Annotated in this window: 213 protein-coding genes and 3 tRNA genes (2 of these 216 running past the window's edge); 95 read left to right on the top strand and 121 right to left on the bottom strand. The window is 72.3% G+C overall.

The genetic code is table 11. The features are described 5' to 3' along the window. A protein-coding gene (locus ACIQFY_RS06320; protein WP_400338845.1) for a dipeptidase crosses the window boundary here: on the bottom strand, positions 1-121 show its 5' portion. It extends 914 nt beyond the left edge of the window; only the first 121 of its 1,035 coding nucleotides appear in the window; the start codon lies at positions 119-121; its stop codon lies beyond the left edge, outside the window. Positions 122-166: 45 nt separating this feature from the next. On the opposite strand from ACIQFY_RS06320, the gene ACIQFY_RS06315 reads away from it, so the two are divergent. Beyond that, positions 167-739, top strand: a complete 573-nt coding sequence (locus ACIQFY_RS06315; protein WP_326495380.1) for a GNAT family protein — start codon at positions 167-169, stop codon at positions 737-739. After that, positions 736-1,230 (top strand): SRPBCC family protein, encoded by a 495-nt coding sequence (locus ACIQFY_RS06310; RefSeq protein ID WP_326495379.1) that lies wholly within the window; start codon positions 736-738, stop codon positions 1,228-1,230. The genes ACIQFY_RS06315 and ACIQFY_RS06310 overlap by 4 nt, the downstream gene beginning before the upstream one ends. Here the strand turns inward: ACIQFY_RS06310 and ACIQFY_RS06305 are convergent. From ACIQFY_RS06305 to ACIQFY_RS06280, 6 genes are all read right to left on the bottom strand, one after another. Continuing rightward, positions 1,197-2,027: an SIS domain-containing protein gene (locus ACIQFY_RS06305; RefSeq protein WP_326495378.1), complete on the bottom strand. Its 831-nt coding sequence runs from the start codon at positions 2,025-2,027 to the stop codon at positions 1,197-1,199. The genes ACIQFY_RS06310 and ACIQFY_RS06305 overlap by 34 nt on opposite strands. Further along, positions 2,024-3,325 carry an allantoate amidohydrolase gene (locus ACIQFY_RS06300; RefSeq protein ID WP_400338841.1) on the bottom strand — a complete coding sequence of 434 codons (1,302 nt, stop codon included), beginning with the start codon at positions 3,323-3,325 and terminating at the stop codon, positions 2,024-2,026. The genes ACIQFY_RS06305 and ACIQFY_RS06300 overlap by 4 nt, the downstream gene beginning before the upstream one ends. Continuing rightward, positions 3,322-4,563, bottom strand: a complete 1,242-nt coding sequence (locus tag ACIQFY_RS06295; RefSeq protein ID WP_251154563.1) for an alanine--glyoxylate aminotransferase family protein — start codon at positions 4,561-4,563, stop codon at positions 3,322-3,324. Before ACIQFY_RS06295 ends, ACIQFY_RS06300 begins: the two co-directional genes overlap by 4 nt. Further along, entirely contained in the window at positions 4,560-5,966 is a 1,407-nt protein-coding gene (allB, locus tag ACIQFY_RS06290) for an allantoinase AllB (protein WP_400338838.1), read from the bottom strand. The genes ACIQFY_RS06295 and allB overlap by 4 nt, the downstream gene beginning before the upstream one ends. Further along, on the bottom strand, positions 5,963-6,739 hold the full coding sequence (locus ACIQFY_RS06285; RefSeq protein ID WP_326495374.1) for an aspartate/glutamate racemase family protein: 777 nt from the start codon (positions 6,737-6,739) through the stop codon (positions 5,963-5,965). Before ACIQFY_RS06285 ends, allB begins: the two co-directional genes overlap by 4 nt. A gap of 120 nt (positions 6,740-6,859) precedes the next feature. Further along, the gene (locus ACIQFY_RS06280) at positions 6,860-8,422 is read right to left on the bottom strand and encodes an NCS1 family nucleobase:cation symporter-1 (RefSeq protein ID WP_400338834.1); all 1,563 of its coding nucleotides are present in this window, start codon (positions 8,420-8,422) and stop codon (positions 6,860-6,862) included. Positions 8,423-8,637: 215 nt separating this feature from the next. Between ACIQFY_RS06280 and ACIQFY_RS06275 the strand changes: the two genes are divergently transcribed. Further along, the gene (locus ACIQFY_RS06275) at positions 8,638-9,192 is read left to right on the top strand and encodes a VOC family protein (RefSeq protein ID WP_209684983.1); all 555 of its coding nucleotides are present in this window, start codon (positions 8,638-8,640) and stop codon (positions 9,190-9,192) included. Positions 9,193-9,289: 97 nt separating this feature from the next. Here the strand turns inward: ACIQFY_RS06275 and ACIQFY_RS06270 are convergent, their stop codons facing one another. The 3 genes from ACIQFY_RS06270 to ACIQFY_RS06260 are packed head-to-tail and all read right to left on the bottom strand — an operon-like array spanning position 9,290 to position 11,019. After that, positions 9,290-9,865: a uridine kinase gene (locus ACIQFY_RS06270; RefSeq protein ID WP_400338832.1), complete on the bottom strand. Its 576-nt coding sequence runs from the start codon at positions 9,863-9,865 to the stop codon at positions 9,290-9,292. Positions 9,866-9,919: 54 nt separating this feature from the next. Then, entirely contained in the window at positions 9,920-10,465 is a 546-nt protein-coding gene (locus ACIQFY_RS06265) for a cysteine hydrolase family protein (RefSeq protein WP_400338829.1), read from the bottom strand. Between the two features lie 38 nt (positions 10,466-10,503). Continuing rightward, positions 10,504-11,019 carry a SecDF P1 head subdomain-containing protein gene (locus ACIQFY_RS06260; RefSeq protein ID WP_400338828.1) on the bottom strand — a complete coding sequence of 172 codons (516 nt, stop codon included), beginning with the start codon at positions 11,017-11,019 and terminating at the stop codon, positions 10,504-10,506. A 115-nt stretch (positions 11,020-11,134) separates the two neighbouring features. On the opposite strand from ACIQFY_RS06260, the gene ACIQFY_RS06255 reads away from it, so the two are divergent. The 3 genes from ACIQFY_RS06255 to ACIQFY_RS06245 all read left to right on the top strand — a co-directional run bounded on the left by ACIQFY_RS06255 (position 11,135) and on the right by ACIQFY_RS06245 (position 12,423). Then, complete coding sequence (locus ACIQFY_RS06255) at positions 11,135-11,341, top strand: hypothetical protein (RefSeq protein ID WP_400338826.1); 207 nt, start codon at positions 11,135-11,137, stop codon at positions 11,339-11,341. A gap of 10 nt (positions 11,342-11,351) precedes the next feature. Continuing rightward, the gene (locus ACIQFY_RS06250; RefSeq protein WP_311206071.1) at positions 11,352-11,927 is read left to right on the top strand and encodes a VanZ family protein; all 576 of its coding nucleotides are present in this window, start codon (positions 11,352-11,354) and stop codon (positions 11,925-11,927) included. Positions 11,928-12,141: 214 nt separating this feature from the next. Beyond that, complete coding sequence (locus tag ACIQFY_RS06245; RefSeq protein ID WP_400338824.1) at positions 12,142-12,423, top strand: hypothetical protein; 282 nt, start codon at positions 12,142-12,144, stop codon at positions 12,421-12,423. 23 nt (positions 12,424-12,446) lie between these two features. Here ACIQFY_RS06245 and ACIQFY_RS06240 read toward each other — a convergent pair whose 3' ends face one another. The 3 genes from ACIQFY_RS06240 to ACIQFY_RS06230 form a co-directional block, all read right to left on the bottom strand. Beyond that, positions 12,447-12,980 (bottom strand): GNAT family N-acetyltransferase, encoded by a 534-nt coding sequence (locus ACIQFY_RS06240; protein WP_400338823.1) that lies wholly within the window; start codon positions 12,978-12,980, stop codon positions 12,447-12,449. Between the two features lie 20 nt (positions 12,981-13,000). Continuing rightward, entirely contained in the window at positions 13,001-13,597 is a 597-nt protein-coding gene (locus tag ACIQFY_RS06235; RefSeq protein ID WP_400338821.1) for a VOC family protein, read from the bottom strand. A gap of 134 nt (positions 13,598-13,731) precedes the next feature. Beyond that, on the bottom strand, positions 13,732-13,878 hold the full coding sequence (locus ACIQFY_RS06230; RefSeq protein ID WP_400338820.1) for a hypothetical protein: 147 nt from the start codon (positions 13,876-13,878) through the stop codon (positions 13,732-13,734). Positions 13,879-14,018: 140 nt separating this feature from the next. Between ACIQFY_RS06230 and ACIQFY_RS06225 the strand changes: the two genes are divergently transcribed. Next, a complete protein-coding gene (locus tag ACIQFY_RS06225) occupies positions 14,019-14,474 on the top strand; it encodes a VOC family protein (protein ID WP_400338818.1) in 456 nt (151 codons plus the stop codon). Positions 14,475-14,573: 99 nt separating this feature from the next. Here ACIQFY_RS06225 and ACIQFY_RS06220 read toward each other — a convergent pair whose 3' ends face one another. The 3 genes from ACIQFY_RS06220 to ACIQFY_RS06210 form a co-directional block, all read right to left on the bottom strand. Then, entirely contained in the window at positions 14,574-15,296 is a 723-nt protein-coding gene (locus tag ACIQFY_RS06220) for a VIT1/CCC1 transporter family protein (protein ID WP_209684975.1), read from the bottom strand. A gap of 87 nt (positions 15,297-15,383) precedes the next feature. Beyond that, positions 15,384-15,878 carry a GNAT family N-acetyltransferase gene (locus ACIQFY_RS06215; protein WP_066655463.1) on the bottom strand — a complete coding sequence of 165 codons (495 nt, stop codon included), beginning with the start codon at positions 15,876-15,878 and terminating at the stop codon, positions 15,384-15,386. Between the two features lie 61 nt (positions 15,879-15,939). Further along, positions 15,940-17,340: an LLM class flavin-dependent oxidoreductase gene (locus tag ACIQFY_RS06210; protein WP_400338813.1), complete on the bottom strand. Its 1,401-nt coding sequence runs from the start codon at positions 17,338-17,340 to the stop codon at positions 15,940-15,942. Between the two features lie 113 nt (positions 17,341-17,453). Here ACIQFY_RS06210 and ACIQFY_RS06205 point away from each other — a divergent pair, with 113 nt between their 5' ends. After that, positions 17,454-17,942 (top strand): SRPBCC family protein, encoded by a 489-nt coding sequence (locus ACIQFY_RS06205; RefSeq protein ID WP_209684973.1) that lies wholly within the window; start codon positions 17,454-17,456, stop codon positions 17,940-17,942. A gap of 10 nt (positions 17,943-17,952) precedes the next feature. On the opposite strand, the gene sufU is transcribed toward ACIQFY_RS06205, so the two are convergent. The 6 genes from sufU to ACIQFY_RS06175 form a co-directional block, all read right to left on the bottom strand. Further along, entirely contained in the window at positions 17,953-18,399 is a 447-nt protein-coding gene (gene sufU, locus ACIQFY_RS06200; protein WP_066655467.1) for a Fe-S cluster assembly sulfur transfer protein SufU, read from the bottom strand. Next, the gene (locus ACIQFY_RS06195; protein ID WP_400339233.1) at positions 18,396-19,691 is read right to left on the bottom strand and encodes an aminotransferase class V-fold PLP-dependent enzyme; all 1,296 of its coding nucleotides are present in this window, start codon (positions 19,689-19,691) and stop codon (positions 18,396-18,398) included. The genes sufU and ACIQFY_RS06195 overlap by 4 nt, the downstream gene beginning before the upstream one ends. A 98-nt stretch (positions 19,692-19,789) precedes the next feature. Next, positions 19,790-20,002, bottom strand: coding sequence for an antitoxin (locus ACIQFY_RS06190; protein ID WP_066655469.1), 213 nt, complete (start codon positions 20,000-20,002; stop codon positions 19,790-19,792). A 173-nt stretch (positions 20,003-20,175) separates the two neighbouring features. Continuing rightward, positions 20,176-21,471: a chloride channel protein gene (locus ACIQFY_RS06185; protein WP_400338810.1), complete on the bottom strand. Its 1,296-nt coding sequence runs from the start codon at positions 21,469-21,471 to the stop codon at positions 20,176-20,178. A 121-nt stretch (positions 21,472-21,592) separates the two neighbouring features. Continuing rightward, on the bottom strand, positions 21,593-23,713 hold the full coding sequence (locus tag ACIQFY_RS06180; protein ID WP_400338809.1) for an alpha-galactosidase: 2,121 nt from the start codon (positions 23,711-23,713) through the stop codon (positions 21,593-21,595). 136 nt (positions 23,714-23,849) lie between these two features. Next, positions 23,850-24,833 (bottom strand): magnesium and cobalt transport protein CorA, encoded by a 984-nt coding sequence (locus tag ACIQFY_RS06175; RefSeq protein WP_326495362.1) that lies wholly within the window; start codon positions 24,831-24,833, stop codon positions 23,850-23,852. 99 nt (positions 24,834-24,932) lie between these two features. Here ACIQFY_RS06175 and ACIQFY_RS06170 point away from each other — a divergent pair, with 99 nt between their 5' ends. Continuing rightward, entirely contained in the window at positions 24,933-25,787 is an 855-nt protein-coding gene (locus ACIQFY_RS06170; RefSeq protein WP_400338806.1) for a tryptophan-rich sensory protein, read from the top strand. Between the two features lie 35 nt (positions 25,788-25,822). Here the strand turns inward: ACIQFY_RS06170 and ald are convergent, their stop codons facing one another. From ald to ACIQFY_RS06155, 3 genes are all read right to left on the bottom strand, one after another. Continuing rightward, positions 25,823-26,923 carry an alanine dehydrogenase gene (gene ald / locus ACIQFY_RS06165; RefSeq protein ID WP_400338803.1) on the bottom strand — a complete coding sequence of 367 codons (1,101 nt, stop codon included), beginning with the start codon at positions 26,921-26,923 and terminating at the stop codon, positions 25,823-25,825. Positions 26,924-27,064: 141 nt separating this feature from the next. Then, positions 27,065-28,069 carry a helix-turn-helix domain-containing protein gene (locus ACIQFY_RS06160; RefSeq protein WP_400338800.1) on the bottom strand — a complete coding sequence of 335 codons (1,005 nt, stop codon included), beginning with the start codon at positions 28,067-28,069 and terminating at the stop codon, positions 27,065-27,067. A 61-nt stretch (positions 28,070-28,130) separates the two neighbouring features. Beyond that, positions 28,131-29,072 carry a sugar-binding transcriptional regulator gene (locus tag ACIQFY_RS06155; RefSeq protein WP_251154656.1) on the bottom strand — a complete coding sequence of 314 codons (942 nt, stop codon included), beginning with the start codon at positions 29,070-29,072 and terminating at the stop codon, positions 28,131-28,133. 229 nt (positions 29,073-29,301) lie between these two features. Between ACIQFY_RS06155 and ACIQFY_RS06150 the strand changes: the two genes are divergently transcribed. Then, the gene (locus tag ACIQFY_RS06150) at positions 29,302-31,044 is read left to right on the top strand and encodes an FAD-dependent oxidoreductase (protein ID WP_400338798.1); all 1,743 of its coding nucleotides are present in this window, start codon (positions 29,302-29,304) and stop codon (positions 31,042-31,044) included. A gap of 273 nt (positions 31,045-31,317) precedes the next feature. Here the strand turns inward: ACIQFY_RS06150 and ACIQFY_RS06145 are convergent, their stop codons facing one another. Together ACIQFY_RS06145 and ykgO are read right to left on the bottom strand one after the other, a co-directional pair. Further along, positions 31,318-31,974, bottom strand: coding sequence for a histidine phosphatase family protein (locus tag ACIQFY_RS06145; RefSeq protein WP_400338795.1), 657 nt, complete (start codon positions 31,972-31,974; stop codon positions 31,318-31,320). Positions 31,975-32,001: 27 nt separating this feature from the next. Next, positions 32,002-32,124 carry a type B 50S ribosomal protein L36 gene (gene ykgO / locus ACIQFY_RS06140; protein ID WP_058743312.1) on the bottom strand — a complete coding sequence of 41 codons (123 nt, stop codon included), beginning with the start codon at positions 32,122-32,124 and terminating at the stop codon, positions 32,002-32,004. 59 nt (positions 32,125-32,183) lie between these two features. Here ykgO and ACIQFY_RS06135 point away from each other — a divergent pair, with 59 nt between their 5' ends. Further along, a complete protein-coding gene (locus ACIQFY_RS06135) occupies positions 32,184-33,221 on the top strand; it encodes a GTP-binding protein (RefSeq protein ID WP_326495357.1) in 1,038 nt (345 codons plus the stop codon). Positions 33,222-33,430: 209 nt separating this feature from the next. On the opposite strand, the gene ACIQFY_RS06130 is transcribed toward ACIQFY_RS06135, so the two are convergent. From ACIQFY_RS06130 to ACIQFY_RS06120, 3 genes are all read right to left on the bottom strand, one after another. Continuing rightward, on the bottom strand, positions 33,431-34,933 hold the full coding sequence (locus tag ACIQFY_RS06130; RefSeq protein ID WP_326495356.1) for an MFS transporter: 1,503 nt from the start codon (positions 34,931-34,933) through the stop codon (positions 33,431-33,433). Positions 34,934-35,243: 310 nt separating this feature from the next. Further along, on the bottom strand, positions 35,244-36,209 hold the full coding sequence (locus ACIQFY_RS06125) for a sugar-binding transcriptional regulator (RefSeq protein ID WP_400338791.1): 966 nt from the start codon (positions 36,207-36,209) through the stop codon (positions 35,244-35,246). A gap of 52 nt (positions 36,210-36,261) precedes the next feature. After that, a complete protein-coding gene (locus tag ACIQFY_RS06120; RefSeq protein WP_209684964.1) occupies positions 36,262-37,080 on the bottom strand; it encodes a GolD/DthD family dehydrogenase in 819 nt (272 codons plus the stop codon). 142 nt (positions 37,081-37,222) lie between these two features. On the opposite strand from ACIQFY_RS06120, the gene ACIQFY_RS06115 reads away from it, so the two are divergent. The 4 genes from ACIQFY_RS06115 (at position 37,223) to ACIQFY_RS06100 (ending at position 42,153) form a co-directional block, all read left to right on the top strand. Beyond that, complete coding sequence (locus tag ACIQFY_RS06115) at positions 37,223-38,398, top strand: zinc-binding dehydrogenase (RefSeq protein ID WP_326495353.1); 1,176 nt, start codon at positions 37,223-37,225, stop codon at positions 38,396-38,398. 19 nt (positions 38,399-38,417) lie between these two features. After that, positions 38,418-39,743 (top strand): MFS transporter, encoded by a 1,326-nt coding sequence (locus ACIQFY_RS06110; RefSeq protein WP_400338787.1) that lies wholly within the window; start codon positions 38,418-38,420, stop codon positions 39,741-39,743. 155 nt (positions 39,744-39,898) lie between these two features. Continuing rightward, on the top strand, positions 39,899-41,638 hold the full coding sequence (locus ACIQFY_RS06105; RefSeq protein WP_400338786.1) for a dihydroxyacetone kinase family protein: 1,740 nt from the start codon (positions 39,899-39,901) through the stop codon (positions 41,636-41,638). Further along, the gene (locus tag ACIQFY_RS06100; protein ID WP_400338783.1) at positions 41,635-42,153 is read left to right on the top strand and encodes a ribose-5-phosphate isomerase; all 519 of its coding nucleotides are present in this window, start codon (positions 41,635-41,637) and stop codon (positions 42,151-42,153) included. Before ACIQFY_RS06105 ends, ACIQFY_RS06100 begins: the two co-directional genes overlap by 4 nt. Here the strand turns inward: ACIQFY_RS06100 and ACIQFY_RS06095 are convergent. Then, a complete protein-coding gene (locus tag ACIQFY_RS06095) occupies positions 42,075-43,706 on the bottom strand; it encodes an FGGY-family carbohydrate kinase (RefSeq protein ID WP_400338781.1) in 1,632 nt (543 codons plus the stop codon). The two genes, ACIQFY_RS06100 and ACIQFY_RS06095, sit on opposite strands and share 79 nt — an antisense overlap. Before the next feature lie 150 nt (positions 43,707-43,856). On the opposite strand from ACIQFY_RS06095, the gene ACIQFY_RS06090 reads away from it, so the two are divergent. Genes ACIQFY_RS06090 through ACIQFY_RS06080 form a run of 3 tightly spaced genes read left to right on the top strand, consistent with a single transcriptional unit; the run spans position 43,857 to position 46,742 of the window. Further along, positions 43,857-44,927: a sigma-E factor regulatory protein RseB domain-containing protein gene (locus ACIQFY_RS06090; protein WP_326495348.1), complete on the top strand. Its 1,071-nt coding sequence runs from the start codon at positions 43,857-43,859 to the stop codon at positions 44,925-44,927. Next, the gene (locus tag ACIQFY_RS06085; RefSeq protein WP_400338777.1) at positions 44,924-45,913 is read left to right on the top strand and encodes an ABC transporter ATP-binding protein; all 990 of its coding nucleotides are present in this window, start codon (positions 44,924-44,926) and stop codon (positions 45,911-45,913) included. The genes ACIQFY_RS06090 and ACIQFY_RS06085 overlap by 4 nt, the downstream gene beginning before the upstream one ends. Beyond that, on the top strand, positions 45,900-46,742 hold the full coding sequence (locus tag ACIQFY_RS06080; protein ID WP_400338775.1) for an ABC transporter permease: 843 nt from the start codon (positions 45,900-45,902) through the stop codon (positions 46,740-46,742). Before ACIQFY_RS06085 ends, ACIQFY_RS06080 begins: the two co-directional genes overlap by 14 nt. A 76-nt stretch (positions 46,743-46,818) precedes the next feature. Here ACIQFY_RS06080 and ACIQFY_RS06075 read toward each other — a convergent pair whose 3' ends face one another. After that, entirely contained in the window at positions 46,819-47,880 is a 1,062-nt protein-coding gene (locus ACIQFY_RS06075) for an NADP-dependent oxidoreductase (protein ID WP_326495345.1), read from the bottom strand. An 81-nt stretch (positions 47,881-47,961) separates the two neighbouring features. Further along, entirely contained in the window at positions 47,962-48,882 is a 921-nt protein-coding gene (locus tag ACIQFY_RS06070) for a metallophosphoesterase (protein WP_326495344.1), read from the bottom strand. Positions 48,883-48,978: 96 nt separating this feature from the next. Here ACIQFY_RS06070 and ACIQFY_RS06065 point away from each other — a divergent pair, with 96 nt between their 5' ends. Beyond that, positions 48,979-49,989 carry a GntG family PLP-dependent aldolase gene (locus ACIQFY_RS06065; protein ID WP_326495343.1) on the top strand — a complete coding sequence of 337 codons (1,011 nt, stop codon included), beginning with the start codon at positions 48,979-48,981 and terminating at the stop codon, positions 49,987-49,989. Between the two features lie 42 nt (positions 49,990-50,031). Here the strand turns inward: ACIQFY_RS06065 and ACIQFY_RS06060 are convergent, their stop codons facing one another. From ACIQFY_RS06060 to ACIQFY_RS06045, 4 genes are all read right to left on the bottom strand, one after another. After that, the gene (locus ACIQFY_RS06060; protein ID WP_326495342.1) at positions 50,032-50,466 is read right to left on the bottom strand and encodes a hypothetical protein; all 435 of its coding nucleotides are present in this window, start codon (positions 50,464-50,466) and stop codon (positions 50,032-50,034) included. Between the two features lie 72 nt (positions 50,467-50,538). Further along, the gene (locus tag ACIQFY_RS06055; RefSeq protein WP_066655542.1) at positions 50,539-50,814 is read right to left on the bottom strand and encodes a type II toxin-antitoxin system RelE/ParE family toxin; all 276 of its coding nucleotides are present in this window, start codon (positions 50,812-50,814) and stop codon (positions 50,539-50,541) included. Beyond that, positions 50,807-51,070, bottom strand: coding sequence for a type II toxin-antitoxin system prevent-host-death family antitoxin (locus tag ACIQFY_RS06050; protein WP_066655545.1), 264 nt, complete (start codon positions 51,068-51,070; stop codon positions 50,807-50,809). The genes ACIQFY_RS06055 and ACIQFY_RS06050 overlap by 8 nt, the downstream gene beginning before the upstream one ends. Positions 51,071-51,130: 60 nt before the next feature. Further along, complete coding sequence (locus tag ACIQFY_RS06045) at positions 51,131-52,330, bottom strand: ROK family protein (protein ID WP_400338771.1); 1,200 nt, start codon at positions 52,328-52,330, stop codon at positions 51,131-51,133. Between the two features lie 134 nt (positions 52,331-52,464). Between ACIQFY_RS06045 and ACIQFY_RS06040 the strand changes: the two genes are divergently transcribed. From ACIQFY_RS06040 to ACIQFY_RS06015, 6 genes are all read left to right on the top strand, one after another. Then, positions 52,465-53,763 (top strand): extracellular solute-binding protein, encoded by a 1,299-nt coding sequence (locus tag ACIQFY_RS06040; RefSeq protein ID WP_311206052.1) that lies wholly within the window; start codon positions 52,465-52,467, stop codon positions 53,761-53,763. Between the two features lie 10 nt (positions 53,764-53,773). Beyond that, positions 53,774-54,724, top strand: coding sequence for a sugar ABC transporter permease (locus ACIQFY_RS06035; protein WP_326495340.1), 951 nt, complete (start codon positions 53,774-53,776; stop codon positions 54,722-54,724). Then, positions 54,724-55,629, top strand: coding sequence for a carbohydrate ABC transporter permease (locus ACIQFY_RS06030; protein ID WP_066655554.1), 906 nt, complete (start codon positions 54,724-54,726; stop codon positions 55,627-55,629). The genes ACIQFY_RS06035 and ACIQFY_RS06030 overlap by 1 nt, the downstream gene beginning before the upstream one ends. Positions 55,630-55,715: 86 nt before the next feature. Further along, on the top strand, positions 55,716-57,377 hold the full coding sequence (locus tag ACIQFY_RS06025; protein WP_400338767.1) for a glycoside hydrolase family 13 protein: 1,662 nt from the start codon (positions 55,716-55,718) through the stop codon (positions 57,375-57,377). Positions 57,378-57,562: 185 nt separating this feature from the next. Further along, positions 57,563-58,531 (top strand): ABC transporter ATP-binding protein, encoded by a 969-nt coding sequence (locus tag ACIQFY_RS06020; protein ID WP_400338765.1) that lies wholly within the window; start codon positions 57,563-57,565, stop codon positions 58,529-58,531. Next, complete coding sequence (locus ACIQFY_RS06015; protein ID WP_400338764.1) at positions 58,528-59,754, top strand: ABC transporter permease; 1,227 nt, start codon at positions 58,528-58,530, stop codon at positions 59,752-59,754. The genes ACIQFY_RS06020 and ACIQFY_RS06015 overlap by 4 nt, the downstream gene beginning before the upstream one ends. A gap of 64 nt (positions 59,755-59,818) precedes the next feature. On the opposite strand, the gene ACIQFY_RS06010 is transcribed toward ACIQFY_RS06015, so the two are convergent. Next, complete coding sequence (locus tag ACIQFY_RS06010) at positions 59,819-60,451, bottom strand: TetR/AcrR family transcriptional regulator (RefSeq protein WP_209684953.1); 633 nt, start codon at positions 60,449-60,451, stop codon at positions 59,819-59,821. Between the two features lie 74 nt (positions 60,452-60,525). Then, on the bottom strand, positions 60,526-61,191 hold the full coding sequence (pnuC, locus tag ACIQFY_RS06005; protein ID WP_326495336.1) for a nicotinamide riboside transporter PnuC: 666 nt from the start codon (positions 61,189-61,191) through the stop codon (positions 60,526-60,528). Between the two features lie 99 nt (positions 61,192-61,290). On the opposite strand from pnuC, the gene ACIQFY_RS06000 reads away from it, so the two are divergent. Beyond that, on the top strand, positions 61,291-61,833 hold the full coding sequence (locus ACIQFY_RS06000) for a hypothetical protein (RefSeq protein WP_400338761.1): 543 nt from the start codon (positions 61,291-61,293) through the stop codon (positions 61,831-61,833). A 25-nt stretch (positions 61,834-61,858) separates the two neighbouring features. On the opposite strand, the gene ACIQFY_RS05995 is transcribed toward ACIQFY_RS06000, so the two are convergent. Further along, a complete protein-coding gene (locus ACIQFY_RS05995; RefSeq protein WP_066655576.1) occupies positions 61,859-62,617 on the bottom strand; it encodes a TetR/AcrR family transcriptional regulator in 759 nt (252 codons plus the stop codon). 85 nt (positions 62,618-62,702) lie between these two features. On the opposite strand from ACIQFY_RS05995, the gene ACIQFY_RS05990 reads away from it, so the two are divergent. Further along, the gene (locus tag ACIQFY_RS05990; RefSeq protein ID WP_326495333.1) at positions 62,703-63,566 is read left to right on the top strand and encodes an NAD(P)H-binding protein; all 864 of its coding nucleotides are present in this window, start codon (positions 62,703-62,705) and stop codon (positions 63,564-63,566) included. Between the two features lie 57 nt (positions 63,567-63,623). Here the strand turns inward: ACIQFY_RS05990 and ACIQFY_RS05985 are convergent, their stop codons facing one another. Then, positions 63,624-64,364, bottom strand: coding sequence for a hypothetical protein (locus tag ACIQFY_RS05985; protein ID WP_326495332.1), 741 nt, complete (start codon positions 64,362-64,364; stop codon positions 63,624-63,626). A gap of 68 nt (positions 64,365-64,432) precedes the next feature. Here ACIQFY_RS05985 and ACIQFY_RS05980 point away from each other — a divergent pair, with 68 nt between their 5' ends. Further along, positions 64,433-64,987 (top strand): hypothetical protein, encoded by a 555-nt coding sequence (locus ACIQFY_RS05980; protein WP_326495331.1) that lies wholly within the window; start codon positions 64,433-64,435, stop codon positions 64,985-64,987. A gap of 12 nt (positions 64,988-64,999) precedes the next feature. Here the strand turns inward: ACIQFY_RS05980 and ACIQFY_RS05975 are convergent, their stop codons facing one another. Further along, entirely contained in the window at positions 65,000-65,884 is an 885-nt protein-coding gene (locus ACIQFY_RS05975) for an aminoglycoside phosphotransferase family protein (RefSeq protein WP_326495330.1), read from the bottom strand. Positions 65,885-66,075: 191 nt separating this feature from the next. Between ACIQFY_RS05975 and ACIQFY_RS05970 the strand changes: the two genes are divergently transcribed. The 4 genes from ACIQFY_RS05970 (at position 66,076) to ACIQFY_RS05955 (ending at position 71,559) form a co-directional block, all read left to right on the top strand. After that, complete coding sequence (locus tag ACIQFY_RS05970; RefSeq protein WP_326495329.1) at positions 66,076-67,845, top strand: hypothetical protein; 1,770 nt, start codon at positions 66,076-66,078, stop codon at positions 67,843-67,845. A gap of 218 nt (positions 67,846-68,063) precedes the next feature. Further along, positions 68,064-69,569, top strand: coding sequence for a cryptochrome/photolyase family protein (locus ACIQFY_RS05965; protein WP_400338756.1), 1,506 nt, complete (start codon positions 68,064-68,066; stop codon positions 69,567-69,569). A 209-nt stretch (positions 69,570-69,778) separates the two neighbouring features. Continuing rightward, a complete protein-coding gene (locus ACIQFY_RS05960; protein WP_400338753.1) occupies positions 69,779-71,095 on the top strand; it encodes a GNAT family N-acetyltransferase in 1,317 nt (438 codons plus the stop codon). Next, positions 71,095-71,559: a DUF2087 domain-containing protein gene (locus tag ACIQFY_RS05955; RefSeq protein ID WP_326495326.1), complete on the top strand. Its 465-nt coding sequence runs from the start codon at positions 71,095-71,097 to the stop codon at positions 71,557-71,559. Before ACIQFY_RS05960 ends, ACIQFY_RS05955 begins: the two co-directional genes overlap by 1 nt. A 122-nt stretch (positions 71,560-71,681) precedes the next feature. Here ACIQFY_RS05955 and ACIQFY_RS05950 read toward each other — a convergent pair whose 3' ends face one another. From ACIQFY_RS05950 to ACIQFY_RS05930, 5 genes are all read right to left on the bottom strand, one after another. Continuing rightward, on the bottom strand, positions 71,682-72,680 hold the full coding sequence (locus tag ACIQFY_RS05950) for an ABC transporter permease (protein ID WP_066655611.1): 999 nt from the start codon (positions 72,678-72,680) through the stop codon (positions 71,682-71,684). After that, positions 72,677-73,615, bottom strand: a complete 939-nt coding sequence (locus tag ACIQFY_RS05945) for an ABC transporter permease (protein ID WP_326495324.1) — start codon at positions 73,613-73,615, stop codon at positions 72,677-72,679. Before ACIQFY_RS05945 ends, ACIQFY_RS05950 begins: the two co-directional genes overlap by 4 nt. Further along, entirely contained in the window at positions 73,612-75,276 is a 1,665-nt protein-coding gene (locus ACIQFY_RS05940) for an ABC transporter ATP-binding protein (protein WP_326495323.1), read from the bottom strand. The genes ACIQFY_RS05945 and ACIQFY_RS05940 overlap by 4 nt, the downstream gene beginning before the upstream one ends. Continuing rightward, positions 75,273-76,940 carry an ABC transporter substrate-binding protein gene (locus ACIQFY_RS05935; RefSeq protein WP_400338749.1) on the bottom strand — a complete coding sequence of 556 codons (1,668 nt, stop codon included), beginning with the start codon at positions 76,938-76,940 and terminating at the stop codon, positions 75,273-75,275. The genes ACIQFY_RS05940 and ACIQFY_RS05935 overlap by 4 nt, the downstream gene beginning before the upstream one ends. A 346-nt stretch (positions 76,941-77,286) precedes the next feature. After that, on the bottom strand, positions 77,287-78,567 hold the full coding sequence (locus ACIQFY_RS05930; protein WP_326495322.1) for an MFS transporter: 1,281 nt from the start codon (positions 78,565-78,567) through the stop codon (positions 77,287-77,289). A gap of 56 nt (positions 78,568-78,623) precedes the next feature. On the opposite strand from ACIQFY_RS05930, the gene ACIQFY_RS05925 reads away from it, so the two are divergent. Further along, positions 78,624-79,580 carry a DUF5937 family protein gene (locus ACIQFY_RS05925; RefSeq protein WP_326495321.1) on the top strand — a complete coding sequence of 319 codons (957 nt, stop codon included), beginning with the start codon at positions 78,624-78,626 and terminating at the stop codon, positions 79,578-79,580. 18 nt (positions 79,581-79,598) lie between these two features. Here the strand turns inward: ACIQFY_RS05925 and ACIQFY_RS05920 are convergent, their stop codons facing one another. The 6 genes from ACIQFY_RS05920 to ACIQFY_RS05895 form a co-directional block, all read right to left on the bottom strand. Beyond that, complete coding sequence (locus ACIQFY_RS05920; RefSeq protein ID WP_326495320.1) at positions 79,599-80,549, bottom strand: cation-transporting ATPase; 951 nt, start codon at positions 80,547-80,549, stop codon at positions 79,599-79,601. 210 nt (positions 80,550-80,759) lie between these two features. Continuing rightward, entirely contained in the window at positions 80,760-82,019 is a 1,260-nt protein-coding gene (locus ACIQFY_RS05915; RefSeq protein WP_400338746.1) for an FAD-binding protein, read from the bottom strand. Between the two features lie 10 nt (positions 82,020-82,029). Then, positions 82,030-83,556, bottom strand: coding sequence for an L-arabinose isomerase (gene araA, locus ACIQFY_RS05910; RefSeq protein WP_251161021.1), 1,527 nt, complete (start codon positions 83,554-83,556; stop codon positions 82,030-82,032). Continuing rightward, positions 83,553-84,263 (bottom strand): L-ribulose-5-phosphate 4-epimerase, encoded by a 711-nt coding sequence (locus ACIQFY_RS05905; RefSeq protein ID WP_400338744.1) that lies wholly within the window; start codon positions 84,261-84,263, stop codon positions 83,553-83,555. Before ACIQFY_RS05905 ends, araA begins: the two co-directional genes overlap by 4 nt. Then, positions 84,260-86,038, bottom strand: a complete 1,779-nt coding sequence (locus tag ACIQFY_RS05900) for a xylulokinase (protein ID WP_400338742.1) — start codon at positions 86,036-86,038, stop codon at positions 84,260-84,262. Before ACIQFY_RS05900 ends, ACIQFY_RS05905 begins: the two co-directional genes overlap by 4 nt. A 281-nt stretch (positions 86,039-86,319) precedes the next feature. Then, positions 86,320-87,324, bottom strand: coding sequence for a LacI family DNA-binding transcriptional regulator (locus ACIQFY_RS05895; RefSeq protein WP_066655648.1), 1,005 nt, complete (start codon positions 87,322-87,324; stop codon positions 86,320-86,322). 149 nt (positions 87,325-87,473) lie between these two features. On the opposite strand from ACIQFY_RS05895, the gene ACIQFY_RS05890 reads away from it, so the two are divergent. After that, positions 87,474-89,543, top strand: a complete 2,070-nt coding sequence (locus ACIQFY_RS05890; protein WP_400338740.1) for a glycoside hydrolase family 127 protein — start codon at positions 87,474-87,476, stop codon at positions 89,541-89,543. Positions 89,544-89,660: 117 nt separating this feature from the next. Here ACIQFY_RS05890 and ACIQFY_RS05885 read toward each other — a convergent pair whose 3' ends face one another. Further along, positions 89,661-90,710 carry a substrate-binding domain-containing protein gene (locus tag ACIQFY_RS05885; protein ID WP_326495313.1) on the bottom strand — a complete coding sequence of 350 codons (1,050 nt, stop codon included), beginning with the start codon at positions 90,708-90,710 and terminating at the stop codon, positions 89,661-89,663. A gap of 181 nt (positions 90,711-90,891) precedes the next feature. Between ACIQFY_RS05885 and chvE the strand changes: the two genes are divergently transcribed. From chvE to mmsB, 3 genes are all read left to right on the top strand, one after another. After that, positions 90,892-92,025 carry a multiple monosaccharide ABC transporter substrate-binding protein gene (gene chvE, locus ACIQFY_RS05880; RefSeq protein WP_066655659.1) on the top strand — a complete coding sequence of 378 codons (1,134 nt, stop codon included), beginning with the start codon at positions 90,892-90,894 and terminating at the stop codon, positions 92,023-92,025. 102 nt (positions 92,026-92,127) lie between these two features. Then, positions 92,128-93,678 carry a multiple monosaccharide ABC transporter ATP-binding protein gene (gene mmsA / locus ACIQFY_RS05875; RefSeq protein ID WP_066655660.1) on the top strand — a complete coding sequence of 517 codons (1,551 nt, stop codon included), beginning with the start codon at positions 92,128-92,130 and terminating at the stop codon, positions 93,676-93,678. Then, complete coding sequence (gene mmsB, locus ACIQFY_RS05870; RefSeq protein WP_066655663.1) at positions 93,665-94,846, top strand: multiple monosaccharide ABC transporter permease; 1,182 nt, start codon at positions 93,665-93,667, stop codon at positions 94,844-94,846. Before mmsA ends, mmsB begins: the two co-directional genes overlap by 14 nt. A gap of 103 nt (positions 94,847-94,949) precedes the next feature. Here the strand turns inward: mmsB and ACIQFY_RS05865 are convergent, their stop codons facing one another. Beyond that, complete coding sequence (locus tag ACIQFY_RS05865; RefSeq protein WP_400339230.1) at positions 94,950-96,230, bottom strand: alpha-amylase family glycosyl hydrolase; 1,281 nt, start codon at positions 96,228-96,230, stop codon at positions 94,950-94,952. A 124-nt stretch (positions 96,231-96,354) separates the two neighbouring features. On the opposite strand from ACIQFY_RS05865, the gene ACIQFY_RS05860 reads away from it, so the two are divergent. The 3 genes from ACIQFY_RS05860 to ACIQFY_RS05850 all read left to right on the top strand — a co-directional run bounded on the left by ACIQFY_RS05860 (position 96,355) and on the right by ACIQFY_RS05850 (position 98,190). Beyond that, the gene (locus ACIQFY_RS05860) at positions 96,355-96,753 is read left to right on the top strand and encodes a DUF3253 domain-containing protein (protein ID WP_400338737.1); all 399 of its coding nucleotides are present in this window, start codon (positions 96,355-96,357) and stop codon (positions 96,751-96,753) included. A 35-nt stretch (positions 96,754-96,788) separates the two neighbouring features. Then, positions 96,789-97,883 (top strand): SDR family oxidoreductase, encoded by a 1,095-nt coding sequence (locus ACIQFY_RS05855; RefSeq protein ID WP_400338735.1) that lies wholly within the window; start codon positions 96,789-96,791, stop codon positions 97,881-97,883. A gap of 130 nt (positions 97,884-98,013) precedes the next feature. Further along, positions 98,014-98,190 carry a CsbD family protein gene (locus ACIQFY_RS05850; protein ID WP_144411351.1) on the top strand — a complete coding sequence of 59 codons (177 nt, stop codon included), beginning with the start codon at positions 98,014-98,016 and terminating at the stop codon, positions 98,188-98,190. A gap of 65 nt (positions 98,191-98,255) precedes the next feature. On the opposite strand, the gene ACIQFY_RS05845 is transcribed toward ACIQFY_RS05850, so the two are convergent. Beyond that, complete coding sequence (locus tag ACIQFY_RS05845; protein ID WP_326495311.1) at positions 98,256-99,329, bottom strand: spore photoproduct lyase family protein; 1,074 nt, start codon at positions 99,327-99,329, stop codon at positions 98,256-98,258. A gap of 45 nt (positions 99,330-99,374) precedes the next feature. On the opposite strand from ACIQFY_RS05845, the gene ACIQFY_RS05840 reads away from it, so the two are divergent. Further along, entirely contained in the window at positions 99,375-99,677 is a 303-nt protein-coding gene (locus tag ACIQFY_RS05840; protein WP_400338733.1) for a biopolymer transporter Tol, read from the top strand. Positions 99,678-99,686: 9 nt separating this feature from the next. On the opposite strand, the gene ACIQFY_RS05835 is transcribed toward ACIQFY_RS05840, so the two are convergent. The 4 genes from ACIQFY_RS05835 to ACIQFY_RS05820 form a co-directional block, all read right to left on the bottom strand. Beyond that, positions 99,687-101,513 (bottom strand): beta-galactosidase family protein, encoded by a 1,827-nt coding sequence (locus ACIQFY_RS05835; protein WP_400338731.1) that lies wholly within the window; start codon positions 101,511-101,513, stop codon positions 99,687-99,689. Positions 101,514-101,588: 75 nt separating this feature from the next. Next, entirely contained in the window at positions 101,589-102,920 is a 1,332-nt protein-coding gene (locus ACIQFY_RS05830) for an ABC transporter substrate-binding protein (protein WP_400338729.1), read from the bottom strand. Between the two features lie 102 nt (positions 102,921-103,022). Next, a complete protein-coding gene (locus ACIQFY_RS05825; protein ID WP_066655680.1) occupies positions 103,023-104,006 on the bottom strand; it encodes a carbohydrate ABC transporter permease in 984 nt (327 codons plus the stop codon). Further along, positions 104,003-104,938 (bottom strand): carbohydrate ABC transporter permease, encoded by a 936-nt coding sequence (locus ACIQFY_RS05820; protein ID WP_066655681.1) that lies wholly within the window; start codon positions 104,936-104,938, stop codon positions 104,003-104,005. The genes ACIQFY_RS05825 and ACIQFY_RS05820 overlap by 4 nt, the downstream gene beginning before the upstream one ends. Positions 104,939-105,126: 188 nt before the next feature. On the opposite strand from ACIQFY_RS05820, the gene ACIQFY_RS05815 reads away from it, so the two are divergent. The 3 genes from ACIQFY_RS05815 to ACIQFY_RS05805 all read left to right on the top strand — a co-directional run bounded on the left by ACIQFY_RS05815 (position 105,127) and on the right by ACIQFY_RS05805 (position 108,576). Continuing rightward, positions 105,127-106,155: a LacI family DNA-binding transcriptional regulator gene (locus tag ACIQFY_RS05815; protein WP_326495307.1), complete on the top strand. Its 1,029-nt coding sequence runs from the start codon at positions 105,127-105,129 to the stop codon at positions 106,153-106,155. Positions 106,156-106,218: 63 nt separating this feature from the next. Further along, positions 106,219-107,076 (top strand): 3-hydroxyacyl-CoA dehydrogenase, encoded by an 858-nt coding sequence (locus ACIQFY_RS05810; protein ID WP_066655686.1) that lies wholly within the window; start codon positions 106,219-106,221, stop codon positions 107,074-107,076. Positions 107,077-107,100: 24 nt separating this feature from the next. Further along, on the top strand, positions 107,101-108,576 hold the full coding sequence (locus ACIQFY_RS05805; protein WP_400338726.1) for a GNAT family N-acetyltransferase: 1,476 nt from the start codon (positions 107,101-107,103) through the stop codon (positions 108,574-108,576). 301 nt (positions 108,577-108,877) lie between these two features. Here ACIQFY_RS05805 and ACIQFY_RS05800 read toward each other — a convergent pair whose 3' ends face one another. After that, the gene (locus ACIQFY_RS05800) at positions 108,878-110,380 is read right to left on the bottom strand and encodes an alpha-N-arabinofuranosidase (RefSeq protein ID WP_209685681.1); all 1,503 of its coding nucleotides are present in this window, start codon (positions 110,378-110,380) and stop codon (positions 108,878-108,880) included. Between the two features lie 231 nt (positions 110,381-110,611). Here ACIQFY_RS05800 and ACIQFY_RS05795 point away from each other — a divergent pair, with 231 nt between their 5' ends. From ACIQFY_RS05795 to ACIQFY_RS05785, 3 genes are all read left to right on the top strand, one after another. Then, positions 110,612-111,979 (top strand): extracellular solute-binding protein, encoded by a 1,368-nt coding sequence (locus tag ACIQFY_RS05795; RefSeq protein ID WP_326495305.1) that lies wholly within the window; start codon positions 110,612-110,614, stop codon positions 111,977-111,979. Between the two features lie 123 nt (positions 111,980-112,102). Next, on the top strand, positions 112,103-112,999 hold the full coding sequence (locus tag ACIQFY_RS05790; RefSeq protein WP_066655692.1) for a carbohydrate ABC transporter permease: 897 nt from the start codon (positions 112,103-112,105) through the stop codon (positions 112,997-112,999). Between the two features lies 1 nt (position 113,000). Further along, positions 113,001-113,918, top strand: coding sequence for a carbohydrate ABC transporter permease (locus ACIQFY_RS05785; RefSeq protein WP_066655694.1), 918 nt, complete (start codon positions 113,001-113,003; stop codon positions 113,916-113,918). Between the two features lie 244 nt (positions 113,919-114,162). On the opposite strand, the gene ACIQFY_RS05780 is transcribed toward ACIQFY_RS05785, so the two are convergent. Both ACIQFY_RS05780 and ACIQFY_RS05775 read right to left on the bottom strand, forming a co-directional pair. Then, entirely contained in the window at positions 114,163-114,540 is a 378-nt protein-coding gene (locus tag ACIQFY_RS05780) for a VOC family protein (RefSeq protein ID WP_400338723.1), read from the bottom strand. A gap of 23 nt (positions 114,541-114,563) precedes the next feature. Next, the gene (locus ACIQFY_RS05775) at positions 114,564-115,391 is read right to left on the bottom strand and encodes a siderophore-interacting protein (RefSeq protein ID WP_066655700.1); all 828 of its coding nucleotides are present in this window, start codon (positions 115,389-115,391) and stop codon (positions 114,564-114,566) included. A gap of 29 nt (positions 115,392-115,420) precedes the next feature. On the opposite strand from ACIQFY_RS05775, the gene ACIQFY_RS05770 reads away from it, so the two are divergent. From ACIQFY_RS05770 to ACIQFY_RS05755, 4 genes are all read left to right on the top strand, one after another. Then, positions 115,421-116,500, top strand: coding sequence for an iron ABC transporter permease (locus ACIQFY_RS05770; RefSeq protein ID WP_326495304.1), 1,080 nt, complete (start codon positions 115,421-115,423; stop codon positions 116,498-116,500). Continuing rightward, positions 116,497-117,618, top strand: coding sequence for an iron ABC transporter permease (locus tag ACIQFY_RS05765; protein WP_326495303.1), 1,122 nt, complete (start codon positions 116,497-116,499; stop codon positions 117,616-117,618). Before ACIQFY_RS05770 ends, ACIQFY_RS05765 begins: the two co-directional genes overlap by 4 nt. Next, positions 117,615-118,520 (top strand): ABC transporter ATP-binding protein, encoded by a 906-nt coding sequence (locus ACIQFY_RS05760; RefSeq protein ID WP_326495302.1) that lies wholly within the window; start codon positions 117,615-117,617, stop codon positions 118,518-118,520. Before ACIQFY_RS05765 ends, ACIQFY_RS05760 begins: the two co-directional genes overlap by 4 nt. A 73-nt stretch (positions 118,521-118,593) precedes the next feature. Continuing rightward, positions 118,594-119,619 (top strand): ABC transporter substrate-binding protein, encoded by a 1,026-nt coding sequence (locus tag ACIQFY_RS05755; protein WP_400338720.1) that lies wholly within the window; start codon positions 118,594-118,596, stop codon positions 119,617-119,619. A gap of 81 nt (positions 119,620-119,700) precedes the next feature. Here ACIQFY_RS05755 and ACIQFY_RS05750 read toward each other — a convergent pair whose 3' ends face one another. Next, on the bottom strand, positions 119,701-121,761 hold the full coding sequence (locus ACIQFY_RS05750) for a transglycosylase domain-containing protein (protein WP_400338718.1): 2,061 nt from the start codon (positions 121,759-121,761) through the stop codon (positions 119,701-119,703). A 219-nt stretch (positions 121,762-121,980) separates the two neighbouring features. Between ACIQFY_RS05750 and ACIQFY_RS05745 the strand changes: the two genes are divergently transcribed. Further along, on the top strand, positions 121,981-122,973 hold the full coding sequence (locus ACIQFY_RS05745) for an alpha/beta hydrolase (protein WP_326495299.1): 993 nt from the start codon (positions 121,981-121,983) through the stop codon (positions 122,971-122,973). A gap of 21 nt (positions 122,974-122,994) precedes the next feature. Here the strand turns inward: ACIQFY_RS05745 and bla are convergent, their stop codons facing one another. Together bla and ACIQFY_RS05735 are read right to left on the bottom strand one after the other, a co-directional pair. Then, positions 122,995-123,954: a class A beta-lactamase gene (gene bla / locus ACIQFY_RS05740; RefSeq protein WP_400339227.1), complete on the bottom strand. Its 960-nt coding sequence runs from the start codon at positions 123,952-123,954 to the stop codon at positions 122,995-122,997. A 171-nt stretch (positions 123,955-124,125) separates the two neighbouring features. Beyond that, positions 124,126-125,607, bottom strand: a complete 1,482-nt coding sequence (locus ACIQFY_RS05735; protein ID WP_400338716.1) for a mannitol dehydrogenase family protein — start codon at positions 125,605-125,607, stop codon at positions 124,126-124,128. 182 nt (positions 125,608-125,789) lie between these two features. Here ACIQFY_RS05735 and ACIQFY_RS05730 point away from each other — a divergent pair, with 182 nt between their 5' ends. The 7 genes from ACIQFY_RS05730 to ACIQFY_RS05700 all read left to right on the top strand — a co-directional run bounded on the left by ACIQFY_RS05730 (position 125,790) and on the right by ACIQFY_RS05700 (position 132,439). Continuing rightward, positions 125,790-126,425 (top strand): TetR/AcrR family transcriptional regulator, encoded by a 636-nt coding sequence (locus ACIQFY_RS05730; RefSeq protein WP_158407762.1) that lies wholly within the window; start codon positions 125,790-125,792, stop codon positions 126,423-126,425. Positions 126,426-126,497: 72 nt separating this feature from the next. Beyond that, entirely contained in the window at positions 126,498-129,206 is a 2,709-nt protein-coding gene (locus tag ACIQFY_RS05725; RefSeq protein WP_400338713.1) for an MMPL family transporter, read from the top strand. A 152-nt stretch (positions 129,207-129,358) separates the two neighbouring features. Further along, entirely contained in the window at positions 129,359-129,805 is a 447-nt protein-coding gene (locus tag ACIQFY_RS05720; RefSeq protein ID WP_400338711.1) for a MarR family winged helix-turn-helix transcriptional regulator, read from the top strand. A gap of 49 nt (positions 129,806-129,854) precedes the next feature. Next, the gene (locus tag ACIQFY_RS05715) at positions 129,855-130,067 is read left to right on the top strand and encodes a hypothetical protein (RefSeq protein ID WP_251161039.1); all 213 of its coding nucleotides are present in this window, start codon (positions 129,855-129,857) and stop codon (positions 130,065-130,067) included. A 53-nt stretch (positions 130,068-130,120) separates the two neighbouring features. Continuing rightward, complete coding sequence (locus tag ACIQFY_RS05710; protein WP_209685658.1) at positions 130,121-131,215, top strand: alkene reductase; 1,095 nt, start codon at positions 130,121-130,123, stop codon at positions 131,213-131,215. Positions 131,216-131,336: 121 nt separating this feature from the next. Beyond that, entirely contained in the window at positions 131,337-131,852 is a 516-nt protein-coding gene (locus ACIQFY_RS05705) for a hypothetical protein (protein WP_400338708.1), read from the top strand. A gap of 23 nt (positions 131,853-131,875) precedes the next feature. Beyond that, positions 131,876-132,439, top strand: coding sequence for a hypothetical protein (locus ACIQFY_RS05700; RefSeq protein ID WP_400338707.1), 564 nt, complete (start codon positions 131,876-131,878; stop codon positions 132,437-132,439). On the opposite strand, the gene ACIQFY_RS05695 is transcribed toward ACIQFY_RS05700, so the two are convergent. Then, positions 132,397-133,104 (bottom strand): NTP transferase domain-containing protein, encoded by a 708-nt coding sequence (locus ACIQFY_RS05695; protein WP_400338705.1) that lies wholly within the window; start codon positions 133,102-133,104, stop codon positions 132,397-132,399. The genes ACIQFY_RS05700 and ACIQFY_RS05695 overlap by 43 nt on opposite strands. Before the next feature lie 14 nt (positions 133,105-133,118). After that, positions 133,119-134,060, bottom strand: a complete 942-nt coding sequence (gene pucL, locus ACIQFY_RS05690; protein WP_400338703.1) for a factor-independent urate hydroxylase — start codon at positions 134,058-134,060, stop codon at positions 133,119-133,121. Positions 134,061-134,343: 283 nt separating this feature from the next. On the opposite strand from pucL, the gene ACIQFY_RS05685 reads away from it, so the two are divergent. From ACIQFY_RS05685 to ACIQFY_RS05675, 3 genes are read left to right on the top strand one after another with little or no spacing between them, the layout of a single operon-like run. Then, on the top strand, positions 134,344-135,177 hold the full coding sequence (locus ACIQFY_RS05685; protein ID WP_326495290.1) for an FAD binding domain-containing protein: 834 nt from the start codon (positions 134,344-134,346) through the stop codon (positions 135,175-135,177). Next, positions 135,174-137,969, top strand: a complete 2,796-nt coding sequence (locus ACIQFY_RS05680; protein ID WP_400338701.1) for a molybdopterin-dependent oxidoreductase — start codon at positions 135,174-135,176, stop codon at positions 137,967-137,969. Before ACIQFY_RS05685 ends, ACIQFY_RS05680 begins: the two co-directional genes overlap by 4 nt. Then, positions 137,969-138,952 carry an XdhC family protein gene (locus ACIQFY_RS05675; RefSeq protein ID WP_400338699.1) on the top strand — a complete coding sequence of 328 codons (984 nt, stop codon included), beginning with the start codon at positions 137,969-137,971 and terminating at the stop codon, positions 138,950-138,952. Before ACIQFY_RS05680 ends, ACIQFY_RS05675 begins: the two co-directional genes overlap by 1 nt. Positions 138,953-139,081: 129 nt before the next feature. Here ACIQFY_RS05675 and ACIQFY_RS05670 read toward each other — a convergent pair whose 3' ends face one another. Beyond that, on the bottom strand, positions 139,082-140,380 hold the full coding sequence (locus ACIQFY_RS05670; protein ID WP_326495288.1) for an amidohydrolase family protein: 1,299 nt from the start codon (positions 140,378-140,380) through the stop codon (positions 139,082-139,084). A 147-nt stretch (positions 140,381-140,527) separates the two neighbouring features. Here ACIQFY_RS05670 and ACIQFY_RS05665 point away from each other — a divergent pair, with 147 nt between their 5' ends. Then, positions 140,528-141,925, top strand: coding sequence for an amidohydrolase family protein (locus tag ACIQFY_RS05665; RefSeq protein ID WP_400338697.1), 1,398 nt, complete (start codon positions 140,528-140,530; stop codon positions 141,923-141,925). Between the two features lie 98 nt (positions 141,926-142,023). Here the strand turns inward: ACIQFY_RS05665 and ACIQFY_RS05660 are convergent, their stop codons facing one another. Further along, a complete protein-coding gene (locus tag ACIQFY_RS05660) occupies positions 142,024-142,977 on the bottom strand; it encodes a PDR/VanB family oxidoreductase (RefSeq protein WP_326495286.1) in 954 nt (317 codons plus the stop codon). Beyond that, positions 142,974-143,609: a helix-turn-helix domain-containing protein gene (locus ACIQFY_RS05655; RefSeq protein WP_326495285.1), complete on the bottom strand. Its 636-nt coding sequence runs from the start codon at positions 143,607-143,609 to the stop codon at positions 142,974-142,976. Before ACIQFY_RS05655 ends, ACIQFY_RS05660 begins: the two co-directional genes overlap by 4 nt. A 212-nt stretch (positions 143,610-143,821) precedes the next feature. Between ACIQFY_RS05655 and ACIQFY_RS05650 the strand changes: the two genes are divergently transcribed. From ACIQFY_RS05650 to ACIQFY_RS05620, 7 genes are all read left to right on the top strand, one after another. Next, positions 143,822-145,114 (top strand): amidohydrolase family protein, encoded by a 1,293-nt coding sequence (locus ACIQFY_RS05650; RefSeq protein ID WP_326495284.1) that lies wholly within the window; start codon positions 143,822-143,824, stop codon positions 145,112-145,114. 26 nt (positions 145,115-145,140) lie between these two features. Next, positions 145,141-145,932, top strand: coding sequence for an ABC transporter ATP-binding protein (locus tag ACIQFY_RS05645; protein WP_326495283.1), 792 nt, complete (start codon positions 145,141-145,143; stop codon positions 145,930-145,932). Further along, complete coding sequence (locus ACIQFY_RS05640) at positions 145,932-146,801, top strand: ABC transporter permease (protein ID WP_251154509.1); 870 nt, start codon at positions 145,932-145,934, stop codon at positions 146,799-146,801. Before ACIQFY_RS05645 ends, ACIQFY_RS05640 begins: the two co-directional genes overlap by 1 nt. Positions 146,802-146,920: 119 nt before the next feature. Continuing rightward, entirely contained in the window at positions 146,921-148,117 is a 1,197-nt protein-coding gene (locus tag ACIQFY_RS05635) for an ABC transporter substrate-binding protein (protein WP_311206015.1), read from the top strand. A 118-nt stretch (positions 148,118-148,235) separates the two neighbouring features. Beyond that, positions 148,236-149,633 (top strand): FAD-binding oxidoreductase, encoded by a 1,398-nt coding sequence (locus ACIQFY_RS05630; protein ID WP_311206014.1) that lies wholly within the window; start codon positions 148,236-148,238, stop codon positions 149,631-149,633. Next, positions 149,630-150,469, top strand: a complete 840-nt coding sequence (locus ACIQFY_RS05625) for a creatininase family protein (protein ID WP_400338692.1) — start codon at positions 149,630-149,632, stop codon at positions 150,467-150,469. The genes ACIQFY_RS05630 and ACIQFY_RS05625 overlap by 4 nt, the downstream gene beginning before the upstream one ends. After that, the gene (locus tag ACIQFY_RS05620) at positions 150,466-151,089 is read left to right on the top strand and encodes a pyridoxamine 5'-phosphate oxidase family protein (protein ID WP_311206013.1); all 624 of its coding nucleotides are present in this window, start codon (positions 150,466-150,468) and stop codon (positions 151,087-151,089) included. Before ACIQFY_RS05625 ends, ACIQFY_RS05620 begins: the two co-directional genes overlap by 4 nt. Positions 151,090-151,233: 144 nt before the next feature. Here the strand turns inward: ACIQFY_RS05620 and ACIQFY_RS05615 are convergent, their stop codons facing one another. From ACIQFY_RS05615 to ACIQFY_RS05570, 10 genes are all read right to left on the bottom strand, one after another. Further along, positions 151,234-151,614 (bottom strand): hypothetical protein, encoded by a 381-nt coding sequence (locus ACIQFY_RS05615; protein ID WP_400338690.1) that lies wholly within the window; start codon positions 151,612-151,614, stop codon positions 151,234-151,236. A 201-nt stretch (positions 151,615-151,815) separates the two neighbouring features. Beyond that, on the bottom strand, positions 151,816-153,342 hold the full coding sequence (locus ACIQFY_RS05610) for a PucR family transcriptional regulator (protein ID WP_400338689.1): 1,527 nt from the start codon (positions 153,340-153,342) through the stop codon (positions 151,816-151,818). Continuing rightward, positions 153,339-154,421: a DUF917 domain-containing protein gene (locus ACIQFY_RS05605; RefSeq protein WP_400338687.1), complete on the bottom strand. Its 1,083-nt coding sequence runs from the start codon at positions 154,419-154,421 to the stop codon at positions 153,339-153,341. The genes ACIQFY_RS05610 and ACIQFY_RS05605 overlap by 4 nt, the downstream gene beginning before the upstream one ends. 28 nt (positions 154,422-154,449) lie before the next feature. Continuing rightward, complete coding sequence (locus ACIQFY_RS05600; protein WP_400338686.1) at positions 154,450-155,565, bottom strand: DUF917 domain-containing protein; 1,116 nt, start codon at positions 155,563-155,565, stop codon at positions 154,450-154,452. Further along, complete coding sequence (locus ACIQFY_RS05595) at positions 155,562-156,716, bottom strand: DUF917 domain-containing protein (RefSeq protein WP_400338684.1); 1,155 nt, start codon at positions 156,714-156,716, stop codon at positions 155,562-155,564. Before ACIQFY_RS05595 ends, ACIQFY_RS05600 begins: the two co-directional genes overlap by 4 nt. Further along, positions 156,713-158,269 (bottom strand): hydantoinase/oxoprolinase N-terminal domain-containing protein, encoded by a 1,557-nt coding sequence (locus ACIQFY_RS05590; RefSeq protein WP_400338682.1) that lies wholly within the window; start codon positions 158,267-158,269, stop codon positions 156,713-156,715. The genes ACIQFY_RS05595 and ACIQFY_RS05590 overlap by 4 nt, the downstream gene beginning before the upstream one ends. Positions 158,270-158,500: 231 nt before the next feature. Continuing rightward, positions 158,501-159,892: a purine-cytosine permease family protein gene (locus ACIQFY_RS05585; RefSeq protein ID WP_400338680.1), complete on the bottom strand. Its 1,392-nt coding sequence runs from the start codon at positions 159,890-159,892 to the stop codon at positions 158,501-158,503. Positions 159,893-160,162: 270 nt separating this feature from the next. Further along, positions 160,163-160,235, bottom strand: a tRNA-Arg gene (locus ACIQFY_RS05580). Positions 160,236-160,347: 112 nt separating this feature from the next. Further along, positions 160,348-161,133, bottom strand: coding sequence for a dienelactone hydrolase family protein (locus tag ACIQFY_RS05575; RefSeq protein WP_400338678.1), 786 nt, complete (start codon positions 161,131-161,133; stop codon positions 160,348-160,350). A 102-nt stretch (positions 161,134-161,235) separates the two neighbouring features. Beyond that, a complete protein-coding gene (locus tag ACIQFY_RS05570) occupies positions 161,236-162,660 on the bottom strand; it encodes a glucose-6-phosphate dehydrogenase (protein ID WP_400338676.1) in 1,425 nt (474 codons plus the stop codon). An 81-nt stretch (positions 162,661-162,741) separates the two neighbouring features. On the opposite strand from ACIQFY_RS05570, the gene ACIQFY_RS05565 reads away from it, so the two are divergent. The 3 genes from ACIQFY_RS05565 (at position 162,742) to ACIQFY_RS05555 (ending at position 168,249) form a co-directional block, all read left to right on the top strand. Then, positions 162,742-163,911 (top strand): Gfo/Idh/MocA family protein, encoded by a 1,170-nt coding sequence (locus ACIQFY_RS05565; protein WP_066655782.1) that lies wholly within the window; start codon positions 162,742-162,744, stop codon positions 163,909-163,911. Positions 163,912-163,963: 52 nt separating this feature from the next. Then, positions 163,964-165,778: a thiamine pyrophosphate-requiring protein gene (locus ACIQFY_RS05560; RefSeq protein ID WP_400338674.1), complete on the top strand. Its 1,815-nt coding sequence runs from the start codon at positions 163,964-163,966 to the stop codon at positions 165,776-165,778. A gap of 122 nt (positions 165,779-165,900) precedes the next feature. After that, positions 165,901-168,249, top strand: a complete 2,349-nt coding sequence (locus ACIQFY_RS05555) for a bifunctional metallophosphatase/5'-nucleotidase (protein WP_400338672.1) — start codon at positions 165,901-165,903, stop codon at positions 168,247-168,249. Between the two features lie 253 nt (positions 168,250-168,502). Here the strand turns inward: ACIQFY_RS05555 and ACIQFY_RS05550 are convergent, their stop codons facing one another. The 3 genes from ACIQFY_RS05550 to efeU are packed head-to-tail and all read right to left on the bottom strand — an operon-like array spanning position 168,503 to position 172,609. Next, the gene (locus ACIQFY_RS05550; protein ID WP_400338670.1) at positions 168,503-169,786 is read right to left on the bottom strand and encodes a Dyp-type peroxidase; all 1,284 of its coding nucleotides are present in this window, start codon (positions 169,784-169,786) and stop codon (positions 168,503-168,505) included. Further along, the gene (efeO, locus tag ACIQFY_RS05545) at positions 169,783-171,033 is read right to left on the bottom strand and encodes an iron uptake system protein EfeO (RefSeq protein WP_400338669.1); all 1,251 of its coding nucleotides are present in this window, start codon (positions 171,031-171,033) and stop codon (positions 169,783-169,785) included. The genes ACIQFY_RS05550 and efeO overlap by 4 nt, the downstream gene beginning before the upstream one ends. After that, on the bottom strand, positions 171,020-172,609 hold the full coding sequence (gene efeU, locus ACIQFY_RS05540; protein ID WP_400338667.1) for an iron uptake transporter permease EfeU: 1,590 nt from the start codon (positions 172,607-172,609) through the stop codon (positions 171,020-171,022). Before efeU ends, efeO begins: the two co-directional genes overlap by 14 nt. A 69-nt stretch (positions 172,610-172,678) precedes the next feature. On the opposite strand from efeU, the gene ACIQFY_RS05535 reads away from it, so the two are divergent. Both ACIQFY_RS05535 and ACIQFY_RS05530 read left to right on the top strand, forming a co-directional pair. Further along, entirely contained in the window at positions 172,679-173,452 is a 774-nt protein-coding gene (locus ACIQFY_RS05535; protein WP_066655795.1) for a trimeric intracellular cation channel family protein, read from the top strand. Between the two features lie 415 nt (positions 173,453-173,867). Next, positions 173,868-174,476 (top strand): TetR/AcrR family transcriptional regulator, encoded by a 609-nt coding sequence (locus ACIQFY_RS05530; protein ID WP_400338665.1) that lies wholly within the window; start codon positions 173,868-173,870, stop codon positions 174,474-174,476. 430 nt (positions 174,477-174,906) lie between these two features. Here the strand turns inward: ACIQFY_RS05530 and ACIQFY_RS05525 are convergent, their stop codons facing one another. The 4 genes from ACIQFY_RS05525 to ACIQFY_RS05510 form a co-directional block, all read right to left on the bottom strand. Next, positions 174,907-177,264 (bottom strand): transglutaminaseTgpA domain-containing protein, encoded by a 2,358-nt coding sequence (locus ACIQFY_RS05525; protein WP_400338664.1) that lies wholly within the window; start codon positions 177,262-177,264, stop codon positions 174,907-174,909. Then, complete coding sequence (locus ACIQFY_RS05520) at positions 177,261-178,592, bottom strand: DUF58 domain-containing protein (protein ID WP_209685619.1); 1,332 nt, start codon at positions 178,590-178,592, stop codon at positions 177,261-177,263. The genes ACIQFY_RS05525 and ACIQFY_RS05520 overlap by 4 nt, the downstream gene beginning before the upstream one ends. Continuing rightward, positions 178,592-179,584, bottom strand: a complete 993-nt coding sequence (locus tag ACIQFY_RS05515) for a MoxR family ATPase (RefSeq protein ID WP_235426362.1) — start codon at positions 179,582-179,584, stop codon at positions 178,592-178,594. Before ACIQFY_RS05515 ends, ACIQFY_RS05520 begins: the two co-directional genes overlap by 1 nt. A 187-nt stretch (positions 179,585-179,771) precedes the next feature. After that, entirely contained in the window at positions 179,772-180,770 is a 999-nt protein-coding gene (locus tag ACIQFY_RS05510) for a glycosyl hydrolase family 18 protein (protein ID WP_066655816.1), read from the bottom strand. 291 nt (positions 180,771-181,061) lie between these two features. Here ACIQFY_RS05510 and ACIQFY_RS05505 point away from each other — a divergent pair, with 291 nt between their 5' ends. From ACIQFY_RS05505 to ACIQFY_RS05495, 3 genes are all read left to right on the top strand, one after another. Further along, on the top strand, positions 181,062-181,526 hold the full coding sequence (locus tag ACIQFY_RS05505; protein ID WP_400338661.1) for a helix-turn-helix domain-containing protein: 465 nt from the start codon (positions 181,062-181,064) through the stop codon (positions 181,524-181,526). Positions 181,527-181,889: 363 nt separating this feature from the next. Then, positions 181,890-182,615, top strand: a complete 726-nt coding sequence (locus ACIQFY_RS05500) for a DUF3800 domain-containing protein (protein WP_400338660.1) — start codon at positions 181,890-181,892, stop codon at positions 182,613-182,615. A gap of 386 nt (positions 182,616-183,001) precedes the next feature. Further along, positions 183,002-183,427, top strand: coding sequence for a hypothetical protein (locus tag ACIQFY_RS05495; RefSeq protein WP_400338658.1), 426 nt, complete (start codon positions 183,002-183,004; stop codon positions 183,425-183,427). 31 nt (positions 183,428-183,458) lie between these two features. Here the strand turns inward: ACIQFY_RS05495 and ACIQFY_RS05490 are convergent, their stop codons facing one another. Next, positions 183,459-183,860: a hypothetical protein gene (locus tag ACIQFY_RS05490; RefSeq protein ID WP_400338656.1), complete on the bottom strand. Its 402-nt coding sequence runs from the start codon at positions 183,858-183,860 to the stop codon at positions 183,459-183,461. Positions 183,861-184,170: 310 nt separating this feature from the next. After that, entirely contained in the window at positions 184,171-184,506 is a 336-nt protein-coding gene (locus tag ACIQFY_RS05485; protein WP_400338654.1) for a hypothetical protein, read from the bottom strand. A gap of 475 nt (positions 184,507-184,981) precedes the next feature. Here ACIQFY_RS05485 and ACIQFY_RS05480 point away from each other — a divergent pair, with 475 nt between their 5' ends. After that, positions 184,982-185,446: a hypothetical protein gene (locus ACIQFY_RS05480; protein ID WP_400338652.1), complete on the top strand. Its 465-nt coding sequence runs from the start codon at positions 184,982-184,984 to the stop codon at positions 185,444-185,446. Positions 185,447-185,963: 517 nt separating this feature from the next. Continuing rightward, on the top strand, positions 185,964-186,191 hold the full coding sequence (locus ACIQFY_RS05475; RefSeq protein ID WP_400338650.1) for a hypothetical protein: 228 nt from the start codon (positions 185,964-185,966) through the stop codon (positions 186,189-186,191). A 34-nt stretch (positions 186,192-186,225) separates the two neighbouring features. Here the strand turns inward: ACIQFY_RS05475 and ACIQFY_RS05470 are convergent, their stop codons facing one another. Then, positions 186,226-186,717 (bottom strand): DUF4145 domain-containing protein, encoded by a 492-nt coding sequence (locus ACIQFY_RS05470; RefSeq protein WP_400339224.1) that lies wholly within the window; start codon positions 186,715-186,717, stop codon positions 186,226-186,228. A gap of 174 nt (positions 186,718-186,891) precedes the next feature. Then, entirely contained in the window at positions 186,892-187,188 is a 297-nt protein-coding gene (locus ACIQFY_RS05465; RefSeq protein WP_400338648.1) for a hypothetical protein, read from the bottom strand. Between the two features lie 87 nt (positions 187,189-187,275). Between ACIQFY_RS05465 and ACIQFY_RS05460 the strand changes: the two genes are divergently transcribed. After that, on the top strand, positions 187,276-187,452 hold the full coding sequence (locus ACIQFY_RS05460; RefSeq protein ID WP_400338646.1) for a hypothetical protein: 177 nt from the start codon (positions 187,276-187,278) through the stop codon (positions 187,450-187,452). 126 nt (positions 187,453-187,578) lie between these two features. Here ACIQFY_RS05460 and ACIQFY_RS05455 read toward each other — a convergent pair whose 3' ends face one another. From ACIQFY_RS05455 to ACIQFY_RS05445, 3 genes are all read right to left on the bottom strand, one after another. Further along, positions 187,579-187,800 carry a hypothetical protein gene (locus ACIQFY_RS05455; protein WP_400338644.1) on the bottom strand — a complete coding sequence of 74 codons (222 nt, stop codon included), beginning with the start codon at positions 187,798-187,800 and terminating at the stop codon, positions 187,579-187,581. 114 nt (positions 187,801-187,914) lie between these two features. Further along, positions 187,915-188,142, bottom strand: coding sequence for a hypothetical protein (locus ACIQFY_RS05450; protein ID WP_400338642.1), 228 nt, complete (start codon positions 188,140-188,142; stop codon positions 187,915-187,917). Next, the gene (locus tag ACIQFY_RS05445) at positions 188,132-188,575 is read right to left on the bottom strand and encodes a hypothetical protein (protein ID WP_400338640.1); all 444 of its coding nucleotides are present in this window, start codon (positions 188,573-188,575) and stop codon (positions 188,132-188,134) included. Before ACIQFY_RS05445 ends, ACIQFY_RS05450 begins: the two co-directional genes overlap by 11 nt. A gap of 44 nt (positions 188,576-188,619) precedes the next feature. Between ACIQFY_RS05445 and ACIQFY_RS05440 the strand changes: the two genes are divergently transcribed. Next, complete coding sequence (locus tag ACIQFY_RS05440) at positions 188,620-189,777, top strand: tyrosine-type recombinase/integrase (protein ID WP_400338638.1); 1,158 nt, start codon at positions 188,620-188,622, stop codon at positions 189,775-189,777. 57 nt (positions 189,778-189,834) lie between these two features. Here the strand turns inward: ACIQFY_RS05440 and ACIQFY_RS05435 are convergent. The 3 genes from ACIQFY_RS05435 to ACIQFY_RS05425 all read right to left on the bottom strand — a co-directional run bounded on the left by ACIQFY_RS05435 (position 189,835) and on the right by ACIQFY_RS05425 (position 192,491). Further along, positions 189,835-189,924, bottom strand: a tRNA-Ser gene (locus ACIQFY_RS05435). A 342-nt stretch (positions 189,925-190,266) separates the two neighbouring features. Then, entirely contained in the window at positions 190,267-190,941 is a 675-nt protein-coding gene (locus ACIQFY_RS05430) for a GntR family transcriptional regulator (RefSeq protein ID WP_400338636.1), read from the bottom strand. A 149-nt stretch (positions 190,942-191,090) separates the two neighbouring features. Continuing rightward, the gene (locus ACIQFY_RS05425; RefSeq protein WP_066658565.1) at positions 191,091-192,491 is read right to left on the bottom strand and encodes an MFS transporter; all 1,401 of its coding nucleotides are present in this window, start codon (positions 192,489-192,491) and stop codon (positions 191,091-191,093) included. Between the two features lie 249 nt (positions 192,492-192,740). Between ACIQFY_RS05425 and ACIQFY_RS05420 the strand changes: the two genes are divergently transcribed. The 3 genes from ACIQFY_RS05420 (at position 192,741) to ACIQFY_RS05410 (ending at position 197,491) form a co-directional block, all read left to right on the top strand. After that, the gene (locus ACIQFY_RS05420) at positions 192,741-193,940 is read left to right on the top strand and encodes a cobalamin-independent methionine synthase II family protein (protein ID WP_066655822.1); all 1,200 of its coding nucleotides are present in this window, start codon (positions 192,741-192,743) and stop codon (positions 193,938-193,940) included. 124 nt (positions 193,941-194,064) lie between these two features. Beyond that, positions 194,065-195,480, top strand: a complete 1,416-nt coding sequence (locus tag ACIQFY_RS05415) for a magnesium chelatase (protein WP_400338634.1) — start codon at positions 194,065-194,067, stop codon at positions 195,478-195,480. Continuing rightward, positions 195,473-197,491, top strand: a complete 2,019-nt coding sequence (locus ACIQFY_RS05410; RefSeq protein ID WP_400338632.1) for a VWA domain-containing protein — start codon at positions 195,473-195,475, stop codon at positions 197,489-197,491. Before ACIQFY_RS05415 ends, ACIQFY_RS05410 begins: the two co-directional genes overlap by 8 nt. A gap of 120 nt (positions 197,492-197,611) precedes the next feature. Here the strand turns inward: ACIQFY_RS05410 and ACIQFY_RS05405 are convergent, their stop codons facing one another. From ACIQFY_RS05405 to ACIQFY_RS05395, 3 genes are read right to left on the bottom strand one after another with little or no spacing between them, the layout of a single operon-like run. Continuing rightward, on the bottom strand, positions 197,612-198,388 hold the full coding sequence (locus ACIQFY_RS05405; protein ID WP_400338630.1) for an SCO1664 family protein: 777 nt from the start codon (positions 198,386-198,388) through the stop codon (positions 197,612-197,614). Next, positions 198,385-198,912: a DUF3090 domain-containing protein gene (locus ACIQFY_RS05400; RefSeq protein ID WP_400338628.1), complete on the bottom strand. Its 528-nt coding sequence runs from the start codon at positions 198,910-198,912 to the stop codon at positions 198,385-198,387. The genes ACIQFY_RS05405 and ACIQFY_RS05400 overlap by 4 nt, the downstream gene beginning before the upstream one ends. Positions 198,913-198,945: 33 nt before the next feature. Then, entirely contained in the window at positions 198,946-199,692 is a 747-nt protein-coding gene (locus ACIQFY_RS05395; protein ID WP_400338626.1) for an MSMEG_4193 family putative phosphomutase, read from the bottom strand. 61 nt (positions 199,693-199,753) lie between these two features. Here ACIQFY_RS05395 and ACIQFY_RS05390 point away from each other — a divergent pair, with 61 nt between their 5' ends. Continuing rightward, entirely contained in the window at positions 199,754-200,212 is a 459-nt protein-coding gene (locus tag ACIQFY_RS05390) for a BLUF domain-containing protein (RefSeq protein WP_144411358.1), read from the top strand. Positions 200,213-200,244: 32 nt separating this feature from the next. Here ACIQFY_RS05390 and ACIQFY_RS05385 read toward each other — a convergent pair whose 3' ends face one another. From ACIQFY_RS05385 to ACIQFY_RS05365, 5 genes are all read right to left on the bottom strand, one after another. Next, complete coding sequence (locus tag ACIQFY_RS05385; protein ID WP_326495260.1) at positions 200,245-200,856, bottom strand: ScbR family autoregulator-binding transcription factor; 612 nt, start codon at positions 200,854-200,856, stop codon at positions 200,245-200,247. A 76-nt stretch (positions 200,857-200,932) separates the two neighbouring features. After that, a complete protein-coding gene (locus ACIQFY_RS05380; protein WP_066655844.1) occupies positions 200,933-201,403 on the bottom strand; it encodes a BLUF domain-containing protein in 471 nt (156 codons plus the stop codon). A 173-nt stretch (positions 201,404-201,576) separates the two neighbouring features. After that, a complete protein-coding gene (locus ACIQFY_RS05375; RefSeq protein WP_209685600.1) occupies positions 201,577-202,950 on the bottom strand; it encodes a sugar ABC transporter substrate-binding protein in 1,374 nt (457 codons plus the stop codon). 12 nt (positions 202,951-202,962) lie between these two features. Further along, complete coding sequence (locus tag ACIQFY_RS05370) at positions 202,963-203,916, bottom strand: carbohydrate ABC transporter permease (RefSeq protein ID WP_400338624.1); 954 nt, start codon at positions 203,914-203,916, stop codon at positions 202,963-202,965. Between the two features lie 32 nt (positions 203,917-203,948). Continuing rightward, positions 203,949-204,920 (bottom strand): carbohydrate ABC transporter permease, encoded by a 972-nt coding sequence (locus tag ACIQFY_RS05365; RefSeq protein ID WP_400338622.1) that lies wholly within the window; start codon positions 204,918-204,920, stop codon positions 203,949-203,951. Positions 204,921-205,114: 194 nt separating this feature from the next. Here ACIQFY_RS05365 and ACIQFY_RS05360 point away from each other — a divergent pair, with 194 nt between their 5' ends. The 3 genes from ACIQFY_RS05360 (at position 205,115) to ACIQFY_RS05350 (ending at position 209,060) form a co-directional block, all read left to right on the top strand. Continuing rightward, positions 205,115-206,350 carry a Gfo/Idh/MocA family protein gene (locus ACIQFY_RS05360; protein ID WP_144411460.1) on the top strand — a complete coding sequence of 412 codons (1,236 nt, stop codon included), beginning with the start codon at positions 205,115-205,117 and terminating at the stop codon, positions 206,348-206,350. A 203-nt stretch (positions 206,351-206,553) separates the two neighbouring features. Further along, complete coding sequence (locus ACIQFY_RS05355) at positions 206,554-207,567, top strand: LacI family DNA-binding transcriptional regulator (RefSeq protein ID WP_066655849.1); 1,014 nt, start codon at positions 206,554-206,556, stop codon at positions 207,565-207,567. Between the two features lie 98 nt (positions 207,568-207,665). Beyond that, positions 207,666-209,060, top strand: a complete 1,395-nt coding sequence (locus tag ACIQFY_RS05350) for a PepSY-associated TM helix domain-containing protein (protein ID WP_400338620.1) — start codon at positions 207,666-207,668, stop codon at positions 209,058-209,060. Between the two features lie 58 nt (positions 209,061-209,118). On the opposite strand, the gene hxlA is transcribed toward ACIQFY_RS05350, so the two are convergent. Together hxlA and hxlB are read right to left on the bottom strand one after the other, a co-directional pair. Further along, positions 209,119-209,757: a 3-hexulose-6-phosphate synthase gene (gene hxlA, locus ACIQFY_RS05345; protein ID WP_066658574.1), complete on the bottom strand. Its 639-nt coding sequence runs from the start codon at positions 209,755-209,757 to the stop codon at positions 209,119-209,121. Positions 209,758-209,833: 76 nt separating this feature from the next. Then, positions 209,834-210,406, bottom strand: a complete 573-nt coding sequence (hxlB, locus tag ACIQFY_RS05340) for a 6-phospho-3-hexuloisomerase (RefSeq protein WP_066655854.1) — start codon at positions 210,404-210,406, stop codon at positions 209,834-209,836. Between the two features lie 111 nt (positions 210,407-210,517). On the opposite strand from hxlB, the gene ACIQFY_RS05335 reads away from it, so the two are divergent. Beyond that, a complete protein-coding gene (locus ACIQFY_RS05335) occupies positions 210,518-211,345 on the top strand; it encodes a LuxR C-terminal-related transcriptional regulator (RefSeq protein ID WP_066655856.1) in 828 nt (275 codons plus the stop codon). A gap of 658 nt (positions 211,346-212,003) precedes the next feature. Here the strand turns inward: ACIQFY_RS05335 and ACIQFY_RS05330 are convergent. The 5 genes from ACIQFY_RS05330 to ACIQFY_RS05310 form a co-directional block, all read right to left on the bottom strand. Further along, positions 212,004-212,531 carry a GNAT family protein gene (locus tag ACIQFY_RS05330; RefSeq protein ID WP_326496931.1) on the bottom strand — a complete coding sequence of 176 codons (528 nt, stop codon included), beginning with the start codon at positions 212,529-212,531 and terminating at the stop codon, positions 212,004-212,006. Between the two features lie 3 nt (positions 212,532-212,534). Then, a tRNA-Ser gene (locus ACIQFY_RS05325) sits at positions 212,535-212,619 on the bottom strand. A 62-nt stretch (positions 212,620-212,681) separates the two neighbouring features. Beyond that, positions 212,682-213,614 carry an HAD-IIB family hydrolase gene (locus ACIQFY_RS05320; RefSeq protein ID WP_326496930.1) on the bottom strand — a complete coding sequence of 311 codons (933 nt, stop codon included), beginning with the start codon at positions 213,612-213,614 and terminating at the stop codon, positions 212,682-212,684. Then, a complete protein-coding gene (gene serS / locus ACIQFY_RS05315) occupies positions 213,611-214,876 on the bottom strand; it encodes a serine--tRNA ligase (protein WP_326496929.1) in 1,266 nt (421 codons plus the stop codon). Before serS ends, ACIQFY_RS05320 begins: the two co-directional genes overlap by 4 nt. 74 nt (positions 214,877-214,950) lie before the next feature. Further along, complete coding sequence (locus tag ACIQFY_RS05310; RefSeq protein ID WP_400338616.1) at positions 214,951-215,412, bottom strand: MarR family winged helix-turn-helix transcriptional regulator; 462 nt, start codon at positions 215,410-215,412, stop codon at positions 214,951-214,953. A 60-nt stretch (positions 215,413-215,472) separates the two neighbouring features. Here ACIQFY_RS05310 and ACIQFY_RS05305 point away from each other — a divergent pair, with 60 nt between their 5' ends. Together ACIQFY_RS05305 and ACIQFY_RS05300 are read left to right on the top strand one after the other, a co-directional pair. Continuing rightward, on the top strand, positions 215,473-215,838 hold the full coding sequence (locus tag ACIQFY_RS05305; protein ID WP_066655875.1) for a VOC family protein: 366 nt from the start codon (positions 215,473-215,475) through the stop codon (positions 215,836-215,838). A 163-nt stretch (positions 215,839-216,001) separates the two neighbouring features. Beyond that, positions 216,002-217,084 (top strand): diacylglycerol kinase family protein, encoded by a 1,083-nt coding sequence (locus ACIQFY_RS05300; protein WP_326496926.1) that lies wholly within the window; start codon positions 216,002-216,004, stop codon positions 217,082-217,084. Positions 217,085-217,350: 266 nt separating this feature from the next. On the opposite strand, the gene pheA is transcribed toward ACIQFY_RS05300, so the two are convergent. The 4 genes from pheA to ACIQFY_RS05280 all read right to left on the bottom strand — a co-directional run bounded on the left by pheA (position 217,351) and on the right by ACIQFY_RS05280 (position 221,366). Next, on the bottom strand, positions 217,351-218,313 hold the full coding sequence (pheA, locus tag ACIQFY_RS05295) for a prephenate dehydratase (protein WP_400338614.1): 963 nt from the start codon (positions 218,311-218,313) through the stop codon (positions 217,351-217,353). A 105-nt stretch (positions 218,314-218,418) separates the two neighbouring features. After that, the gene (locus ACIQFY_RS05290; RefSeq protein ID WP_400338612.1) at positions 218,419-219,444 is read right to left on the bottom strand and encodes a GNAT family N-acetyltransferase; all 1,026 of its coding nucleotides are present in this window, start codon (positions 219,442-219,444) and stop codon (positions 218,419-218,421) included. Positions 219,445-219,453: 9 nt separating this feature from the next. After that, entirely contained in the window at positions 219,454-219,909 is a 456-nt protein-coding gene (locus ACIQFY_RS05285; protein WP_251154483.1) for a hypothetical protein, read from the bottom strand. Continuing rightward, positions 219,906-221,366, bottom strand: coding sequence for a molybdopterin-dependent oxidoreductase (locus ACIQFY_RS05280; protein ID WP_400338610.1), 1,461 nt, complete (start codon positions 221,364-221,366; stop codon positions 219,906-219,908). Before ACIQFY_RS05280 ends, ACIQFY_RS05285 begins: the two co-directional genes overlap by 4 nt. 21 nt (positions 221,367-221,387) lie before the next feature. Here ACIQFY_RS05280 and ACIQFY_RS05275 point away from each other — a divergent pair, with 21 nt between their 5' ends. From ACIQFY_RS05275 to ACIQFY_RS05265, 3 genes are read left to right on the top strand one after another with little or no spacing between them, the layout of a single operon-like run. Beyond that, on the top strand, positions 221,388-222,845 hold the full coding sequence (locus ACIQFY_RS05275; protein WP_271826677.1) for a glycosyltransferase family 87 protein: 1,458 nt from the start codon (positions 221,388-221,390) through the stop codon (positions 222,843-222,845). A gap of 10 nt (positions 222,846-222,855) precedes the next feature. Further along, entirely contained in the window at positions 222,856-223,935 is a 1,080-nt protein-coding gene (gene moaA, locus ACIQFY_RS05270; RefSeq protein ID WP_400338607.1) for a GTP 3',8-cyclase MoaA, read from the top strand. 12 nt (positions 223,936-223,947) lie between these two features. Beyond that, positions 223,948-224,178, top strand: coding sequence for a MoaD/ThiS family protein (locus ACIQFY_RS05265; RefSeq protein ID WP_245172441.1), 231 nt, complete (start codon positions 223,948-223,950; stop codon positions 224,176-224,178). Between the two features lie 7 nt (positions 224,179-224,185). On the opposite strand, the gene ACIQFY_RS05260 is transcribed toward ACIQFY_RS05265, so the two are convergent. The 4 genes in view from ACIQFY_RS05260 to ACIQFY_RS05245 are tightly spaced (at most 32 nt apart) and all read right to left on the bottom strand, a layout consistent with a single transcriptional unit that may run on beyond the window. Continuing rightward, entirely contained in the window at positions 224,186-225,208 is a 1,023-nt protein-coding gene (locus ACIQFY_RS05260; RefSeq protein ID WP_326496919.1) for an ABC transporter ATP-binding protein, read from the bottom strand. After that, positions 225,205-226,014, bottom strand: coding sequence for an ABC transporter permease (locus ACIQFY_RS05255; RefSeq protein WP_400338605.1), 810 nt, complete (start codon positions 226,012-226,014; stop codon positions 225,205-225,207). The genes ACIQFY_RS05260 and ACIQFY_RS05255 overlap by 4 nt, the downstream gene beginning before the upstream one ends. Before the next feature lie 32 nt (positions 226,015-226,046). Next, positions 226,047-226,865 (bottom strand): molybdate ABC transporter substrate-binding protein, encoded by an 819-nt coding sequence (modA, locus tag ACIQFY_RS05250; RefSeq protein ID WP_400338603.1) that lies wholly within the window; start codon positions 226,863-226,865, stop codon positions 226,047-226,049. 25 nt (positions 226,866-226,890) lie between these two features. Continuing rightward, a protein-coding gene (locus ACIQFY_RS05245; RefSeq protein ID WP_400338601.1) for a ThiF family adenylyltransferase crosses the window boundary here: on the bottom strand, positions 226,891-227,159 show its final stretch. Its footprint extends 895 nt past the window's final position; only the last 269 of its 1,164 coding nucleotides appear in the window; its start codon lies beyond the right edge, outside the window; the stop codon is at positions 226,891-226,893.

Genomic DNA, 227,159 nt, shown 5'->3' with positions numbered 1-227,159 from the left:
TGTGCAGCGTGCCCTGTCCGCGGTCGATGCCCTCGACGCCGGAGTCGTGCGACTCGCGGCGTTCCCACGGGAGGTCGTTGTGTCCGTCGATGACCGGGAAGGCGAGGGAGTCGAACGTCATGTCGCCGACGCTACCGCGTGGTCGCGCCGTCGCTAGGCTCGCGGTGTGCTCCCCGTGACGCTCCGGACCGACCGGCTCGTGCTCTCCGCGCCGGGTCCCGCCGACGCCGACGCCGTCATCGCGTACGCGAACGACCCGGACGTCATCGCGTTCACCCCGGTCCCCGTGCCGTACGGGCACGCCGAGGCCCGTCAGTGGCTCGACCTGGTCGAGGTCGGGTGGCGTGACGACACCCGGTACGACTTCGGGATCCGCCGTGCGGAGGACCCGCGGCTGCTCGGTACCGTCGGTGTCTTCGGCTTCGTGGACGGGGCCGGCGAGATCGGCTGGGCGCTGCACCCCGACGGCCGCGGGCAGGGACTGATGGCCGAGGCCGCCGATCGTGTGCTGGCGTGGGCGTTCGCCGCACCACCGGACGGGATCGGCCTGGTGCGGGTGCAGTGGCGCGCACTCGGGACGAACGCCGCGTCGTCCGCGACGGCCCGGCGGATCGGCATGCGCTTCGAGGGTCGGTCCCGGTCGGCCGTCGTGCACCGGGGCGTCCGCAACGACCAGCTGCTCGCCGCGGTGCTGCGCGACGACGACCGCACAGTGCCGCAGGTCTGGCCGGACGCGTGACCGTCGCCTTCCGGGTGGACACCGAGATCGCCGCTCCGGTGGAGCGCGTCTTCGCGCTGTCGCTCGACATCGGCGCGCACGAACGCTCGATGGCCGACACCGACGAACGCGCCGTGGCCGGGACGACGACCGGCACCATCGGGCTCGGCGAGAGCGTCACGTGGCGCGCACGGCACTTCGGGATCGTCTGGTCGATGACGAGCAGGATCACCGCCCTGGAGGCTCCGGGTCGCTTCGTCGACGAGCAGGTGCGTGGTCCGTTCGCCCGGTTCCGGCACGAGCACCGGTTCGAGCCGTCGGCCGACGGGACGCGGATGGTCGACGAGGTCGTCTTCCGCGCGCCCCTCGGTCCGCTCGGGTGGCTGGCCGAGCGGATCGCGCTGGCCCGCTACCTGCCGCGGTTGATCGCCGCGCGCAACGCATCGCTGCGCGACGAGCTCGAGCGGGACGGGGACGGTCAGCGGGGGGCGAGCTCCCCGAGCGCGTCGTAGGCCGCCGCCACGGCGTCCACCCGGGCACGCCCTGCCGGCCCGGAGGCCTCGTACACGTCGTTCGCGATCGCCGCGACGACCGCGAAGAGCGCCGCCATCGAGTCGAACGCCGACGGCGAGTCCACCGGGCAGAGCACCGCGGTCGCCGCGGGCGCCGCGATCACGGCTGCGGTCGGGTCGCCGAGCACGACCACGTCGGCGCCGGTCGCGACACAGTGCCGCACGAGCCGTTCGGCACCCGCCGCGTGCCGCCTGACCGTGACGAGCACGACGAGGTCGCGGCGGTCGAGGTCGGCGACCTCCTCGCCCAGGCGCTGCCCCGGTGCCGGACCGATCCGGACGTCCGGTCGCACCTGGGCCAACTGCGACCGGAGCTGCATGGCGACGGGGTGTGCGCCGCGTTCCCCGACGACGAGCACCCGCCGGGCACGGACGATCCGGCGGGCGAGCCGGACGCGGTCGGCGCGGGCGAGCGAGGCGAACGCGGCGTCGAGGTTGCGTGCCTCGACGGCCCGCTGGTCGACGTGCGCGGCGTCCTCGGCAGCCCACGGCAGGCCGCTCCCCCGCGCGGACATGAGCTCCTGGCGGACCTCGGCGGCGTCCTGGAACCCCAGGGACCGGACGAGCCGCGAGACGGTGGCCTTCGACGTGCCCGACTCGGCCGCGAGCTCGGCGGAGGTGCCGACGAGCAGCAGCTCCGGATCGTGCCGGACCATCGCGGCGACCCGGCGTTCCGCGGGCGACAGGCGATCCCAGACCGCGTCCACCCGGGCACGGACGTCGGGCGCGGCGCTCACCGGGTCTCCGCACGGTCGTCGGCGATGCGCTCGACGGCGACGGCCAGCGCGTCGAGGCCGAGCGCGACGTCGTCCTCGGAGACGAACTCGTCCGGGTGGTGGCTGATGCCGTCGGGGTTCCGCAGGAACAGCATCGCGACGTCGGTGACCAGCCCGAGGGACATCGCGTCGTGCCCGGCGCGCGAGAAGAGCTCCGCGGGGGTGGCCTCCCCGGTCGCGGCGATCCCCGCACGGACGGCGTCCATCAACACCGGCGCACAGAACACCGCCGGGGCACGGTGCACCTCGGTCGGCGACACGGTCACGCCACGACGGGCTCCGATCTCGTCGAAGACCGCCGTGATCGACTCCCAGACGCGGTCACGCCCCTCGTCGAACTCCCCCCGCAGGTCGACGCTGAACCGGGCCAGGCCGGGGACGACGTTGACCGCCCCGGGCTCGACGGACATCGTACCGACGGTGCCGACGTGCTGCTCGGCGCGACAGATCCGCTCGACGGCGAGCGCCGCCTCGGCCGCGGCGAGCAGCGCGTCGTGACGCCGCTCGTACGGGGTGCCGCCGGCGTGCCGTGCCTCGCCGACGGCCTCGACGGTGAACCGCCGGGCGCTCGCGATGCTCGTGACGACACCGAGCGCCTGCCCCGCCTGCTCGAGGTGGGGGCCCTGCTCGATGTGCGCCTCGAGGTAGCCGACGAGCCGCTCCGGGGGCAGTGCCGCCTCGCCGACGCGTTCCGGATCGAGCCCGAAGTCGGTGAAGGCCCGGCGGAGCGTGACACCGTCGCCGTCCTCGAGGTCCCACCACGCGTCGTCCCAGACCCCCGCCACGGCCGACGAGCCCAACAGTGCCTTGCCGAAGCGCGTCCCTTCCTCGTCGGAGAACGCGATCACCTGCAGCGCGAAGGGCAGCGGGCCGGAGGCCGTGAGCCGCGCCACCGTGCGGATCGCCATGAGCACGCCGACCACGCCGTCGTACCGGCCGGCGTCCACCACGGTGTCGAGGTGTGAGCCGAGCAGCAGCACGGGTGCGTCCGGCGTCGCACCGTCGACGATGCCGTGCAGGTTGCCCGCGGCGTCCTGCCAGGTGCGGAGTCCGGCGTCGCGCATCCACTCCGCGACCACGGCGTTCACCCGGGCGTGCTCCGGCGACAGGTAGACGCGGGTGGTGCGTCCGTCGTCCTGCGAGATCCCGGCGAGCGCGTCGCACCACCGGACGATCGTCGCGGCGTCGGCGATCGCCCGGGTGCTCGCGGTCGGCGCCGCGGGGGCCTCGGCCGTCGCGGGTCCGGTCGTCGTCGTCACAGGGCTGCCCCGACCGGCGCGACGCGGCCGGCGTGGACGTCGAGCGCGGCGTCGACCCCGGCGCCCTGCGGGACGGCGTGCCCGGCCCGGCGCAGGCAGTGTTCGAGGGCGGCCAGCGTGCGCACGACGGTGTCCTTGCGGGCGTTGTAGCCCATCGTGCCGATGCGCCAGACCCGTCCGTGCAGCGGCCCGAACGAGGTCCCGATCTCGATGCCGTGGTCCTCGAGCATCGCGCCCCGTACCTCGTCGCCGACGACGCCGTCCGGGATCTCCACGGCGACCACGTTGTGCATCTTGTGCGCGACGTCACCGAACACCTGCAGTCCGAGCGCCTCGACCCCGGCGAGCATCGCGCGACCGGCGATCGCGTGGCGCTCGACCACGGCGTCCCGCCCCTCCTCGAGCAGGATGCGGGCGCACTCGTTCGCGGCGTAGAGCATCGACGCGGCCTCGGTGTGGTGATTGAGGCGCCGCGGACCCCAGTAGTCGAGGATCATCGCGAGGTCGAGGTAGTTCGAGCGGATCGGGTCGTCGGACACGACGTCGTCGGCCTCGCGGATGCCGGCCTCGATGCTGCGGCGACCGTCGAGCACGGCCACGGCACGCGGCGACAGGGTGATCGGTGCACTGCCGGAGGGGCCGCCCAGGCACTTCTGCAGGCCGGCGCTCACGACGTCGATGCCCCAAGCGTCGGTCTCGAGCGGGTTGCCGCCGATGCTCGCCGTCGCGTCGGTGTAGAGGAGGGCGCCGTGCCGGTCACAGATCGCCCCGAGCTCGTCGAGCGGCTGGTTCATCGTCGTCGAGGTGTCGCCCTGCACGATCGCCAGGACCTTCGGTCGGACCCGGCGCACCGCGTCCTCGATCACGGACGGCGGGAAGACCTGCCCCCACGCGGTCTCGATGGTGTGCACCTCGGCACCGGCACGGGTCGCGATCTCGGCGAGCAGGTGCCCGAAGCGTCCGAAGACCGGCACGAGCACCCGGTCCCCCGGGGCGAGCAGTGACACCAGGGCCGCTTCGATGCCCGCGCGGGACGTGCCGTCGACGAGCACGGTGGCGTCGTTCCGTGTCCCGAAGACCTGGCGGTAGAGCTCCTGCGTCGCGGTCATCGTCGTCGTCATCCACGGGTCGTACTGCCCGACGAGCGGGGTCGACAGCGCGCGGAGCACGCGGGGGTCGGCGTCGATCGGCCCCGGTCCCATCAGGAGTCGGGCGGGTGGGTTGACTGGCTGCGTCATGATGCCTCCGTTCCGGGAACGAGCGTAGCGAAACGTCCGTTTCGTGCGTGTTGCGGCGCCGCGGGGCGGTCGAGCAGGACCCCCTCGACGGCGGTGACCCCGTGGCCGGCCGTCGCCACGAGCCGCCCGCGGAGCCAGGTCTCGGTGACGACCCCGAGCGTGTGCAGGCCGGCGTACGCGGACACCGGGTTGCGGTGGGCCAGGGCCGACACCTCGACGACGCCCTCGGCCGCCGGGTCGAGGACGGCGAGGTGCGCGACCGCACCCGGCGCGATCCGACCGCGGTCGTGGAAGCCGACGATCGCCGCGGGGCCGGTCGTGAACCAGGGCAGGACGGCCTCGAGCGGGAGCCCCCGGCGCACGGCCTCGGTCCAGACCGCCCGGAAGCCGACCTGGAGTCCGGCGATGCCGCCCCACGCCGACCCCCAGTCGTCGGTCTTCAGGTCGGCTGTGGACGGCGAGTGGTCCGACACGACGCAGTCGATCGTGCCGTCGAGCAGCCCCGCCCAGAGCGCGTCGCGGTTCGCGTCGTCGCGGATCGGCGGGCAGCACTTGAACTCGGTCGCGCCGTCCGGGATCGACCCGGCCTCGAACGCCAGGTAGTGCGGACACGTCTCGACGGTCACCCGGACCCCGTCGGCCTTCGCGGCGCGGATCATCGGGAGGACCCCGGCGTCGGACAGGTGCAGCACGTGCACGCGGGCACCCGTCGACCGCGCGCCGTCGAGGACCCGCGCGACCGCGGACTGCTCGGCGCTGCTCGGACGGGTGGCGAGGAAGTCGGCGTACCGTCCGCCGAGCGTCTCGTGCGGCACGAGGTGGTCCGGGTCCTCGGCGTGCACGATGAGCAGGGCGTCGAGCTCGGCGACCTCCTCGATCGCCGCTCGGAGCCGTGCCGGGTCGAGGTGCGGGAACTCGTCGACGCCGCTCGGCGCGGTGAAGCACTTGAAGCCGAAGACCCCGGCGTCGTGCAGCGGACGGCGCTCCCCCGCGTTGGCCGGGACCGCACCGCCCCAGAACCCGACGTCCACCGCGACCCGGCCCGCGGCGCTCGCCCGCTTCGCCGCGAGGGCGTCGACGTCGACCGTCGCCGGGATCGAGTTCAGCGGCATGTCGATGATCGTGGTCACCCCACCGAGTGCGGCCGCTCGCGTGGCCGAGGCGAAGCCCTCCCACTCGGTGCGACCGGGTTCGTTGACGTGCACGTGCGTGTCGACGAGCCCGGGCAGGAGCACGTGCTCGTCGGGCACGGTGCGGTCGAGCGGAGCCACGACCGCGGCACCGAACGGCAGGACCGCGTCGACCACGCCGTCGCGGACCATCACCGCGGCCGGGCGGAGGACGCCGTCGACCCACGCCCGCCGAGCGCGGAGCACCAGGTCGGCGCCCACCGCGGCGCTCATGCCGAGGCCCCCGCGAGCACGATCGGCGCGGAGACGTCGGACGTCTGCAGCGTGAAGCCGGACAGCAGCCCGGTCACCGGCTTCGGCGGCGGAGGGGCGTACTCGCCGGTCTTGCCCGTGCGCAGCCCGAGCCGGACGAGCGACTCCGCGAGCACCGTCGCCGCAGCCACTCCGTCGACCACCGGCGCACCGATCTCGCGCGAGACCTCGGCACAGAACGCGGCCATGCCCGCGCAGCCGAGCACCACCGCATCGGCGCCGCCGGCGAGCACGGCGCGGCACTCCTCGACGACGAGCTCCCGGGCGCCCGACGTCGGATCGTCGAGCTGCAGCACCGGCACCTCGCACGCACGGACCTCGGTCACCAGGGACGCGAACCCGTAGCGCTCCGCGAGCTCCCACGCCCGTCCCGTCGTGCGCGCCAGCGTCGTGACGACCCCGAACCGGCGCCCCAGCATCGCAGCGGCGTGGAAGCCGGCCTCGGCGATCCCGAGCACCGGCCCGACGGCCAGCTCGCGCGCGGCGTCGAGACCCGGGTCGCCGAAGCACGCGACGACGTACGCGTCGACACCCTCCTGCTCGCCGAGCGCGATCTGCTCCAGGAGCCCGGGGACCGCCAGGGCCTCCTCGTAGTGACTCTCGATCGAGGCGGGTCCGGTGGTGGGCGTCACCGCCTCGACGACGGTGCCGGTTCCGGCGACCGCGGCCGCGGCGCGGCCGATCGAGGCCGTCATCGACGGGGTGGTGTTGGGGTTGACGACGCGGATGCGCAAGCGGGGCCTCTCAGGCGGGGGTGGGGACGAGGAGGAGGTGGTGGACCCGGGCGGCGACGGTCCGGCCGGGAGGCGTGTCGCGCCTCCCGGCCGGGGTCGGTGCAGGGGTGTGGCGGACGGTCAGTCGCGTCCTGCAGCCGCGCCGTCGTCGACCGTCGGGTCCTCCGATGCCAGCACCGGCATCCGCGGCGACCGGCGCTCGAGCGCCCAGAAGACGACCAACCCGAGGCCGCAGCCGATGAACCAGCTGTAGTTGCTCAACCAGGGCAGCACGCCCGTCGCCGGCGGCAGCACCGCGCTCGCGACCGACACGGCACCGGCGAGCAGGAGCGTCCACATCGCGTTCGGGTTCCACCCGGCGCGGTACCAGTACCGGGCGGTGGGCTCCTTCGTGTACATGTCGTCGACCGCCACCCGCTGCTTCGCGACCAGGTAGTAGCCGGCGATCAGGATGCCGAACAGCGGGCCGATCAGCGCGCCGAGGATGCCGAGCGTGTAGAGGATCGCCTGGTCGTTGCCGTACCAGTTCCACGGCGTCAGGAGGACCGAGCCGACCGCCGCGATCATGCCGCCCGTCCGCCAGCTGATCTTGCGCGGGGCGACGTTCGAGAAGTCGAACGCGGGGCTGATGAAGTTCGCGACGATGTTGATGCCGACGGTCGCGGTGACGAACGTCAGACCGCCGAGCAGGATCGCGAAGGGTGCGTCGATCGCCTGGACGGTCTCGATCGGGTCGGTGATGAGCTTGCCGAACACCGGGACCGTCGCGCTCGCGCAGAGCACGGTGAGGACCGAGAAGAACAGGAAGTTGACCGGCAGGCCCCAGAGGTTGCCGCGCTTGACGGCTCGGAACGAGCGACCGTAGCGCGAGAAGTCACCGAAGTTCAGCATCGGGCCGGAGAAGTAGCTGACGACGATCGCCACGGCCGAGAGCATGACCGGGATCGAGGCACCGAACGACATCGGCGCGCCCGTGTGCAGCGTCAGTGAGATGTTGCCGATGCCGGCCCGGGCGACGAGGTAGACGGCGAGCGCGATCATCACGACGTAGACGGCCGGACCGGCGAAGTCGATGAAGCGGCGGATCGCCTCCATGCCCATCGAGAAGAGCGCGGCCTGCGCGACCCAGAGGATGCCGTACGAGATCCAGCCCAGCGCGGAGAGCCCGAGGAACGAGTGGTCGAGCAGCGCCGCTGAGCCCGGGACGAACTTCAGGAACACGATGTTGAGCGACTGCGCGGCGAGGAAGGTCTGCACGCCGTACCAGGCCGTCGCGATCAGGCCGCGGATGACGGCGGGGACGTTCGCCCCGATGACGCCGAACACCGCGCGGTTGATGACCGGGTACGGCACCCCGGTGCGCTGGGACGGCTTCGCGACGAGGTTCGCGAACACCTGCACGATGAGGATGCCAACGACCAGCGCGACGAGCACCTGCCAGCTCGCGATGCCGAGCGCGAAGAGCGACCCGGCCGTGACGTACCCGCCGACCGAGTGCACGTCGGACATCCAGAAGGCGAAGATGTTGTAGCTCGTCCATCGCTGCTCGCGCAGCGGGGCGAGGTCCTCGTTGGTGAGCGCCGGGTCGTACCCGGGCTTGACGATGCCGGCGCCGGCGGCTGCCGACGACGTCGTCCGGGGGGCGTGGGGCGCGGCGACCGGGGTCGCGATCTCTGTGACCAAGGCGTCCTCCGTGGGAGTGTGCGGCGGGGGTCCCCGCTCGAGGACGACGCTACGAAGGCACTTCGCGTCGCCCGTTTCCCTCGTGTAACGGTCGTGTGACACGGACAGCCCGCTGGAACGCTCGTTCCGGACGGCAGCTGCGGGATGCCGCAGGGAACGCCGCAGGTCCTGCCCCAAGCCCGTCCAGGCCGCCCGACCGGCTCCATCATCGAGGGATGACCACGGGCATCCGGATCGACCACGTCGGTGTCACCGTGCCGGACGTGGAGGCCGCCACGGCGTTCTTCGCGAACGCCTTCGACGCCGTCGTGCTGTACGACGTGCGCCGGACCACCGACGAGCCGAACGGCACACCGGAGGCCCACCGCTACCTCGGCATCCCGTCGTCCATGGCGCAGGGCGCGATCCGCATGCTCGCGCTGCCCGAGGGACCCGGACTCGAGCTCTTCGAGTACCGCGGGCCCGACCAGCGCGCCGCCGCGCACCCGTCGGACCTCGGGTGGCAGCACCTGGCGCTGTACGTCGACGACCTCGACGCAGCCCTCGCCCGCGCGGAGTCCGCCGGTGCCGTCCGCAACTCGGACCCGCGGCCGCTGCGCGGCGAGGAGGCCGGGGAGGGCAACCGGTTCGTCTACACGCGCACCCCGTGGGGGTCGACGCTCGAGTTGGTCACCTACCCGACGCCGCAGCCGTACCTGCTGCACGCGCCGCGGGCGAAGTGGGCGCCGTGGCCGGACGTCGCCCAGCTCCGGCAGCTGGACCGGGCCTGACCGCATCCGGCTCGTGACCGGCCTGGAGGCACGGCTCGCGGCCGCCGCGCCGGTCACTGCGGGCGCCGGGTCGCGTCCACGTCGAGAGGCGGACGGGTCAGCGGGACGGCTCGACGAGCAGGTCGGCAGCGTCGCGCGGCGCGAAGCGCTGCGCGAAGTCCCGGTCGTTCGGGATCCAGACGTCGCGCCAGAGCGCGTCGTGACTGCGGCCGAGTGCCCGGTCACGGGCCGTACCGCGGCGAGCTGCGGTGTCGAGGTCGACGTCGCACCAGACGGTCGCGTCGAGCGCGGGCAACGCCTCGGGGTGGAAGAGTCCGATGAGGTCCAGGACGAGGATCCTCGCCTGCGGGAGCGGTTCCTCGGGACCGAGGGCCCGCCGTGCCCAGTCGTACCGCTGGAAGTGCCCGGGTCGTCCTCCTCGGAACGGTTCCAGCACCGTCGAGACCAGGCGGTCGCGCTCCACCCCGTCCCAGTCCGAGGAACGGCGGTGTGATCGAGCGGGGTCCAGGAAGTCGTCGCCGCGGAGGCGCACGGCATCGGGCAGTGTTGCGACGAGGCTGCGTGCGAGCGTCGACTTGCCGGAGCCGCAGAAGCCGGAGATGCCGACGACCAGCGGGTGCCCCACGACCCGCGCTCGCTCGGCGATGTGCTCGAGGACGGTGTCCTGGTCCATCCGGCGAGTGTAGGAGGAGCGGTCACTCCCGACGTCGACCCGGTGCGCCTCCGCTCACCGATCGGGACGGAACTGCACCTGGTCGTGTCGCTCGGCAGCGGAGCGACGGCCCGGGTAGCGGAGGCCGTCGAAGGACGTGTTCGTGTGCGCGACGATCTGTTCGCCGGTGATCACGACGCCGTCGTGCTCGGCGTCCGTCGTCGTGTGCGCGTCGGACACCAGCGTGACGTCGAACCCGCGCGCGGCCGCTGCCCGCATGGTCGTCCGGATGCAGTGGTTGCTCTGGGCGCCGACGACGACCAGGTGCCGGACGCCCGACGATGCCAGGACGTCAGCGAGGTCGGTACCGGCGAAAGAGTCGCGGTACTCCTTGCGGACGAGCGGCTCGCCGGCGCCTCGTTCGAGCGGCGCCGCGAGCGCCCACTGATCGGTGCCTTCCGCGAAGCTGCCGTGGTCTTGCACCCAGACCACGGGTACGCCCGACGCCCGCGCCCGATCGACCAGCTGTGCGGAGCGACGGAGCACGCCGTCGGCATCGAAGCAGCCCTGCAGGACGCCGCGTTGGAGGTCGATGACGAGCAGCGCAGTGACGGTGGGCATGCCCGATCCTCTCACCGGGCGGTTCCGGGAGGGACCGGCTACCGGGAGTCCTCGGACGTCGTCGCGCGGAGGCGGTCGTCGACCTCGCGAGCTTCGGCGGACGACCCGAACGCGAGGGTGACCTCACCGCCGGTGAGGGGTTCCATGACCTGGGGCGCCGAGATCACCCTGCCGTCGAGGAGGATCGCCATGCGCTCGTCGATCGTCTCGCGGGTGGCCGAGGCCAGGACATCGCTGTCGGTCCTGTCGAACTGCAACACGATCGACCCGCCCGCACCTTCGCCGTCGGAGCGGTGCGCCGAGGTCGGCGTGATCGACCCGAGCGACTTCGCCAACCGGTAGGTGGTCGCGCCGTCCTGGTCACACGCCGATGCTGCGACGTCAGTGGTGACCAGCGGCGCAGTGCACGCCTCCTCGACCTCCGACACGACGGCTCGGAGCTGCAGCGACTTCATCGCCGGACCGTCAGCAGGCGGCGCCTGGGTCGCGCAACCGGTGAGGACCGCGACCAGGCCAGCGGCGGCCGCGAGGCGGGTGGACCGTGGACCCTTCATCGCACCAGGGTAGGACTCGACGGGAACTCACGACAGTCCCCCGCCCGCCGGTTGACACGACGAACGGCTGCACGAGCGCGCGGTCGCGGACGCGGCGACCGGTAGCGTCAGTCCCATGGGTGACCGCCAGCGGCTGAGCAGACGTCTCCCGCTGTGGACGATGCTCCTCGGCGGTGTCGTCCTTCTCGGCGTCGCCGCGCTGCTGTTGTTCCTCGTCGACTCGATGCTGGTCTTCCTGGCCATCTCACCGCTCACCATGTTCGGGCTGTTCACGCTTGCCTACGCCGGCGGAGAGTGGCGACGACGGAGCGACGACACGTAGTGTCGTGCTGATGTCAGACAACCCGTACGGCGAAGTCCCCGCCCTGCCCGTTGCATCTGTCTTCGGCATCATCGTCTTCGTCGTGCACCTGGTGTTCCTGCTCCGGTCCGGACGGTTCACCTGGCAGCGCGCGACCGTCGCTGGGGTGATCGCTGTCTACGCCGCGGGCATCCTCGCGAACACCGTCTTCCCCGTGTTCCTCGATCCGCTCCCCGACGCTGAGCCGTGGACGCCAGCGCTGGCGCTGATCCCGTTCTCCGACTACGAAGCTGCGGACGCGGTGACCAACGTGGTCGTGTTCGCCCCGCTGGGCGTCCTGATCCCGCTCCTGATGCGCCGCCCGTCCTGGTGGAAGGTCCTCCTCGCCGCCGCGGCGGTGAGCCTGGCGATCGAACTGCTGCAGCTTGCTGCGCAGCGGCTCTTCTCCGGTGGCCACGTCGCCGACGTCGACGACTTCATCTGGAACACCGTCGGTGGGGTCCTCGGCTACGCGGTCTTCGTCCTGGCGTCACGGACGCCGGGCCTGTCCCGTCTCCTCGACGTCTTCCGCTGGCACCCGGCACCGAGGGAAGAACACGTCGCCTGAGATCGTACGATGCGGCATGGTTGCTGCTGTGGAACCGTGGACCTGAGCGACGACCTACAAGCTCGTCCTGACGAGCTACATCTGGCTCGCTGGAGCTGTCGCTCCGACCGGTGCGGTCATCACCTGCATCGTCATCGCCATCCGGGGCGGTGTCTCGCTCGACGGAGCCGCCAGCGCCCTCCTGTTCGTCGTCGTCTTCGTCGTCGTCTTCGCCGTGATCGCCGCCGTCGGCGCTGCCGTGGCGCTGCCGTTCACCCAGCTCCTCGGCCGCGCGCTCCGACGCACTCGGAGCCGTGCCGTCCGTGTGAGCGCACATGCCGTCCTCGGCGGAACACTCGCCGCGATCGGCATGCAGGTGCTCCTGCTGGCCTTCGAGGACGACCACCTCACTTGGCAGTACCCACTGGCCGTCTCGGTCCCCGCAGGGATCGCGGCTGCCATCGGCCGCTGGCGACTCGACGAAGCGGAACGCCGCCGGTCGTTGCTGTCCGAGTAGCCGATCGGGTACCGAGTCCCGCGTCAGCACTCGTCGCTTGCTGGTGGTCGCTCCCGCCAGAGGACCTCGTCGTCGCAACGGGTGCTCGTCGGGTGCATCCCGATCCGCAGGGCGACACGTGCTGAGGCTCCGTGCTCCGGGTGGATCCGCGCCCTGAGCTCCCGCACGTCGACCGAGCGCAGCCACGTCGCTGCGCGCTCCGCGGATTCGGTCGCGAACCCGTGCCCTTGCCCGCTCGGCGTGACGAGCCAGGCGAGGTCCGCCGTCGTGACCTGGGCGGTCCGGTGCAGGGTCGCCTGCACGAACCCGATCGGCGCGCGGCCCTGGCGGGGGCGGATGATCCAGTTCAGCCACCCTGCGGTGCCGTCCTGGGACCGACCCCGGACCTGACGGGTGTAGCGCGCACGGAGTTCCTCCAGGCTCGGCGGTCCGCCGCCGGTGAAGTGGTACAGCTCCACCGGCGCGAGCACGTCCACCATCACGTCGGCGTGTTCGACGGTCAGGGGTTCGAGGCAGAGACGGTCTGCGCTGAGCGGGACGGCGCGCGGCCACGGCATGCTCGCATCCTTCCAGCTGTTCAGTCGATCACCGGACGTCCGCCGAGACCAGCAGTCACGGGCTGGAGGCGTTTCCCAGCACCGAGCGTCACCTCCTGCTGCACGGAGGTGCGCACCGTGACGGCGGTGTCCGCGACGTGACGCGTGCTGGTCGGGAACCACGCGCGGCCGGGGGTGACCAGGATGAGGAGACCGTCGACGTCTCCGACGGCAGCGAACTCGCTGGTGGGCTCGTTCCCGTAGGGCTGGAGGTCTGCTGCTCGCAGGGTCGCGACCGCGGCGAGGACGTCCGGGACTGCCACGCCGATCTCGCTCACGCACACGAGATCGGCAGCGGCGAAGGACTCCACCTCTCGGGGAGGCAGGGCTCGACGTTCGATGAGTTCCAGCACCTGGTCATCAGGGCCGTCGAAGTACATCGACCGCGAGTCCCACGACGGGGGTCCTCCGAACTCCGTCCGATCGTCGATCGACAGGAGCAGCACGCGCTGTCCGAGCCACCGGCGGGCCAGGTCGAACGACCCGGTCGGGATGGTGAACGCGAGGTGGTGAGCGCCCTCGGAGTCGCTCTCCACGAAGCGCAGCCGGCTCAGGCCGATGGCCACGGTCACGGTCACGCTCGGACCGTCCCGCTCGACCTCACACCCGAGTCGGTCGAAGAACCCGGCAACGACCGACGCGGACCGTGTGGGCAACAGGGCTTCTCCGATCTGCATGCGTCCACCTCACACCCGTGGCCCTGGACCATCGATCACCGGACGCGCACCATGAGCTCGGACGGGTCAGCCGACGGTGCGAAGCCGAACTGCGCGGAGAGACCGTGTGCATCTCGGGTCGACGGGAGCGTGCGCTCCAGGCCGGGCGGTTCGAGGTCCTCGACCACGGCAGCGAGGAGCATCCCGCCCTCTCCTCGACCACGTACTCCCGGTGCGACGAAGGTCGTCGTTCCGCGCCCCTCGGCTCCGGTTGCTCGCACGTCGTGATCGCGACGACAGTGCCCGTGGGCCGAGCTGTCCGGTGGAGCGCGATACTGATCGGATGACAGCACCACTCGTCTCGGACGTCGCTCACGCCGGGCTCACCGTGGACGACCTCGACGACGCGCTGGTGCTGTGGTGCTCCGGTCTCGGCTTCGCGCTCGAACGGACCTTCACGCTCGACACGCGGACCACGACTGCGACCACCGGTGTCGAGGGATCCACCATCCGTGCAGCCACGGTCACGCTCGGGGACCAACGGATCGAACTGCTGCAGTACGACCCTCCCCGCTCGGGTCGAGCATCCGACTCCCCCGCGCACACCGGCACGGTCCACATCGCGCTGACCGTCTCGGACCTCGACCGCGTGCTCGACCTCTGCGCAGCACACGGCTGGCGGCCCGTCGGGGAACCGCACGAGATGACCAGTGGCGCCCGGACCGGCACACGGATCATCTACCTCGAGGGTGCGCTCGGCGGCTTCCTCGAACTGATCGCCCGACCCCAGCTTCCCTGACGCCACGAGCGGGGACGGCCTCGGGTCGCTCCCGGGAGCGCATCGCCCTGACGCGAGTGGTCGCTGATCGCGATAGCAGACGCGACCGTCCCCGTCCGGTCAGAGCGCGTGCGTCCCGAGCAGCGCCCCGGCCACGTAGGTCGCCGCGAGCGCGAGCGCCCCGCCGACGACCACCCGCAGCGCCGCGCGACCCCGACGGGCACCGCCGAGCACCGCACCGGTCGTGCCGGTCAGGGCGAGCGCGACGAGCGAGGCGGTCACGGTGACCGGCACGCGGAGGGCTTCCGGCGCGAGCAGCATCGCGAGGAACGGCAGCAGTGCGCCGACCGTGAAGGTCGCCGCCGACACCCAGGCGGCACGCCAGGGGCTGACGATCTCGTCCTCGGCGTCGTGCAGGGCCGCTTCGGCGCGGCGACGACGGACCTCGGGCCGCGTCAGCTCCCGCGCGACGGCATCCGCGACGTCCCCCTCGACCCCGAGCGACCGGTAGTGCGCCGCGAGCGCCGGGGCGTCCTCGGCGTCGGCCTCGAGCTTCGCCTGCTCGGCGGCCTGCCCGGTGCGCTGCGCGTCGCGGGCACCGCTCACCGAGATGTACTCGCCGAGGGCCATCGAGATCGCCCCGCCGACGAGCGCCGCGGTGCCGGCGGCGACGATCGGTCCCGTGCCCGCGCCGGCTCCGGCGACCCCGACGAGCACGGCCGCGACGGACACGATGCCGTCGTTCGCGCCGAGCAGCCCGGCCCGGAGCCAGTTGAGCCGCGCGGCGCTGGTGGCGTCGTCGTGCTCGGAGGTGGGGAGCGAGAGGTCCGATGCGGTCGACATGACGGCCATCGAACCACTCCGGAGCAGTTCGCGCCAGCAAGGTGAGGCAAGCCTGATCAGGGCTTTCGTGGTGAGGTGAGCCTCACCTCACCGAACGGAGGCCGCCTGCCAGACCCGGGTCGGACGGCCGTTCAGCGCGTGCGGGAACGGGTCACCGACCGGTCGGAAGCCCGCGCTCGTGTAGAGCGCGAGGGCGGGTGCGTTGTCGTCCAGCGCGTGCAGCTCGCACCGGTCGTGCCCGGCGGCTGCGGCGGCGTCCACCGCGGCGGTGAGCAGTCGACGGCCGAGTCCGTGCCCCTGTGCCGCCGGCGCGACCGCGAGGAGGCTGAGGTACGCGCCGTCGCTCGGCGCGCCGCCGGTGCCGGGTGCGGTGACGAGGGCGAACCCGAGCGGGGCGCCGCCGTCGTCGGCGACCACCAGGGCCACCCGCTCCGCGGCGAACTTCTCGTGCGCACGTGCGCGCACGGCGTCGGAGGCCGGCACCCCGTCCCGGTCCGCGACGGCGGCGACCCAGAGCGCGATGCAGGCGGCCGCGGTCGCTTCGTCGTCCGCGGTGCGCACGACGAAGGACGACCCGATCACCCGACCACCATACGTCGCACGCCCCGACGGGCGGTCAGGTCGGAGCCCGCCGCGCGATCGGTCAGACGGTCGCCCGCGAGCCGACCCGGTACCGGGCTCCGCGGTGCTCCTCCGGCAGCCGGTCGCCGCGGCCGTGCAGCTTGTGACGGAGCGACCCCTCGACGTACTCGTCGGGGTAGGCACCGCGCGCGCGGAGCTCGGGCACGACGAACTCGATGACGTCCTCCCACGTGCCGGGGGTCACCGCGTACGCCAGGTTGAACCCGTCCACGTCGGTCTGCTCCTGGATGTCGATCAGCTGCTGGGCGATCCTCGCCCCGGAACCGACGGCCACCGGACCGAGGCCGCCGATCGCCGTGTGCTCCGCGATGTCCCGGACCGTCCAGTTCGACCCGTCCTCCCCCGTCGCCGCGGACAGGTTCGCCGCCGCCGACTGGATCGCGTTCGACTCGATGTTGCCGAGCGGCTCGTCCAGGTCGTACTGCGACAGGTCGACGCCCATCCAGCCGGAGTTGAGCACGAGCGCGCCCTCGGCCGACGCGTACGACCGGTAGTCGCGGTACTTGGCCTGCGCTGCCTCGTCGGTCTCGTCGGTGATGACGGTGAGCAGCGTGTAGACGCGGGCGGCGTAGCGGTCGCGACCAGCGGCCTCCAGGGCGTCACGGATCCTGCCGACGGTCGCGGCGAGCTGCGGGATGGTCGGCGCGCCGACGAAGACCGCCTCGGCGTTCTCGGCGGCGAAGCGGATGCCGCGGGGCGAGGCGCCCGCCTGGTAGACCACGGGGCTGCGCTGGACCGAGGGCTCGGTCAGGTGGATGCCGGGCACGTCGAAGTGCGTGCCGTGGTGCTCGATCGGGTGCACCTTCGACGGGTCGGTGAAGACACCGGTCTCGCGGTCCTCGACGACGGCGTCGTCCTCCCACGAGCCCTCCCACAGCTTGTAGAGCACCTCGAGGTACTCGTCGGCGACGTCGTAGCGGTCGTCATGGGAGAGCTGGTCGGTCTGCCCCATGTTGCGCGCGGCGCTCGGCAGGTACCCGGTGACGACGTTCCAGCCGATGCGGCCCTTCGTCAGGTGGTCGAGCGTCGAGATGCGCCGGGCGAACGGGTACGGGTGCTCGTAGGCGGTCCCCGCGGTGATGCCGAAGCCCAGGTGCTCCGTCACGGCGGCCATCGCGGAGACGAGCAGGATCGGGTCGTTCACCGGCACCTGCGAACCGGTGCGGAGCGCGGCCTCGTTCGTCCCGCCGTACACGTCGTAGGTGCCGAGGACGTCGGCGATGAAGATGCCGTCGAAGCGCCCGCGCTCGAGCAGCTGCGCCAGGTCCGTCCAGTACGACAGGTCGTTGTAGTGCCGCGAACGGTCGCGGGGGTGGCGCCACAGCCCCGAGGACTGGTGCGCGACGCAGTTCATGTCGAACGCGTTGAAGCGGATCTGCCGGGTCTCGTTCGTCGAGGTCACGCGGCGAAGCTACGTCCAGCAGCCCGACGCGTCACGTGAGGTGACGCCGTGTGACGCCCGCCCGACGCACGGCGCCGCGGACCTGAGTCGATCTCGCGTGGCAGCATGGCGGCGTGCCCGTCGTCGAGTCCCGCTGCGTCGTCCCCGTCCCCGTCGAGGTCGCCTTCGCCGTGTCGCAGGTGCAGGGACCGGTCCGGAAGCGCTGGGACCCCTTCATCCGTCGACAGCACCTCATCGGCGCCGACGCGCCGGCGAAGGGCGTCCGGACCTTCACGGTGCAGCGCTCGGGCCTGCGGATGGAGAGCGAGTACGTCTCGTACAACCCGCCCTCGAACGTCGGCATGAAGATGACGAAGGGCTCGTGGTTCTTCGAGAAGATGGGCGGTGGGTGGCGCTTCACGCCGGTGGAGGGCGAGCCGGGCCGCACGCTGGCGGTGTGGCGCTACAACTTCACGTGCCGACCCGCCTGGCTCGCACCGCTGGCCGAGCGCATCGGCGCGTTCGTCCTGCAACGCGACATCGACCGACGGATCGCCGGGTTCGCCCGGGGGTGCAGCGACCCGGTCGTGCTCGCACACGTCGGTGCCGCTCCTGGGAGCTGACCGGACCGGTTCAGACCGCGGTGGCCTCGCGGACGGCAGCCTCGGCAGCCACCCAGGCGAGCATCCCGCACTTCACCCGCATGACGAACTTCGAGACGCCGTGGAAGGCGACGAGGTCCTCGAGGACGTCCTCGTCGGGCTCCCCGGCCCCGCGCGACCGCATCATCGTGCGGAAGGACTCGGTGAGCTCGAGCAGCTCCGGGACGGTCCGGCCGACGGCCATGTCGGTCAGCACCGACGCCGAGGCCATCGAGATCGAGCACCCGTCGCCCTGCCAGCCGATGGCCGCGATGCGGTCCGACCCGGGCTCGAGCCGCACGCTGACGGTGATCTCGTCGCCGCAGGTGGGGTTCCGTTCGAAGTGCGACGCGTCGGCGCCGTCGAGCACGCCGTCGCCGTGCCGCGCCTTCGCGTGGTCGAGGATGACCTGCTGGTAGAGGGAGTCGAGGCCGTTCACGAGGCCGCTCCGAAGTACCCGCGGACCTCGCCGACGGCGGTCAGGAAGCGATCGACGTCCTGCTCGGTCGTGTACACGTAGGTGCTCGCCCGGCTGGTCGCGACGAGTCCGAGCCGACGGTGCAGCGGCTGCGCACAGTGGTGCCCGGACCGGACCGCGATGCCCTGCGCGTCGAGGTACTGCGAGACGTCGTGGGCGTGCACCCCGTCGACGTCGAAGGAAACGAGTCCGGAGCGCGGCACCCCGGCGGGCGGGCCGACGACCCGGATGCCCGGCACCGCCGCCAGACCGTCGAGCATCCGGCGGGCGAGGTGCTCCTCGTGGGCGCGGACGCGTTCCATGCCGATGCCCTGCAGGTAGCGGACCGCCTCGGCGAGTGCGACGGCCTGGGACACCGGCTGCGTCCCGGCCTCGAAGCGCTCGGGCGCCGGCATGTACTCCGACGACTCCATCGTCACGGTCGTGATCATCGACCCACCGGTGCGGAACGGCGGCAGGGCGTCGAGGAGTTCCCCGCGACCCCACAGGACGCCGATGCCGTTCGGCCCGAGCATCTTGTGCCCGGAGAACGCGGCGAAGTCGACGCCGAGCTCCTGCACGTCGAGGGGCCGGTGCGGCGCGGACTGGCACGCGTCGAGGACGACGAGGGCGCCGTGCGCGCGGGCCGCTGCCACCACCGCGGCGACGGGCGCGACCATGCCGGTGACGTTCGAGACGTGCGCGAACGCCACGATCCTCGTCTGCTCGGTGATCCGGGAGACCGCGTCCTCGGCGGTCCAGGTGCCGTCGTCGGCCACCGGGACCCAGCGCAGGGTCGCCCCGGTGAGCGCGGCGAGCTCCTGCCACGGCACGAGGTTCGCGTGGTGCTCGGCCTCGGTGACCAGGACCTCGTCGCCGGGGCCGATGCGGAAGCGCTCCGCCGCCGCTCCCCCGCGTCCACGGCTGGCGTTCGCGATGCCGTACGCGACGAGGTTCAGCGCGTCGGTGGCGTTCGCCGTCCAGACGACCTCGGACGGCGACGACGCCCCGACGAAGCCGGCGACCGTGGCCCGTGCGTCCTCGTAGGCGTCGGTGCTCAGGGCCGCGAGCATGTGCGCACCGCGGTGGACGGCCGCGTTGTCGTGCTCCAGGAACCGTCGCTCGGCGTCGAGCACCTGCCGCGGCCGCTCGGCCGTCGCGCCGGAGTCGAGGTACGCGAGCGGCTGCCCGTTCACCTCCTGCTGGAGGATCGGGAAGTCCCGCTTGATCGCGGCGACCTCGGACTCGGTCAGCGGCTGGTTCGGGGCGAGCACGGTCACGCGGTCAATCGTGGTCGGTCCCGCCCCGTGCGTCCAATCGCCTGCAGCGGACAAGGAGCCGGAACGGCGGCGGGACGCAGGCAGGCCGGCCGCTACTCGTTGCCGATGCGCTTGTCGGCCTGCTCGCGTGCGGCGTCGATCTTGTCGTCGTACTTGCCGCCCGTGGCCTTCTTCACCGCGTCGGCCACGCCGCCCAGGACCTTGTCGCTGACGTCCTCGGCCTTCTCGCTCTTCAGGGCGTCCTGGACCTTGCCGTCCTTCAGGAGCTCCTGTGCCTTCTTCGTGATGTCGTCGAACCCCGCCATGGACGGCTCCTCGCCTCGTGCGGGGCCCGTCGCCCCGACCTGCCGCCGATGGTAGGCGCGGCCCCGGCGCCTGTCCGGGTGGGCCGGCCCGGTGTCGCGGCTCCGGCGCCTGTCCGGGTCGCGGCCGGCCCGGTGTCGCGGCCGGCCCGACCCGGTCCGGACGGACGGACGACTCAGACCATCTGCGCGCTGCGTCGCCGCGCGAGCAGGTAGGAGACCGCGACCGAGCCCGTGATCGCCAGGAGCGACGGGATGAGGATGTCCGTGCCCTCCTGCGTGAACTCGACGACGAGCACGAGCGCGGTGAACGGCGCTCGCATCGTGGTCGCCAGCAAGGCCGCCGCTCCGACGAACGCGAACGCCGCCAGGCTCGACCCGTCAGCGGGCCAGAGCAGCACCCACAGGCCGCCGAGCGCGGCGCCCACCGCGGAGCCGACGGCGATCGAGGGCGTCAGCGTGCCACCGACCGCACCGGCTCCGATGGTCGCCGAGGTCGTGATCGTGCGGATGATGCCGAGGAGGAGCAGGAACACGATCGGCGACAGCCCGGCGAACGTCGGTCCCTCGGTCGTGGCGTTCATCGCGACGAGGCCGAGCGCGCGCCCGTTGCCGAGGATCTCCGGGAACGGCACGGCGATGAGCCCGACCATCGCGAAGACGACGGGCAGCACGACGAGCAGGTGCCACCCCTTCGGCGCCGTGGCCTGCAGCCGGTTCGTGAGCTTCACGAAGCCGACGCCCGCGAACCCGAGCAGCGGCCCGACGACGACCGCCCAGACCAGCAGCGACGGCGACAGGTGCATCGCGGGCACGTCGTAGAGCACCTCGTCCGGGATCACGAGCCGTGCGGTGAACGCGGCGATCGCGCTCGTCGCGAAGGCCGGCAGTGCGGTCGCGAACGTGAGTTCACCGAGCAGCACCTCGACCGCGAAGAGCGCGCCACCGAGCGGCACGTCGTACACCGCCGCCAGGCCGGCAGCAGCACCGCAGGCGACGAGGATGCGCGTCTCGCGCCCCGTCAGGCCGGCACGAGCGGTGACGAGCTGGGACAGCCAGGCACCGATCTCGCGGGGCGCGACCTCCTTGCCGATGGAGGCGCCGAGCCCGACGGCCAGGATCTGCACCGCGGCGTTCGCGACCGTGGCGAGCGCCGGCATCCGCTTGCCGTCGACCGCGCCGGTCACCGACACCACGGGCTTCGCCCACCGCCGGAGCGCCCACCACGCGACGCCCGTGAGCACGCCGGCCGCGGCGAGCGCGAGGAAGCGGTTGAGCCCGGAGGGCGCATCGGCCGCTTCGCGGTGCCCGCCGAACGGGTACCCGAAGGCGACGAACTGGATGGCCTGCAGGGCGAGCCACACCGAGATGCCCGCGACGCCGCCGGCGATGCCGACGAGCCCGGTGATCACGGCGAGCTTGAGGGCCCAGACCGGCGTGGTCGTGCGTGTCGCGTTCCCGGTCTGCGGCATGACCGGAAGCCTAGCGGCGATCGCGACCGGCCCACGGACGGCCGACGGCACCCGTGGACGGACGGGAGGCCCGTGGCGGGACCGCCACGGGCCTCCCGTCCGGCTGCTGGTCGCGTCGCGGTCAGACGGCCGTCACGCGGAAGGGGACCACTCGGTCCGCCGGCAGGAGCGGCGGCTGCAGGCCGACCTGCTCGAGCACGCGGCCGCTGAAGACGCGGTCGCCGGACCACCAGTCGGGCGCGCGGACCTCGTGGTCCTCGCCGACCAAGACCGGGTCGACGCGGTACCGCGTGTCCGGGTCGAGGTCACGGAGGACCACGCGCCCGATGCCCGACACCTCGGACCGGCCCGTGCTCGCGACGAAGAACACGGCCTGGCGGCGGTCCTCGGCGACCACGCCGTACACCAGGCGCGTGGGGTCGACCTCGTCGACGCGGACGAGCAGGCCGCCGTGCAGGAGTGCGCGCCACTCCTTGTGCAGCGCGATCCACGACGCGAGGGTGCGCTCCTCGTCCGCGGTGGCCTGCGCGAGGTCCCACTCGATGCCGAAGTGCCCGATCAGCGCGGTGCCCGCTCGGAAGGACACGTCGTGGAAACGGCCCGTCGTGTGGTTCACCCCGCTGGCGACGTGCGCGCCGAGGAGCTCCGGCGGCAGCAGCTGCTGCGTCCAGCGGTGCATCTGCTGACGCTCGAAGGGGTCGATGTCGTCGGACACCCACACGCGGTCGGTGTGCTCGATCACCGCGAGGTCGACACGCGCACCGCCGGACGAGCACGACTCGATCTCGAGCCCCGGGAAGCGTTCCTTGAGCGTCGCCATCAGGCGGTAGGTGGCGAGGGTCTGCTCGTGCACGGCTGCCCCGCCGCCCGGGTGCCCGGCCTCGACCAGGTCGCGGTTGTGGTCCCACTTGACGTAGTCGACGCCGTACTCGCCGATGATCGCGGTCATCCGCTCGAGCACGTACGCGTACGCCTCCGGGATCGCGAGGTTGAGCACCTGCTGGTCACGCGAGCGGACGGGCAGCCGGCCGTCCGCCTGCATGATCCACTCCGGGTGCGCTCGGGCGAGGTCGCTGTCCTCGTTCACCATCTCGGGCTCGAACCACAGCCCGAACTCCATGCCGAGGGCACGGACACGGTCGACGATCGGACCGAGGCCGTCCGGCCAGACGTCCTCGTCGACGTACCAGTCACCGAGACCGGCGTGGTCGTCACGGCGACCGCGGAACCAGCCGTCGTCGAGCACGTACCGCTCGACGCCGAGCCGGGCGGCCCGCTCGGCGAGGTCGGTGAGGCGGGCGAGGTCGTGGTCGAAGTAGACCGCCTCCCAGACGTTGATCGTCACCGGCCGCGGGGTCGACGGGTGCTGCGGGCGGCTGCGGAGCCAGTGGTGGAACCGGCGGGCCTGGTCGTCGAGGCCGTCACCCCACGCGCCGTACACCCAGGGGCCCTCGTAGGTCTCGCCGGTGTCCAAGCGGACCTCGCCGGGGAGCAGGAGCTCGCCACCACCGGCCACCTGGCGCCCGGTCGCGAGCCGCTCGGCGAAGTGACGGTGGTTCCCGCTCCACGCGGTGTGCACGCCCCAGACCTCACCGCGGGCGAACCCGAATCCGGGCTCCCCCACGCTGAGCACGGTCGCGGCGTCCGCTCCGGTGCGACCCTTGCGGCTGTCGCGCTCGTGCGTGCCGACGACGAGCTCGCGACGCTGCGGGGTGCGCTCCTTGCCCCAGCGGCCGGCGAAGTCGAGGACCTCGCGGGCGCGGGAGGGCACGGGCAGCGCCACGGTCAGGTCGTCCACCGTGTAGGTGCCGACGGCGGTGTTCGTGACGGCGGCGCGGGCGCGCACCAGGCCGGACACGAGCAGCTCGAGCGTCACGCGGACGGCGAGGCCCGCGGTGGTGTCCTCGGCCTCGGCGGTCACGTGGGTGTCGTCGACGTCGATCGCCGTGACGGTGAAGGCCGGTGACCAGTCGCGACCACCACGGTGGCCGGAGAGCCCGGGGCGACCGGTCCACCCGCGGTGGGGCTCCGGCAGCAGTGCGAGGCGGACGGGCACGTCGGCCTCGTTGTTCGCGACCGGGGCCACGTCGGCGTCCGCGAGGGCGACGAGCTCGTCGTGGGCGAGCGGCCCGAGGGCAGCGCCCCAGTGCACGACGGCGGGCAGCGCGCCGTCGCGGCAGTCGAGCACGACGGACACCCCACCGGCGGTCAGGTGGACGAGGTCGTTCGTGGTGGTGGGCATCGTTGCTCCGGTCGGCGTCGTCGACGCCTGTGCGTCGTGGGCACGACGAGCCTGGCTGGCGCGGCGCGTGCTGCGCAACACGACGCGCGAGGGTCCGCGGAACCGGCGGGGCCGGGCCGTCCGGGACGGTGGGTCGTCAGAACCAGCGCTTCACCTTGAAGACGACGAACAGGATCGCGGCGAAGGCGATCATCGCGACGAGCGACAGCGGGTACCCCCACGTCCACGACAGTTCGGGCATGTGCGTGAAGTTCATCCCGTAGATCGCCGCGATGAGCGTCGGCGCGAACAGGATCGCCGCCCAGCCCGAGATGCGCTTCGTGTCGTCGTTCTGCTTCTGCGCGGCGAGGGTCGAGTCGACCGTCAGCGCGTTCTGCAGCAGCTGTCGGAAGGTGTCGAGTCGCTCGACCGTGCGGATGACGTGGTCCAGGACGTCGCGGAAGCGGCGCTGCAGCTCCACCGGCAGGTGGTACTTCTCCGCGCCGCGGTGCAGGTTCTCGATGATGCCGATGAGCGGACGGGCCGCGCGTTGGAAGTCGACGACCTCGCCGAACAGCTCGTAGATGCGCCTCGACACCCCCGCCACCCCGGAGAACAGTTGGTCCTCGATCTGGTTGATGTCCTCCTCCAGGCCGTCGATCACCGGTGCGTAGCCGTCGACGATCGAGTCCATGAGCGCCCAGAGCTGCGCCTGCGGTCCCGCCGTCACGAGGGCCGGCTTGCCGCTGAGCCGTCGGAGCGCGTGCGGGACGGCCTGCGCGCCACGTGGGTCCGCCGGGACGACCGCCAGGAAGAAGTCCTGCCCGACGAAGGCGTGCACCTCGCCGAACTCCACCTCCTCCGGGCCGTCGTGGTAGACCGCCGGCTTCAGCACCGTGAAGAGCGTCGAGCCGTAGCGTTCGAGCTTCGGGCGCTGGTGCCCCTCGGCGGCGTCCTCGACCGCGAGCTCGTGCAGCCCGAGGGCGACAGCGACGTCCCCGAGCTCCTCGGCGTCGGGGCGGTGCAGCACGATGCACGCGCTGGCGCCCTGCTCGCCGATCATCCGGAAGGTGTCGTCGAGCGACGGGCAGGCGATCGGGGCGATGCGGTCGACGTAGACGGTGTTGAGCTCGACGGTCACGATGCCACCGTACGCACCGCCCGTCGGCCCGTCCCCCGGCCACCTGGACGTCGGCTGCGTCCGACGCGACGGCACGGGCCTACCGTACGGGTCATCAGCATGCTGACGAACGGAGCGGACATGAAGAAGATCTGGAAGCGCATCGCGGTCGCCGTGAGCGCTGTGGTGGCAGTGGTCGGCGCCTTCGTCGGCTCGGGCGCAGCGGGCGGGACCCCCATCGCCGAAGCAGCCGGCGGTGCACTCTCGGCGTCGTCGACCGCGATCGCACCGGCCGGCCCCGCGTTCTCGATCTGGAGCGTCGTCTACGTCGGGTTGATCGCCTACACGGTGCGGCAGTTCTTCCGCACCGCCGACGACGAGCGCCACGAGCGCCTGTTCGTCCCCGCGGTGCTGTCGCTGCTGCTCAACGCGGCCTGGATCCTGTCCGTGCAGTTCGGGTTCCTGTGGGCGAGCGAGCCGATCATCGTCGCGCTGCTCGGCGTCCTGGTCTGGGCGTTCGCGGTGCTGCGGCGGACGCGTCCCTCCGGTGCCGTCGAGGCGATCGTGACCGACGGGACGTTCGGGCTCTACCTCGGGTGGGTCTGCGTCGCGACCGCGGCCAACACCGCTGCGGTGCTGACGGCCGCGGGCTTCCGGGGCTTCGGACTCGGGCAGGACGCCTGGGGCGTGCTCGTCGCCGCGGTCGCCGGGCTCGTCGGGGTGCTCCTGGCGATCTGGGGCGGCGGACGATTCGCACCGACCGCGGCGCTGTCCTGGGGTCTCGCGTGGGTCGCGGTCGGACGGCTCGACGGGCCGCTCGTGTCCGTGCCGACGGCGGTCACGGCCGTCGTGGCGATCGCCGCCGCGGTCGTGGTCACCCTCGTGGTGCGCGCCCGGGTCGGCTGGGCCGCGCGCTCGCGCGGGGCGCGCGGCGCGGCCGGCGCCGCGGCCGCGGCCGCGGCCCGCGCGGCGTAGCCGCGCCCGGCGGCCGCCCGCGCGGCGCCGGCGCGTCAGCGCGCGGCGGCCGCAAGGCCGTGCGCGGCCGCGACGGCCTCGTTCACGACCTGGCCGGCGTGCACGTTCACGCCCTTCGCGAGGGCCGGGTCGACCTCGGTGGCCCGCTCCCACCCCTGGTCGGCGATCGCGAGAGCGTAGGGCAGCGTCGCGTTCGTCAACGAGATCGTGCTGGTGCGCGGGACGGCACCCGGCATGTTCGCGACGCAGTAGTAGACGGCGTCGTGCACGCGGAAGGTCGGGTCGTCGTGCGTGGTCGGCCGCGAGCCCTCGAAGCAGCCGCCCTGGTCGATCGCGATGTCGACGAGCACCGACCCCTGCCGCATGTCCGCGACCATGGCGTCGGTCACGAGCTTGGGCGCCGAGGCACCGGGGATGAGCACCGACCCCACGACGAGGTCCGCCTCGCGCAGCGCATCGGCGATCGCGTGCGACGACGACCGCAGCGTCGTGATCCGACCGTCGAACCGGGCGTCCAGCGCACGCAGCCGCGGCAGGCTGATGTCGAACACCGTGACCTCGGCGCCGAGCCCGAGGGCCATGGTCGCGGCGTGCTCCCCCGCGACCCCGCCGCCGATGACGACGACCCGGCCGCGCGGCGTGCCGGGGACCCCGCCGAGGAGCAGTCCGCGGCCGCCCTTCGTGCGCATGAGCTGATCGGCGCCGACCTGCACGGAGAGTCGCCCGGCGATCTCGGACATCGGCGAGAGCAGCGGCAGCGACCGGTCCGGCAGCTGCACGGTCTCGTAGGCGATCGCGGTCGCACCGGAGGCGACGAGCGCGTCGGTGAGCGGCCGGTCGGCAGCGAGGTGCAGGTAGGTGAAGAGCACCTGTCCCGGACGGATCGACGGGTACTCGGAGGCAACGGGCTCCTTCACCTTGAGGACGAGCTCCGCCTGCTCCCAGACCTCGGCGGCCGCGCCGACGACGGTGGCTCCCGCAGCCCGGTACTCGTCGTCCGAGAAGGACGATCCGGCTCCGGCGCCGGCCTGCACGAGCACGCGGTGACCGTGCAGCGCGAGCTCACCCACACCCGCCGGCGTGGCCGCGACGCGGTACTCGTTGTTCTTGACTTCGGTGGGGACGCCGATCAGCATCACGGACTCCTTCGTGGGCGGTGCAGGACGCCTCCACGATGCGCCGGAGTTCGTTTCGGACGCGTTTCCGCCGAACATCTGCACGGTTTCCGCCGATACGGTCGCACGAGATTCGGCTCGGCCCGCGCACATCCCGGCTGGTCAGTGCGTGCGGAGCGACTCGCTCGGCAGCTCGCCGAAGCGGGCGCGGTAGGTCGCCGAGAACCGGCCGAGGTGCCCGAACCCCCAGGCGCGAGCGATGTCCGCCACACTGGTGTCGTCGCGGTCACCGCGGAGCAGGTCCCCTCGGGCGCCGTCGAGCCGCACGCTGCGCAGCAGGTCACCCGGCGTCTGGTCGAGGTGCCGCCGGAGTGACTGCTGCAGCCCACGCGGACTGAGCCCGGCCGCCGCAGCGATCTCGGCGGTCCCGATGGCGTCCCGCGCGTGGGCGTGCACGTACTCGAGCGCCAGCCGCAGTCGGGCGTGCTCCGGACCGTTGCCGGTGACCGTCGACTGCCAGCGCTCGCGGTGCGGGAAGGCGTCGACCGCCGCGGTCACGAAGGCGTCGACGACCCCGCGCCGTGCCGCCGGGCTGAGGTCGTTGTCGCTGTGCAACCAGGTCGACGAGTGCGCGCGCACGACCGACTGCCAGGTGCGCACGCCGTCGGCGGTCGGACGGTGCATCGCGTCGAACGTGAAGTCGGCATCGCCCACGAGCGACCTGACGTGCGCCTTGTCGAGCTGCACCAGGTTCAGCCCGATGTCGCGGTGGTGCAGTTCGTACGCATCGGGCAGGACCACGGGCACGCCGGGCTCGAGGTCGATGCTCCGGCCGCCGAAGGTGAGGGTACTGGACCCGGACCGCAACCACGCGACGAGGACCTGGTCGTCCACGACACTCTCGGTCCGGAGGTCGACGAGGAACCGGGCCGTCCGCAGGGACAGCAGCCCGTCGCTCACCCCCGCGAAGTCCCACTGGGGACGCTGCCGGGTCCGTCGGACCCGGGGCGCCCGGAAGTCGTAGTCGCCGGTGAAGAACGACAGGGCTTCATCCACGTCGGTGCCGGCGATGCGGCGGAAGGAGCGGCCGTCCGTCGCGGTCGCAGGTGCCGCCGGGACGGCGCCGTCGGACTCCACCCGATCGGGGTTCTCGTGAGAAGGCACCATGCACCAGAACTTACGGGGCACCACCGACAAAGTAGGTCGGCACCTGATCCAGGCGGAGCGGTCAGGGCTGCAGGATCGCCTGCCCGACGCTCTCGTCCAGGATGAGGTCGGTGACCAGCCCGGCCGCGAGCGCCCCCTTGAGCGACGCCGCCTTCGAGCGCCCGGCGACCACGCAGACCCGACGCGGCGCCCGCTTGATCGTGTCGAGGTCCGGCGCACCTGCCCGGGCGTTCACGCCGATGTCCTTCCACGAGCCGTCGGCGCGGTAGAACACGGTCGAGACGTCCCCGACGACGCCGGCCTCGGTGAGCTCGTCGCGGTCGGACGGGTCGAGGTACCCGCCCGAGTACACGTGCGACGGCACCGGCGCCTGCGGAGCACCGACGCCGAACACGACGAGGTCCATCCGCTCGTGCAGGTCGAGGACGCGGCGGATCGAGCGCTCGCGGAACAGCGCCTCCTTCGTCGCCGGGTCGTCGAAGAACGCCGGCACCGGGAACTGCTGCACGAACGCGCCGTACGCCTCGCCGAACCGGCGCAGGATCTCCGACGCGTAGACGATGCCCGTGGTGCGGGTGTTCGCGGCGCCGTTGATCTGCACCACGGTGGACCCGTGCGTCGTCTTCGGCACCAGGTAGCGGCTCACCGCGCTGACGGTCGATCCCCACGAGATGCCGATCACCATGTTCGACTCGACGTACTGCGTCAGGATGCGCGCCGCGGACAGCGCCACCCGCTCCAGCCGGTCCACGTCGCTCGTGTGGTCCGGCACCGGCACGACGTGCGCGTGGACGCCGAACCGCGCGCGGATGTTGCGACTGAGCGCGGCGGCCTGGTCGAGGGGCGAGCGGATCTGGATGTCCACCAGCCCGGTGTCCCTGGCGTACTTCAGGAGGCGCGACACCGACGACCGCGAGGTCCCCAGCTCGTCGGCGATGGCGTCCATCGTCAGGTCCTGCAGGTAGTACAGGTGCGCGGCGCGCAGCGCCTGCTGCGTTCGCATCGGCTGCGCTGCGTCACTCACGGAATCGAGCATGCACGGACGTGCAGGGCCTCTGCAACCCCTGTCGCGCCTCCCGGCCGTCGCCCCCGCACCCGCAGCGGCGTCGGGAGCCGGCCCGCCGACCTGACCGACACGTGTGCTGCACGTTCGTGCACGCAAGTTGCCCGCCCTCCCACACAGGCGCACCATCGGAGGAGTCCCACGGAACCGACCAAGGAAGCGACGCACCATGTCGAAGAAGACGCAGCCCCGGAAGACGGTCAGCGCGCTCACCGAGCGCCCGAACGCACAGGTCCTCATCGTCGGTGGCGGCATCAACGGCATCGCCACCTTCCGCGACCTCGCCCTGCAGGGGGTCGATGTCGTGCTCGTCGAGCGCGGCGACTACGCCGGCGGGGCCTCGGCCGCGTCGAGCCACATGATCCACGGTGGCATCCGGTACCTCGAGAACGGCGAGTTCCGTCTCGTGCGCGAGAGCGTGCAGGAGCGCAACGGCCTGATCCGCATCGCTCCGCACTACGTGAAGCCGCTGCAGACCACGATGCCGATCTTCTCGACGTTCTCCGGCATCATGAACGCTCCGCTGCGCATGCTCACCCACAAGCAGCGCTCGACCAAGGAGCGCGGTGCCGCGCTCATCAAGATCGGCATGACGATCTACGACTCCTTCTCGCGTGACGGCGGCTCGGTGCCGAAGCACCGCTTCCTCACCAAGAAGGCCGCGCTCGCCGACATGCCGGCGCTCAACAAGGACCTCAAGTACACAGGCACCTACTACGACGCCTCGGTGCACGAGCCGGAGCGCCTGGCGCTCGACGTGCTCAAGGACGGCCTCGCCGCCGCGCAGGGCACCGGCAGCGCTGCGACCGCCCGCGCCGTCAACTACGTCGAGGCAGCCGGCACCCGTGACGGCGGCGTCGTCCTGCGCGACCGGGAGACCGGCGAGGACTTCGTGTTCACCGCCGACGTCGTCGTGAACGCGTCCGGACCCTGGACCGACCTGACGAACCAGGCCTTCGGCGGCGAGACGAAGTTCATGGGCGGGACGAAGGGTTCCCACATCGTCGTCAAGAACGACGAGCTGCTCGAGGCGACCAAGGGCCGCGAGCTGTTCTTCGAGAACAACGACGGCCGCATCGTCCTCATCTACCCGCTCAAGGGCCGGGTGCTCATCGGGACGACGGACATCGACGCGGACCCGTCGAAGCCGGTGACCACGACCGAGGAGGAGATCGACTACTTCTTCGGCCTGGTGAAGCACGTCTTCCCGCAGATCGAGGTCACCCGCGACCACATCGTCTACAGCTACTCGGGCATCCGACCGCTCCCCCGCCACGAGGACACCGCCCCCGGCTTCGTGTCCCGCGACTACCGGATCGTCGACACCCCGATCGCCGGCCTCCCCGACACGACGGTGCTGAGCCTGGTCGGTGGCAAGTGGACCACGTTCCGCGCCCTGGCCGCGCACCTGTCGAGCGACGTCACCACGAAGCTCGGCACCGCCCGGAAGGTCGACACGACCGGCATGGCAATCGGCGGCGGCAAGGACTTCCCGACGACCGACGCGCAGCGGGCGCTGTGGATCAAGTCGCATCGTGACGGCCTCGACGAGTCCGTCGTCGAGGGGCTGCTCGAGCGCTACGGCACCCGTGCGGCCGAGGTCGTGGACGTCCTCACCGACGGCCCGGTCGAGCCCCTCGAGTCCGACCCCTCGCTCACGCGGGCCGAGGTCGCGTACTTCGCGCAGCACGAGCAGGCGGTCCACCTGGTCGACGTGGTGCTCCGACGCACGAACCTCGCCTTCGTCGGCGGCGTCACCATCGACCTGCTCGACGAGCTGGCGGACGTGCTCGCCGACACCCTGGGCTGGGACACCGAGGAGCGCACGGACGAGGTCCAGCGCACGCTCGACGTCCTGCGCGAGTCGCACGGCGTGATCGTGCCGCTGCACACGACGGCGCAGCCCGCGTAGTCCACGCGAGCGCAGACGGACGGGAGGCGCGGTGCCGGCTGGCACCGCGCCTCCCGTCCGTCGCGTGGTCACGCACCCGCGCACCGGTCGGATCACCAGACGCCGCCGTCCCGGCGAGACGCCGCCTTCCCGGCGAGACGCCGCCTTCCCGACGAGACGCCGCCTTCCCGACGAGACGCCGCCTTCCCGACGAGACGCCGCCGGTTCCGGCGGCGTCTTGCTCGGCTGCGGGCGTCTCGAGTCGACGCCGGTTTCTCGGGCGCGGCTCGGCCGTCAGAACGCGTCGCCGGTGGGGTCCTGCGCCGTCCGGTCGATGAGGTCCTCGCCACCGACAGGTTCGCCCTCCCAGTCGACCAGGCGCCAGCCGTCCTCGAAGGACCCCTCGACCTCGACGATCCCGGTGTTCTCGAGGTGCCGCTTCGTGCCGAACTCGTCCGGGGTGTTCTGCGCGACCGCACTGGCCCAGGTGCGGATCGCCGCGCCGTGGCTGAAGGCAGCCGCGACCTCGACCCCGGTCCCGAGGATCTGCCGCACGGCGTCGTCGTAGCGCGCGAAGAAGTCGTCGCCGCTCTCGGCACCGGGCATCCGGCCCGCGCGGTCGCCCGCCGACCAGCCGTGCACGGTCGAGATGTAGAGCTGCACCGAGGTCCGGTCGCGCTTGCCCTGCAGGTCGCCCGCCTCGATCTCACGGAGCCCCGGCAGCACGACGGGTTCGAGCCCGAGCGCGGCAGCGAGGGGCGCGGCGGTGTGCTGCGTCCTGACCATGGACGAGACGAAGAGCCGCTCGATCCCGCGGTCGGCCAGGGCCGCGGGCAGCGCGTCCGCCTGCTGCTGCCCGAGCTCGGTGAGCCCGGGCCCGGGCACCTCGGCGTCGAGGACACCGTTCACGTTCGCGGGGGTCTGGCCGTGCCGGATGAGCAGGAGTCGCATGACCCCACCCTACGGACGGCCGGTGACCTACCCCTGGCGGGCCTTCCAGCGCGGGTCGCGCTTGTTGATGACGTACACGCGACCGCGGCGACGCACGATCTGCGAGCCGGGGATCTTCTTGAGCGCCTTGAGCGAGTTGCGGACCTTCACGGGGTCTCCTTCCTGCACCGGCTCCTTGTTGAGAACGGTTGTCATGTAGGGTACTCGACATGCGCCCCGCAGCAATCACCCTCGTCACCGCCCTGCACGATGCCGACGCCGTCCGCGTCGCCGGCAGGATCAGCAGCGGCCACCGCATGCACGTCGCCGGCAACGCCCTCGCCGCGGCCCGGGGCATCGCCGCGCGGCGCGACCAGCTCGACCGCGTGTGCGGACCCGATGCCGACCACGACCTCGTCGTGACGCTGGCGCCCGAGGTCGACGTCCGCGCGGTCGGCATGATGCTCGCGAACGCCGCGCGCTCGGAGACCGGGGACGATCGGATCCTGCGCCACGTGGTCGCCGTGCTCCGCGCGGACGACGTGGCCCACCTGCTCTGGTCCGACGTGGACGACGCCTTCGTCGCGGCCGAGCGGGTGGTCTCCGTCGTCGAGTACGCCACGGTGATCGCGCTCGACCGGGTCGAGCCGCTGTCCGGGCGACGACGTCGCGCCCTCGTGTCCCTCCTCCACCGCATGGCACCGCACGCGGTGATCGTCGCCGCGCCCGCCGTGCGCAGCGCCCTCGACCTGCCGGCGTCCAACGGCGGCGCAGCACGGCTGCTGGCCTCGGGGGCCGGGTGGATGCGCGCCCTGTCGTCCGACTCCGGCCGGACCGACACCGGGCGCGGTCCGCGGGACGACCTGGTGACCGTGCGGTACCGCGAGCCCCTGCCGTTCCACCCGGGGCGGCTCGCCGACGTCATCGCCGACGACCTCGCGGCGGGGGCGAACGGCCGGGTGCTCCGCTCGAAGGGGTTCTTCCGACTGGCGTCACGGCCGGACCACGTCGGCTCGTGGTCGAGCTTCGGCGCGATGCTGGCGCTCGACCCGACCGCGAACCCGTCGTGGGACGAGGACGCACCGGTCGGTCAGGCGATCTGGTTCGTCGGCGAGCGCCTCGACGTGCACGCCGTCGAACGTGCGCTGGACGGTGCGCTCCTCACCCCGGAGGAACTGCTCGCCGGGCCCGACGTGTGGCGTCGGTGGCCGGACCCGTTCCCGGTGTGGCCGGCGCTCGATCCGTCGCACGAGCACCGGCACGACTGAGCGCCCCGGACAGCCGACCGCCGCGGGCGCGGGCGCCGGCGCCGGCACCGACGGCGGAGGCACTGATCGCCAGGGACGTGGGAATCCCGGAAGACGCGGGTGACGCGCGAACCGCGACGTTGCACGCGTCGATCGACACGTGCAACGTCGCGAACCTGGCACCGCGCATCGGGTGCCGGGAGCCGGTCACCCGGGCGAGCCGCACACCGTCAGCGCTCGGCGGCTGCTTCCGCCCGGTCCTGCGCCGCGAACGGCAGGTCCCCCAGGTCGAGGTTCGGGTTCGTGTCCTGCGTGAGGACGAGCTCGCGAGCCTCGTCCTCGGACTCCACCGCGGGCATCGACCCCGGCAACGGGCGCTGCGACGACTCCCGCATGCAGAACACACCGAACGCTCCGACGACGCTCATCGCGACGAGGAAGTACGCGGGCGCCAGCTGGTCCCCCGTGACGGTCAGGAGTGCCTGCACGATGAGCGGCGTCGTCCCGCCGAACACCGCGATGGCGATGTTGTAGGCGAAGCCCATGCCGCCGTACCGGGTCGACGTCGGGAAGAGCGCCGGCAGCGACGCCGCCTGGTTCGACACCCACAGCGCGGTCATCAGCGCCAGCAGCCCGAGGCCGGCGAGGGTCGACCACTGCGCGCCGTGCCCGATGAGCAGGAAGGCAGGGACGGCGAGCACGACGGTCGTCCCGGCGCCGATCCACATCACGGTGCGGCGACCGATCCGGTCGGACAGCCGTCCGGCGACCGGCAGCATCACGGCGAGCAGCACGAGCACGGGGATGGTGAGCAGCGTGCCGTCGATCGCGGAGTAGCCGAGCGAGTCGGTGAGGTACGTCGGCATGTACGAGGTCAGCGCGTAGCCGACCGTGTTCGATGCGCCGACGAGCATGATCGCGATGACGATGGGGCGCCAGTGGTCGCGCACCATGACGAGCACGTTCGCCGGTCGGCCGCCCGCTGCGGCCTCGCGGTCCGACGCGGCGGCCTCCTGCGCGGCCTGGGTCGCCTGGAACACCGGCGACTCCTCGATGCGCAGGCGGAACCAGATCGCGACGACACCGATCACGCCGGCGAGCAGGAACGGCAGGCGCCAGCCCCAGGCGGTCATCGTCTCCTCGCCCAGGGTCACCTGCAGCACGGTCACCACGGTCGCACCGAGCGCGAATCCCATGTAGCTGCCGAAGTCGAGGATGCTCGCGAAGAAGCCGCGCCGACGGTCCGGGGCGTACTCGGTCACGAACGTGGTGGCCCCGGCGTACTCACCACCGGTCGAGAACCCCTGCGCGAGCTTCAGCACGACGAGCACCACCGGAGCGACCGCACCGATGGTCGACCACGCAGGCAGGACCCCGATGAGGAAGGTCGACGACGCCATCAGGATCAGCGTCGTGGCGAGCACCTTCTGTCGTCCGAGCCGGTCCCCCAGCCGCCCGAACACGATCCCGCCGAGGGGCCGCGCGACGTAGGTCGCCGCGAACACCCCGAGACTGAACAGGATCTGCACCGACGGTTCGGCCGTGGGCAGGAACACCCGGCCCATCGTGACCGCCAGGTAGCCGTAGACCCCGACGTCGTACCACTCCATCGTGTTGCCGACGACCATGCCGCTGACGGCCCGGCGCATCATGCTCCGGTCGACCACCGTGACGTCGCTGACCCGCAGACGTCGGGGTGGCCGGGTGTCGGTACTGCTGGGGTCGGAACCCATTCGCGATCTCCTCGTGGTGGGGCAGGCCGATCGGTACCGGCCCGGAACAGCCAGCAACGCTAGGGAGCGCGAGGTCGGTCGCTGCCACGGGATTCACAGGGAACGGCGTGTCACCCGGACGGGGGTCCCGCCCGATCCGCACGCCTGCGGCGATGCGCGCCGGCGGGTGCACAGTGTCACGGAACGGTAACGGCGTGCAGGGACGCGCCACCGGCGGACGGGAGGCACGGTGCCGGACCGCGCCGCGCCTCCCGTCCGTAGCGCGCTCCCCGTCCGCCGGTGGCGCTGTCGCGGGTGGTGCCGTCGGGGGTCAGGCGAGCGCGTCGAGCAGGGCGCGCGCGGTCGCGGCGTCGGTCACCAACTCGTTGACCATGCCGGCGCGGACCGCGCCGACGATGCTCGGCACCTTCGCCGCCCCCACGGCCACACCGACCGCGTGCGGGACGCCGGCCAGGACCTCGCGCGAGGTCCGGACCATGCGCTCGCTGCCGGGGAACTCGATCGGCGAGCCGTCTGCTGCGAAGAAGTTGAGGCAGACGTCACCGGCGGCCTGGTCGAACACGGCGTCCTCGACCGGGATCCCCCGTGCCAGCGCGTCGCGGGTCGGGGTCGGTGCGCCGACGCCGAGGATCGCACCCTTGGCCCGCCCCCACAACCCGACCACGTGCTGGAAGGCGGGGTCCTCGTCGAGGGTGGCGCGCATCGCGGCGGACGGCAGGGCCTGCGCGAAGAGGAACGCCGGGATCGCACCGGAGTGCTCCGCGGCGGTCCGCGTGATCTCGTTCGTCTGGAACCAGGGCATCGGGTCCGCCTGGCCGCCCACCGTCGGAACGATCTGGACCCCGGCCAGCGGTGGCATCCCGGCGTGTGCGACGTCGTACACGGTGCGACCGGAGGACATCAGCACGGCGTCGCCGGGCGTGAGCCCCATGCCCTCGACCGCGGTCGCGATGGGGGCGGCCAGGTCGGCGCCGAGCGTCGCCTGGTGCGTCACGGCGGCCAGGTGCACGGCTCGGAGTCCGAGCACGACCTGCAGGCGCTCGGCCAGTGCGACGGTCTCGTCCTGGAAGGGGTCCACGACGTCGATCCGGACGAGTCCGGCGCGGCGGGCCTCGGCGACGAGACGGCTGACCGTGGGACGGGAGACCCCCAGGCGCGACGCGATCTCGACCTGGGTGGCATCCTCGAGGTAGTACATCCGCGCCGCCTGGTACACGGTGTCGAGCGGGAAGCGGGCCCGGGCCCCCTCGGCGCCGGTGGTGCTCTCGGAGGACATGCTGCGGACCCTTCGGATCGGTCGGACACTCGGATCGTAGTCCGACCGGGGGTCACCGGATCGTGAACCCGCCGTCCACCCGCAGGTCGGCGCCGTTCACCATCGCGGCACCGTCGCTCGCCAGGAACAGCACCGCGGCGGCGATCTCGGCGGGGGTGGCGAAGCGACCGGTCGGGATCTCGTCCTGGTGGCGGAGACCCGCCTCGTTCGCCCAGGCCGCCCGGCCGAGGTCGGTGAGCACGACGGTCGGCGAGACCGTGTTGACCGTGACCCCGCGTCCGCCCCACTCGAGCGCGAGCACCCGGGTCAGCCCGAGGACGCCGGCCTTCGACGCGCAGTACGCCGCGTGCCGGTCGAGGCCGACGTGTGCCGCCTGCGACGCGATGTTCACGATCCGACCGCTGCCCGCCGCGAGCATGTGCCGCCCGACCGCCTGCGCCAGCCGGAAGGTCCCGGTCAGGTTGACGTCGAGCGTGCGCGCCCACGCGCCGCCGTCCAGGTCCTCCGCTGCGTCGAGCGCGACGATGCCGGCGCAGTTCACCAGCACCTCGATCGACCCGGCGGCGTCGACGACCTGCTGGACCGCCGCCGAGACGGAGGCGTCGTCCGTGACGTCGCAGGCGAGCCCGAGGTGCGCACCGGTGGGGACGTCGGGCAGCCCGGCGGCTGCAGCGGCCGAGGCGTCCGTCCGGACGTCGACGATCGCGACCCGGGCTCCGCGCGACGCGAAGGCGTGGGCGATCGCGTTGCCGATGCCGGACGCCCCACCCGTGACGACCGCCGTTCGGCCGGTCAGGTCGTTCGTCAGGTCGACGGCGTCGGGGCCCGGTCGGAGTGCGGCGGCGAGGTCGGTCTCGGTGGCGGTGGTCATGGTCGCTCCCTTGCGATGCGCGGTCGTGGTGTCGGAACGATAGCAGAAATTGTGTTCTGGACATCTGTTCCCGACCGTGTACAGTCGTCGCCGAACCATCGGAACGGGCACACCGCCCGGCTGACCAACGGAGGACCAGCTCATGTCGACGACGACGACCGAGACCCCGGCGCAGGGCGACGCGCACCGCGAGATCCCGACCACGATGCGTGCCGTGGTGGTCCACGGTCCGGGCGACTACCGACTCGAGGACCGTCCGGTCCCGCAGCCCGGGCCGGGTGAGCTCCTGCTCCGCACCGACGCCGTCGGCATCTGCGCCAGCGACCTGAAGTGCTACCACGGCGCGGCGAAGTTCTGGGGCGACGAGAACCGCCCGGCATGGGCGGAAGCCGACCGGATCCCCGGCCACGAGTTCGTCGGGACGATCGTCGCCGGCGCCGACGACGCGCTCGCGAAGCGTGGTGTGGCACTCGGCGACCGCATCGCCTGCGAGCAGATCGTGCCGTGCTGGGAGTGCCGCTACTGCCTCGAGGGCGCCTACTGGATGTGCAACGTCCACGACATGTTCGGCTTCAAGGGCTTCGACGGCGCGATGGCCGAGTACGTGCTCGTGCCGAGCGGCGCCCTGACGCACCCGGTCGACCGCGCGCTGCCGGGCCAGGTCGCCGCCTTCGCGGAGCCCCTCTCCTGCGCCTTCCACGCCGTCGAGCGCGGCGACATCCGGTTCGGCGACACGGTCGTCATCGCCGGCGCCGGCCCGATCGGTCTCTCCGCGATCGCCGGAGCCCGCCAGAAGAACCCGCTGCGGATCATCGCGCTCGACGTCGTCGACGAGAAGCTCGCGCTCGCCCGCAAGGTCGGTGCCGACCTGACGATCAACATCGCGCACGAGGACGCCGTCGCCCGGGTGAAGGAGCTCACCGACGGCTACGGTGCCGACGTCTACATCGAGGCCACCGGCCACCCGTCCGCGGTACCGCAGGGCCTGAACCTGCTCCGCAAGCTCGGCACGTTCGTCGAGTACTCGGTCTTCAAGGACGCCGTCTCCGTCGACTGGTCGATCATCTCCGACGACAAGGAGCTCGACGTCCGCGGTGCACACCTCGGCCCGAACACCTGGCCGGCGGCGATCAAGCTGCTCGAGTCCGGCACGCTGCCGATGGACGAGATCTGCACGCACCAGTTCCCGCTCGAGGACTTCCAGCAGGCACTGGACCTGGTCGGCGACTCCGCCGGTGCGTCCGTCAAGGTGTCCATCATCCCGTCGCTGTCCGCACCGACCACGTCCGCGCCGTCCACGTCCGCCGCGCGGGCCTGACACCCGAGGAGTCCCCGCGATGTCGACGACGACCGCGCGCACCACCGCCTCCACGCCCCCCGCCGGCCGGTCCGAGGGCCGGCTGGACCGGATGGGGATCCCCCGTCCGCTCGCCCTCGGCTTCGTCGCCGTGCTGGTCTTCATGACCGGCAACGGCGTCGAGTCGAACTTCATCACCCCGCACATGGTCGCGGTGCTCGGCAGCCCCGAGGCCACCGTGGCGACGATCGTGACGTTCTACAGCCTCGCCGCCCTGATCGGCAGCTACGTCTCCGGCGCCCTGTCCGACCTGGTCGGTCCGCGCCGGGTGATGATCCTCGGCTTCGCCGTCTGGGTCGTCCTCGAGGTGCTGTTCCTGCTGGCCCTGGACGTGCAGAGCGTGCCGTTCGCCGCCGTCGCGTACGCCCTGCGCGGCTTCGGCTACCCGCTGTTCGCGTTCGCCTTCCTGGTGTGGGTGAACATCACGACGCCGGTGGAGCGCAACGGCTCGGCCGTCGGCTGGTTCTACGTCGCCTTCACCGGCGGGCTGCCGACCCTCGGCTCGCTGTTCGCCATCGGGGCGATCCCGGTGTTCGGCGGCGGCACGGTCGGCGAGGCGGGCGCGATGGTCGCGTCGATCGGCCTCGTGGTCGTGGGCTTCCTGATCATGCTGTTCGGCGTCCGCCTGCCCAACGGCTTCACGCGGATCGCACCCGCCGGTGAGAGCGCCTGGCGCGTGATGACGAGCGGGATCCGCCTCACCGCCACCCGGCCGAAGATCCTGATGGGCTTCCTCGTCCGCCTCATCAACACCGCGCCCGAGTTCGGCATGTTCGTCGTGCTGCCCGCGATCATCGCGAACGACCGCGGGTGGGGCCAGAGCCGCTGGCTGCTCATGACCGTCTGCGTCTACGCGACGAACATCCTGGTCAACGCCCTGTTCGGATGGGTCGGCGACCGGATCGGTTGGCAGCGCACGGTGAAGTGGTTCGGCATCGTGGGCTCGGCGACCGGGCTCGTCGCCTGGTGGTACGTGCCGCAGCTCGTGCCCGCGGGCTCCGACTGGGGCTACGTGCTCTCGGTCGTCGCCGGCTGCGTGTTCGGCTGCCTGCTCGCCGGCTTCGTCCCGATGGGCGCAATCATGCCCGCGCTCGCCCCGGAGCACAAGGGTGCCGCGATGGCGATGTACACCACCGCTGCCGGTGGCGCGGCGTTCCTCGGCACCGGCGTCGTCGCCGCGGTCTTCGCGCTCGGCGGCGGCGGCCAGGCGGTGACCTGGACCTTCGTCGGCCTCTACGCCTGCGCCTTCGTGATGGTCCACTTCCTCGACGTGCCCCAGGGACGCCCGCACCGCGGCACCCGCTGAGGCCCGCCGAGCCGACCCCGGGCGGCGGTGGCCGTCCCGCCGCCGCCCGGTCCCCCGACCCGTCCCCTCCGACCCGACCGACGCACCCGGTCGTCCGACCCGATCCTGACCCCATCCACCGGACCCCGGTCCACCGCACGACAGGAACGCACGCCATGACCACGATCCACGACGACCCCGAGGACTTCGCCGACGACCAGCTGGCCGGCTGGCTCGCCCTGTACGCCGACCGGGTACGCGGCGTGCACGGCGGGGTGGTCGCCCTCCCGACCGAGGGCGCCGACCGGCAGGTCGCCGTCGTGGTCGGCGGCGGATCCGGGCACTACCCCGCGTTCTGCGGCGTCGTCGGCCCCGGCTTCGCCACCGGCGCCGTCGTCGGCAACGTCTTCACCTCGCCGTCCGCGGCCCAGGTGTACTCGGTGGCCAAGGCCGCCGACCAGGGCCGCGGCGTCGTGCTGTCGTTCGGCAACTACGCCGGTGACACGATGAACTTCGGCCTCGCCGCCGAGCGCCTGCGCGCCGAGGGCATCGACACGCGCATCGTCGTGGTCACCGACGACGTCGCGAGCGCCGACGAGGTCGCGCAGCGGCGGGGCATCGCCGGCGACTTCTCGGTGTTCAAGGCGATGGGTGCCGCCGCGGCGGCGGGACTCGACCTGGACGAGGTGGAGCGCGTCGGCACCGCGGCGAACGCCGCCACCCGGACGATCGGCGTCGCGTTCTCGGGCTGCACCATGCCCGGCGCCACCGAACCGCTCTTCTCCGTCCCGGACGGACACCTCGGCCTCGGCCTCGGCATCCACGGTGAGCCGGGCATCCGGGACGTCCCGGTGCTGCCCGCGCGGGAGCTCGCCGCACTGCTCGTCGAGCGGCTGGTCGCAGAACGCCCCGAGGGCGCCGGGCCGCGGGTCGCACCGATCCTCAACGGCCTGGGCGACACCAAGTACGAGGAGCTCTTCCTGCTCTGGGGCCGCGTGCTGCCGCTCCTCGAGGACGCCGGGCTCGAGGTCGTCGAGCCCGAGGTCGGCGAGCTCGTCACCAGCCTCGACATGGGCGGCTGCTCGCTCACGCTGCAGTTCCTCGACGACGAGCTCGAACAGTACTGGCGCGCGGACGCCTACACGCCGGCGTACCGCAAGGTCGCCGCTCCGGTCGCGGCGCTCGTGCCGGCCGACACGGTGGCCGAGGCCGAGGCGGAGGCGACCGTCGTGCCGGACGCGACCGAGGCCTCCCGGCGGGCAGCCGAGACCGCCCGCGCAGCCGTGGTGGCGATGGACGCGCTGCTCCGCGAGCACGAGGAGACCCTCGGGCGCATCGACGCGGTCGCCGGCGACGGCGACCACGGGCGCGGCATGGTCAAGGGTGTCTCGGCGGCCCGCCGGTCAGTCGAGCAGACCGACCCCGCCGCGGGTGTCGCCTTCGTGCTCGGTCGGGCGGGCGACGCCTGGGCAGCGTCCGCCGGCGGGACCTCCGGTGTGCTCTGGGGCGCGGCCCTCGAGTCCTTCGGTCGTGCGCTCCGCGACGACCGGGAGACGTACGGTCCGACCGACGTCGTGGCTGCCGCGCAGGCGTTCGCGGACTCGATCGTCCACCTGGGCGGCGCGGCCCGCGGCGACAAGACGCTGCTCGACGCACTGCTGCCCTTCGTCGACCGGCTGCGGTCCTCGGTCGACGACGGCGCCGACCTGCCGGTGGCCTGGCGGACGGCAGCGCAGGTCGCCGTCGAGCAGGCGGAGGCCACGGCGGACCTGCGGCCGAAGGTCGGGCGGGCCCGACCCCTGGCCGAGAAGAGCGTGGGGACGCCCGATGCGGGCGCCACCTCGATGGGGATGGTCCTCACACGGATCGGCGAGGTGCTCGCCGACCGCGCACGACGCGAAGGAGTGGACGCATGACGCTACGACTGGTGGTGGGCTCGGACGACGCGGGCTTCGACTACAAGGAGGTCATCAAGCGGGACCTCGAGGCCGACGACCGCGTGGCCAGCGTGGTCGACGTGGGCGTGGACGCGGACGACCACACGGCGTACCCGCACGTCGCCGTCGACGCCGCCCGGATGATCGCGGACGGCGAGGCCGACCGGGCGATCCTGGTCTGCGGCACCGGGCTCGGCGTCGCGATCAGCGCGAACAAGGTCCCCGGCATCCGGGCCGTCACGGCGCACGACTCGTTCAGCGTCGAGCGGTCGGTGCTGTCGAACGACGCCCAGGTGCTCTGCATGGGCCAGCGGGTCGTCGGCATCGAGGTCGCCCGGCGCATGGCGAAGGAGTGGCTCGGGTACACGTTCGACCCGTCGAGCGCGAGCGCGGAGAAGGTCGCCGCGATCTGCGGCTACGACGGCTCAGCGCCCGTCGGCACCGACGCCGGAGGCGCAGCCGGCACCGACGCCGGGGGCACCGCCACCGCGTGACCCGACGCCGGTCGGCCCCTCGGGACCGCCACCGCACCCGCCGGACCGGCCGGTGCAGTGGCGGTCCCGCCGTCGCGCTGGCGGCGCGCCAACCGGTGCACGACCGGCGCGGTCGCCTCGTAGAGCTCCCGGTAGTCCCGGTACCCGAGGTCGTACCGCTCGGAGGCCGCCGGATCCGGTTCGATGACGACCGCCGGCGGGTTCCAGGCGTGGATGTCGACGCGGTCCGCGCCGTCGACGAGCAGCGCGGCCAGGTACGCCGTGCCGAAGCACGCTCCCGTGGTGACGGACGGGATGGTCTGCGGGAGCCCCGTGACGTCCGACACGATCTCCGGCCACAGTCGTCCGAGCACCCCGCCGCCGGCGCCGACGAGTTCGTGCACGTCGATGCCGGCCTCGCCCAGCACCTCGAGGTTGTGGCGGACCGCGTAGGCCGTCCCCTCGAGCGTCGCGCGGTAGAGGTCACCACGCGTGTGCCGGACCGTCAGCCCGGCGACCACTCCGCGGGCGTCCGGGTCCGCGATCGGGGTCCGCTCCCCGGCGAAGTAGGGCAGGACGAGCAGTCCCCCGGCGCCCGGACCGGCGGCCCGCGCCTCGGCGAGGAGTGCTGCGCGGTCGCCGTCGACGAGCCGCCGGAGCCAGTCGGTGACGGCGCCGGAGGTCGCGGTGCCCCCCGCGACGCAGGGCTGCCCAGGGCGGGTCCCGACCGTGGTCCACAGACCCGGGACCGACGTCGGCCGGTCGGTGGGCGCGATGAGGAACATCGTCGACCCGTACTGCAGGAACACCCGCCCCGGCGCGGGGACGCCGGAGCTGACCCCCTCGGCCCACGCGTCGATGGTCCCCGCGATCACCGGGATCCCGGCCGGGAGGCCCGTGGCTGCGGCGGCGGCGGCCGTCACGTCACCGGCCCGGTCACCGGGCCAGAGCAGCCGCGGCATCCGCAGACCGGGCGCGAGCCGCGCGCACCACTCGTCGATCCAGCGCTCGGCGTGGACGTCGTACAGCGGGGTCGTCTGGCTCGCCGAGTGGTGGTCGAGGACGTACTCGCCGGTGAGCTGCTCGACGATCCGCGACGAGGGCATCGTGAACCGTCCGGCACGACGCCACGTGTCGGGTTCGTTCCGGGCGAGCCATGCGAGCTTCACCCCGGCGGCCTGGGTGCTGAGCCCGCTGCCGCACCGGGCACGGACGGCGTCGTCACCGCCGAGCTCCGCCGCGACCTCGTCGAGCATGTCCGCCGTGCGGGTGTCCACCCCGTAGAGGATCGCGGGCCGCAGCGGCCGTCCGTCCTGGTCCGACAGCAGGACGCACGGACCGATGCCGCTGACCCCGACCGCCTCGACCCGCGCGTGCGGGACCCGTGCGAGCAGCTCGGTCGTCAGGTCCACGAACTCGGCCCACCAGGCGTCGCCGTCCATCTCGACCCGCCCCTCGACGGGGCGGTCGACGCTGTGCTCCCGGCAGCCCTCGGCGAGCACCCTGCCGTCGAACCCGGCCAGCAGCGCCTTCGTGCTCGAGGTACCGATGTCCAGTCCGAGGACCGCGCGCATGCCGTCTCCTTCGCCGCCGTGTCGTCCCGTCGCCGGGCGGACCGATCCTACGAGTGCCGGACACCGGGACGACAGCCGCGGACGCCCAGCCGACTGTCGGCAGCCCGACGTACGGTGCTCGCGACCCACCGCTCCACCGAAGGGGACACGATGCAGAAGTCAGCCTGGCTGCCCGCCGCGATCGCACCGGTCGTCGTCGCCGGCGTCATCGCCGCACCCGTGATCGCGAACGCCGCTGCCGAACCGGTGGCGGGCTCGGACCCCACCGCGGCCGAGGTCCTCGCGAGCATCGCGGGGTCCAGCAACGCGCAGTACTCCGGCACGATCGCGCAGACGAGCGACCTCGGGCTGCCGGAGCTCCCCTCGGGCAGCGGCGGCTCCTCGCTCGAGGGCGACGCGTCCGACGTGCTCGGACTGCTCACCGCCGCGCACACCGCGCGGGTGTACGTCGGCGGCGAGGACGAACAGCGCTTCCAGCTGACCCAGCAGCTCGCGGAACAGGACGTGGTCCGGAACGGGTCCGACGTGTGGACCTGGGACTCGAAGGAGCGCACGGCGGTGCACCTGACGCTCCCCGCGGGCGCCGACGCCCCCACCGCCGGCGCGACCACGCCGGCGCAGGCGGCCGAGCGTGCGGTCGACGCGATCACCCCGAGCACCCGGGTGTCCGACCCGACGACGGTCCGCGTCGCCGGACACGACGCATGGCAGGTCACCCTGACGCCGAGGTCCGACGACACCCTGGTCGGTTCGGTCCGGCTCGCCGTCGACCAGCAGACCGGGCTGCCCCTGCGCGTCACCGTGACCGCGGCCGGGCAGCACGACCCGGCGTTCCAGGTCGGGTTCACGAGCCTCGACTACGGCGCGCCCGACGCTCGACTGTTCGACTTCACCCCGCCGTCCGGCGCCGAGGTCACGACGAAGGACCTCTCGGACGCCCACCAGCACGGGCAGGGCGGACGGGCACACGGCGACGACCGGAGCGGCGTCGGTCCGACGGTGACCGGCTCCGGGTGGGACAGCGTCGTGGAGCTGCCCGCCGGCGACACCGCCGGACCGGGTCGCGACTCCGACGCCTCGGCGCTCCTCGACCAGGTGACGAAGCCCGTCGACGGCGGCCGCGCACTGCAGACGTCGCTCGTGTCGGTCTACCTGACGGACGACGGCCGGGTGTTCGTCGGCGCCGTCCCGGTGGCCGCGCTGGTCACCGCCGCGAAGTGACGACAGCTCCGCAGCCGGACCGGGCAGCGACGGAGCCCGGCCGGTCCGTTCCCGACCTCGCGATCCGGACGCAGTCGCTCGTCAAGGTGTTCCGCCGGCAGCGCGCCGTCGACGGCATCGACCTGGCCGTCCCGCGCGGATCGGTCTTCGGGTTCCTCGGACCGAACGGCTCCGGCAAGACCACCACCATCCGGATGCTCCTCGGCCTGTCGGCGGCGACGAGCGGCACGATCGAGGTGCTCGGTCGTGCGGTACCGGGCGCGTTGCAGGAGGTCCTCCCCCGCGTCGGCGCGCTCGTCGAGGGTCCGGCCGCCTACCCGTACCTGTCCGGTCGGGCGAACCTGCAGCGGTTCGACGCGGCGGACCCGACCTCCGACCCGCGCACCCGCCACGACCGTGTCGCGGCGGCGCTCGACCGCGTCGGGCTCGGCCACGCCGCCGACAAGAAGGCACACGCCTACTCGCTCGGCATGAAGCAACGCCTCGGCCTGGCGGGCGCACTGCTCGCGCCGCGTGACCTCCTCGTGCTCGACGAGCCGACGAACGGCCTCGACCCGCAGGGGACCCGCGAGGTCCGCAACCTCATCCGCTCGCTGGCCGACGACGGCACCACGGTCTTCGTGTCGAGCCACCTGCTCGCCGAGATCGAGCAGGTCTGCACGCACGCCGCGGTGATGCGGAGCGGGCGCCTCGTGGCGCAGGGGTCCCTCGACGAGCTCCGGGCGACGGGCGGCCGGACCCTGACCGTCCGGACCCCCGACGTGGGCGAGGCCTCGGCGGTGCTCGTGCGGATGGGGCTCTCCCCGCGTCGGGACACCGGTGCGGACGTCCTGGTCGCCGACCTGCCCGACGACGTCCTGCCCGAGACCGTCACGGCTGACCTCGTCCGTGCCGACGTCCGGGTCCGGGGCGTGGCGGTGGGCGGCGGCACCCTCGAGGACCTGTTCGTCGCGCTCACCGGAGAGGGCTTCGATGTCGCAGCCTGAGTCCGTCTGCCGTCCCGTCCGCCCCTTCGCCCTGCTCGGGTCGGAGCTCGCGCTGCTGTTCCGGCGCCGCCGGACCTGGGCGATGCTCGGTGCCCTCGCCCTGGTCCCGGTGCTCATCGCGATCGCGGTGCGCCTGACCACCGACGGTGACTCCGGTGGTCCCGCGTTCCTCGGGGACATCACGAACAACGGCCTCTTCGTCGCGTTCACCGCGCTGACCGTGTCGATCCCGCTGTTCCTGCCCCTGACCGTGGGGGTCGTGTCGGGTGACACGGTCGCGGGCGAGGCGTCGCACGGCACGATCCGCTACCTGCTGGTGGCCCCGACCGGCCGCCTGCGGTTCATCCTGGTCAAGTACGTCGCGACGGTCGCGTTCTGCCTGGCCGCGACGTTCCTCGTCGTGCTCGTCGGCGCGGCGATCGGCGCACTGCTCTTCCCGATCGGCCCGGTGACCCTGCTGTCGGGGACGCAGGTCGGCGGCTGGTCGTACGCCGGCCGCGCACTGCTCCTCGCGCTGTACGTGGCCCTGTCGATGCTGGGGCTGGCCGCGATCGGGCTCTTCGCCTCGACGCTGACGACGGTACCGGTCGGGGCGATGGCCGCGACGGTCGTGCTCGCCGGGGTCTCGCAGGTGCTCGACCAGCTCCCGCAGCTCGACCGGCTGCACCCGTTCCTGTTCTCGCACCTGTGGCTCGGCTTCGGCGACCTGCTCCGCGACCCGATCGCGTTCGACTCCTTCGGGGCGAACGCGCTGCTGCAGCTCGGCTGGGTGGCCGTGTTCGGTGCGCTGGCGTACGGACGGTTCGCGACGAAGGACGTCCTCAGCTAGCCGACGCACGCTCCCCCGCGCACGGATCGGGCCCGGCCTCCTGCCGGAGACCGGGCCCGATCGTCGCGCGTGTGGCTCAGGCCTCCGGGCTCGTCGACCCGCCGGCCATCGTCTCGGCGTCCGCGCCTCGTGCATCGGCGTAGCGGTCGCGCAGGTCACGCGCCTTCTCCGAGCGGTACCAGTCGAGTCGCGCACCGGTCTCCACCGTCTGCATGCCGATCACGACCTTGCCGCGGGAGCGCATCTCGGCCAGGTCCTCGTAGGCGTCGACGATGTACTCGAACGGGTAGAAGCCCGAGATGAGCACCTGCACGCGGCGGTCCTGCACGGCCTTGCCGAGCAGGGTGAGCAGGTCACGGGCCTCCTCGTCGTCGGCCGGTGCCCGCAGGAACCGGATCTCGACGTCGCGGCGGTGCTCGGAGGTCACCAGCCGCTCCGACGGCACGCCGAGCCGCGATGCGAGGTCCGCTGCACCGCCACCGCCGTGGTTGTCGATGAACGCGGTGATCGGCCGGCCGGCCGCCATCTGCCGGATGCGGTCCTCCTCGCCCTCGCCGTACGCGACCGGCAGCGTGCCGATCTGCCGCAGGTAGTCGTGGTTCCGCGGGCTGCCGAGGGCGATGACGGTCGCGCCGGCGTCGTGCGCCAGCTGGCACTCGATGTGCCCGACACCGCCGGCAGCGGCGGAGATCACGATGGTGTCGTCGGGCCCGAGACGGAGTCCGCGGACGATCGTCGCGGCGGTGGCACCGGCCAGGTAGAGGCCGCCGGCGACCTCCCACCCGACGTGCTCGGGCTTCTTCACGACCGCACCGCGGCGCACGCGGATCCAGGTGGCGTGCGCACCGCCCTCGGGCGCGTGGCCCATCACCTCGTCGCCGACCTTGAGGTCACGGACCTCGGCGCCACGGGCCCGGACGATGCCGGCGAAGTCGACGCCCTGGTGGGCAGGGAACTCGAGGTCGATGTGGTCGCGCAGCTTCCCCTCGCGGAGGAACCGCTCGACGTGGTTCAGGCCGGCGGCGACGACCTCGACGACGACGTCGCCGGGTCCGGGCTCGGGACGTTCCTGCGGGACGAGGTCGACGACGTCGAACCCGCCGTACCGGTCGTACTGCACTGCACTACCGATGCGCATGGGGGACTCCTTCCGTGGGCATGGCTCCGGTGTACTCGCGACGCCGGGACGGTGTCCGTGAGCGAGGGGTCTCGAGCACCGTCAGCGCGCGGCGGGCCCCGCCTGCTCCGCGATCCGTGCCACCGTCTCGGCGTCGAGCGCGAAGGCGAGCACGTCGCGGTCCGGGTCGGGGACGCGGACCGGTGTCGACCAGACGGAGCCGTCGGTGGCGACGTCGACGACCAGTGCGCCGTGGGCGACGTGGGCGGACTCCTCGGCGTACGGTCCGACGACGTCCGTGTCGTTCGCGACCCCGGGCGCGACGAGCACCGGGACGCCGGCGAGCGACCCGGCGCTGTGGTGGTGCTGGTGCCCGCCGAGCACCACCCGGACGTCCGAGCCGTCGAGGAGCTCGGCGAGGTCCTCGGGGTCCTGCAGGCGGAGGGCCTCGTGCAGCAAGGTCGGCGAGGGCACCGGCGGGTGGTGGAGCACGACGACCGTGCCGTGTGGGACGGGCTCGCCGGTGAGCGCCGCGCGGAGTCGCTCGAGCGCGGTGTCGCTGAGCGCGCCGTAGCCGGCACCGGGGACGCTCGTGTCGACCGTCACCACGCGGAAGCCGGCGACGACCGACTGCCCGGAGACCGGCACGGACGGCGGGACGTACTCCATCGTGTGCGCGAGCGGCGTGCCGCCCTCGCCGAGGACGTGGCCGTTCGCGAGGACCTGGCGGAAGCCCTCGCGGAGGTCGTGGTTGCCGGGGACGAGGACGAGTGCGGCGCCGTGCCGCTGGGCCCAGGCGCCGATCCGCTCTCGAGCCGTGCGGTAGGACGCGGGACTCCCGTCTTCGGACACGTCCCCCGAGACCACGACCAGGCCGACGCCCGGGACCCCGTCGACGTGCGCGAGCACCGCGTGCAACGCCGCCGTCGTGTCGACCGACCCCTGGTGCAGGGCACCGTCACCGGTCAGGTGCGTGTCGGACAGGTGGAGGATGCGGAGGGTCCCGGCTGCTGGCGGCTGCATGGGCCTCACGGTAGCGACGCCGGTGATCGACGGACTGGACGGCGGGTCGGTGTTGCCTGGTGATCGACGGACCGGACGGCGGGTTAGCGTTGCCCGGTGACCGACGCTCCGATCGACCTGCGCTCCGACACCGTGACCCGCCCGACGCCCGCGATGCGCCGGGCGATGGCCGACGCCGAGGTCGGTGACGACGTCTTCGGCGAGGACCCGGAGACGAACGCCCTCGAGTGCGAGATCGCCGACCTGCTCGGCCACGAAACCGGGCTCTTCACCCCGACCGGCTCGATGGCGAACCAGCTCGGGCTGCGGCTGCACGTCGCGCCGGGCGAGGAACTCCTGGCGGACGTCCGGGCCCACGTCGTCCGCGCCGAGCTCGGTGCCGCGGCGGTGTTCTCCGGCATCACGACGCGCACGTGGTCCTCGGAGCGCGGACGCCTCGTCGCGGCGGCGGTCGCGGAGGTGGCTGAGCCGAACGCCGGCGCCTACAGCGTGTCCACGACGGCGATCGCGATCGAGAACACGCACAACTTCGGTGGCGGGACCGTGCAGCCCGTCGACGAGGTCCACGCCGTGCAGGCGTTCGCGCGGGAGCACGGCATCGCGGTGCACCTCGACGGTGCCCGGCTGTGGAACGCCCACGTCGCGTCGGGGGTCGCGCTGCGCGACCTCGCCGCGGGGTTCGACACCGTGTCGGTCTGCCTGTCGAAGGGGCTCGGCGCGCCGGTCGGCTCGGTGCTCGTCGGCTCCCGGGAGCACGTTGCCGCGGCCCGCACCTGGCGGAAGCGCTACGGCGGGGGCATGCGGCAGACGGGCTTCCTGGCCGCGGCGGGCCGGTACGCGCTCCGGCACCACGTCGACCGTCTCGCCGAGGACCACACCAACGCCCGGGTGCTCGCGTCCGCGCTCGACGTCGACCCCGCGACCGTCGACACGAACATCGTCTTCGCCGAGGTGACCGATCCGGCAGCCTTCGTGGCCGCGGCCGCCGAGCAGGACGTGCGGGTGATGCAGCTCGGCCCGAGGCACGTCCGGCTCGTGACGCACCTCGACGTCAGCGCCGAGCAGGCCGCCCGTGCCGCCGAGGTCCTGGCGGCGCTCCCCCGCTGAGGGGCCGCGACCGGTCGCCGGGCGCTCGCGTCCTGCGCCCGGTCAGGCGCACATCCAGCGCGAGCCGAAGGCGTCGTGGACCCGACGCAACGCGTCCGGGGTCCCCCACTCCTGGACATCGACGCAACCAGGACCCGCCTGCGCCGCGACGACGCCGAACCGCCCGACACCGCTGTACGCGTACCGGACGCCCGACGCGGCAGCCTGCGAACCGGCGCCGAGCGATCCCTCCGGCAACTGCAGCCGGCCGCCGTCGGGGAAGACGAGCACCTGACCGATCGGCTCGCACTCCGGCGGGTCGTCGGACGCCAGGGCGGAGACCGAGACGGGCGCTGCGCCGTTGCACGCCGGGAGCGGGGCCGCGTCGCTGCCCGACAAGGTGAGGACACCCTCCTCCGGATCGACGGCGACGCACCCGGTGCACAACACCGCGAGCACGCCGAGGACCGCGGGAACGAGGACGGGTCGGATCGTCACGGGCCCAGTCTGCCGCGGACCGCGCCGCGGTGTCAGCGGTCGGCCCAGGGGGCGGCGGTCGGTCGGTCGGGTTCAGCGGTACACGTCACGGCGGTGGCCGATGACCAGCACGAGGACCACCAGACGGTCGTCGACGATCTCGTAGACGATCCGGTGGTCGCCCACACGGACCCGGAACTCGCCCGGCCGGCCGACCAGCGCGGTCGACCCTGGCGGACGCGGCGTGGTGCGGAGCAGGACCAGGGCGGCGAGCAACCGCCGCTGCACGACCCGGTCGAGCTTCGTCAGCGCCTTCGCGGCACGCTTGGTCAGCTCGACCCGGTACTCGACGGGCGAGGCTTCACCCAAGCGTGATGCCCAGCTCGCGGGCGACCTGCTCGAGGGGCAGCGTCTCCGGGTCCTCCGCGAGTTCCCGCCGAGCTCGATCGACAGCGGCCCGGTCCATCGCGTCCTCGAGCGCCTGCAGTGCCCGGCGAGCCAGTTCCGCCTCGAGCACGACGACCTGCTCGCGGCCGCGGACCGTGATGGCGACCGGTTCGCGGTGCGCATGGTCGATGAGGTCGGACCATCGCTGGCGTGCTTCACTCGCGGGCAGGTTGTACATGTACCGATCGTACGACTCGTACGTCCGGTCGGGAAGGGCTCGGTGGGAGCGGATCGGCGGTCAGGTCGCGACGGCGGGGGTCTCGGCGGGCAGCGGGAAGGCCAGCGGATCGGCGTGCACGAGGTCGAGCGCACGCGCGACGGCGCCGAGGACCACGACGTCGCCGCCGAGCCGCGACGGCACGACCTCGGGCGTCGGGTCGTACTCCCAGGCAGCCAGGTGCTCGCGCGCCCGCTCGATCACGGGAGCGGCGGCGTCGGCGATCGCCCCGGCGACGACCACGCGGTCGATGTCGAGCAGGCTCGCGAGCAGGACGCAGACCCGGGCGAGGCGGTCCCCCAGCCGGTCGACGACCTCGAGCGCCACCGGGTCGAGCAGCGCGGCGGCGGCGAACACCGCCTCGGCGCCCGGCTCCTCGACGCCGCCGAGCAGGGACGCCGGACCGATGCGCCCGTCGGCCCGCGCCGCGCGGACGAGCTCGCGGGCGGTGCGTCCGATGCCGTTCGACGAGGCCACCCCGTCGACCAGGTCGAGCACCCGGAGCTCACCGGCACCGCCCCGGGCACCGCGGAGGAGCGCGCCGTCGACGACCAGGCCGGCGCCGAACCGCTCGCCCGAGAGCAGCGCCGCGAACGAGGCGTCCCCCGACGAGGGCCGTTCGGCCAGCGCGGCGGCGTTCGCGTCGTTCTCGACCACGACGACACCGTGGGGCACGACGTCCGAGAAGCCCGGGTTCATGCTGTCCCAGAAGCCGCCGTCGCGGGGTGACGCACCGAGCGCGTCGACCGGAGCCGGGATGCCGACGACCGTCACGAGCACGCGGGCGGCGTCCACGCCGGCCGCGGTGAGTGCCACCGCGACGGTGTCGGTCGTCACACTGAGCCGGACGGGCACCTCGAGCCCGGACTCGCCGAGCGCCCCCTCGGTGCGGGCGAGGACGGTGCCCCGCAGGTCGGCGACGAGCGCGGTGACGCGGTGCTGCCCCGCGTCGACGCCGACGACGACCCCCGCGTCCGCGACGAGTTCCCAGCGCCGGGCGGGCCGGCCCTTCCGGTACTCCCCTGCCGTGCGGGCGTCGTCGAGGTCGCGGAGCCAGCCGAGCCGGACGAGCTCCGCGCACGCGGCGAGGACGGTCGAGCGGGTCAGCCCCGTGGCGTCGATCGCCTCGGTCGCCGTGAAGGCACCGGACGTCGGCTCGAGGGCGTACGCCAGGACCGTCTCGGCGCTGGTCGCGCGGGGGGTCACACGGCGCTGTGGCATGCGCCGACCCTACCGCGACGCGACTTGCTTGCGCGATTAGATTTTCTGAGTACATTTAGTCGCGCGAGCCGACACCGACGCCGGCACGCAAGTCGGAACGGCAGGGACGCCGGGTCCGGACGGACGGAGACGACGTGCAAGCACACGCCACCACCAGGAGCACGGCCGGGGTCACCCGCCGCGGGTTCCTGCTCGGTGCGGGCGGCATCGGCGCGGGCCTGGCACTCGCTGGGTGCGCCCCGCTCGGAGGATCGAGCAGCCGACCCGAGACGATCACCTTCTACGTGTCGAAGCCCGAGGTCATCGGGTACTTCGACGACGTCATCGCGAAGTTCCACGACAGCCAGTCCAAGATCCGCGTGGTCCGCGACTCGACGTCGAACATGTCCGCGAACTTCGTCCGGAACCGACCGCCGGACCTCGGGTGCCTGAACTACAACTACGCGATGGTGTCGTTCGTCGAGCACGGGGCCCTGACCGACCTGTCGGACCTGCCCGAGAAGGACACGATCAACCCCGACCTCTGGCCCCTGATGCGCCAGACCGCGGACTACCCGGGCCGGACGAGCGTCCTGCCCTACTCGGTGACCGCCGCGTCGGTGATCTACGACAAGCAGCTGTTCGCGCAGCAGGGTCTGGAGGTGCCGACGACCTGGAGCGCGTTCACCGACGTGTGCGAGCGTCTCGTGAAGGCCGGGATCACCCCGATGTACGGCACGTACAAGGACAACTGGACGATCGCCCAGGGCATGTTCGACTACTCGGTGGGCGGCATGCTCGACGTGCCGTCGACCTTCGCGGCGCTCGACCGCGAGGGCACCTCGGTCGGCAGGGGGTCGGCGGTGTCGTTCGAGAAGGACTTCGCCGCTCCCGTCGGCCGCATGGTGGACCTGCTGCAGTGGCACCAGCAGGGCGCCGCCAGCCGGGGCTACGGCGACGGCAACCTCGCGTTCGCGCAGGGGAAGGCGGCGATGTACCTGCAGGGCCCCTGGGCGCTCGGCGAGATCGCGAAGACGAACCCCGACATGGACCTCGGCACCTTCCCGTTCCCGGCGACCGACGACCCCGCCGACAACAAGGTGCGCGTCAACGTCGACCTCGGGCTCTGGATCCCCGAGGCCTCACGGAAGCAGGAGGCCGCCCGCGAGTTCCTGTCCTTCCTGATGAGCCCGGAGATCAGCGACCGGTACAACGCCGACAACAACGGCTTCGGTGTGCGGAAGGACTCCCCTCCGGTCTCGAACCCCGCGCTCCGCGGCATGCAGGACTCGTACGACCAGGCCGCGTTCTACCTCGGCGCCTCGCAGCTCATCCCCGCCGAGATCCCGGTGGCGAACTACCTGCAGTCCATCGCCTTCGGCGGTGCGCCCGACCCGCAACTCCGCACCCTCGACGGCGACTGGGCGCGGCTCGCGCTCCGGTCGGCCGCGTAAGGAGACGACCTTGGCCACCACGACCACCGAATCGATCACGACGGCGGACCGCCGCCGCCGGGGCGGAGCCGCACCGCGCGTCCAGGCCGGCGTCCGCGGACGCGCCAAGCGCGTCGATCCGCTCTTCCTCCTGTTCCTCGTCCCCACGCTCGTGCTCTTCACCCTCGCCATCACCCTCCCCGCAGCGATGGGCATCGTGCTGAGCTTCACGAACTCCGTCGGCTTCGGCGAGTTCCGGTTCACCGGCCTGACGAACTACGTCGCGGTGTTCTCCGACCCCGCGATCCTGCAGGCGTACCTGTTCACCATCGGGTTCTCGCTCGTCACCGTGCTCCTGGTGAACGCCGTGGCGTTCCTGCTCGCGATCGCGCTGACGTCGAAGATCCGCGGCAAGATCGCGCTCCGCGGCGTCTTCGTCCTGCCGATGGTGATCTCCGGCATCGTCATCGCCTACGTGTTCTCGTTCCTCTTCGCGAACAGCCTGCCGGCGCTCGCGACCACGCTCGGCATCGCCCCGCTCGAGCAGAGCATCCTGGCGAACCCCGACCTGGCGTGGGTCGCGATCGTCGTCGTGACCGCCTGGCAGGCGATCCCGTCGACGCTCCTCATCTACATCGCCGGCGTCCTGTCGATCCCCGGCGAGGTGTACGAGGCCGCGGCGCTCGACGGCGCCAGCGCCTGGCGGCAGCTGGTCTCGATCACCGCGCCCCTGACGGCGGGCTACATCCTCATCAACCTCGTGATCGGGTTCAAGAACTTCCTGAACTCGTACGACATCGTCGTCGGCCTGACCGACGGCGGCCCGGGCACCTCGACCACGACGGTCGCGATGTCGATCTTCAAGGGCTTCAGCGGCGGCGACTACGCGTACCAGATGGCGAACGCGACGATCTTCTTCGTGATCGCCGTCGTCATCGCCGTGATCCAGCTGCGGGCGACCCGCGGGAAGGCAGCGCTCTGATGACCATGCAAGCACCCCTCCGCCCGGGTACGACGGCGACCGGCAGCATCCGGTCGGTCGACGCCGACCGCACCGCCGGACGCCGCGGTGAACGGTTCAACTGGCCGGTCACGATCGTCCTCGCACTGTGCACCCTGTCCGTCCTCGTCCCGCTCTACGTCACCGTGACGATGGCGTTCAAGACCACGACGCAGGCCGTGGACGGCAACGCGTTCTCGCTGCCGGCGCCGTTCAGCGTCGACGGCTTCGTGCAGGCCTGGGAGCTCACGGACTTCCCGCGGGCGTTCGGCGTCTCGGTGCTCATCGCGGCGATCACCGTCGTCGGGACGATCCTGCTCGCGTCGTTCACGGCGTACGCCATCGCCCGGAACTGGGAGCGCCGCTTCTTCCGCTGGTCGTTCTTCTACCTGCTCGCCGCGATGTTCCTGCCGTTCCCGGTGCTCGCGCTGTCGCAGGTGAAGCTCACGGGCCTCGCCGGGCTGGACAACCCGTTCGGCGTCGCGATCCTGCACGTCATGTTCCAGCTGTCGTTCAGCGTGCTGCTCTTCACCGCGTTCCTGCGCTCGATCCCAGCCGAGCTGGAGGAGAGTGCCCGCATCGACGGTGCGAGCACGGGGCAGGTGTTCTGGCGACTGGTGTTCCCGCTCCTCGCGCCGATGAGCGCCACCGTCGGCATCTTCGCGTTCCTGGCGTCCTGGAACGACTTCGTGATGCCGTCGCTGATCACCTCGGACCCGGCGCTGCAGACCCTGCCGGTGCTGCAGCAGATGTTCCAGACGCAGTTCAGCAACAACTACAACGTGTCGTTCGCCTCGTACCTGATGGCGATGGCCCCGGCGATCATCGTCTACCTCGTCACCCAGCGATGGGTGATGGCCGGCGTGACCCAGGGCGCGATCAAGTGACGCCGACGTCGCCGTCCGCGACCGCGGACACGAACGCAGCTGCAACGACCACGACCACCACCCGCACGAACAACGAAAGGCCCGACGTGACCGACACGCTCGTCCAGCCCGCAGCCGCCACCGACGCCGAGACCTGGTGGCGCCAGGCGAGCGTCTACCAGGTGTACCCCCGCTCGTTCGCCGACGCGGACGGCGACGGCATCGGCGACCTCCGCGGGGTGACCTCGCGGGTGCCGTACCTGGCCTCCCTCGGCATCGAGGCCGTCTGGCTCAGCCCGTTCTACCCGTCCGCACTGGCCGACGGCGGCTACGACGTCGACGACTACCGCGACGTCGACCCGCGTCTGGGCACCCTCGCCGACTTCGACGAGATGGTCGATGCCCTGCACGGCGCCGGCATCCGGGTCATCGTCGACATCGTGCCGAACCACACGAGCGACCGGCACGCGTGGTTCCGCGAGGCACTGGCGTCGCCGAAGGGCAGCCCGGCCCGGGACCGCTACGTGTTCCGCGACGGCACCGGTCCCGACGGGTCCGAGGCGCCGGCCGACTGGGTGTCGATCTTCGGCGGCCCGGCCTGGACCGCCGTGGGCGACGGCCAGTGGTACCTGCACAACTTCGCGACGGAGCAGCCCGACCTGAACTGGGCGAACCGCGAGGTGCGCGACGACTTCCTGCACACGCTGCGCTTCTGGTCGGACCGTGGTGTCGACGGCTTCCGCATCGACGTGGCGCACGGCCTGGCGAAGGACCTGCCCGCAGGCGAGCTGCCCACGTGGGCCGAGGTGCTCGCCGCCCCGAAGGACGGCTCGCACATCCTCTGGGACCGCGACGACGTGCACGAGATCTACGCCGAGTGGCGGACGGTGTTCGACGAGTACACCCCGGCACGGACCGCCGTCGCCGAGGCCTGGGTCGCAGCCGACCGCCGTGCCCGGTACGCCAGCGCCGAGGGACTCGGGCAGGCGTTCAACTTCGACCTGCTCGAGGCGGACTTCGACGCACAGCAGTTCCGCACGATCATCGAGTTCAACCTCGGGCTCGCCGAGCAGTCCGGCTCGTCGACGACGTGGGTGTTCTCGAACCACGACGTCGTCCGGCACGCCACCCGCTACGCACTGCCCGCCCGGAACGGCGACGAGCAGAAGCAGGGGTCCGCGTGGCTGCTCGCGGGCGGTGACCAGGCGGCGCTCGACCGTTCGCTCGGACTCCGTCGGGCCCAGGCGGCGACGCTCCTCGAGCTCGCACTGCCCGGCTCCGCCTACCTGTACCAGGGCGAGGAACTCGGCCTGCACGAGGTCGGCGACATCCCCGACGCCGAGCGCCAGGACCCGGCGTTCTTCCGGAACCCGGGCGTCGACGTGGGCCGTGACGGCTGCCGCGTGCCGATCCCGTGGACGCGGCAGGGTTCGTCGTTCGGGTTCGGCGACGGCGGCTCGCACCTGCCGCAGCCGGCGTGGTTCGCGCAGGTCTCGGTCGAGGCGGAGGACGCCGACCCCGACTCGACGCTGAACCTGTACCGGAAGGCCCTGGGCCTGCGCGGCCAGCTGCAGTCCGAGGAGCACCTCGAGTGGCTCGAGACCGGTCGCGACGACGTGCTCGCGTTCCGCCGGCCGAACGGCTGGACGAGCGTGACGGTGTTCGGCGACGAGCCGTACGCACTCCCCGCCGGCGAGCTGCTGCTCGCCTCCGCGCCGGTGGCAGACGGCGCACTGTCGGGTGTGGGGACCGCCTGGTTGCGTTCCTGACGGAACCCGGTGGCGGACGGGAGGCGCGGTGCAGGCAGGCACCGCGCCTCCCGTCCGTCAGGGGCCGTTCCGCGCGAAGGAGGGCGAATCGCTCGTAGGAGGCCCGGAGCTCCGTCCTCCTACGAGCGGATCGTCCTCCCACCGCAAGCACGATGGACTCATTCGTCGCCGGTAGGGTCGGCAGCATGAGCGGCGCGAGCATCAGCGTGCGGGACCTCGTCATGCGCTTCGGGGACCGGGACGTCGTCGACGGGCTGTCGTTCGACGTGGCCCCCGGCGAGACCTTCGGGCTGCTCGGCAGCAACGGTTCGGGCAAGACCACCACGATCCGGGCCCTGCTCGGCATCACGACGCCGACCTCCGGCACCCTGCTCGTCGACGGCGCACCGTACCGACCCGCGACCGGCGGCATCGGGTACCTGCCCGAGGAGCGCGGGCTGTACCGCAAGGAGTCCGTGCTCGACGTCATGACCTACTTCGGCACGCTGCGGGGCCTCCGCCGCACCGAGGCCGCGGCATGGAGCACCGAGTACCTCGAGCGCGTCGGGCTCGCCGACCGCGCGAAGCTCCGTGTCGACAAGCTGTCCGGCGGGCAGCAGCAGAAGGTGCAGCTCGGCATCACGATCATGGACCGACCGCGCCTGCTCATCCTCGACGAACCGACGAAGGGGCTCGACCCGGTCAACCGTCGGCTGCTCCTCGACCTGGTCGACGAGCGGAAGGCGGACGGCGCGACCGTGGTCCTCGTCACGCACCACATGGACGAGGTCGAGCGCCTCTGCGACCGCATCCTGCTGCTCAAGGACGGCCGGGCAGCCGCGTACGGCAGCATCCCCGACGTGCAGGACGCCTTCGGTGGCGCCGTCGCCCGGGTGCAGCTCACCGGCACGGTCCCCCGTTCTCCCCTGTACCGCCTCGCTCGGCACGAGGGTCACGTCGCCCACCTGGTGCCCACCGAGGCAGCCGCGGTGGACGGGTCGGACATCCTCGCCGCGCTCGTCGGCGCAGGTGCGCACGTGACCGCGTTCGAGATGCGCCGCATCCCGCTCGACGAGATCTTCGTCCAGGTCTACGGCCACGACGCCGGGGCCGACCAGGCGCCGGCCGGACGGGCGTCGACGCAGCACACCACCGCGAGCGGGGCGGTGGCGTGAGCCGGCTCGGGACGGTCGTCCGCTTCGAGTTCGTCCGCGCCGTCAAGAAGCCCGCGTTCTGGATCGGCACCCTCGCGCTCCCGATCGTCGTCGTCCTGGTCTCGGTGCTCGTCGGCGTCGGACAGGCGGCCGGCTCCGACTCGATCTCGTCGAGCGCCTCGGCGGCGAAGACCTCGTTCCGGTACGTCGACCACTCGGGCCTGGTGTCGGCGCGGATCGCGGCCGAGTGGGGCGGGTCGCCGTCCGACGACCCGGGCGCCGACCGCGCGGCCGTCCGGGCGGGCACGCTCGAGCTCTTCGTCGAGTACCCGGAGAAGCCGTCGGCGCAGGCGATCCGGCTGGATGGCGCCGACCGAGGACTGTTCGAGAACGGTGGCTACTCCTCGCTCGCCGAGCGGGTGCTCGAACGCAGCGTCGCGGCCTCGGTCGGTGACGACGAGGCCGTCGCGCTCCTCCGCGCCCCGCCGTCGACCGACCTGACCACGTACGCCGACGGCCGCGTCGCACCGGGCTGGCTGTCGATCGTCCCGCCGCTGCTCTACGCCCTCGCGTTCTTCGGCATCGTGATCCTGCTCGCGACCCGCATGGTGACGGTGGTCGTCGAGGAGAAGGAGAACCGCATCTCCGAGATGATCCTGACCGCGGTGACGGCCGGTGACCTGATCCGGGGCAAGGTCCTCGCCATGTTGCTCGTCGGGCTCGTGCAGGTCGGGGTCGTCGTGCTGCCGGGGCTCGCGGTCGCCCTGGTCGCACTGCCCCTCGTCGCGTCGCGGCTCGGCGGCCTGACGGTGGACCCGTGGCGGATGGTCGTCGGTGCGCTGCTGCTCGTCGGCGGGGTGCTGCTCGCCTGCGGGCTCTTCGTCGCCGTCGGCGCTGCGGTGCCCTCGATCAAGGACGCCTCGACGCTGCAGTCCGCCGCGATCTTCGCCCTGATCATCCCGCTCTACGCGGCGTTCTTCGTGATGACGACGCCGTCGTCGCCGGTGGCGGCGTTCTTCACGTACTTCCCCACCTTCACGCCGATCACCGCCATGGTCCGGAACGCCGTCGGATCGCTGTCCGTCGTCGAGTCCGTCGTCTGCATCGTCGAGGTGTTCGCCGTGGCCGCGGTGCTGCTCTGGTTCGCCGAGTACCTGTTCCGCCACTCGGTGGCGCAGTACGGGTCGAAGGTCACGGTGCGGCAGATCGCCGGCTGGCGCCGGGGCCGAGCCCGGGCACGCTGACGCGGCCCGACGGACGCGGGTCGTCGACGGGCCGACGGGTGTCGACGGCGGCACCGCTCGTGGGTCAGCCGCGGACGAGCGCCTCGTCCACGTCCCAGGCCACGGCTTCGGGCTCACGCCAGCCGTGCCGGAGCGTGTGCACGGCACGGTCGTACTCGACCAGGACGTCGAGGTACGGCCGGACGAGCATCTGCAGCTGGAGTCCCTCGTAGACCGCGAGCAACTGGGTCGCGGCCTGGTGGGCGGGGATGCCGATGGTCTCCAGACCGGCGTCGACGTCGCGCTGCAGCCCGACGGTGAGCTCCTCGACGTACTCCTCGAAGCGCTTGCGGAAGAAGCCGGCGAAGTCCCGTTCGGACGCGGCGAGGGTCACGACGCCCGCGAGCACCCGGACGAGACCGGGGTCGGCGACGTCCTCGGCCAGGGTCATCCGCACGTGCTCGAGCGTGCACCGCGGCACCGACGACCGGCGGGATCCGCGGAGCTGCAGCCAGCGGTCGTAGACCACCAGGAGCAGTCCGTCCCAGGTCGGGAAGAGCCGGTCGACGACCGTGCGGTCCACGCCGCAGGTCTCGGCGACCGTACCGGCGTCGACCTCGTGGAACGGGTGCAGCCGGTAGGCCCGGATCGCCCCGCGCACGATCCGCTCGGCCAGCGACGCGTCGTCCTCGACGGACCCGCCGTGCATGTCTGCCATCCCGACAGTCCACCGCACCCGGCCCCGGCGTGTCTCCACCCAGTGCGGGGGTCAGGCAACACCTGTCGAGCGCGTCAGCCCACCGTCACCGGCGCCGCCGAGGGCTTGCGCCCCTGCTGCACCCAGACGAAGAACCCGGTCAGGGTGAAGGCGCCGTAGAAGACGTACATGAGCCCGGACGCGTAGTAGCCGGCCGAGAAGAGCAGCGGCACCCCGACCAGGTCGACCGCGACCCAGATCAGCCAGAACTCGACCCAGCCCTTCGCCATGCCGTACGTCGCCAGCACGGACCCGACGAAGATCCAGGCGTCGCTCCAGACCGGCTCGTACGAGCCGAGGGCCCGGAACACGGGCGTCAGGACGGCGGTGCCGCCCACCAGCGCCACCACCAGCAGCCCCCGGGTCGACCAGGAGGCCCACCGCGGCTCGACGACGGTCGTCGCCTCGTCCGCGCGGTGCGTCCACCGGTACCACCCGTAGACGCTGACGACGATGAACATGACCTGTCGGCCGGCTTGGCCGAGCAGGTTCACCGGGTTCGGGGTGTCGAAGAGCGCACCCATGAACACCGTGAAGAGCAGGGCGTTCCCGAGGATCCCCACCGGCCACGCCCAGACCCTGCGACGCATCCCGCCGAGCGCACTGAGCAGCCCGAACACGTTGCCGATCACCTCGCGCCAGAGCACGGTCTGGTCGCCGATGACGAGCTGCGCGTCGAACAACCACCGCACGATGCCCATGGGCCCTCCTCGTTCCGAGACCGTGCAACCGTACGGGCAGCGGGCACATTCCTCCGGCCGCGCGACCCCGTGTGACGTGCCGGTCTAGGCTCGGGCAGCGTGACGGACGGGCTCGTGGAGGACGCGGTGCTGCGAGCGCAGACCCTGCTCGACCACGCGGCCGCGCGCCTGCGGGCAGCCGGCGTCCGCGACGAGGCCCTCGGCGAGTACGTCGAGCCCCGCGCCGTCCTCGGGATCCGTCGGGAGCCGACGATCCGCTCGCTCGGCCGGGTCTGGCGCGTCGGAGCCCTGCTGCTCGGATCGTCCTCCGAGACCGCCGGCGGGGTCTGGGCGACCGGGCAGATCACCCGCGTGACCGACCCCGGACGCCAGCAGTTCGTCTCGGTCTCCGCCGAGGTGCGCCGCGCCTACCGGGCGGCCGCGGCGAAGGGGCACTTCGCCGCGGGCGACACGGTCAACCACGGCGCGGTGCCGATCCCGCTCGACGACTCGCTCGTCGGGGCCGATGGTGTGCTCGCCGTGGTCGACGGCGAACCGGTCGTCCGCTGGTCCCCCACCTCCGGGACCGCCGTGCCGCTCGAGGACTACCTGCGGGACCGGGTCGCGCTGCTCGTGGACCCGCCGAGGGGCGCGACCGACTGAGCTGCGTCCGACGCAGGTCGGACGGTCAGGCTCCTCCGGAGTCGGACTCCCGACGCCCCGCCGCCACGCGGTCGAGCCACTCCGCCAGGACAGCGCGCTCGGCTGCCGTCAGTCGGTCGAGTTCCTCGACGCCGGCGCGCAGGGTCGACGCCGCGGTGCGGAGCGCCCGGTCGGGACCGGCGACGACGTCGCGCTCGGGGACGACGACCTGCGCCTCGACCGCGGCCCAGACCGTCTCGGCCAGGGCAGGGTCGCGTCGGCCCTCCGGTTCGCCCAGGATCGCGAGCACGGCACCGGTACCGGCCGCGTGCACCAGCCGGACCGCCTCCGACGCCCCGACGAGGAGACGTCCGGCCACCGCGACCCGTCGCAACCGTTCCTCGAGCACACGCAGCCCGGCCGCCACGGCGGGTGACCCTCGCCCGCGACGCGGGTCGCTCATGATGACGAACAGGTCGGGGTTGGCGAGCCCGAAGGCGATGGTCGCGTCCCATCCCGCGCGGAGCGCCTCGACCGGGTCCGTCCCGTCCGCTCCGGCGGCGTCGACCATCGCGGCCTTCTCGGCGCTGAACACCGTCATGACGTGCTCGGCGACCGCGTCGAGCAGTCCGTCCTTGTCCCCGAAGAGCCGGTAGATCGTGGGCGCCTGCACTCCTGCCCGTGCGGCGACCGCTCGCGTCGTCACCGCGTCGACACCGCCGTCGTGGAGGAGCTCCGCAGCGCCGACCACGATGCGCTCGCGGACGTCGCGACGGGAGTCGATCGCCGGTGCGGTACTGGTCACGGATCAACGCTAACAGGTGCTTGCTTCCACCGAAAACCAGCGCTACGGTTCTCGTGTTTCCACCGATAACACGAACGAGGCCACCATGATCACGATCACCGGAGCGACCGGCGCACTCAACGGCGCCACCGCCGACCACCTCCTCGACCACCTCCCGGCATCCCGCCTCACGGTGGTGACACGGGACCCCGCACGCGCCGCGCGGTTCGCCGAGCGCGGCGTGACGGTGCGTCACGGCGACTACGACGACCCGGCGGGCCTGGTCGAGGCCTTCGCCGGCTCGGACCGCCTGCTGCTCGTCTCGTCGAACGACCCCGGAGGGGACACCGTCCGGCAGCACCGGAACGCCGTGCAGGCCGCGGCGAGCGCCGGCGTCGGAGAGGTCTTCTACACGAGCCACCAGGGCGCGGGAGCGGCGTCCCCGTTCGTGCCGGCACAGCACCACGCCGCCACCGAGGACCTGCTCGCCGAGTCGGGCCTCCGGTGGACCTCGCTCCGGAACGGCTTCTACGCCCACAGCCTGCAGTGGCTGCTGGGGCCGTGGCCGGAGACGGGGACGGTCGCCCTGCCGGCAGACGGACCGGTGTCCTGGACCGCCCGCGAGGACGCAGCCGAGGCGGCTGCCGCCCTGCTGCTGCAGGAGACGCCGGCCGAGGGGCCGGTGACCATCACCGCGACCGCGGCACCGACCTTCGGGGAGCTCACGGACCGGCTGGCCGCGCGCGTCGGTCGCGACGTCGGCTTCCGGCTCGTCGACGCGGAACAGTGGGTCGACGGCGCCGTCGCGGCGGGGCAGGACGAACGCATGGTCCGGTTCCTGCTCGGCATGTACGAGGCAGCGGCCGGAGGGTGGTTCGCAGGGACGGACCCGACCCTCCGGACGCTGCTCGGCCGCGAGCCGAGGTCTGCGGACGACGCACTCGACGCCGTCGTCGCCGGCACGCGCTGAGCGGACGCCGTCGTGCCGGTCGGCCTGCCGCGAGCGCGACGCCCCGGCCGACCGGCATCAGTGGCGCGACCGCGCGGTGAGCCACTCGTCGAAGGACGGTCCGACCACCTCCGTACCCACGTCCGGCAGGAGCGCACCGTCGCGGAACGCGCGCCCCAGCCGACCGGGGATGCGGAGCGGCAGCGCACGGACACCGGGAGCGGGCAGCGACTCCGTCATCGCCAGCAGTGTCGTCCGCCGCGGCCCGGCGACCTCGACGCGACGCTCCCTGCGCTCACCCGAGACGACCTCCGCCACGACGGCGGCCACCGCGGTCAGCGCCACGGGAGCGATCGTCATCGCCGGGACCAGCGCGACGCGACCGACACCGAAACGCTCGGCGTTCTGCTCCGCGAACTCGTGCCACTGCGTCGAGCGCACCACCGACAGTTCGGCACCGGTCGTCGCGGCGGCCCGTTCCTGCGCTGCCTTGCCGGCGAAGTAGCCGTACCCCTGCACCTCCGGACGCTCGCACCCGAGGACCGAGAGCAGGACGTGCCGCGCCCCGACCGCTGCGGCAGCCGAACCGACCGCGGTGGTCGACCGGACGAAGAAGTCGGTGGCTCGTCGGCGGCTCGTCGTGAAGCGACCGGTGGCCTCGACCACCACGTCGGCGCCCCCGAGCACAGCCGCGACGTCGTCGCGCAGGACGTCGAACCCCGTCCGCCGCGACGACACCTGCACCGCCCAGCCCCGCGCGGCGATCGCCGCTCCGATCGCTCGACCCGATGCTCCCCCGCCGACGACGACTGCGCGCACCACACCCTCCCGATCGATCCTCTACAGATGTAGAGAACAGTACGATGTCCTGGCCGAGAGGGGAAGCCATGGGACGACGCGACGACCTCGCCGACGCGGCGGTCCGTCTCGTGGCGCGCGGCGGCGCGCGGTCGCTCACCCACCGCGGCGTCGACACCGAGGCAGGGGTCCCGCCCGGGTCGACGACGTACTACGCGTCGACCCGGCACGCACTGCTCGCGCTGGTGGCGGCGCGGATCACCGAGCAGCTGGCGTCCGACGTCGCCGGACTCCGACTGCCGGAGGACCCGGACGACGCCTCGGTCGTCGCGGTCGCCACCGGGTTCCTCGACGCACTCGCTGCTCGCGGCGATGCACAGGCCGCCAGGCTCGCGCTCCTCGTCGAACTGCGCGACGACCCCGGACTGCGTGCTCCCCTGACCGGCGCCGACCCGGTGCGTGACGACCTCGTCCGAGCGGCACGGACCCTGCTCGACGGCATCGGCGTCGTGGACCCGGACGGCTCCGCACGGGACCTCGTCGGGGTCGTCGACGCCCTGCTGCTCTACCGGGTCGGCGCGGTCGCCGCCGTCGATCCGAACGCGGTGCTCACGGCCTACGTCGCCGGGCTCCCGCGGAGGTGAACCCCGCGGTGGTCAGGCGCCGAGCCCGTCGACCACCGCAGCACGGGCCATCGCGTCGACACCGTCGCCGAGCGCTCCCCTGCTCACCGACCAGAGGGCGGACTCGACCAGCCGCGCCGTGCACCAGGCGGCGATGCGGTCCGGGGACTGGCCGGTCGTGTCCGACAGCACGGCGACCCGGTGCCGGACGGCGCGCAGGGGGTCGCCCGTGCGGAAGGGGTCGCCGACCTGCACGAGCACCGGGCTCAGGTCGTAGGCCGGGTCGCCGACCATCGGCTTCGGGTCGATGACGAGCCACGGCTCCCGGCCCGCCGCGAGCACGTTGCCGGGGTTCGCGTCCCCGTGCACGACCACCGACCGTGGGGCGCCGCGGGGCAGGGTGCGGAGCAGATCGGTGCCGCGGCGCACGAGTCCGGGGTCGAACGGAGGCGCGAGTTCGAGTATCCGGGCATCGGCGAGCGCCGCCCACTCCGCGGCGACGTCGGCGACGGACTCGAACGGGTGGTCGTCCGGGATCCCGGTCGCCCAGAGCCGCGTGAGCAGACCACCCGCGGTACGCAGGCGCTCCTCGGCCGGCACGTCGTCGCACTGCACGAGGCGGGTGCCGGGGTGGCAGCGCTCGAGCAGCAGCACGAAGGGGTCGTCCGGGTCCACGGCGAGCAGGCGGACCGCGCCGGCACCGTCCCACCACGCGAGCGCTGCTGCCTCGTGCTCGGCCTCGCGGTGCGGCAGGGACAGCTTGAGGACGGCATCGCCGCCGTCGGGGAGCCGCACTCGGACGACGTGCGAGACGCTGCCGCCCGCGTACGGCTCGCCCGGGTGCAGGTCCCAGCGCTCGACCGCCCGGGCGAGCAGACGCGGGACGGACGCACGCCAGTCCTGCTCGTTCGTCCACATGCTCGGAGCGTACCGAGCGCCGGGACGGGGGTGGCGGGGCGAGGGCGATACGGGCCTCCCGTCCGACCCCCGAACGGGGTACGCACTTGTCCGCCGCAGCACCGACTGCCGCGGCGTCCGGGCGGGTCTACCGTCTGTTGCGGGCGGCAACGGGGCCGTCCGACGACGAATCGAGCATCATGCAACGACGGATGAGCACGCTCCTCGCGACGATCACGGCGGTCGGACTGGTCGGCGCCCTCGCGCCGGCCGTGCAGGCACAGGCAGCCGTGCCGACCAGCGACACCCCGGACCTCGGCAGCAACGTCAAGGTCTACAGCCCGTCGACACCGACCTCGACCATCCAGGCCGACGTGGACGCGGCGTTCGACTCGCAGCTCCGCAGCAGCACGGCGCAGTTCGGCTCGCAGCGGTACGCCTTCCTCTTCAAGCCGGGCAGCTACGGTCGGCTCTGGGCGAACCTCGGCTTCTACACGTCCGTCGCCGGCCTCGGCAAGAACCCGGACGACGTCACGATCACCGGTGCGATCAACGTCGACTCCGGGTGGAACGCCGGTGACGAGAAGAACGCGACGCAGAACTTCTGGCGGTCGGCGGAGAACCTGTCGGTCGTCCCCGAGGGCGGCACCGACCGCTGGGCGGTGTCGCAGGCCGCACCGATGCGGCGGGTCCACGTCAAGGGGAACCTGACGATGGGGCCGTCCAACCAGGACGGCGGTCAGGGCTACTCGTCCGGTGGGTACATCGCCGACTCGAAGGTCGACGGCACCGTCACCAGCGGGTCCCAGCAGCAGTGGTACACCCGGAACTCCTCGCTCGGCAGCTGGCAGGGCGGGAACTGGAACATGGTGTTCTCGGGGGTGCAGGGCGCTCCCGCGAACGACTTCTCGAAGAGCTGGACCACGCTGTCGACCACGCCGGTGACGCGTGAGAAGCCGTACCTGTACATCGACTCGTCGAACAAGTACCACGTGTTCGTGCCGTCGCTGCGGACGAACTCCACCGGGGTGACGTGGCCGAACACGCCGGGGACCGACATCCCGATGCGGAACTTCTACGTCGCACACCCCGGTGACAGCGCGGCGACGATCAACAGCGCGCTGGCGCAGGGGCTGAACCTGTTCTTCACCCCGGGCACGTACCAGCTGGACGCCGCGCTGAACGTCACGCGTCCGGACACCGTCGTCACGGGCGTCGGCTTCCCGACGCTCGTGCCGACGAAGGGCAACGCGGTCCTCACCAGCTCGGACGTCTCGGGTGTGAACGTCTCGAACCTCGTGGTCGATGCGGGCACGACGAACAGCGCGCAGCTCGTCCGACTCGGCACCGGCGGCTCGCACGCCGACCACGCGGCCGATCCGCAGAGCATCCAGGACGTGTTCTTCCGCGTCGGGTCGAGCATCCAGGGCAAGGCGTCGACGACGCTGCAGGTCAACGCGGACGACACGCTGGTCGACCACATCTGGGCGTGGCGAGCCGACCACGGCGGAGCGGCCACGGGGTGGAACGTCAACACCGGCGCCACGGGTGTCGAGGTGAACGGGGACGACGTCCTGGCGACCGGGTTGTTCGTCGAGCACTACCAGCGGTACGAGGTGCTGTGGAACGGCAACCGGGGTCGGACGATCTTCTTCCAGAACGAGATGCCGTACGACGTGCCGGACAACGCATCGTGGCAGAGCCCGACCGGGGCCGGGTACGCGGCGTACAAGGTCGCGTCGGGGGTGTCGAACCACGAGATCTGGGGCGGTGGTGTCTACTGCTTCTTCAACACGAACCCCTCCGTGCACGCAGACCGGGCGTTCGAGACGCCGACGGGCGCGGGGATCCGGGCGCACGGGCTCGTGACGGTGTCGCTCGGTGACACGGGCACGATCTCGAGCGTCATCAACGGGGTCGGCGGGGCGGTACCGACGCCGGCGGGCAACACGGCGCCGAACCGGCTCGCGTCGTACAACTGACCGGGCCGGCCTGCCGCGACGGGGCCGTCGACGGCCCTCGGTTGCACGACGTGCCGCCGGCGGCACGTTCCGGTCGCACGACCTGCCGCGCCCGCCGAACACGAGCGGCACGTCGTGCGACCGGAACGCGGCCGCCGGGCCAGCCCTGGCCGCCGACGCCGACGTCGGGGCACACGCGCCGTCAGCCGGGCGTCACACGCCGCCGGTAGCGTCCGGGCATGGCACCCGACCACGGCAGCACCGACGCCGGCAGCACCGACCGCACCCGGCTCGTCCTGCCGGGGCAGTACGGACCGCTGTTCGACGACGGCGGCCCCGCGCTGGTGGTCGAGGCGCGCGAGTTCTTCACCGCCCGACCGATGCACCGTGCGAAGGCACACCTCTGGCTGAGCGCCCTCCGCCACCGGGTGCGGGAGCTCGGCGACCGGGCCGAGCACGTGCAGGTCGAGGGCCTCAAGGACGCCCTGGTCGGCCGGGACGACCTCGACGTGGTCGACCCACCCTCCCGCACCCTGCGCGCGCAGGTCCGGCACTGGGGCAGGGGCACCGAGATCCTGCCGAGCCGCGGCTTCATCACCGACGAGGCCGAGTTCGCCGAGTGGGCCGCCGAGCGCACCGGACGCTTCCGGATGGAGACCCACTACGAGCGGGTCCGCCGCCGCGAGGGCTGGCTCATGCACTCGGACGAGCCCGTCGGCGGGAAGTTCAGCCTCGACGACCAGAACCGGGAACCACCGCCCAGGGGAGCGACCACGCTCGGGCTGCCCGATCCGTGGTGGCCGACCGAGGACGAGATCGACGACGAGGTCCGCCACGACCTCGACCGCTGGGAACACGACGGCGACGTCCGCTTCGTCGGCAGGGACGACACACGCCGCTTCGCCGTGACCGCCGACGAGGCCCGGCAGGCCCTCGACGACTTCGTGCAGGTCCGGCTCGGGGACTTCGGGCCGTTCGAGGACGCCACGCTGACGAACGACTGGACGATGGCGCACTCGTTGCTCAGCGTGCCGATGAACCTCGGCGTGCTCGATCCTCTCGAGGTCGTCGAGGCAGCCCTCACCGCGCACCGCGACCACGACGCCCCGCTCGCGAGCGTCGAGGGCTTCGTCCGCCAGGTCGCAGGCTGGCGCGACTACGTCTGGCACCTCTACTGGTGGTTCGGCGACGACTACGGCGCCGAGGAGAACGCCCTCGGCGCACACGAGCGGCTCCCCCGCTGGTGGCAGGAGCTCGACGCGTCCGAGATCGACGCGGTCTGCCTGTCCACCGCGATGGAGGGCCTGCACGACCACGGCTGGCTGCACCACATCCAACGGCTCATGGTGCTCGGCAACTGGGCCCTGCAGCGGGGCTACGACCCGGTCCACCTGACGGAGTGGTTCACCGACGTGTTCGTCGACGGCACCGAGTGGGTGATGCCCGCGAACATCATCGGGATGTCGCAGCACGCGGACGGCGGGATGGTCGCGACGAAGCCGTACGCCTCCGGTGGCCGCTACATCGACCGGATGTCGGACCACTGCGGCGGGTGCCGCTACGACCCGACCAAGCGGCTCGGCGAGGACGCGTGTCCCCTCACCGCCGGCTACTGGGCGTTCCTGTCGCGCACCGAGCCCGCGCTGCGGGAGAACAACCGGATGGCGCGGCCGCTGCAGCAGATGCGGAAGCTGGCGGACCTCGACGAGGTGGTGGACCAGGAGGCGCGGCGCGGCACGCCCTGACCGGCCACGCGTCCCGTCGTGACCAGGCGTCGGACGGGAGGCCCGTGGCGGCGCCACCACGCGCCTCCCGTCCGACGCCGGTCACCACCGCGCACGCAACCCGTGCGCCCGTGGAGCAGCAGCCGTCGGGTCACCCCCGTCCACTTGACGGTCCCTGCTCCGTCGACCGAGGGAGGCGGCCGCTCGGAGCGCACCGGTAGGGTCGGCTCGTGGCCAGCAACGACGCATTCGACGACCGCTACGACCTGCGCGAGTTCGCGCCGACGACCGACGCCGAGGGGGCGCCGACGCCGGAGACCGAGGCGTGGATGCGCGCCGTCGGGTTCGGGTTCCACGAAGCGCACCCCGACGCCGAGGGTGCCGCGCGGATGGCGTCGCACTTCCTGGAGGACCAGGAGACGTTCCTCGGCGTGTACCTGCGCGACCCGTTCCCGGGCTCGGTCGACGAGACGTGGCCGGCCGGGACCTTCACGTGGTTCCGCAAGCGCCTGACGTGGGCCGAGGGCGCCGCGATCGACACGCAGGCGATCTCGGCCGTGACGGTCCGACCGACCGAGCGTCGGCGCGGGATCCTCCGCCGGATGATGACGCACGCGCTCGAGCGCGGCATCGCCGAGGGCTACGCCGTCGCGTCCCTCACCGCGTCCGAGGGCACCATCTACCGCCGCTTCGGCTTCGGCTGCGCGATCCGTGAGCGGGCGGTGACCGTCCGCCGCGAGCGGGCACTGCCGCTGCTCGCGCCGACCACCGGCACCGTCGCGGTCGTCACGCCGGAGTGGCTCGCCGAGGGCACCGGGCGCGCCGTGTTCGACCGGTTCGACGCACGCACCCCGGGCTCGATGGTCCGGAACGCCGGCACGTGGCCGATCGTGTTCGGGCTCCGCGACGGCGAGGGCCAGCCCGCGAAGGACGTCCGCGCCGCGGTGCACCGCCCCGACGACTCCGACGAGGTCGACGGCTACGTGACCTGGCGCGTGAAGGAGGGCAAGGGCGACACCGTCCTCGAGATCGTCGACCTGGTCTACGCGAACGATGCCGCGTACCTGTCGCTCTGGGAGTTCCTGCTCTCGATCGACCTGAACGACGTGGTGCAGTACAGCCGCTCGCGGCTCGACGACCCGATCGTCGCGGCCCTCGGCGACAACCGCGCCTACGACGTCGAGCACGAGGAGGACCACGTCTGGCTCCGGGTGCTCGACGTGCCGGCGGTGCTCAGCAGCCGGCCGTACGCGGTCGACGGTTCGGTGACGCTCGCCGTCTCCGACGCGATGGGGTTCGCGTCGGGCACCTACCGGCTCGACGTCACCGACGGGCAGGGCACGGTGACGCGCCTGTCCGACGGTGACGACGGCGAGGCCGACCTGCGGCTCGACGTGGCGGACCTCGGCGCGGTGCTCATCGGCTCGGTGTCCCCGGTCACCCTCGCCGCGGCCGGACTCGTCCGTGCGGCGGACCCGGCGGCGCCCGCGCTGCTCCGGGCGATGCTCACGCCGGCCCGAACGCCGCACGGGATCACGTACTTCTGATGCCGGACGGCGAGCTCACCACGTCGATCGGACGTGCGCGGCAGGCCGTGGCCGTGCTGGCCTCCCCGACGCTCCGCGCCGCGGTGGTCGGTGGCGGGACGCTCGACGACCGGACCGCGGCGTCCGTGGCGGCGTTCGACTGGCTGGGCGACGACGGACCGGACAGCGCCGTGCTCGGACGGACGACGAAGGACCTGCAGCGGTTGCAGGGCACAGCGGCGCTGCTCGAGTTCGGGCGGATCGAGCGCATGCCCGCGCCGGAGGACCAGCGGCACCCGCTGTCGGTGCGCATCGTCGGCATCGTCGGGGATCGCCTCGGTCGAGCGCGTCCGGTGTCGGAGCGCGAGCTCAACGCGGCGATCGCGATGTTCTGCGCCGACGTCGCGATCGTGCGACGCGACGCGGTCGACCTCGGTGTGCTCGAGCGGACCGACGACGGCGCGGCCTACCGCTTCACCCGCTGACGACCGGCGGGGCCCCTTCCGCAGAACGCACCGTCGGCGACTCCTCGCAGCGCTGTACCGCTGCGAGCGGTCGCCGACGTTGCGCGTCGCGGGCCCGAGCTGCCGGCCGAGCGGGCCTCGCCCTAGGCCCGGCGACGCACCCGTGGGTCGACGAACGCGTAGACGACGTCCACGATCACGTTCGCGGTGACGATGAGCAGCGCCGAGAACACCGTGAAGCCGACGACCACCTGCAGGTCGAGGGTGTGCACCGCATCGATGAGCAGCGCTCCGAGGCCCTGCATCGAGAAGACCTTCTCGGTGATGACCGCGCCGCCGAGCAGCGACCCGAGGTCGAGCCCGAACAGCGTCACCACGGGCAGGATCGCGGTCCGGAGTCCGTGCCGCACGACGACCTGCCGCTCCCGCAGGCCCTTCGCACGCGCGGTCCGGACGAAGTCCTGCGACATCGACTCGAGCATCTCGCCGCGGGTCAGGCGCGCGTAGATGGCCGCGCTGATGAAGGCGAGCACGCACCACGGCAGCACCAGGTGCGTCACCCACCCGACCGGGTCCTCGACGAACGGCACGTACCCGCTCGTGGGCAGCCAGCCGAGGGTGAACCCGAACAGCAGGATCGCGAGCAGCCCGATCAGGTACGCGGGCGAGGACACCCCGGCGACGGCGACCGTCATGACGGCGCGGTCGGCCAGCGTCCCCCGCTTGAGCGCGGACACCGTGCCGCCCGCCACACCGGCGACGAGCCACAGCACGGCCGCCCCGACGGCGATCGACGCGGTCACGGGCAGGCGCGACGCGATGAGGTTCGTGACGCTGTCGTGCAGCTGGAACGAGTACCCGAAGCACGGTGCCGCGCACGTGATCGTGGAGGCCCCGGAACCGAAGGTGCGACCGGCGAAGATGCCGGCGAGGTACGCCCCGAACTGCGCGAACCATGGCTTGTCGGTGCCGAGGAACGCCTGCACGTCAGCGAGCCGCTCGGGCGTGCACGGCTTGTCGCAGATCGCCCGGGCCGGGTTCGTGGGCAGCAGCATGAACAGCGCGTAGGTGATCGCCGCGACGACGAACAGCACGACGACGGCGCCGAGGATCCGGACGGCCAGGAAGCGGACGGTGCTCATCGGTCGCCCCCGCGCGGGTCGAGGGCGTCGCGCAGGGCGTCACCGAGCACGTTGAAGGCCAGGGTGATGAGGAACAGTGCGGCTCCGGGGAAGACGAGGTACATCGGATCGGTCTGCACCCAGCCGATCGCGTCGCCGATGCTGCGGCCCCACGACGGCGTCGGCGGGTTCACCCCGACGGCCAGGAAGGACAGCGCGGCCTCGGCGCCGATCATCGACGGGATCGAGATGGTCGCGTAGACGGTGATCGTCGCGGCGAGGTTCGGCAGGAGCTGCTTGCGGATGACGTGCCAGCGCCCCGCACCCATCGCGGTCGAGGCGACGACGTAGTTCCGGCTCACGAGCGAGAGCGTCTGCCCGCGCACGACACGGGCGACGGAGGGCCACCCGAAGAACCCGATCACGAGCACGACGAGCAGCGGCTTCGGGAACGACGTCGGCACGACCGCGGTGAGCGCGATCATGAAGACCAGGGACGGGAACCCGAAGATCACGTCGACCACGCGCGACAGCACCCGGTCGTACCAGCCGCCGAGGAACCCGGTGGTGACACCGACGAGCACCCCGATCACGATCGACATCGCGGTCGCGGCGAGCCCGATGCCGAGCGAGGTCCGTGCGCCGTAGGTCACGATGGCGAACAGGTCCCGCCCGGTCAGCGGCTCGACGCCGAACCAGTGCTCGCCGCTCACGCCGCCGGCAGCACCGCGGGGAGCCCCGAAGTCGTTCAGTGCGTCGACGTCGTAGCTGTACGGGTTCTGCCCGGTGGCGGCGGCGATGAGCGGTGCGGCGATCGCCACGACGACGAACACCGCGATGACGATCGCGGCGGCCACGGCCCAGCGGTCCTGACGGACCCGGCGCACCACGGCGCGGAACCCGGTGGTCCGACCGGCCGACGTGGAGACGGGCCGGTCGACGACGTTCGCGGTCACGAGACCACTCCTTCCCAGGCACGCCAGGCCTCGCGGCGGGCGGCCTGTCGCGCGGGATCGGCGACCGGGGCCGCCGCGAGCAGCATGCGCGTGTAGTCCTGCTGCGGGTGGTCGAGCACGGCGGAGGTCGCGCCGCGCTCGACGATGCGGCCGTCGTGCAGCACGACGACGTCGTCGGCGAGCTGGCGCACGACGGCCAGGTCGTGGCTGATGAGCAGCATGCCGAAGCCGAACTCGTCCTGCAGGTCCGCGAGCAGGTCGAGCACGGCGGCCTGCACGGTGACGTCGAGGGCGCTGGTCGGCTCGTCGGCGATCACCAGCGCCGGTCGGAGCGCCAGTGCCCGGGCGACGGCGACGCGCTGCCGCTGGCCGCCCGACAGCTGGTGCGGGAACCGTTCGGTCCACGACGGGTCGAGCTGCACCGCGGACAGGAGCTCGCGGGCGCGGTCGGCGCGCGAGGCCGGTGTGCCCTCGCCGTGCACGAGCAGCGGTTCGGCGATGCTCCAGCCGATGGTCTGTCGCGGGTTCAGCGACGACGCCGGGTCCTGGAAGACGATGCCCACGCGGCTGCGGAGCTCGCGCAGTCGCTTCCCGCGTGCGGTGCGCAGGTCGTTGCCGTCCACCTCGACCGAGCCGTCCACGACGGGGACGAGTCCGGCGAGCGCGCGGCCGATGGTCGACTTGCCGGACCCCGACTCCCCCACCAGGCCGAGCGTCCGACCGGCCGTGAGTTCGAGGTCGATCCCGTGCACCGTGGGGTCGCCGCGGCGTGCGTAGCGCACGGCGACGTCGCGCAGGCGCGCGACCGCGGGTGATGGCCGGGAGGCACGAGACCCAGCCCCGGACCCGGCCGCGGCCGACGGTGCGGACGCGGGGTGTGCCTCCAGGGCGGGGACCGCGGCGAGGAGCTCGCGCGTGTAGTCGGCCTCCGGGTGCGCGAAGACGTCGGCGACCGCTCCGTGCTCGACGGGGTCACCGCGGCGCATCACCAGCACCTCGTCGGCGACGTCCGCGACCACACCCATGTCGTGGGTGATGAGCAGGACGGCGAGGTCGCGCTCGCGACCGAGCCGACGAAGCAGGTCGAGGATCCCGGCCTGGACCGTCACGTCGAGTGCGGTCGTCGGCTCGTCGGCGAACAACGCGACGGGGTCTCCCGCGAGCGCCATCGCGATCATCGTCCGCTGGAGCTGCCCGCCGGACAGCTCGTGCGGGTAGGCCTTCCGGATCCGGGCCGGGTCCGGCAGCCCGGCAGCCCGGAGCAGCTCGTCGACGCGGGCGGAGACGCCCGCCCGGTCCAGGTCGGTCGGGTGCGCCCGCACGGCCTCGGCGATCTGCGTGCCGATCGCCAGCACGGGGGTGAACGAGTTCATCGGTTCCTGGAACACGACCCCGATGCCCGCACCACGGACGGCGCGCAGCTCGTCCACGGAGGCGCCGATGAGCTCGGTCCCGCGGAACCGGGCGCTGCCCGACACACGGGCGGAGGGTGGCAGGAGTCCGAGCACGCTCATCGCGCTGACGGACTTGCCCGAACCGGACTCGCCGACGAGCGCGAGCACCCGGCCGGGCGTCAGGGTGAAGGAGACGTCACGGACGACGGGCTCCGCGTCGCCGAACGCGACGCGGAGCCCCTCGACCTCGAGCAGCGGTGCACTCACTGCGAGAGCGAGACCTTGAGGTAGTTCGGGTAGGCCGGGAAGTCCGCGATGCGGAAGTTCTCGACGTTCGACCCGGCCAGGAAGGACTGCTTCGCGTAGATCAGCGGGACCACGGGTGCGTCCTCCATGATCCGCCGGTCCGCCTGCGCCCACAGCTCCTGCGCCTCGGACTGGTCGACCGTGCCGGTCGCCTTCGCGATGAGGGCGTCGACCTCGGGGTTGCTGTACTTCGAGACGTTGTACCCGCCCCCACCGATCTCCGACGAGTCGTAGAGCGGCTGGATGTTGGCGTTCGCGCTCGGGAAGTCCGGCTGCCAGCTCGACAGCGAGAGGTCGAAGTCGGTGCCGTTCGTCGTCGCCTGGGTGAACGAGTCGTAGTCGAGCGGCTTGAGCGTGACCGTGATGCCGGCGCGCTTCAGGCCCGCCTGCAGGGCCTGCGCCTGGGACAGGTAGGTCGGGTCGTTCTGCGTCACCAGCGTGAGCTTCAGGTCCTCGGCACCGGCGTCCTGCAGCAGCGCCTTCGCCTTGTCGACGTCGCCCGTCGCGCCGGTCTCGTACAGGTCGTAGTCCTGGCGTCCGGCGATGCCCGGCGTCACGAGCGTCGATGCGTACTCGCCGGCGAGCGCGCCGCCGGCAGCGATGCGGAACGACTTGCGGTCGACGGCGTACTGCAGCGCCTGGCGGACCTTCAGGTCCTTGAGCGCCCCGCGCTGCGTGTTGATCGCCATGTAGGTGATCGGGCCGGCCTTGCTCGTCGCGAGGCGGTCCTGCGCAGCGGGGTTGGCGCGCACCTGGTTGAGCTCGGCGGCACCGAGGAACTGCGCACCGAAGGCGTTCTTCGCGTCACCGTTGTCGGCGATCAGGCTCTGCGTCGTGGTCGACGCGTCCTGGCTCTCCTTGAAGACGATCTTCGACGGACCGGCCGTGCGGATCGCGTCGGTCTTCGCGCTCCACTCCTTGTTCCGGACGAGCGTCACCTGCGAGCCCTGCGTGTTTGACTCGATCTGGTACGGGCCGCTCGACACGGGCTTCGCGTCGTACGCGCCGGTGTCCTTGCCCTCACCCTCGGGCACGGGCGCGAACGCCGGCATCGACGCGAGCCACGGCCAGTCGCCGTACGGGGCGTCGAGCGTGAAGACGATGGTCCTGTCGTCGGGGGTCTCGATGCTGTCGAGCGTCTTCCCCTCGAACGGGCCCTGGTAGTCGGAGCCGCCGACCAGCAGGGACTTGTGGTAGCTCAGGCCGCCGGTGAGGTTCGGCGCGAAGGACCGCTCGATCCCCCACTTGATGTCCTTCGTGGTGATCGGCGTGCCGTCCTGGAACTTCAGGCCGTCCTTGAGCGTGTAGGTCCAGGTCCTGCCGCCGTTGCTCGACTCACCCGTGGTGGTCGCCAGGTCGGGGACGACCTTCGCGGTCTTCCCGGGCTGGACGTCCCACGTGGTCAGGCGGCGGGCGACCAGGCCCATCGAGGTGATGCCGAGGCTCTGGCTCGTCGCCGGGTCCCAGTGCAGCGCGGTCTGCGCGGTGAGGATGTCGAGCGTGCCGCCCTTGCTCGTGCCGGTGGACGCGTCGTCCGACGCGCCGCCACCCGAGCAGCCGGTCAGCACGAGGGCTGCGGCGGCGGCGACGGCCGCGGTGATCGTCAAGCGCTTGGGGCGGTGCATGGTGTGCTGCTCCTCGTGGGGGGGTGGGGGTGTCGAGCGCCGCCGACCGGAGGTCCGGTCTGCTGCGGCCAGCGTCGTCGTGGTGGACGGGGTGTCCGTCCCGGTTCGGGTGGCCGGGCGGTCCATGGTGGCACCGGTCGGTGCGCGGACCCGAACGCTCGCGTGGTCCGGACGACATGCAACGCAACATTGCACGACGCAACAGCACAACGCCTGCGGCTCGAGCGTATTCCCGCGGCGCGCAGGGCGTCCGGTCACGCCCGACGGACGGCGACGACGGACACCGGTCGGGAGGCGCGGCGCGGCCCCGTCAGGCCGTGACCGTCGTCCTCACGGCGCGGCCCCGTCAGGCCGCGACCGTCGTCCCCGCGGCTCGGCCGGCGATCGCTCCGACCCCGAGCGCCGAGCCGAGGAACACGACGGCGAGGATCGCCCAGCCGGCGGTCCCGAGGTCGACGGCGGTGAGGGTCACCACGGTGGGCGCGATCATCGCTGCGACCGCGTACCCGGTGCCGTACACGCCCTGGTACGCACCGATCCGGTCCGCCGGTGCGAGCTCGAAGCTCAGCGCCCACCCCGCCGCACTCGACGTGATCTCCGCGAGCGAGTGTGCGACGGCCGCGAGGACGAGCACGGCGGTCGCGGTCGCAGCCGCCGCCCAGTCGTCCCCGCGGACCCACCCGGCGGCGGCCCACAGGCCGCAGGCGACCGCCATGACCCACCCCGCGTGCCGCATCACCCGGCCCGCTCCCGCGACGGTGTCCGTCCCGCGGCTCAGCCGGACCTGCAGCAGGACGACGATCACGGTGTTCACGAGCAGCAGCGGCGAGACGAGCACGTCCGGGGTGACGGTGTGCTGCACGACCCAGATCGGCACCCCGACCTCGAACAGGCCGAACTGCATGCCGAACAGTCCCGTCAGTGCAGTGACGGCGAGGAACCGCACGTCGCGGTAGGGGCTCCGGCCGGCGGGTTCCCGACGCACGATCGTGCCGGTGTCCGTACGGTCCGCGGGAGCCGCGTCGACGCGCGCCGCCGACAGACCCGCGACGAGGACCGCCGACGCCAGGAACAGCGCGCCGGAGAGCACCATCGTCACGCGGTAGGCCTCGCCGGTGCCGATCGCGAGCGGGACCGCGGCGAGCGCCGTCCCCACGCCGATGCCGACGTTCGTGACCGTGCGCATGGTCGCCCGGACGCGGACCCGCTCGGTGCCCGGGAACGCCCGGCCGACCACGGCGCTGCGGACGGCGCTGCCGCCCTGCTGCGCGAGGGTCACGACGGACGCCGTCACGACGAGCGTCGGCAGGTCGTGCACGAGCACGTAGCTGATGAGCGCGAGCCCCTGCACCAGGTGCAGCCAGACGAGCATCCGTCGCGCGCTGAACCGGTCCGCGAGGTGCCCGAACACGAGCGACGCGGCGACGCCGACCGCGCCGGCGACCGTGAGGCCGAGACCGACCGCGACGGCCGGGAGCCCGACGATCGTGATGAGGTACAGCGAGGTGAGCGTGAAGAAGGCACCGCGCCCGAGGGTGTCCACCAACGTGACCGTGAGCAGACGTCGGAGCGTCGGGTCCTGTCGGACCAGGGTGCGGATGGGGACCGGTTGCGCCGTGGTGCTCACGGTCCTGTTCTCGCAGCAGCGCGGTGCTGACCAGAACGGATGTAGCGTCAGGCTTCATGATCCGCTACCGACTCGAGCCCTCCGACGTCTCGGCGGTGCGGTTCGGCATCTCGCCGCTGTCGGAGCTCGGCCTCGGGCTGCGCGCCTTCCGAGCACCCGAGCGGTACCCCTTGCAGCGGCCGTGGCTCGAGCGCATCGCCGGCGTGCTGCCCGTCCTCGACCGCCCTGTCCTCGCCGCCCTGGTCGACGAGCGCCGGTGGGTCGCGGACTTCGTCAACCCCCGTCCGGAGTCCCCGCTGGGGTCGTTCGACGACGAGCTCCGGGCCCTCGGTCGGATCTCCCCCTCCCGGCTCCGGACCGACCTCGAGCGGGTGCACGGCACCGTGCCGGACGTGTTCGTCGGGCGCCACGAGGACGTCGTCGACCGGCTCGTCCGGGCGCTCGCCACGACGTGGGAGCTCTGCTTCGCACCGTACTGGCCGCGGATGCGCCGCGTGCTGCAGGCCGACGTGACGCACCGCGGCCGGATCGCCGCGCACGAGGGCGTCGGCGCGGTGCTCGGCGGGCTGTCCGAGTCGGTGCGCTTCGACGGCCGACACGTCGACGTCCGGTTGAGCAGCCCGATCGCGCGCGACCGCCCGGTGCAGGGTGCGGGGCTGACGCTCGTCCCGTCGGTGTTCGTCGTCCGCGCGTCGACGCCGATCGACGACGACATGCCCCCGACCGTCATGTACCCGGCGCGGGGGCAGGGCGCGATGTGGTCGACCGCGTCACACCCCGACGCCGGCGCCGTCCGCGACCTGCTCGGGGGCACGCGGGCCGCGCTCCTCGACGCGCTCGGCGAGCCTGCGTCGTCGACCGACCTCGCGATGCGGTTCGGCGTCTCGACCTCGGCCGTCAACCAGCACCTGCGGGTGATGGAACGGGGCGGGCTGCTCAACCGGACGCGGTACGGCCGCGCGGTGCTGTACTACCGCAGCACCGTCGGCGACGCGCTCGTCCGACGGGAGTGAGCGCGTCGCCGTCGGGCGTCACCGGTCGAACAGCCCACCGAGGAAGTCGTTGCCCAGGTTCGACGCCTGCTCCCCCAGACCGGACGCCTGCTCGCCGAGGCCGGACGCCTGCTCGCCCAGTCCGCCCAGGAACTGCTCGCCCTCGGCAGCGAAGCCCTCGACGCCGCCGCCCAGATCCGCGAGACCGAGGTCGCTCATGCCCGAGGCGATGCCCTCGAAGTCGACACCGAGGTCGGCCGCGCCGGCCAGCACGGGTGCCGCCGCTGCGCTCACCACCGCTCCTCCGGCGACCGCCACCGCGAGACCACCGAGCGCCACCGCACCGGCGCCGACGGCAGCACCGCCGGCGAAGGCGCCGCCCCTGCCGCTGCCCGGTCGTCCGGAGCCGCCGAGCACACGGCGGATGAGCCCGGGTCGGGACATCTCGCCGCGGGTCATCGCCCGTGCCATGCCGCCGGACGAGTCGTCCCGCAGGTGCTCGTGCGGCGGGAGCTCCGAGTTCAACCGGTCCCGCACCTGCTGCCGCTGCGCCGGGGTGAGCCGGGCGAAGGCGTCGTGGTGCACCTGCTCGATCTGGTCCGGGTTCGCCGTCCGCAGCAGGTAGTCGTACTTCGCCAGGGCGACCTTGTCGGCGTCGGCGTGCCCGCCGTGCGCCTGCGGCTGCCCCGGGTGCTGCTCGGGCCGACCGTACTGCTGCTGCGGCTGCCCGTACTGCTGCTGTCCCGGCTGCTGCTGCCCGTACTGCTGCTGTCCCGGCTGCTGCTGGCCCGGCCGCTGCTGTCGCGACCGGTCGTCGCCCGTCAGCTTGTCCGCGGCAGTCCGGACGATGTCACGCCAGTCGGTCCCGCCCCCGGTGCCGTGCGGGTTCTGCTGGTGGCCGGCTGCGGCGTTCCCCTGCGCGCGCTGCTTCTGCATCTGCTTGTCGATGACCTTCGAGGCCATGCCGAGGATCCGGTTCAGGTTCGCCATGCCCCAACCTTTGTGATCACACATGTGAGCACTCAGCGACGGAGCAGTGCGCCACCCCCCGATCAGGTCCGAGAGCGCTGGGAGCGCGACACCGGCCGCGGCACGCTCGCGTCGAACCACGATCCCGACGTCGAACCAGCCGCAGTACCTGGTTCGGTGTCGGGAGCCTGGTTCGGAACCGCGCCCGGCACCCGGCACCCGGCAGGCGCGTCAGGACAGCAGGCGCGCCAGGAACGCGTTGCGGAACCGCTCGGACGGGTCGAGGTCCCGCGCGAGCGCCGCGAAGTCGTCGAGGCGCGGGTACGCCTCACGCAGGCGTTCGACGCTCGCGGCGGAGACCTTCCCCCAGTGCGGGCGGGGATCGAAGGGCGCGAGGACCTCCTCGATCCGCTCGACCGCGGCAGCCACGGCCTCGGCGTCCCGTCGGAAGGTGAAGTGCAGCCCGACCGACTGCCGTCCCGACGAGGGCGCCAGCCATGCCGTGTCGGCGGCGATCGTCCGGACCTCGGCCGCGATGAGCAGCGGCGCGAAGATCGGCTCGAGCGGGCGCAGCGCATCGAGCGCGGCGACGGCGTGCTCTGCGGGGACCAGGTACTCCGCCTGGATCTCGGCACCGGTGGACGGCTCGAAGGTCGACCGGAAGTGCGGCAGCCGCTCGGCCCACGGCCCGGGGACCCCGCCCTGCTCGGTGACGCTCGCGGCGTCGTTCTCCCCCGGGTGCACGGGCCCGTCCGCCCGACGGGCACCGAGCGCGACGAGGTCGACCGACGGTGCAGGTTCGTCGACGCGGTGCTTCGTCCAGACCTGTCGGGCACCGCGGTCGTCGAACGAGGTGAACAAGGACACCGAGTACGCGTCCGACACCACCCGGTCGACGTGCTCGAGGACGGCGTCCCAGGGCAGGTCGAGGTGCACGGTCGTGGCCACCTGGAACGTCGGCTCGATCGCGAGCTCGACCGCGGTGACGACGCCGAGCGCACCGAGTGCCACCCGGTGCGCGTCGAGGGCGCCGTCCGGCGACGACGCGTCGACCCGGACGACGTCGCCGGAGGCCCGAACGACCTCGAGCCCGACCACCGCCTGCGCGAGCGACGGGTTGCGGACGCCGGAGCCGTGCGTGCCGGTGGCGACCGCGCCGGCGACCGAGATGTGCGGCAGGGAGGCGAGGTTCGCGAGGGCCCAGCCACGAGCCTCCAGGCCGGCCGCCACCTGTGCGTGCGTCATGCCGGCGGCGACCCGCACCACGCGCCGGTCGGCGTCGACCTCGAGCACCGGCGGGAGGCCGGCGAGCGTGACCTGGACGGCGTCGGTGTCGGCGATCTCGTTGAACGAGTGCGTCGAGCCGAGCGCCGTCAGGCGCGGTGTGGCCGCGACGAGCTGCTGGACCGCCGCGACCGAGGTGGGGCGGTCGAGCGCGGAGGCGCGGTAGGTGACGTTCCCCGCCCAGTTGGTGCGCGTCGTCGCGGCCACGGTCACGGTCCTAGAACCCGCGGTCGAGACGGTGCCACGCCTGCTGCAGGCGGAGCTCGTCGCGGAACCCGCGAGCCGTGGTGTGCTCGTCGATGACGAGGAACTCGGTGCCGACCATGGTCGCGAGGTCCTCGACGACCTGCAGGCCGACGGCCGTCGTCATGACGGTGTGGTGGGCGGCGCCGGCGGTGAGCCAGGCCTCCGCGGCGACCGGGAACGACGGACGCGGCTCCCAGACGGCACGACCGACCGGCAGGTTCGGCAGCGCCTCGGTCGGCGGGACGACGTCGACGACGTTCGCGGTGAGGCGGAAGCCGTCACGCGTGTCGGACAGGGCGACCACGACGGCCTCGCCGGCGTCCGCGGTGAAGACCAGGCGCACCGGGTCGTCCTTGCCGCCGATGCCGAGCGGGTGGATCTCGAGCGTCGGCGTCGCGGTGGTGAGCGTCGGCGAGACCTCGAGCATGTGCGCGCCGAGGATCTTCTCGGCACCCGGGGTGAGGTCGTACGTGTAGTCCTCCATGAGGGAGGCCCCACCGGGCAGGCCCGCACCGGCGACGTTCATCGCGCGGACGAGGACGGCGGTCTTCCAGTCGCCCTCGGCGCCGAAGCCGTAGCCGTCGGCCATGAGCCGCTGCACCGCGAGGCCGGGCAGCTGCTTGAGCGTGCCGAGGTCCTCGAAGTTCGTCGTGAACGCGGCGGAGCCGTTCTGCTCCAGGAGTGCACGGAGGCCGAGCTCGATCGCGGCGCCGTCGCGGAGCGCCTGGTGACGGTCACCGCCGTCGCGCCGCAGCGACGCGTCGACGTCGTAGTCGCGCTCGTAGACGGCGACGAGCTCGTCGACCGCTGCCGTGTCCGCCTCGGCCTCGGCCACCGCTGCGGCCAGCTCGTTCACGGCCCAGGTGTTCACCTGCACGCCGAGCTCGATCTCCGCCTCGGTCTTGTCGCCCTCGGTGACGGCGACGTACCGCATGTTGTCGCCGAAGCGCGTCAGCTTCAGCTCGCGGACGGCCGCCGCACCGGCCGCGGCGCGCGTCCAGTCCTCCACCCGCGAGACCACGCGCGGGTCGGACACGTGCCCGACGGCGGTCGCGTGCCGGACGCCGAGGCGGGCCAGCGCGTAGCCGAACTCGCGGTCGCCGTGCGCGGCCTGGTTGAGGTTCATGAAGTCGAAGTCGATGTCGCCCCACGGCAGCGCGACGTTCGCCTGGGTGTGCAGGTGCAGCAGCGGCTTCGTGAGCGCCTGCAGGCCACCGATCCACATCTTGGCCGGGCTGAACGTGTGCATCCACGTCGTCACACCGATGACCTTGTCGTCGGCGCTCGCCTCGATGAGCGCGCGACGGATGCCGTCGGCGTCCTTGAGCACCGGCTTCCACACGAGCTTCACGGGCAGTGCACCCGCGAGCTCCGCGTGCACGGCCTTGCTCTGCTCCTCGACCTGGCGCAGGGTCTCCTCGCCGTACAGGCCCTGCGACCCGGTGAGGAACCAGACCTCGTAGCTGTCGAGGGTGGCCTGGGGGTTCACCTGCGTCATCGCATGGCTCCTTCGGGGTTCTGTCCGTAGACGTTCTGGTAGCGATCGAAGAGTCGATCGATGTCGTCGGGGGTGATCGGCACGAGCTCCCCGCCCTGCTTCGCGATGTGCACGGTGCGTGCGACGTCCTCGCACATCACCGCCGCCTTCACGGCGTCCTTCGCGTCCTTGCCGATCGTGAAGACGCCGTGGTTCTGCATGAGCACGGCACGGCTCCGGTGACCGGCGAGGGTGTCGACGATGCCGCGGCCGATGGAGTCGTCGCCGATGATCGCGAACGGGCCGACCGGGATCGGACCGCCGAACTCGTCCGCCATCGCGGTGATCACGCAGGGGATCTCCTCGGCGCGGGCGGCCCACGCCGTGGCGTACGTCGAGTGGGTGTGCACGACGCCGCCCACCTCGGGCATGTTCCGGTAGACGAAGGCGTGCGCGGCGGTGTCGGACGACGGACCGTGCGCGTTGCCCCACCCGTCGGCGGGCAGCCCGTCGAGGGTGCAGACCACCTGGTTCTCCGGGGTGAGGTCGTCGCTGGAGACCCCGCTCGGCTTGATGACGAACAGGTCGGTGCCCGGCACGCGCTCGGAGACGTTGCCGCCCGTCCAGATGACGAGGCCGTAGCGGACGAGCTCGCCGTGCAGGGACGCGACGCGCTCCCGCGCCGCGGCGACCGCCGCCCTCGTCTCGTCCGTGATCGGTCCGGTCATGCGGCTGACTCCTTCTCGGTCTGGAGGCGCGCCTCGACCACGTCGGTCGGCTCGCCCTGGTCGGTCGGTGCGGGCTGCCCCGTCGGTGCGGCCTGGTCCGTCGGTGCGGCCTGGTCCGTCGGTCCGGCCTGGTGGCTCGCCACGCTGGTGCGGGTCGCCGCGGCGGCGACGTCCTGCACGGGGAGGGCCGCGCGGTAGCGGACCAGGTAGTCCTGGAAGCCCGCGACGTCGCGGTCCTCGGGCTCGGCGACGTCGATCGCGTCGCCGCGGAACACCGTGTCGGCGAGGAAGTCCTCCAGCGGGCGGTCGGTGTGCTCCAGGTACGCCGCGAGCACCGCGATGCCCCAGGCGCCACCCTCGCCCGCGGTCTCCTCGAGGGCGACCGGCACGCGGAGCGCTGCGGCGAGCAGGCGCTGCGGGGCACCGGGCGTGCGGAAGAGGCCGCCGTGCGCGGTCATCCGGTCGACGGCGACCTCCTCGCCGTGCAGGACGTCCATGCCGATCGCGAGGGTCGCGAAGGCACCGTGCACCTCGGAGCGGACGAGGTTGCCGAGCGTGAAGCGGGCACCGGGGGTGCGCAACAGCAGGGGTCGGCCGTCCTCGACGTGCGTGACCGGCTCGCCGGCCAGGTAGTTGAAGGAGAGCAGCCCGCCGGCGTCGGGGTCCGAGTCGGCGGCCTCGGCCAGCAGGGTGGCGTAGACGTCGTCGACGGGGACCGACGCGCTGCCGGTCCGTTCGCTCGTGGCCTCGGCGAACCGGCCGAAGACACGGGCCCAGGCGGCGATCTCGCTCGCACCGTTGTTGCAGTGCACCATCGCGACCGCGTCACCGGCCGGGGTCGTGACGACGTCGAGCTCCTCGTGCGGGGTCCGGAGTGCCCGCTCGAGCACGACCATCGCGAAGATGCTCGTGCCGACGCTGACGTTGCCGGTGCGCGGGGCGACGGCGTTCGTGGCCACCATGCCCGTGCCGGCGTCGCCCTCGGGCGGGCAGAACGGGACGCCGGGCCGCAGCGTGCCGGTGGGGTCGAGCCACGTGGCTCCCTCGGGGGTGAGCGCACCCGCGTCCTCACCCGCGACGAGCATCTCGGGGAGCAGGGCGCGGAGGTCCGGGACGCGGTCGCCGAGCAGGTCCTGCGTGGCGGCGAGCATCGACGCGTCGTAGTCGCGGCGACCGGGCTCCCCCGGGGCGCTCTCGACCGGGCCGGACTCGATCGGGAACATGCCGCTCGCGTCGCCGACGCCGAGGACGTCGCGGCCCGTGAGCATGCGGTGCACGTACCCGGCGAGCGTCGTGACGCCGGCCAGCTGGGCGACGTGCGGCTCGTCGTCGAGCACGGCCTGGTACAGGTGCGCGACCGACCAGCGCTGCGGGACGTTGAAGTCGAGCGCGGCGCTCAGCTGCTCGGCGGCCGGACCGGTCGAGGTGTTGCGCCAGGTGCGGAACGGGACGAGGAGCTCGCCGTCCTCGTCGAACGCCAGGTAGCCGTGCATCATCGCGGAGACGCCCGCCGCGCGGAAGGCCGTCGGGCGGACACCGAACTGCCGCTCGACGTCGGCGACCAGGTCGGCGTAGGCCGCGCGGACACCGGTCTCGACGGCGACCAGCGGGTAGGTCCACCGCCCGTCGACGTACTCGTTCTCCCACTCGTGGGAGCCGCTCGCGATCGGTCGGAGCTGCTCGTCGACGAGCACGGCCTTGATCCGGGTGGAGCCGAGCTCGATGCCGAGTGTCGTGCGGCCGTCCTCGACCTGCTGTCGGCGGTCGTCGCTCATGTGTCCTCCCGAGACCTCGTCGTCCTGCGTGAGCGCTCACATCCTGGCACGTGAGCGCTCACGCCTGCAACGCGTCGGCGCGCCGCGGGCGCCGGGCTCCCGCCCGCTCCCGCCCGCTCCCCCCGCTACTCCCCCCGCCGAGCGGGCACGATCCGTCACGCTCGACATCCCTCGCCGACACATCCCACCCACTCGGCGGCACGCCCGCGGCGGGTCGTGCCCGCTCGCGCAGCCGGGCACCCCCGCCCGCCGCCCGGCGACCGCGCGCGCCTGCCGCCGGACTACGCGCCGAGGGTGCTCTCGCGGACGACGAGCGACGGGGTGACGGCCGTCGAGACCGGACTCCCGCCGGCCACGAGCTCGAGCAGCGCACGGCCCGCGATGCGACCGAGCTCGTCGAGCCGCATGTCGACGGTGGTCAGCGGGGGCCGCGACGCGAGCGCCACCACGTCCCAGTCGTCGTACCCGGTCACGGCGACGTCCCCCGGCACCGACCGCCCGGTCTCCCGCAGTCGGTCGCACACGCCACGGGCGATCTGGTCGTTCCCGCACAGCACCGCGTCCACCGCGGACGGCTCCCGGTCGAGCAGGTCGACGGCCTGCCGCCCCCAGCGCTCGGACCACTCCCCGTGCATCGGAGCGCCCACCATCCGGTCGCCGAGCACGGGGGCAGCCCCGCGCGCCCGGTCCACCGCCGACCGTGCGTCCTGCGGGCCCGTGACGACGGCGACCCGATGCCGCCCGAGTCCGACCAGGTGCGCCGCCGCAGCAGCAGCGCCGGCGGGGTCGTCGAGCGTGATCGAGACGTCCGTGGGGTCGGTGGACGGGGTCAGCGCGTAGACGACGGGCACCGGGACCGGCACCTCGATCGGCGGCCGGGCATCGGCGGAGCGGCCCGTGACGATGATGCCGTCGACGCCGCGGGCGACGAGCGACCGGAGGTAGTGGGCCTCGCGCACGTGGTCGTCGCGGGTGTCGGCGACCAGGACCATCACCTCGCCGGCGGACAGGGCGTCCTCGGCCCCGAGCAGCACCGGCATCGTGAACCGTCCGAACGAGTCGGTCGTCACCATGCCGACCGTCCACGTCCGACCGGACGACAGCGCACGGGCACGCGCGTCGCCGACGAACCCGAGCTTCTCCGCCGCGTCCTTCACCCGCGCCCGGGTCTCGTCGCGCAGCTGCCCGGTGTCGTTCAGCGCCTTCGACGCCGTCCCGATGGACACTCCGGCGAGCGCGGCGACGTCGCTGATGCGAGCGAGTCGGGCTCTGCGGTCCGTGGCCACGGCAACGTCCTTTCCTGCGGGGGCCCGACGAGCGAGTCCGCGCCGATCCTAGGTGACTGCGATCTTGTGCTGCCGCACCACCTGTCGTACGATCGTCCCGGAAAGCGCTTTCCGTACGGACGGCCGCCAGTCAGACGCAAGGAGGCGCCATGACCACCACGACCGGAACCCCGACGGCCACCCCCGCGACGGGACGCGGCGCGCGGACCGCGACCCCGGTCCTCCCGACCGCAGGTGCGCACCTGGCGTCCCGTCCGCTCCCCGCCGGTGATGCGCGCATCACCGGGGGCTTCTGGGCACTGCGCCAGGACCGCAACGGTCGCGACGCCGTCCGCAGCGGGTACGAGCGCCTCCGCGACGCAGGGAACTTCCGGAACCTGCGCATCGCCGCGGGTGACGAGCAGGGCGAGGCGGTCGGGCCGATCTTCATGGACTCCGACGTGACGAAGTGGCTCGAGGCCGTTGCGTGGGAGTACGGCCGGGCCCCGGCCGACGACCTGCTCGAGCTGCAGCGCGAGGTGACGGCGCTCTACGCCAGGGCGCAGGCGGAGGACGGCTACCTCGACTCGGTGCAGCAGGTCCGGGGCGGGGGCGAGCGGTACGTCGACCTGAAGTGGAGCCACGAGATGTACTGCGCCGGGCACCTGTACCAGGCCGCGGTCGCGCAGCACCGCGCCACGGGTGACACCGGTCTGCTCGAGGTGGCCGTGCGGAACGCCGACCACCTCGTCCGGACGTTCGGCCCGGGTGACGACCGCACCCAGGACGTCGACGGCCACCCCGTCGTCGAGATGGGGCTCGTCGAGCTGTACCGCGAGACCGGCACCCGCGCCTACCTCGACCTGGCGCACTGGTTCGTCGACGCCCGCGGGCGCGGCATCATCGAGCGCGCCGGCGGCGAGCCGACGTACTTCTCCGACCGGGTCCCCGTCCGCGAGGCCACCACCGTCGAGGGCCACGCCGTCCGCGCCGTCTACCTGGCCGCCGGTGCCGTGGACGTCGCGATCGAGACCGGCGACACCGAGCTCCTCACGGCGAGCGAGCGCCAGTTCGCGGACATGACGGCCACGAAGGCGTTCATCACCGGCGGCCTCGGCGCCCGCTGGGACTGGGAGGCGTTCGGCGACCCGTACGAGCTCCCGACGGACCGCGGCTACGCCGAGACGTGCGCGGCCATCGGCGGCATCCAGTGGGCGTGGCGGCTGCTGCTCGCGACGGGGAAGCCCGTGTACGCCGATGCGATCGAGCGCCTGCTCTACAACGCGTTCCTGCCCGGCGTGAGCCTCGCCGGCACCGAGTACTTCTACGTCAACCCGCTGCAGCACCGCGACGGCGCGCACCAGGACGAGAACCGCTCCCCCGCCCACGGACGTCGCGGCTGGTTCGACTGCGCCTGCTGCCCGCCGAACATCATGCGCACGTTCGCGAGCCTCGACGGGTACCTGGCGACGGCGACCGACGGCGGCCTGCAGGTGCACCAGTACGCGGACGCCGACCTCGGCCCCGTCCGCGTCGCGACCGGCTACCCGCACGACGGCCGCGTGGTCGTCACGGTGACCGAGGACGGCCCCCTGGCGCTCGGACTCCGCATCCCGGCATGGTCGGACACCACCACCGTGACCACCCCCGACGGCACCGCGACCCCGGAGCCCGGCACCCTGCACGTGGTCGAGCGCGCGTGGACGGCCGGTGACACCGTCGAGCTCGCCTTCGACACGACGCCGCACCGCTACGTGGCGGACCCCCGCATCGACGCGGCACGGGGCCAGGTGGCGATCGAGCGCGGGCCGCTCGTCTACGCCGTCGAGCAGGCGGACCAGCAGGGCTTCACGGTCGACGACCTGACGGTCGACGCGAGCGCGCCGGTCACCGAGGAGCGCCGCGACGACCTGCTCGACGGCGTCGTCACGCTGCGCGTCGCCGGGCACGCTCCGGCGCGGCACGAGCAGGCGGCGTGGCCGTACCGACGGCTGGAGCGGACGGGAGGCGCGACGCACCCCGCCGACGCCACCCCCGTGACCGAAGCGGCCGGTCCCACGACCGCGGCCGGTCCCGCCGGGGCGACCCCCGTCACCGACGCGGCCGGCTCCGCGACCACGGCCGGTCCCGCCGACGCGACCACCGGCCTCCAGGCCGTCACCGCGACCGCCGTGCCGTACTACGCCTGGGCGAACCGCGGCCCCGCACCGATGCGCGTCTGGCTGCCGCTCGCCCACTGAGCGCGGTACCGCCCAGGTCGCACGACGTGCCGTCCGTCCGCGCGGCGGACGGCACGTCGGCCGACCGGGACGACCGCTGGCGGCACGTCGTGCGACCGGGACGACCGGCGCCGCCGCTCAGGCGGAGCGCCGCACCACGAGCTCGGGCAGCAGCAGCGTCTCGTCGAGGGGTTCCCCCTCGACGACGGCCCGGACCGCCTCGAGCACCCGCTGCCCCATCGCCATGAAGTCCTGGCGCACGGTGGTGAGCGGCGGGGTGAAGTGCGCGGCCTCGGGGATGTCGTCGAACCCCACCACGGCGATGTCGTCCGGCACGCGGAGTCCCTCGTCGGCGAAGGCGTGCAGCACCCCGAGCGCCATCTGGTCGTTGCCGGCGAAGACCGCGTCGACCGCGTGCACGTCGATCGTCCGCGCCGCCGCGAAGCCGCTCGCCGGGGTCCAGTCGCCGTCGAGCACGACCGGTTCGAGTCCGGCTCCGCGCATGATCCGCCCGTAGGTCTCCCGGCGGACCTCGGACTCCTGGGACACCGCGGGTCCGGCGATGTGCACGACCCGGCGGTGCCCTCGGGCGAACAGGTGCTCCATCACGAGGGTGGTACCCGCGGCCTGGTCGATCGCGACGGCGGCGACACTGCGTGCCGCCGGGGTCCGGACGGCGTCGCGCTGCACGGCGTTCGCGACGACGACGGGCACGGTGACCGGGATCGTCAGCGACGCGAGCGCGTCGAGCACGCGGTTGTCGGCGGCGACCAGCACGATCGCGGCGACGTCCTGCGCGAGCAGCGTGGTGAGCGCGCCGGACAGGTCCACGGGGCGCGGGTCGTCCGGCAGCGTCGAGAGCAGCACGTGGTACCCGGCCGACCGCGCGGCACGCTCGAAGCCGACCGCGGTGCTCGAGGGTCCGTACAGTGCGTCGCCCGCGGTGATGATGCCGAGCGCGCGACTGCGTCCGCCGGCGAGGGCGCGGGCGGCGGCACGCGGGCGGTAGCCGAGCTCGGCGACGGCGTCGGTGACCTGCGACCGGTAGGCGTCGCGGACGGTCGGATCGCCGTTGATCACGCGGGAGACGGTCTGGTGGGAGACCCCGGCGCGCTCGGCGACGTCGAAGATCGTCGGGGCCTTCCGGCGTCTGCCGCCGGGACCCCCGAGCGCGGTCGTTGTCGTCACGTGGCCGAGCGTAGCGTCCGGTCCGCTCGGCGCAACAACATCTCGGAACGGTCACGACGAGTTGACACCCCGGTACGGAACCCTCAGTATGTGAGCGCTCACACGAGCACATCCCACGGGGCACAGCAGCCCCAGCACCCGAGCGCGTCGAGGACGACGCGAGAGGAACAGAGGTACTTCGATGATGAAGCGCAGGATCATCGCGGGGGTCGCGGCCCTCGGCATCGCGTTCTCCCTGGCAGCATGCTCGGCCGGCGGCCGTGCGTCCACCGAGGGCGGCGGCGACACCGCGGACGGCAACAAGGGCGCCCTCGTCGGCGTCGCGATGCCGACCAAGGTCTCCGAGCGGTGGATCAAGGACGGCAACGCCGTCAAGAGCGACCTCGAGAAGGCCGGCTACAAGGTCGACCTCGAGTACGGCGACAACAAGGTCCAGCAGCAGGCCCAGCAGGTCAGCAACATGATCACCAAGGGCGCGAAGGTCCTGATCATCGCGTCGATCGACGGTGGTGCACTCTCCGACCAGCTCGACGCCGCCGCCAAGGCCGGCATCAAGGTCATCTCGTACGACCGCCTGCTCACCGGCAACAAGAACGTCGACTACTACGTGTCGTTCGACAACTACAAGGTCGGCGTCGACCAGGCTACCTCGCTCCTCACGGGGCTCGGCGTGCTGGACGACAAGGGCGAGAAGACCGGCAAGAAGGGCCCCTTCAACATCGAGGTCTTCGCCGGCTCGCTCGACGACAACAACGCCGGGTTCTTCTTCAACGGCGCGATGGACACCCTCAAGCCGTACCTCGAGGACGGCACGCTGAAGATCGGCTCCGGCCAGGACCAGCTCTCGCAGGCCGCCACGCAGCAGTGGGACCCGGCGACCGCCAAGGCCCGCATGCAGAACCTCGTCGCGTCGACGTACTCCGGCGGCACGAAGCTCGACGGCGTGCTCTCGCCCTACGACGGCATGTCGATCGGCATCATCTCGGCCCTCCAGGGCGCCGGCTACGGCTCGGGTGACCGTCCGCTGCCGATCGTGACCGGCCAGGACGCCGAGGCCGCCTCGGTCAAGTCGATCATCGCGGGCCAGCAGTACTCCACCATCTACAAGGACACCCGCAAGCTCGCGAAGCAGTCCGTGACGATGGCCGAGGACCTGCTCTCCGGCAAGACCCCCGAGGTCAACGACACCAAGAGCTACGACAACAAGGTCAAGGTCGTCCCGACCTACCTGTTCCAGCCCACGGTGGTGACGAAGGCCAACTACAAGGAGGTCCTCGTCGACAGCGGGTACTACACCGAAGCCGACCTCAAGTAGGACGCAACCATCCACAGGACTGGAGGCGCGGTGCACCCCCGCACCGCGCCTCCAGTCCGTCTCCACCCGCGCCCAGGCGCGGACGACGGAAAGGCGGTCCACATGGCGGACACCATCCTCGAGATGCGGGACATCACCAAGACCTTCCCCGGTGTGAAGGCGCTCCAGGGCGTCTCGATCGAGGTCGAGCGCGGTCAGGTCCACGCGATCTGCGGCGAGAACGGCGCCGGCAAGTCGACCCTGATGAAGGTGCTGTCGGGCGTCTACCCGCACGGCTCCTTCGACGGCGAGATCCTGCTCGACGGCAAGCCGGTGCAGTTCGGTGACATCAACGGCTCCGAGAAGGCGGGCGTGGTGATCATCCACCAGGAGCTCGCCCTCAGCCCGTTCCTGTCGATCGCCGAGAACATCTTCCTCGGCAACGAGCGCGTCAAGGGCGGGCTCATCGACTGGAACCAGACGAACCTCGAGGCGGCGGCGCTGCTCAAGCGCGTCGGACTCAGGGACAACCCGGTCACCAAGGTCACGGACATCGGTGTCGGCAAGCAGCAGCTCGTCGAGATCGCGAAGGCGCTCTCGAAGGAGGTCCGGCTCCTCATCCTCGACGAGCCGACCGCCGCGCTGAACGACGACGACTCGGAGCACCTGCTCGAGCTCATCCGCTCGCTGCAGGCCGAGGGCATGACGGCGATCATCATCAGCCACAAGCTCAACGAGATCAAGGCGATCGCGGACAAGGTCACGATCATCCGCGACGGCAAGACCATCGAGACGCTCGACATGCACGCCGACGACGTCTCCGAGGACCGGATCATCCGCGGCATGGTCGGTCGCGACCTGTCCAGCCGCTACCCGGAGCGCGAGCCGAAGATCGGCGAGGAGCTCCTGCGCATCGAGGACTGGACCGTCCACCACCCGCTCGACGGCTCCCGCGAGATCATCCACCAGGTGAACCTGAACGTCCGCGCGGGCGAGGTCGTCGGCATCGCCGGCCTCATGGGCGCCGGCCGCACCGAGCTCGCGATGAGCGTCTTCGGGCACTCGTACGGCACCGGCATCTCCGGCACCGTCTACAAGCGCGGGGTGCCGATCAAGACGAACACGGTGACCCGGGCGATCGACAACGGCATCGCCTACGCCACCGAGGACCGCAAGCGGTACGGCCTCAACCTCATCGACGACATCAAGCGGAACATCTCCGGCTCGGCACTGGGCAAGCTCGCCGACTGGGGCTTCGTGAACGCGTCGAAGGAGACCACCGTCGCCGGCGGCTTCCTGAAGAGCATGAACATCAAGGCGCCGAACGTCGACGCCGTGACGGGCAAGCTCTCCGGCGGCAACCAGCAGAAGGTCGTCCTGTCGAAGTGGATGTACGCCGACCCGGACGTGCTCATCCTCGACGAACCGACCCGCGGCATCGACGTCGGCGCGAAGTACGAGATCTACACGCTCATCAACGACCTGGCCGACCAGGGCAAGGGCGTCATCGTGATCTCGTCCGAGCTGCCCGAGCTGCTCGGGATCTGCGACCGCATCTACACACTCTCCGAGGGCACGATCACCGCTGACGTGCCCCGCTCCGAGGCCACGCCAGAGGTCCTCATGCAGTACATGACCCAGGAACGGGAGACCCCAGTCAATGAACGCGCTTAAGTCCGCCGCCGGCTACCTCACCGGGCAGCTCCGACAGATCGGCCTGTTCATCGCGCTGATCGTCATCGTCATCTTCTTCCAGGTGGCGACGAACGGCATCACGCTGGCCCCGATCAACGTCTCGAACATCATCGTCCAGAACAGCTACATCCTGATCCTGGCGATCGGCATGGTGATGGTGATCATCGCCGGCCACATCGACCTGTCCGTCGGGTCGGTCGTCGCCTTCAGCGGTGCGATGGCGGGCGTCATGATCACCCAGTGGGGCCTCCCCTGGCCGGTCGCGGCGCTCCTCTGCCTGGTCGTCGGCGCCCTCGTCGGTGCCTGGCAGGGCTTCTGGATCGCGTACTTCGGCATCCCGGCGTTCATCGTGACGCTCGCCGGCATGCTCGCGTTCCGTGGCGCCACCCAGATCGTGCTGCAGAACCAGCAGATCTCGCCGTTCCCGGAGGGCTTCCGCTCGCTCGGCTCCGGCTTCCTGCCGTCGTTCGGCACCACGGGCTACGAGCCGCTCACGATGATCCTCGGCATCGCGGCCGCCGCCGTCATGGTGATCTCGGCCTTCCGAGGCCGCATCACGCGTCGCAAGTACCAGCTCGAGAGCGAGCCGTTCGCCTGGTTCATCGTGAAGACGGCCTTCGGCGCCGCGCTCGTGATCTACGTGGCGCTGCTCCTCGCCAGCTACAACGGCACCCCGATCGTGCTCGTCGTCCTCGGTCTGCTCGTGGTCGTCTACTCGGTCGTCATGCGCAGCTCGGTGTTCGGTCGCCACGTCTACGCGATCGGCGGCAACGCCCTCGCCGCGCAGCTGTCCGGCGTCAAGACCAAGCGCGTCACGTTCCTGCTCTTCGTGAACATGGGCGTCATCGCGGCCCTGGCGGGCGTGGTCTTCACGGGCCAGCTCAACCTGGCCGCCCCGGGTGCCGGCAACGGCTTCGAGCTCGACGCCATCGCGGCCGTGTTCATCGGTGGCGCCGCCGTCACCGGCGGCATCGGCACGGTGCCGGGTGCGATCGTCGGTGGTCTCATCATCGGCATCCTGAACAACGGCATGTCGATCCTCGGTGTCGGCACCGAGTTCCAGTCCCTCATCAAGGGCCTGGTGCTGCTCGCCGCCGTCGCGTTCGACGTGTTCAACAAGCGCCGGGCGGCGTCCGCGCGCAAGTAGCGGTCGATCCCCCTTCGCCGAGGCTCGGGTCGGCGGACAGTTCCGTGGTCGTGGGACCGCGGAACCGTCCGCCGGCCCGAGCCTCGTTCTGTACGCGGAAGCGTCAGGCGGTCAGGACGGCCCAGGCGGCGGCCGGGAGGCGCAGGGTGCCGTCCCGCAGGTCGCCCCCGCCCGCCTCGATCCGTGTCGCGTCGGCCGCGGGCACCTCCACCGGGTCGTCGGCCAGGTTCAGGGCGGTGACCACCGCGGCGTCGGCCGTCGCGGTGCGCAGGACCACGGCCGTGTTGGTCAGGTGGACGACGTCGGTGTGCGCCCGGTGCAGCCAGGGGTTCCGCCGACGCAGGGCGACGAGGGCCTCGTGCGCGTGGGTCAGGTCGTCCGGCTCGGGCGGCGTCGCGGGCAGCTCCGGACGGACGGCGTCGTCGCCACCCTCGCGTTCCTCCTTGACCCCGGTCCAGCCGTACTCGTCCCCCGCGTAGACCACGGGGGTGCCGGCCACGGTGAACAGCACCGCGGCGGCGTGCCCGGCGAACCGCTCCCCCACCGCGCTCGCGATCCGCGTCACGTCGTGGTTGCCGACGAACGTGGTGGGGACGAACGTCGCGAGCAGGGCATCGTGCCGCTCCACGGCGTGTGCCAGCTCGAAGCAGTTCCGGTCGGCGATCCCGTGCCAGACCGCCTGCCACAGCTCGTACTGCGTGGTGGAGTCCATCGTCGACGCCGCGACGATCGCAGCTGCGTCACCGTGGATGACCTCGCCGCTGAACCAGGCGTCGGGGTACTGCTCGCGCACCCGCGGCAGCACCCGTGCCCAGAACGACGGCGGCACGGCGTACGCGGCGTCGAGCCGCCATCCGTCGACCCCGCGGGCGAGCCAGTAGGTCATCACCTCGACCACCAGGTCCTCGGCGGCGCGGCCCTCGTGGTCGAGCGCGACGAGGATGTCGTGCCCCTCGAAGTCGCGGACCGGCACGGGGTCCCCTGCCTGCCAACCGGACCGTTCGACCGCGAAGAGCTCCGCGGTCGGGGCGTCCGGGCCCTGTTCCTCGAGCGCACGGAAGGCGGGGTGCTCGCGCCCGACGTGGTTGAACACGCCGTCGAGCACGACCCGGACACCGCGCTCGTGGGCGGCCCCGACCAGCGCGACGAGGTCGGCCTCGTCGCCGAGTCGGGGGTCGACCCGGAAGTGGTCGACGGTGTCGTACCCGTGCGTCGAGCTCGCGAAGACCGGCCCGAGCAGCAGGCCGTTCAGCCCGAGGGCGACGACGTGGTCGAGCCAGGGCACGAGCCGCTGGAGCCGGTGCTCGACCGGACGGTCATCGACGGGCGTCGTCGGACGGACCTCGGCGCCGACCGCGCCGAGCGGGTAGACGTGCCACCACATCGCGTGTTCGACCCAGGCGGGTCCGTGCGGGCGGGGGTCGTTCGGTTCGGGCTCCACCGGTCCGATCGTGCCAGCCGAGCCTGTGCTGTGGGTCGTGTCGGACCGCAGGACCAGGATGGTGCGCATGGGACGAGCGATCAGGACCGCTGCGGACGCCTCGGCATCGCAGGAGGCGCACGCGGAACGGACCTGCGCGTCGTGCGGTCGGCGGATGCCCTCGTCCGCCGCCCCCGACGCGAAGTGGTGCTCGGCTGCGTGCCGGAAGCACGGCGTCGACGCCACCGACCGTGCCCTGGAGCAGCGGATCGACGAGCTGCTCGCCGCCCGTGCACGGACGTCGAGCATCTGCCCGTCCGAGGTCGCGCGGTCCCTCGAGCCCGACGACTGGCGACCCCTGATGGAGCCCGCCCGGCGGGCAGCACGCCGCATGGTCGCGCGGGGTGAGGTCGAGATCACCCAGCACGGCAGCGTGGTCGACCCGTCCACGGCGAAGGGTCCGATCCGGATCCGACGCCCCCGGTAGGGAACACCTGTCGTCGGCGCGCGTTGCACCCGACGATGACGACCACCACAGAACCGACCCCCGCCCGCCCCGAAGCCCTCGTCGTGGGTGCCAGCGGCATCACCGGCGCCGCCCTCGTCGACCACCTGCTCGGTCTCGGGTGGGACGTGACCGCGCTCTCCCGTCGGCCGCTCGCGCGCGACGGTGTCCGGGCCGTCGCCGCCGACCTCCGCGACCCGGACTCGCTGACGGCGGCCCTCGCCGACGAGCGGCCCACGCACGTGTTCTTCACCGCGTGGCAGCGCCAGGAGACCGAGGCCGAGAACATCCGCGTGAACGGCGGCATGGTCCGCGACCTGCTCGCCGCGCTGTCCCACGCGCCACTCGCCCACGTCGCCCTGGTGACCGGGCTGAAGCACTACCTCGGCCCCTTCGAGGCGTACGCGGCGGGCGAGATGCCGGACACGCCCTTCCACGAGGAGGAGCCGCGGCTCGACACCCCGAACTTCTACTACGCGCAGGAGGACGAGCTCTTCGCCGCAGCCGAGCGCCAGGGGTTCACGTGGTCGGTGCACCGCTCGCACACCGTCATCGGGTACGCCGTCGGCAACGCCATGAACATGGGCCTGACCATCGCCGTGCAGGCCACCCTCGCCAAGGAGCTCGGCCTGGACTTCGTGTTCCCGGGCAGCGAGGCGCAGTGGAACGGGCTGACCGACATGACCGACGCCGGCATCCTCGCCGAGCACATGGTCTGGGCAGCCACCAGCCCCGAGGGTGCGGACGAGCCGTTCAACGTCGTGAACGGTGACGTGTTCCGGTGGCGGTGGATGTGGCCGCGTCTCGCCGCACACCTCGGCGTCGACCCGGCTCGGGTCGTCGGCTACCAGGACCGTCCTCGGCCGCTCGAGGAACAGATGGCTCCGCACGAGGGTGCATGGGCCGGCATCGCCGAGCGGTACGGACTGGTCGAATCGGACATCACCCGGCTGGCCTCGTGGTGGCACACCGACGCCGACCTCGGCCGGGCGATGGAGGTCGTCACCGACATGGGCAAGAGCCGCGAGGCGGGTTTCACCGCCTTCCGCCGGACCGAGCGGGCCTTCACCGACCTGTTCGACCGCTACCGCGCCGAGCGGCTCGTCCCGTAGCCGTACCCCGTGCGACCCGGTCGGGGTACACGAACCTCCGACCGGGCCGCGAGCCAGCGCCGACGCCCTGGTTGTCTCGGTTCCACAGACGCCGGGAGCCCTCGGCGGTTCCCGGAGGAAGGAAGACACCATGTCGCTCGGAGACAAGGCCAAGGACGTCACCCAGAAGGTCGCCGGCAAGGTCGAGGAGGCCGTCGGCCACAAGACCGACGACGCCGAGCTCACGCACCAGGGCCAGAAGGACCAGGTCATGGGCGAGGGTCGCCTCGACAAGGAGAAGGCCAAGGACGCGTTCGACGGCAAGTGAGCCTCGCGCTCTGACGCCCGTACCGCTCGAGCGGTGCGGGCGTTCGTCGTTCCGGGGCGAGGTGCCTAGAAGGCATACCGGATGCGGCAGGACGGCAGGTGTTCCGCCACCAGCTCACGGAACCGCTCGACGAGCTGCCCCTTCATGCCCGACCGGTAGCGCACGTTGACCGCACCGTTCTGCGACACCTTCTGCTCCTGCAGGTCGGGACGCCAGAGCAGGTCCTCGGCCTTCGGGTGCCAGCCGAGGTTGACCTCGTGCAGGGGCTGGTTGTGCGTCAGGAAGATCACCTCGGCCGCGAGCTGCGCCTTGGCCGCGGGAGACAGCACGTCGTCGACCTGGCGCAGCAGCTCGGCCCAGTCCGACTCCCAGGTCGGCGTCAGGATCACGGGCGAGAAGTTGAGGTGCACCTCGTACCCGGCGTCCACGAAGTCGTTGACGGCGGCGATCCGCTCGGCGATCGGGCTCGTGCGGATGTCGGTGACCTTCGCGGTCTCGTGCGGCATGAGCGAGAACCGGATGCGCGTGCGGCCCATCGGGTCCCAGTCGAGCAGCTCGCGGTTGACGTACTTCGTCGCGAAGGACGCCTTCGCGGTGGGCGTCATCCGGAAGAGGTCGCAGAGGTCGCGCACGTTGTCGCTGATCACCGCGTCGACCGAGCAGTCGCTGTTCTCGCCGATGTCGTAGACCCAGGCGTCCGGGTCGCACTGGTTCGGCTCGGTCTTCGGCCCCTGCTTCGCGATGTTGCGCGCCACGTGCTTCGTGATCTGCTCGATGTTCGCGAACACCGTCACCGGGTTCGAGTACCCCTTGCGCCGCGGCACGTAGCAGTAGGCGCACGCCATCGCGCACCCGTTCGCCGTCGACGGGGCGATGAAGTCGGCGGAGCGCCCGTTCGGTCGGGTGACGAGCGACTTCTTCACGCCGAGCACGAGCGCCTCGGTCTTGATCCGGACCCAGCGCTGCACGTTGCGCTCGTCGCCGTGGACCTCGGGGATGTTCCAGTGCGAGGCGACCGGCACGATCTCGGCGTCCGGCCAACGCCCGAGGACCTCCTGCCCGCGCGGGAGCTCGAGGGCAGCATCCTCGGCGTAGATCCGCTTGACGTCGAGCATGGGTCGCACGCGTGGTTCCGTCATCGACACCTGTCTACCGCCGACCACCGACGGTGCAGACTCGGGAGCATGACCGCCGAGCCCGACGACCACTTCTTCGTCGTCGACGGCCGCCGGTGGCGTCGCACCGACCCTGCGCTGCCCGACGACGTCGCCGCGGCACTGCGCTCGCACCTCGGCCGCGGGCGCAACGCCGTGCGGCAGGCGAAGCGCGCCGGCGACGAGGACGCCCTCGCCGCCGCCCGGCAGCGGAACGGCCTGGCGAAGCACGGGCTCGGCGAGCGCGGCCCCGAGTGGTGGACCCGACCCGAAGCCGACCGGATCGCCGACGCCGAGCGCGCCCTGGCCGACCTCGACGCCCTCGACGCCTGACCCTGCCCGCTACGCCTCGGTGTGCCCCAGGTCGGGCTCGAGCAGCATGCAGACCGTGCGGGACGCCGAGGCGTGCAGCTCGAACACGACGACCTCGTTCCGACCGGCACGGAGCACCGGCCCCGGCACGGCCAGCGTCTGCTGCGGCCCGCGCGACCAGTACCGCCCGAGGCAGAACCCGTTCACCCAGGCGACACCCTTGCGGAAGCCGTCGAGCGACAGGTAGCGGTCCTCGGTGGACCTCAGGTCGAACGACCCGGCGGCGAGCACGGGCCCGGCCAGCACGTCACCGTCGGTGGGTGCCAGCGCCGCCAGCTGGTCGATTGCCGCCGGTGCGATCGGGTCGAGCGCGAGCGGCGCCGCCGACCACCGGGCGAGCGGCACACCGTCGACGGCCACGCCGCCGATCAGGCCCTTCGGCTCGCCGATGCGGGGGCCGTAGTCGACGCGCCCCTGGTCCTCGACGAGGAGTTCGAGCGTGCCGGTGACCGGCGGGAGCGCGATCGCCCGGTCGTGGTGCTCGCGCTCGAGGACGCCGACGACGACCCCGTCCACCGAGACGACCGCACGGTCGCGGACCTCGGTGCCGACGGTCAGGACGCCGCCGTCCGGCAGGTCGACCTCGGTCCGGTACAGCACGAAGCCGCTCGCTGCGCCGAGGGCGTCGAAGGTCGGCGGCTCGTCGTGCGTCGACCAGTCGGCGAGCGTGGGCAGCAGGGAGCGGAGCGACGCGACGCGGTCCAGGCGGACCGCGAGGTCCGTGGCGGGGGCTACTCGGGCCTCCCGGCCGTTCGAACGATCATACGATTCAAGGCGGCCCGACCCACCCTCCCGCATCGACTCGGGCAGCGGCGGGACGGGTGCGTAGCGCTCGATGACCGCGCGGAACGCGTGGAACTTCGCCGTCGGGCGACCGGCCTCGTCGAGCGGAGCGTCGTAGTCGTACGACGTCGCGATCGGCCGGTACACGCCCTTGTCGTTCGCGCCGTTGGTGAAGCCGAAGTTCGAGCCGCCGTGGAACATGTAGATGTTGACGGAGCCGCCGGCGGCGAGCAGGTCGTCGAGGTCCGACGCCGACGCGGACGCCGGGGTGGTGTGGTGGTGCTCGCCCCAGCTGTCGAACCAGCCGTCCCAGAACTCCGAGCACATGAGCGGGCCGGTCGGCTGCGCCTGGCGGAGGCGCGCGAGACGCTCCGTGGAGCGGGACCCGAAGGAGCCGGTCTTGTGCAGCGAGGGCAGCGAGCCGTCCTCGAGCATCGAGTCCATCGGCTGGTCGACGCTCGTGAACGGGACGGTCAGACCGATGGCCCGGTGCATCTCCTCGAGCGCCCGCAGGTAGGACGCGTCCGAGCCGTAGGCGCCGTACTCGTTCTCGACCTGCACGAGCACGATCGGGCCGCCCTGGTCGATCTGGCGCGGGACGAGCACCGGCGCGAGGTGCTCGAGGTACTCCTGCACGGCGGCGAGGAAGCCCGGCTCGTTCCGGCGGACGCCGACGGTGCCGTCGGCGAAGAGCCAGTAGGGCAGGCCGCCGTTCGACCACTCGGCGCAGATGTAGGGCCCGGGGCGGACGATGGCGTGCATGCCCTCGGCGGCGACCAGGTCGAGGAACCGGCCCAGGTCGAGGCCGCCGGTCAGGTCGAACACACCGGGACGCGGCGCGTGGGCGTTCCAGGCGACGTAGGTCTCGATGGTGTTGAGGCCCATCAGCTTCGCCTTGCGGATCCGGTCCTGCCAGAGGTCCGGGTGCACGCGGAAGTAGTGGATCGCGCCGGACAGGACCCGGTGCGGCTCGCCGTCGAGCAGGAAGTCGGAGTCGCCGATGGCGAAGCGCATGGTGTGTCTCTCTCGTACGACGGGGCCGTGCGGACGTGGTGTCCGCACGGCCCCGGGGTGTGGGGAACGCGGGTGTTACTTGCTCTCGACCGTGAAGCCCTGGTCCTTGCCGTACTTCACGAGTGCCTTCTGCCAGGCCTCCAGACCGCCCTCGAGCGAGGTGCCGTTCTGGTAGGACTGCCCGACGGTGTCGGCGTAGACGCTGTTCGCGTAGACCTGGTACGGCAGGTAGGTGAAGTCGTTCGCCGAGGACTTCGAGGCGTCGACGAGGACCTTGTTGATCTCCTGGCCACCGAAGTACTCGGGCTTCTCGTCCAGGAACGAGCTCGAGTTCAGGTCAGCGGTCGTCGACGGGAAGCCGCCGGACTGCATGAAGACCTTCGTGGACTCCTCCGACGAGTTCAGCCACTTCAGGAAGCCGGCGGCGAGGGCCGGGTTCTTCGACTGCTTCATGACGACCTGCGAGCTGCCGCCGTTGCTGGCGGTCTGGGCCTGGCCGCCGTCGTAGGTCGGCATCGGGGCGACGCGCCAGTCACCCTTTGCGTCCGGCACGCTGGCCATCAGGTTGCCGGGCATCCAGGCGCCGGTGACCATCGTGGCGATCTGGCCGTTGCCGAGCTGCTTGTACCAGTCGTCGGTCCAGCCGGTGGTCTTCGACAGCAGGCCCTGCTCGACGAGCTGGTCCCAGGTCTTCGCCCACTTCTGCGTGCCGGCGTCGTGCAGGTCGATGGTGACCTTGTCGCCGTCGGTCGTGAACGGGGTGCCACCGGCCTGGGCGATCATGCTCGTGGTGAAGCCGGCGTCGCCGGAGTCCGCCGCGATGTACTTCGACGAGTCCGCCTCGTGCAGCTTCTTGCCGGCGGCGATGTACTCGTCCCACGTCTTCGGCACCTCGATGCCGTACTCGTCGAAGACCTTCTTGTTGTAGAACAGCGCCATGGGGCCGGAGTCCTGGGGCAGGCCGTAGACCTTGCCGTCCATGGCGACGTTGCTCCAGGTGCCCTTCGAGAACTTGCTCTCGAGGTCGCCGAAGCCGTACGACGACAGGTCGACGAGCGAGTCGGACAGGGCGAACTGCGGCAGCGCGTAGTACTCGACCTGCGCGACGTCGGGAGCACCCGAGCCGGCCTTGATCGTGTTCTGCAGCTTCGTGTACTGGTCGGCTCCGGTGCCGGCGTTGACCAGCTTGACCTTGACCTTCGGGTACTGCTTCTCGAACGCGGCGACCTGGTCCTTGGCCGAGGGGGTCCAGGACCAGTAGGTCAGCGTGCCGCCGTCCTTGAGGGCCTTGTCGATGTCGTCCGCCGAGCCGCCGGCGGAGCTGCCGGAGGCGCAGGCGGTCATCGCGATGGCGGCGGTGACGCCGATGGCGAGGGCGCTGAGCCCGCGCCGGAGACGCTTGTTCATGGGTTGCCTTCCACTTCTTCGTGATCTGGGGCTGGGGCGGTGCTGCTGTGTCCCGGTCGGGAGGCGCGTGGCGGGCTGCCGGCGCGCCTCCCGTCCGGTGGGTCAGGCCTTGACGGAACCGGCCGCGAGGCCGGACTGCCAGAAGCGCTGGAGGAAGAGGAACGCGACCACGATCGGGATGATCGTGAGGAGCGATCCGGTGACGACGAGGTTGTAGATCGGCTGCGCGCCGGAGCCGGTGGCCTGGGCGTTCCACTGGTTGAGGCCGACCGTGAGCGGGTACCACTTCGGGTCGCTCAGCATGATGAGCGGCAGGAAGTAGTTGTTCCAGGTGGCGACGACCGCGAAGAGCAGGACGGTGACGACACCGGGCGTGAGGAGCTTCAGCGCGATGGTGAAGAAGATCCGGAACTCGCCGGCGCCGTCCATGCGGGCGGCCTCGATGAGCTCGGTCGGGATCGCGTCGATCGCGTAGGTCCAGATGAGGTACATGCCGAACGGGCTGATGAGCGACGGCAGGATGATCGCCCAGGGGGTGTTCGTCAGGCCGAACTGCGAGAAGAGCAGGAAGGTCGGGACGGCGAGGGCGGTGCCGGGGACGGCGATCGCCCCGAGGACGACGGCGAAGACCGCGCGACGGCCGGGGAACTGGAACTTCGCCATGCCGTAACCGGCGACCGTGGCGAGCAGGGTGGCGCCACCGGCACCGACGACCACGTACAGCAGCGTGTTGCCGAGCCACTGCAGGAAGATGCCGTCGTTGTAGGTGAGGGTGTCGACGATGTTCTGCCAGAGGTTGAAGTCGCCGCCGAACCACAGGCCGAACGTCGACAGCAGGGACGCCTGGGTCTTGGTGCTGTTCACCAGCAGGTAGAACAGCGGTGCGAACGAGTAGACGACGAAGACGACCATCACGGCGGTCAGGAGACCGGAGCGCTTCACCTTGCGTCCGTCGACCGGCTTGCCGGCGCGGCGCGACCGGGAGGCGCGGGTCGCCCGGTCCCCCGGGTCGCGCTGGGTGGTGGTCGCCTCGGTGACCGTGGCCGGGCTGGTCGCGCCGGCGGCGGGCTGCTGCAGGGTGCTCATCGGTTCTCCTGGCGGGTTCCGCGGACCTGGACGACGTAGGCGATCACGGCGGTGATGACACCCATGACGATGGCGACGGTGGCGGAGTAGTTGAACTGCTGGCCACTGAAGGACAGCGAGTAGGCGTACATGTTCGGGGTGAAGGCGCTGCCGATGACGTTCGGCGCGAGCGTCTTCAGCAGGTTCGGCTCGTTGAAGAGCTGGAAGCTGCCGATGATCGAGAAGATCGTCGCGATGACCATCGGGCCGCGCAGGGCGGGCAGCTTGATCGAGAAGACGGTGCGCAGCGGGCCGGCGCCGTCGAGCTCGGCAGCCTCGTAGAGCTCACCGGGCACGACGCGCAGGGCGGCGTAGAAGATCAGCATGTTGTAGCCGAGGAACTCCCACGTGACCACGTTGCCGATCGACGTGAGGACCCAGGTCGGGCTGAACGGCTGGAGCAGGTCGATGCCGAGCGCGCTGTTCGCGGCGCCTGTGAGACCGAACTGGTTGCCGTAGATGAAGCCCCAGATGAGGGCGGCGACCACGCCGGGCACGGCGTACGGCAGGAACACGGCGATGCGGAAGAACCCGGTACCCCAGAGCCGTGCACTGTCGAGCGCGAGGGCCGCCACGAGCGCGAGGCCGAGCATGATCGGGACCTGCACGACCAGGAAGAGTGCGACGCGACCGAGGCCCTCCCAGAACTGGGCGTCCTGGAACAGCTGCACGTAGTTGGCGAACCACACGAACTGGTTGCCACCGATGAGCTGGTCGCGGAACAGGCTGAGCCAGAGCGCGTAGCCGATCGGCACGATGAGCATCGCCACGAGGACGACGACGAAGGGGCCGACGAACAGCCAGCCGGTGTACCGCCCCCGGACCTTCGGGCGGCGAGCGGTCGGCCGCGCCGGCGGTGCCGCCTCGGCCGGGCGCGCTGCGAGCGTGCTCATGTGACTCCCTTGTCTGCTGCGTTCGGGTTCCGGACCGGGCACCTGACGGCGCCCACGGGTCGTGCCCTGCCTGCGCTGGCACGGATCCGGAGGACGTCGATGTTGACGTCAACATCGAACGACGTCACCGTAGCATGGCAACGTCAACATGCACTAGCGTTCGGGGAAGTCGAACGGAGGGAACAGCGTTGTCGACCGATCTGACCGCACCGCGCCGTGCGCCGTCGCTGGCCGCCGTGGCCGACGCCGCCGGCGTCTCGATGCAGACCGTGTCGCGCGTTGCCCGTGGCTTCGACAACGTCAGCCCGGACACCCGGGACCGGGTCCAGCGCGCCATGGACGACCTCGGCTACCGGCCGAACCGTGCGGCGCGTGCGCTGCGGTCCGGGCGCTTCCGGACCATCGGCGTGATCATGTTCACGCTCGCGTCGTTCGGCAACATGCGCACGCTCGAGGCCATCTCGGCTGCTGCGGCCGCCGCGGACTTCACCATCACCCTGCTTCCCATGGCGTCGCGCACCGGCGAGGGCGTCCGCACCGCGCTCTCCCGGCTGCACGAGCAGGCGGTCGACGGCGTCGTGATCGTCATCGAGTCGCACATCATCGACACCGCCGAGGTCGTGCTGCCGAGCGGTGTCCCGCTCGTGGTCGTCGACTCCGCGGGCACGACCGACCGGCCCTCCATCGACATCGACCAGGCCGAGGGCGCACGGCTCGCCACGCAGCACCTGCTCGACCTCGGGCACGAGACCGTCTGGCACGTCGCCGGGCCCGCCGCCTCGTACTCCGCGGAACGCCGCCTCGTCGCGTGGCGCGAGACGCTCGAGCACGCGGGCCGCAGGGTCCCCCGGGTCCTCCCCGCAGGGTGGTCGACGGCCGACGGGCACCGCGCCGGGCAGGAGATCGCGGCGCGGCCCGAGATCACCGCCGTCTTCGCGGTGAACGACCAGACCGCGCTCGGGGTCCTCCGGGCGGCGCACGAGGCCGGTCGATCGGTGCCGGAGAGCCTCAGCGTGGTCGGCTTCGACGACTTCCCCGAGTCGGAGTCGTTCTGGCCGCCGTTGACCACCGTGCACCAGTCCTTCGACGAGGTCGGGCGGCGGGCGGTCGCGACGCTGCTGGCGCAGATCGAGGGCACCCCCGTCCGCACGTCGACCGACCTCGTGCCGGTGCGCCTGGTCGAACGGGCGAGCACGGCACCGCCGCCGCGGGCCTAGGCGCCCGCGTCGGGTCAGGCGCTCGCCCGCGCACTCCCACGGGTCGGGAGCACACTGGGCAGCATGACCACCTTCAGCTCCGTCACCGTGCTCGGCGCCGGCGTCCTCGGCACCCAGATCGCCCTCCAGACCGCCCGACACGGCATCCCCGTCGTCGTGTACGACATCAGCGAGGACGCGGTCGCCGCCGGTCGTGAGCGACTCGCGGGCATCGTCGAGCAGTACCTCGGCGACGTCGGGCAGGACGCCCGACCGGACGCCGACGCCGCCGTCGCGCGGATCACCTTCGACACCGACCTCGCCCGGGCCGTCGGTGGGGCCGAGCTCGTCGTCGAGGCGGTCCCCGAGCGACTCGAGACCAAGCGCGAGGTCTACGGCCGGCTCGCCGAGGTGGCGTCGGCGGAGACCGTCTTCGCGACGAACTCGTCGACCCTGCTGCCGAGCGCGATCGCAGACGCGACCGGCCGCCCGGACCGCTTCCTCGCGCTGCACTTCGCCAACCACGTCTGGCGGCAGAACACCGCCGAGGTGATGGGGACCGAGCAGACCGACCCCGAGGTGTTCGAGCGCGTCGCGACGTTCGCCGAGGAGATCGGCATGGTCCCGATCCGCCTGCACAAGGAGCAGCCGGGCTACGTGCTCAACTCCCTGCTCGTGCCGCTCCTCGACGCCGCCGCGGGCCTGGTGCTCCGCGGGGTGGCCGACCCCGCCACGATCGACACCACGTGGCAGATCGGGACCGGCAGCCCGGTCGGGCCGTTCCGCATGTACGACGTCATCGGGCTCCGCACCGCGCACGCGGTCGCGAGCGCGTCCCCCGAGCCCGGCGCGCAGGCCTGGGCGGCGTACCTGCAGTCGGAGTACCTCGACCAGGGCAAGTACGGCGTCGAGTCGGGTGAGGGGTTCTACCGCTACCGCTGACGTGAGCACCCCTAGGATCTCGGGATGGAACTCGTCGCCCCCTCCCCCGAGTACCACCCGTCCTTCAGCCGCGCCCTGCAGGAGTGGGACGGTGCCCACCAGGACGGCGCCGGGATCCGGGACGCCGCGGCGCTGCAGGACCGAGCGGGCTTCGAGCAGTGGGTCGACCAGCTCCTGGCCGAGGAGACGACCCCGGCCAGCCCCGACCACGTGACGTGCACCTACCGCTGGATCGTCGAGGGTGACGAGTACCTCGGCAGCATCGCGCTGCGGCACGAGCTCAACGACTTCCTCCGCTCGTACGGCGGGCACGTCGGGTACGGCGTCCGGCCCTCCGCCCGGGGCCGGGGCCTGGCGTCCGCGGCCCTCGCCGAGGTCGTCCGCGCGGCAGCCGAGCGCGGGCTGCCCGAGGTCATGCTGACGTGCGACGCGACGAACCCCGCGTCCCGCCGGGTCATCGAGCACGCCGGCGGCCGGTACGAGCGCAGCGTGGTCGACCCGGACGGGCACACCCTGCTCCACCACTGGATCCGCACGGGTGCGCACGCGCACCCCGACGTCACCGAGGTGGACATCGTCGGCGGCCCCGAACCGCTGACCGTCGGGCTCCGGGACCACGATCCCGCCTGGTCCGCCCGCTACGAGGAGCACCGCGCACGGATCGCCCACGCCCTGGACGGCCAGCACGTCACGATCGAGCACATCGGCTCGACGTCCGTGCCGGGACTCGCCGCGAAGCCGATCGTCGACGTCGCGGTCGCCGTGCCGGACGTCACCGACGAGGCCGCGTACCTCACCCCGCTGCTCGGCGCCGGCTACGAGCTCCGGGTACGCGAGCCCGGGCACCGCCTCGTCCGCACGCCCGAGCGCGACGCGCACGTGCACGTGTACGAGCACGGCGCTGCCGAGCTCGACGACTACCTGCTGCTCCGCGACCAGCTCCGCCGCGACGACACCGACCGGCAGCGGTACGAGGACACCAAGCGTGCGCTGATGGAGCGGTCGTGGGACGACACGAACGCCTACGCCGACGCGAAGACCGCCGTGATCGTGGACATCAGGTGTCGAGCGCGGGCCGCGGTCGTGCGCATCCGTCCGGTGCGGTCGACGGACGCCGCGGCGTGGCAGGCCCTGTACGCCGGCTACCGCGCGTTCTACCGACTGCCGGAGGACACCGAGGCCGTCCGGACCACCTGGCGGTGGGTGTCGACGGGTGCACACGGGCTCACCGGCCTGGTCGCCGAGGACGCCGACGGCCACCTGCTCGGGCTCGCCGACCTCCGGCGGTTCGCCCGCCCGTCATCGGCGACGACCGGCCTGTACCTCGACGACCTGTTCACGGCTCCCGACGCCCGGGGGCGCGGCGTCGCGACGGCACTGCTGCACGAGGCGGCGGCCACCGCCGCTGCCGAGGGCGCGAGCGTCGTCCGCTGGATCACCGCCGAGGACAACGCGACCGCGCGGGCGGTCTACGACCGCGTCGCCGCGGCGACCCCGTAGGTCACCTACGACATGCGGCCGTCCGCGGACTGACCGAGCGGCGGACGGGAGGCTCGCGGCCGGACCGCACCGCGCCTCCCGTCCGGCACGTCCCGGGTCGGGAGGTCCGTGGCGGTACCGCACCGCGCCTCCCGTCCGGCCCGCGCCGGCACGCTCCGGCCCGCGCCGGCCCGCGCCGGCATGCTCCGGCACGAGCGAAGGGCACCGGTCCGCTCGCGCGGGCCGGTGCCCTCCGTGCTCACTCGACGCTCACCGGAGCGCTCGCCGAGGCGTTCGTGCGCCGACGTGGTCGGCGGTCGGGTCAGCCGATCGACACCGCGGTCCAGGAGACCGGGGGCAGCTCGATCGTGATCGTGTCGCCCTCGCGACGGACGGTCTCGTTCGTGCGGAGTCCGACGCGCTCACGGCCCTCGAGGTCGTTCACGGCGTGCACGTCGTCGTCCCAGATGCCCTCGGCGCGGACGTCACCGTCGGCGCCGATGCCGGCCAGGTCGATCGTGACGGTCGTCGACTCGGTCTGGTGACGGTTCACCAGGAAGACCGCTGCCCTGCCGTCCTCGACCGTCGCGGCGGAGTCGACGACGGGGACCTCGCCGTACTTGCCGCCGTCGACCGTGTCACCCGAGGCCTTGACCTGCAGCGACGTGCCGTTCGCGAGCTTCGAGGTGAGCGAGAACGGGAAGAACGTCGTCTGGCGCCAGGCCGGGCCACCGGGCTCGGTCATGATCGGGCCGATGACGTTCACGAGCTGCGCGAGGCTCGCCGACGCGACGCGGTCGGCGTGCCGGAGCAGCGAGATGAGGAGCCCACCGACGACGACGGCGTCCGCGACGGTGTAGACGTCCTCGAGCAGGCGCGGCGCGACCGGCCAGTCCTGCAGCTCGAAGGTCTTCTGCTGCTCGTTCCACTTGCTGATCGACCAGACGTTCCACTCGTCGAACGAGATGTCGATGCGCTTGTCCGACTTCTTGTGCGCCTTGACGTGGTCCGCCGCGGTGGTGACGGTGTCGATGAAGTGGTCCATGTTGACGCCCGAGGCGAGGAACGTCGACATGTCGCCGTCCTCCTCGTAGTAGGCGTGCGCCGAGATGTAGTCGACGTCGTCGTAGGTGTGCTCGAGGACCGTGCGCTCCCACTCGCCGAACGTCGGCATCGAGGCGCCGGACGAACCGCAGGCGACCAGCTCGAGGTCGGGCTGGATCTGTCGCATGGCCTTCGCGGTCATGGCGGCGAGCTTGCCGTAGTCCTCGGCGTTCTTGTGGCCGAGCTGCCACGGGCCGTCCATCTCGTTGCCGAGGCACCACATCTTGATCGCGAAGGGCTCCTGGCGGCCGTTCGAGCGGCGGTACTCGCTGAGCGCGGTGCCGGCGTCGATGTTCGCGTACTCGAGGAGCTCGATGGCCTCCTGCGTGCCGCGGGTGCCGAGGTTCACGGCGAGCATGAGCTCGGAGTCGACCGCGTCGAGCCAGTGCTGGAACTCGTGCAGGCCGACCTCGTTGGTCTCGGTCGAGTGCCAGGCGAGGTCGAGGCGACGGGGGCGCTGCTCGACGGGCCCGACGCCGTCCTCCCACTTGTAGCCGGAGACGAAGTTGCCACCGGGGTAGCGGATGGCGGAGACGTTCAGCTCCTTGACGAGGTCGATGACGTCCTTGCGGAAGCCGTGCTCGTCGGCGGTCTCGTGTGCCGGCTCGTGGATGCCGTCGTAGACGTGGCGCCCGAGGTGCTCGACGAACCCACCGAACAGGCGACGGCGCACCGGCCCCACGGTGAACGCGGCGTCGAGGACGAGGTGTGTGCGAGGCATGGATCTCCTTTGATCAGCGTGGGGGCTCGTGGTGCGACGTGATCGGCCCGGAACGAAAGTGAGCGCTCACGTCCCCATGAACGCTAGCGGGTTCCGGGCGGATGGGGAAGCGGGGACGCGCCCCGGTCGTGACCTTCACGAAAGGGGTGGCGCACCCCCGGACCTGCCGCTACTGTGAGCGCTCACGGAGCAACGACCGCTCCGCTCGGCCCGTCCCGATGGAGTGATGCCATGCCGATCCGACCAGCCGTACCCACCCCGCAGTCCCGCGGCGGTGCCTTCACCCGCAGGACCCTGCTCGCCGGTGCAGCCGCCGGCGCCGCGGTCCTCCCCCTCGCCGCGTGCTCGAGCCCGCTGGCCGCCGGCGTCGCCGGTGCCCCGCTGAACCCCGAGACCCTCGTCTTCTGGAACCTCTTCGGCGGTGGCGACGGTGTCCGCATGCAGACGATGGAGGCCGGCTACGCGAAGCAGCACGGCGGGCCGTCCTCGCTGCAGGCGACGACGTTCGCCTGGGGCAACCCGTACTACTCGAAGGTCACACTGGCCACCGTCGGGAACAAGCCGCCGGACGTCGCGATCGCTCACCTGACCCGTGCGAAGCCGCTCTGGGACGGCGGGCTGCTCGACCCGATCACCGAGGACGACCTGGCGAGCGTCGGCCTGAGCGCCAGCGACTTCAACCAGAAGGCCTGGACCGCGCAGAAGACCGACGGCAAGAACATCTGCGTGCCGCTCGACACGCACCCCTTCGTGCTCTTCTACAACGTTGACGTGTGCCAGAAGGCCGGGCTCATCGACTCCGACGGCAACCTGAAGGACCTCAACGGGCTCGAGAACTTCGAGGCCGCGCTGGCCGCCGTCGCGAAGGTCACCGGCGGCACCGCGCTCAACGTCGCGAACGTCAGCGAGGTCGCGACCCCGTGGCGCTTCTTCTGGTCGATGTACAACCAGATCGACGGCGCGACGCCGTTCATCAGCGACGGGGGCGCGAAGCTCACCGTCAACGAGGACGCGTACACGAAGGTCACCGACATGACCCAGAAGTGGGTGAAGGAGGGCTGGCTGAACAAGGGGCTCGACTACGCCACCGCCCAGACGCTGATGTTCACGGGCAAGGCTGGCTTCTTCATGCAGGGCGAGTGGGAGATCAGCACCGCGCAGTCCATCAAGGGGCTGAAGTTCGGCATGGTCCCCGTCCCGCAGCTGTTCGACGAGCCGGCGACGCAGGCCGACTCGCACACGTTCATCCTGCCGCGGAAGGACCGGACGCCCGAGCAGCGCAAGGCGCACATGCTCTTCATCAAGCAGATGCTCGAGCAGAGCCTGACCTGGGCCGAGGGCGGGCACGTCCCCGCGTACATGCCCACGTTCGACAGCACCGCGTTCAAGGACCTGAAGCCGCAGTCCAACTACGCATCGGCCGCCGAGTCCGCCGTCTTCGACGACCCCGCCTGGTACGGCGGATCGGGCTCGACCTTCGAGAACACCGTCGGCGCCCAGCTCGCACTGGTGCAGCAGGGCAGCAGCTCGCCCGCCCAGGCGCTCTCGGCCATCAAGGACCAGCTCGCCACCTACCTCAACACCCCGAGCCCGCTGTGACCGGGCAGGCCTCCCCGACGACCGACGTGAACACCGCGCGAAAGGCACGATGACGTGACCGCTGCACCAGTTCTCACCCGACCCACGGACGCCGCCGCGGTCACCCGTGGCACGCGCCCCCGCGTGAACTCCACCAACCGGGGACAGGGCCGCACCGGCTGGCTCTTCCTCGCGCCCTTCGGCCTGTTCTACCTGGCCTTCCTGCTCGGTCCGACGGTCTGGATGATCGTCACGAGCTTCTTCAACACCTCGACGGTCCGCACCGGGCTCGGCAGCTTCGCGGGCTTCGCGAACTACGCCGAGATGCTCGGTCGCGCCGACTTCTGGTCGTCGCTCTGGCACACCCTGCAGTTCACGCTCTACACGACGCCGCCGCTGGTGATCCTGGCCTTCGTCTTCGCCGTGCTGACGAACCGGATGAACCGCGGGCAGTGGTTCTTCCGCCTGGCGTTCTTCCTGCCGTTCATCCTGCCGTCGGCGACGATCTCGCTCATCTGGGTGTTCATCTTCACCCCGGCGACGGGCCTCTTCGCCTCGATCCAGCAGGCGATCGGCCTGACCCCGGGTGCGGGTGTGCTCGCGAGCCCGAACACGGCCATGATCGGCGTCGCGATCGCCACCGTGTGGTGGACCCTCGGCTTCAACTTCGTGCTGTACCTGGCCGGCCTGCAGGAGATCCCCCGCGAGCTGTACGAGGCCGCCGCGGTCGACGGTGCGTCCAGCTGGCAGCAGATCAAGTCGATCACGCTGCCGCTGCTCGGCCGCACGACGACGCTGGTCATCCTGCTGCAGATCATCGCGAGCCTGAAGATCTTCGACCAGGTGTACCTGATGACGAACGGCGGCCCGGGCATCTCGACCCAGGTCTCGCTGCAGCTCATCACCGGCGTCGGCTTCACCGACAACCGTCTCGGCGCCGCGTCCGCCGCGTCGGTGCTCCTGTTCATCGTGATCGTCGCGATCGCGGTCATCCGGCAGCTCGTCGAGCGCGCTGCCGCCAAGCGAGAGATCGGGGCCTGACATGACCGCCACCGAGAGCATCACCACGTCGCGTCCGCGGAAGCTGCGCTCCGGCGTCTCGGCAGCCGCGCCCGCGAACGCCGCGAAGATCGGCGTCTCCGGCAAGGGCTTCAACACCGCCGCCGCGATCATCCTGACGGTGTTCGCGATCATCTGGCTCATCCCGAGCCTGTTCGCCCTGAAGACGTCACTGTCCGACAACGGGGTCGCGGCCCTGGGCGCGAACGCGATCCTGTCGAACTGGAACCCGACGCTGCACTCCTACGCGTCGCTGTTCCGGTCCGGCGACATCTGGAACTGGTACCTCGCCAGCGGCGTGACGAGCCTCGTCACCACGGCGCTGACGGTGCTGTTCGCCTCGATGGCGGCCTTCGCGCTGTCCCGTCTGGCGTTCCGCGGCCGGAACGTCGCGTTCCTGCTCATCATCCTGGGCATCATGATCCCGACGCAGGTCCTGATCATCCCGATCTTCCAGGAGCTCAACGCGGTCAACCTGCTCAACACGTACTGGTCGGTGATCTTCCCGCAGGTGCCGGCCGTGATCGCGGTCTTCATCTTCAAGCAGTTCTTCGACGGCATCCCGAAGGAGCTCGAGGAGGCGGCGCGCATCGACGGTGCGGGCATGTGGAAGATCTACTGGTCGGTGATCATGCCGCTGTCCCGTCCGGTGATCGCCGCGGTCGCGATCCTGACCTTCGTCGGGGTGTGGAACAACCTGCTCCTGCCGCTGTTCGTCCTGTCGAACCCGGACCTCATGACGATCCCGGTCGGGCTCGCCACGGTGCAGGGCAGCTTCGGGCAGCGCTACGCCGACATCCAGGCCGGCGCGATCCTGGCGGCGCTGCCGCTGATCATCCTCTACCTGGTCTTCCAGCGGCAGATCGTGGAGGGCGTGACGGGCTCGGGCCTCAAGGGCTAGACGCTCCGCGTCGACGGACGGGAGGCACGGTGCCAGCTGGCACCGTGCCTCCCGTCCGTCGTGCGCCTGGTCGGACCGGGCGCAGCGACCCTTCCGCACACCGGTGACGCTTCCGCGCTCGGGTGACGCTTCCGCGCTTGGGTGACGCTTCCGCGCAAGGGAGGCCAGAAGGAACGACCTGCCACGCGCGGACCCGCTTCCTACTGCACGCGCGATGGGTCGTTCCGTCGTGTGGGGGCGCAGGTCAGAGCGGGTCGAGCCGCGTCCGCAGCAGGCAGAACTCGTTCCCCTCGGGGTCCTGCAGCACGTGCCAGGACTCCTCGCCGGTCTGCCCGACGTCGGCGGGTCGGGCACCGAGCGCGAGCAGCCGCTCGAGTTCGGCCTCCTGGTCGCGATCGACCGGCGAGAGGTCGAGGTGGAGCCGCAGGGTCTGGGTCGGCGCGTGCTCGACCCGGTTGAGGATGATCGTCGGGGTCGCGCCGCCGAAGCCCGATGCGGGGCCGACCTCGATGCCGTCGTCGTCCTTCCCGAGTTCGACGTAGTCCAGGACCGCGCACCAGAAGCGCGACAACGCCTCGGGGTCGCGGCAGTTCAGCACGAGTTCACTCAGTCGACTGCTCATGCCCGCACGCTACGCGGAGACGGTCAGGCGGGGACGACCTGGCGCGCGTCGTGCTTCCAGAAGCCGGAGAAGGTGATCCGGGTCTTCGGCAGACCGGCACGGTGCAGGTGTCGCCGGCCCTCGGTCGCGAGCCGCGACTCCCCGACCACGAAGGCGTACCCACGGTCGTCGGCGGGCACGTACCGCTGCAGTTCGGCGAGCGCCGCGCGTCCGGGGACGTCGTGCTCGGTGTCCGCCCGGACGATCCACGTCACCGTGACGCCGACCGGGGCGTCGAGCACGCGGACGTCGGCAGCGGTCGGGACCTCCTGGATGATGCGGCCGACGGCGTCGCGCGGCAGCGACGCCGCGATGCCGACCACGGCGGGCAGGCCGGTCTCCTCGGCGGCGACGACGACCTCGCCGGCGTCGTCCGGGCAGTCGAAGATGCAGCCCTGGTCGAGCATCGCGAGCTCGTCACCGGGACGGGCACCACAGGCCCAGATCGCCGCGCGGCCCTCGGGCTCGCCGTCGGCGTCGCAGTGCACGACGAAGTCGACGTCGAGCTCGCCGACCTCGGGACGGAAGGCCGCGACCGTGTAGTTCGCGCAGTGGGGACGGACGTCCTCGGGGATGGCGAGGAACGACGGCCACCAGCGACGACCGTCCAGGTCGGGCATCCGGAAGGCGTCCTGGTCGGGGCGCGGCACGAACAGGCGGAACCAGTGGTCGAACCCGAGGAACGGGAACTCGTGCAGGTCGTCGCCCGTCACGGTGACCCGCTGCACCGACGGGGTGTGCCGGACGGAGCGGAGCACCCGAGCACGGAAGAGCCGGGGTGCCTCGGGCATGAGCCGCGGGATCTTCGCCATGAAGGGAAGGCTACCCTAAGCTGGCCTGCGTGCCATCCCCCGAAACCGTCCTGACGCCCGACCGGGCTGCCCGGAGCGAGGTCCCGCCGCGTGCCGACGGCGTGCACCGCCGGGCCGTCCGTCGTCGGCTGCTGGTGGTCGTGGCCCTGGTCGTCGCGCTCGTCGTCGCCGCGGTCGCGAGCATGCTCCTCGGGAGCAACCGGCTCGGCGTCGACCAGGTGCTCGCGGGGCTGACGCGCAGCGGGTCGAGCACCGCCGAGGCCGTCGTCTGGGGTTCCCGCATCCCGCGCACCCTGATCGGCGCCGCCGTCGGCGCAGCGCTCGGCATCGCCGGGCTCCTCATGCAGGGCCACACCCGGAACCCGCTCGCCGACCCCGGGCTGTTCGGGGTCTCCTCGGGTGCCGGGCTCGCGGTCGTGCTCGGCGTGTACGTCTTCGGGGTGACGAGCACCGGGGCCACCGTCTGGTTCGCCCTCGTCGGGGCCGTCGTCGCGAGCGTCGTCGTGTTCTCGGTGACCGTCGCCGGCAGCGGCACCGCGAGCCCCGTGCCCCTCGCCCTGGCCGGGGCCGCCGTCTCCGCCCTGCTCGGGGCGATCACGTCGTTCATCGTCCTGACCGACCAGGACTCCCTCGATGCCTACCGCCTGTGGGTGGTCGGGTCGCTCGCCTCCCGGCAGCTCGACGTGCTCGTGGCCGCGGCGCCGTTCCTGCTCGTCGGCGCCGTGCTCGCGGTCTGGAACACCCGCGCCCTCGACGCCCTGGGGCTCGGCGCCGAGCTGGCGAAGGGCCTCGGCGAGAACGTGCTCGTCGCCCGGCTCGTCGGGCTCGGCGGCATCACGCTCCTGGCGGCCGGTGCCACCGCCGCCGCCGGACCGATCGGCTTCGTCGGCCTCACGGTGCCGCACGTCGCCCGCGCCCTGGTCGGGACCGGGCACCGCTGGACGCTCCCCGTGTCGGCACTCGTCGGCGCCGCGCTCGTGCTCGTCGCCGACGTGGTGGGCCGACTGGTCGGCGGGTTCTCCGAGGTCGAGGTCGGCATCGTGCTCGCCGTGCTCGGCGGTCCGGTCTTCGTCGCCGTCGCCCGTCGCCGATCGCTGGTGTCCCTGTGAGCGCCGCCACGGACGGACGGCTCGAGGCCGAGCGGGCGGTGACGACCGGCACGGGCCGTCCGCCCGCCGGTCGCCGTGGTGTCCGGGTCGGCCCGGTCGGACTCGCCTGGCGTCCGCGGGTGCTCGGCTGGACGGTCGGCTCGCTCGCCGTCGCCCTGGCCCTCGTGGTGCTCGGCGTTGCGGTCGGCAGCACGTTCATCGCGCCGGGCACCGTCGTCCGCGCACTGCTCGGCGCCGAGGACGGCCCCGAGGGCTTCATCGTCACCACGCTCCGACTCCCCCGCGTGCTCACCGGCGCCCTGGTCGGCCTGGTGCTCGGGACGGCCGGCGCGCTGACCCAGACGGTGACCCGGAACCCGCTCGGCACGCCGGACATCATCGGTGTGACCTCGGGAGCGAGCGTCGGCGCGGTCGCCGCGATCGTGCTCGGCGGTGGCACCTACTCGGTGTCGGCGATCGTCCTGAGCGGCGGCATCCCGGTGGCGGCGACGATCGGCGCACTCGTCGCCGCGGCAGCCGTGTACGGCCTCGGCTGGCGAGGCGGCGTGCAGAGCTACCGCTTGGTGCTCGTCGGCATCGGGGTGAGCGCGACGCTCGACGCCGTGACCAGCTACCTGCTCGTCCGCGCGAAGATCACCGTCGCCACGGCGGCGTCGCAGTGGCTCGTCGGCAGCCTGTCGAGCACCTCGTGGACGACGGTCTGGCCGCTCCTGCTCGTCGCAGCGGTCTGCGTCCCGATCGCCCTCGCCACCAGCGCCGCGCTCGGCATCGGGCAGCTCGGCGACGAGGTCGCGACCGGCGTCGGACTCGGCGTGCAGCGCCACCGGCTGCTCGTCCTCGCCCTCGCGGTCGTCCTCACCGCCGCCGCCGTCGCCGCCGCCGGACCGATCGGCTTCGTCGCGTTCGTCGTCCCCCAGGTGGCCCTGCGGCTGGCCGGGACGAACCGTCCGCCACTGCTGCTCGCGGGGGCGCTCGGGACGGTCCTCGTCCTCGGCGCCGACCTGCTCGCGCGCTCCGCCTTCCCGTGGCAGGTGCCCGTCGGCATCGTGACCACCGTCGTCGGGGCCCCGTACCTGATCTGGCTCCTCGTCCGCCACCGCAAGGAGATGTCCCGATGACCGCCACCACGACCGACACCCGGACCACGGGCGCACCGGACGCGACCGCCCACCGGAGCGCGGGCGGCGCCTCGACCGGCACCGTGCCTCCCGTCCTCGAGGCCCGCGGACTCTCCGTCGGCTACGACCGCGACCCCGTCCTCCGCGACCTGGACCTGCGGATCGAGCGCGGGACGGTGACGACGTTCCTCGGCGCGAACGGGTGCGGGAAGTCGACGCTCCTCAAGGCGTTCGGTCGCGTGCTGAAGCCACAGTCGGGCGAGGTGCTGCTGGACGGCTCCCCGATCCGCCGGGAGCCGAACCGCGCCGTCGCCCGGCGGCTCGCGATCCTGCCGCAGACGCCGGTGGCTCCCGCCGGCACGAGTGTCCTCGACCTCGTGATGCGCGGACGGAACCCGCACCAGTCGTGGGCGAAGCCGTGGACGGCCGACGACGCCGACGTCGCCGAGCAGGCCATCGCGGCGACCGGGCTGACCGACGTCGCGCACCGCGACGTCGCGAGCCTGTCCGGCGGCCAGCGGCAGCGCGCCTGGATCGCGCTCGTGGTGGCGCAGCAGGCGGAGACGCTGCTGCTCGACGAACCGACGACGTACCTCGACCTCGCGCACCAGCTCGACGTGCTCCGGCTCGTGCGGCGCCTGAACCGCGAGCAGGGGTCGACCGTCGTGATGGTGCTGCACGACCTGACGCTCGCGGCGCGGTACTCGGACCGGCTCGTCGTGCTGCACGACGGCGGTGTCGTCGCCGACGGCACGCCGCAGGACGTCCTGACACCCGCCGTGCTGCAGACCGCCTTCGGGCTGCACGCCCGCGTCGTGCCGGACCCGGTCACCGGCGCGCCGATGATCGTGCCCGAAGCGGACGAGCACGAGGCGGACGAGCACGGGGCACCACGCGCCTGACCGCCGCCGGTCCGGGTCCGTGTTCGCGTCCGATGCTGGCGGGTCTCTCAGAGTTAGGTTAGGCTCTCCTAACGTGAAGATCCCCCGCCGCGGCTCCCTGCGCGCCGCCCTCGTGACCTCCGTGGCCGTCTCGGCCCTCCTCCTCACCGGCTGCTCCGGTGCGAACGACGAAGCCGGCTCCGGCGACACCGCGGGCACGGGCTCGGCCGCCTCCGGTCCCTGGTCGTACGAGGACGCCACCGGCGCGACCGTGAAGACCGACAGCACCCCGAAGCGCGTCGTCGTCCTCAACGACGTCGCCATCTCGTTCATCGAGTACGGGCTGCGCCCGGTCGGCACCTTCGGTCAGCTGACGATGGCGAAGGACAAGCGGTTCGCCGACCTCGACACCGACGGCATCACCCAGCTCGGCGAGGCGTACGGCGACATCGACCTCGAGGAGCTCGCGGCCCTGAAGCCCGACCTCGTCGTCACGTCGGTGTACCCGAAGGACGAGCAGGGCACGCTCGACACGACCCAGCCCGGCTACGGCTTCAAGGACAAGGAGCAGCAGCAGCAGGTCGAGGCGATCGCACCCGTCGTCCAGGTGAAGTGGGGCGGCAAGGGCGAGGACGTCATCGAGACCATCGCCGACCTGGCCGAGTCGCTCGGCGCCCCCGAGGCGAAGGTCCAGGCCGCCGAGGACCGCTTCGACGCGGCCGAGGACGAGCTCGAGCAGGCCGCGAAGTCGAGCGACGTCTCCGTCGTGTCGATGTTCGCCGACGGCTCCGGCGCGTACGTCACCCGCCCGACCGACGAACCGAGCCTGCAGATGTACTCGTCGTTCGGTGTCGACTTCGTGGACCCGAAGCCGAAGGGCTTCTACTGGGGCGTCTACTCGTGGGAGAACGCGGGGCAGATCACCGGTGACGTGCTCCTGCTGTCGCAGCAGGGCTACCAGGTCGCGGACCTCGAGAAGCAGCCGACCTTCGCCGACAACGCCGCGCTCGAGGCGGGCCAGGTCCACAGCTGGACCTTCCCGGCGCTCGACTACGCGTCGCAGGCGGACTACATGACGAAGCTCGCGGGCTGGCTCGAGGACAGCAAGAAGGTCTCGTAGCGACCCACGTGCGGACGGAAGGCGCGGTGCCGGCTGGCACCGCGCCTTCCGTCCGTCACGGGGTCGCTCCGCAGCGGACGATCAGCCGGCGGGCAGCGCCGCGTTCACCGCCGTCTGTGCCTGCCGCCACACGTCCGCCCGGGACCCGGCGTAGGTGCCGCCCTGGCCGCTCCCCACGTACCGCAGGTTCGTCTTCCCGCCGTCGGTGTTGCCCTGCCAGTACGCGGTCACCGCCCGCGAGGTCCCGCCGACGAGCCAGATCTGGTCCGCCGCGTCGGTCGTGCCCGTCTTGCCGAACAGCGTCGCCCCGTCGAGGGTCTGCCCACCCGACGCCGTGCCGCCGCGGAACGCACCCTGCATCACCGCGAACGCCTCGGCCGCGACCGACGCCGACACCGCCTGCGTGCAGGACCGCGGCTGCCCACCGAGGGCCGTCCCGTCCGGCCCGGTGACCTGGTCGACGACGACCGGGGCGCAGTACACGCCGCCGTTCGCGATCCCGGCGTAGGCGGCCGCCATCGTCAGCGGTGCGATGCTCGTCGTCCCGAGGATCGCCGCCGGGTTCGCCGGCAGCTCCCCACCCGTCGCCGGGTGGACGCCCAGTCGCGCGGCGGTGTCCCGGATGTCGCAGAGATCGAGCTGCGACGCCATGTCCGCGTAGGCCGCGTTCACCGACTGGGCCGTCGCCGCGCGGACCGAGTACGGCCCGGTCTGCCCCGGCGAGTCGTTCTTCGGGTCGTACGGGGTGTCCAGCGTGACCCGCTGCCCGCACTGCGTCCACGTGGCGCGAGCCTTCCGCGTCCCGTCCACCACCGTGTCGGGGCTCCGGCCGGACTCGAGCCACTGCAGCAGCGTGAACATCTTGTAGGTCGAGCCGACCTGGAACCCCTTCGAGCCGCCGTTCGACTCGTCGGTGGCGTAGTTGAGCGAGGTCGCCGTCGCCGGGGCGTCGGCCGACCGGTCGAAGTCCTTGTTCTGCGCCATCGTCAGCACGCGACCGGTGCCCGCCTCGACGGTGTCGAGCGTCGCACCGAGGGCGAGCCGGCTCTCGGCCGCCGGATCGTGCAGGGCGAGCAGGTCCTTCTGCTGGGTGTTGAGGTCGAGGTCGAGGGTGGTCTGCACCCGGTACCCGCCCGTGCGCCACGCGGCGGCGCGGGCACCGGGGTCGGCGCCGAGCTGCGGCAGCTCCTTCGCCACCTGTTCGGCGTACGCGCAGAAGAACTCCGCGCCGCGCACCGCCGACTCGCAGCCCTGCTGCGGCGCCGTGAGGCGGACGTAGTCGGCCGGACGGGACGCGAGCGCCGTCGCGAGGTCCGCGTCGCCCAGGTGCCCCTGCTCGTGCATCGAGCGGAGGATGACGTCCCGCCGCGCCTGGTTGTCGTCGTGGTGCTCGGGCGTCGACAGGTCGCGGCGCTCGGGCCACTGCACGATGGCGATCAGCGACGCGGCCTCGGCCGGGGTCAGGTCGGAGGCGTCCTTGCCGTAGTACCGCTGCGAGGCTGCCTGCACACCGTAGGTCTGGTCGCCGAAGTACGCGATGTTCAGGTAGGCGGCGAGGATCTCGTCCTTCGAGTACTCCTTCGCGAGTCCGATCGCCAGCTTCACCTCGGCGAGCTTGCGCTCCGGGCTCTTCTTCGTCGCCTCGCGGTAGCCGGCCTCGCGCTCCTCGGCGGTCGGCAGTTCGCTCGCCTGCTGGATCTTGATGTTCCGCACGAGCTGCATCGTGATGGTCGAGCCACCGGACCCGCCCTGCCCGCCGGAGGCGATGACGCTCGCGACCGACCGCACCAGGCTCGTCGGGTCGACACCGCCCGTCTCGCGGAAGCGCTTGTCCTCGCCGTCGATCGCGGCGTGCTCGAGGGTGTCGCTGATCTGGTCGAGCGACAGCTCCTGGCGGTTCTGGTCCCACACGTCGACCAGGTGCACGGGCTGTCCGCCCTGGTACGCCCAGATCTCGTTGCGCTCGGGCAGGTCGCCGATCTCGATGTACTCCGGCATCGAGTCGAACAGGTCGATCGCCGAGGTCGTCCCCACGCCGGCCACCGCGAGCACCGGTGTCACCCCGACCCCGACCAGCAGCCCCGCCAGCACGCTGCCGCCCACGAAGCCCAGGGCTGCCCCGGTCGCACGTCGCATCGCCATGTCTCCCCCTCGTCGTCCCGCCCCCGTCGTCCGGAGGCATCGGGTGACCCTCCCAACGCTGTTCGGACGTCTGCCCGGGGTTCCCCGGGCAGAACCGGCACGACCGCTGGGAAAGGACCGAATCGGTACGGATCGTTACCGCAGGGGCTCCCGCCGTCATCGTCCCGTGACCCGACCGTGACCGCGTCGTGACCGTGTGCTCGTCGGTACCCTCGGGGGATGGGGACCGGACGGTGGCACGAGGACGTGCTGGGGGCCGCGTTCGAGCGCCTCGAGCTCCCGCTCGGCGAGGACGGTGAGGGACCGGTCGTCGCGACCCTGGTCCGGCGCCGGCGGTCACCGAACGACCTGCTGCTGCACGCCCGCGGCCCCCTGCACGGCGTGGACGTGCTGTACGTGCACGGCTGGTCCGACTACTTCTTCCAGGTGGAGCTGGCGGAGCACCTCGAGCGGCTCGGGGCGCGCTTCCACGCCCTCGACCTGCGGAAGTACGGCCGGAGCCTCCGCCCGCACCAGACGCCCGGGTTCGTCGACGACCTGGCCGTGTACGACGAGGACATCGGCGCCGCCCTCGACGCGATCGCCGCCGAGCACCACGGCGGTCCGCGCCGACGACTCGTCCCCATGGGGCACTCCACCGGCGGACTGACCCTGGCGCTCTGGGCCGCGCGGCACCCCGACCTCGTCGACGGCCTCGTGCTGAACAGCCCGTGGCTCGAGTTCCAGGCGAGTGCACTCGGCCGGGCGATCGTCACGCCGGTGATCAAGCTCGGAGCGAAGCGGAACCCGCTCGCGCCGATGCCCGCGGTCGATCCGGGCTTCTCCACCCGCACGGTGTCCGCCACGGGCGAGGGGTCGTGGACCTACGACCAGCGCTGGCGGCCCGAACGGGGCTTCGCCCTGCACCCCGGGTGGCTCGCCGCGGTGTTCGCCGGGCAGGAACGGGTCGCGCAAGGGCTCGGCATCGCGGTGCCGACCCTCGTGCTGCTCAGCGACAAGAGCATGCTGCAGCCGCGGTGGGACGACGCGATGACGCGCGCCGACGTCGCGCTCAACGTGGACGTGGTCGCGCACCGGGCCCTGTCGCTCGGCGCCGAGGTGACCGTCCGGCGCCTGCACGGGGCCCTGCACGACGTGGTGCTCTCCGCACCCGAGGTCCGCGACCAGGTGTGGGACGTGCTCGGGCGCTGGGCCACGACGCTCCCGCGCTGAGCACCGCCCTGCGGGTGTCCGTCAGACGATCCGCTGCACCGCCAGTCGGGTCGCCGCGGCGACCAGGGCGTCCGACGGCTCCGCGTCCGCCCGCTCGTGCGCCGTGAACACGACGAGCACGACGGGATCCCGGCCCGGCGGCCGGACGACGGCGATGTCGTTGCGCACCCCGTACGAGGCGGTCCCGGTCTTGTCCGCGACCGACCAGCCCCCGGGGACCCCCGCCCGGATCGTGCCGTCGCCGGTGGTCGTCCCCGCCATCGACGACCGCAGCAGCTCGCGGTCCCCGGCGTCGAGCGCGTCGCCGACGAGCACCGCCCGCAGGTCGCTCGCCGACTGCGCCGGGGTCGTCGTGTCCCGCGGGTCACCCGGGACCGCCGTGTTGAGGTCGGGCTCGACGCGGTCCACCCGGGTCACGTCGTCCCCGATCCCCCGCAGCCACCGCGACACCCCGCCCACCCCGCCGAGCCGCTCCACGAGCAGGTTCGCAGCCGTGTTGTCGCTCTCGCGCACCGCCGCGTCGACGAGCGCCCGGACCGTCATGCCCTCGTCGACGTGCCGGCTCGTGACGGGTACGTACTCGAGCAGGTCGCCCCGTCCGTAGTGCACGACCTCGTCGAGGTCCTCGCCGCTCGACGCGTCGAGGACCGCCGCGGCGATGAACGCCTTGTTCGTCGAGGCGAAGGCGAACCGTTCGTCGGCCCGGTACCCGACGCTGCTGCCGTCCGCCGTGTCGATCGCGACGACGCCGATCCGGGCGTCGTCCCGCTCCTCGAGCGCGGCGAACGCGCGGGACGTCGCCGCGTCCGCGGTCGCGGTCGGTGTCGGTGTCGGTACCGGCGTCGTGGTCGCCGTCGGAGCACCGCCCGCCGTGCCCGAGGGGTCGCCACCACCACTGCCGCTGCACCCGGCGAGCGTCAGCGCGGCCACCGCCGCGATCGTGGCCAGGGTCGTCCTCGTCGTCCGCACGCGGACGAGCATGCCGACCCCGCCCGCGATCCACCTGCACGTCGCGTCCCGCCGTGCGAGCGACGCGGCCACGGTCGGACGGGAGGCACGTGGCGGTGCCACCCCGCGCCTCCCGTCCGGTGGTGGCGGACCCGGCACGCGTGGTCGGGGTCCGCACGCGCCTCCCGTCCGGCGGGCGACGTGTCAGGAGCGCGACAGGCGGGTGACCGTCGCGTGTGCGCCGTCCTGCAGGAGCCCGTCGAGCGCGTCGCGGTACGCCGCGACGAACCGGTCGTCGTCGACCAGGTCGCCGAACACCTGGCGGTCCTGCAGGAAGGCGAGCCGGTCCTCGTCCTGCCGCCGCGCGGCCGCCGTCAGCCGGTCGGCGAGGCGGTCCACGACCTGGATCGGCTGCCCGTCCTCGTCGGCGCCCTCCGCGTAGCGCGCCCACGAGGCGACGATGCCGGCCGAGAGCGCGACGGGACCTCCGGATGCGAGGTTCTCGCGGACCACCGGGAGCAGCCACTTCGGGATGCGGTCGCTCGACTCGGCGCAGAGCCGGGCGAGGGTGTCGCGGACCTCGGGGTTCCGGAAGCGCTCGATGAGCGTCGCCGTGTAGTCGTCGAGGTCGATCCCGGGGACCGCGTGGAGCGTCGGGGTCGCCTCCTCGGCCATGTAGCGGCGGAGGAAGGTCGCGATCGCCTCGTCCTGCGTGGCCTCGTGGGCGTAGCGGTACCCGGACAGGTACCCGAAGTAGCAGAGCCCCTGGTGGCTGGCGTTGAGGAGCCGGAGCTTCATCAGCTCGTACGGCTCGACGTCGTCGACGAGCTGCACGTCGGCGTCCTCGTACCGGGGGCGGCCGGCGGGGTGGTCGTCCTCGAGCACCCACTGGAAGAACGGCTCGGCGACGACCGGCCAGGCGTCCTCGATGCCGAGCTCGTCACGGACCCACGCCCGGTCCTCGTCGGTCGTGACCGGGGTGATCCGGTCGACCATCGAGTTCGGGAACGACACGTGCTCGCCCATCCACGCCGCGAAGGCCGGGTCCTGCAGGCGGGCGTAGGCGGTGAACATCTGCCGGGCGACGTGCCCGTTGCCCTGGATGTTGTCGCACGACATCACCGTGAACGGCTCGAGATCCCGGTCGCGACGACGCCGGAGCGCCTCGACCACGAGGCCGAAGACCGTCCGCGGCGGGGCGTCCCCGCGCAGGTCCGCTGCGACACCCGGTTCGTCCGCGACGAACTCCCCCGTGACGTGGTCGAAGTTGTAGCCGCCCTCGGTGATGGTCAGGCTGACGATCCTGGTGTCCGGGTGCGCCATCTTCTCGACGACCGCGTCCGGGTCGTCCACCGCGAGCAGGTACTCGACGATGCTGCCCACGACCCGCGACTCCCGCGTACCGTCCGGGTGCTTGAGCACGAGCGTGTAGAGGCCGCCCTGCTCCGCCATCGCGGCGGCCATGCGACGGTCCTGCTCGAGCACACCGACACCGCAGATGCCGTACTCGCGGGCCTCGCCCTGCTGCAGGAGCCGGTCCACCACCATCGCCTGGTGCGCACGGTGGAAGCCGCCGACGCCGAAGTGCACGATCCCCGGGGTGATCCCGTCGCGGTCGTAGCTCGGCACGGCGACGCCGCTCGCGGCGATCCGGTCCAGGGTCTCCGGGCTCAGACGGACGGTCATGGGTACTCCTTCGTACGGCGGTCGCGAGCCCCCAGTCTGGCAGCCGGAACCGGTGTGCGGAACCGGTGTTCCGACCCGACGCACCCGGATCGACCCGCGGCCCTCCGTGCCCGGGGGACGAACCTGAGGGAGCGCTCGGAGAAGGTGCACCGAGTGCATCGATGCACCTAGTGTTGGCACACGTGACCACCACCGACCGTCGTGCCGCGCTCAAGGCGAAGCACCGTGCAGCGATCCTGCAGGCAGCGCGGGACCTGGTCGACGAACGCGGCGGACGCGGGTTCGGCGTCGACGACCTGGCGTCGCGTGCCGACATCGCGCGACGGACCGTCTTCAACCACTTCGCATCGCTCGACGAGGTCCTGCTCGCGGTGTGCGAGCAGGAGCTCTCGGTGATCATCGACCGGTTCCTGGCCGACATGGCCCGGACCCCGATCGGTGACGGCAGCCGCGCGTCGATGTTCGAGGAGCTCGAGTCGGCCGCACGCGGGGCCGACCTGGCCCCGGCGATCTCCGGGATGTACCGGATCATCGGTGAACCGGGGAAGGAGGACCCGAAGGCCGCGGTCCTCACCCAGACCGCGTTCTCGCGGGTCACCGACCGGCTGCGCGACGAGGTCGCCCGGCGACACCCGGGTGCCGACCCGCTCGACACCGCGCTGCTCGTCGACTCGCTCATGAGCGGGATCGTCGTCATCGCCGACCACTGGCTCACCAACGACGGCCCCGAGCTCACCCCGGCGTCACTGACCGCCTGGGACGCCCTGCTGAGCAGACTCGTGCACAGCGTCCGCTCCGGCTACATGCCGGCCTCCTGACCACTCCCCCCGGGGTCCACCGGCGCACCCCGCACCACCACAGCACCTGACACGAAAGGACGGGGCAACCGCATGGCCGGTCTCCTCTACCGTCTCGGACGGTTCTCCGCACGACGCCACTGGCTGGTGATCATCGCCTGGATCGTCATCATGGGCATCGCGGGGCTCACCTACAGCCTGTTCGCGGGCACGATCTCCTCGTCCATCACGATCCCGAACACCAAGACGAGCCAGGTGCAGGACGAGCTGGCGGACAAGTTCCCGTCGGCGAACGGCGGCAACGGCACGCTGGTCTTCGAGACGACCGACGGCAAGGCGTTCACCGCGACGCAGCAGGCCGACGTCAAGGACTTCCTGGACGGGATCGCCGACCTCGACGGGGTGAAGGAGGTCCGTGACGGCTTCACCACGCAGGACCAGCTCGACGAGCAGCGGCAGAAGATCGTCGACGGGCGCCAGCAGATCGAGGACGGTCGCAAGCAGATCGAGGACGGCCAAGCCCAGCTCGACCAGCAGAAGGACCAGCTGGAGTCGGGCAAGCAGCAGATCGAGCAGGCGCAGGCGCAGCTCGACCAGCAGAAGGCCCAGGCCGAGGCGCAGGCCCAGGCCGCCGGGGCCGCCGCCGCGAACAGTGCGGCCGCGCAGGCCGGTCAGCAGCAGCTCGAGCAGGCCCAAGCACAGATCGACGCCCAGCAGCAGCAGATCACCGCGGGCGAGCAGCAGATCGCCGACGCCCAGCAGGAGATCGACGACAACACGAAGAAGCTCGAGGACAACGAGCGCGAGTTCGAGCAGGGGTCCGACCTGCTCGACCTGTCGAAGGACATCCGCTTCGTGTCGTCGAACGGCGCTGCTTCGATCGGCACCGTGCAGTTCACGAAGTCGACCTTCGAGGTGCCGCAGGAGACCAAGCAGGAGATCTCCGACCGGGCCGAGAGCGCGAAGATCGACGGCGTCGAGGTGTACGTCTCGAACGACATCGCGCAGGGTGTCCCGTCGATCCTCGGCCCCGGCGAGATCGTCGGTGTCATCATCGCCGCGCTCGTGCTCTTCCTGATGCTCCGCACGGTCATCGGCGCCGCCATCCCGCTGCTGTCCGCCGTGCTCGGCGTCGGCGTCGCGACCCTCGCGTCGCTCTCCTTCTCGAGCCTGGTCGAGTTCATCTCGGTCACGCCGGTGCTGGGGGTGATGCTCGGCCTGGCGGTCGGCATCGACTACTCGCTGTTCATCCTCAACCGACACCGGACACAGCTGAAGGCCGGCATGGGCGTCCACGAGTCCATCGGTCTCGCCAACGGCACCTCCGGCAACGCGGTGGTCTTCGCGGGCACGACCGTCATCGTGGCCCTGCTCGCGCTGAACATCACCGGGATCCCGTTCCTCGGCCTGATGGGCACCGTCGGCGCCGTCGCCGTGCTGTTCGCGATCCTCATCGCGACGTCGTTCACCCCGGCGCTGCTGTCCCTGCTCGGCATGCGGATCCTCCGGAAGAAGGAGCGGCAGCAGATCGGGCACACCGGGTCCGTCCGGGTGCCGAACAAGCCGATGTCGACCTGGCGCGCGGTCGTCACGCTCGTCGCCGGCATCGCGGTGCTCGGCACGATCGCCCTGCCCGCCACGCAGATGCGCCTCGGCCTGCCGACCGGTGCCTCCGAGGCCACCGACTCGTCGCAGTACAAGGCCTACAAGGCGCTCGAGGACGAGTTCGGCGCCGGCCAGAACGGTCCGCTGCTCGTCGTGGCCGACCTGCCGGAGGCGATCGCGAAGGACGACGTCACCGCGACCGAGGTCACCATCGGCCAGGCACTCGCGAAGAACGACGACGTCGAGGCCGTCCTGCCGATCGGCGCGTCGTCAAACCGCGACATCATCGCCTTCCAGGTCAAGCCCGCGGGCGGCCCGGACAGCGTCTCGACCGAGACCCTGGTCAAGGACCTGCGCGAGCAGACCGTGCAGACCGACGACGGCACGGTGACGCTCGGGGTCGCGGGCAACGCCAGCGCGAACATCGACGTGTCGGAGAAGCTCGCGAACGTGCTGCCGCTCTACCTCGTCGTGGTCGTCGGCCTGTCGCTGATCATCCTCATCGTGGTGTTCCGGTCGTTCCTCGTCCCGATCACCGCGACGGCCGGCTTCATCCTGTCCGTGCTCGCATCCTTCGGTGGTCTGACGGCCATCTACCAGTTCGGCTGGCTGGGCTCCGTGTTCGGCGTGCACGACCCTGCGCCGATCCTGAGCTTCCTGCCCATCATCGAGATCGGCATCCTGTTCGGGCTCGCGATGGACTACCAGCTCTTCCTGGTGTCCGGCATGCGTGAGGCGTACGCGCACGGCGCCTCCGCCAAGGTCGCGGTGCAGCGCGGTCTGCACGCCGGTCGTGCGGTCGTCACGGCAGCTGCGATCATCATGATCTCGGTGTTCGCGGGCTTCATCTTCTCGGAGTCCTCGACCATCAAGCCGATCGGCTTCGGCCTGGCGTTCGGTGTACTGGTCGACGCCTTCGTCGTCCGGATGCTGCTCATCCCGGCGGTCATGCACCTGCTCGGGAAGAGCGCCTGGTGGATCCCGAAGTGGCTCGACCGGATCCTGCCGGACGTCGACGTCGAAGGCGCCAAGCTCGAGCGCTCGCACCCCGGTGACGACCGCGGCCACGGCGCCGAGCCCGCCGTCGCCGGTGCCACCGCCGGGGCCGGAGCCGGAGCGCACCGCGGGTCGCACGCCGCCGACGTGGAGCCCGATGCGAACCCGCACGAGGGGCACACGCCGACGCACCGCGCCTAGGCGTCGAGCGTCCGCGGGGGCGCCAGCCCCACTGCACCGCCGGGAGGCCCGGTGCCGGTCCACGAGACCGGCACCGGGCCTCCCGTCCGTGTGCCGCGCGCGATCGTGGCACCGGGCACCCCGACCGTTCGTGGACGAAGTACCGTGGAGACATGACTGCGACCGACGTCGACCCCCTCGCCCTCGACCGGCAGCTCTGCTTCGCCCTGGCCGCCACGAGCCGCAGCGTCATCGGCCTGTACCGCGACCTGCTCGACCCACTGGGCCTGACGCACCCGCAGTACCTCGTCATGCTCGCCCTGTGGGAGCACGACCCGCGCTCGGTGCGCGAGATCGCCGCGGAGCTCCGCCTCGACTCCGCCACGCTGAGCCCACTGCTCAAGCGGCTCGAGGCAGCCGGCTACGTCCGGCGGCAGCGCAGCACGGCCGACGAACGCCAGCTCGAGGTGTCGCTCACCACGGCGGGTCGAGCACTCCGCGAGCGGGCGAGCACCGTCCCGGTCGCGGTGGCCGACCGGCTCGGCTGGCCGCTCGACCGGCTCGAGCGACTGAAGGACGACCTGACGGAGCTGCTCGGACGCATCGATGTACTCGATTGAGCGGGTACTTCGTGGCAGAATGATTCGCGTACGAACGAAAGGACGGACCGTGGGTCGCTTCGGCAGCTGGTACGACCGCTGGAACCGCACACTCATCGAGAAGATGGGCCCGTCGCAGATCGGCGCCGGACGCGCCGAGGGCATCGACGACCGCAGCGTGGACCGTCCGTGCCCGATCTGCCACCAGCCGCTGTCGCAGCACACGGTGATCCGCCCCGAAGGGCAGGTCCGCTCGAGCACCCTGGTGTGCCCCGGTCGCTGAGGATCCGCTCCCGAACCGGAATTGCTCGCCGCAACACGTGGTTCAACGGAGACGTGAAGCTCTTCGAAGCCGCCGACCTCGGCGCACTCCACCTCCGCAACCGCATCGTCATGGCACCCCTCACCCGGACGCGCGCCGGTGAGCAGGGCATCCCCAACGACCTCCTCGTCGAGCACTACGCGCAGCGCGCCGGCCTCGGCATGATCATCACCGAGGGCACCTGGCCCGTGCAGGAGGGCCGCTCCTACCCCGGGCAGCCCGGCATCGAGACCGACGAGCAGGTCGCCGGGTGGCGCCGCGTGACGGACGCCGTGCACGAGCGCGGCGGCACGATCGTCATGCAGCTCATGCACGGCGGTCGCGTCTCGCACACCGACATCTCGCAGACCCCGCGCATCGTGGGCCCCTCGGCGATCGCCGCTCCGGGGCAGACGCACCTGGCCGACGGCTCGAAGGCCGACATGCCCGTGCCGCACGAGCTCACCACCGACGAGGTCCGCGAGGCCGTCCAGGGCTTCGTCCGCGCCGCTCGCAACGCGATCGCGGCCGGGCTCGACGGCGTCGAGGTGCACGGTGCGAACGGGTACCTCGTGCACGAGTTCCTCTCCCCCGTCTCGAACACCCGCACCGACGAGTACGGCGGCTCGCCCGAGAACCGGGCGCGCTTCGCCGTCGAGGTCACCACGGCGATCGCGGAGGCCGTCGGCGCCGACCGCGTGGGCATCCGTCTGTCGCCGCAGCACAACATCCAGGGCGTGCTCGAGGAGGACGACGCCGACGTCCGTGCGACCTACACCGCCGTCGCCGAGGGCCTCGCGCCGCTCGGACTGGCCTTCGTGGACGTCCTGCACGCCGAGCCGGCCAGCGAGCTCGTGCAGCACGTGCGCCGCACCGCCGGTGCCCCGTTCATCGCGAACTCGGGCTTCTCCTCCATGACCACCCGCGACGAGGCGATCACGCTGCTCGACGGCGACCTCGCCGACGCCGTCGCGGTGGGTCGGGCCGCCATCGCGAACCCGGACCTCGCCGAGCGCTGGGAGCAGGACGCGCCGCTCAACGAGCCGCGTCCCGAGCTCTTCTACGGTGCGAGCGCCGAGGGCTACACCGACTACCCGACGCTCGACCAGGTTCGCGAGCCCGTCGCGTAGTCGACGCGACCAGCGACGGACGGGAGGCGCGGTGCCGGCTGGTACCGCGCCTCCCGTCCGTCCGTCATCCGTGTCGCACCGGTGCCAGGTCGGAGGCTCCCGGCCCACCTAGGACCTCCCGGTGAGCACCGCGACCGCGCCGCCGACGCCCCTCGATCGCCCCGACCACCTCGTCGAGCGACCGGGACAGCTCGGCCTGCGGACGCTGCCGACGGTCCTGAACCACTGGGACGCGGAGAACTGCCTGCACGTCGCCCTGGCCGGCTACCCGACCTTCGGCGTCGTGCCGTTCGACGAGGCGTTCCTGCCCGGGTACCCCTTCCTCTCCCGCTTCGTCGCCGAGGGTGTGTTCTTCACCGTCACCCCGAACCCGACCCAGGTCGCCGCGGCCATGTGGCTCGTGATCGGCCTCTCCGCCGCCGTCGCCGCGGTGCTGCTGTGGAAGGTCGTCCGCGACCGCTTCGACGCGCGCGTCGCGGCCGGCGCCGTCGCGCTCCTGGTCGCGGGGCCCTACGCCCACTTCATGGTCGCGCCGTACGCCGGGTCGCCCTACCTGGCCTGGGGATCGCCGCGTGGCTGCTCGTCCAGCGCGGCCGCTGGCTCGCCGGGGCGCTGCTCTGCATCCCGGCGGGACTGATCCGTGTGGAGACGGTCTACCTCGTGGCGGCCCTGGTCGTCGCCCAGCTGCTCGGCCCGCGGATCCGGCCGTTCTGGTCGCGCCTGTGGCGAGCCGCCGCCTTCGGTGCGGTGGGGTCGCTCGGCCTGGGCTACTACCTCGCCTCGCTCTGGCACCAGACGGGCAACCCCACGCACTGGTTCCTCGTGCAGAAGCTCGGGTGGCACCGCGAGACGCAGTGGCCGTGGGAGACGTTCCGCACGACGCTCCCGATCGCGACCGGGACGACCGGTTCGGGGCAGTTCCAGGAGTGGTCGGACATCGTGACGGTCGCGGTCTACCTGGTCGCGGTCGGCTTCCTCATCGCGAAGCGGTGGTGGCCCGAGCTGGTGTACACGGGCCTCATGGTGGTGTCCATGGGGACGAGCTACGCGTGGACCTCGATGGCACGCGAGAGCTCGGTGCAGTTCCCGCTCATGGTGCTCGTGGCCTCCACGCTGGCCGGCCGTCGTCGCTCACGGTGGGTCTTCTGGGTGGTGCTCGGCATCGGGATCGTGGACGCGACCTACCAGTCGTACCGGTCCGCACTCGGCGACTGGGGCGACTGAGCCGTCAGCGGTCTGGTCGCGGGCGGTCCGGGCGTCGGGCGGTCCCGGTCCTCGCCGTCCCACAGGTCCGCGCAGTCGACCGCGGAGACCCCCGCCCGTCGGAGCCAGGCACCGGCGACCCGGTCCCCCGGGTCGGCCGTGACCGCCGCGACGAGCGCCCCGCGGTGCGCCGGACCGACCAGCACCGGGTGACCCGGTCGGCCGTCGAACGCGGCACGCCGCAGGGCGTCCGCAGCCGCAGACGCCCCGATGACGCGGCGCACGACCGTCGCTGGCATCGTCGGCAGGTCGACGAGCGCGACGCACGCGACGACCCCGTCGTCGAGCACCTGCAGCCCCGCCGCGAGCGACGCACCGGGTCCCTCGGCCCAGCGCTCGGCGACCACCGTGCGGACGGACGGCAGGTCCGGCACGAGCACTCGGGCGTCCCCGGCCGCTGCGCCGAGGACCACGACCACCGAGGCGCAGCCGCCGTCGAGCAGTGCCCGGCTCACGGACCCGAGCCACGGCGTCCCGTCCGTCGTCCGCACCAGCGCCTTCGGCATGCCCATGCGCGTCCCGGCACCGCCGGCGAGCAGGACCCCGGTCACCGGCAGCGGGACGTGCGGGTCGACCGGCAGCGGGACGTGCGGGGCGACCGGCAGCGGGTCGTCCGGTCGCGGCACGCGCGGACCGCCGCTCAGACGAACGCCGGGACGGACGTCCAGGCTGCCGGGGCGTCCTCGACCCCGTCACGCACGACCGTGCCCGAGATGAGCCCGTAGGGACGGTCGGCGGCGAAGAACACCTCGCCCGGGTTCTCGAGCCCGAACGGGGACAGGTCGACCAGGAAGTGGTGCTTGTTCGGCATCGAGAAGCGCACTTCGGCGATCTCGGGGAACGACTCGATCGCCGCGCGCCCCATCGCGAACAGGGTCTGCTGCAGGGCGAGCGAGTGCAGGTCCGCGAAGGTCGCGAGCATCCGGTCGAGCACGCCGGTCCACACCCCGTCGTAGCCGATGCCGGCGGCGACCGCCTCGGGTGTGTAGCGCCACCGCGCGGTGACCGACGTCGCGAGGATCCGGTCGTCGGTCTCGGCGAGCGTCGTGTACGCGTCACGCGGGAAGCCGTGGAACTCGCTGCCCGTCGACTTCAGGACCGTCAGGTCGGTCACGCCGGCGAGCACGTGGACGTCGTCGCCGTCGACCTGCACCACGGCGGTGCGGGTGCCGCGGCCGGACCGGACGAACGCGTGGTCGTGCGCCCGACCGTCGACCGCGATCCGCTCCCAGGCGTGCTGCTCGGCGGACAGCGTCGACCCGTCGTACCAGTCGAACGCCGTCGCGAAGTGCCGGCCGAGGCGGAGGAGGAACTCCTCCGGGGCGCCCACACCGTGCTCCTTCGCGAACGCGTAGACGGTGTTCTTCTGCGTGTCCGTCGCGACGACCTTCGCGTTGTCGCCCTCGGTGTAGGACTCGGCGAGCGCCGCACCGCGCAGCTGGGTCGTGACCGTCAGGTCCTCGATCTCGTGGCGGTCGGTGTCGCGGGTGACCCGGACGAGGCGGACCTCGGCCTTGCCGTACTGGTTCGCACCGAGGCGGACGGACGTGCTGACGGGGGCTGCGGTGGCGGTGGTGTCCATGCGGTGACGATGACAGCCGCGTGTTTCGGTGGTGCGTCGATCAGGTCACGAGCTCCGTCCGCCGAGCCGGCCCGGTCGTGACGCGGCCGTCGTTCCCCCGTAACGGTGCCGAAACACCCGTTCCCTAGCGTTGCCGCCACGAACCGATCCGACCGAGGAGGCACCGTGGCGCGCAGCACCGCACCCCGAGCGTCCTCGGCGTGGAACCGCGGGATGATCGCGCACGGCCGACGACCGGGCGACACCGTCGTCACCCGTCCCGCCACCCCGATCGGACCCCTGCATGGACCTCGTCACCGTCCGCACCCTGCGGACACCGTCGCACCGCGACGACCTCGCGCTCGCCCCCGGTGAGCAGCCGCTCGCCGGCGGCACCTGGCTGTACTCCGAGGAGCAACCGGGAACCACCGGCCTCGTCGACCTGACCGGCCTGGGCTGGCCGGACGCCGAGCACACGCCGGAGGGCCTGCGGCTCGGTGCGACGTGCACCATCGCGGCGCTGCTGCGGCTCGACCCCGAGCCGGGGTGGCGTGCGTGGCCCCTCGTCGAGCGGTGCGCGAACGCCCTGCTCGCGTCGTTCAAGGTGTGGAACGCGGCGACGGTCGGCGGGAACGTGGCGACGGCGCTGCCCGCGGGAGCGATCACGGCGTTGCTGGTGACCCTGGACGCGACGGCGGTCGTCTGGACGCCGGACGGCGGGGACCGCCGCCTGCCCGTCGCCGACCTCGTCACCGGGGTCCGCGCCACGGCACTGGCGTCCGGCGAGGTGGTCCGCGCGTTCGACGTGCCGGAGTCGGCGCTCAGGAGCACCACCGGGTACCGCCGTGTGTCGCTCAGCCCGCACGGTCGGACCGGCGCGCTCGTGACCGCGCGCTGGGACGCCGACGGCTTCGTCCTCGTCGTCACCGGCGGGACCCCGCGACCGGTCGTGCTGCGGTGGGACGCGGTGCCCACGGCTGCCGAGGTCGACACGGTGCTCGCCGCCCACGACGAATGGTACGACGACCCGCACGGCTCCCCCGACTGGCGCCGGGCGGTGTCCCGCCGCTTCGCCGCCGAACTCGTCGCCGAGGCCGGCGGCTCGGGTCTCGCTGCTGCGGAGGGGGACGCCCGATGAGGTTCGAGGTCGACGGGACGACCGTGGACGCCGCCCCCCAGCCGGGCCAGGTCCTGCGCACCCTGCTCCGCGAGCACGGTGTCACCAGCGTCAAGAAGGGCTGTGACGCCGGCGACTGCGGTGCCTGCTCGGTCCTGCTCGACGGGGTGCCCGTGCACTCCTGCATCACACCGGCGCACCGGCTCGAGGGTCGCGTGGTGACGACGGCCGCGGGCCTCGGCACGCCGGAGCAGCCCCACCCCGTGCAGCGGGCGTTCGCCGAGGCCCCCGGGTTCCAGTGCGGGTTCTGCACCGCCGGGTACGTCGTCACCGCGTCCGCCCTCGACGACGACCAGCTCGCCGATCGACGCCGGGCGCTCAAGGGCAACCTCTGCCGGTGCACGGGGTACCGCGCGATCGAGGACGCCCTCGACGGCGTGCGCAACACGGCGTGCCCGAGTGCCGGGGCCGCCGTCGGCACGTCCGTCGCAGCCCCGGCGGCGATGCGGATCGTGACCGGGGGCGAGGAGTACACGCTCGACGTCCGCCCGACCGAGGCGCTCCTGCACGTGGCGGTCCTCGGCAGCCCCCACCCGCACGCCCGCGTCGTGTCGATCGACGCGAGCGCGGCCGAGGCCCTGCCCGGTGTGCACCTCGTGCTCACCCACCACGACGACCCCGGCGTGCTCTTCTCGACCGGGCGGCACGACTCGCGGCTCGACGACCCCGACGACACCCGCGTGTTCGACCGGGTGCTGCGGTTCCGAGGGCAGCGCGTGGCGGCCGTCGTCGCCGACAGCGTCCGGATCGCGGAGCAGGCGTGCGCCGTGCTGCGGGTCGAGTACGAGCTGCTGCCGAGCGTGCACGACGTCGACGCCGCGCGCGGCCCGGGCGCTCCCCTGCTGCACGGCGACAAGACGACCGCCGAGCACCGCATCGCCGAGCCCGGCCGCAACGTGGTCGCGGCCCTGCATGGCGAGACCGGCGACGTCGAGGCCGCGCTGGCGTCCGCCGTCGCGTCGGTCGACGGCACCTGGACCACCGGTCGCGTCTCCCACGCGGCGCTCGAGACGCACGCGACCCGCGGTTCGCTGGACCGGGACGGGAGGCTCGTGCTGCGGACCGCCACGCAGGTCCCGTTCCTGGTCCGCGACGAGATCGCGCACGTCTTCGGCCTCGACCCGTCGCGTGTGCGGGTGGTCGCCAAGCGCGTCGGCGGTGGGTTCGGCGGGAAGCAGGAGATGCTCACCGAGGACCTCGTCACCCTCGCCGTGCTGCGCACGGGTCGGAGCGTGCAGTACGAGTTCAGCCGCCGGGACGAGTTCACGATCGCGCCCACGCGGCACCCGATGCGGGTGCGTGTCCGGCTCGGTGCGGACGCGTCCGGCCGCCTGACCGCGATGCACGTCGACCAGGTGATGGACACGGGCGCCTACGGGAACCACGGCGTCGGCGTCATGTTCCACTCGGTCAGCGAGTCGGTCGCCGTCTACCGCTGCCCGGCGAAGCGGGTCGACGCCGAGTCCGTCTACACGAACAACCTGCCGTCTGGAGCGTTCCGCGGGTACGGCCTGGGCCAGGTGGTGTTCGCGATCGAGTCGGCGATGGACGAGCTCGCGCGTCGGCTCGACCTCGACCCGTTCGAGCTCCGGCGGCGCAACGTCGTCGTGCCCGGCGACCCCCTCGTCGTGACCGACCCCGACGAGGAGGACGACCTGCGGTGGGAGGGCAGCTACGGCCTCGACCAGTGCCTCGACCTGGTGGAGGACGCGCTGCGCGCACCGCTGCCCGAGGTCCCGCCGATGGACGGCCCGGAGCTCGACCCGCCCACGGCGGACGGCACCGCGGACTGGGCGTACGGCACCGGCATCGCGCTGGCGGCCATCGCGACGATGCCGCCCCGTGGGCACCACGCGCACGCGACCGTCGAGGCCACTGCGGACGGCCGCTACCGGATCGGGGTCGGCACGGCGGAGTTCGGCAACGGCACGACGACCGTGCACACCCAGCTCGTCGCGACCGCCCTCGGCACCACGCCGGACCGGGTCGACGTGCACCAGTCCGACACCGACGCCGCGCAGTACGACACCGGTGCGTTCGGCTCCGCAGGGGTGGTCGTGGCGGGCAAGGCGCTGTTCGTGGCGGCCGAGGACCTCCGCGAGCAGCTGACCGCCCGGGCGCTCCGGATCGTCGCCGCGCGCACACCCCGTGCCGCCTCCGGGCCGCTCGGCCCCGCCGTCGAGGTCCTGCCCGGCGGCGTCCGCGTCGGTGACGAGGTCGTCGGACACGCCGAGCTCCTCGCCGAGGGACCACTGGTCGCGCACGGCAGCCACGACGGCACCCCGCGGTCGCTCGCGTTCACGGTGCACGGTGCCCGTGTCGCGGTGCACCGACCGACCGGCGAGGTCCGGGTGCTCCACAGCGTGCAGGCCGTCGATGCCGGGACCGTCCTGAACCCCGAGCAGCTGCGCGGACAGGTCGAGGGCGGCGCAGCACAGGCGATGGGATCGACCCTGTACGAGGAGGTCGTGCTCGACGACACCGGTCGCGTGACCACCGACGCCTTCCGGTCGTACCGGGTGCCGAAGATCTCCGACGTGCCCCGCACCGAGGTCCGCTTCGCCGACACGCACGACCCGCTCGGACCGCTCGGGGCGAAGTCGATGAGCGAGGCCCCGTACAACCCCGTCGCCCCGGCGGTGGCGAACGCCGTCCGCGACGCGATCGGCGTGCGTCCGTACCGCCTCCCGATGACGCGCGACCGTGTCTGGGCACTGCTGCAGGGCGACGCGACCGACGCCGGGGGTGCGTGATGTTCGAACTGGCACCGCGCCTCCTGGCCGTCCTCGACACGGGTGCACCGGTCGTCGTCGCGACGGCGGTCTCGATGACCGGCAGCGCGCCGAGCGGCGTCGGGACCTCGATGGCGGTGCTGCCGGGCGGTCAGGTCGTCGGCACGATCTCGGGAGGCTGCGTCGAGGGCTCGCTGTTCCTCACCGCCGAGCAGGTGCTCGAGACCGGCGAGGCGGTGTTCGAGCGGTTCGGCTTCGACGACGACCCCGACGCCGTGTGGGCCCCCGCGCTCCGGTGCGGTGGTCGCGTGGAGGTGCTCGTCCACCGGGTCACGTCCGACGACGCCCTGCTCGTGAGCGCGCTGCGTGACGCCGCGGCCGGTCTGCCGACCTCGCTCGCCGTCTCGCTGGAGCCGGGGACGCTCGGGGTGGTCGTCACCGCTCCGGACGGGTGCCGCGACCGGGTCTTCGTCGAGCGCAGTGACCACCGCCCCCGCTGCGTCGTCGTCGGCGCCGTCGAGACCGCCGTCGCCGTGACGAACGCCGCCGCGGTGCTCGGCTACGCCGTGACCGTGGTCGACCCCCGCCCGGTGTTCCTGACGGACGAGCGCTTCCCGGCCGCGGACGAGCGGATCGTGGGCTGGCCGACGCGCGTGTTCGAGGGGTTGCCCGTGGACCGGACGACCGCCGTCGTGGTGCTCGCGCACGACGACCGGTTCGACGCCGAGGTGATCGACCAGGCGCTCCGCCGCGGAGCCGGGTACGTCGGCGCGATGGGTTCCCGATCGACCCACGAGCGGCGGCTCGCGGAACTGCACGCGCTCGGCACGCCGGACCTCGATCGGCTCCGCTCCCCGATCGGTCTCGACATCGGCGCGCGGACCCCGGCCGAGACGGCCGTCGCGATCATGGCCGAGGTCGTCGCCGTGCGGACGAGCTCCTCGGGAGGGGCGCTGACCGGCGGGTCCGGCCCGATCCACCGCGTCCCCGCGCGGGTCCCCTGACGCACGACCGCCCGTCGCGGTGTGCACGGGCGCATCGTGTGCGTCGCGGTCCTCCTCCTCGGCCGGCGTGCGGGTCGAGGAGGGACCAGACCGGGACGGCGCGCCCCTCCCCAGCTCGGTGGCTCGCGTTCAGACCGCGGCGGGGGTCCGGGCGAGGCGCTCGCCGAGCCGGGCGGTGATCTCGCGCTCGTCGCCCGTCACGAGTCGGAAGTCCCGGACGACCACCCGCCCTCCGACGACCACGTGCCGCGGCCGACGACCCGGGGACGCCCAGAGGAGCCCCGCGACCGGGTCCGCGACGCCGGCATCGGCGACACCCGAGACGTCCCACACGCACAGGTCGCCCGCGGTGCCCTCGCCGAGGTGCCCGAGCTCCGGCCGCCCCAGTCCCGCCGCCGACCCCTCCGTCATCATCCCGAGCACCTGGCGCGCCGGCAGCTGCGGCCCGACGAGCGCGGACACCTGCATCGCCAGACGCCCGTCCGCGAGCAGGTGTCCGGCGTCGTTGCTGCCCCCACCGCTCGTGCCGAGGCCGACCGGGATCCCGGCCGCCGTGAGCTTCGCGACGGGAGCGACCCCCCACCCCATCGGTACATCGCATCCCGGCGCGTGCGTCGCCGTGACGCCTGTGGTCGCCAGTCGTGCGATCTCGTCGTCGGTGACGTCGCAGAGGTGCGCGATCGTGACGTCGGGCGCGAGCCAGCCCCACTCGTCGAGCAGGTCGAGGGGCCGACGGCCGTACCGCTCGAGCGCGATCGCGGTGTCGACCTGCTCGTTCGCCTGGGTCCGGCGCCGGAGACCGTGCCGTTCCGCGACCTCGCCGAGCGCGCGGAACGTGGCCTCGCCGTCGGAGTGCACGCCGGCCGGACCGACGGCGAACTGGAGACCGCCGTCCGGGTCGACGCCGCCCACCGCACGCTCGTGCAGCAGACCGGTCGCGATCGCGTCTGCCGAGGCCGCGGCGCGCTCCGGGTCGTCCCGCGCCGACCCGCGCACGAACACGAGCCGTCCGCCGAGACCACGCACCCCGTCGACCGTCGCCGCGGCGAGCGCCACGGTGTCGTCCGTGCTCACGCCGGACGGCCAGTTCAGGTGGTGGTCGGCGATCGTCGTGACGCCGGACAGGAGGCCCTCCGCGGCTCCGGCAGCCGCCGCCAGTCCGTACAGCTCGGGATCGTGCCCGGCCCGGCCGTACGCCGCGGCCATGGTCGGCAACCAGTCGGCCATCGGCACGCCGCGGGTGCCGGGCAGGGTGCGGAAGGCGGTCTGGAGCAGGTGGTGGTGCGCGTTCACGAGACCGGGTGTGACCACACAGCCGGACACGTCGAGCGTGGTCACGACGTCGCTGCCGTCGTCGATCACGACGTCGCCGTCCCGTTCGGTCCGGGGGTCGACGAGGACACGGTGTGCACCGGTGACGGTCAGCATGCGACGGTTCTAGCAGCCGCCTGTTTCCGGGGCGTGACGACGGGTCGCACGGTCTCGCCGACCCCGCCCGTTCCGGTCGACCGCGCCGCGCGGTCCGGGAAACCCGGCGGTGACACCCGCGAAACACGGGCACCCTAGGTTCGCCCCATGACGCAGACCCTGATCCGCGCCGGCTGGGTGCTCACCGCCGCACCGGACGGCTCCTCCACACCCGCAGCGATCCGCGACGGCGCCGTCCTGCTCGACGGGGCCCGCATCGCCGCCGTCGGAACCTTCGCCGAGCTGTCCGCTGCGCATCCCGACGCACCCGTCCGCGGCGGCGCGTACGACATCGTGACCCCGGGCTTCGTGAACACACACGGCCACTTCAGCGAGGGGCTCATCACGGGCATCGGCTCGCAGTACACGCTGTGGGAGTGGCTCACCGCACTGATCGGCCGCGTCAACCCGGTGGTGACCCGCGAGAAGGCGTACGCCGGCACGGTGCTCCAGGGCATCCAGCTCCTCCGGAGCGGTGTGACGACCGCGAACGACATGTTCTGCGCCGACCCGGTGCCCGACGAGCCGGCGACCCCGGGTGTCGTGCAGGCACTCGAGGACCTCGGGCTCCGCGGTGTCGTGTCGTTCGGCTCCGGCGACGTCGACCGCGACTTCGGCGCGACCCCGATCCTCGACGAGTTCGAGGCCCTGCGCGAGGCCGCCGACGCCAGCCGCTACAGCACCTTCCGCGTGGGCGTCTCGTCGATCGGCCGGTACACCGACGACACCTGGCAGGAGCACGTCGACTACGCGGTCGCGGGCGGCCACGGGGTGCACGTGCACTTCCACGAGGTGCGCGAGGAGGTCACCGCCGCCCGGCAGCGCACCGGTCGGACGGCGATCGGCCACGCCGAGGCGACGGGCATGTTCCAGGTCCCGGTGATCGCCGCGCACAGCGTCTGGGTCGACCGCGAGGACCGCGAGCGATACGCCACGCACGGCGTCGGGGTCGCGCACAACCCCGTCGCGAACGGCATCCTGGCGAGCGGCATCGCGCCGGTCGCCGAACTGCGAGCGCTCGGCGTCCCGGTCGGGATCGGGGTCGATGGTCCGGCGTCGAACGACTCGCAGGACTTCCTGCAGGCGATGAAGACCGCGGCCCTGCTCGCCCGCGTCCGCGACCTGCAGGCAACCGCGATGAGTGCACGCGAGGCCCTCGAGATGGGTACGATCGGCGGCGCCCGGGCCCTGCGGATGGAGCAGGAGATCGGGTCGCTCGAGCCCGGCAAGCGCGCTGACCTGGTGGTGTTCGACGGCGACTCCCCCACGCTGGCGAACGTGCACGACCCCTACCAGGCGGTCGTCTTCGTCGCGGGCAGCCGTGAGGTCCGCGACGTCTGGGTCGACGGCGAGCTGAGTCTCGCCGACGGCGACGTCACGAAGGTCGACGTGCGCGAGGCGGTGGACCGCGCCCGCCCCCTCGCCCGCCAGCTCGTCGCCGAGGCAGGGCTGGAGCGCCTGTCGGCGCTCACCGGTGGCGCGCTCGACGACACCGAGCGTCCCTGACGGCGCACACGGACCGGGTGGGGGACGGGACCGGACGGGAGGCGGTGCGCACGTCGTGTGCACCGCCTCCCGTCCGTCTCGTCACCGGCGACGGCCCGTCACAGTTCCAGGACCAGGCGCGGGCAGCCGCGCCGGGCGCGTGAGACGCACACCATCATCGTGCGGTCGTCCGCCTGCTCCTCGGGGCTGAGCACGGTGTCCCGGTGCTCGACCGAGCCCTCGAGGACCGGGGTCTCGCAGGTGCCGCACGTGCCCTCGCGGCACGAGGACAGGACGAAGGCGCCGGCCTCCTCGGCGACCTCGAGCAGCGTGCGGTCGGCGGGGACGGTGAGGGTGACGCCGGTGACGGCGAGGTCGACCTCGAAGGGTTCCCCGGGGGCGTCGACGTCGTCGGCCGGTTCGAACCGCTCGACCCGGACGCTCCCGGCGGGCCAGTGCGCGGCGGCTGTCTCGACCGCGTCCATGAGTCCGCGCGGACCGCAGCAGTAGACGACGGCGTCCCGCGGTTCGGCGAGGAGGCCGATCACGTTCAACCGCGGGTGTTCGTCCGCCGCGGCGACGACGACCCGCTCGGGGTGTGCCGCCACGAGGTCGTCGACGAAGGCCATCCGGCTGCGGCTGCGGCCGGCGTAGTGGAGCTCCCAGGGCGTGCCGGCGCGTTCGGCGGCGATGATCATCGCCACGAGCGGCGTGATCCCGATGCCGCCGGCGACGAACACCGCGGGCCTGGTCGGGTCGAAGCCGAAGTGGTTGCGCGGTCCGGCGACCACGACCTCGTCGCCGACCGCGAACCCGTCGTGTACGGCGCGGGATCCCCCGCGGCCGTCCGGTTCCCGGAGCACCGCGATGCGCCAGTGCCCCTCGGGCGTGGTCGTGACGAGCGAGTACTGCCGCTCGGTGCCCGGCGCGACCTCGAGGTCGACGTGCGCCCCGGGCTCCCAGTCGGGCAGTGGTGCGCCGTCGTCCGGTGCGAGGTCGAGCGCGACGACGTCGGTCGCGACCGCGCGGCGGGCGGCGACCCGCACGCGGCGACGCTCCGACGCGGCGGTCACGCGTCGACTCCGGTGCTCGGGGCCGCTCCGGCGCGTGGGGTCTCCTTGACCACGATCATGTGGAAGCGGCTGCCGTCCGCGCTGCACCAGCGGTGCCCGGTGCCGCCGCGGTAGTACGCGGAGTCACCCGGCCCGAGGCGCAGGGGTGCCTGCCCGCGGAGGTCGAGCAGGACGTCGCCGGCGAGCACGGTGAGGAACTCGTCCTCGCGGTGCTCGAAGTACTCCCCGACGTCGGTGTTGTCGCCCGTCCACTCGAGCGGCTCGAAGGCGTGCGGTCCGGCGTGCACGAGCAGCCGGGCCTCGCCGCTCGAGAACGGCCCGCGGGCACCCTCGCCGGCGCGGATGACCTCGGGGGCGCGCACGTCGTGGTCGGGGCGCTCCGGGGCGCCGGCCGCGAGCAGCTCGACCTGGGTGGTCCCGAGCGCGGCGGCGATCTTCTCGAGGGACACCATGCTCGCTCGGGAGTGCCCTCGTTCGACCTGACTGAGGAACGGGTGCGACAGCCCGGTCAGCTCGGCGACCTGCACGAGGGTCAGTCGTGCAGCGCGTCTGCGGGCGCGGATGTGCTCCCCGATCCGCTGGGTCTGGTCGTCGACGACGCGGTCGGTCTCGGTGGTGGTGCCGGTGCTCACGCGCACTCCTCTCGGCCTGGTGGCGGCGCTCCGGTGCGGTGGTGGGCGGGTCGGACGAGTCCGCCGGTCGGAACCGTCGTTCCGGCCGCCCGGTCCAGCCGGGACGGGTGTCACACACGGCAACCGCCTCGAAACGAGAGGGAAACACTGCCGCCCTAGCATCGGAGATGTTGATGCGATCAACATTCTCACACACGATCGGGAGGCACCGGATGGACGCCGCAGCACCTCGCCAGGTCGGACTCCTCCGGTCCGCGCTGCTGCCGGACGGGCGCCTGGTCGACGTCGCGATCGACGGCGAGACCGTGACCGACGTCGCCTCCGCCGGCACGCTCTCGGCTCCCGCCGACGCCGTGCTCGACCTCGACGGACGCCTGCTGCTCACCGCACCGGCCGAGCCGCACGCGCACCTCGACAAGGCCCTGAGTGCCGACGCGATCCACCCCCCGCTCGGCGACCTCGGTGCCGCGATCGCCTCGTGGTCCGCGCACGCCGCCACGATGACCGTCGAGGACGTCACCGACCGGGCACGGACCGCCGCACTGGCGCTGCTCGCCACCGGCACCACGTCCGTCCGCACCCACGTCGACGTGCTGAGCGGCCGACGCACCGCCGAGGACGCCCCTGCCCCGGTCGAGTCGGCCACCCGCGGCGCCCGAGCCCTCGTGCAGGTCCGCGACGAGCTCGCCGGCCTGATGGACATCGAGCTCGTCGCGCTCGCCGGGCCGCTCGCACCCGACCACCACGTCGAGGCCGTCCTCGACTGCGGCGTCGACCTGGTCGGCGGCGCCCCGCACCTGGCCGAGGACCCGCTGGCCGACGTCGACCGACTGCTCGCGATCGCGGAGCGGTACGGGGTCGGAGTGGACCTGCACACCGACGAGAGCCTCGACGGGCCGGTCACCCTCGACCACTACGCCCGCGCCGTCCTGCGGATGCCGCGCACCGGCCGGCAGTACTCGGCCGGGCACTGCGTCCGGCTCGGCACGCTCGGCCACGAGCGCCTGGCCGAGGTCGTCGCCGACGTCGCCGCCGCGGACCTCGGCATCATCACGCTGCCGATCACGAACCTGTACCTGCAGGGGTGGCAGCACCCGGTGTCCACGCCCCGGGGGCTCACCGCGATCCGCGCCCTGACCGAGGCCGGTGTGCGCGTCGCCGCGGGCGCGGACAACGTCCGCGACCCGTTCAACCCGGTCGGGCGGAGCGACGCCCTCGAGACCGCGAGCCTGCTCGTGTCGGCCGGCCACGTCACGCCGGACCAGGCGTACGCGATGGTGAGCGACACCGCCCGGAGCGTGATGGGCCTCCCGGCCGCCGGCCCCGTCCCCGGACGGCGGGCTGACCTGCTCGCGATCGCCGCGACGAGCGTCACCGACGCGGTGGCGAACGCTCCGGCCGACCGCATCGTCCTGTCCCGCGGGCGCCTCGTCGCCCGCACCGAGGTCCGCACGACCGTCGCCCTCCCGGTGTCCGTGCGCGCGACCGCACCCGTCCCCGCCTGACCCCCTCGCCCCACCACCGCGAACCCGTGACCCGAGAACCCGAGGTGCCCGTGACCACCACCGCCCCGCCGCCCGTCACCACGACGGACACGCTGCTCGACTTCCGGAACGTCGAGATGACCTTCCCGAACGGCACCATCGCCCTGCAGGGCGTCGACCTGACCGTCGACCGCGGGCAGTTCGTGTCCGTCGTCGGGCCCTCCGGCTGCGGCAAGTCGACGCTGCTGCGCATCGCCTCCGGACTCGAGTCGGCGTCCGACGGGTCCGCCGACGTCGCCGCCGACCGCATCGGCTACGTGTTCCAGGACGCGACCCTGCTGCCGTGGCGCACCGTGCAGGGCAACGTCGAGCTGCTCGCCGAGCTCGCGCACGTGCCGAAGGCCGAACGGGCTGCCGATGCTGCTCGTGCGATCGACCTGGTCGGGCTGAACGGCTTCGAGACGAACCTGCCGAAGCAGCTGTCCGGCGGCATGCGGATGCGCGTCTCGCTCGCCCGGTCGCTGACGCTCGACCCCGAGCTGTTCCTGTTCGACGAACCGTTCGGCGCCCTCGACGAGATCACCCGCGAGCGCCTGAACGACGAGCTCCTCCGGCTCTTCGTCGAGCAGCAGTTCGCCGGACTGTTCATCACCCACTCGGTGTCCGAGGCCGTGTACCTGTCCACCGAGGTCGTCGTCATGTCCGGCCGTCCGGGCAGCATCGTCGGCCGGTTCGAGGTGCCGTTCCCGATGCCCCGCGACCCCGACATCCGCTTCACCCCCGAGTTCGCCGAACTGGTCGGCGAGGTCTCGCACGCGCTCCGGGAAGGACACCGCTGATGGTCACCCTGCAGGAGGTCGCCGAGGCCCGCGCCGTCCGAGCGGCAGCACGCCGCACCGCACCGCGCGCCCGCCGGACCGTGTCGTGGTGGCAGCCCGTCGTCGTCCTCGCCGTGCTCGTCGGCATCTGGTACGCCGCGGCCGCCTACTACGACCACGTCCGTGGCCTCGCGTTCCTGGTGCCGTACCCGCACCTCGTGGCGAAGGCGATCGTCGCCCCGACGATGCCCGACGGCTCGCCCTCGACCTTCGGCACCGACCTGTGGGCCGCGCTCGGTCGCACCACCGTGGTGTCCCTCGTCGGCCTCGGCTTCGCGATCGTCATCGGTGTCGTCTGGGCGATGGCGATGGCGCAGGCGAAGTGGCTCGAGCGGTCGCTCTACCCGTACGCGGTGGTGCTGCAGTGCGTGCCGATCCTGGCGCTCGTACCCCTGATCGGCGCCCTGTTCGGCTACGAGTTCGCGAGCCGGGTCATCGTCACCGTGATGATCGCCCTGTTCCCGATGGTGTCGAACACCCTGTTCGGCCTGCAGTCCGCCGACCGCGGGCAGCGCGAGCTCTTCCGGCTGCAGCGGGCGAGCCGGTTCGCCCAGCTCGTGAAGCTGCAGTTCCCCGCCGCCCTGCCGTCGATCTTCGTCGGTCTGCGGACCTCGGCCGGCCTGAGCGTCATCGGCGCGATCGTCGGCGACCAGTTCTTCCAGCGCGGCAACCCCGGGCTCGGCGTCCTCATCCAGGTGACCGCCTCGCGCCTCATGGGGCCGGAGCTCTACGCGACCATCATCATCGCCTCGCTCTACGGCGTCGCCGTCTTCCTCGTGTTCGGACTGATCGGCCGCCTGGCCGTCGGTCGCTGGCACGACTTCAGCTGACCCGCGTCGCGGCGCTCTCCCCCGACCGCCGCGGCGCGGGTCGCCCCGACTCCCCTTCGCTTCCCGTCCCCCTCACCGACCCACAGCACCACGAGACCCGCACCACGAACGGAGCCTCCATGCGCACCACCCGAACCACGACGCGGATCGGCGTCGCGACCGCAGCCCTCGCCGCGACCGCCCTCACCCTGACCGGATGCGCCGCCGGCTCGTCCGCCGGCACCGCGGCGTCGAGCGCCAGCGCGAAGGCCGCGACCGGCCCCGCGATCGACCTGTCGGGCGTCTGCCCGGCGACCGTCGTCGTCCAGACCGACTGGAACCCCGAGGGCGAGCACGGCCACCTGTACGAGATGCTCGGTCCGAACCCGTCGATCGACGCGTCGGGCAAGACCGTCACCGGCGACCTGTACGCCAACGGCAAGAGCACCGGCGTGCAGCTCGAGATCCGCGCCGGCGGCCCCGCGATCGGCTACACGAAGGTCGCATCGCAGATGTACCAGGACAAGGACATCACCCTCGGCTACATGTCCACCGACGAGCAGGTGCAGTTCTCCGGCAACCTGCCCACCACGGCTGTCTTCGCCGAGAACGACTCGTCCCCGATGTCGATCATGTGGGACCCGAAGACCTATCCCGACGTCGACTCCATCGAGGACCTCGGCAAGGAGCTCGAGAAGAACGGCGGCGTCGTCCGCTACTTCAACGGTGCCGCGTACATGACGTACCTCGAGCAGTCCGGCATCCTGCCGAAGAAGGTCCTCGACGGCAGCTACGACGGCACCCCGTCGAAGTTCGTCTCCGCCGGCGGCAAGGACGCCCAGCAGGGCTTCGCCACCGCCGAGCCGTACATCTACCAGAACCAGGTCGCCGCCTGGGGCAAGAAGGTCGCGTACAAGCCCATCTCGAGCACCGGGTGGAACCCCTACCCCGAGGCCGTGTCCGTCCGCACCGGCGACCTGTCGAAGCTCGAGCCGTGCCTGCAGAAGCTCGTGCCCGTGATGCAGCAGGCCGACGTGGACTACCTGAAGGCGCCCGAGGCCACGAACGACCTCATCACGCAGCTCGTGCAGCAGTACAACAACGGCTGGACGTACGACTCGAAGGTCGGAGCGTTCGCGGCGAAGCAGATGGTGGACCTCGGTCTGGCGAAGGACACGGACGGCTACATCGGCTCGATGGACGAGCAGCGCATGCAGGACTTCATCGACAAGGCGAAGCCCGTCTTCGCCGGCACCGGTGACGTGAAGAGCGACCTCGCACCGTCCGACCTGTACACGAACGAGTTCCTCGACAAGTCCATCGGACTGGGCAACTGACAGCCGGTCGGCCGCGCGCGTCGTGTCGGCCGACCACCCGTCGGACGGGAGGCGCGGGGCACGCCCGCCCCGTGCCTCCCGTCCGCTGTTCCCGCACCACCCACCCACAGGAGTGAGCATGACCACCGTCACCCCCGCCTCCACCACCCCCGACACCGCCGTGTCCGCCGCGGCGCTCGCGGCGCTCGGCGCCGACCTCGTCGACCTGCTCGGTGAGCGCGGCGTCAGCGCCGACGAGCGCACCCGCGCCCGCGCCTCCGTCGACGAGGCGACCATGAGCCCGATCCTCAGCGCGCAGCTGCCGCTCGGACTGGCCGACCTCGTCGCGTACCCGGCGTCGGCGGACGACGTCGCGGCCACCCTGCAGGCCGCCGTCCGGCACGGCGTCCCCGTCACGACCCGCGGCAAGGGCACCGGCAACTACGGCCAGGGCATCCCGCTGCACGGCGGACTCGTCCTCGACACCTCGCGGGCACGCGCCGTCGTCGAGGTCGGCGACGGGTGGATCACCGCCGAGGCCGGCGCCTCGATGGTCGCCCTCGAGCAGGCCGCGGCCGCCGCCGGGCAGCAGCTCTGGATGTACCCGTCCACCGCGCAGTCCACCATCGGCGGGTTCCTGTCCGGCGGCTCCGGCGGCACCGGTTCGATCGCGCACGGCTCGAACTGGCAGGGGTTCGTCACCGCGCTCGACGTCGCACTGCCCGGCTCGGACCAACTGCTGCACGTCGAGGGTGACGAGGCACAGCCGTTCGTGCACACCTACGGCACCGCCGGTGTGATCGCCCGGGCGACCGTCCGCCTCGAGCCGCTGCAGGAGTGGCGTGCGGTCTACGCGTCGTTCCCGACCTTCGAGGACGCGCTCGTCGCCGTCCGGACCCTGCGCGGGCTCGACCCGGTGCCGCGGCTCGTCAGCGCCGACCGGCCCGAGGTCGCGGCCACGCTGCCGTCCGACACCGCGATCCCGGACGACCGGGCGAGCCTCCGCGCGATCATCGACGACGTCGTGCTCGACGAGGCCCGCGCGCTGGTCGAGCAGGCCGGCGGCACCGTGTCCGACGTCCGCGAGGGCCTGCAGCAGACCACCAAGGTGTCGATGCTGTCCTACAACCACCCGATCTGGTGGCTCAAGCGGAACACCCCCGACACCGAGTACTTCCACGTCGAGGTCGGCGGCGAGGCGCTCATCGACCGGATCGCCGAGGTCGAGGCCGTCTACCCGGGCGGGATGCTGCACATCGAGGCGGCACACGTCGGCCCGATCGGCATGCTCACCGCGCCGTACACCGGGGCCGAGGACGTCTACGCGGGCTACCCGGTACTCCGTGAGCTGGGCGTCCGGGTGCACAGCCCGCACCAGTACTACGTCGACCACGGGGTCGAGGAACTCGTGGCACTGAAACAGCGCACCGACCCCGAGGGGCTGCTCAACCCGGGGCACGTCATCGACCCGTCGCTCGTGGTCAGCGGTGGCTCGACCGCGTCGGCGCAGCCCGTCGTGCCGGGGTTCGGCAAGTGAGCGGCGCCGTACGCTCGCGTCGTCTGGCGGAGCTCTCGGGGCCGGCGGTCGCCGCCGGCTTCGGACCGGAGACGATCGTGGTGCAGCCGACCGGGGCCGTCGAGCACCACGGGCCGCACCTGCCGCTCGTCACCGACTTCCTGCTCGCCGACCACATCGGCGGCGCGGCCGTCGAGCGGGCCGCTGCCGAGGGCCTCGACGTCTGGCAGCTGCCGACGCTGGCGTTCACGAAGTCCGACGAGCACAGCTGGGCGCCGGGCACGGTGTGGCTGGACGAGTCGACGATGTTCGACACCGCCGTGCAGATCGGCCGTGCCGTGGCGCTGACGGGTGCCGGGTCGCTGGTCTTCGCGAACGGGCACGGCGGGAACGTCGCCCTGCTCCAGGTCGCCCTGCGCGAGATCCGGAAGCGGTACGGACTGAAGACGTTCCTCATGCCGACGCTCTCCCGGATGCCCGGTCCCGCCGGCGAGGACGCCGACGAGCGCGGGTTCGGCATCCACGGTGGGGCGGCGGAGACGTCGATGATCCTGCACCTGCGGCCCGACCTGGTCGACATGTCGCTCGCGGAGCGGTGGGTGCCGGACCACCTGGCAGCGTTCGAGAAGATCCGGTTCAACGGTGGGCCGGTGTCCTTCGGGTGGTTGTCGAACGACTTCGGCACGCCCGGGGTCGTCGGGGACGCGAGCCGGGCGACCGCGACCTACGGGCAGGTGCTGTGGGACCTGTCCCTGGACGAAGCCGTGGCGTCCCTGCACGAGATCGCCCGCTTCGACCCGGCGGTCGCGAAGCCCGCCGCCGCTCCACTCGTGTCCGACGTGGTGACGGTGCCGTGACCGTCCTGCCGGGGCAGGCGGCGGCCGCGCAGGACGACGCTGCCGCCACCCCGGCCGACCCGCTCGAGCTGGCCGCCGCGTGGCTCCCGGCCGCCGAGGACGGACCCGGCCCCACCATGACCCTGTCCACACTCGGCCTCGACGGCTACCCGTCCGCCCGGACCGTGCTGCTCTCGCGGTTCGACGGAGCGCGCCTGCACTTCCACACCGACAGCCGGAGCCGCAAGGCCGCCGAGCTCGCCGCGCTCCCCCGCGCCGCCGTCACCCTCGTCTGGCCCGAGGCGGCGCGGCAGCTCGTGGTCGTCGGGGACGTGGCACCCGTCACCGACGCCGAGGCCCGCGCCGCCTACGCCGCCAGGACCCGGTACCTGCAGGTGCTCGCGTGGGTGAACGACCACGAGGCCGCCGCCGACACCCACGGGCGACGACGGGAGCTCTGGGCGGCGTTCGAGCGTCAGCGACCGGGTGCCGGGCTCGAGCCACCGGGCACCTGGACGGGCTACGCGCTCACGCCGGTGCGGATGCTGTTCTGGCGCGGTGCGACCGATGCGGCGAGCAACCGGCTCGCGTACGAGCGCCACGCCGACGGCTCGTGGGCGCAGGAGTCCTGGCCCGGCTGACCCGCCGGTCACGGCCCGGCGCCGATGCCGATGCCGATGCCGAACCACGTGCCCGACACCGAACCAGGTCGCACGGCTGGTTCGACGTCGGCCCCGTGGTTCGACGAGCCCACTCGCGAGGACCGACCGCGGCGTCCGTCGGCGTCAGCCCGGAGTGATCTCCCTGATCGTCGCCGACACCGACGACGGATCGTCGGCCGTGGTGCGCGCGGAGCACGACCAGACGACCGGTTCCGCCGCCTTCCCGTGTTCCTCGCGCTGGACCGATGACCTTCCGGTGACGGTGACCGCGGTCGCCCCGGGCGGGTCCCCCCGGCCCTGCTCGATGGCCGTCGACCGGGTGTCGACGACCTTCCACGGGGTCGTCCCGTACTGGTCACGCCACCAGGCGACGATCGCCGGCCCGACCCTCGTCTCGCACGCCGCGCGCGCGACCCCGTCGAAGGAGGTCTGCTGCTGCGTGCAGCCGGTGAGCGCGACGAGCACGACCACGACGGCCGTGGCCGCGACGGTGCGGGTCCTCATGCACCCATCGTGCCGAACGCCGTGCGGCGCGTACAGCCCGGGGACGCCGGAGCGCGCGACGCGGCGAGCGATCGCGACGGCGACGGCGACGGCGACGGCGACGGCGACGAACCACGTTCCCGACGTCGAACCAGGTCGTGCGCCTGGTTCGATGTCGGGATCGTGGTCCGATCCGCTGCGCGGCGCACGGCCTCCCCCGCGCTACGCCCCGCCGAGGGCCCGCGTCGCCAGGTGCAGCGCGAGCCGGGTCTCCGGGTCGCCGAGGTCCACGCCGAGCAGCCGCTGCACCCGGTCGATGCGATCGGCCACGGTGTTGCGGTGCACCCCGAGCACCGCGGCCGTCTCCGCCACCGAGGACTCCGCGTCGAGGTACGCCGCCAGGGTCGAGCGGAGCGCCCCGCCCCCGCGCTCCAGGGGCGCGAGGAGCTGCTCCGCCGCCGGCAGGAACGTGTCGGTCTGCGTCCACGCGAGCAGCAGCTGCGCGAGGCCGAGCCGGTCGACGTGCACGAAGAAGCCCGACTCCGGTCGCGCGGCGGCGAGGCGGACGGCGTCGCCCGCTTCGCCGAGCGTCCGCACGAGCCCCGCCGGACCGGCGTGCACGCTGCCCACGCCGGCGTTCGTGTCGACCGCGGAGCGCAGGGCGTTCTGGGCGGCGCGCACCGAGGCGGCGAGCGCGGCGACCGCGGCACGGTCGGGTTCGTCGGACGACGAGCACCAGAGTGCCCACCCGTCGGTCTGCTCGACCACCACCACGTCGAGCCCGTGCGCGTCGAACGCCGTCTCGACCTCGCGTCGCAGGGCCACCGCGTCGACCGGCTCCCGCGCGACGAGCCGGACGCCGACGTGCCAGGCGTCGAGCTCCCAGCCGGCGGCGATGGTCCGCTGCACCAGGGGCGGCGCCGGTGCCCCGTCGGCGCTCCGGAGGTCGTCGAGCATCGCCATCCGGTACCGGGCGTCGCGCTCGTCGTCGAGCCGGGTGAGCACGAGCCGGTGTCCGGCCGCGACCGCCGCGACCCGCAGTGCGGTCGCGAGCACGACCCGCTCGGCACGCACGGGCGTGGTGGTGCCGACCGCGAGCCAGGCCCGCGGTCCGATGCCGGTCGGGACGGGCACGGCCACGACCGTCTCCCGGTCGTCGGTCGCCCAGACCGGCTCGCTCGTCCCGACCGTACGCGCGAGCAGTGCCGCGGTCGCCGGCGCGACCCCCGCACCGCGCAGGGGACGTCCCGACGCGTCGAGGAACCGGATCGCGTGTCCGAGCTCGTGCTCGAGCCGGGTGAACAGCTCGTCCAGGGCGGGCCCGGCGTCGAGTCCGACCCGCGCCGCGACGACGGCGGTACGGGCAGCGGGAGCGTCCCCGGACCCGATGAGCTCGTGCACCCGCACGGAGGCGGCCCACGGGTCCGGGGTCACGACCACCGCGACGCCGAGTCGATCGGCGAGCGCGGCGGTCCCGGCGCCGGGCAGCGGTGTCCCGTCGGCGAGCCCGACGACGAGCACCGCGACGCCGGCGGTCGCCGCCCGGCGGAGCAGCACGTCGAACCGGGCGTCGAAGCGCTCGACCGGGGTGAGCAGGACGACCGCGGAGTCGTCCGTCCCGAGCAGCCGACCGACGTGCTCGGGCAGGCCGACGAGTCCGCGCACGGTGGTGACCGTGCCCGTCGCCGGTCCGACGAGCAACGTCGCGCCCTCGGGCAGCAGGGGCAGGAAGTCCGAGACGGGGATCACGCTGCGGCCTCCGGCACGGCGTCGGCGTCGATCCCGAACGCCCGGGGCGCCACGCGTGCCGTGCGCTCCGGCGACGCCCACCACCACGGCGCACCGGGCAGCACGAGCACCGCGAGCTCGTCCCCGACCCGGGCTCGCTCGGTGCTGACGGGCCGCAGGGACCTGGCGTCGACGACGACGATGCAGCTCGGGGTGCTCGCGACCGGTTCACCGTCCACCAGGCAGTGCACCCACTCGCTGCCCGCCTCGACCCGGACGACGGCGCCGGTGGCCGCGTCGCGGATCGCCATCGACCCGTGCACGAACGCGACCGCGTCCCCGCCGCGCTGCACGTCGAGCACGCGGCCGCGGGCGACGGCACGAGCGCCGTCGAGCCCGACCACGAGGTCCTCGACGCCGGCCGCGGCTGCAGCGACGCGTCCGGTGCGCAGGGCCCGGTCGACACTGCCCGTGATGCAGCGTGCGGCGAGCACCTCGGCGTCGACGGGGCCGACCGCGAACGCCGCCCACCCGCCGCTGTGCGAGACCGCCTCGCGCCAGACCGTCTCGAGATCCCGCGGGTCCGGCGCGTCGACCACGATCCGCAGGCCGCTGGACGTCACCGCAGCGGCGGTGACCGAGGGCGACGACCCGACGAACAGGGAGAGCTGGTCGATGCGCGGCGTCGCCCGACCGACCAGGTCGGCGTCGACGAGCGGCAGGCCGACCGCGTGCGCCGTGAGCGCCGCGGCCGGTCCGGTGACGCCACCGATCTGCGCTGCGACGACGGCGTCCGCCCGACGGCCGGTCCAGCGTTCCACCGCGGCGAGCGCGTCGGGCAGCTCCCGCCCGCTCGGCGTCTTCTCCTCGAGCACGGTGGTCGACCCGACGAGCCCCACCGCCATCACCGCGCGGACACCGCCGCCGACCGGCACGACCGGCACCCGGGCGTCGCCGAGCGCCCGCCGCAGGGCATGGGCCATGTGGTCCACCTGGCCGCCACCGCCGCACCCGAGGAGCGCGGTGCCGCGTGCGAAGTCGTCGACGTCGTCGGCCCGGAGGCCCGTCACGACCCCGTCACGCTGCTCGCCCTGGTGCACACCTGCGATCCTCGCGCATCGGCGCCGTTCAGCGCGCCCCCACCGGCGCGCGATCGTGCAGCTGCTCGACCGGGACGAAGTCGTCGTCCAGGCCGAAGCACGACGGCCCGAACACCGCGAGGGCCTCCGGTGTGCGCATGAGGTCGGGCGTCGACACCCCGATCACCCGGACGCGCTGGCCGTAGCGCAGGCGCTCCGTGGTGATCGGTTCCGCCGTCTCGGCGTCGAGCACGCAGATCAGGTCCGGCACCACCGCGACGAGGCGACCGTCCCGTCGGGCGACGAGGTTCTCGTTCTGGAAGGCGATCTCGAGCTCCGACCCGTCGGCGCCCTGGACGACGGCCCGGCCCTTCGCGAACCCGTCGACCGTCCGGCGCTCGACGTCGACGACCTTGCCGTCGAACAGCTCGCGCAGGTGCGTGTAGATCGTCTGCCCGAACGCCTCGGCGAGCCCCTCGACGGGGTCGCGGTGCTCCTCGCGTGCCCGTCGGATCGCCCGACCGACCGCCAGCGCGAGCGAGAGCGTCCGCGGGACGGCGGTCTCCCGGACCTGGCGGCCGCTCATCGCGTACTCGGCGATGTACGCCACCCCGCCGAGGCGGATCGTGACGCCGCGGGCGAGCCACTCCATCTGCCGGTTGTCGTGCCCGGTGTCGATGACGACGCCGTGGCCGTTCTCGTCGCTGATCGCCAGCGGGGACCCGGGCACCCCGTACACCGAGAAGGTCTCCATCTGCAGCTCCGGGAACGCGCGCCCCATGCCGTCCGCGTCGACGACGGGCAGGCCGCCGGTCGCGCCGACGAGCAGCGGGATCATCGAGTTGATGCCGCCGCACTCGATCGGCATCGTGGCGGTGGCGGTCCGGCCGAGGTGCGCCTCGAGTCGGCGGAGGGCACCGAGCGGCTCCGGGCCGGCGGGCAGCCGCTCGAGCACCACGGTCGGGGCGCCCATCTGCGCGGTGGGGATGACGAGGGCGTCGTCCGGCACCTCGGACGGGTCGAGGACCGTCACCGGTCCGTGCTCCTCGACGGCCGCCTTGACGAGCAGCATGCCGATGAGCGGGTCGCCCCCGCCCCCGGTGCCGAGCAGTGCGGCGCCGCGCGCGAGGTCGGGCAGGTCGTCGACGTCGATGGTCCAGCTCATGCGTGTTCTCCCTCGCTGACGGTGCCGTCGTGGCGGACCGCCGGGGTGTCGTAGCCGAAGTACCGGGGTCCGGCGAGCGCGAGGCCCGCCGGGGTGTGCCAGCGCGGATCGGCCGGTGCGGTGACGATCCGGACGCGAGCGCCGAAGCGCAGCCCCTCGGTGGTGATCGGTTCACCGGTCTCGGCGTCCAGGGTGACGATCAGGTCGGGGGTGGTGGTGCGGACCGACCCGGCCACCTCGACCAGCAGGTGCTCGTTCTGGAACCGGAGCACGGCCTCCAGGCCGGTGTCACTGCCGGAGCCGGCGATGCGGGCGGTCCCGCGGGCGAAGCCGGTGACGGTCTTCCGCTCCACGTCGGCGACCTTGCCCTCGAACACGACGGTCCCACCGAGCACCGCGGTGACGGCGTCCACGGGGTCCTCGTTCGCGGTACGGGCGGCGACGAGTGCCTCGCCGATCGCGACGCTGAGCGAGAGGCTGCCGCGGACGTACGACTGCTTGAGCTCGGCGCCGGACATCGCGTACTGCGCGGTGATCGCGGAGCACCCCATCTCGACCGTCGCGGTGCGGGCGAGCCGTTCCGCCCAGCGGTTGTCGACGGTGTCGAAGACGGCGGTGTTGCCCTTCTCGTCGGCGAGTGCCATCGGCGTGGCGCTGATCCCCGACAGGGTCGGCAGGACCATCTGCACCTCGGGGAAGGCGCGGCCCATGCCGTCGCCGTCGACGAGCGGCAGGCCGAGCTCGGCCGCGGCGACGATCGGGCTGGTCGAGTTGACGCCGCCGACCTCGATGCACGCGACGTGCGTCGGGGTGACGCCGAGGTGGGTGGCCAGGCTGCGGATCGCCTCGGCGAACTGCGCGCCGGACGGCAGCTTCTCGACCATGACGGTCGGTGCGCCGATCATCGCGACGTTGAGCACGACGGCGTCGTCGGGCAGGTCCTCGACCTGCACGACCGGCACGGGGCCGTGCTCGCGGACCGCGGCCTCGGCCAGCAGTCGGCCGATGTAGGGGTCGCCACCTCCGCCGGTACCGAGGACGGCGGCGCCGCGGGCGAGCGCGGAGCAGTCCTCGCCGATCTCGGTGAGGGGACGGACGGTGGTCGCCGACGGACGCGTGTCCGCGCCGGATGCCGTCACCGTCGTCGTCATCGGACCAGCGCCCCGAGTGCGAGGTCGCCGACCGCCTTGGCACGGATGCGCGTGGCGTTGCCGGGCAGGTACGGGATCGGGACCTCGTCGAAGTCGACGATCGCGACACTGGACGGATCGGCTCCGGCGGCGACGGCGCGGTCGACGGCCTCCTGGCGGGCCTCGTCGACCACGGCGGAACGCCTGCCGTCGCTGATCGCGTAGACCTTGTCGACCTCGCCGGACACCTGCGCGATGGCGGCGCCGATCGCGTTGGCGACCGAGTGGTGCTCCGGCCGGCGCACCGTGCCGAGCCCGGGCAGGGTGTCGGGCAGCAGGACGGACCCGCCGCCCACGGCGACCACGGGCAGCGGGTCCGACGAGGTGCGCATGCGCTCCACGACGTCGGCGACGCGCTCGGCGATCACCGCGAGGGCCCGTTCGGCGACCTCGGCCGGCACCCCGGCGACACGGGAGACGTCCCCGATGGCGCCACGGCCACCGCGGACGGCCACATCGGTCGCGGTGAGGGTGTCGCCGCCGAAGACCAGGCCCTCCTGGGTGAGCCGGTAGCCGACCGAGTCCGGGCCGACCAGGGCGCCGTCCTCGCGGATGCGGGAGCCGCCCCCGATGCCGATCGACAGCACGTCGGGCATCCGGAAGTTCGTGCGGATGCCCGCGACCGCGACCTCACCGGTGGCCTCGCGCGGGAAGCCACCGGTCAGCACGCCGACGTCGCTCGTGGTGCCGCCGACGTCGACGACCGCGCAGGTGTCGAAGCCGGAGAGCACCGCGGCACCGCGCATCGAGTTCGTCGGGCCCGAGGCGAACGTCGCGACCGGGTAGCGCCGGGCGTACTCGACATCCATGAGCGTGCCGTCGTTCTGGCTGAGGAACAGGGGCGCGTCGATCCCGCTGCCGGCGACGGAGCCGGACAGACCGTCGACGATGCGGTCGGCGAGCTCGCGGAGCGCCGCGTTGATGATGGTGGCGTTCTCGCGCTCGAGCAGCCCGATGCGACCGATCTCGCTCGACAGCGAGAACGCGACGTCCGGTCCGAGCTCGGCGGCCATGATCGCCTGCGCCCGCTGCTCGAACTCGTCGTTGATCGGGGAGAACACCGACGAGATCGCGATCGAGCGGATCCCGGCGGCACCGATGGCCTCGGCGTGCCGCTTCAGCTCGTCCGGGTCCAGCTCGGAGATGACCCGGCCGTCGAACTCGTGGCCGCCGTGCGCCAGGAACGCCCGTCCCTGCACGGCGCCGACGAGGTGTGCGGGCCAGTCGGTGAAGGGCGGCAGGGACGCGGTCGCCGGCAGACCGAGACGGACGGCCGCGGTCGGGGCGAGCCCCCGGGCCTCGACGAGCGCGTTGATGAAGTGCGTCGTGCCGATCATCACGCCGTCGATGTCCGCCGAGGTGAAGTCGCGCTGCTCGCGCAGGCCGGCCAGGGCGGCGACGATGCCGGACGTGACGTCCTGGGTCGTCGACCGCTTCACGGCCGCGGCGACCGTGCTGCCGTCCATCAGGACGGCGTCCGTGTTCGTGCCGCCGACGTCGATGCCGATGCGCATGGGGTTCCCTTCGGGGTGGTGCTGTCGTGGTGCTGACGGAGTGCCGGTGGTGGTGCTGTCGTTGTGCTGTTGTGGTGCTGTGGTGGTGCCGGTGGTGGTGCTGACGATGGCGGTGCTGTCGTGGTGGTGGTGCTGACGGAGTGTCGGGCCGACCGTGCCGTGTCCGGGTCAGGGGGCCACGGCACGGCCGGCGACGAGGTGGCGGTCGGCAGGGGGCGCCGACCGCCGGCTTCAGGGCGCCGGTGCTGGCGCGGGTGCCGCCGCCGGTGCGTCGCTCGTCGTGCCGTCGCCGACCGCTGCCGGGGCGTCCTCGGTGCGGCTCACGCCGACCCCGCGGACCCATCCGGCCTTGCCGGCGATCACGTAGAGCACGAAGGCGATGACGACGGAGTTGATCGACGGGATGCCGATCGCGACGAAGTAGCCGACCAGTGCCGCGACCGCCCAGATGACGAGTGTCGCGGGGACCCACGTCGGGCTCGTGGCCGGCAGGCCCTCGCTCTCGCTGAGTTCACGGCGCCAGCGCTGCACGACGAAGTACTCGGCGATCATGATCCCCGCGATCGGCGGGAACACGACACCGAGCACGATGAGGAAGGGGGTGAAGGCGTCGAGGAACCCGACGGCGGCCAGCACCGACCCGACGATGCCGAGCACGAGGGTGACGACACCACGGTTCACCTTCCTGCCGAACACCACGTCGATGAAGTTCGTGACGCCGAGGCTCGAGCTGTAGATGTTCCAGTCGTTGATCTTGAACGTGCCGAGCAGGATCACGAGGATGCCGACCCAGCCGACGCTCGACGTGATGACGCGGGTGATGTCGGACGACCCGACGGCGTGGGCGAGCAGGACGCCCGCGAGCCCGATGACGTACTCCCCCAGCGTGACGCCGAGCGCGGTCTGCTTGACGACGTCGCCGACCGAGCGGTTGAAGCGCGTCATGTCGGGCGTGATGACCGCGCCGACGATGAAGCCTCCGGCGACGAGGGTGGTGCCCGCGACGAAGCTCAGCTCCGGGCCGGCCGGGGCCTTCGCGGCGAGCTCGGCGATCGAGTGCTGGCTCAGCTCGACGACGACCGCCCAGCCCACCAGGATCAGGAACAGCGGCACCGTGATGTTGGCGAGCCACTGCATGGAGTGGAAGCCGCGGAGCACGATCGCGGTGACGAGCAGGCCGAACACGAGCGACCACGCCCACGCCGGCAGGACCGGCAGGATCGCGACGAGCCCGGCGGCGGAGACGCCGGACTGGATGCCGAACCACCCGATCAGGCTCAGGCCGATCGCCAGGCCCACCAGTGCGGAGCCGGCCTTGCCGAACCCGGTCCACCGCGCGATCACGGAGGTGTTGAGGCCCTCGCGCATGCCGATGATGCCGACGAAGACCGACACGATCTCCAGGATCACGGCACCGAGGGTGATCGCCCAGAACGCCTCCCAGAAGCCCATGCCGAAGCCGAGCGTGGCACCGAGCAGGAACTGGGACAGGGCGGAGATCTGCCCGAACCGCTGCACCGCGACCTGGAACCAGCCGTAGCGGGCGGAGGCGGGGACGCGGGACAGGGAGTGGTCGTCGACGACGACGGACGGGGCTGGTGGTGCTGACGCTGCACTGGCCATCGGGTGCTCCTGGGGGACGGGGAGCCGGTCGGGGCGACCGGGTTGCGGCAACCGTAGTGACGTGACGGGAGCGGGTACACGTGCACGATGTCGTTACCGGCAGGTGAACTGGTGCACTCTGCACATCGTCGTCCCTGGGAGCGTCGGGTGGCGCTGTCCGGCGCCGAACCCCGAACACGACGTATTCCCGGGAACGACAGGACCCCGGGAACGACATGGGCCCGGGAACGACGAAGGCCCCGTCGCAGTGCGACGGGGCCTTCTCAGATGTGCGCTCGAAGGGACTCGAACCCCCAACCTTCTGATCCGTAGTCAGATGCTCTATCCATTGAGCTACGAGCGCATCCGGTCTTGCGACCGATGCTGGCCTTGCGGCCGTGGAAGACTCTACAACAGGTGCGGCGCGGAACGCCAATCGAGCCGCGCCGCACCGAGCCCTCGGCGTGTCGCGCCGTTCAGACCACGGTCGGCTCCTCGTCGAACACCTCGGCGAGGAACACCTGCAACGCCTGCCACGAGCGGCGGTCGGCGCGCTCCTGGTACTGCGCCCCGTGGTCCGGCGCATCGGTGCCCGGCACCGCGAACGCGTGCATCGCGCCGGCGTAGGTGGTGACCTGCCAGTCGACCGACGGCACCGCGCGCATCTCGTCCTGCCACTCGGCGACCGTCGTGTCCGGCACCATCGGGTCCGCTCCCCCGGTGAGCACGAGGAGATTCGCCCGGATCGCGGACGCGTCCGAGGGCTCGTGCACGATCAGGCCACCGTGGAAGGACACTGCGCCGGCGAGGTCCGCACCGGTGCGCGCGAGTTCGATCGCGCCGGAGCCGCCGAAGCAGTACCCCATCACGACGATGCGGGAGTGGTCGACGTCGGGGTCCTCGCGCAGCCGGTCGAGCCCCGCGGTCAGCCGGGCGCGGAACAGCGGCAGGTCCTGGTAGAACGAGCCCGCGACCTCGCCGGCGGTGTCGTCGCCGGGACGGACGCCCTCGCCGTAGACGTCCGCACCGAAGGCGACGTAGCCGAGACGGGCGAGCATCGTCACCCGGGCCTCGACGTGCTCGTTGACGCCGTGCCAGTCGTGGATCACGAGGACGGCGGGGCGGGGCCCCGACACGGCGTGGTCCTTCGCCAGCACACCGAGGAGCGCGGTGCCCTCGTGGTCGTAGCGGACGGGGTCGACGCGGACGTCGGAGCCGGCGGGGACGGGGACGGTGGACAGGACGTCGTCGGTGGTCTTCACGTCACCGGACGCTACGCCGCGCGACCGGCAGACGGACGGGAGGCGCGTGGCGGCCCCGCCACGCGCCTCCGGTCCGGCACCGCGCCTCCCGCCGACGCGACGTCAGCAGTCGATGTTGTCCCAGCTGTCGGGACCGGCCGACCCAACCGCGTACTCGTCGAGCGGCGCCTTCCCGTCGCGCCACGCACGCAGGAACGGCTCGACCACCTTCCACCCCTGCACCGCGCTGTCACCGCGCACCGACAGCGTCGCGTCGCCCTCGAGCACGCCGGCCAGGACCTCGCCGTAGGCGCTGAGCCGACCGGGGTTGAAGTTCACGGACAGCGCCGTGTGGTCGATCGTGTACGGGTCGCCGGGACCGTTGACGTTGAGCTCGAGCTGCATCTCGTCCGGGGCGATCCAGATCCGCAGCTTGTCCGGACGCTCGGCGCCGCTCAGCCCGTTCGGCACGTGCGGCGAGTCCTTGAAGGTGATGACGATCTCGCGACGCTGCTGCTCCAGCGCCTTGCCGGACCGCAGCGTGAAGGGCACGCCGGCCCAGCGCCAGTTCGCGACCTCGAGGGTGAGCTGCGCGAGGGTCTCGGTGCCGAGCGACGGGTCGACGCCGTCCTCGTCGACGTAGGACGGCAGCTCACGGTCGCCGATCGTGCCGGCGGTGTAGCGCGCACGCTTGCCCGCGGCGACGACGTCCTCGCCCCACGGCCGGACGGCGCGGAGGACGAGCTCCTTCTGCGTGCGGAGGTCGTCGGCGTCGATGGATGCAGGCGCCTCCATCGCGACGACGGCCATCACCTGCAGCAGGTGGCTCTGGATCATGTCGACCAGTGCACCGGCCTTGTCGTAGTAGCGCGCGCGGCCCTCCAGCCCGAGGGTCTCGTCGTAGACGATGTCGACGCGGTCGACGTGCGCCGACGACAGCAGCGGCTCGATGATGCGGTTCGCGAAGCGCAGCCCGAGCAGGTTGAGGACCGTGGAGCGGCCGAGGAAGTGGTCGACGCGGTGGATGCGCTCCTCGGGCAGGAACGAGTGCAGCAGGTCGTTGAGGTGCTCGGCGCTCTCGGCGTCGGTGCCGAACGGCTTCTCGAGCGCGAGCCGCGTGCCACCGGGCAGGTCGAGGTCCTTGAGGACGGCGCAGCTCTTCTCGGTCACGGCCGGCGGCAGCGCGAAGTAGATCGCCGGGTCGTGGTGGCACGCGTCGAGCAGGGCCCCCAGGTCGTCGGCGTCGGTGACGTCGGCCTTGCGGTAGGTCGAGGCCTCGATGACCTCGACGAGCCGCCGGCTGAGCTTCTCGCCGCCGTCGTGCGCGCCCTCGTCCTCCTCGTTCTTCGACGCCTGCGCGTTCTCGAAGGACGTGCGCACCTGCGCCTTCCAGTCGTCGTCCGAGATGTCCTCCACGCCGGCCCCGACGAGCTGGACGTCCCAGTCGTCCTTGACCTCGAGGAGGGTGGCGAGACCGGGCAGCAGCAGTCGCTTGGACAGGTCGCCGCTGGCTCCGAGGATGAGCAGGCTGGTCTGGAGGCTCGACATGCCCCCGACCGTACTCACGCGTTCCGGCGCGTGGCCGGGTTGCGTCGGTACGGTGGGGCGAGTCCGGCGCGAGGGAGCACCATGAGCAGTGGGTACGGAGGGCGACGCATCCGCGTCGCCGTGGTCGGCACCGGGATGATCGCGGGGGTGCACGCCCGTGCGGCACGGGCCGCGGGCGCCGAGGTCGTCGGGGTGCTCGGCCGGACGCCGGCCCGGTCGGAGCAGGTCGCAGCACAGCTCGACGTGCCCCGCGGCTACGCCTCGCTCGACGAGGTGATCGCCGACGCCCCCGACGTCGTCCACGTCTGCACGCCGAACGACCAGCACCACCCGCAGTCGCTCGCGGTCGTCCGCGCCGGGATCAACGTCGTGTGCGAGAAGCCGCTCGCGATCAGCGCCGAGCAGGCCGCCGAGCTGGTCGCCGCAGCCGACGAGGCCGGCGTCGTCGCGACCGTGCCGTTCGTCTACCGGTACCACCCGGTCGTCCGGGAGATCCGTGCCCGCATCGCCGCCGGGGAGCTCGGCCGGTTGCTCGCCGTGCACGGCCACTACCTGCAGGACTGGATGCTCGACGAGGACGCCTCGAGCTGGCGGGTGGACGCCGGTGCCGGCGGGGTGTCCCGGGCCTTCGCGGACATCGGCTCGCACTGGTGCGACCTGGTCGAGTTCGTGACCGGCGACCCGTTCGCCGCGGTGAGCGCCGCGACCGACATCGTCTACCCGACCCGTCCGGCTGCCTCGGGCCCGTCGTTCTCCGGCTCGCCGGACCCCGACCCGGTGGCGGACGCCGGGCAGCGGGCCGAGGTCACCACGGAGGACACGGCCGTCGCGACCTTCCGCACCGGCACCGGGCGCATCGGCAACGTCGTCGTCTCGCAGGTCGCGGCCGGGCGGAAGAACCGGCTGTGGTTCGAGGTCGACGGCACCCTCGGGTCGGCGGCCTTCGACCAGGAGCAGCCCGAGGCGGCGTGGTTCGGCAACGAGCGCGGCGCCCAGATCGTGGTGCGCGACCCCTCGCTCGGGTTCCCCGACCAGCGTCGGCTTGCGGTGGTGCCGGCCGGGCACCCGCAGGGGTACCTCGACGCCTTCGCGGCGTTCGTCGCCGACACCTACGCGGCGGTCCGGGCGGAGGGCGACCGTTCGGCGTGGCCCGAGGGGCTCCCCACGTTCGCCGACGGTGCTCGTGCGGCGTCGGTCATCGAGGCCGTCGTCGCCAGCGCGGCCGACGGGACGTGGCGTCCCGTCGCCTGACGTCCTCCGGGCGACCTGAGCGCGTACAGGAACCGCCGAGCACGGTGGGTGCATGAGCACGACCGTGAGCGACTTCGTCATCGACCGCATCAAGGCATGGGGCGTCTCGCGCGTCTTCGGCTACCCCGGGGACGGGATCGGTGCGTTCGACGGGGCGCTCGGCAAGGCCGACGGCAGCGAGCGCGAGCTCGAGTACGTCCGCCCGACGCACGAGGAGATCGCCGCGCTGATGGCGACCGCGCACGCCAAGTTCACCGGCGAGGTCGGGGTCTGCGTCGCGACCTCGAGCCCCGGCGCGTTCCACCTGCTCAACGGGCTGTACGACGCGCAGATGGACAACCAGCCGGTCGTCGCGATCGTCGGGCAGCAGGGCCTGGCGTCGATCGGGTCGTTCACGCAGCAGGAGTCGAACCTCGAGCGCGTGTTCGCCGACGTCGCCTGCTACGTGGAGACCGTCGCCACGCCGGACGCGGTCGGCGTCGTGGTCGACACGGCGTTCCGGACGGCGATGCTCCGGAAGCAGCCGGCGGTCGTCGTGCTCCCCCACGACGTGCAGGCGATGGCGTACGAGGCCCCGGCCGCCGAGCACTGGGTGTCCCGGTCGAGCGACGTCGCCCCGTCGACCCGGATCGTGCCGCCGCAGGACCAGATCGCCCGCTTCGCCGAGATCCTGAACGCCGGGGAGCGCGTGACGTTCCTCGTCGGAGCCGGCGCCCGTGGTGCCACGGACCTGGTGCTCGAGGCCGCAGAGAAGACCGGCGCCGGCATCATCACCGCCCTGCGCGGGAAGGACGTCGTCCCCTCCGACGTGCCGTACCACACGCAGCAGGTCGGGCTCCTCGGCTCGCGCCCGAGCCTGACCCAGGTCAAGGAGTGCGACACGATCGTGCTCCTCGGCTCGAACTACCCCTACGGCGAGTACCTGCCCGCCTCCGGTCAGGCCCGCGGCGTGCAGGTCGACATCAAGCCCGAGCAGATGGGTCTGCGGTACCCGACCGAGCTCAACCTGTGGGGCGACGTCGGTGCGACGCTGCAGGCGGTCATGCCGCTGCTGCGCGACAAGCAGGACACCGCGTGGCAGGACAAGCTCGCCGGCGAGATGCGTGAGTGGGAAGCGGAGATGCACCGCCAGGCCGAGGTCGCGTACGACGACGGCGTCAACCCGCGCCGCGTCATCCGGGCCGTGAACGAGCGCCTGCCCGAGGGCGTCACGGTCACCTGCGACGCCGGGACCACCGCCGACTGGTACGGCCACCACATCCGGCTGCGCCGCGGTATGCACGGCGACATGTCCGGACGGCTCGCGACGATGCTCGCGGCGATGCCCTACGCCGTCACGGCGAAGTTCGCCTTCCCGGACGCCCCGGCGGTGTGCACCATCGGCGACGGAGCCTTCCAGATGCTCGGCATGAACGAGCTCATCACGGTGAAGAAGTACATGGCCCAGTGGCCGAACCAGCAGCTCGTGATCGTGGTCATGCACAACGACGACCTCGGCCAGGTGTCGTGGGAGATGCGGACCGAGGACGGCAACCCGATGTGGTCCGGGTCGCAGGACGTCGAGTCGATGGACTACGCCGGGTACGCCCGGCTGCTCGGCTTCGAGGGCATCGCAGTGCACGGTGACGACGAGGTCGAGGCGGCGGTGGAGCGGGCGTTCGCCAACCCCGGGGTCACGCTCATCGACGCCTACGTCAGCCGCAACGTGCCGCCGCTGCCGCCGCACATCACCGCCGAGTACGCGGTGAACACCGCGAAGAGCCTGCTCAAGGGCGACCCGGCGGAGATCGGCGTCATCAAGGACTCGGCGAAGGCCATGGCCGCCGAGGCCGTCGAGCGGGTGAAGGGCGCGCTGGGCCGGGACTGACGCCGATCCCGCCGTGGTTGTCCCCCGAACGGGAGGAACGTCCCCCGTGGTGTGAACACCACGTGACGTGTTGCGGCAACCCCTGGCGCGTCGGCTGTGGGAGTTCATAGGTTCTTGCGGTGATGAACGCTCACACTCCCCCGCGTCGCCGGCGCCTGGCCGGGGCCTCCGCCCTGGTCGCCGCCGGCGTCCTCACCGCCCTGACCGTCCCGTCCGCCGCCCTCGCCGCCGAGGGCGACACCACGATCGACCTCTACAACGTCAACGACTTCCACGGCCGCATCGCGCAGTCGATCTCGAAGGACTCCGCCGGTGCTCCGGCACCGCGGGACGGCGACGCCGCCGGTGCCGCGACCCTCGCCGGTGCACTCGAGCAGCTCCGGGGTGCCGATCCCTCGACGTCCGCCTTCGTCAGCTCCGGCGACAACATCGGCGGCTCGACGTTCGAGTCCTTCATCCAGGACGACCAGCCCACCATCGACGTCCTCAACCAGATGGACCTGTCGGTCAGCGCCATCGGCAACCACGAGCTCGACAAGGGCCAGGACGACCTGCGCGACCGCGTGATCGGCGGCCAGGGCGAGGGCGTCCGCGCGGCGCAGTGGGACTACGTCTCCGCGAACATCCTCGACTCGACCACGGGCGAACCTGCGTTCCAGCCGTACTCGATCCAGGAGATCAGCGGCAAGCGCGTCGGGTTCATCGGCGCGACGGTCGACCTCGTCGGCCAGGGACTCGTCGCTCCGGACGGCATCGCCGGACTGGAGATGGGCGACATCACGACCGAGGTGAACAAGGTCGCGGCGCAGCTCACCGACGGTGACACGGCGAACGACGAGGCCGACGTGCTCGTCCTCCTCGTGCACGACGGCGCCGAGTCCCCCGCCGAGGTCGCGCCCGGCGACGACTCCGACTTCGCGCGCGCGGTCCACGGCGTCACGCCGAAGGTCTCGGCGATCCTGTCCGCCCACACGCACCAGACGTACGCCTACTCGGTCGTCCCGACCGGCGGTACCGTAGCCCGCCCCGTGATCCAGACCGGCTCGTACGGCTTCAACCTCGGTCACGTCGAGCTCACGGTCGCCGCGGACGGCACGGTGACCGCGGCGACGCCCGAGAACCTGCGCCTGGTCGACGGCACGTACACGCCCGACCCCGCCGTGCAGACCACGGTCGACGCCGCCGTGCAGGAAGCCGACCGCCTCGGCGCCGTCGAGCTGGGCACGGTGGACCGCGACCTGCAGCGCGCCGTGCAGTCGAACGGGTCGGAGAACCGCGGCGGCGAGTCCACCCTCGGCAACTTCGTCGCCGAGGTGCAGCGTGACCAGACGCAGCGCCAGGGCTCGCAGATCGCCTTCATGAACCCGGGCGGTCTCCGCGCGGACATCGCCTCCGGCGCGGTGACGTACAAGGAAGCGGCGGTCGTCCAGCCCTTCGCGAACACGCTCGTCGTGCTCGACCTGACCGGCGACCAGATCCGGCGGGCGCTCGAGCAGCAGTGGCAGCCGTCGACCGCGAGCCGCCCCTTCCTCAAGCTCGGCGTCTCCGAGGGCTTCAGCTACACCTACGACCCGCTGGCCACGGCCGGCGAGCGCATCACGGGCATGACCCTCGACGGTGACCCGATCGCGTCCGACCGCACCTACAAGGTCACGGTGAACTCGTTCCTCGCGACCGGCGGAGACAACTTCGCCGCCTTCAAGGACGCCGCCGCGAAGCAGGACAGCGGCATGGTCGACCTCGAGGCGCAGGTCCAGTACTTCCGAGCACACCCGACCGTCGCGGTCCAGGAGGACCAGCGGGCCGTCGGCGTCCGGGTCTCCGAGGCACCTGCCGGCGGCTTCGGCCCCGGCGACGACGTCCGCATCGACCTGTCGTCCCTGACCTTCAGCAACGCGGCCGACCAGGGCGGCACCGTCTCGGTCAGCGCCGGTGGTCAGGAGCTCGCGTCCGCCGAGGTCGACACGACGGTCGTCGACACCACCGACGAGCAGGGTCGCGCGACCCTCGCGTTCACCGTGCCGGGCACGCCTGCCGCGGACACGGAGCCGACGGCCGTTCCGACCGCTGCTGCCCGCGCCGCCGCCCCGGCCGCGACGACCGACCAGCCGCTCGTCCTCACCCTGCCGAACGGGCAGACCGTGACCCTCGCCGTGACGGTCCCGGTCGAGACGGCCGTCGAGCCGGAGCCGGGCACCGGCGAGCCGACCGACCCGGGTACCCCCGGTCCCGGCCTGCCGGGCAGCGGCGACACCGACGGCGACGGCAGCGCGGGCGGTGCCGACGGCGCGGGCACCGGTGTCGTGGACGCCGACCGACCGGACGCCGCTCGCGGCGACCTGGCGTTCACCGGCGCCGACCTGGTGTTCCCGGGCATCGCTGCCGGCGTCCTGCTGCTCGCCGGCGCCGTGGCGCTGGTGCTCGCACGCCGGAAGCGCGCCGTCGAGGACGGGCCGGTCCTGACGGACTGACACCGCGCCTCCCGGCCGACGACGCGACGGGCCGTCCCACCTGGTGGGGCGGCCCGTTCCGCTGTCCGATCCCAGAACGGGACTGCTCAGGGGCAGTCCCGCGAGGTACGCTCCCCCTGTCGCATCGCGATGCGTCGCGCCGGGTCGTCCCCCCAGGGGGCGGGCGGTGGTTCCGTCCGCCGGACTCCGCGGCGCGGGTGCTCTCCGTCTCCAGGGAAACGACGGAGGGCACCCACCTCGACTCCCGCCGGGGTCAGTGGAAGAGCTGCTCCCCGATGTACGAGCCCTTCCGGGGTGCCGGCGGCACGGCGAACACCCCGGACCCGATGTGCGACACGTACTCGTTCAGGCGGTCGGACGCACCGAGCTTCCGCTGCAGCCGCGTGACGTGCTCCGGGTCGTTCACGTACGCCGCGAAGAGCAGGCCGGCGTCGAGCTGCCCGTACTGGTTCAGCCCGTCCGTGTAGTTGTACCCGCGACGCAGGATCTTCACGCCGCCGTTGTTCTCGTGCGCCGCGAGGGCGACGTGGGAGCGCGGGTCGATCGCGGTCCCGCGGTCCGCGTCGGTGCCGTGCGGCGCCCGGGCGTGGAAGTCCGGCGTCGTGTGCTCCGACCCGCCGGAGAGCGGCGCGCCCTCGACCTTCGTCCGACCGAACACCCGCTGCTGGTCGGAGACGACGTCGGCGTCCCAGGTCTCCAGGTTCATCCGGATCTTCCGCACCACCTGGTACGTGCCACCGGCCATCCAGTCGGCTCCGCGGTCGAGCCACACGAACCGGTCGTACTCGTCGTCCGTCGTGACGTTCCGCGTCCCGTCCTTGAACCCCATCAGGTTGCGCGGCGTCGACTGCGTCGGACCGGCCGAGGCGCGGCCGAACCCGATCACGGTCCACCGCACGGTCGCGGTGCCGCGGGCCATCCGGGCCAGGTCGCGGACCGCGTGGTACGCCACCTGCGGGTCGTCGGCGCACGCCTGCAGCGACAGGTCGCCGCCGGTCAGCTGCTCGTCCAGGTCGTCGCTCGGCAGCGGCGGGATCGCGGCCAGGTGCGCCGGACGCTTCGCGGCGAGGCCGAAGCGCTCGTCGAAGACGCCGGGCCCGAGCCCGACGGTGACGGTCAGCGACGCCGGGCCGAGGTCGAGCGCCTCGCCCGTGTCCGCTCCCACACCGTCACCGTGGACGGGTTCGACGCTGCCGATCGTCCGGCCGGCCTGCAGCTGCGCGATCGCGGCCGACCAGCGGGCGAGCAGGACCTGGAGCTCGGTCGCGGTGGACGCCGTCAGGTCGAACACCATGAAGACGCAGTGCCGCTGCGGCGTCGTGCGGATCCCGCCCTGCGGCTGCCGGGCGGCGGTCGCGTAGAACGGGACCGACTGCGACAGGTCGACGGACTCGTCGCCGTTCGCGGCCGCGGTGAACGGGTCGACGCCGGTGGCGGCGGTCGACCCGGCGACACCCGCGACGGCGCCCACGCCCGCACCGGCGGCCGCGAGCCCGGCACCGATCAGCCCGCGGCGGGAGAACCGGGAGTCGTTCACGCCGTCGCGACCTTCTCGGCCAGGCGCGAGAGCGGGTCCTGCAGCGCCTGGACCTGCTGCGAGATGCGGTTGGCGTCCTTCGCCTTCGCGGCGGCGTCCCACGTGGCGAAGCCGCCGAGGGAGTCCGCGTCGCGGAAGCCGTCCATCAGCGTGTTCGTCGTGTCGAACTGCGTGGCGATCTGCTTCGTCAGCGCCGGGTCGACCTTCGTCAGGCCGGGCTTGAGGTACGCGAAGGCCTGTCGGGCACCCTCGACGTTCGCGGCGAGGTCGACGAGGTCGATGTGGCTGTACGCCTCCTCCTCGCCCGTGATCTTGTTCGACTGGACCTCCTCGAGCAGCCCGGCCGCGCCGTTCGCCAGGTCCTCGGGCTTGTACTCGATCGACGGCACGCGCTTCGCGAGGAGCTCGACGTCGGCGGTCAGTGCGGCCGCGGTCTCCTTCGTCGACGCGGTGATCGCGCCGGCCTGGAACAGGTCCTTCTCGACGGCGTGGAAGCCGCTCCAGCCGACGGCGTCGTCGAGGTTCGACGCGCGCATGTCGATCAGGTAGTCGAGGTTGCCGGCGTTGTCGGTGGCCGAGAAGCCCTTCTTGACGAAGCCGTCGACGTCGCTCTCGACGTGCTCGTAGAACGGACGGGCCGCCGCGTAGTCGCGCTTCGCCGCGTCGAGGTCGCCGGCGTCCACGTCGTGCTGCAGCTGCTGCACGGCCGCCACCATGTCGGTGACCTGGCCGTCGACGTAGGTCGCGTAGCCCTTCGCGCCGTCGGCGAGCAGGGTGGCCGCGCTGCTGTTCGCGGTCGACGCGACCTTGCCGGTGACGGTGAGGTCGGTGAGCTCGTGCTCGGCACCCGGGCAGTAGACCTGGTACTCCCCACCGCTCAGCGTGGCGGTGAAGCGGACGGCGTCGAGCCCCGGGGCGAGGTTCTCCTTCTCGCCGAGGATGCGCTGGTCCTGCAGGAGCTCCACCTCGGTGATGGCGGTGGACGACTCGTTGTGCACCGTGAACGTGACGGGGCCCGCGGGGACCTTCGTGGTCGACACGGCGCAGGCGTCGGAGCCGTCGTTCGTCAGGGTGATGGTGACGCGGGAGAGCTTCCCGGTGCTGCTCGAGCTGTCGTCGGCGGGCGACCCCGTCGAGCAGCCGGTCAGGGCGAGGGCGGTGACGGTGCCGAGCGCACCGAGGACGATCAGGGGGCGGGCGGCCAGGGGGTGGGCGGCGCGGGGGCGGGCGGTCCTACCGAACGGCATGGTCGAGGCTCCTTGCAGGGACGTCGGCGGGCGGTCCGCGCGACGGGTCGGTTCCGGGGGTGGTGGTCGGTGGGGCGACGGCGCGCCGACGGTCGCGGAGGGCGAGCAACGCCTGTGCGGCGGCGGCGACGGCGAGCGCGATCGGCAGCCAGGTGCTCCAGAGCCGCAGCTCGGCAGCGCGGGTGTGCGCCGCGGCCAGGTCCGCGGCCGCTCGGTCGACGCGGTCGGTCGGCACCGCCCACACCGTGCGTTCCAGCGTGGTGGTCCGGGCGGCCGGGAGGCCCCCACCGCGCAGTGTGAGCACGTCGCGTTCCGAGCGGGTCGCGTCCAGGACACCCCCACCGACGGTGGTCAGGGTGACGGTCTCGCGGACGGACCAGCGGGCCGTGAACGGCCCGGGGTCCGTGCTCGGCGAGATGCCGACGGGGACCCGGCCGAAGAGGCCGACGAGGTCGTCGAGCGTCAGCGAGGTGGGGCGGCCGGCGACCGGGACGTCCTCGGTGACCTGCCAGCGGTCGGCGGCGACGCCGGAGCGGGTCACGCGGCGGTGGGCCGACGCGGGGAGGGTGCGTCGTGCCTCCCGGCCGGTGCCGGAGACGCGCAGGACTGCTGCCGGACCGTCGACGTCCGCCGTGACGGACCGTGCGTCACCGGTGAGCGCGGTCGTATGCGGCAGGTCGACGTCCGTGCTCGGGACGACCAGGGCGAGGACGACGGCCGTGGCTGCGAGCCCGGCGGCGACCGCCGCGCGGACCACCGGGACACGGGCCGGCGACGGACGCCAGCGGCGCGGCCAGACCGCGACGGCGAGGACGGGCACGACGTAGAGGAACCAGCCGGTCACCTCGATCACGCGCGGATCGGCGGGGATCCCGAGGACGCCGGTGACGAGGGCGCCGCGGAGCGACCCGTTGGGGGCGAGCCACCCGAGGTCGACCGTGCGCTGCTGGCCGATGACGAGCCACCCGGCCTCGTGCGCGTGCCGCAGTGCGGTGAGCACCAGGCCCCCGGCGACGAAGACGAGGAAGACGCCGGTACCGGTGAAGAACCGGCCGAGGTCGAGGCGGACCCCGCCGGTGTAGATGCCGTACCCGACCGCCACCGCGACCGCGATGCCGATGACGGCACCGACGGCTGCCGTGCCGGTGTCCGACGACGCCTGGAAGGTCGCGAGGAGGAAGACCGAGGTCTCGAACCCCTCCTTGAGGACCGCGAGGAACGCCATGCCCGCCAGCGCCCAGGCGGTCCCCCGTCCGAGCGCCGCCGACGCACTGGCCTGCAGGTCCCGCGACAGCGTGCGCGCGTGCGTGCGCATCCAGACGATCATCCCCGTGACGAAGACCACGGCGACGGCTCCGATGACCGTCTCCATGCCCTCCTGCTGGGCCTGGGGCAGTGCCTGCTCGACGAGCTGCAGGCCGAAGCCGACGGCGATGCTCAGCGCGACGGCGAGCCCGACGCCGGCCCACATCGGGGCGAGGGGCGCGCGGTTGCGACGGAGGAACGCGGCGATGATGCCGACGATGAGCGTCGCTTCGAGGCCTTCGCGGAGGCCGATGACGAGGGTGGCGATCATGGCGAAGGTGAGGCTAACCTAACCAGCGCTCGACCCGCCACTCCGGCGACGTGGGGTTTGATTGTTCTCATGAACGTGCTGACCCCGGAGGCCCTGGCGTCGGTCACCAACGTGCTCGACCTCGCCGGCGTGTTCGCCTCGGCACTGCTGGGCGGCTCGCTCGCACGCACGATGGACTTCGACCTGTTCGGCTTCCTCGTCGTCGGCTTCGTCTCCGGCCTCGGCGGCGGCATGCTCCGCGACACCCTGCTGCAGAACGGGCCGCCCGTCGCGCTCGTCGACCCGCTCTACCTGCCCGTGGCGATCGCCGGCGCTCTGGTCGCGTTCTTCGTGTCGTTCTCGGAGCTCACCTGGGACCGACTGTTCACCGTGCTCGACGCCGCCGTCATCGGGTTCTGGTCGGTGGTCGGGGTCCAGCGGACCTTCGACGCCGGTCTCGGCTGGCCCGCCGCGATCATCATGGGCACCATCACCGCGGTCGGCGGCGGGGCGATGCGCGACCTGCTGCTCCGTCGCGTGCCCGCGGTGTTCGGCGGGAACGCGCTCTACGCCACCGTGGCCGTCGCCGCGTCCGCGGTGATGGTGGTCGCCTCGTACCTCGGATCGCCGTCGATCGGCATCATCGCGGCGATCGTGCTGTCGCTCGGGCTCCGGTACGGGGCCGTCAAGCGCGGCTGGGGGCTGCCGAACGGTCGCGAGTGGCAGCCGAAGTCGACGCTCGGCGCACTGCTGCAGCGCGGGCGACGGCTGCGCCCCGACGCGATCCGGCTGCTCCGTCGCCCCGGACGCCGCACCGGCGACGGGGCCGTCCGCAGCGACCGGGACACGCCCGACGGCGTCTGACGAGCCGCGGTCGGCGTTCCGTCAGCGCCCGTCAGCACCCCGGCCGGTGCCTCGGTCGGCGCCTCGGTCAGCGCCTCGGCACGGGCTCCGGTCGGTGCCCGGGCACGCCGGTGGTGCACCGTCCGGACGACGCACGACCCCGTCGCTGCAGCGGCCTGCCGCGGTACGATCGCTCCCGCCGGGTACCGACCCGGTGACCACCGTCCTCGACGCACCGACACGACCCGAACGTGGCGGTCCACCGAGCGACGGGGCCGGGGGCTTCGCTGGTGCCGCGCGTGATCACGACGCGCGGCGCGGCAGGTCTCCGAGGGTCGCACCGGACCGGGTGCGGCACGGCCCGTGCGCCACCGACGCGCGGGGATCGACAGGACGGCGCACCACCGTCCACGACGACGATCACGGACCAGGACCCATGCGCGACGACGCTTCCTCCCCCAACCCCCGGACACCCCGCGCCGAGGTGCGCGAACGACTGCTCGTCGCCGGAGCCGACGTCTTCGCCGAGTCCGGCGTGCACGGCGCCCGACTCGACGACGTGGCCGCTCGCGCCGGCTTCAGCAAGGGCGCCGTCTACTCGAACTTCACGTCGAAGCAGGACCTCGTCGCCCAGGTCATGCAACGCTCGACGAACCGGATCCTCGCCGCGCTCCAGGAGGTCGTCCACGAGGACGTCGCCGCCGCGAGCATCGCCGAGGTCGTCCGGGCGGCGTTCGGGCGGTACGACCAGGGTCGGCAGTTCGCCCTCGTCTCGGAGCTCCGGGGGTACGCACTCCGCGACCCGGAGTTCATGCCCGAGTTCGTCCGGCAGCGGCGCGAGCTGCAGGACGGCGTGCTCGACCTGGTCCGGTCGTGGTTCGGGGCGCACCCCGAGGTCGAGCCGGGCATGCCGCTCGAGGACCTCGCCACGCTGCTCATCGGCGCGAACACCGGGATCGTGTTCGACGGGCCGGCCCTGCCCGGGGTGAACCCCGGCGACGTCATCGCGAGCCTGGTCGACGCGGTCGTGCGCCCGCGGCGCTGACGCGGCCGCGGCGGCGGCGCCACCGCCGCATGCGCGCCGGCGCGGCAGGGCGCATGCGCCCGGCGCGGCGGGGTGCCGACAGCCGTCCGCACAACCGGAAGCACGTCGCGCCACGCGATTCCGCGGCGCGACGTGCTCGCCGTTGTGCGCGAGCACGCCACACCACGCCCGGCCCGGCGAGGCCGCACCAGGCCCGGGCCGGCACGGCCGCGGCGGCCGGCCCAGCCGCCGCGGTCGTGCGCCCGCGGCGCTGACTCGACCGCGGCGGCCGCGGCCGAGTCCCGCCGCGGCCGTCCGCACAACCGGAAGCACGTCGCGCCACGCGATTCCGCGGCGCGACGTGCTCCCCGTTGTGCGCGAGCACGCCGCACAACGCACCACGCCCGGGCCCGGCCGGCCCAGCCGGCCCGGCCCGGCCGCCGCGCGGCGGCTAGGCCGTGCGCCGGCGCTGCCGGCCCTCGTGGGACCACGCGGACGAGGGCAGCAGGCTCGGCGGGAACAGCCGCGCCCGGACCACGCGCGCCCGCGGGACGGACGCGTCGAGGGCGACACGAGCCTCCAGGACGGCCCGCCGGAGTGCTGCCGTGTCCACGCCCGCCGCACCGTCCGCGGCGAAGCGCTCCAGGTCGACCGCATCGACGATGCTCGTCAGGTGCGGGAGCACGCTCGCGGGCACGGTCCCGACGAGCCGACCGCGCACCGCACGCGCCGTCCGCGCTGCTGCGGCGGCGTCACCCGGCGGCGCGAGCCCCGGTGCGTACCCGTGGTCGGCGACGTCGTCGAGCACCTCGCGCCAGGCCTGCAGTGCCGGCGAACGTCCCGCTTGCACCGCGGCGAGCCGTCGGCGCCGACGCACCACACGGACGACCCCGGGTGCGACGAGCACCGCCAGCAGGAGCAGCAGCCCGACCACCAGGCCGGCGGCACCGGGTCCGGCGCCGCCGCCCGTCGTGGCCGCCGCGCCCGCTCCGGTCGAGGCGGAGGGCGTCGGGGTGGGCGAGGCCTCGGTGGGAGCGGTCTCCCCCGGGGCCGGCAGCGGCGTCTCCGACGGGGCCGGAGCCGGCGTCGCCGACGTCTCGGTCCCCGCCTGGGCTGCGGCGTCGGAGCTCGGGGTCGGCTCGAACGACACCCAACCGGCACCACGGATGTACAGCTCGGGCCAGGAGTGCAGCTGTCGGTTCGAGACGGTGTACTCGCCGTCCTCCGTCTGGTCGCTGCTCGCCCGGTACCCGACCGCGATGCGCGACGGGATCCCGAGCGTCCGCGCCATCACGGCCATCGACGACGCGAAGTGCACGCAGTACCCCTGGCGCACGCGCAGGAACGTGTCGATCACGTCCATGCTGTCGCCGTCGTAGCCCTGCTCGACGGGGGCCGTCTCGGAGTAGGTGAAGAGGTCGCTGCGGAACCACTGCTCCAGGGCCCGCGCCCGGGCGTAGTCGTTCGGCAGCCCGCCGGCCACCCGCTGGGCCGCCGCCCGGATGTCACGTGGCAGGTCCTCGGGCAGTGCCAGGTCGGTGCGGAGCTGCGTCTCGCTCGGCGCCGTGAACCCGCGGCCGTCGGTGCGCCCGAGGATCCCGCTCGCGGCGATCGCGTCGAGGTACTCCCCCGACCAGGTCGAGGCGCCGAAGACCTGGTAGGTCGAACCGCGCTGGGTCACGGGACCGGTCGACCGGACCGTGCTCGAGTCCCCCATCCAGCGCCACTGCGACAGGTCCAGGTTCGTCGACTGCGACTCGAGCGACACGGCGCCGCCGGGCACGGGCAGGTAGTTGCTCGACAGCCCGGTGATCCGCATGGTCAGGTCGCCGCGGCTCGCCAGACGGGGGTTGATCCCGACCGCCCACTGCTGCTGGTCCGCGGTCTCCGCAGTGCTGGCGTCGGTCACGGTGGGCACCCAGTCGCCGGTGCCGAACTCGTCGAGGTCGGCGAGCTTGAGGTACTCCGGCTGCCCGTCGGCGGTGCGGTAGCGGAACACCTCGAGCTCGTTCGGCTGGCGGAGGTCGCGGCCGAGCTCGAGCAGCGTGCCGGGACGACCGGGCTGGATCGGGGCCTGCAGCGCGCCCGTCACGCCGGACAGCCAGCTGGCGTTGATCGGGACGAGCACCGGGAGCCCCACGGCGACGACGAGCCCGATCGCGCCCACCACGGCGGCCGGGAACGCCCGTTGCACCGGTCGGACGGACAGCCAGAGGAGCCCGAGGAACGCCGCCCCCACCAGGACGACGAGCACCGGCGAGGCGGGCTCGCCCGTGACGACACCGGGGACGATGAGCACGACCAGCGCGGGCACGGCCGCGAGCGCGACGGTCGGCGCGATCGCGGCGAGGAACAGGGTCACCCCGGCCACCCAGGCGATCGCGACGGTGACGATCAAGCGGATCGCGTCGCTCTGCGGCAGCGGCGCGGGGTTGAGCCGGATCGCGGCGAGCGCCTCGCCGAGGGCTCCCTCGCGGTCGAGCCAGCCGAGGGGGTGGACGTCGTTGACGACCGCGGCGACGCACGACCCGACCACCAGCGTGGCGACGAGGGCGATGAAGCGCACGCCCGGAGCGCGACGGCGGACGGCGAGGACGACGGCGACGAGCACCGCCGTGAAGACGACGCCGGACAGCCACCAGGCGGTGCCCTGCACGAGCGGACGCATCGCGAGCGCCGCGATGAGGACCGGCAGCGGTGCCAGGGCGACGACCCACGGTCCCGGGGCGTCGTCGCGTTCGGCCGGACGCTCGGGGCGGCCGCTGCGCGTGGGCGTCCTGACGCGGTCGGCGGTCGAGGTCCCGCTCACCGGGTGCTCCCGTGCGCCTGCGCGCCCGCGACGGGCACGACCAGGGTCCGCCAACCGGCACGGTCGAGGATGCCGCGCACCACGGGGTCGGGCGGGACGATGGTCGCGAGGATGCCGCGACTGGACCCGCTCGTCGCGGCGACGAGCTCTGCGGCCTGCTCGGCGGTGCACCGGCCGGTGACGACGGCGGTCATGCCGTGGACGTCGCGACCGTGCACGTCGGACAGGACCTCGGTGACCGGGCGGGCGTCCGAACGGACCCGGACGTCGGCGAGTCCGACGAGCAGGTCCGTCAGGCTGCCGACGTCGCCGGTGTGCCGTCCCGCGCCCGGAGTGTCGTCGCTCACGAGCACCACGCGCGACGTCCGCGCGCTGAGGGCACGGGCGACGCTCGCGGCGACGACGACGGCGTGCTCGAACGCGGCGTCGCCACCGAGGTCGCTCAGTTCCGCGAGGTCGTCGCGGCCGAGCGCCTGGTAGGACTCTCGGCGGAGGTCGATGGCGATGACGGCCTCCGGCGGCTGCGCCTGCGTGGTCTGGCGGACGTGGAGTTCGCCGCGTCGGGCGCTCTGTGCCCAGTGCACGCGGCGGATCGGGTCGCCCTGCCGGTACGGCCGGAGCTCGCTGTCGTCGGCGGAACCGCCCTGACCCACACGGCCCTCGTCCGCCGAGACGGCACCCGCGAGCGCTCCGGTGTCGATGGCACCGAGGGTGGTGGATGCGGGGACGATCACGACCTCCTCGGCGGGGACGACCGGCCGGTCGATGCGCAGCAGGCCGAAGGGGTCCTCGACGCGGATGGTCACGGGGCCGACCAGCGTGCGGCCCCGGTGCATCGCGAGGGCCTCGACGTCGAGCACCGCCGGGGGCTCGTTCGGGCCGACCAGGGCGTAGGTCTGCGCGTCGGACACGCTCGCGAGGGCGTCCTCGAGCTGCTCCCGCACCAGCAGGGTCGTCCGCGGCCCGATCGGCAGCGACGTCCCCCGCAGGGTGATCCGCTCGCGGTGGACCTCACCGACCTGCACGACCGAGCGGGCGGTCGACCGGGTCGCACGCAGCGGCGCCGCGACGACGAGTGCCATGACGATCCCGAGCACGAGCAGCACGAGCAGCAGGAGCCCGGCGGAGACGGCGATGCTCGTCGTGGCGACGAGACCACCGCCGACGAGGGCGATCCCCGACCCGAGCACCGTCCACCCCCTGGCCGTCGGCCGCGGGAACGGGGTCCGGCGGAGCATGGCCGCGCCGCGTCGCCCGGTGCGGAGCACCCACGACCGCACCGCGCCCGCACGCAGCGCGGACGTCGAGGGTCCGCTGCCGTCGGGCATCAGGAGCGGACGGCGGCCGAGGCGAACGGCACGGCGGTGTCGGACACGATCCGGACGACCACGTCGCGCGCGGTGTCCTCGGCGGCCCCGCCGAGCCCGCGGGCGACGGGGACGAGACGGTGGGACAGGATCACCGGTGCGAGGTGGGCGACGTCGTCGGGGGTGACGAACGGGCGACCGAGCAGCGCGGCGTGGGCACGAGCGGCCTGCGCCAGGTGCAGGGTGGCGCGAGGGCTCGCGCCCAGCACGAGGTCCGGGTGCGTGCGGGTGGCACGGACGATCGCGACGATGTAGGCCTCGACGTCGTGGGCCAGGTGCACCCCGCGCACGGCGTGCACGATCGCCCGCAGCGTCTGCACGTCGACGATCGGTCGGAGCGCGGACAGCGGGTCGCGGGTCCCGCGCGCCGCGAGCATCTGGCGCTCGGCGTCCGCGCTGGGGTACCCCATCGCGATGCGGGCCATGAACCGGTCGCGCTGGGCCTCGGGCAGCGGGTACGTGCCCTCCATGTCGATCGGGTTCTGGGTCGCGACGATCATGAACGGCGACTCCAGTGGCCGGGTCACGCCGTCGACGGTCACCTGCGCCTCGGCCATCGCCTCGAGCAGGGCCGACTGGGTCTTCGGGCTCGTGCGGTTGATCTCGTCACCGATGACGACGTTCGCGAACACCGGGCCCGGCGAGAACCGGAACGTGCCCGACGACTGGTCGTAGATGTTCACACCGGTGACGTCGGACGGCAGCATGTCCGAGGTGAACTGGATGCGGTTCACCGTCCCGCCGACCGAGGCACCGAGCGCCTTCGCGAGCACGGTCTTGCCGACGCCGGGGACGTCCTCGACGAGCAGGTGCCCCTCGGCGAGCATCACGGTGAACGCCGTGCGGATGGCGTCGACCTTGCCGTCCACCACGGTGGAGACGGCTGCGACGACGTCGTCGCCCACCGCTCGCACGTGCTCGATCGGGAAGGCTTGGTCGGTCTGGTCCGGCACGCAGGCCTCCTCGTCTCGGGACAGGTGTCGTGCATGCTACAACGGCGCGGTGACAGGCACCGGAGGATGCGTCACCGATCATCCGGAAGGCACACACGGGCCCTGCCCGCGACGGACGGGAGGCGCGGTGCGGGGCCGCCACGCGCCTCCCGTCCGCCTCCTGGTCACGGTCCGGTCGGTGCGGGCGTCAGCGCGGCAGGGCCTCGGTCGTCAGCGACCAGAGCGCGACGCCGTGCAGCCCGAGTCGCTGCGCCAGCGCGACACGTGCCCGGTAGGAGCGGGCGTCCGACCAGTGCAGCTCGTGTCCGTCGCGGAGGGTCGCCGACCACTCCCCCGTGCGGTCCGACCAGCGTGCGGCACCGCCGGCCAGCGCACGGGCCCGCGCCGGCGATACCTGCCCGGCGTCCGGTCCACCCCAGCGGTACCCGTACCCGGCGACGCCGAGGTCGGTGCGGTCGGCCGGCAGTCCCTCGTGCTCGGCCACCTCGACGACGCGCTGCGCCCACGGCAGGGCGCCGATCGTGCCCGGTCCGCTCCACGGGCCGTGCTGGTCGTAGGTCATCAGCACGAATCGGTCGACGTGCTCCGCCAGACGGCGGAGGTCGTACCCGGTGTCCCGGAAGCCCGCGGCCGAGGTGGACGCCATCACGGCCATCGACACCGGGGCGTCGGCACCGAGCTCGTCGTGCACCGCGTCCTCGAGCGCGGCTGCGAAGGCGACGAGTCCCGCGCGGTCGCGGTCGCGCAGTGATTCGAGGTCGATCTGCACGCCCGTGCAGTGGTGGTCGTGCGCCAGGGCCGCCAGGTCCCGAGCCACCTGTGCGCGGGCGACCGGGTCGGCCAGCAGCGCCGAGGCGGTCTCCGGCGAGAAGTCACCGAGCGTCTCGGAGTAGTTGCTGACGAGGAGCTCCGGTCGCGCGCCCTGGCGGGCCGCGGCGAGGGCCAGACGGTCGACGCCGTCGGGCAACGGCGCGAGGCCCGTGCCGTCCGCGGAGAGCGTGACACCGTCGATGCCGATCGTGTCCGCCCGCTCGGTGGCGGCTCGTACCCGGGCGACCGCCGTCGGGGCTCCCGGCTCGACGTACGCCTCGACGGCGACGCCGCGGGCAGCGGACGCGTCGGCGCAGCCGGCGACCGTGGTGACGATCACGACGAGCGCGACGGCGAGGGCGGATGAGCGGAGCACGGGGCAACGGTAGTGGGCGGGGCCAGGGCACCCGTGACGGGCCGGCCCGTGCCTCCCGGCCGTTGAGCACGGCCGCACCGTCGTGTTCCCGCGCGCACCCTGCCGGAACGACGAAACCCCCGCCGGTGGCGGGGGTTTCTTCGACTGCGGAGACGGAGGGATTTGAACCCTGCCTGCCCCCTCAACACCGTAGGGACACTCGGGCGTATGCCCGGAAGTACGAGCATCTGGGGTCACGACGGCACTCGCCAACACCTCTCGTTCGCGCTCCGTTGTGGGCAATCTGTGGGCATGGACGAGCTCACCTCAGCCCTACGCGCTGCGATTCGCGAGGAGGTCGCCCGGCAACTCGCCGAGCTCCAGCCGCCGCAGCCAGCGCCCGACGTCACCCCGGAGCTCCTCGGGGTCGAACAGGCCGCCGCGCGTCTCGGGGTGCAGCCAAAGAGGCTCTACGAGTGGCGCCGACTCCGCAAGGGCCCACCATCGTTGCGCGTCGGCCGGCTCGTGAAGTACCGCTCCGATGTCCTCGACGAGTGGATCAACCGGCCGCGGTCTGGTGACGATGTGCTCACTCTCCATGAAGCCGCGGAGTACACCCGGCGTCACCCGCGCACGGTCGCCGACGCGTGCCGTGCTGGTGAGCTCAAGGGCACCCAGAGGGCGCGGAACGCAACCTGGCGAGTCCGGCGTGAGGACCTCGACGTGTGGATGGGCTTCAGGCCGCCTGGGCGCCGGGGCCCGCTGCAGGCTCTCTGAGCGGCAGGAACGTCCCCCTGGTGGCGAGAGTGTCGCGCCTCCGTGCGTCTGCCGGCGTCTCACAGGCGTTTGCTGGTGTCCGAAGGACGCTCGACGCCGGCAGCATGCAGGTGATCCCGCCAGATCAGAATGAGGAATGCGCTCGCGTCTCGGACTGATCTACCGGTCGGAGATGCTCGGCGAGATCACGAGACATCTCGCGCTCCAACTCCGCCTGCCTAGGTCGAGCCCGGTAGTCGGTCTCGCGTACACGCTTGACTGCCGTCTGCGGAGCGTTCAGCGTGAGCGCCGCCCATGTTCCCGGTACCACTGCTGCCCTGCGACAGAGGCGTTGTGGTCACGACAACGTCGGACGTGTCGCCCATGCAGGGCATCATGTGTCGTGTGCTGCACGCCTTCATCGACGAGTCCTACATCAAGGGCTACGTCTACCTCACCACGGCCGTCGTCGTCGACGACCACCAGCTCCCCGAGCTGACCCGCCGACTCGACCACGTCATGTGGCGCACGCACAAGGCACACGGCATCGACCCCAACACCGAGCTCCACGCCCAGCAGCTGTTCCAGCGCAGCGGTGACTGGGACTGCTTTCGAGCGATGCCCGCCGCAGCGCACGCGACCTTCCGGAACGCCCTGAAGAACATCACCAGCTGCGGCGCCCGGGTCTTCATTCGCGGCGTCCGCGAAGATCGCCTGATCCGCCGGTACGTGAAGCCGGACCCTCCCCACGCGGTGGCGCTGCAGCACCTCCTCGAGCGCGTCAACGACTACGCCACCGCGCGGGGGCAGCATGTCCGCGTCATTGCCGACGAAGTACAGGACAGTGCTCACCACGACGCGCGTGCAGCGACCTGGGCGACAGTCGGCACTCCCGGATTCCGACCTTCGACTCTCCCCATGATCGACCTGCCGATCCAGTGGCGCGGATCCCACCTCGAACGTGGGCTACAGGCAGCCGACCTTGCGGGCTTCATCTACCTCCGCAAGCGGTTCCACATCACCACCGACGCCAGGCTCATCCACGCGATACAGCAATCGCGTGACGCGATCTACCCGGCGATCGAGCACGAGAGTGTGTGGAACCCCTGAAGCACTGAAGGCCCCGCGTCAGCGGGGCCCCAGGCGGACGACATTCCCTTTAGGCCTGTCGTAGCTCAGAAGTTAGCACAGGGCGCCGACAACGGCGCACTGGCGCGACTTCCCCGACGGCGCGCCTCGATCCGTCGGGTGTGGACGGTCGACGCGACGGTGGTTGTCGAGGTGAACGCGGTTCGGGTCGCTGTGGCGGCGGCGGGCGGTGATGCTGCGTGAACGGTGCGGACGTCCTCGGCCTGGTCGGGGGTCACGGGACGACGCAGGGCTACGCGGCGGGCTGCCGGTCGCTGGGTGGCTGCCCGGGGAAGGACGGGCCGTCATGCATGGACGCTCGTCGTCGGCAGCTGGGTGGTTTCAGCCGATGAATCAGCGCCTTCGTCGTGTCGTTCGCCGTGATCACGACCGGGATCGCGAGCGCCTTCAAGTTCGTCGTGTGCAGCGCCCGAAACAGCGGCGGCGCCGAAATGACGACATCGATGCTCGAGGAGCTCCGCACGCTGACGACGGCAGGGCACCAGGCGGTCCTGCGGCAGCCGGAGCGCCACACGCTCGCCCCGCGCGGCCTGCGCGAGGCGGAGGAGACGGTGCCGGAGGTGCTGTTCCGCATGTTCCAGCCGCACGAGGTTGCGGCCGACATGGCGTTCCCGAAGGACTACAAGTGGCAGCCGCCGAACCGCGCGCGGCCGGTGTCGAACCGGGACCCGGTGAAGGCGGCCGGGAACGCTGTCACCCCGCTGGCCGCGCGGGACCTGCTCGCTGCAGGTGTCGCGTCGCTGGGCGCCGAGTACGAGGCAGTGGCGGCATGATCCACGTAGAGGCAGGCGACCGAATGGTGGGTCAGTCGTTGCTCGTCGTGTCGCTCAGACGCTTCTCGATACGAGCGCGCACTTTCGGGTCCTTCATCGCTCGGCGAGCGAGCGCGTCGACGAGTCCGTGTGAGGTCGACACTCCAAGGAGAATTGCCGCTCCCGCGGTCACTCCTAGCAAGGTCGTGATCGACCCCACCCAGACGGCCTCAAAGCCTTGCAGTGGCACCTCGCTCGCCACGGCGATGATGCAGGACGCCTCGGCGGACAATGCGAGAAACGCGCTGCCGATCACCGCCCACCGGAGGACCCAGAGCAGGAATTGCCCGAAGCGGGTGTTCGCTTCGACCGAGCCACTACTCTCGAAGGCAAGTACGAGTAGGCCTACGGGAATCACCTGGGCCAGGACGCCGGCCGCTTCAACGCTGATCACGGCGGCAACCGTAGCGGGTGGTCGCCGTGGCTGAACAGACCCCGAGGGTGCTCCTGCCAGCCCGGGACGAACGCGACGGTCACCGTCGTACGTTCACGCGTGACTAGGGCGACACCCCCGCAGCAGCACCGTCAGGCCGGTGAACCTGCACGGCGGACGGCTGCAAGTGGGCCGCGTGCCCTGGCGATCGCTATGCCGCACGCGACATGAGCCTGAGCTAGGCGGCCGTGTTGGAGGCCCTGGCGCGAGGGCACGAGGACCGGCATCGAGTTGGGCCAGAAGGACGAACGAGAGAAAGAGGAACCGTGCTTCAGCGGCGAGAATCCCACATCGTGAAGGCGAGCGACACGGTTGGGACGGTTACCCACCAGACGGTGCTGTTCCAGATGAAGGACGCCCAGAAGCCCGACGCTCCATCTGAGTTCACGACGCTCAGCAGGGATATTTCAAGTACACCGCCGAAGGCGATGGCCAGACCGATGATGACCTGTTTGATTCGCCACATCACCATCTCAAACCGGTTGTCCGCGATGGCGTCCAGATCACGTCGAGACGGCATCAGCCGCTGCTGTTCGAGCAGAAGGGCAATCAGGAAAACCGGCACGACGCCGGCCGCAACACCTGCTGTCTCGGGAGTGATCTGCATGAACAGGAGCGTAGAGGCGGTCACCGCAAGTGCGCTCGCCCCCGAACGCGAGGAGGAGAGCTGATGGTCGGAGTGCCGAAGGACGAGGTCACGGCGCACAACTCGTGATCGTGCGTTCCGCGCTGTTGCCACGATCGGCCTTCCTGCTCGGGGTTGGAGAGCCCGTAGCCACACGACGCCAGCAGCTCAAGAGTCGGGTGCTCGCCGCAGCCTCCCGCTCGACGAACTCCACCTCACGGTCCTTCGCCACCGCTTTGCCGTACGACCAGTCCAACCACGACCGCGTCATCGCCGCCGAGCACGTCTGCGTTCACGGACCATCCGCGCCTGGGCAGCCTCCCGTCGACCGGTAGCCGGCCTGGACGGCTTGCCCGTCAGCCCGGACCCGTGCGACACCGCCAGGACCCACACCGCGGCGCTCCCCGTTCACACCGAGGTCTGCGCAGCCGAGAGGTCGTTGAGTATCCTTCGCAGCATGACCTCAGACACGTCCCAGATCGCTTTCGTTGGGACGCTCATCGGTGCTGGCGTTTCCCTTGCCGGCTCCGTCATCACGCCATGGGCCCTGCGGAGGTCTGAGCGTCGCCGTTCGGAGGCTGACAGCCGAACAGCTGCACTCCGCCGCCTACTCCCGGCGGTGATGGAAGCGGGCGCCCGCACAGCAGGGGAAGGGCTGGAATGGGACGAGATGGGGCGTCGACTTGCTACCGCAACGGAGCTACAGCTGTGGCTTCGCCCTGACGAGTGGCAGATCACCTCCATCGCGATGACGTCACTCTTGGCGACCGACCCTGAGCGGCACGTTTCCGTCCAGGCCAACGCATCGCTTGTGCTTGCTGCTTGGGCTCGTGGTGAAATCTCACCGGAACGGGCTCTACGAGTGTTTGAGTCTCGCACCGGCGCGGAGATCACCAAGCCGACTTTCGATGACGTTGCTTGAGCCAATTGAGGCTCCTCTCCGTAGCCGTTGCTTCCTCTCGAGGGCCTCCATCTGCCGGAGCGCGTGCTGGTACACGACCTCCGCCACGTTCCTTATCGATCCGCTCCTGCTGCGTTGCCTTGTCCGCCGCGTACTTCTTCTCCGTCTGCGGGCCCTCGCGGGACCTGTAGATGACGGCGTACGCGTGGTCGTAGACCCGATCAGCGGAAAGCTTTGCCCGGTGCCGCTCGGACACCACTCACGCCGTGCGCGATGTCGACGACCGTCTTCGCGACGTCGACCGGCGGGGAGCGCCGCGTCCATCGCCTGCGGGTGGCGCGCGCCCACCGCCCGGACCACGAGCTCTCGGTGACAGCAACCCGGAATTTGGCCACGGGGACGTCGGTGCGCTGTCCGCTGGCGTGCGCGGCGCCTGAATCGGTGTGGCTGGTCGCAGCGGACGAAGGCGAAGCCGGAGGCGCCGGTGCCCTAGCGGCCGACCTTTCTCGGTGTCAGCGGTCGTCGCCACCGTGACGGCATGGCCGATCACCGGTGGGCTCCGCCCGAGCATCAAGACGTTCCTATGTACGCCGCCGACTCCCTGTCCCTCAGCGCGATCGGCAGCCCGGAGCCCGTCGATCCGCCGCAGCCCGTTACTGTGCACGATCTCTGCTTCGACCAGATCGGTGTGCTCGCTGAGGTGAAGGCGTTCGCGGTCGCCCGGTCCGACGTCGCTGTGTTCGTCGAGGTCTCCTGGCAGGGGTGAACCGGCCGGCGGGAGTGTTGAAGCGTGACCGCCCCTACCCCTGGCGCCGGTTGATGATCCTCGAGGTGATCGCCGACGTTTCGTAGACCTCGCGGAGCAGTGCGTCCATGAGCGTCAGCACGTCGGTGACATCTTCCTTGTCAGGGGCGTCGTCGAGGTCGCCGTGCGCCATGTCGTTCCCCAGGTGGCGAATCTGATGGGCAGCCTCGGCGATGTTGCTCCTGATGTGCGCATCATCGCGCAGCCTGTCAATCTTCTCGAACAGACTGCCTTTGAGGATGCCCTTGTCCTTGGCGGTTGCTTCGACGGTGGTACGCGCCATGAGCAGCGCAGCCATGTGGGTCCCTACCTCAGCGGCTTGGTGCGCTTCCTCGGCCGCTCGTGCAATGTGCTCCGGAACGTGCTCGAACTCGTATTGACCGACACTCGTCGGTAGCCAGTGTCCGAATCTCAATAGGTGTGCGACGTCCTCGGTGGTCGTCTGTCCCCTGTCGAGGCTGCCGTTGGTCGACCCCACGACGACCATGACCTCCGCGCAGTTGTCGCATACGACTGCTACGCGGCTTCGCCACCCGCCTCCCCACGGCTCTGAAGTGGACGAGAGATACACAGGCTTCATGTTCGCCTGCGCCCTGCAGTAGGCGCATCGGTGAGCGGTCATGAAGCGATTGTCACATTCGCTACCGACGGGCGGTCCTAGTCAAAGCCACACGCGGGACAGGGTGCCGAGGCCAGCGCGCGGGGCGCCGTTGCCTCGGTCGCGGTTGCAGCCCCGGTGCGACGGCCGCCCGTTCGCGGGGTCGTCGTAGTGCTCGGGGTGGGTGCTGGCCGGGAAGTAGTGGTCGTACTCGAACGCGTCGTCGGTGGACCCGGCGGGGACGTTCCAGTCGATCCGCTGCCCGCACAGCCAGCAGGGGGCGTCCTCGGCCGCCCAGGTGGCGCGGCGTTCCTCGCGGACGGCCCGCATCCGGCGGGTGGAGGGGTGGTGCTTGCTCACTGCTCGACCTGCGTCTTTCTCTTCGCTCGGGTGTCGGCGGTCGAACCTACTGTGTGAGATCCCATCACCTAAGCGGAAGGAATCACCATGGCCGATGGAGTCACCGTTGGACGCAAGCAGAACGACGTCGCGCTCGAACTGCTCAATCACATCAATGAGAAGATCAAGGCGGACGTGAATCCGTCCGCCTTGAGCGAGCTCGCTCTCGCGTACCGCTACCTCGCTGGTGGTGCGCAGCCTGGCAGCACGATCGTCAAGCAGTAGCAGAAGCAGTAGCAGTCCTGGTCGGGCCGGCGCAACCTCCCAGAAGCGCCGGCCCGAATCCATTCGCCTCCGACGGCCGGGCGGACCTCCCGTTCTCCCGGGGCAACGACGCCTCTCCGGGGTTGCTTAGGGGATGGTGACCGGGTGGAAGCTGACGGCCTTGTACTCGACCGGATTCGCGTCGATGGAACCGACGAGGCCGATCCGGTAGAAGCTCGGGTCGCCCGGCTCGTTCCACACGTCGAGCTCGATGCGCTTCCCTCCCACGGTGCGCAGCGTGGCGGTCATCGTCTTGCCGCCCGGCACGCTGATCCGGATGTTGTAGGTCGTGTCGTTCTGCTCGGTCATGCAGTGAACGGTAGCGGGAATGACGAAGGCCCCCACCGTTATGGTGAGGGCCTTCGGAAGCGTGCTGGCAACCGTGACGTAGTGGTTGGCTGCCGCAAGGCTAGCACGGAAGTGTCAGGTACCGGGAGGGGTTGCTCGGTCGGCGTGTCCCCAGCGGCCTGACTTGCGGCGGAGTGCGCGGCGTCGGTACTCGGCTTGGACCTCGACGCGGCGGACGAGCTTCTCCCTGCCGCGGCCGTAGACGGTGACGGCGCCGCTGGTGATGTAGCCGCTGAGGGTCTGCCTGCTGATCCCGAGGTGCTTCATCGCCTGCCGCTTCGTCCACCAGGTCTCATCCGCCATCGGCACCGCCGCTTTCGATCGCGAGCATCGTCTCCCGCGCCTCGACGTAGAAGGTGCGGCCGCCCGGGGACAGCATGTAGGGCAGCATCACCTCGTCGAGCGACGCGAGCCCGGCGTCGATCAGCGCGGCCTGCGCCTCGAGCCAGTCCTTCGCGATCCGCCAGGCGACGCGAGCAGCCTGCTCGGTCGTCTGCTTCGGCTTCGGCACCTTCGGATCGCGCTGCATGGCGACGAGGACACCGGCGGTCCGGACGGGCAGCTCGAACTCGCGGACGCCGTAGTCGGTCTTCATGGTGAAGCCGAGCCCGGCCGGGGTGCCCTCGTCGTCGAACAGGGTCGAGATGCGCTGGACACCGCGGCGGGCGAGCGCGGTCTGGATCTCTCCCATCGTCTTCCCGACGGCGATCTCGGTCGTGTAGTTCAGGATCGGCATCAGTCCTCACCCCACTCGACCACCGAGCCGGTCGTGAGCGACCGGTGCGCGCCGTCGTGCCCGAGCCACCGGGCGCAGACCGCGGGCCGCCGCTCGACCATCGCCGTGGCCGCGCACGCCGGTACTGCTCGCGGCTTGTCGAGGGACTCGCCGTCGGCCGGGTAGTAGCCGTGCTCGTCGTAGAACCGGAGGACGCCCTGCCGGTCTCAGACCTGCCGCTCGAGGCGCAGCATCGTCATGAGCTTGCAGACCTTCTTCTCGGACGCCAGGTACGTGGCCGCGGGTTCGCGGTGGTCGCAGTGAAGACCCGGTCGCACCTCAAACCGTCATCACTCCGGCCGGTAGAGACCGCCTGGCGGGTGCACGTCGAGCCAACATGGGGGAAGGTCCCCGTCGGACGCGTCCAGCACAGCGACGTGCAGGACTGGGTCACCGAGCTTGCGGCCACGAAGAGCGCCACCGTCGTGCTGCGCGCCTACGGAGTGCTTGCCTCGATCCTCGACGCAGCCGTCGCCGACCGCCGGATCTCGACGAACCGCGCACGCGGTGTGAAGCTCCCGAGGAAGGTCTCGAAGGAGCACGTCTACCTGACCCACCAGGAACTGCACGACCTCGCGGACGCATCCGGCGACCGTAACGTCCTCGTGCTCGTTCTCGGCTACACCGGCCTTCGGTGGGGAGAAGCCATCGGCCTACGAGTCCGCGACGTCGAGCTCGAGCGCCGGCGCATCAACGTCGCCGTGAACGCGGTCGAGGTCGGCGGCATCATCGAAGTCGGCACCCCGAAGACGCACAAGCGCCGCTCCGTCGTCTTCCCGGCGTTCCTCCGCCCCGGCCTCGAGAGCGCCATCAGCGGAAAAGATCGCGATGACCTGGTGTTTGCAGACGACCGCGGACTGCACCTCCGCCGCACCCGGGTCTCGACCGGATCACGATCGTGGTTCAAGACCGCGCTGACGACCGTCGGCCTCGAGGCGATGACACTCCACGACCTGCGCCACACCGCCGCGTCACTCGCTATCAGCTCGGGCGCGAACGTGAAGGCCGTGCAGCGAATGCTCGGGCACGCCTCCGCCGCGATGACGCTCGACGTCTACGCCGACCTCTTCGACGACGACCTCGACGCCCTCGCCGACGGTCTCGATCACGCTGCTCGCACCGTGGTTGTGGGCAGAACGTGGGCAGAACCACCCGCGCACTAAACGACGAAGCCCCTCCGATCCTTATGTTGCTGCGGATCGGAGGGGCTATGCGTTGTGCGGAGACGGAGGGATTTGAACCCTCGGTCCCCTCAAAGGGGACTCCACCTTAGCAGGGTGGTGCACTCGGCCGGACTATGCGACGTCTCCGTGCGCTCTCACGAGCGCGAGACCCACCATACAGGAGGACGAGCCTCCTCTCGACCTCCCGCCACGACACGATCGCCTCGGCTCGGTCGCCGGGTCCCCTGAAGTGGGGACAGGTGGGGCTTGTCCGCTCGTACCCCGACGCCTAGCATCGTCGGGACGCGGACATCACGTTCCGGGGGCATCACCTCCCCCGTCGCCGCGACACAGCACCAGATGTCGTCCCCCCTTCTGCCGAGCCCGACGCACCCGACCGCGGCGGCCCGGACGGGGACGACCAGGGGGCGCGGACCCGGTCCGCGCCCCCGCTCTGGGTGCTCCGGTGGGCACCACCTCCGCCGTGCCTCAGGCGGCGGAGCGGAACCGGTCGGGCAACGCGATGAGGTCCTCCGCCAGCCCCACGAGCGCTGCGGCGCACTCGTCGAGCTGTCCACGCTCCGCCGCAGCAGCCGCCCGTTCGACCTGCTGCACGCGAGCACGCCGCCCGACGACGGCGTCGATGCCGTTCGCCACGGCGACGTCGTCCGTGAAGAAGGTGTCGAGCACGGCGCGCTGCGCCGTGAGCCAGTCGGCACTGACGATCGCACCGCGCCGACGCAGGTACCAGGCGCCGAGCTCGACGAGCGCCCCGGCCTCGGTCAGGCAGGACCTGAGCACGAGTGCGTCGAACTGCTCGTCCGCCCCGTGGCAGCCGGGAGCGGGATCGGCGATCATCGCCCGGGCGACCCGGAGTCGCTCGACCATCTGGCCGACGGACCAGTGGGCGACGACGACGCCGACGTACCGCTGCACGCTGACGAGCCGCAGCGACTCGAGCGGGACGAGAGCTTCGCGGACGGGTGTGCGCGAGACCTGCATGTCCCGGGCGATGTCGTCGAGCCGGAGCCGTTGCCCCCGCCGGTAGACCCCGCGCAGGACGTTCTCGAGCAGCTTGAGGAAGACGGCGTCACGCAGCAGGCTGCGGCGGATGCCGTTCGGGTCGGGGACCCGGTCGTTCCCCGAGGACGATGAGCGATCCATCGCCCCAGGGTCACGCACGACGACCACCCGGTGCTCCGGGAGCGGGCGACCAGGGGAACGATCCGGTCGGGGTCGGGATGTGGAGGAGTGCCATGCCGAGACCCTCCCAGCGGGAGGGTCTCGGCGCTAAACATCACGTATACGAAATCCTACTTCTTGGACGCGTCGGTGAGGACGGACAAGGGTTGGGTGATGTCCTCCAGACCCTTGCGCGCCGCATCGACCCCGAACACCAACGCCACGATCCCGCCGGCGATCATCACCGCCGACCCGAGCAGGTACCCCCAGAAGAGCGGCTCACGCGACGACCCGTCCCCGATGAACGCGCCGTAGATCGCCGGGGCGACCGCACCGAAGATCTGCGCGAGGGCGAAGAAGTACGAGATCGCCTGCGACCGCAGCTCGAGCGGGAAGATCTCGCTCACGGTCAGGTAGGCGCTCGAGGCACCGGCCGAGGCGAAGAAGAACGAGACGCACCAGAACACGACCTGCACGGTGGCGCTGATGGCGTCGGCTCGGAACAGGAACGCCGAGGTGGCGAGCACCAGACCCGACACCAGGTAGGTCAGGAAGATCATCTGCCGACGACCCCAGGTGTCGAAGAACCGACCGAGCACGATCGGCCCCAGCAGGTTGCCGATGGCGAACGGGAAGAAGTACACGGCCGTCTCCGCGGTCTTCAGCCCGAAGAAGTTCGTGAGCACCAGAGCGTAGGTGAAGAAGATCGCGTTGTAGAGGAACGCCTGGGTGATCATCATGGTCGCGCCCACCAGGGTGCGGGTCGGGTACTGCTTCAGCAGCACCTTGGCGATCGTCAGGAACCCGACCTTGTCCAGCGGTGTGACGGTCATGGCCTTCGACTCGTCGACGTCCGGCAGCCGATGTCCGGTGGACTTCTCGACGGAGGCCTCGATCTCGGAGACCGTGCGCTCGGCCTCCTCCTCGCGTCCGTGGGTCATCAGCCACCGCGGGCTCTCCGGGATGTGCCGCCGCAGGAAGATGATCGCGATGCCGAGCACCGGGCCGAGGAAGAACCCGATGCGCCACCCGATGTTCTCGGCGAAGATCGACGTGTCGAGCAGGTAGATGTTGGCGAAGGCGCCGAGCGCCGCACCGCCCCAGTACGTGCCGTTGATGGCGATGTCGACGTGGCCGCGGTACTTCGACGGGATGAGTTCGTCGATCGCCGAGTTGATCGCCGCGTACTCACCGCCGATGCCGAGGCCCGCCACGAAGCGGAACGCCGCCAGGAACCAGAAGTCCTGGGCGAGTCCGGCGATGCCCGAACCGATGAGGTAGATCGCGAGCGTCAGGATGAAGAGCTTGCGGCGGCCGAGCCGGTCGGACATTCGTCCGAAGACCAGGGCGCCGACGACCTGTCCCACCAGGTAGATGGTGCCGAGCAGGGTGACCTGCTGCGTCGACAGGTCGAGGTCGGCCTGGAAGCCGGCGTTCGAGACGATCTGGATCTCGAGGCCGTCGAGGATCCAGGACACCCCCAGACCCACCACCACGCTCCAGTGGAAGCGCGTCCACGGCAGTCTGTCCATCCTGGCGGGGACCAGGCTCTTGATCGTCCCGTTCGTCGTGCTGCTCACGAGAGCGGACCGTACTCCGGAGATTCCAGGCTGGTTCCCAGTACCAGCGCAGCTTTACGTCCTCACAGATTCAGGAACTCGTGCGTCGCGGACGGGAGGCGCGGGGCGGGCCCGCACCGTGCCTCCCGTCCGCGTCGGATCGCGGTGACGCGCGACGTCACGACCGCACGCGGCCGTAGCCCGCGTCGGTAGCGTGACGACGTGCCCACCCAGAACTCGATCGACCGCATCCTGACCACGCACACCGGCTCGCTCCCCCGATCGCCCGAGCTGACCGCGCTCCTGGTGGCCCGCGACCAGGGGAAGCCCCACGACGAACAGGCACTCCGCGAGGAGATCGCCGCCGTGCTCGCGCGCACCGTCGACGCGCAGCTCGACGCGGGCCTCGACGTCGTCAACGACGGCGAGGTCCCGCGCGTCGGCTTCTCGACCTACATCCGCGATCGGCTGTCGGGGTTCGGGGGCTCCGGTCACCGCAAGCCGACGCTCGACAGCGTGAAGTTCCCGGAGTACGCGGCGTTCCAGGCCCGGCAGATCGACGAGGGCGCAGAGTTCGCCCGGGTGTGGGACACCCCGCTCGCCCAGGGGCTGCTCGAGTACGACCAGGAGCGCGCCGGCATCCGCGAGGACCTCGACGGCTTCGAACGCGAGCTCGCCCGGAACGCCGCCGCCGGCCGCACCCCGGCCGGCACCTTCATCTCCGCCGCGACGCCGGGCATCGTCGCCACGACCCTGCTGCTCGACGACGAGAACCCGCACTACCGCGACCACCGGGAGTACGTGTTCGCGCTGGCCGAGCAGCTCCGCGTCGAGTACGAGGAGATCGTCGCCCGCGGGCACGTCCTGCAGCTCGACGCCCCGGACCTCGCCATGGAGCGCGTCATCCACTTCGGCGACGCGTCGCTCGACGAGTTCCTGGCCGCCGTGGACCTGCACGTCGACGCGCTCAACCACGCGTTGCGGAACATCCCGAAGGAGCAGACGCGGCTGCACGTCTGCTACGGCAACTGGCAGGGCCCGCACCAGGACGACGTCCCGGTCGACGTGCTGCTCCCCCACCTGTACCGCGCCGAGGTCGGGTCCTTCAGCATCCCGTTCGGCAACCCGCGGCACGCGCACGAGTTCCCGGCCTTCCGCGACCTGCCGCTCCCCGACGACGCGGTGCTCGTGCCGGGCGTCATCGACGTCACGACCAACTACCTGGAGCACCCGCAGCTCGTGGCGAACCGGATCGTCGAGGCCGCCGAGGCCGTCGGCGACCCCACCCGCATCGTCGCCGGGACCGACTGCGGCCTGGCGACCTTCGCGAGCTACGAGTTCGTCGCCTCGGACGTCGCGTGGGCGAAGCTCCGAGCACTCGTCGAGGGTGCGGAGATCGCGTCGCGCCGCCTGTTCGGCTGACGCTCCCGCCGCACTGTTCCCGCAAGACGCAACGTCGGCGGGTCCTCGCAGCGGTACAGCGTTGCGAGGTGTCGCCGAGGTTGCGTTCTCCGGAGCCGAGCGCCGAGACGCGCCTCCCGTCCGCATGTCGGTGCGCGGGCGTAGCGTGCGGACCGTGACCCGACCTGACATCCACACGGTCGGCGAGCTCCGCGCTGCTGGGCACGTCCAGAAGTCGGTCCGCGCCGAGATCCGCGACAACCTCCTCCAGGCCCTGCGCGAGGGCCGCGACCCCTGGCCCGGCCTGCACGGGTTCGAGACGACCGTCATCCCCCAGCTCGAGCGTGCGCTCATCGCCGGGCACGACGTCGTGCTGCTCGGCGAGCGCGGGCAGGGCAAGACCCGCCTGCTCCGCACGCTGCAGGGGCTGCTCGACGAGTGGACCCCGGTGATCACCGGGTCCGAGCTCGGCGAGCACCCGTTCGAGCCGATCACCACCGCGAGCACCCGCCGCGCCGAGGAGCTCGGCGACGCCCTGCCGATCTCGTGGGTGCACCGCGACGAGCGCTACGTCGAGAAGCTCGCGACCCCCGACACCAGCGTGGCGGACCTGATCGGTGACGTCGACCCGATGAAGGTGGCCGAGGGCCGCAGTCTCGGCGACCCCGAGACCATCCACTTCGGGCTGATCCCCCGCGGGCACCGCGGCATCGTCGCGATCAACGAGCTCCCCGACCTCGCGGAGCGCATCCAGGTCGCGATGCTCAACGTGATGGAGGAGCGCGACGTGCAGATCCGCGGCTACGTGCTGCGCCTGCCCCTCGACGTGCTCGTCGTCGCCAGCGCCAACCCCGAGGACTACACGAACCGCGGCCGCATCATCACGCCGCTGAAGGACCGCTTCGGCGCCGAGATCCGGACGCACTACCCCATCGAGCTCGCCGACGAGGTCGCCGTCATCCGGCAGGAGGCCCAGCTCACCGCCGAGGTCCCCGACGCCCTGGTCGAGATCCTCGCCCGGTTCACACGTGCCCTGCGCCAGTCCAGCGCCGTCGACCAGCGGAGCGGCGTCAGCGCCCGCTTCGCCATCGCCGGCGCCGAGACGATCTCCGCCGCCGCCGTGCACCGCGCCGCGCGGCAGGGCGAGGAGCACCCGGTCGCGCGGCCGATCGACCTCGAGACCGCGGTCGACGTCCTCGGCGGCAAGATCGAGTTCGAGAACGGGGAGGAGGACCGTGCCGACGAGGTCCTCGAGCACCTGCTCCGCACCGCCACGGCCGAGACCGTCCGCTCGCGGTTCCGCGGGATCGACTTCGGCGTCCTCGTCGAGGCACTCGACGGCGGCACGATGGTGACGACGGGCGAGCAGGTCAGCGCCCGGGCCTTCCTCGAAGGGCTCCCGTCGATCGGCGAGTCGGACGTCTACGACCAGGTGTGCGAGCGACTCGGGGCGAGTGACGACGGCGAGCGGGCCGGCGCGATCGAACTCGCGCTCGAGGGGCTCTTCCTGGCCCGACGCATCAGCAAGGAGTCGGGGGGCGGCGAGGCCGTCTATGGCTAGCCGGCAGAACCGCCGCCTGACCCGCGACGCCCGCTACGGGAAGTACGAGGGCGGTCCGGATCCCCTCGCTCCCCCGGTCGACCTGGCCGAGGCGCTCGACGCCATCGGCGAGGACGTCATGGGCGGCACCTCCCCCGAGCGTGCCCTCCGCGAGTTCCTCCGGCGCGGCGGCCAGACCCAGCGCGGGCTCGACGACCTCATGCGTCGCGTCGCCGAACGGCGGCGCGAGCTCACCAGCCGGAACAACCTCGACGGCACCCTGCAGCAGGTCAGGGAGCTCCTGGACCAGGCCCTGCTCGCCGAGCGCGGTGAGCTCGCCCGGAACGTCGAGCTCGACGACGGCGACCGCGCCCTGGCCGAGCTGCAGCTCGACAGCCTGCCGCCGTCGCCCGCGAGCGCCGTGCAGGAGCTGAACGACTACGACTGGACGAGCCCGACGGCCCGGCAGAAGTACGACGAGATCAAGGACCTGCTCGGACGCGAGGTGCTCGACCAGCGCTTCGCCGGCATGAAGCAGGCGCTCGAGAACGCGAGCGACGAGGACCGCGCAGCCGTGTCCGCGATGATGCGGGACCTCAACCAGCTGCTCGACGACCACCGCCGCGGCACGGACACGCAGGAGCAGTTCGACGCGTTCACGGCGCAGCACGGGCAGTACTTCCCGTCCGGCCCGCAGAACGTCGAGGAGCTGCTCGACGACCTCGCCGCACGAGCCGCGGCCGCGCAGCGGATGCGGAACTCGATGACGCAGGAGCAGCGCGACGAGCTCGACGCGCTCGCCCAGCAGGCGTTCGGCTCACCGGACCTGATGGGTCAGCTCGGGCAGCTCGACGACACCCTCCGCGCGCTCCGCCCCGGCGAGGACTGGGGCAGCTCCGAGCGGATGGACGGCGAGCAGGGCCTCGGACTCGGCGACGGGACCGGCGTCTTCCAGGACATCGCCGACCTCGACGCCCTGGCCGAGCAGCTGGCGCAGTCCGGGCCCGGGTCCGACCTCGCCGACCTCGACCTCGACGCCCTGCAGCGTCAGCTGGGCGACGAGGCCACCGTCGACGCCCGGACCCTGCAGCGGTTGGAGCAGGCCCTGCGGAACTCGGGCGCGGTGCAGCGCGGCACCGACGGACACCTCCGGCTGACCCCGAAGGCGATGCGGCAGCTCGGCAAGAGCCTGCTCAGGGACGTGGCCGAGCGGATGTCGGGGCGCCAGGGCGCGCGTGACCTCCGTCGCGCCGGGGCGTCGGGCGAGCCCTCCGGGGCGACCCGACCGTGGGCGTTCGGTGACACCGAGCCGTGGGACCTCCCCCGGTCGATCACGAACGCCCTGGTCCGGACCGCGGCGGACGGACGCACCGGACCGGGTGTCCGCCTGACGATCGACGACGTCGAGGTGCAGGAGACCGAGGCGCGGACCCAGGCGTGCGTGGCGCTCCTCGTCGACACGTCGTTCTCGATGGCGATGGAGGACCGCTGGATCCCGATGAAGCGGACGGCCCTCGCGCTGCACACCCTCGTCAGCACGAGGTTCCGCGGCGACGACCTGCAGCTCATCGCCTTCGGGCGCGAGGCGGAGGTCATGGACGTCGAACGACTCGTCGGCCTCGACGCCCAGTGGGACAAGGGCACGAACCTGCACCACGCACTGCTGCTGGCCAACCGGCACTTCCGGAAGCACCCGACGGCGCAGCCAGTGCTCCTGGTCGTGACCGACGGCGAGCCGACCTCGCACCTCGAGCCGAACGGCCAGGTGTGGTTCGGCTACCCGCCCGATCCCGTGACGATCGCGCTGACGGTCCGCGAGCTCGAGAACGCCGGCCGGCTCGGAGCGCAGACGACGTTCTTCCGACTCGGTGACGACCCCGGGCTGGCGCGGTTCATCGATGCCATGGCCCGACGGGTGGACGGCTCGGTCGTCGCGCCCGAGAACGACGACCTCGGTGTCGCCGTGGTCGGGTCGTACCTCGGTTCCCGTCGCGGAGGCGCGTCCCTGTTCGGCGACGACCGGGCAGGCTGACCGGGGCCAGCCGACGGACGGGAGGCTCCCCACCGGGCACGGCCCGGCAGCCGCTGGCGCGTCTGCCGGGAACCGACCGGCGTGGGCCCCGGTGCCGGCTGGCACCGCGCCTCCCGTCCGTCAGAAGAGGGGCCAGGGCACGGCGGGGCCGTGTCCGGGCGGCGGCGGGAACATCCCGACCGCGCGCAGCGCGGCGCACCGGGCCCGCAGGTTGTCGATCTCCCCGCGGGTCAGGTGCTCGGCGAGTGCGACGCCGAGGTCGCCGCGGAGCGCCTCGGACACCCGGTCGAGCCCCTCGAGCTCGTCGGGGTCGAGCGGCTCCCCGATCCAACCCCACAGGACCGTGCGGAGCTTGTGGTCCACGTGGAAGGTCAGCCCGTGGTCGACGCCGTGGCGGTGCCCGTCCGGCATGGCGAGAACGTGCCCGCCCTTGCGGTCGGCGTTGTTCACCACCACGTCGAACACCGCCATCCGGCGGAGTGCCGCGGTGTCCTCGTGCACGAGCGTGACGGGCTGGTCGTGCTCGTCGATGGCCTCGAGCACGGGCAACCACGGGGTGCCCTCGGCGTCGGCCTCCTCGGTCGGCACCAGGTCGACGGGGTCCTGCTCCGGGTCGACGTCCTGCCAGCGCTGGACCATGCCGGGGCCGAACGGGCCGTCGCCGAGCCAGGTGGGCGGCACGATGCCCCACCCGAAGGCCTCGGAGACCAGGTGTGCCGCGACCTCCCGGCCGGCGAGCGTGCCGTCCGGGAAGTCCCACAGCGGACGCTCCCCCTCGACGGGCTTGTACACGACGGACTCGCCGTCGAGGTCGGCGAGGAAGGTGGCGTTCGACGCCTCGCGGATGCGCGCCCGGATCGTCAGCGGGCCGTCGTACCGGTGTGCGTCGTCGCTCATGCGTCGCCGGGGCGCCGACCGGCAGCGACGACCTCGCGCGTGCGTTCGACGAAGGCCCGGGCGCTGCCGACGGGGATCTTCACCTGGAAGACCTCGGCGGGCTCGGGCATCTCGACGACGGCCTCGACCTCGTCGCCGTCCCCGTCCGTCTCGGTGACGATCTCGAGCTCGTCCTCGATCGGGTACGCCTCGATGACCACCTGCGCCGTCGCCGGGTCGAACCCCAGGCTCAGTGCACCCGCGCGGAACTCGGGTTCCACCGGCTGGTCGAGCGGCGCGGCGTCCCGGAGCTCGGACGGTGCCGCCGGCGGGACGCTGAAGCGGTTGTCCTCGACGGTCGCGACCTCGTCGAGGAGCTCGGCGACCTTGTCCGCGAGCACCGCGGACTGCTCCTTCTCGAGCGCGACGCTGGTCACCCGCTTGCCGTCGCGTGCCTGCAGGTAGAAGGCGCGTTCACCCGGGCGGCCGACCGTCCCGACGACGAGACGTTCCGGCCAGTCGAAGCCGTGCACGATGGTGGGCATGACCCGATTGTAGGAGCGTGCGGCTCCGTCCGTTCAGGGTCGAGCGGTCCCCGGCTCACCGCTGCCGACCGCTCCGTCCGCCGAGCCGGTCCCGTCGTGTCCTGCTCCGCCGCCGACCGCCGCGTCGCCCGAGGGGGCCGGTGCCGCAGCGAGCCAGGACAGGTCGCCGGAGTCGGTGTTGGTGGCGACGACCTCGGGCCGGTGTTCCCCGTAGCGGACGACCGAGACGGACGCCGGACCGACCGCGATGCGCTGGAACAGGTCGAGGTGCATGCCGAGCGCGTCGGCGAGGACGGACTTCACGATGTCGCCGTGGCTCACGGCGACCCACACCGCCGTCGGGCCGTGCTGCGCCTCGACCTCGGCGTCGATCCGGCGGATCGCGGCGACCGCACGGGACTGCATCGTCTGCATGGACTCGCCGCCGGGGAACACCACGGCGCTCGGGTTCGCCTGCACCGTGCGCCACAGCGGTTCCTTCGCGAGGTCCGCGAGCTTCCGGCCCTGCCAGTCGCCGTAGTCGGCCTCGGTGATCGCCCGTTCGACCCGCACGTCGGGGCTGCCCTGCTGGCGGGCGAGCAGGACGCGTGCGGTCTGTCGGCAGCGCTCGAGCGGGCTCGTGACGAGCGCGGCGAGCGGGATCGGCGCGATGCGCTCGGCGGCCCGGTCGGCCTGCTCGCGGCCGACGCGGTCGAGTGCCACCCCGGCGGTGCGACCCGCCAGGACCCCGGTCGCGTTCGCGGTGGTGCGTCCGTGCCGGACGAGGAGGACGGTCGCCATGCGGTCGATCCTAGGCACCAGGGCGACCAGGACGCGAAGCGGATGGTGGACAGTGGTCGGCGTGCGCCGCACCATGCACGAAGATGGTGCGGTGCTCGTCTCCATCGTCTACATGAGCCGCTCGGCCGTGCCCTTCGACGACGACGCGCTCGCCGAGCTCCTGCGCGAGTCACGGCTCCGGAACGAGGCACTCGGGGTCTCCGGGCTGCTCGTGGCGAAGGGCGGCCGGTTCATGCAGCTGCTCGAGGGCCCGGCGTGGAGCGTCGACGACCGCTTCGGCGCCATCGCGCGCGATCCTCGGCACGACGGGGTGAAGTCGCTGATCCGCGAGGACATCGAGCGCCGGCGGTTCGACGGCTGGTCGATGGCCTACCGGTCGCTCGACGAGTCCGACGTGGCGACCGAGGACGGGTTCAGCCCGTTCCTGTCCGGCACGATGGACTTCGCCCCGGAGTTCGACGGCACGAGCGCCGCGTGGCTGCTCAAGTGGTTCCGCGACCGGGAGCTCACCGACCGCTGACGCGGACCTCCGCCCGTCGACGGTCCACGAGGTCAGTCTGCCGCGCGGAAGGTGTCGGCGACCACCCCGAGCAGGCGTGCCCGGTGCGCCGGCGCGGCGGTCGCCTGCAGGAGCACCCGCCACATCACCGCGACCGCGGGGTCGAGGTCCGCGCGACCGCTCCGCACCTCGGCGACCAGCTGCACCCCGGTGAAGTAGGGCACGACCGAACCGCCGAGCTCCTCCGGGGTGAGGTCGGTCTCGAGCTCACCGCTGCCGATCGCAACGCAGAACACGTCCACGATGCCGCCGATCCACTGCTCGTAGAACGACGACGTCGCTCCGGAGAACTCGCCGCGTTCGAGCGAGAGGCGGATGCCGGCACGCACGATCGGGTCGGTGCGGAGCAGGTCCGCGATCTGCTTCGACGCCCCGATCAGGGCGGCCGTCGGCGACGCGGCGTCGTGGCTCACCTCCGCGAAGGTCCGCGCGTTCTGCTCGTCGATCACGCCGAGGGCGAGCGCGAGCTTCGTCGGGAAGTGGAAGTGCAGCGTGCCCTGCGCCACGTCGGCGCGGCGCGCGACGGCGGCGATCGACGTGGCGGCGAAGCCGACCCGGTCGAACTCCTCCGCCGCGGCCACCAAGATCTGCTCACGTTTCCCCACGTGACCAGTGTCTCGGACCGGAGGCACGGTGCGGGCCCGCACCGTGCCTCCAGTCCGAGGGGGTCCCGTCAGGTCGTCACGCGGCGTGGCGGGCCAGGGTCATGCGCTCCTCGGGCACGTCCTGCAGGTCGCGTCCGCGGAACCAGCGGAGCAGCCAGTCGGCCGGCGAGCCGGCCAGCTCGGCCGGCAGGCCGGAGCGCTCGGTGAGGAAGGTGTTGAAGCCGGGCTCGTCGCGGACCTCGAGGTCCGACGGGTTGCCGAACGCCATCGACCAGCCGTCGAAGCGGCGGGTGTCGATGTCCTCGCGGGAGAGCGACTTCACGCCCTCGTGGCGGGTGTCGCGCTCGATCGCGGCGAAGCGGTCCTCGACGCTCCAGGAGGGGCCCTCGAGCACCTGCATGAAGCGGCCGCCCTTGGCGAGCAGGAGTCCGGAGACACCGAGCGCCTCGTTGCGCAGGCGGGCTTCACGGAGCATGGCGACCAGGTGGTCGTCGGTCATCTCGTCGACGGCGACGGACATGTACACGAGGGAGGTGAGTTGCGTCATCGGCGCCAGTCTGTGTGCTGCTCCGGTGGAGGGTCAATGCGGTCGTGGGGCCCCCCCCCCCGGGGGGGGGGGGGGGGGGGCGGCGGGGGGGGGGGGGGGGGCCCCCCCCCCCCCGGGGGGGGGGGGGGGGGCCCCACGACCGGTGCGGGTGGCCGTGCTCGAGCCGGCGGGGCTCAGGTCAGCGCGAGGAGCGTGTTGACCTGCTCGTTCACGCCGGTGAGCGTCGACACGGGCTTGCCGTTCGCGTAGATGCCGTCGAACGCCGGCTGCACGAGCGCCTGGACGTCGGCGGGGTTCCGGGTGACGGGGAACAGGAACGTCGTGCCGTCCGCCACCTGCTCGGTGAAGGCGGAGACGTCGAGCCCGCGCTCCCGGAAGGCGGCGACCGCGGCGTCCGTGCCCGACCGGCGTGCGGGGAAGACGATGCCCGCGCGGCCAACGATCTCCTGCGCGGCGGCGCTGCCGAGGAACGCGACCCACTTCGCCGCGGCCTCCGGGTTCCGCGCCTGCTTCGTGATCGAGTCACCCAGGCCGTTGAACATCGACGCGCGGTGCCCGATCGGCCCCTTCGGTGTCGGGGCGATGGCGACGTCGACGCCCTGCAGGTCGGCGTAGGCGCCGATCATCCACGACCCGTTGAACGAGAGCGCGACCTTCTTCGACCCGAGCTGCACGTCCGGACCGGTCGTCGTGGAGAACACTCCGTACTTCGGCATGTAGCCCTTCTCGGCGAGCCCGAAGTACCAGGAGATCGTCTTCTGGAACGCGGGGTCGTCGTAGCGGAACGCGTTCCCCCACGGGTTCCGGTTCGTGTAGGACCAGTCGATCGACCCGGTGAACGGCGACCACTGCGTCTGCCCGAACCCGTCGCCACCGCTGCCGTTGGCGCTGATGCCGTAGACCGCCACGTCCGACCTGTCGAAGCCGGGCTCGTCCCCGCGGCGCCCCTTGCCGTCGATGGTCAGGTGCGCGACCGCCCGTTCGAAGGTCCCACCGTCGTCCGGGTTCCACTCGAGCGCGGCGAGGTCCTCGGCCGAGTAGCCGGCCTTCGCGATCACGTTCCGGTCGTAGAACATCGCGACCGTGTCCCAGTCCTTCGGCGACCCGTAGCGGTGCCCGTCGCGCCCCTTCCAGAGCTGCGCGAGGCCGGACTGGTAGTCGTCGTCGCGGATCGCACTCGTCGCCTCGAGCTCGTCGAGCCGGTGGAGCACGTCGAGGTCGGCGAACTGCGGGAACTTCGACAGGTGGTCGGTGAACACGTCGGGCGCGGTACCGGCGATGAACCCGGCGGTGAGCTTGGTCCAGTAGTCGCTCCACCCGAGCTGGGTGATGCGGATCCGGATGTCGGGGTTCTCACGCTCGAAGGCCTTCGCGACGGCCTGGTACGCGGGGAGCTGGTTCGCGTCCCACAGCCAGTAGGACACGGTGCCGGTCGCGCCGCTGCGGGGGTCCGGCGTGCTCGGGGACGAGCAGGCGGCGAGGGCGCCGAGCGCCAGGGCCGAGGCACCGCCCGCGAACAGTGCGCGTCGGGAGATGGAGTGCGTCATGTGCGGGGTTCCCTACTTGATCCCGGAGAAGCCGATGGAGTTGACGATGCGCTTGGCGAAGACGCCGAACAGCACGATCATCGGGAGCGCGGCGACGAGGGTCGCCGCCATCAGGCCCGCCCAGTCGGTGCCGGACTGCGGCGTCTGCGACTTGAACACCCCGAGCGCGACCGTGAGCACGCGGGAGCTGTCCGTGTACGACACCATGAGCGGCCAGAAGTAGTCGTTCCACGCCGTGATGTAGGTGAGGACCGCCAGCGTCGCGATCGGCGCCGATGCCATCGGCAGGACGAGGCGGAAGAACACGCGCACCTTCCCGGCGCCGTCGATGAGTGCGGCCTCCTCGACCTCGCGGGAGATGCCGAGGAAGAACTGCCGGAGGAAGAACACCGCGAACGGGGTCATCAGCATCGAGGGCAGGGCGATCCCGAGCAGGGTGTCGACCAGGCCGAGCGACTTGATCAGGGTGAAGTTCGGCAGGAGCGTGAAGATCGTGGGGACCATGAGCCCGGCGAGGAACACCCCGAACACCCGGTCGCGTCCCGGCCAGCGCAGCCGGGCGAAGGCGTAGGCGGCTCCGGCGGAGAAGAACACCTGCCCGACCGTGATCATCGTCGCGGTGACGACCGAGTTGAGCAGGTACTGCCAGAAGTTGATCGCCGCGCCGGAGCCGCCCTGCGCCAGGGCCTCCTCGGTGGACTGCAGGCCGAACACCCGCTCGAACCCGCCCAGGCTGAAGCCGGTCGGCAGCAGCGAGGTGGGGTCGGCGGAGATCGCGCCGTTCGACGACAGCGCCGTCCGGAGGATCCAGTAGAAGGGGAACAGGGTCACGACGATCACGGCGATCATCGCGGTCCAGGCGAGGACCCGTCCGACGGACGGCTTCGGACGCGGGGGCTTCGCGCCGCGGGTGGTGAGGGCGCGCGTGGTGGTGAGTTCGACCACCGGGGGCAGGGTGCTGGTCATCGTCGACTCGCTTCCGGTTGCTTCGGTGGCCGTCAGTCCAGGTCGCTCTCGCCGGAGCGCGAGAGTCGGTACTGGACGATCGTGATGATGCTCAGGACGACGAGGAGTGCCACCGAGACGGCGGACGCGTACCCGAACTGGAACCGGCCGAAGGCCAGGTTGTAGATGTAGTTCTGCACGACGTTCGTGGCGTTCGCCGGGCCGCCCTGGGTGGTGATCGCGACCGTGTCGAACACCTGGAACGAGCCGATGATCGTGATGATGAGCACCAGTGACAGGATCGGGCGCAGCAGCGGGACCGTGATCCGCCAGAACATCTTCCACTCGCTCGCACCGTCGATGCGGCCGGCCTCGTAGACGCTCTCCGGCAGCGCCTGCAGGCCCGCGAAGATGAGCAGTGCGGTGTAACCGACGTTCCGCCAGACGTTGATGAAGGCGATCGTGGGGATGCCCCAGACGTCGCTCTGCAGGAACGGGATGCGTCCGACACCGATCGCGGACAGGACCTCGTTGCCGATGCCGAGCTGCGTGTCGAGGATCCAGAGCCAGATGAGTGCCGCGACGACGTTCGACACCAGGTAGGGCGCGAGCACGATGCCCCGGACGAAGGTCGACTGCGTGAGCCGGTGCATCATGACGGCGATGAAGAGCGCCAGGACCGTCTGGAAGCCGATGTTCAGCACGACGTACTCGACGGTGACGAGCATCGAGTTCCAGAAGATCGAGTCCTGCACCAGGCGCTCGTAGTTCTGCAGGCCCGTGAACACCGGCGGGGTGAGCAGGTTGTACGTGGTGAAGCTGAGCCAGATGCCCCGGATCGTCGGCCAGAGCAGGAACACCGCGAACCCGACCGACGCGGGGGCGATGAACACGAGCGCGAGCCACAGGTCGTTCCGTCGTCGGCGGCGTGGTGTGGTGGTCCGGGCACGTGCCGTGTCGGCACTCCGCGCGGTCCGTGGTGGTGCCGTCACCAGGGGTGACGACAAGGGGCTATCGGTTGCCATCGCGACTCCTTCGTCTGCGGTGGACTGACGTCGGCAGTCCGTGGCGGGGAATCTACACGTGGGGACTCAGCCTCACAAGGACCGATTCATGGCGCGCTCCAAGGGGTTGTCACGTGTAGACCGCTGTGCAATGCTTGGCGGCGATCGCGACGGAGCGACCTGCTCGGCGACACGTCCCCCACCTCGGAAGGTCACTGATGATCAGCATCGGAATGGTCGGAGCCGGCCAGTTCGCGCCCCAGTTCGCCAAGCTCTTCAAGATCCACCCGGACGTCGACCGGGTGTTCGTCACCGACGTGGTCGAGGGCCGCGCCGAGGACCTCGTCGCCGCCCAGCACCTCGACGGCACGCTCGAGGACTTCGACGCCGTGCTCGCCTCGGACGTCGACGCCGTCGCGATCTTCACCCAGCGGTGGACGCACGGTCCGCTCGTCGTCCGCGCTCTCCGGGCCGGCAAGCACGTGTACTCCGCCGTGCCGATGGCGGTCACCGAGGACGAGATCGCCGCGATCATCGAAGCCGTCCGCGAGACGGGGCTCACCTACATGATGGGCGAGACGAGCCACTACAACCCGGCGACGGTCTTCGCGCGGAAGCAGGTGGCCGAGGGCGCCTTCGGCCGGGTGTTCTACGCCGAGGGCGACTACGTCCACGACATGGACCTCGGCTTCTACGCCGCCTACCAGTACAGCGGCGGCGAGCAGTGGAAGCGCACTGCGAGCTACCCGCCCATGCTCTACCCGACGCACTCGGTCGGTGGCGTCCTCGGCGCGATCCCCGGACACGCGGTCAGCGTCAGCTGCATCGGCGTCAAGGACGACCGCGACGACGGCGTCTTCGACAAGGAGGTCAGCCAGTTCGACAACGACTTCTCGAACGCGACCGCCCTGTTCGAGCTCGACAACGGCGGTGTGGTCCGGATCAACGAGATGCGACGGGTCGGCTACCCGTCGCACCTCCGCGAGTCCCGCTTCCGGTACTTCGGCACCGAGGCCAGCTTCGAGCAGCTCGCGACGGTCAGCGTGTGGCAGGACAAGGAGGCCGTGCACGACGTCAGCGACCAGATCGACACCCGCCCGACGATGGAGCTCGACGACCCGCGTCTCGCCGACGTCGACCCCGCCCTCCGGGACGCGTTCGTGTCCGGCTACGCCCCCGTGCACGACGTCGACCGCCTGCCCGCCGAGTTCGACGGGGTGCCGACCGGGCACGAGGGCAGCCACCACTTCCTGGTCGACGACTTCGTCCGCGCGGTCGTCGACGGGACGCTCCCCCCGGTGAACGCCTGGGTCGCCGCCCGGTACACGCTGCCCGGCATCGTCGCGCACCGGTCGGCCCTGCAGGGCGGCGTGCGGCTGCCCGTCCCCGACCACGGCGACGCACCCGAGCCCGCCACCAGCACCGTCTCGTCTAGGATCGCGAGCGAGTAGCCCGCCGCTCGGCAACGGACGGCGCCCGACCACGGTCGTCACCCGACGCCGGACGGCGCCCGACGACGACCGTCACCCGACGACGTCGAGGAGTCCGCGCGGGCATCCCGTGCGACCAGTGCGGCCCGGCCCCGTCCCGTGACGGCGCCGGGCCGCTCCCGTCGGCCCGAGCGGCCGACGGACCGACCGACGAAGGTGATCCCGTGACCGTGCCGACCAACCCGAGGGCGGTCACCCGTGCGGACGTCGCCCGGTACGCAGGGGTGAGCACGTCGGTGGTCAGCTACGTCGTGCACGACGGACCGCGCCCGGTCGCCGCGGAGACGGCAGCGCGGGTCCGCGAGGCCATCCGGGTGCTCGGCTACCGCCCGAACGCGAGCGCCCAGGCACTCCGCACCGGCTCCTCGAAGATGCTCGGCCTGATCGTGCCCGAGCTCGACAACCCGTTCTGGTCGGAGCTCGCGGTGGCCGTCACGCACGCCGCGGCGGCCCGGGGGTACGACCTCCTCATCGCGAACAGCGACGGGGACGCCCAGCAGGAGCGGGAGCGGCTCCGCACGCTGTCCGCCCGGCAGGTCGACGGGATCATCGTGACGAGCATCATGACGCACCCCGACCTGTCGTCGACGACCGACCCCGGCATCCCGATGGTGCTGCTCAACACCTTCTTCGAGGTACCCGAGTACGCGAGCATCGGCGTCGACGCCCTGCGCGGCGCCCGCGAGGGCACGCAGCACCTCGTCGACCACGGCTACCGGGAGATCGGGCTCGTCATGGGGCACACCGGGTCGATGGAGCTCCGCGAGCAGGGGTGGATGCAGGCCCTGCGCGCGGCCGGGCTGCCGGACGGACCGATCGTGCGCTGCTCGTTCGACCGCGCCGGCGGGTACGAGGCGGGCCTCCGGATGTTCGGCGGCGGCACCGGACCGCGCGCCGTCTTCGTCAGCTCCGACCTGCAGGCCGTCGGGCTCCTGCGCGCCCTGTACGAGCTCGGGCTCCGCTCCCCGGACGACGTCGCCGTGGTCTCGTTCGACGGCGTGGCGGAGGCCGACTACACGAACCCTCAGCTCACCGTCGTCCGGCAACCCGTCGAGGCGATGGCCGCGGCCGCGGTCGACCGGGTGCTCGCGCGGGAGGACCCCGACGACCACCACCTCGACCTGGTGCCGGCGGAACTCGTGCTCGGGGCGAGCTGCGGCTGCGACGTGCGACGCTGACGTTCTACGTCTTGTAGAGTGAGCGCTCGTGCGGCACGGTGCCGCACCTCCGCCCGACAGCCCGACAGCCCGACAGCCCGACAGGACCCTGCGCTCCGATGCCCGTCACCGCCCCGCCTCCGTCCCGCGGCTGGTTCGCCCAACTCCTCCTCCGCCTGCACTTCACCGCCGGGCTCTTCGTCGGCCCGTTCGTCCTGGTGGCGGCGCTCTCCGGAGCCGTGTACGCCGTCGCACCGACCGTCGAGCAGGGCGTGTACCGGCAGGAGCTCACGGCGCCGTCGTCCGCGCCTGCGCTCCCCCTCGCCGACCAGGTCGCAGCCGCGGAGCGCTACGTGGCCCGCCACCACCCGGACGACACCGTCGCCGAGGTCCGCCCGGCCCCCACGCCCGGCACCACCACGCGCGTGATGTTCACCGAGGAGGGCCTGCTCGAGTCCCAGACCCGTGCGGTGTTCGTCGACCCGGGCGACGCCGCCGTGCGCGGGGACCTGCCGGTGTACGGCACGTCGGGGTCGCTCCCCTTCCGCACGTGGATCAGCACCGTGCACCGCAGCCTGTTCCTGGGCGACGTCGGGCGGCTCTACAGCGAGACCGCGGCGTCGTGGCTCGGCATCGTGTCGCTCAGCGGCATCGGCCTCTGGGCGTTCCGCCTCCGGCGCGCACGACGGAAGCGCGACCTCGTGCTGCCGGACAACCGTGCGACCGGGTACCGGAGGACGTTCTCCTGGCACGCCGCGACGGGCGCGTGGGTGCTCCTCGGCGCGCTCTTCCTGTCGGCCACCGGCATCACCTGGTCGCACTTCGCGGGCGACAACGTCAGCGCGCTCCGCTCGACGCTCAGCTGGCAGGCGCCGACGGTCGACACCGCACTCGACGGCTCGTCGGCGACGTCGGGCGGGGAGCACGCCGGGCACCACGGCGGTGGCTCGATGCCGATGGGCTCCCCGACGACGACGCCCGAGCAGTTCGACGAGGTGCTCGCGGTCGCCCGCGACTCCGGTGTCCGCGCGGCCGAGGTCCGGATCCGTCCGCCGGCGGCCGCCGACACGGCGTGGACCGTCGAGGAGATCAAGCTCAGCTGGCCGGTCGCGATGGACGCGGTCGCGGTGGACCCGGGCACGATGACGGCGGTGTCGCGGGTCACCTGGGCCGACTACCCGCTCATGGCGAAGGCCGCCAAGCTCGGCATCAACACGCACATGGGCGCGCTGTTCGGCCTGGCGAACCAGGTCGTGCTGCTGCTCGCGGCGCTCGGGATCGCGGCGATGGTCGTGTTCGGCTACCTCATGTGGTGGCAGCGGCGTCCCACCGGCGCGCGTGCGGGTCGCGCGCCCGCCGCGGGTGCGCTGGCCAGGGCTCCGTGGTGGGGCACCACCGCGGTCGTCGTCGCCGCCGTCGGCCTCGCGCTGCTGCTGCCCGTCGTCGGGGTGACCCTGCTCGGGTTCCTGCTGGTCGACGCACTGGTCACGACGTTCCGTCGCCGCGCCCGGTGACGGACGGGAGGCCCGTGGCGGTGTCGCCACGGGCCTCCCGTCCGTCAGGTGGTCCGGATCAGGCGGAGGCGGGCTCCGAGATCGCGTCGCGGAGCGCGGACGCGGCGGCGGCCACGTCGTCGGCGCTGTAGATCGCGCTGCCGGCGACCGCGATGCGGGCGCCCGAGGCCTGCACGGCCTCGATCGTGTCGGTGGTGATGCCGCCGGCGACCGAGAACGGGACGCCCGAGGCCTCGCCGTCGCGCAGCAGCGTCTCGAAGGTGAAGCCCTCCTCGGCCTGCTCGTCGAGGCCGGCGTGCATCTCGACGAACTCGGCACCGAGCGCGACGACCTCCTTCGCGCGGGCGGCCTTGTCGGGCACGCCGATCAGGTCGACGACGATGCCCTTGCCGTGCGCCTTCGCGGCCTTCACGGCACCGGCGATGGTGGAGTCACCCGCGACGCCGAGCACGGTGACGAGGTCGGCACCGGCCGTGAAGGCGATGTCGGCCTCGAGCTCACCGGCGTCCATCGTCTTGAGGTCGGCGAAGACGACCTTGTCCGGGTGCGCCTCCTTGATCGCGGTGATCGCGGAGAGGCCGGCGCTCTTGATCAGCGGCGTGCCGAGCTCGATGACGTCGACGTACGGCGCAGCCTTGCCGGCGAGGTCGAGGGCGGCCTCGGTGGTCAGGGTGTCCATGGCGAACTGGAGCTGCATGGTGGTGTCCTTCCGGTGGTGGTTCGTGGGGGTCTCGGTGGCGCGCTCGGGTGGCACCGGCGGCGTCACGGTCGGTTCACTCGAGGTTGGCGTGCCGCGGCCACAGGTCGTCGGCGGAGTGCCCGCTGCGCTGCCAGAGCGCGTGGAACAGGGCGTCCCCGAGGAGCGCGACGCCCTGCTCGAACAGGCCGCCCGCGTACTGCGCCGAGGCCGTGCCGGAGCGGTCCGTCTTCGTGGCGGCGGGCAGGACGAGCGTGGTGTCGGCGACCTCGGACAGCGGGGAGTCGTCCGTCGTGCTGACGGCGAGCACCTGCGCCCCGACCTCGGTCGCGGTCCGGGCTGCCTGCACGATGCCGCCGGTGGTGCCCGAGCCGCTCGCGACGAGCAGCAGGTCGCCCCGCCGGATCGCGGGCGTCGTGACCTCGCCGACGACGTGCACGTCGAGCCCGAGGTGCATGAGGCGCATGGCGGTCATCCGGAGCGCGAGTCCGGATCGTCCGGCGCCGTGCACGAAGACACGCTCGGCGTCGGCGAGCAGGTCGAGGGCACGCGCGAACGGTGCCTGGTCGGCGCGGCGGACGGTCGCGATCAGCTCCTGGAGCTCGTCGCCGATCACTCCGAGGGCGTCGGCGGTCGTCGTGGTGGCCATGACTCCGATGCTCCTCGCGCGGGGTCGATCGCGCCGCTGCCCGGGCAGGCGGTCCACCCACCCGATCGGGTGGGACCGTCCGTCCGGGTGGGACGAGTACGTTCGGTCCTCGTGGAGACGGAACCGGACGCACCAGCCAGCCGGATCGCGGCGTCGGAGCACGCCCGGACGGTGGCGGAGCAGGCCGACCGTCACGCGTTGACCCTCGAGTCGGTGCTCGCCGCCCTGCGCGCGAACCGCCTGTCCGACGCCGCCGCCCGTGCCGAGGCCGTCGAGATCGCCTCGGCCGCACTCGTCGAGCTCCGGACCGTGACCGACCGGCAGCGGAGCACCCTGCTCGAACCCGTCACCGGGGCGTTCTCACGGCTGCGGGCCGACCTCCGCCCGCTGGTCCGGTTCGGTGACCTCGACGTGCAGTTCGTCGAGCCGCCGACGACCGGCAGGGCCCTGCCCGGGGACGTCGCGCACAGCGCACGAGCGATCGTCCGCACGGCCGTGCTCGCCCTGGTCGACGGCGGGGTCGCCCGACGCGTCCGGATCCAGTGGGACTGCGACGGGCGCAACCTGCTCATGCAGCTCCGGGACGACGGAGCCGGCACACTCGACACCCACGACGATGCCGTGCGCCCGATCGCCGAGCGGGTCGTCGCCCTCGACGGCACGATGCACGTCGACTCCACGCCGGGCTGGGGCTCGACCCTGGACATCTCGCTCCCCCTCGACCCGGCGCCGGGCGCGGCCGACCTGCCGGAGGACACCGACCTGACCGAACGGGAGCGCGACGTGCTGCGGCTCGTGGTGACCGGCGTCGGGAACCGGGAGATCGCCGAGGGGCTCGGGATCAGTCCGAACACGGTCAAGTACCACGTGGCGAACCTGCTCCGGAAGCACGGTGCCCGCACCCGTGCGGAGCTCGCCGCGCTCGGCGCCCGCCCCTGAGCGGCGGGCGCGGGGCGCCTCCGTGTCGAACCACGTTCCCGACGTCGAACCAGCCACCCGGGATGGTTCGACGTCGGGATCGTGGTTCGACGTCGGGATCGTGGTTCGACGTCGGGATCGTGGTTCGACGGCGGGATCGTGGTTCGACGGCGGGATCGTGGTTTGACGGCGGGATCGTGGTTCGACGGCGGGATCGTGGTTCGACGTGCGCGCGCACAACCGGGAGCACGTCGCGCCCCGACCGATCGGGAGCGAACCCCGGCATCCCCCTCGGACTCGTCGGACTCGTCGTCGGCCACGTGGTGGGGTTCCTCCTGCTGCTGATGGCCGCGCACCTCGCTCGCCACGGCGGGGCGTCGGCGGCGCGGTTCGCGGTCCTCGGGCTCGTGGTCGGCTCCGGGGTCGGGCTCGCTCGCTCTCACCGGCGGTGCGCTCGTCGTGCCGTGGCCGGACGCCCCGTACACCCCCTGACGACCGCGCACTGGCTCGACATCGGGGTCGTGGTTCGACACGCCCGCGCACAACGGGGAGCACGTCGCGCCACGTCGTTCCACGGCGCGAGGTGCTCCGCGTTGTGCAGCGGGCAGCGGGCAGCGGGCAGCGGGCGCCGCGCAGCGGGAAGCGGGCGCCGCACGCGTACTGCTCGGACGTCCGTGCGTCAGGCGTCCGGCGCGAGCACCTGGAACATGACGTGGTCGCGCCACTCGCCGGCGATCCGGATGTACTTCGGCGCGAACCCGTACCGCTCGAAGCCGTTCCGCTCGAGCGCCCGCTGCGAGCCGGTGTTCTCCGGGAGGGTCTCTGCCTGGACCCGGTGCAGCCCGAGCTCCCGGAACGCGTGGTCCAGCGCGAGCCCGACCGCACGGGTCGCGTGCCCCTGCCGCGTCCGGTCGGCACGGACCCAGTACCCGAGCGCACACGACTGCAGGGCGCCCCGGGTCACACCGCTCAGGGTGATCCGTCCGAGCAACTCGTCGTCATCTCCCATGATCACGAAGGGAACCGAGCCGTTCTGCGCGGCGGCGAGCAGGACACCGATGGTCGCGCGCTGCCCGGCCTCGGTGAAGTAGCTGTCCGGCCGCGTCGGCTCGAACGGCCGCAGGTGATCGGCGCTCGCGCGGACGATCGCGGCGAGCTCGGCTGCATCGGACAGCTCGATCAGTCGGAGGCGGGTCCCGGTGCTCATGTGCGGAGGGTGTGGGATTCGAACCCACGAGACATTGCTGCCCACCTGTTTTCAAGACAGGCTCCATCGGCCGCTCGGACAACCCTCCGTGACGCGACCACGTGGCGAGACGTGATCGCGTCCCGGGCAGTCTAGCGAACCTGCCGTCCGTCAGCGCGGCAGCGCGTCGAGTGCCGCGGCGAGCCCGTCGTCGGTGACCCCGCCGGTCAGCTCGTTGCCCGCGTCGACGACGTCGTCCGGGGCCTGCCCCATGACGACTCCGCGGCCCGAGGTCGACGCCCAGCGCAGCATGTCGATGTCGTTCCGCCCGTCGCCCGCCGCCATGACGCGGGAGCGTGGGATGTCGAGCCACTCGCGGACGCGCTCCATCGCGGTGGCCTTCGTCACGCCCTCGGGAGCGATGTCGAGCCAGGACGTCCAGCCGACCGAGTACGACACCTTCTGCAGCCCCATGCGCTCGACGACCTGCAGGAAGTCCTCGGTGTCGTGTCCCGGCGAGATGACGACGACGCGGGTGGCCTCGGTCCCGAGCAGCTGCTCGAACGGCACGTGCTCGCCGGCGACGGTCATCGTGTCGTCGGGGAAGTTGCCGGAGAGCAGGAAGTGGCCGGTCTCGTCCTCGACGCCGAACGCCGCGTTCGCGAGGGCACCGTGGATGACCTGCAGGACCTCGGTCGGGTCGAAGCGCTCGACGTGGACCCGGCGGTAGGACCCGTCGTCCTGGCGGGCGAGGGTCAGCGCGCCGTTGGCGCACACGACGTACTTCGAGCGCAGGCCCAGGCGTTCGAGCAGCGGGATCGTCATGCCCTCGCTGCGTCCGGTGGAGAGCATGACCTCGTGCCCGGCGGCCTCGGCGTCGCGGACGGCGTCGATCACCGTGTCCGTGATGACACCGTCCTCGCGCATCGTCGTGCCGTCCACGTCGAGCGCGACGAGCCAGCGCTTCGTCCGCGGAGACGCGGCAGCACCGCCGGCAGCACCAGCGACAGCGCCGCCGGCAGCGACCGAGCCCGAGCCGGACGCACCGGCGCCGGAGCCGCCGCCCTGCGCCGACCCGTCGACGAACCGCTCGTGCGCGCTCATCGGGGCTCGATGACCTCGACGCCGCCCAGGTACGGCCGCAGCACCTCGGGCACGACCACCGACCCGTCGGCCTGCTGGTGGGTCTCGAGGATCGCGACGATCCAGCGGGTGGTCGCGAGCGTGCCGTTCAGCGTGGCGACCGGCGCCGTCTTCCCGGTCGACGTGCGGTAGCGGGTGTCGAGGCGACGGGCCTGGAACGTCGTGCAGTTCGAGGTCGACGTGAGCTCGCGGAAGGTGCCCTGCGTCGGGACCCACGCCTCGATGTCGTACTTGCGTGCGGCGCTCGTGCCGAGGTCACCGCCGGCGACGTCGATCACGCGGTAGTGCAGGCCGAGGTCCTGCATCATCGACTCCTGCATCGCGACCAGGCGCTGGTGCTCCGCCTCGGCCTGCTCCGGGAGCACGTACGCGAACATCTCGAGCTTGTTGAACTGGTGCACGCGGAGGATGCCGCGGTTGTCCTTGCCCGCCGAACCGGCCTCGCGCCGGTAGCAGGTCGACCAGCCGGCGTAGCGGATGCCCTCGCCCTCGGGGAAGGCGAGGATCTCGTCGGCGTGGAACCCGGCGAGGGCGACCTCGCTCGTGCCGGTCAGGTACAGGTCGTCGGCCTCGAGCCGGTAGACCTCGGCCGCGTGCTCGCCGAGGAAGCCGGTGCCGGCCATCGTCTCCGGACGCACGAGCGTCGGGGTGATGAGCGGCTCGAAGCCGTGCTCGATCGCACGGTCGAGGCCGAGGTTCATGAGCGCGATCTCGAGCCGCGCGCCGAGACCGCGCAGGAAGTAGAAGCGCGACCCGGAGACCTTCACGCCGCGCGGGATGTCGATGATGCCGAGGTGCTCGCCGAGGTCGGCGTGGTCCTTCGGCTCGAAGGCGAACTCGGGCTTCGTGCCGACGGTGCGGAGCGTGACGAAGTCGTCCTCGCCGCCCTTCGGCACGTCGGGCAGCACCACGTTCGGGATCGAGCGGACGACACGGTCGAACGCCTCCTCCGCCGAGGTGACCTCGGCCTGGGCGTCCTTCACCTTCGCGGCGAGGGCCTGCGCCTGCTGCACGAGGGCGGCCTTCTCGTCCTTCGGGGCCTTCGCGACGGTCTTGCCGAAGGCGTTCTGCTCCGCACGGAGGGCCTCGAACGCGGTGATCGCGCTGCGCCGGGCGGTGTCCGCGGCGACCGCGTCGTCGACGACGGACACGGAGGCGCCGCGCGCCTCCTGCGAGGCCTTGATGACGTCCGGGTGGTCGCGCAGGAGCTGGAGATCGATCACCGGATCATCCTAGAGGGACCGTGTGACCACCGGACGGGAGGCCCGTGGCGGCCCAGTCACGGGCCTCCCGTCCGTCAGTCGGTCACGGCACCCGACGTGTCGTCACGCAGGGCGGCGACCATTCCGCGCAGCAGGCGGAAGGCCGCTGCGCGGCCCGCGTCGTCGAGGTCCCGGGTCATCCGGAGCTCGACCTGCCGGACCGCCGCGCTGGCCGCCTCGCGTTGGCGTCGTCCGGCCGCGGTGAGCGTGGTGGGGAGCACCTTGCCCGTGGTCGGGGTGGCCGGCCGGGTGACGATGCCGTCGCGCTCGAGCTGCTGCAGGAGCGTGTTCATCGACTGCCGGGTGACGAAGGTGCCGCGCGCGAGGTCCGAGTTCGACATGCCGGGGCGCTGGGTGAGCAGTTCGAGGCACGAGTAGTGCGTGACCGTCATGCCGAGGGGACGGAGGGCGTCCTCCATGGCGGCGCGCAGGGCACTGGCGGCCTCCTTCAGGACGTAGCCGACCGAGCTGTCGAGGTCGATCCGCGCTTGACGCATGTCAGGATTCTGACACATACTGCTCGTGTCAGGCATCTGACACAGACGAAGGAGCACACCATGCCCGCCACCGGGATCGACTTCACCTCGCTGCAGGTCCGCGACCTCGACGCCTCGCAGGCGTTCTACGAGCGGTACCTCGGACTCGTCCGCTCCCCCGCCGGCCCGCCGCACGCCGTGGTCTTCCAGACCGAGCCGATCGCGTTCGCGCTCCGCGACCTCGTGCCCGGGACGGACCTGTCCGCCGGGCAGCCCGCGCTCGGCGTCGCACTGTGGTTCCACGCGACCGACGTCCAGGCGATCCACGACGCGCTCGTCGCCGACGGGCACACGATCGTGACCCCGCCGTTCGACGGCCCGTTCGGCCGGACGTTCACCTTCGCGGACCCGGACGGCTACCCGGTCACACTGCACGACCGGCGCTGAGCCGGACGGGCGGGTCGCCGACGCGGCTGGCCGCGCCGACCCGGACGGGCCGCTCGCCGAGGCGCGCGGTCGAGCGCCGGTACGGCCGGTCGGGCCGCCGACGCGGGCGGTGCGCGCCGACCCAGCCGGTCGCTCGCAGGCGTCCGTCGGTAACGTCGGCAGCATGTCGACACCATCGGAGACCGCGCCCGCGGGCCAGGACGCCCTCCCCACCGAGCAGAAGACGGCCGCGGTCGTCTACAACCCGGTGAAGGTGGACCTCGAGACCCTGAAGCGCACCGTCGCGGAGCACGAGCAGGAAGCCGGCTGGGCCGAGACCCTCTGGTTCGAGACCTCGGAGGAGGACCCGGGCGGCGGCATGGCGAAGGCCGCGCTCGACGCCGGAGCCGACGTCGTCGCAGCGGCCGGCGGTGACGGCACCGTCCGTGCCGTGGCCGAGGTCGTGCACGGGTCCGACGCCGTTCTCGCCCTGCTGCCGAGCGGCACCGGCAACCTGCTCGCCCGGAACATCCCGGCGCCGATCGACGACCTCGGTGCGAGCGTCCGGACGATCTTCCGCGGCGAGGACCGCCCGATCGACTTCGGTGAGCTCGAGGTCGAGCGCGAGGGCGGTGAGCGCGAGCAGTTCGGCTTCGTCGTCATGGCCGGGCTCGGGCTCGACGCCCGGATGCTCGCCAACACGAACGACGACCTGAAGAAGAAGGTCGGCTGGCTCGCCTACGTCGACTCGCTCTTCCGGTCGCTCCGCGACGCGGACGCCTTCGAGTTCCGGTACCGGCTCGACGGCGAGGGCAACCAGTCCGTGCGCGCGCACTCGCTCATCGTCGGGAACTGCGGGATGCTGCAGGCCGGCGCGACGCTCCTGCCGGACGCCGAGATCGACGACGGCGTGTTCGACATCGTCGTGATGCGGCCCCGCGGGTTCTTCGGGTGGGTCCGGATCGGCGCCCGGGTGTTCTGGGAGAACGCGATCCTGCGCTCGTTCCGCCGCTCGAAGATCGGGCAGACCCAGGTCGGCAAGCGCATCGCCACCGCCGCGCGCGAGGAACGACCGCTGCGCTACATCCGCGGTCAGGACTTCGTGGCGCGGCTCGAGCGTCCGGACGAGTTCGAGATCGACGGCGACCCGGTCGGCGAGGTCGTGGCGTTCAAGGCGCGCATCGACACCGGTGGGCTGCGGGTGCGCGTCGCCGGACCGCAGGACCAGACCCGCAACACGCGCCGGGTCGAGAACGCCCACAGCTGACGCGGGCCCCCGTCCGGCGGGCGTGCGCCTGCTGGGACGGAGAGCGGCCGGCACAACCGGAGGGACGTCGAACCACCGAAGAGCGTGGTGCGACGTGCCTCCGGTTGTTCGGCGGCACGTCGCGCCACTGCCGGACCGGCCGCTCCGCCGGGCTCGGGCTCGGGCTCGGGCTCGGCCAGGCTCGGGCTCGGGCTCGGGCTCGGGCTCGGGCTCGGGCTCGGCCAGGCTCGGGCTCAGGCTCAGGCTCAGCCAGGCTCGGTCAGGGCTCAGCCGGCCTCGGGCTCGGGCTCGCCGGAGACGATCGCGCGGAGCCAGTCCCGTGCCTCGACGAACGCCTCGTCCGAGTAGCGCGCGGAGACCTCCGGGCGGAAGCCGTCGGCGCGCGGGTACGACCCGAGGAACGTCACGCGGGGGCTGAACCGGCGCAGGCCGAGCAGGGCGTCGGCGACCCGCTCGTCGTGCACGTGTCCGTCGAGGTCGATGACGAACCGGTAGCGCCCGAGCTCGTCGCCGATCGGCCGCGAGGACAGCAGCCCCATGTTGATGCCCCGCGTCGCGAACTGCTCGAGCATGTCGACCAGGGCGCCGGGGTGCTCGCTCGGCAGCTCGACGATGACGCTCGTCTTGTCCGCTCCCGTGCGCTCCGGGATCGCGAGCGTGCGTGACACGAGCACGAAGCGGGTGACCGCCGAGGCGTTGTCGCCGATGGACGACGCGAGCACCGCCAGGTCGTGGTGGTCGGTGATCCCCGGCGGGGCCACGGCGGCGTCGGCGACGGGGTGCTCGTCGAGCAGCGCGGTCGCGGCGGCGACGTTCGACGACGCCGGCATGTGGCCGTGGCCGCGCAGGTTGGTCTCGAGCCAGCGGTGCGTCTGCGCGTACGCGACCGGGTGCGCGTTCACGGTCCGCACGTCCGACAGGGCGGTGCCGTGCCGGGCCACGAGCACGAAGTCGACGGGCACGAGGTACTCGCCCACGATCCGCACGCCGGGGATCCGCGCCAGGGCGTCCTGCGTGGCGCTGACGCCGCCGTCGACGCTGTTCTCGATCGCGATCACCGCTCCGACCGACCGTCCCGTCACGACGTCGTCGAGCGCCTCGCCGACGTTGTTCACGCTGCGCCACGGCTTGCCGGCGGCGGCCTCGACGAGCTTGAGTGCCGCCTCGGTGAACGTGCCGGCGGGTCCGAGGTAGGAGTACGTGTCGGACGGCGTGGCACGGTCGGTCATGCGCCAGATCCTACTGGTGTACCAGTCACCCGCGACGCGAGCAGACCGAGCAGACCGACCAGACCGACCAGACCGACCAGACCGACCAGGGCGACGGCCCGGACGTCAGGACCGGACGAGCATCGTGTCCGAGTCGCCGTTCCGCCCGACCGTCCGGAACCCGGCCCGCTCGTACGTGATCCGCGCCCCGGTGTTGCCGTCCTCGACGCTCAGGCTGACACCCGGCCAGCCCGCGGCCCGGCCGGCGTCGAGCAACCGCGCGAGCAGCGCCGTGCCGATCCCCCGACCCCGCCCGCGTGCCTCGACGGCCATCGTGAGCTCCGGGACGTCCTCGGCCACGAACCCGTACCCGGGGTCGTCCGCCGGCAGGAACCGCGCCCAGGCCACCCCGACCGGTCCCTCGCCGTCCACCGCCACGACGCCGTGGTCGCGGGCGGGGTCGAAACCGACGAAGTAGTGCGCGAACTCGGGGCGGTCGAGGTCGGCGTCCGCGAAGGACGGGGCCTTCCAGTTCATCGCCGCGAGCGTCGCGTGCCGGAGCAGCCCGGTGTCGTCCGCAGTCGCGTCCCGGAAGAGCACGTCCGCCGGTGCAGAAGGCGATGCACCCGTCAGACGCTCCTCGCACAGCACCTCGCCGTCGGACCGCGGGTAGGTCAGCGCTGCGAACCGCCCCTCGGGGTCGAGCCGCCCGAGCAGCGCCCGCGTGATGCCGTCGAGCTGCCGGACCTGCTCGTCGCTCAGCGCGTCGATGACGAAGCGTCGGGCGGTCCGGACGTGGTCGGGCGCCGCCGCGACGATGGTCGCGAACCCGTCGTCGGTCAGTCGGACGTCGGTGGCCCGGCGGTCGTCGACCGAGGGGCACCGGGTGACGAGCCCGCGCTTCTCGAGCCGCGACACCACGTGCGACAGGCGCGGCAGGGACGCGTTCGTCGCCGCGGCGAGCGCCGACATCCGGAGCGTGCGCGACTCGGTCTCCGACAGCATCGCGACCACCATGTAGTCGAAGTGCGTCAGGTCGGCGTCCCGCTGGAGCTGCTGGTCGAGTGCGGCCGGCAGGAGCTCCATGACGGCGACGAGCTTCATCCACGCGCGGAGCTGGTCGCGCGTGAGCCAGGGCGTCTCGTCCGTCATGCACTCATGCTAGCCATTGGTTGTCGATGCAACCAGTGGTCGCGGGGATCGTCGTGCACGGACGACGCCGACCACGAGTGCGACCACCACGACCGCGAGCAGCAGCCCCTCGACGACGAGCAACCGCGCGGTGTAGTCGAACGGCAGCACGGTCGGGTTCTTCTGTCCGTGCTGCTTCGCGGCGATCTCCGGGAGCACCACCAGGGCGAGCACGCTCCCGAGCACCACCGCGGTCTGCACGACGACGAGCACCCCGGCGCCGAGCGTCCTGCCGGTCCGACGGAGCAGGAGTCCCGCTCCGACCACGAACGGCGACAGCACGACGTCGTGCAGCACGACCGCGCCGAGCAGCCACGTCGCCAGGCCCCAGATGCGGTTCGGTCGGACGGTCGTGACGAGCACGTACGCACCGAACGCCATCACGAGCACGCCCACGACGACGAGCACGATCCTCGCGGCCCTCATCGGATCACCTCGATCTTCCCGATCCACTTCGTCTGCAGCACGCCGGGTCGTCCCGGCGCGATGACCCGGGCGGGGAACCCGTGGTCCAGGTCGAGCGTCTTCCCGTTCACCTCGAGCGCGAGGAGCGTCGTCGGGTCGGACGCGTACTCCGGGCCCATCTCGGTCACCCGGTACCCACCGCTCTTCTCGAGGCTCGTGATCCGCAGCGGCGACGCCGGGTCGGCCTGCACCGACGCGAGCAGGTCCCGCATCCGGACGCCCCGCCAGGACGCCACCTGGCTCCACCCCTCGACGCACGAGATCGGCAGGTCCGCGGTGGCGGTGCCGAGCGCGACGAGCTCGGCGCGCGAGAACGTCCGCGTGACGTCCGGACCGACCACGGTCAGCGTCCAGTTCGCCGCGGTCGCGGTCGCCAGGACCCCGGCGGCGCGAGCGGTGCGGTTGACGGGGAGGTCGTCCGGGCCGATGTGCCGCTGACGGGCACCGAACACGTTGAGCGGTTCGAGCAGCCGGTTCGACTGCCCCGCGGTGAGTGCGACGACGCCGACGGTCGCCGCCGTCACACCCGCCACGAACCCGCGGCGGGCGATCCGCTGACGGGGTCCGGGGAGCGCGTCGTCGTGCTCCGGCCGGGAGGCGCGACCCGCCTCCGCCCCGCCCGCGCCGTCCCCGAGACTCGGCTCCGCGGACGTGTTCGCGGTCCCGAGACCGCGAACCTGTCCGCCAGGGCGAGTCTCGGCAGCGCCCGCCGGCGCAGCCGGCGCAGCCGCGCCGTCCACCCACCGCAGCAGGCGGCCGGTCAGGCCACGGGGGTACGCGCCGCCGGCCGTCTGCTCGGCCGCAGGGCGGCCACCCACGGCGGGGCGGGCCTCCCGGCCGTCCGGCAGCAGCTCGCTGCCCACCGTCGGATCGGCGACGAACCGGCCTTCGGCGTCGTGGGCGTCCCGCGCCCGCCAGTAGCGCGCGATCACGGGCAGCTTCGACGCGATGTGCACGACGAGCGAACCGATGATCAGGTACGACATGGCGTAGTGGACCTGGCGGAACGGGAACGGCCACGGGTACCACTGGTACGTGTTCAGCAGGCCGGTGCCGACCTGCACGATCGACGCCGACACGAGCACCGCGATCGACAGCCGCTCGAGCAGGTGCAGGACCCCGCGCACCGGCGGGACCTGGGCCAGCGCGGGCATGACGACGTTCAGCTTGGCGAGCAGCAGCGGGATGATCGCGATGCCCGCGGTGATGTGCAGGCCCTGCGTGAACTGGTAGAGCTGCGTCGGCCGGGTGGGGAAGCGCATCCACGGCAGGGGGTCCTGCAGCAGGTGGCTGTAGACGCCGGTCCCGAAGCAGACGACGAACGCGATGCCGAGCAGGCGACCCCAGACGACGGCCGAGCGGGCGTTGCGGTTCGGGGACGCCATGACCGCGCGTGCGTCCAGCAGGACCCGGCGCACGATCGGTAGCCTCGGGGAACCATGAGCAGACGACCGCGCGCCGCCTCCGTCCCGACGACCGCGGTCGTGTCGACCGTCCTGTCCGTCGTCGGCGTGCTGGCGCTGGCGGGTGTCATCGCCTTCGGCATCACGCATCTGGGGTTCCTCCGTGCCGGTCATCGTGCACCATTCGTTGCCTGGACGCTCATCGCTTGGGCGGTCTTCGCGGGAGCAGTGGTCGCCGTGCGGTTCGTGCCCCGCGAGTGGACGACCCGGATCGTCCTCGGTGGGGCGGTCGTGGTCGGCATCGCGGCGCTCGTCGGCCCGCCGAACACCAGTACCGACTCTGCCCGGTACGCCTGGGACGGCATCGTGCAACACGCCGGCATTTCACCGTACGCCCACACGCCGCAGTCGAACGCGCTGGCCGACCTGCGCCCGGACTGGCTGTTCCCGGACAAGATCGACGGCACCTGCAAGCCGCTCGAGCCGCGGATGCGGGGGCTCGGCGACGGGGCCGACGGGCACTGCGTCGCCATCAACCGGCCGGACGTGACCACGATCTACCCACCGATGGCGCAGCTGTGGTTCGCCGGTGTGCGCGCGTTCGTGCCCGCGACCGCGCAGTACATGCCGTTCCAGGTCGCGGGACTCCTCGTCTCCCTCGGCGTCACGATCGGTCTGGTCGCGGTGCTCCGTCGCGTCGGCCGCCCGACCTGGTGGGCCGCACTGTGGGCCTGGTCGCCGCTCGTCGCGTCCGAGGCGGTCACGAACTCGCACGTCGACGTCGTCGGTGCCGCCCTCGCCACGGCGGGCGTCGTGCTCGTCGCCTTCGGTCGGCCGATCTGGGGCGGGATCGCCCTCGGTGCGGCGACGGCCACCAAGCTCATCCCGGCGATCGTCTACCCGCCCCTGCTCGGCCGGTGGCGGTACTGGTGGGCGGTCCCCGTCGGCATCGCCACGTTCGCGCTGCTCTACGTGCCCTACGTGCTCACGACCGGCGTGAAGGTCCTCGGGTACCTGCCCGGCTACCTGTCCGAGGAGGGCTACGAGGACGGCTCCCGGTTCGCCCTGGTCTCGTCCGTGATCAAGGGCGATGCGGCGACGATCGTCGTCGGGCTCGTGGTGCTCCTGGCCGCCGTGGTGTCCTGGCGCCTCGCGGACCCCGCACGGCCGTGGTCCGCCGAGGTGTTCATGATCGGTGTGACCTTCCTCGCCGTGACCCCGCGGTACCCCTGGTACGCGCTGCTCCTCATCCCCTTCGTGGTCCTCTCAGGTCGGTGGGAGTGGATGGCCCTGAACCTCGCCATCGCCCTGCGCGGGGTCTGGCCCTCGGCGCCCGCGTTCCGGTGGTGGCTCCTCGCCGCGGTGCTCGTGATCGTGGTCGTCACGCTCGTCCGCACCCGGCGCGAGGACTGGGTGCGCTGGGGACGACGACTCGACCCCCGTGGGTGGCGGTCCGTGGACCCCCGCACCCGCGACCGCATCGACGCGGGGTAGCATCACGGGGATGACGGCGCGGATCCTGCCCTCGACCGGCCTGCTGCGCCGGGTGCGCAGCGAGTCGCCGGCCATCCCTCCTCGACCCGTCGACGACCCCGGGCTCGTCGACCGGTTCGCCCGGCGCGCCGTCGACCTGCGGGTCTCGCTCACCGAGCGCTGCAACCTCCGATGCACGTACTGCATGCCGGCGGAGGGGCTGCCCGTGATCCCGTCGGACGCACTCATGACGGCGGCGGAGATCGACCGTCTGGTCGGCCTCGCCGCCGGCACCCTCGGCGTGCGCAAGGTCCGCTTCACCGGTGGTGAGCCGCTCCTGCGCGCCGACCTCGTCGACATCGTCCGTCGGTGCTCGGCCCACGACGTCGAACTGTCGATCACCACGAACGCGATCGGCCTGGCGAACCGCGCACAGGCCCTGGCGGACGCCGGACTGCGCCGCGTCAACGTCTCGCTCGACACCGTCGACCCGGACGTCTTCGCCGAGGTCACCCGGCGCCCGTTCCTCGACCGCGTGCTCGAGGGCATCGCCGCCGCGGCGGACGCGGGTCTCGGGGTCAAGGTCAACGCGGTGCTGCTCCGCGGGGTGAACGACCACCTCGCCGTCGACCTGCTCGCCTGGTGCCTCGAGCGCGGGCACGAGCTGCGCTTCATCGAGCAGATGCCACTCGACCCCGGGCACGCCTGGGACGGCGCCACCATGGTCACGGCGGAGGAGACCCGCGCCCTGCTCGGCGAGCACTACCGGCTCGAGCCCGACGAGGCGCCGCGTGACGGCGCCCCCGCCGAGCGGTACCGCGTGTCGACGCTCGACGGCGAACCGCTCGGCACCGTCGGTGTGATCGCGAGCATCACCGAGTCGTTCTGCGCCGACTGCACCCGCACGCGCCTGACCGCCGAGGGACACGTGCGCTCCTGCCTGTTCTCGGACGACGAGGTCGACCTGCTCGGCCCCCTGCGCGCCGGCGCCGACGACGACGTCCTGCTCGACACCTGGCGACGCGCGATGTGGGCGAAGCCGCGGGACCACGGCGACGACGCGGACGGGATCGTGCACCCGTCCCGCGGCATGAGTGCGATCGGAGGCTGACCCGTGACGACGATGCGGTTCTTCGCCGCGGCCCGCGCGGCCGTCGGCCAGGACGAGACCACGGTGGCCGCGACGACGCTCGATGCGGCACTGCGGGGCGTCACGGCGGCCGATCCGGACCGGTGGACGGCGTTGCAGGAGCGGTGCTCGTACCTCGTCGACGGGGTCACGACGCGCGACCGCTCGACGTCGCTCGACGGCGTCGCGACCGTCGACGTGATGCCCCCGTTCGCCGGCGGCTAGGCCACCGTCACGCGGGCGCGGCGACGCTGACCTCGTCCGGGTCGACAGCGACCCGCACCGCCACTCCCGGCTCCAGACCGAGGGCCGCGGCCGACGCGACGGTCACGTCGGCCACCAGGTCACCCGCGTGCACCCGCACCAGCCCGTCACGCGGTTCCACCGCGGTCACCGTCCGTGCCAACCCCGGCCCGTCACGGCGCACGCGCGCCGCGGTCGGGTGCAGGGCCGCGACCGCGGGTCGGCCGGGAGGCACGGTGTGCGTCGCGGACGCCAGCTCACCGCCGCCGTCGAGCGCGATCCCGGTCGGCGTGGCCGTCCCGGGGACGAGCACCAGTCCGGAGAAGGACGCCGAGAACGGCGTGCGCGGTTGCCGGAGGACGGCCTCGGTGCGCCCCTCCTCGACGACGCGGCCGTCCTGCAGCACGACGACGCGGTCGGCGAGCGTGACGGCCTCGAGCGGGTCGTGTGTGACGAGGAGGGTCGGGCGGCCGCGCAGGGCGGCGCGCAGCGCCGCGCGGACCTCGGTGCGGGCGTCGACGTCGAGCGCCGTGGTCGGCTCGTCGAGGAGCAGCAGCGCGGGTTCCGTCGCGAGGGCACGGGCGACCGCGACACGCTGCGCCTGCCCGCCGGACAGCGTGGTCGGTGACCGGTCGGCGAGTCCGGACGCACCGACGGCGGCGAGGGCCGTGGCGGCGCGGTGCCGCGCCTCCCGGCGGCCGGCCCCGGTGGCACGCGGGCCGAAGGCGACGTTGCCGGCGACCGTGCGGTGGGCGAAGAGGTCCGGGCGTTGTGCGACCAGGCCGACCCGGCGGCGGTGCGTCGGCACGGACGTCAGGTCGCGGCCCGCGAGCACGACGCTGCCGTCGCGCGTGCGGAGGAGGCCGGCGAGGGCCTCGACGACGGTCGACTTGCCGGCGCCGTTCGGCCCGACCAGCGCGACGCACTCGTCGGGGCCGATCGTCAGGCGCACGTCGACGTCCCGCTCGGGCACGAGCACGTGCGCGACGAGCCCCGTTCCACCGCCCGTCACGTCGTCACCGGGCGGGTGCGCACCGTCGTCGTCCCGATCACGACGAGGGCGACCACGACGAGGACGAGCGCGAGCGCGACGGCGGTGTCCGGGTCGATCTCGCGCTGCAGGTAGACCTCGAGCGGGAGCGTCCGGGTGACCCCCTGCAGGCTGCCGGCGAAGGTGAGGGTGGCGCCGAACTCGCCGAGCGCCCGCGCCCCGCAGAGCACCAGGCCGGAGGTGATGCCCGGGAGCACGCGCGGCGTCGTGACGGTGAGGAACGTCCAGGTCGGTCCGGCGCCGAGCGTGGCGGCGACCCGTTCGGCGCGACCGCCGCCGGTGCGGAGCGAGCCCTCGATCGACGACACCAGGAACGGCATCGACACGAAGACCTGCGCCGTCACGACCGCCGTCGTGGTGAAGGCGATCCGGAGCCCGTGCTCGTCGAGGAACGCGCCGAGCACGCCGAGCCGCCCGAAGGCCGCGAGCAGGGCGAGACCGCCGACCACGGGCGGGAGCACGAGCGGCAGGAGGACGAGCGCACGGAGGACCCCGACCCAGCGGGAGGTCGAGCGGGCGAACAGCACCGCCAGCGGGTAGCCGAGGACGAACGCGACCCCGGTGGCGGCGGCCGCGGTGCCGAGGCTCAGCCCGAGCGCGGTGGTCGACGCGGGTGCCGTGACCAGGGCGACGAACGACGACCAGTCGACGCGACCGACCATCGCGACCACGGGCACGACGACGAACAGGCCGCCGAGGACCGCGGGGACCGGGAGCCACCACGGCACGGGGGTCCGCTGGTGGCGGAGCGTGGTCCTGTTCGTCATCGTCCTGGTCGTCCGGTGCATCGTGGTCGTCGTCAGGGTGCGCCGAAGCCGGCGTCCGAGAGGACCTCGCGGCCGGCGTCGGAGCGGACGAACGCGGCGAACGACGCGGCGGTCTCCGGGTTCGCGGAATCCTTCAGGACACCGATCGGGTACGTGTTCACGGCCTCGGACGACTCCGCGAACGGGACGCCCTCGACCTTCCCCCCGGAGCCCTCGACGTCGGTGACGTAGACGAGCCCGGCGTCGGCCTGCCCGGACTCGACCTTCCCGAGGACGTCGGTGACCGACTGCTCCTCGCTCACCGGTCGGAGCTCGACGCCCGCGGCCCGCTCGACCTCCGCCGTCGCCGCACCGCACGGCACGGGGGCGGCGCAGGTGACGACCTGCAGGTCGGACGCGGTGAGGTCGCGGAGGTCCGCGACCTGCTCGGGGTTGCCGGGTGCGACGGCGATCTCGAGGGTGTTCGTCGCGAAGTCGCGGGGCCACCCCGTCGCCAGGTCGGTCGTCGCGAGCTTCGCCATGTTCGCCTCGTCGGCGGAGGCGAACACGTCGGCGGGGGCGCCGTTGCGGATCTGCGAGACGAGGTCGCTCGAACCGGCGAACGAGAACGTGACCGTGGTCCCCGGGTGCTGCTGCTCGTACTGCTCCCCGAGCTCCGTGAAGGTGCGCTGGAGCGAGGCGGCGGCGAAGACCGTGATCGACCCGGTCGGGCCCGTGCTGCCCGTGGCGGTGCCGCTCGCCGAGGTGCCCGTCGCGCCGCCGGTGGCCGGCCGGGTCGTGCACGCGGCGAGGCTCGTCCCGACGACGACCACGAGCGCGATCGCAACAGAGGTTCGCAGGAGCGTCTTCACGGGGCGATCCTAGCCGCACCTGCGGTCAGGAGGTGATCGGGTGGCCCTCCTGGCCCCACGCGGTGATCCCGCCGTCGAGGACGGTGACGGGCGACGACCCTGCCGGACGGTCCGCGATGGCCTGCCGTGCCCAGGCGGTGGCGCGCTTCCCGGACGCGCACACGACGACCAGTTCGTCGACCGCCCCGGAGCCGCCGAGGTCGTCCGGGGTCCGCGAGCCCGGGATCACCCCGGTCGCACGCTCCGCCTCGGTCCGGACGTCGACGAGGACGATCCGGTCGCCGGCGACGTCGG

Source organism: Curtobacterium sp. NPDC092190, from assembly GCF_044755625.1.
In the GTDB taxonomy this organism is placed as follows: domain Bacteria; phylum Actinomycetota; class Actinomycetes; order Actinomycetales; family Microbacteriaceae; genus Curtobacterium.
This window is presented reverse-complemented; position numbering and strand designations above follow the sequence as displayed.

Coding starts and splice junctions, on each gene's coding strand:
- ACIQFY_RS06295 (WP_251154563.1), bottom strand. CDS start 4,563: ATGACGCAGCCAGTCAACCCACCCGCCCGACTCCTGATGGGACCGGGG.
- allB (WP_400338838.1), bottom strand. CDS start 5,966: ATGAGCGCCGCGGTGGGCGCCGACCTGGTGCTCCGCGCTCGGCGGGCG.
- ACIQFY_RS06275 (WP_209684983.1), top strand. CDS start 8,638: ATGACCACGGGCATCCGGATCGACCACGTCGGTGTCACCGTGCCGGAC.
- ACIQFY_RS06270 (WP_400338832.1), bottom strand. CDS start 9,865: ATGGACCAGGACACCGTCCTCGAGCACATCGCCGAGCGAGCGCGGGTC.
- ACIQFY_RS06265 (WP_400338829.1), bottom strand. CDS start 10,465: ATGCCCACCGTCACTGCGCTGCTCGTCATCGACCTCCAACGCGGCGTC.
- ACIQFY_RS06260 (WP_400338828.1), bottom strand. CDS start 11,019: ATGAAGGGTCCACGGTCCACCCGCCTCGCGGCCGCCGCTGGCCTGGTC.
- ACIQFY_RS06255 (WP_400338826.1), top strand. CDS start 11,135: ATGGGTGACCGCCAGCGGCTGAGCAGACGTCTCCCGCTGTGGACGATG.
- ACIQFY_RS06250 (WP_311206071.1), top strand. CDS start 11,352: ATGTCAGACAACCCGTACGGCGAAGTCCCCGCCCTGCCCGTTGCATCT.
- ACIQFY_RS06240 (WP_400338823.1), bottom strand. CDS start 12,980: ATGCCGTGGCCGCGCGCCGTCCCGCTCAGCGCAGACCGTCTCTGCCTC.
- ACIQFY_RS06230 (WP_400338820.1), bottom strand. CDS start 13,878: ATGCTCCTCGCTGCCGTGGTCGAGGACCTCGAACCGCCCGGCCTGGAG.
- ACIQFY_RS06225 (WP_400338818.1), top strand. CDS start 14,019: ATGACAGCACCACTCGTCTCGGACGTCGCTCACGCCGGGCTCACCGTG.
- ACIQFY_RS06220 (WP_209684975.1), bottom strand. CDS start 15,296: ATGTCGACCGCATCGGACCTCTCGCTCCCCACCTCCGAGCACGACGAC.
- ACIQFY_RS06190 (WP_066655469.1), bottom strand. CDS start 20,002: ATGGCGGGGTTCGACGACATCACGAAGAAGGCACAGGAGCTCCTGAAG.
- ACIQFY_RS06185 (WP_400338810.1), bottom strand. CDS start 21,471: ATGCCGCAGACCGGGAACGCGACACGCACGACCACGCCGGTCTGGGCC.
- ACIQFY_RS06180 (WP_400338809.1), bottom strand. CDS start 23,713: ATGCCCACCACCACGAACGACCTCGTCCACCTGACCGCCGGTGGGGTG.
- ACIQFY_RS06170 (WP_400338806.1), top strand. CDS start 24,933: ATGCTGACGAACGGAGCGGACATGAAGAAGATCTGGAAGCGCATCGCG.
- ald (WP_400338803.1), bottom strand. CDS start 26,923: ATGCTGATCGGCGTCCCCACCGAAGTCAAGAACAACGAGTACCGCGTC.
- ACIQFY_RS06160 (WP_400338800.1), bottom strand. CDS start 28,069: ATGGTGCCTTCTCACGAGAACCCCGATCGGGTGGAGTCCGACGGCGCC.
- ACIQFY_RS06155 (WP_251154656.1), bottom strand. CDS start 29,072: ATGCGAACGCAGCAGGCGCTGCGCGCCGCGCACCTGTACTACCTGCAG.
- ACIQFY_RS06150 (WP_400338798.1), top strand. CDS start 29,302: ATGTCGAAGAAGACGCAGCCCCGGAAGACGGTCAGCGCGCTCACCGAG.
- ACIQFY_RS06145 (WP_400338795.1), bottom strand. CDS start 31,974: ATGCGACTCCTGCTCATCCGGCACGGCCAGACCCCCGCGAACGTGAAC.
- ACIQFY_RS06135 (WP_326495357.1), top strand. CDS start 32,184: ATGCGCCCCGCAGCAATCACCCTCGTCACCGCCCTGCACGATGCCGAC.
- ACIQFY_RS06130 (WP_326495356.1), bottom strand. CDS start 34,933: ATGGGTTCCGACCCCAGCAGTACCGACACCCGGCCACCCCGACGTCTG.
- ACIQFY_RS06125 (WP_400338791.1), bottom strand. CDS start 36,209: ATGTCCTCCGAGAGCACCACCGGCGCCGAGGGGGCCCGGGCCCGCTTC.
- ACIQFY_RS06120 (WP_209684964.1), bottom strand. CDS start 37,080: ATGACCACCGCCACCGAGACCGACCTCGCCGCCGCACTCCGACCGGGC.
- ACIQFY_RS06115 (WP_326495353.1), top strand. CDS start 37,223: ATGTCGACGACGACGACCGAGACCCCGGCGCAGGGCGACGCGCACCGC.
- ACIQFY_RS06110 (WP_400338787.1), top strand. CDS start 38,418: ATGTCGACGACGACCGCGCGCACCACCGCCTCCACGCCCCCCGCCGGC.
- ACIQFY_RS06105 (WP_400338786.1), top strand. CDS start 39,899: ATGACCACGATCCACGACGACCCCGAGGACTTCGCCGACGACCAGCTG.
- ACIQFY_RS06100 (WP_400338783.1), top strand. CDS start 41,635: ATGACGCTACGACTGGTGGTGGGCTCGGACGACGCGGGCTTCGACTAC.
- ACIQFY_RS06095 (WP_400338781.1), bottom strand. CDS start 43,706: ATGCGCGCGGTCCTCGGACTGGACATCGGTACCTCGAGCACGAAGGCG.
- ACIQFY_RS06090 (WP_326495348.1), top strand. CDS start 43,857: ATGCAGAAGTCAGCCTGGCTGCCCGCCGCGATCGCACCGGTCGTCGTC.
- ACIQFY_RS06080 (WP_400338775.1), top strand. CDS start 45,900: ATGTCGCAGCCTGAGTCCGTCTGCCGTCCCGTCCGCCCCTTCGCCCTG.
- ACIQFY_RS06075 (WP_326495345.1), bottom strand. CDS start 47,880: ATGCGCATCGGTAGTGCAGTGCAGTACGACCGGTACGGCGGGTTCGAC.
- ACIQFY_RS06070 (WP_326495344.1), bottom strand. CDS start 48,882: ATGCAGCCGCCAGCAGCCGGGACCCTCCGCATCCTCCACCTGTCCGAC.
- ACIQFY_RS06050 (WP_066655545.1), bottom strand. CDS start 51,070: ATGTACAACCTGCCCGCGAGTGAAGCACGCCAGCGATGGTCCGACCTC.
- ACIQFY_RS06045 (WP_400338771.1), bottom strand. CDS start 52,330: ATGCCACAGCGCCGTGTGACCCCCCGCGCGACCAGCGCCGAGACGGTC.
- ACIQFY_RS06030 (WP_066655554.1), top strand. CDS start 54,724: ATGACCATGCAAGCACCCCTCCGCCCGGGTACGACGGCGACCGGCAGC.
- ACIQFY_RS06020 (WP_400338765.1), top strand. CDS start 57,563: ATGAGCGGCGCGAGCATCAGCGTGCGGGACCTCGTCATGCGCTTCGGG.
- ACIQFY_RS06010 (WP_209684953.1), bottom strand. CDS start 60,451: ATGGCAGACATGCACGGCGGGTCCGTCGAGGACGACGCGTCGCTGGCC.
- pnuC (WP_326495336.1), bottom strand. CDS start 61,191: ATGGGCATCGTGCGGTGGTTGTTCGACGCGCAGCTCGTCATCGGCGAC.
- ACIQFY_RS05990 (WP_326495333.1), top strand. CDS start 62,703: ATGATCACGATCACCGGAGCGACCGGCGCACTCAACGGCGCCACCGCC.
- ACIQFY_RS05980 (WP_326495331.1), top strand. CDS start 64,433: ATGGGACGACGCGACGACCTCGCCGACGCGGCGGTCCGTCTCGTGGCG.
- ACIQFY_RS05975 (WP_326495330.1), bottom strand. CDS start 65,884: ATGTGGACGAACGAGCAGGACTGGCGTGCGTCCGTCCCGCGTCTGCTC.
- ACIQFY_RS05970 (WP_326495329.1), top strand. CDS start 66,076: ATGAGCACGCTCCTCGCGACGATCACGGCGGTCGGACTGGTCGGCGCC.
- ACIQFY_RS05965 (WP_400338756.1), top strand. CDS start 68,064: ATGGCACCCGACCACGGCAGCACCGACGCCGGCAGCACCGACCGCACC.
- ACIQFY_RS05955 (WP_326495326.1), top strand. CDS start 71,095: ATGCCGGACGGCGAGCTCACCACGTCGATCGGACGTGCGCGGCAGGCC.
- ACIQFY_RS05950 (WP_066655611.1), bottom strand. CDS start 72,680: ATGAGCACCGTCCGCTTCCTGGCCGTCCGGATCCTCGGCGCCGTCGTC.
- ACIQFY_RS05935 (WP_400338749.1), bottom strand. CDS start 76,940: ATGCACCGCCCCAAGCGCTTGACGATCACCGCGGCCGTCGCCGCCGCC.
- ACIQFY_RS05925 (WP_326495321.1), top strand. CDS start 78,624: ATGATCCGCTACCGACTCGAGCCCTCCGACGTCTCGGCGGTGCGGTTC.
- ACIQFY_RS05920 (WP_326495320.1), bottom strand. CDS start 80,549: ATGGCGAACCTGAACCGGATCCTCGGCATGGCCTCGAAGGTCATCGAC.
- araA (WP_251161021.1), bottom strand. CDS start 83,556: ATGACGCAGGTGAACCCCCAGGCCACCCTCGACAGCTACGAGGTCTGG.
- ACIQFY_RS05905 (WP_400338744.1), bottom strand. CDS start 84,263: ATGACCGGACCGATCACGGACGAGACGAGGGCGGCGGTCGCCGCGGCG.
- ACIQFY_RS05900 (WP_400338742.1), bottom strand. CDS start 86,038: ATGAGCGACGACCGCCGACAGCAGGTCGAGGACGGCCGCACGACACTC.
- ACIQFY_RS05890 (WP_400338740.1), top strand. CDS start 87,474: ATGACCACCACGACCGGAACCCCGACGGCCACCCCCGCGACGGGACGC.
- chvE (WP_066655659.1), top strand. CDS start 90,892: ATGATGAAGCGCAGGATCATCGCGGGGGTCGCGGCCCTCGGCATCGCG.
- mmsA (WP_066655660.1), top strand. CDS start 92,128: ATGGCGGACACCATCCTCGAGATGCGGGACATCACCAAGACCTTCCCC.
- mmsB (WP_066655663.1), top strand. CDS start 93,665: ATGAACGCGCTTAAGTCCGCCGCCGGCTACCTCACCGGGCAGCTCCGA.
- ACIQFY_RS05865 (WP_400339230.1), bottom strand. CDS start 96,230: ATGTGGTGGCACGTCTACCCGCTCGGCGCGGTCGGCGCCGAGGTCCGT.
- ACIQFY_RS05860 (WP_400338737.1), top strand. CDS start 96,355: ATGGGACGAGCGATCAGGACCGCTGCGGACGCCTCGGCATCGCAGGAG.
- ACIQFY_RS05855 (WP_400338735.1), top strand. CDS start 96,789: ATGACGACCACCACAGAACCGACCCCCGCCCGCCCCGAAGCCCTCGTC.
- ACIQFY_RS05850 (WP_144411351.1), top strand. CDS start 98,014: ATGTCGCTCGGAGACAAGGCCAAGGACGTCACCCAGAAGGTCGCCGGC.
- ACIQFY_RS05845 (WP_326495311.1), bottom strand. CDS start 99,329: ATGACGGAACCACGCGTGCGACCCATGCTCGACGTCAAGCGGATCTAC.
- ACIQFY_RS05840 (WP_400338733.1), top strand. CDS start 99,375: ATGACCGCCGAGCCCGACGACCACTTCTTCGTCGTCGACGGCCGCCGG.
- ACIQFY_RS05835 (WP_400338731.1), bottom strand. CDS start 101,513: ATGCGCTTCGCCATCGGCGACTCCGACTTCCTGCTCGACGGCGAGCCG.
- ACIQFY_RS05830 (WP_400338729.1), bottom strand. CDS start 102,920: ATGAACAAGCGTCTCCGGCGCGGGCTCAGCGCCCTCGCCATCGGCGTC.
- ACIQFY_RS05825 (WP_066655680.1), bottom strand. CDS start 104,006: ATGAGCACCCTGCAGCAGCCCGCCGCCGGCGCGACCAGCCCGGCCACG.
- ACIQFY_RS05820 (WP_066655681.1), bottom strand. CDS start 104,938: ATGAGCACGCTCGCAGCGCGCCCGGCCGAGGCGGCACCGCCGGCGCGG.
- ACIQFY_RS05810 (WP_066655686.1), top strand. CDS start 106,219: ATGACCACCTTCAGCTCCGTCACCGTGCTCGGCGCCGGCGTCCTCGGC.
- ACIQFY_RS05805 (WP_400338726.1), top strand. CDS start 107,101: ATGGAACTCGTCGCCCCCTCCCCCGAGTACCACCCGTCCTTCAGCCGC.
- ACIQFY_RS05800 (WP_209685681.1), bottom strand. CDS start 110,380: ATGCCTCGCACACACCTCGTCCTCGACGCCGCGTTCACCGTGGGGCCG.
- ACIQFY_RS05795 (WP_326495305.1), top strand. CDS start 110,612: ATGCCGATCCGACCAGCCGTACCCACCCCGCAGTCCCGCGGCGGTGCC.
- ACIQFY_RS05785 (WP_066655694.1), top strand. CDS start 113,001: ATGACCGCCACCGAGAGCATCACCACGTCGCGTCCGCGGAAGCTGCGC.
- ACIQFY_RS05780 (WP_400338723.1), bottom strand. CDS start 114,540: ATGAGCAGTCGACTGAGTGAACTCGTGCTGAACTGCCGCGACCCCGAG.
- ACIQFY_RS05775 (WP_066655700.1), bottom strand. CDS start 115,391: ATGGCGAAGATCCCGCGGCTCATGCCCGAGGCACCCCGGCTCTTCCGT.
- ACIQFY_RS05760 (WP_326495302.1), top strand. CDS start 117,615: ATGACCGCCACCACGACCGACACCCGGACCACGGGCGCACCGGACGCG.
- ACIQFY_RS05750 (WP_400338718.1), bottom strand. CDS start 121,761: ATGGCGATGCGACGTGCGACCGGGGCAGCCCTGGGCTTCGTGGGCGGC.
- ACIQFY_RS05745 (WP_326495299.1), top strand. CDS start 121,981: ATGGGGACCGGACGGTGGCACGAGGACGTGCTGGGGGCCGCGTTCGAG.
- bla (WP_400339227.1), bottom strand. CDS start 123,954: ATGCTCGTCCGCGTGCGGACGACGAGGACGACCCTGGCCACGATCGCG.
- ACIQFY_RS05735 (WP_400338716.1), bottom strand. CDS start 125,607: ATGACCGTCCGTCTGAGCCCGGAGACCCTGGACCGGATCGCCGCGAGC.
- ACIQFY_RS05725 (WP_400338713.1), top strand. CDS start 126,498: ATGGCCGGTCTCCTCTACCGTCTCGGACGGTTCTCCGCACGACGCCAC.
- ACIQFY_RS05720 (WP_400338711.1), top strand. CDS start 129,359: ATGACTGCGACCGACGTCGACCCCCTCGCCCTCGACCGGCAGCTCTGC.
- pucL (WP_400338703.1), bottom strand. CDS start 134,060: ATGGACACCACCGCCACCGCAGCCCCCGTCAGCACGTCCGTCCGCCTC.
- ACIQFY_RS05685 (WP_326495290.1), top strand. CDS start 134,344: ATGGACCTCGTCACCGTCCGCACCCTGCGGACACCGTCGCACCGCGAC.
- ACIQFY_RS05680 (WP_400338701.1), top strand. CDS start 135,174: ATGAGGTTCGAGGTCGACGGGACGACCGTGGACGCCGCCCCCCAGCCG.
- ACIQFY_RS05675 (WP_400338699.1), top strand. CDS start 137,969: ATGTTCGAACTGGCACCGCGCCTCCTGGCCGTCCTCGACACGGGTGCA.
- ACIQFY_RS05670 (WP_326495288.1), bottom strand. CDS start 140,380: ATGCTGACCGTCACCGGTGCACACCGTGTCCTCGTCGACCCCCGGACC.
- ACIQFY_RS05665 (WP_400338697.1), top strand. CDS start 140,528: ATGACGCAGACCCTGATCCGCGCCGGCTGGGTGCTCACCGCCGCACCG.
- ACIQFY_RS05650 (WP_326495284.1), top strand. CDS start 143,822: ATGGACGCCGCAGCACCTCGCCAGGTCGGACTCCTCCGGTCCGCGCTG.
- ACIQFY_RS05640 (WP_251154509.1), top strand. CDS start 145,932: ATGGTCACCCTGCAGGAGGTCGCCGAGGCCCGCGCCGTCCGAGCGGCA.
- ACIQFY_RS05635 (WP_311206015.1), top strand. CDS start 146,921: ATGCGCACCACCCGAACCACGACGCGGATCGGCGTCGCGACCGCAGCC.
- ACIQFY_RS05630 (WP_311206014.1), top strand. CDS start 148,236: ATGACCACCGTCACCCCCGCCTCCACCACCCCCGACACCGCCGTGTCC.
- ACIQFY_RS05615 (WP_400338690.1), bottom strand. CDS start 151,614: ATGAGGACCCGCACCGTCGCGGCCACGGCCGTCGTGGTCGTGCTCGTC.
- ACIQFY_RS05600 (WP_400338686.1), bottom strand. CDS start 155,565: ATGAGCTGGACCATCGACGTCGACGACCTGCCCGACCTCGCGCGCGGC.
- ACIQFY_RS05595 (WP_400338684.1), bottom strand. CDS start 156,716: ATGACGACGACGGTGACGGCATCCGGCGCGGACACGCGTCCGTCGGCG.
- ACIQFY_RS05590 (WP_400338682.1), bottom strand. CDS start 158,269: ATGCGCATCGGCATCGACGTCGGCGGCACGAACACGGACGCCGTCCTG.
- ACIQFY_RS05585 (WP_400338680.1), bottom strand. CDS start 159,892: ATGGCCAGTGCAGCGTCAGCACCACCAGCCCCGTCCGTCGTCGTCGAC.
- ACIQFY_RS05570 (WP_400338676.1), bottom strand. CDS start 162,660: ATGTCGAGCCTCCAGACCAGCCTGCTCATCCTCGGAGCCAGCGGCGAC.
- ACIQFY_RS05565 (WP_066655782.1), top strand. CDS start 162,742: ATGAGCAGTGGGTACGGAGGGCGACGCATCCGCGTCGCCGTGGTCGGC.
- ACIQFY_RS05560 (WP_400338674.1), top strand. CDS start 163,964: ATGAGCACGACCGTGAGCGACTTCGTCATCGACCGCATCAAGGCATGG.
- ACIQFY_RS05555 (WP_400338672.1), top strand. CDS start 165,901: ATGAACGCTCACACTCCCCCGCGTCGCCGGCGCCTGGCCGGGGCCTCC.
- efeO (WP_400338669.1), bottom strand. CDS start 171,033: ATGCCGTTCGGTAGGACCGCCCGCCCCCGCGCCGCCCACCCCCTGGCC.
- efeU (WP_400338667.1), bottom strand. CDS start 172,609: ATGATCGCCACCCTCGTCATCGGCCTCCGCGAAGGCCTCGAAGCGACG.
- ACIQFY_RS05535 (WP_066655795.1), top strand. CDS start 172,679: ATGAACGTGCTGACCCCGGAGGCCCTGGCGTCGGTCACCAACGTGCTC.
- ACIQFY_RS05530 (WP_400338665.1), top strand. CDS start 173,868: ATGCGCGACGACGCTTCCTCCCCCAACCCCCGGACACCCCGCGCCGAG.
- ACIQFY_RS05520 (WP_209685619.1), bottom strand. CDS start 178,592: ATGCCCGACGGCAGCGGACCCTCGACGTCCGCGCTGCGTGCGGGCGCG.
- ACIQFY_RS05505 (WP_400338661.1), top strand. CDS start 181,062: ATGGACGAGCTCACCTCAGCCCTACGCGCTGCGATTCGCGAGGAGGTC.
- ACIQFY_RS05500 (WP_400338660.1), top strand. CDS start 181,890: ATGCAGGGCATCATGTGTCGTGTGCTGCACGCCTTCATCGACGAGTCC.
- ACIQFY_RS05485 (WP_400338654.1), bottom strand. CDS start 184,506: ATGCAGATCACTCCCGAGACAGCAGGTGTTGCGGCCGGCGTCGTGCCG.
- ACIQFY_RS05480 (WP_400338652.1), top strand. CDS start 184,982: ATGACCTCAGACACGTCCCAGATCGCTTTCGTTGGGACGCTCATCGGT.
- ACIQFY_RS05475 (WP_400338650.1), top strand. CDS start 185,964: ATGGCCGATCACCGGTGGGCTCCGCCCGAGCATCAAGACGTTCCTATG.
- ACIQFY_RS05470 (WP_400339224.1), bottom strand. CDS start 186,717: ATGGTCGTCGTGGGGTCGACCAACGGCAGCCTCGACAGGGGACAGACG.
- ACIQFY_RS05460 (WP_400338646.1), top strand. CDS start 187,276: ATGGCCGATGGAGTCACCGTTGGACGCAAGCAGAACGACGTCGCGCTC.
- ACIQFY_RS05455 (WP_400338644.1), bottom strand. CDS start 187,800: ATGACCGAGCAGAACGACACGACCTACAACATCCGGATCAGCGTGCCG.
- ACIQFY_RS05450 (WP_400338642.1), bottom strand. CDS start 188,142: ATGGCGGATGAGACCTGGTGGACGAAGCGGCAGGCGATGAAGCACCTC.
- ACIQFY_RS05445 (WP_400338640.1), bottom strand. CDS start 188,575: ATGCCGATCCTGAACTACACGACCGAGATCGCCGTCGGGAAGACGATG.
- ACIQFY_RS05430 (WP_400338636.1), bottom strand. CDS start 190,941: ATGGATCGCTCATCGTCCTCGGGGAACGACCGGGTCCCCGACCCGAAC.
- ACIQFY_RS05425 (WP_066658565.1), bottom strand. CDS start 192,491: ATGGACAGACTGCCGTGGACGCGCTTCCACTGGAGCGTGGTGGTGGGT.
- ACIQFY_RS05415 (WP_400338634.1), top strand. CDS start 194,065: ATGTCGGTGCGCGGGCGTAGCGTGCGGACCGTGACCCGACCTGACATC.
- ACIQFY_RS05410 (WP_400338632.1), top strand. CDS start 195,473: ATGGCTAGCCGGCAGAACCGCCGCCTGACCCGCGACGCCCGCTACGGG.
- ACIQFY_RS05405 (WP_400338630.1), bottom strand. CDS start 198,388: ATGAGCGACGACGCACACCGGTACGACGGCCCGCTGACGATCCGGGCG.
- ACIQFY_RS05400 (WP_400338628.1), bottom strand. CDS start 198,912: ATGCCCACCATCGTGCACGGCTTCGACTGGCCGGAACGTCTCGTCGTC.
- ACIQFY_RS05395 (WP_400338626.1), bottom strand. CDS start 199,692: ATGGCGACCGTCCTCCTCGTCCGGCACGGACGCACCACCGCGAACGCG.
- ACIQFY_RS05380 (WP_066655844.1), bottom strand. CDS start 201,403: ATGACGCAACTCACCTCCCTCGTGTACATGTCCGTCGCCGTCGACGAG.
- ACIQFY_RS05375 (WP_209685600.1), bottom strand. CDS start 202,950: ATGACGCACTCCATCTCCCGACGCGCACTGTTCGCGGGCGGTGCCTCG.
- ACIQFY_RS05370 (WP_400338624.1), bottom strand. CDS start 203,916: ATGACCAGCACCCTGCCCCCGGTGGTCGAACTCACCACCACGCGCGCC.
- ACIQFY_RS05365 (WP_400338622.1), bottom strand. CDS start 204,920: ATGGCAACCGATAGCCCCTTGTCGTCACCCCTGGTGACGGCACCACCA.
- ACIQFY_RS05350 (WP_400338620.1), top strand. CDS start 207,666: ATGCCCGTCACCGCCCCGCCTCCGTCCCGCGGCTGGTTCGCCCAACTC.
- hxlA (WP_066658574.1), bottom strand. CDS start 209,757: ATGCAGCTCCAGTTCGCCATGGACACCCTGACCACCGAGGCCGCCCTC.
- hxlB (WP_066655854.1), bottom strand. CDS start 210,406: ATGGCCACCACGACGACCGCCGACGCCCTCGGAGTGATCGGCGACGAG.
- ACIQFY_RS05330 (WP_326496931.1), bottom strand. CDS start 212,531: ATGAGCACCGGGACCCGCCTCCGACTGATCGAGCTGTCCGATGCAGCC.
- ACIQFY_RS05320 (WP_326496930.1), bottom strand. CDS start 213,614: ATGAGCGCGCACGAGCGGTTCGTCGACGGGTCGGCGCAGGGCGGCGGC.
- ACIQFY_RS05310 (WP_400338616.1), bottom strand. CDS start 215,412: ATGCGTCAAGCGCGGATCGACCTCGACAGCTCGGTCGGCTACGTCCTG.
- ACIQFY_RS05305 (WP_066655875.1), top strand. CDS start 215,473: ATGCCCGCCACCGGGATCGACTTCACCTCGCTGCAGGTCCGCGACCTC.
- ACIQFY_RS05300 (WP_326496926.1), top strand. CDS start 216,002: ATGTCGACACCATCGGAGACCGCGCCCGCGGGCCAGGACGCCCTCCCC.
- pheA (WP_400338614.1), bottom strand. CDS start 218,313: ATGACCGACCGTGCCACGCCGTCCGACACGTACTCCTACCTCGGACCC.
- ACIQFY_RS05290 (WP_400338612.1), bottom strand. CDS start 219,444: ATGACGGACGAGACGCCCTGGCTCACGCGCGACCAGCTCCGCGCGTGG.
- ACIQFY_RS05285 (WP_251154483.1), bottom strand. CDS start 219,909: ATGAGGGCCGCGAGGATCGTGCTCGTCGTCGTGGGCGTGCTCGTGATG.
- ACIQFY_RS05275 (WP_271826677.1), top strand. CDS start 221,388: ATGAGCAGACGACCGCGCGCCGCCTCCGTCCCGACGACCGCGGTCGTG.
- moaA (WP_400338607.1), top strand. CDS start 222,856: ATGACGGCGCGGATCCTGCCCTCGACCGGCCTGCTGCGCCGGGTGCGC.
- ACIQFY_RS05265 (WP_245172441.1), top strand. CDS start 223,948: ATGCGGTTCTTCGCCGCGGCCCGCGCGGCCGTCGGCCAGGACGAGACC.
- ACIQFY_RS05255 (WP_400338605.1), bottom strand. CDS start 226,014: ATGACGAACAGGACCACGCTCCGCCACCAGCGGACCCCCGTGCCGTGG.